We start from the raw sequence: 182,241 nt of genomic DNA, 5'->3' as shown, positions 1-182,241 counted from the left end.
TGCAGAAACAAAAGTTACATTAGTATTTACAGTAGAGCATACATCAAGTGGAAAAACAGCTGACACAGGAGAAATAGAGGTAACAGTACCAGCTAAGACAGCTGTAGATACAGACCAAGAAGCAGTAGATAATGAGGCATCAAAAATAACAAGTGTAACTGCACCAACACAAGATGCAACAACACTAACAATGCCATCAGTATCAAGTGGATATACTATATCAATAAAATCATCAACTAACGAAAATGTTATAAAGAAAGATGGTACAATAGTGCCACCAGATGCAGAAACAAAAGTTACATTAGTATTTACAGTAGAGCATACATCAAGTGGAAAAACAGCTGACACAGGAGAAATAGAAGTAACAGTACCAGCTAAGACAACAGTAAGAACTGTGTCCTCTTTATTAGGTAGAATAGCAGTAAATTTTTTTAATTTCAATAAATAAAACTAGTATATAAAATGGGCTGTAAGTAGATTTGTATAAAAACAAATTTACCTACAGCTATTTTGGTATACTAAATTAGCAAATTTTGAATAATATTCATATGAAAAATTAAAAAACTATGCCTTTAAAACTTCACATAATTTTCACATGAATTCTCTATTAAATTCACACACAAGAGTTATTATATAAACATAGAAGATAGTAAAAACTAGCTTAAAAACATAATATAATACCCTATATAGATAGTGGCAACTCTCCCTCACATCCTCAATTGTTGCCACTATTTTAATTTTTTGTATAAAACAAAAAACCCCACCATAAAGTGGAGTTTTTCATAAATCTCATCTAACCTAAGCCTTAAAACAAACAGAATTTTTACCTTCAAGCTCTCTATTTATCTTAGCAACCTTAATCTTAATCTTGTCCTTCAAAGGGATACACCCTATATTGCTTTCACTTCTCACATTAACACTTCCAACAAACTTACCAGAATCATTATAATACTTTGCAACACCAACAATATCTCCCTTATTGATAGGATAACTCATGCTCTTAAACACTATCTTAGGATTGATATTCTCATTATCTGAAACAACACCATATAAATCTTTATCTACTTTAACCTTTATCTTAAAATCATCAATACCATCGATACAAGGAGTTTCTATAGTATCTCCCTTATGAGCTATCTTCTTAGAATGGAAATTATCTTTACCATACTTCAATAAACTAGCAGAAGAAGAAATTCTACTCTTCTTATTACCATCACCAAGCACAACACCTATTAATCTATGATTTCTTTCATTTTTAGCATCTTTAGGAACCATCATAGAAAATGCAAAACAATATCCAGCATTATCTGTATAACCTGTCTTTATTCCATCTACACCAGGAACTGAAACAAGTAGAGGATTTGTATTGTAGTGTGTAAAATCCTTTTTAGTATCATTATAAACTTGCATAGTAGTTATTCTAGTAACCTGACTTTCATAATGGTCATACATATACTTTCCAAGAGTAACTATATCATGAGCTGTTGATATGTTTTCTATAGGAGGCTCTTTACGTTCTGGGTCAGTATATCTAGGAAGACCATTTGGATTAAAATAATACGTATCATGCATTCCTATTTCTTCAGCTTTCTTATTCATCATATCTACAAAACTCTTTTCATCTTTACCAATGTATTTTGCTATGGCCATAGCTGCATCATTTCCAGAAACAAGCATAAGACCCTGCATAAGCTCTCCTAGAGGTATTTCATCTCCATCTTTAAGCTTACAAGTAGAACCTCCAACAGAAGCTGTAGACTTGTCTATTTTTACTATATCAGTTTCTTTAACTTGATTCTTATCTACTGCCTCTATTGCAAGTAAAAATGTCATCATCTTACTTAAGCTAGCTAGAGGCATTTTTTCGTCGCTATTTTTTTCAAATAATATTCTTCTAGTATCTTGGTCTATAAGCAATGCCGCCCTTGACGAATTTGGGACTGGTGGATTATCTGCAAATGAGAATCCAGGTGTTATAAATGTAAAAATTAATGCAAGTATTGCTAAGTATTTTATTTTTCTTTTCAAAATTTCATCCTCCATTTCATATACTAATTATGTGCGCAAGATAGGAACTATCAGTTTTATTTATTTAGATATTCATTAATCATATCTATTATATAAGCAATTTCCTCATCTGGTATCGAAATATTAAAGTAAGCTTCAGTTGTTTTAAAAGCTTCTCGTATTAATTCATATAATTTATAATTTTTACCAATTAAATCAGTAATGTTATTATATGGAAAAGTTGTATTTTTAAAACATCTTTCTATCATAAAAGAGCAGTGTAATATATATCCAAGTTTAAATTTACTCTTAAGGTCTTTGTCTATTAACTCTATTATTGAAAATAATGATGAATTAACATAGTTGAATAATTTAACTGAGTCCAATAATTCTAAGTTCTGAGACATAAAGTTTATTATTAAGCTGTTATATGATAGATTTGTTTCCTTTATATTAGTAATAATGTTGGCATTGAATGTACCTTCTATTATCTTGTTTAACATATCAAGCCCATATCCATTTAGAAGTTCTTCTATGTGTATAAATGGAGTGTTAGCAACATTAAAGTCTACACTACCAACAACTGCTAAAATTTTAGTATTACTAAATTTATTCCTATACATTTTAAAACTCTCTATATTATGAGGAACTAAGTTAATATTGTATTTATTAATATTTTTAAGTGAAGAATTTATAAAGTCTGCAACTTTCATAGCTGAACCATAACCTGTTATACAAGTAGTTATTATAACATAATCTCTTGATTTTTCAGGGTAATCTATTTCTGATGAGTCAATTGCAGCTCGTCCAATATATGGATTTAAAGAGCTTAAAGAGTTAGCTAACTCATCTAAGGTCATTTCCGGTAGAGTACTTTTTCTTACTGCTTCCAAAACTATTGGAGTAGACACCATTTCAATAGAGCGTGTTTTAATCTTTGTCTTTTCTGAAATAAGTTCTCCAAAAGCTATGAGAGAGCCCATATCTGTTAAAAGGAGTACTCCCTTACCTTTATCACATTCTTTTACCAATTCTATAGCTTTGTCAAGTATAGTACTTACTTTCACATCCAAAGGCATATCAATTGCATTACAATGGTTTGTACCAAGTAGTGAATTGGCTACATCACACATACTGCTAGCTGTTGAATTTCCATGAGCAAGTATTATAACTCCAATACTTTCAGTGTGATTATTAGGCTCAAGGTATGTACTATTTAGAAACATAGATATAAATTTTACTTCATCTTTGGGTAAAGATATCTGTAGGTCATTTTCAATTATACTTAAAACTATTTTAGCTATATTTAAATCTTTCTCTAAGAAAATTTTATCATTATATAGATTGTACTTAGGATTATATGTATCCTGGTTTATATTTTCTATTAGAGCACTTATATGCATTGAAAGAGCAACATAAGTCTGTTTTGTATATTTATTTCTAGATATTTTTTCAGCTTCTTTTAAAGAGTGTTCAACAGCATAGTAAATCTTTGGGTTGATTACTTTAAAAATCTCATTACTTGTATAATCAGAATGAGTCACTGATGATACTGAAAGTAATTTTGTAGAGTATTTCTCCATATAATTTATAAACATACTCCTTATATCATTTTCTAGATAAGGAATCTCTGTAGAGTATCTAAATCCATTGTTTGATGTATCTATATTGTATTTAGATAGTTCTTTTGTATACTCAACTTCTAAGTTATTACCATTGAATTCATAAAAAAGCATATAATCAAGTTCTGATAATTTGTTTAAATTACTGCGATTTTCATTCAACTTTAAAAGACCAGTGTAAATATAGTCAGGAACAAGAGACAAGTCTATTTCTATGTTATCTTTTAATTCAGTCTTATAATTTAAAAATGCTCTTGCACTCATAAGTTGTATATCAGACTTAAGTTGACCTATATTACCAAAACAGTCATAAAGTAGTAATGATTTAATTACATCTTTATGAACTCTTATAGTTGCATTAGTATATTTAGATTCTATAATGAAGAAATACTTAATGAGAGATAATCTTTCTTTTAAGGACCTATCCTGTAAAGCAGGTAGGTTAATTGTAACAGGAATTCTTCTTAGAAAAGTTCCAAGTAAGGAAGACTGTATATCTTCTGTTGTAGCACACACAATAAAGACTGTAGCTCTGTGTACGACATCAGATTCTCCTAATCGTCTGTATATACCTTTATCCATCAAAAGAAAAAGCATCTCTTGACCTTCTGGGGGTAATCTGTGTATTTCGTCTAAAAACAATATACCACCATTAGCCTGTGCAACTATCCCAAATTTATCCTTGTTAGCACCAGTAAAAGAACCTTTAACATAACCAAATAAATTACTAAGAAGTAAGTTAGCATTTTCTGCATATTCAGCACAATTAAATACTACAAATTTACTTTCAGAAGAAAAGACTTTGCTTTCTATAGCATATTTGTACATTGTTTCAGCAAATGTACTTTTTCCAACACCAGTAGGCCCTATAAGTAATGTATTAAGACCTTTTGGAGGGTAAAGTATGGCAGATTTAGCTTTTTCTATAGCTAATTTAAGGCTAGAATCATATCCAAGTAATGTTGAGAAGATATCCTCTGAATCATTTTTAGTTGATTTAAATAGTTCATTACAATTGCTTATAGAATATTCTGAGCTATTTAAAGTACGACCAATCAAATTTTCAATAATACCAGCATGTAAAAATAAAATAGGTTTACCAGATATTTTTACAACTTTCTTTTCATTGTATAGATTATTTAATTCTTTACTAGTATTACTTCTATCAAGAGATGAATTGTTAGCAACTTCAAGAGTAGTAAATCCTGTTTTCTCTGATTGTAGGTCTTTTAAAGTTATATTATTACATAACTTATGTAGTGATAATAAAACTTTATCTTTTCTTAACATATAGTACTCCCTTTCTTTATATTTAAGTTATATAAAATATATTATAATATATATTTTATATTAAAATAAGGTTTATAGTGGATATTTTGTATTTTACTTTTTAATATGTTGTTTTGTGTAGTAGTTGGTGTTAAAATAATAGTTGCATTATATGAGATATGGATTTTTATGGATTTACATAAGGCATTATGTTGTTATATTAGATAAGTATAAACCTTGTAATGTATGTAGCACTTTTATTTAATGTTCATATAAATATAAAAACTAATTATTTAAATAAACATAAAAATTAATTATTATCTTATGAGCAATTTGCAAGTGTACAGATTGAAAATTATAGTTATTGTAAATCATAAATTGTAGTAGGTTTTAAAGTATTCAATGAAGAATTAATAAAATGAATACTAAGTGGAGAGATAATTTTTTATTAAAACAAAAATAATGAAAAGAAAAATAAGCTTATAAAATTTAAAGAGGTTATATATCAATGGTTGAAAGTGTCTATGAAATATTAATTCAACCATTTTATGGTGTAAATAACTTTATAATTTATTTTTGACAAGCATAAAAAACAAATTTTTTCATAAAATCTAAATATTGGATATTAATTATTTAAACTAGTTTAAATAATTAATATATTGTAATAAAATATGAATAATATTATAAAAGAATGGGAGATATGTTTTGTGGATATAGATAGAATTTTAAATTTTTCCTCAAATGCAGGTAAAGCTATGTTGCAGAGTGGAGGAGAAACTTATAGAGTTGAAGAAACGATAAGTAGAATATGCCAATCTTTTGGTATAGAGCATGTTGATGTATTTGCAACTCCAACAGCTGTAATGGCATCTGTTTTTGTAGATGGAAAACTACATTCAGCAATTAAAAGAATAAGTTCAAGAAGGGTAGACCTAAACTTAGTTCATGAAGTTAACTCATTATCAAGAGCAATCAGTATAAATAATTTAGATATTGAGTTATGTGAGAGGATTTTAGATGAGATAAGTGAAGACAATTATTATTCAGATATAGTAACAATAATTTTTGCAGGTATTGCAGCAGCAACTTTTTCTATATTATTTGGAGGAGATTTAAAAGAATTTATAGCTGCATTTATGGTGGGAATAATGACTAAATTTGTTATTATGTACTTAAATAAGTCTTCACTAAACGATTTTTTTGTAAATGCAATAGGAGCAGTTGTCATAGCTTTTTGTTCCATTGTGATTCTAAAGCTTGGATTTATAAAGACTATGGACCATTTAATAGCAGGAGCAATAATGCTTTTGGTTCCAGGGCTTGCTTTAACTAATGCGTTAAGAGACTTGTTAGATGGTCAATTGATATCTGGTCTTGCAAAGTTGGCAGAAGTATTTTTTGTAGGTGTATCCATAGCAGTAGGAATGTTTTTGGTACTAGGATTATACTTCAAGTTAGGGGGTATATAAATGAAATTGTTTATAGAAGTAGTAGCAGCTTTTTTTACAGCCTTAAGTTTTGGAATCCTATTTAATATGAAGGGAAAAAACTTGATAATATCAGGTGTCGGTGGAAGTATAGCATGGTTTTCATATAAGTTTTGTTTGAATATGGGTGTATCAGTAAATTTGTGCTTTTTTATAGCTACAGTATGTTTTGCAATATATTGTGAATTATGTGCTAGGATTTATATGACTCCATCGACAACTTTAAGTGTTTGTTGTCTTATAATCCTAGTACCAGGTTATGGAATATATAACACTATGTATTCTGTTTTAACTAATGACTATATTAAGGCAGTAGAGTATGGGGTAAGTACATTATCTTGTGCAAGTTCGATTGCATTGGGGTTAGTATTTATAACCACAGTATTTAGGAAAGTTAATCTATATGGAATAGTTTCAAAGATAAAAAATAATGAAAAATATAAGAAGAGCATAAATAAAATTAAACCACAGAAATAGAAAAAATTGACTTTTATGCCAAAGGATGATAATATAATAACATAAAATAGAATAAGAATATCTTTTATTAAATTAGATATTCTTATTGTCATAATATTAGTCACGGTTTTTTATTTCAACAAACCGACAACTTGAATCACAGATGTAAGTTTTAGAACTTGTTTTGTATTAACAAATTTGTATTAATGTAGAAACCTTAATTCTAAATTAAAAGGGGGAAGATTCACAATGGAGAAGCTGTCAGAGAAGAGGAGAGTCAAGGCAGTAAGTATGGAAACCTTCGTATTTATTGTACTTTTGGCGGTAGGATTTGGCTATGTAGGCAGTATCATGGGTGCAGGAATGATGTTCAAAGTAATAATGAGTACAGCACATGCACTTTTACTAGAAACAGTATTTTTGATAATGGCAATGGCAGTCCTTGCAGGTGCACTTAGTGCATTACTTTCAGAATTTGGAGTAATATCTTTAGTAAATAAGATATTTAAGGGCCTTATGAGACCTATATGGGGCTTACCTGGTGCTAGTATAGCAGGAGTAGTGGCAACTTATTTATCTGATAACCCAGCTATTATACCATTCGCTAAAGACAAAACATTTACACAATACTTTAAAAAATACCAAATACCTGCTTTATGTAACTTAGGAACAGCTTTTGGTATGGGACTTATTGTAACAACTTTCATGATAGCTCAAGGTAAAGAATATGTATTACCAGCTATAATTGGTAACGTTGGAGCAATAATAGGTAGTATTATTAGTGTTAGAATTATGTTGACTTTTACTAAAAAGTATTATAATTATGACCCTAAAATTGATAATGACAAACAAGCAAATGGAAAAGGTGAAAAGATTGAAGAGTTTAGAGAAATAAGAGATGGTAATGTATTCCAAAGAGGATTGGATGCTATACTTGAAGGTGGTAAGCTAGGTGTTGAAATGGGTATGGCTATAATACCAGGAGTTTTAGTAGTTTGTACATTAGTTATGTTATTAACTTTTGGACCATCTACAGACCCTGCTACAGGTCAAGCTGTTTACACAGGAGCTGCATATGAAGGTATAAAATTATTACCTGCTATTGGTGACAAAATCAGTTTTATAATAGAACCATTATTTGGATTTACTTCACCAGAAGCAATAGCATTCCCTGTAACTGCATTAGGTGCTGTTGGGGCAGCAATATCTCTAGTGCCAGAATTTATAAAATCAGGTGCTGTAACTCCTAATGATATAGCAGTATTTACAGCAATGGGTATGTGTTGGAGTGGATATTTAAGTACACACATTGGTATGATGGATGCTTTAGATGCAAGACCATTAGCTGGTAAAGCGATTCTTTCGCATACAATAGGTGGTTTATGTGCAGGTGTATGTGCCCACTTTATATTTATGCTTGTTGGATAGGAATGTTTTAAAAATCAAATATTAAGATATTATAATTTATTAGATTGAATCAAATTAACAATTTAAATATGTAAAAATTAAATTAGTGATTTAAATATATAAAGGTGCTGTTTTGAAATAGAGATTTATTTTCATTTTAAGACAGCACCTTTTAGTAATTTAAATGTATTGATTGAATTTATTATGATAAAATTGTATTATATACATTAGAGTCAATTTAAACAGTAACAGTAAGGAGGAATTGCAGTAAATGAAAAAAGAACGACTACATCATGAAGACTTAAAAGAGTATGATTATGATGAAGATGACTATCTCAGTAAGAAAATAATTATTAAGGACTTTATAAAAACTATATTGGTTATGATAATTGCTACTGGAATATCAGTAGCTTTTAAAAAAGTAGGTTTTAATGAATCTAATATTATTTTAGTGTATATATTAGGTGTATTATTTGCTACAAGTATAACACATGGGTATTTTTTTGGAATACTTTCTTCAGTAATAGGAGTGCTATCATTTAATTTTTTCTTTACACACCCATTATATACTTTTATAGCTTATAGAAAAGATTATCCAATGACCTTTTGTATTATGCTTTTGGCAGCAATTATAACAAGCACTTTAACTTCTAGAATAAAAAAAGAAGTAAGACTTTCTCATAAAAGAGAGAAAATGATAAGGTTGCTTTATGAAAATAATAAAACACTTCTTAAAGCAAAAAATAAAAATCAAATAATTGAATTTTGTGGGTCTAATTTGGTAAACATGTTAAATAGAACTGTTATAGTAACTATTGCAGATGGTGATAATAATCTAGGTAAGCCAAGTATTTATATTTGTAATAATGATGGAAGTGAGAATATATTCCACTCAGTATTAGAAAAGGAAGCTATAAAAGAGGCTTTTAGAACAGGCGAACCAGTTGGGATTGGAACAAAATATTGTAAAAATAGTAGTGCTTACTATTTTCCTATAAAAGGTCAAGAATCCAATGTTCTTGGTGTTATAGGTATTGCATGTTTTAAAATTGATATTATTACGGAAAATGAAAAGATATTGTTGGAAGCAGTTTCAACACAGGTTGCATTAGCAATTGATAGAGAAAACCTATTTGAAAAGAATAAAAAAGCTAATCTTGAAACAGAACGAGAGAGATTAAGAGGAAACCTACTTAGATCAATTTCTCATGATTTGAGAACTCCACTTACAAGTATACTAGGTTCTTCTTCAACTATACTTGAAAATGATGACATAATAGATAAAGAAACTAGAGTAGAGCTACTAAAAAATATATATGAAGATACAAGTTGGTTAACACACTCTGTTGAGAATATACTTAGCATGACCAGAATAGATGAAGGAAAATTGGATATTGAAAAACGTCCAGAGGTTGTAGATGAAATAATTGCGGAATCTATATTAAGAGTTAAAAAATTTGCCAATAGTAGAGAGATACAAACCAATATACCAGATGAAATAATAATAGTTCATGTAGATGTATTATTGATAGAGCAAGTTTTAGTAAACTTAATTGACAATGCTATAAGACATACACCTAAAAATTCTAAGATAGAATTAACTGTAAGCAAAGAAGCTGAAAATGTATTATTTGAAGTGGCAGACAACGGAAAAGGAATACCAAGTGAAGATATTAAGAATATATTCAATAGATTTTATACAAAGAATAAAGCAAGAAATCTTGAAAGAAGAGGGATTGGTCTTGGTTTAGAAATATGTAAGTCTATAGTACAAGCTCATGGTGGAGAAATTATTGCTTTCAATAATCCTTCTGGAGGAGCTACATTTAGATTCAGTATACCTTTAGATAAAGGGGAGGTGAAAGACGAATGGAAGTAAAGCCGTTGGTTTTAATTGTAGAAGACGATAGACCAATTTGTAAATTTATAAAAGTGTCTCTGGAAACTCAAAACTATAGATGTGTAGAAACTGACAATGGAGGCACAGCTATATCACTTATACATTCTCTTGACCCAGATTTAATAATTTTAGATTTAGGTTTACCAGATATTGATGGAATTGAGGTAATAGGTAGAGTTAGGGCTTGTGCTAAAAATAATAAAATAATTGTTGTTTCAGCAAGGGAGCATGAAAGAGATAAAGTTGAGGCTTTAGATGGCGGAGCAGATGATTATTTAACTAAACCTTTTAGTGTAACAGAACTTTTGGCTAGAGTGCGTGTGGCCCTTAGAAATAAAGTTCAACAAGGTAAGATAAATAGTGACGTTCCTACCACCTTTGAGGTTAAAAATCTAAAGATAGATTATGAAAAGCATCTTGTATCTATTAATGGTGAGGAGATACACTTAACTCCAATTGAATATAAACTTGTTGAATTAATGTCTAAGTATTCAGGGAGAGTTTTAACACATAAATTTATAATAGATAAGGTATGGGGTAATTACTATGAAAGTGAAAACCAATCCCTTAGAGTTTTTATGGCAAGTATAAGACGAAAAATTGAAAAAAATCCTGCTCAACCAGAGTATATTTTAACTGAAGTTGGAGTAGGATATCGCATGACAGATGAATAAGTATCAAATTAAAAGTATTAGTTAATCTAAACTAGTAATATTTTAACTAAATATAAATAGCCATGTATTTTATAATAAGTAGGAGGAAAGACAGCCTATTAATATTATATTTGCATGGCGATTTTTAATACAAAAACTATATTTTAATAAAGACTATATTTTTATTTAAATAAAATATATTTCAAATTGAGCTTTAGTTAATGTGATATTTCTTTTTTATAAATACTTTTTATATATAAAATATTTTATTTATTAATAAATATTTTTTAATATAAAAAAGTTACTATTTTTATCTTTTTATAATGGTCTTTATGATATTATTAATATAACTATAATAACAACACTGTAATTCATTGTAGAATGTACTTTTTTAGCAATGAGAACTTATGTCTTTTTAAATGGGTAAAGCAGTTTGATTTTTCATAATATAAATATTTATTTAATAGTTATGTAAATATTTATACTATATATTGAATGAAGATATGAGTATAAAATATAATTTTTATAATGTAAAACTTGCTTAGAACTAAGTTAAGGTATGAATAACAAGAATTATATGAAGATTAAAAAAATAGTATGTACAGCAAAAGATATTTATGATAATTTAAGTTTTAGAGAGCCTCAATGAGTAATATGATAATGAGCTCTATTTGTCAAAAAAGATGATGCTATTGTATTCTTTTTTTTTATAAAAAAGTACAATAGCATCATCAAAGGTACATCAAAACTTGACATAGTTTCAAGAATTTAAAAAATTGAATAAAAGGAGTTATACATAAATGAGTGTGAGAAACTTAGTAGATGAATTAGATGAAATTATATATGTTTCCTCCTTGGATACATATGAACTTTTATATATTAATAAAAATGGGAAAAGGCTATTAGGGCTTGATGATATTTCTCATAGAAAATGTTATGAAGCATTACAAGGAAGAGATTCTCCTTGTGAATTTTGTACTAACTCTTTTTTGAAAGATGATGAATATTACATATGGGAAAATACAAACACTGAAATAGACAGACATTTTATATTAAAAGATAAATTAATTGAGTGGGAAGGCAGAGCTGCACGACTGGAAATAGCTCTTGATATTACTGATAAGGAAAATATAAGTAAGTCGATAGAAGAAAAATTAGAAATAAAAGAATTACTAGTTGGGTGTATTAAACATCTTATAACAGAAACTAATTTTTCAGATGCTATAAATCTTGTATTAGGCAGTATTGGGAAATTTCATAAGGCTGATAGAGCATATATTTTTGAAGTGTCAGCAGATGGTAAAAAGATAAATAATACATATGAATGGTGTAATCAAGGGGTTGAGGGACAAAAACAATTCCTTGAAGATATTGATATTGAATCACTAAAAAATTGGTTTTTATTATTTCATGAAAAAGGTTTTATAATAGTAGATAATATAGAAAGTTTAAAAGAAACACAACCAATTGAGTATGAAATTTTAAAACCTCAAAATATTGAAAGTTTAATAGCATCTTCATTAAAGCAAGATGATAAAATTATTGGATTTATTGGAGTTGACAATCCACAGAGAGCTGTTAAGGACACATCTCTTTTGACTTCTCTATCTTATTTTTTATTGACTGAAATGAAAAAGAGAGAAGTAGAAAATAAATTGAATCATATGAGCTACTATGACTTTTTGACTGGGGTTTACAATAGAAATAAATATATTAAATACATAGATAATTTTTACAGCAATAAAGCTAAATCTATGGGGGTTGTGTTTATAGATATAAATGGATTAAAAGATATCAATGATAACTTTGGACATGCTAGTGGCGATTCTGCTATTGTATCAACCTGTGTAATTATAAAAAAATACTTTCATTCCTATAATATTTATCGTATTGGTGGAGATGAGTTTGTTGTATTATGTGAGGAAATTTCAAAACAACTATTTGAAGAAAAGGTTACTTGGTTAAGTGAGGAGTTTAAAGATACTAGGGTATATAGTGTAGCAATAGGAAGCACTTGGAGTGAAGATAATATAAATATACATATGTTGACTAAAATTGCTGATGAGAGAATGTACCAAGATAAGCAAAGATATTATGAAAAAAATAAATTAAGGACCAATAAATTAGAGGAGATAAGCAATTTAAATGCTTCAGAAAAAAGAATTTTATCTACATATGAAGATTTAGAGTCTAAAGAATCTTTTGATAGTATAACAAGTGATGGATATTCCAAAACTTATGAAAAATTAGTTTATAATACATATGATATTATCTTAGATATTTGCTTAGAGAAAAACTTAATTACTCCAATCTATCAATCAGAAAACAATATTTTTAAAATTTCTGTAAAAGAGAATATACAAAAAACATTTTTATACATTAGAAACTATATAGTTCATCCTGATGATAGAGCTATATTTTACTCTAATCTTTATTCAAAGTTTCTTGATGATTCAAAAAATAACAAGCAAGAGGACTTAAAGTTGAGTTTTGAATGTAGATGTTTAGGAGAGGATAAAAGGTACTATTGGGCATCTATGTGTATCCTAAATGTCATCAGTAAAAATAAATTTGGTGAAAATCAGACACATATTTTGCTTTCTATTAAAAATATAGACCATATTATGCAAATACGTAAAAGGCAAAGAGATATATTGACAGGTCTATATAATTACGAAGGCTTCTGTGAACAAGCAAACTTATTACTCAAAAAACATCCTAATAAACATTATGTTGCTATAATGATGGATATAGATAAGTTCAAGGTAATTAATGATATTTATGGTATTCAAGAGGGAGATAGGGCATTAATATATATTGCAGAACTGATTAAAAAAAATATTACTTCTAAGGGAATCTGTTGTCGTATGTATGCAGATGTGTTTTGCATTTTTTATGAGTGTTATCATGATAAAGAGGTAGATAAATTAATTTATAAGATTACAAAAAGTTTAAGTATAAAGCAATTTGAATATATGTTAGTACCATGCTTTGGAATTTATAGGATTTTGGATAATAATATATCAGTTACAAATGCCTGTGAAATGGCAGGATATGCACATAAAAATGTAAAGAAGCAAAGTATAAGTCATCATATGTTTTATGATGAAGCTATGAGGAATGATGCAATTGAAGAAAAACAGATGGAAAGAGAAATGGAGTATGCATTGGAAAATGGACAGTTTCATGTATACTTACAACCTAAGTATAATCTTGAAATAAATGAAATTGTAGGAGCAGAGGCCTTGGTTAGATGGATACATCCAGAAAAAGGTATAATACCTCCAAATAAATTTATATCACTATTTGAGAAGAATGGGTTTATTATTAAACTAGACATGTATATATGGGAGCAAGTATGTACTTTGATAAGAAAATGGATAGACTTAGGTCAGAAGCCAATACCTATTTCTGTAAATGTATCAAGATTACATTTGTATAATCCTCAATTTAGATATATCGTTTTAGGTCTAATAAATAAATATAATATACCAAAATCATTTTTGGAATTAGAACTTACAGAAAGCTTATTTATTAAAAATATAAAGCTATTTGCCAAGATAATAGCAGAGCTTAGAACAGATGGTATTATATTAAATATGGATGACTTTGGCTCGGCATATTCTTCATTAAATATGCTAAAAAATATAAATATTGATACATTAAAGATAGATTGTGGATTTTTCAATGAAAAAGAAATTACAGAAAGAGAAAAAATTGTTTTAAAGCATACTATAGCCATGGCTAAGGACCTAGAAATGGATGTAGTTGCAGAAGGTGTAGAAACAAAAGAGCAAGCAGAATTTTTAGCTAGTTTGAATTGTGTTGTAATTCAGGGATATTACTATTGTAAGCCTATTCCAAGTCTAGATTTTGAAAGTTTACTTTATAATCATCAAGATAGTAAACTAATAACTACTTAAAATAATATACTTTATTTAAATGTAATATATTCTGTGATAGGTTGTCTAAATTAAATGTAAGATAGTCTGTATATATTCAGTCAATTAATAATTCAAGGTTGAAATATATACAGGCTTTATAGTATTTAAAATTTAATTTTTAAAGATTTTTATTCTAAACGCTTGTATAGAACTTCTTTACCGTAAATATAGAATGTGAGATAATAAATTAAATAAAAAATAAAAAGCAATGACATTATAATTTTTTAGTAAGTACAATATGGATGGATTAGGAGCGAAGTTTATGATAGTGGGTATTATAGGTCCTTCAGACTCTGGCTTTAAGATAAAGGAAGACTTAAAACAGATAGATAGCAATTTAGAAACTAAAATATATGTAAGAGAAAAAGTAGTAGATACGGTAGAAGTTATTTCAAAATGTGAAGATGAATGTGATGCTATTATATTTACAGGATGTGGAGTCTATGAGTTTATAAAATCTAAACATGAAATAAGTAAACCACATTCATTTGTTCCAAGAAGTGGGACAAGTATAATGAAAGCATTTTGGGCAATAAAGAGCGAAAATATAAAGCTAGATAAATTTAGTATAGATGTAGTTGATAGATATGTTGTAGAAGATGCACTTAAAGAGTTTGATATTGAAGCTACAAGTATATTTTGTAGGCCATTTTCTTTAGAAGTAGGAGAATCTGAACTTGCAAAGTGGCATATACAATTGTTTGAAGAAAATAAGACCGAGATAATGATAACTGGTTTTGGAGCAGTGTACAATGAGTTAAAGGAAAGAGGTTATCCTGTATTTCGGCTACAAGCAACCATACAATTAATCAAAGAAAGTTATGAGAAAGTGAAGAGTGAATATGCTCTAAGTAAGGCTAGATTTTCTCAAATTGCAGTAGAAATATTGAGTCTAATAGATTATAAAGAGAAGATAGAAAACTATTATTCTGATATGATAAAAAAATCAGATATGGATAAGCTTGTAGTAAACTATGCAAGAAGTATTCAAGGTTCTTTATTTTCGTTTGGAAGAAATGATTATGTGGTATTTGTTCATAAAGGTGTAGCTGATAATGAGTACAATTATGATAAATTATTTAAGTTAAAAAGAGATATAAAAGACATGGGATTTTCTCTTAGTATAGGTATTGGGACTGGAGTAACTGCATATCAAGCTGAAAATAATGCACATAAAGCATTGAGACATTCAATAGATTCAAAAGAAATTGGTATATATTTAGTAGATGAAGATGAAAATATAAGAGGTCCTTTAGCCTCAGAAAATGAATTAAATTACTCCTTAGTATTGTCTGATGAAAAAGTAATAGAAATATCTAAAAAAACTGGAATGAGTTGCGAATCAGTAGCAAAAATTATAGCTATAAGTGAAAATAGAAAAAGCAAGATTTACGATTCAAAAGAATTGGCAGAATATCTAAATGTAAGTGAAAGAAGTGCAAGGCGTATACTGAATAAAATAGTAAGTGCAAATCTAGGGAGAATATGTGCTAAAGAAACTAGTATTGGTGGAGGTAGACCAAAGAATATTACTGAGATATTGTTTTAAAATATTATATAAGATTGTATGAAGTGTCATATAAAATACTAAAACCTATGTAAATCAACTTTTTAAAATAGTACTTATAGAGTTGAAAATACATAGGTTTTTAATTATGAGAGTTAAAGAGTAGTATTGTATAAAAGTATTTATATTAGTGATAGTACTCTAATTTATCATTAATTTTTTACAATTCATCATTTAACTTAATCATATGATAAACTATTTTAGCAGTATCATATAATTCATCTATATTTACATATTCATTAACTGTGTGTACGTCATACATCCCTAAACTTAATATAGCACAATTATATCCAAGATTAGCTAGTATATTTGCATCACTACCACCACCAATTATCATTGGATTTGGAACAACACCAACTTGTCTTATTGCTTCCTCACTTAATTTAAAAACATGACTGTCTCTACTAAGTTCAAAACTTGGATAAGACATATTATGTTCAAAAGTGTAAGTAGTATTAAATTTAGATGCAGCATCTGAACAACATTTTTCCATATGATTAAGTTCATATTCTAAAGTTTCAGGGATATGAGACCTGATTTCAGCAGTCAATGTAACCTTATCAGTTACTATATTTGTAGCTCCACCACCTTCTATTTTACCTATATTTGAAGTTGTCAGAGAATCTATTCTACCTATATGCATATTACTTATAGCATGAGAGGCAACCAATATAGCATTTATACCTTTTTCAGGTTCTATACCAGCATGTGCTTTTTTACCATCAAAAGATATTTTTATAGATTCTTGTGCAGGAGCCTTATATGCTATAGAACCAATAGCTCCACCAGAATCTAAAATCACCATATCCTTGCAAGGTAAGTTATCAGGGTTAAAGTTTTTAACACCATGCATACCAGCTTCTTCACAAATTGTAAAACATAGATATATATCTCTATGTGGTATTTTTTCTGTAATAACATGTTCTAGAGCTTCTAGGATAGCAGCTATACCAGCTTTGTCATCTGCACCAAGTGTAGTAGTTCCATCACTTCTAACTACATTACCATCTAGTATTGGATTTACACCTAAACAAGGTTGAACTTGGTCCATATGAGCACATAAACAAAGAGGTCTACTTCCTTCTTCTCCTTTTATATATGCGATAACATTTCCCGTATTACCACCATATTTTTCACCAGCATCATCTATAATAGCGTCTATATTTCTTTCTTTTAGATAGTTTACTATCCACTTGGACATTTCTAATTCTTGATTAGATGGGCTGTCAATCCTAACCATATCCATAAAGTTATCTATAAGTCTATTTTTACTTAACATAAATCATTTCTCCTTTTAGAAAAATTTAAATAAATTACATACTATAAGAAGGGAATATTCCAGGTCCTAATGGAATATTAAACACCATAAATAGTATCAATAGTATAGTCCATACTATCAAGAATGATATAGAGTATGGTAGCATATTAGCTATTACAGTACCCATACCAGCATCCTTATCATACTTTCTTGTAAATGCTAGTATAATAGGGAAGTATGGGAATAAGGGGCTAAGTGGATTTGTTATACAGTCACCTATACGATAAGCCATTTGTGTAAGTGCTGGATTGTATCCGACCATCATAAACATTGGTACGAATATTGGTGCAAGTATAGCCCACTTTGCAGATGCACTTCCTATAAATAAATTTATAAAGCATGATAATATAATAAATCCTATCAATAATAAAGGACCATTTATTCCTGCTGATTTCAAAAACTCTCCACCTTTTACAGCGAGTATCAAACCTAAATTACTATTTGTAAATAATTGCAAAAACTGTGAAGCAGCAAATGCTAGTATTATATATCCGCCCATATCACTCATTGCACCAGCCATTATAGAGACAACATCTTTATCCTTTTTTATCTTACCTATAGTTTTTCCATATACAACACCAGGTATAAAAAAAGCTAAAGCTATTATAGGTACCATACCTTTCATAAGAGGAGCATTATTTGATAATAAATCTCCTGTTTCTGGGTCTGCTAAGAATGGTTTTTGACCAATTACACTAAGTGCTATCATAATTGCTGCATATATTAATATACTTATACCAGCTTTTTTAAGCCCTTTTTTTTCTACATCACTAAGGCTACCATCAACATCTAACTCTGCATTTCCTTCGTATTTACCAAATCTAGGAGCTACAATTTTTTCTGTTACCCAAGTTGCTAACAATATTAATACAAAAGTTGATGCTATCATAAAAAATAAGTTCATTGTTGCATTAGCTTCAAATCCAGAATCAATCATCTGAGCTGCTGGTACTGTAAAGCTTGCAGCAAGTATATCGTTAACACTTATCATGATGTTTGCTGCAAATCCTAGACAGACTGCGGCATATCCAGAAAATAAACCTATAAGTGGATGTCTTCCAACACCAAGATATACAAGTGCAGCCAATGGTGGGAATAGTATTGTACCTGCATCTGATGCAATATTTGCAAGCATACCTATAGTCATTACAACAAGAGTTACTTTTGTTTCAGGAATTTTGCTTACTGATGCCTTTATTGTTGCTGTCATAAGTCCAGTTTTATCACAAACACCAGCGCCTATCATAGTAACTAAAACTAGTCCTAAAGGTGCAAAGCCTTGAAAATTACTAACAATATTTCCTAATAAAATCTGAAGTTGTTCTACAGTTAATAAATTTACAGCAGTTATAGTTTCGCCAGTACCAGGATGAACTACTGATATACCCATAGAACCGATTATGCTAGATAGTATAAGTAAAAGTACACATAATCCTAGAAATATTGTAACTGGGTCTGGTAGCTTATTACCAACAATTTCTATTCTGTTTAATGTTCTGTCAAAAAAGTTTTTCTTTTTAACTACGTTATCATTCATAATATCCTCCCTATGTTTTTAAAATATAATATTGAAAATAAGTATTGTGGTCAAATTTATAATGTAAACTATGACTGTCAATTTAAGACGTGTCCACAATGTGTCCTAAAAAAAGTATAAAATAAACTTTTTCCTATGTCAATGTAATTTTCTGAATTTTCTGGATGAGTGATGTTAATTAAATATGCTTTAAGTAGATTAATGACGAATTATATCTAAGTTATTTGTATTATATATATACTTTAAAATTAATTTTAAAACAAAACTTTATAAAAATCTAGTGGAATATTAAGTTAGTAAAAGAATAAATTAATAAAATACAAAACTTTATAACAACTAAATAACAACTCAAGTGGAGTATTTAGGTTAGAATTAAAAAATAATATGTAAGAGGATAAATTGTCATAAGGTTATATGAAAAATATAAAAAGATTAAAGAATCGTAGAGAAATAGTAAAATACACAAGTTTATATTATGATGAATATAACCTATGTAGGAGCTCTTTTTAATGACTTTTGTATATGAGAATGATATAATATATTCTAACAATAAGTAAAGAAATATTAAAATAAAATTAAAAATATTAAGTTATTTATATGTTTTTGTAAACTAGATAGTAATATTATTATATTTTTATAAAAAATATATTGGAAATATAATCAATTTATATAATTGGAAATTATTGGGTTAATTTTAATAGAAAAATGAAAAAATATGAATAATAGCTCTATATGATAGTTAAATCACTCTTTAAATTAATAAATAATGTGAGAGTTCATTTATAAGTGTATCAACAGTAGTTGAATTATAGAAGTATTAAAATAATTCATGAATAAGAGTGTGGAATGTACAAGGGAGGTAGGATGTTAGAAACAATATTAAAGAATTTTAAAGCAAAGAAGATGAATTTGTATAAATCTGAAATTAGATTGAGAAATTATAGATGTTTCTGCGGTTTGTCATTATTAGGACTCACTATTTCAGCTATGGTGTTTGTATTTGGATTGATTTTATCAGAAGTTGTTACTTTTAATATAGAGTTTTTTATTATACTTGGATACTTTTTTATTCTTTATATTATTTCTAAATTTTACTTAAAAAAACACTTTCAGCATATAACGCTTATCTTTTATTTGGCATTAACTCCAGTTATGATAATGGGTATTTTGATGGGAACTTTTCTAGATAAAACAGAACCATCAATCACAATTATGGTCTTTATATGTGTACTTCCTTTATTCATATTGGATAAACCATGGAGAATTACTCTCTACATAACAGGAACTGCTATAATCTATGGTATTTGTTGCTTTATAGCAAAGGATATAAATATGTTTATGGCGGATTTAGTTGATTTAGTTACTTTTTATTTTTTATCTGTGGGTGTTAACTTTTTTATTCTGAATGACCGTATCGAAAGTGTAGAAAACTACATTAAATATAGAACTAAATCAGAAATTGATTTATTGACAGGTATATATAATCGAGGTGCTGGCGTTGAAATGATTGAACATCTTATGGACGAAAAAAAGTATGGAGCTTTTATTCTTATCGATATAGATGATTTTAAATATATCAATGATTCCTATGGTCATATTGTAGGTGACCGTTATTTACAAGCTGTAGCTGATAATATAAAGAATATTTTCTATGATAGTGTAGTTTTAAGATTAGGTGGTGATGAATTTGCCATCTATGCTAAGGATTTAAAGAATGAGGAGAATTGTAAAATACGCTTTGAGAAATTATTTGATGCATTAGATAATATGGAAGATTTATCACAGAATGATTATGTATTTCATATTAGTTTAGGATGTTCAATTTGTGATAAAAACATTGCTAATTTTGAAGATTTATATAGTAAGGCAGATGAAGCTCTTTATGCAGCAAAGGAAGCAGGAAAAGGGTGTTATCGAATAAACTGATTTAATATTTTATCATGATTTTTATGTATATGTAATATATAATTTTTAAAAAGAAAAACGGTAGTTTCAGCTGGAATTTTGAAACTGCCTTTTTTCTTTTCTGATTTTTTTGTAACTGGAAGCCAGACTTCATGTTCTGCATTTTGTAGGTATGAATTTAAGTAAACTTCTATATCTGAAATATTTTCTACATATTTATAACTAGAGTCAGGAAGCCACTCTGTTCAAATTCAACGTTCTAAATATTGTATGCTTTCTACAAAAATGGTAACCTTGTAAATATTACAATAAGTAGCATCAGTAAATATCTATGATGTTTACCAATGCTATTTTTTGCAAATTTATAGTATAAAGTGCTAACTGTAATATCAAGTTTTTATTTTTCAAGGTATGCTTTTAAAGCAAGACCAATAAATTTTGATGCTCCAACTCCATATTTATTATCGTTAACCTCAATAAATACAGGGTTTGATATATAATTTTCAGACATAATAGGCCAATAATTATCTCCCATATCTATTCCATTATTAATTTTATTAGTAAAAGAAATCAGTTCTTTAACTAATTCTTGGACATCTAAAGATGCAACATCTTTACTTAGATTTTCTGTAAGTTTTCTTGTAATATCATCACCTTTTTTAATAAGGTTAAGTACTTCTGATTGAGAAATAGTAGTACTGTTAGATAAAAAATTTTGAAAGTTATTTTCCATAGCCTTTGTGTATTTTTCAAGACTTCCAAACTGCTTAATTGCCATATTTGCTATTTCATTTTCATATGATTTGATTTCTGAAGTTATTTTATCAAAATCTTCAATGCTTTCAGTTTGTGTGACAATCTCATCAGTGTGAGATTCTTTGAAATCAGTTAAAATATGAAAATACTCACTCATATTAAAATCTTTAAAATCCACACATTTATCTACTTTTATAAGTTTATTAAGTAATTCTAATAGAGTATTTAATCTATCTCGCTTTATTTGGATTAGTTCTTTTTGATTTTTAAATGCAGTTAGACAATCAAATTGAGGATTTTCCATGATTACTTCAATTTCTTTTAATGTGAAATCAAGTTCTTTAAAAAATGTAACTTTTTGTAGAACTTCTAATGCGTTATCATCGTATAATCGTAATCCATCAGTAGTTATTTTTGTAGGTTTAAATAAACCAACTTCGTCATAAAACTGTAGAGTACGTATACTGACACCAGTTAATGAAGAAACTTGTTTTAATGTCATCATTTCAACTCACCTTCTTTCGTACCCTAATAATTGAGATTTAGCTAATATTTTTTTATAAGAAATATACAGTATTTGTAAATGCTATCTCTAACTACTAATGTATGCTATTACTATACATGAGGATGAATATATTTGTTATATTTTTTCTAAATAAATATTGAGGACTTTACGAAGGAAAAGAAAAGATGGTATAGCTTTTAAAGCATATACCATCTTTGTATTATAAAAAGAATACTTAATAGACCTATAAAGTTTTGTCGTGTTTTTCTAAGAATGTTAAGTATTCTTCTTTAGTCATAACTGGTGTAAAGGCATCTAATATACCTTTAGTCTCTTTAGCATTATCAAAAAGAAGGTCTATAACTGTAAGTGCCATAGCCTTAGCAGGTACTATGTAAGCTAAGTCTTCATCAATTATTTCAAAATCTCTTGTATGAAGAGCACCTTTTACACCACCAATCATAGGGTGAAGGGTAGGCATTATATGAGATACATCTCCAAAATCAAATGAACCAGTGAAATCTCCACCATCAATAATTTTTCCTTTTAAACCTAAATCTTCAAGGTTATTTTTAAATAAGTTATCAAGGTTTTTGTATCTTAATATTGGTAGATACCCAGGAATTTCAGTTATTTCAACATCAGCTCCAACCGCCATTCCACCAGCCATCAATGCTTTATTTATTCTTTTATTAGCATCTATCATGCCGTTTATAGTTCTAGCTCTTACATATGATTCCATATGAACATCAGCAGGAACAACATTTACTATATCTCCACCTTTTGTGATGATAGGATGAAATCTAACTCTTTCAGATTCTTTAAAAGTCTCTCTAAGTGCATTTACATTATTTATAGCAAGCATTGCTGCATTTAAAGCATTTATTCCATCATGTGGAGCAGAACCAGCATGAGATTCTTTTCCTATAAATTTAACTTTTTTGCCGACAAAGCCATTACTTTCAGGACCAACTAGAGCCTTATCTTCTCCTAAATCTGAAGAGTGAAACATCATAGATATGTCTATATCATCAAAGTAACCTCTTTTTATTAGTTCTTGTTTTCCACCAAAGTAAGTTATTTTTCCTTCTTTTTTCAATTGTTCCCTGTATTCCAATTCAATAAATTCTTCAGCAGGAGTAGCCATAAATGATATTTTACCATCTAAATGTTCTAAAACCCCACTTTTTACTAAACCAATAGCTGCACCTAACATTCCAGCTATTTGTATGTTATGTCCACAAGTATGAGATGCACCTATTTCATTAGAATCTTTGTGTTCTTTGCATGATATACCATCTAATTCTCCAAGTATAGATATATGAGGACCTTCTTTACTAGAATTTGCATCTGCCTTACATCCTGTAACAGCTATATTTTTTTCGACAGATAAGTTTAGTTCTTGTTCAAAAAAGTTTGAAACAGCTTCTGTAGTTTTATACTCTTTATATCCATATTCTGGGTTTTTGTAGATTCCATGACCTATTTCTAATATTTTTTCTTTATTTTCATCGATAGTCTTTATTACTAGAGATTTTAATTGTTCTTTATTCATAATAAGTTCCTCCTATATTTTACCTTGAATACTTAAAACTATATGAGCTATACTTGCACATGCAAAGAATATAGTTGTAAAGACAACAAGTGATATTATAACTATTTTCCATGACATTTCCTTTAAAGCTTCTATTTTGTTTCCAACAGAAATTCCTGCAAAAGCTAATAGAGGAGTTGTTATAGCCATAAAATTAATATTATTAGTGTTAGTTAAGAATACTTCAGATGTTGGGCTATATGGCATACTAAGTAAAAGACCTATTATAGTTGCAAATCCAAAAGCAGGAAATATTGATTTAGGAAATAAATCCTTTATAATCATAGCAGCCATAGCAGCTAATATTAACATTACCATTCCAGGAAAAGCTGTTACTATAGATGTACCAACACTAATTCTTTGTCCTATAAGAATTATAACTCCAATAATAGACATAACCAATAATTGATATGAACTTTTCTTTAAATCTAAATTAGCAAACATTTATTAGCACTCTCCTTTTGTAGTTTTTGTTTCGTCAGTTTTTTTACTTCTTGAAAATTTAGGTTCTAAAATTTTGTACATAAAATTAGTAAATGGTAAAGATACAAAGACCAAGAATATAATTCCTGTTATACTAGACATCATATTACTTGTTGCTGCATAGGCAAGTATTGTATCTGCCATTTCTGGAGGTACCATGGTAGAAAGTGAGCCAGCGGCAGCAGTCATCATACTTCCACTACCAACACCACAAGCCATTCCTAAAGCATATGGATGAAGGCCACTATAAATTGAGACTGAGCCTAATACGCTAAAATATATAGTACCAAGAACTGTACCCATTAAATATGTACCAAGCACGCCACTACCTTCTGGAGAATTTATCCCATATTTTTCAGATATAACTCCTAAAGAGGGTTCACGGCTTATACTTGCAGTAGCTCCAATAGCTTCTCTTTTCATACCAAATATTAATGCAAGAGGTAATGCAACTATTGGTGCAAGTATGTGACCAAATTCTTGAGCAAGAAATGCAGGTCCAGCTTGAATTATCTTATCGATGTTTGGGCCAACTGTAGTCCCATATTTTATACCAAGCATTACTAGCGCAATTCCAACAACTTCACCAGCAATATTGATTTCTTTTTCTCCAATAACTTTTTTAAGTGCTTTAATTTTTTTTCCTAATAAGTCAGGTGTTATTATAAGTCCGATTATAACTGCATAAAGCATTGGAAATAGTATTATAGAAGCTGAGCCAATAGCTAATGTTCTTTGTCCTATAAATTCACATACTACTACTAAGATTAAGCAAGTTAAAAAGACTTGAATAAAGTGTTTTTTATTAATTTCCATGATTGCCTCCCTAAAAAAATAAATATTGTACTTATTTGAATTTGAAATAGAAAATACGTTTTCTTGAATATAATACGTTTTCCTAAATTACATAAAATTATATAGTAAAATGGTTTTTCAAATAAGTTTAAGAACTGTCAATAACATGTCCTTAATTAAGGATAAATCAAAAATTTAACATTGTCAACGAAAAAATATGTAAAATATTACATAACTTCAAAATATTAACATATAAATTTATTTATTAAAAATTTACTTAAATATTGTATGAATAAAATATAAAAAGCTTTAAAATAAATAATATAACTATAGAAAATAAAGATAAATATAATAATTTTAGTGGGTGATAATAGATGAAAATAAATAGATTAACAGAAATAATAGTAATACTATTAAATAAAAAATTAGTTACTGCTAAAGCATTGGCTGAGAGGTTTGAAGTTTCTACAAGAACTATATATAGAGATATAGAAACTCTGTCTATGTCAGGAGTACCAGTATATATGACTAAAGGCAAAGGAGGAGGAATATCTTTAATAGAAGAATATTCTATAGACAAAACTATATTGTCAAAGGAAGATAAGGAGAGTTTAATAATAGCACTTCAAACATTACAAGCAACAAAGTATCCAGAAATAAATTCAGTAGTAGATAAAATTGGCTCAATATTTGGAGAAAGTAATTTTGCAAACTGGATTGAAATAGATTTTACTGAATGGGGAAGTAATTTTAATGAGGATGATAAATTTACAAAAATAAAAAATGCTATTTTAAGACGCAATACTATAAATTTTGATTATGTAAATAGTTTTTCAAGTCAGACAAATAGGACTGTTGAACCGATGAAGCTAATGTATAAAAGTAAGACTTGGTACTTGTATGGGTTTTGCAAATTAAAGGACGATTTTAGAATATTTAGAATCAGTAGAATGAAAAACTTAGTAGTAAAAGAAGACATATTTTCAAGAAAGATAATTGAAGAGGCATACTTAGATGACTCTAAAATAATTAAAGAAGATACAGTAACTCTGAGGCTAAGATTTAAGGAAAAGATGCTCTATAGAGTTTTTGATGATTTTAACAATGATTTAATAACTAAAAATGAAGATAATACATATGATGTAATTGCAGAATTCCCAATTGGAGAGTGGATTTATGGATATATCTTATCTTTTGGAGATAGTGTTGAAGTACTTGAACCTAAATTCATTAGAGATAATGTTATAAATAGATTGAAAGAGATGCTTAAGATGTATTCCTTATAAGTTACTATTACTAAATTTAATTATATTAAAATATATGACATATAGATGTCGTATTTTATAAATTATAATTAAATTAAAGAAACAGATAATCAAAAGCAATCAATAAAGCTAAAGTGAGGTATAAAGTATGGATTATGAAATAGTACATATAAGTGAAAAAATAGTTGTGGGTGTATCAAAAGAAACTACAAATAACAACGGACAAGCAGTAAAAGACATAGGTGAATTATGGAAAAGCTTTATGGGGAAGGGTATCTATAATGCTATAAAAGGTAAAAAAAATGATAAAACAATAGGTTTATATACAGACTATCAAGGTGATTTTACAAATCCATATAACTTTGTAGCATGTTGTGAAGTAAATAGTGAAGATGATAAGGACAACAACTTAAGTGAATTTAATGAAAAAGATATTTGTGGAGAGTTTGTTATAAGCAAAGTTATACCAGGTGGTAAATATGCAAAATTCACTATAACAGGAGATATACAAAAGTCAGTAGGAGAATTCTGGTTTGAGTTTTGGAAAATGGATTTTGATAGAACTTATATAAGTGATTTTGAAGAATATCAAAATAATACATATGATATGAATAAGCAAGAAGTTCATATTTACATTGGAATAAGATAAATTCATTGATAAATTTTAATATATAAAACTTATTATAGGAATAAACAAGTTGATAATCATGAGGGAGTGTACTATACACTCCCAATTTTTATTTTATCTTTAAAAGTGATAATATTGTGATTTATTTAAGTATACAATTTTTGAATAGTTCACAAAATTATCTATAATCGTTTATAATCAATATTTTGTTCATAATTTAAATCTTCCTTTAGCAATATGTAAGAATTTATTAATTAATAATAGGATATAAATTTAATTATAGTTCAGCCGATAATAGATGTATATTATATAAATATTTTCAATTTATTATATATCTATATAATTGGTTTTTGACAACTTTTTACGTTTTTGTGTTTTTTACGTTTTTATGTGATTATGTTTTTAATAACTCGTCAAAATGCAAAACATATATTACAATAGATATATAAGTTTTTTAATTTATAAACTGTATTAATAAAGTTGAATATAGTATAGCATGAATATGTACTTTTATTTATAGATGAAATGTATTTATTATGTAGGGAAAATAGTCAGTAAGTATAAACAATGACTGAAAAATAATAGCATTTATTGTTACAAGTATGGAGGAGTTAGTTTTATGGAAAATAAAATTTTAATAGTAGATGATGCTATTTTTATGAGAATGATGATTAAAGAAGCTCTGAGTAAAAGTGGCTACGAGAATTTAGTAGAAGCAAGTGATGGAGAAGAAGCTTATAATATGTTTAAAGATGAAATGCCTGATTTGACATTACTTGATATTACAATGCCTAAAAAAGATGGTCTAGAGGTATTAAAGGAAATAAAAATGTTGGATTCAAATGCTAAAGTGGTGATGTGTTCTGCAATAGGGCAAGAAAATATGATTGTGGAAGCTATAAAGCTTGGAGCACTAGATTTTATAGTAAAACCATTTAAAACAGAAACATTGGTTAAAGTTGTAAATAATGCCTTAAAATAAAGGCTGTAAATACACCTTTATATAGTAAAAATACATAAATGTAACAATAGAGGGAGGGGTTTATATTATAAATTATTCACAACTTGATAATATTCATATAGATGCTCTTAGAGAAATTGGTAATATAGGCTCTGGGAATGCAATTACTGCACTTGCATCCATGATAAATAGTAAGATAGAAGTATTAATACCCATGGTCAAGATACTTGAATATAATGAAGCTACAAATTTACTTGGAGGTCCAGAAAACAAGGTTGTATGTATTCTACTTGATATGAAAGGCGATATTAATGGGATGTTTATGTTTTTGTTGGATGAATCAATCACTAAACTTATGCTTAATTCTCTTTTTAATAAAGATGAAGCTTTCTTAGACGAAATTACAGGTATTGAAATTTCTGCAATCAAAGAAATAGGAAATATTATGGCAAGTTCTTATGTAAATGCTATTGCATCTATGCTAAACATGAACATAAGTATTTCGGTTCCAGATATGTGTATTGATATGGTCGGAGCTGTGTTGAATGTTCCTATGATAAGATTTTCTGATGTTGGGGACAAAATTTTATTTATAGAAAATAAATTTAAAAATAGCGATAATTATTTTATTAGCCACATATTGATGATTCCAGAAATGGACTCGCTTAAAGACATATTAGTAAGATTGGGATTATCAGTATGAGTAGAGAGATAGTAGTAAATATTGCAGACATGAAAATAGTGTATAAACCAAATGTTTTGGTTACTTATGCACTTGGTTCTTGTGTAGGAGTATGTTTAATAGATAAAACAGCAGGAATTGGTGGAATGTTACATGTTATGTTGCCATATAGTAAAGATGCTATTCACATTGAAAATAAATATAAATTTGCTGACACAGGAATAAAGGAACTTATTAAGTCTATGGAGCATATAGGTGCAAATAGGACATATATAAAAGCAAAAATAGCTGGAGGAGCCCAGATGTTTTTAGGAAATAGTAATTCATCAATTGCAAGCATAGGGTATAGGAATGTTGAAGCAGTAAAAAAAACTCTTTTAAGCTTAAAAATTCCAATAATAGCAGAAGATACAGGAATGAATTATGGAAGAACAATACGCTTTTATACTGAGACAGGCGATTTAATTGTAGACTCAATAAATAAAGGAAAGAAGAAAATATAGATTATTTTTATTTAGAAGATATTTAAGGGGGAGGTATTAAATGAGATTTCCAGATGACCCATATTTAGGTTATGAGTTAGTAGATGAGGGGATTAAGTACCTAAAATTTAAAATGGACGAACAGAACTTTGGTATTGAACTTGAAAAAGTCATAGAAATTGTTGGGAATCAGGAAATCATATTTATTCCAGAACTTCCAACCTATTCAAAAGGAATAATAAATTTGAGGGGAAAAATTATCCCGATAATAGATATGCATTTGAGACTGAGGAAAAATAATTTAAATACTACTGATTATGTATATATAGTAATAGCCGGATTGGAAAATTTAGTAGTGGGATTTATGGTTGATAAAGTTGAGGAGATAATAGATTTAGAAGAAAATCAGATATCACCTCCACCAAGGGTTACTCTTGAATATTCAGATTATTTTGTAAGTGGTATTGGAGAGATAGACAATCAAATAATTACCTTGTTAGATTTGAAGAAGCTTTTGACTGATGAAGAAGAACTTTTGATAGATGAATTGCTTTTTAAATACAATTAAACTATCATGTAACACAGATATATAATTTAGTGGCATTGTAATTATATTATAATGAGAACATTTAGAACTATAGTGGTATAATTATTAAGTGTAAGAATTTTAAATTATTAAAATTTGAATATATTATGTTTAAGAGAGGTTTGGATATGGAAAATAAGCAACAAGGAACAATTTTAGTTGTTGATGATAGTGTTCTAATGTGCGATTTAATAGATAAAACACTTACAAAAGATAATTTTAAAGTCATAAAAGCATTTAATGCAATAGAAGCAAAAGAGTGTATTAAAGAGTGTACACCAGACATTATTCTGCTTGATATAATTTTGCCAGACAATTCTGGATTTGAATTGTGTAGAGAACTCAAATCTAATATTCGTACAGAAGATATACCTATAATTTTTATAACTTCAAAAAATACAGATACAGATGTAGTAAAGGGTTTTGGAGTAGGAGCAATAGACTATATGGTAAAACCTTTTAGTATGACAGAATTAAAAGCTCGTGTTATGGCTCATATTGAAGTCAAAAAATCTCAAGATAAATTAAGAAAAATAAATAATGAACTGGAATCTTCTCTTGAAAAATTAAATAGATTAGTTGTAAGGGATTATCTAACAGGTCTTTACAATAGACGTCATATAATTAATCAGCTTATGGAACAAAGAAAAATTAATAGATATAGTCATGAAACAGTATCTCTTATTCTTGGAGATATTGACGATTTTAAAGTTATTAATGATACTTATGGTCATGAAGCAGGAGATTTTGTGCTAACAGTAATCTCAAGTATAATTAAAAAGAATTGTAGACAAATTGATACTGTATCAAGATGGGGTGGAGAAGAATTTTTGATAATGCTCACTAATACTTCAATAGAAGGGGCAAAAATACTTTCAGAGAGAATTCGCAAAGAAATAAAGGAATTTGAATTTAACTATAAAGGAAATGAAATAAAGTGTACTATTACATTAGGAGTAGTAGAGGTAAACTCAAACATATCATTAGAAGAAAATATATCCCTAGCAGATAAGGCAATGTACGAGGGAAAAAATCTAGGAAAAGATTGCAGTGTAGTAAGTACAATGAATGGACTAAAGAAGATATAGATTGATATCTTGATAAACTTACTTTATAAAGGAGTATAGATATGAAAAGAGAAGTAAAGCTTTCCAAATTGGCAATAGTATTGCTAATTATTATAGTACTAGCTGTTATGGCAGGCATTTTTTCTTCAATTTCATCTTATAAAGCATTTGAAAAAGTGGAAAAAAGTATCAATGACATGAACAATTTGAGAAATGAAAGTCAGTATATAAAAGACACAACAAGAGAAGTTTGTGACATGTTAAGAAGGTACGTTTTTACAGGTGAAAAAAAGGATAAAGATGTCTATGAAAAAGAGCTATATGGAAAAACAAGAGAATCTGCTTTAAATAAACTTGAAAAAATTGGTCTTACAAAGACTGAGTCAAATAAAATTTTGGAAGCTAAGGAGATATCTGATTCTTTGGTACCAAAAGAACAAAGTGCTATAAATGCAGTTGAAAGTAATGACAAGAGCTTAGCTCAAAGTATAATTTTTAGTAGCGAATATGTAGAATCTCAGGAAAAAATGGATTCTTTAATAGATGAATTTCAAGAGGATGTAGTTACTCGTTCAAATTCTGAAATTGTAGAAGTTAAAAAAGAATTACAAAGTTTGATACTAAGAACGATATTTATACTCTCACTATTAATCATATTAACAATAATAGAATATGCAGTAATAAAACTAAAGATAGTAATTCCTATTAATAAAGTAGAAAAACATTTTTCAAGAATTGCATCGGGTGATTTAAGAACAAGTATAGATGTTGAAGAAAGTAAATCTGAAATAGGAATGTTAGTAAGTTCTGTCAAAAAGATGCAAGATATGTTATTAAATTATATAGACCTTATAGACAGTACATTAACTAGCATTGCAAAAGGGGATTTAAGAATAGACATAGAACAAGAATTTATAGGAGATTTTAAATCAATCAAAACATCATTAGAAAGTATAATAAATTCTTTTAATGATGATTTCTATGAAATAAATCTGTCAGCTGAGCAAGTTGCAAGTGCATCAGAACAAGTAGCAGCAGGAGCACAAGCTCTTTCGCAGGGTGCTACTGAACAAGCTAGTTCAGTAGAAGAATTAGCCTCTACAATTAATGAGATATCTGATGGAATTAAGCAATGTGCAGATAGTGCTAGTCTTGCATGTGAAGTATCTGACCAATCAGCATTACAAGTTGGTTTTGGAAGTAGATGTATGGATGATATGATGACATCAATGGAGGCAATAAGTGAAAAATCAAATGAAATATCAAAGATAATCAAAACCATAGATGAGATAGCTTTTCAAACTAATATTCTTGCATTAAACGCAGCCGTTGAAGCAGCAAGAGCAGGCCAATATGGTAGAGGATTTGCAGTTGTTGCAGATGAAGTTAGGTCTTTGGCTGGAAAAAGTGCTAAAGCAGCTCAAAACACAGCAATTCTTATAGAAGAAGCTATTAAAACAGTGGAAAATGGTGTCAAAATTGCAAAAGAAACTGCAAAAGCATTAGACTTAGTTGTAAATGGTGTAGAAAAAACTACTGATTATATTAATGGAATTTCTTCATCTGTGCATAGTCAAGAGATAGCAATTACACAGATTTTATCTGGAATAGAGCAAATTTCAATAGTAGTTCAAATGAACTCTGCAACAGCAGAGGAAAGTGCTGCAGCTTCAGAAGAAATGTCTGCTCAAGCACAAATTTTAAAAGAATTAGTAGAAAAATTTCATCTAAAAGAAAGTGAGATAAGAAAATCATCGTGGATTTAGATTATAGAATATTATATATAAGAAAAAATAGAAATTTATTTGTCGACTGTAGGTGATAAATATGAATTACATTGAACCAAGTATGAGACCAATGTTAGATATGTTTATATTTGAGACAAGTCTATTACTTGAGCAATTAGATGAAATTATGATTCAGACAGAAAAAGAAAGAATATTTAGCGACAGTAATATTAATGAAACTTTTAGAATTATGCATACAATAAAAGGCTCAGCTTCTATGATGGGTCTAGATAATATGTCTGCTTTAGCACACAGTGTAGAAGACCTATTTTATATTATACGTGAAAGAAAAATAGAGATTATAGATAATGATTTATTGTTTGATTTAGTTTTTCAAGCATTAGATTTTATAAAATATGATATTGGTAAATTACAATCAGGAGATTGTACAACTTCTGATTGCTCTAGCTTTATAAAAGATATTGAAGATTATGTAAGTACTCTAGAACTATCAAGTTCTACAAAATTACAAGATAAGTTGAACTTAGAAGACACATACGAAAAAGAAATAAATAATTTAAATTTTTCATATAAGGAAGGTTCAGACATAGTCAAAATAGTTTTTGAACAAGATTGTATGATGGAAAATGTAAGAGCTTTTATGCTTACATTTGAATTGCAAGATTACTGTGAATTTCTAGCATTTTATCCTGAAGACATAGAAAAGAATACAGGTACAGCAGAATATATTAAAAAATATGGATTTTATATACAATTTATTGCTAAAGATGATAAAAACATAATTTATAAAACAATAAAAGATAATCTATATGTAAAAGAGTATTCAAATGTTGATAAAGATGATATATATACAAGTGAAAAACAGGATGATATGTTGGTGAAAAACCCAAAAACTAATTTGGAGACAAATTCTAAAGATGAAAATAATTTTGTAAAAGAAAAAAGTGCATTACAAGAAAGTGTCTTAAATGAGAAAATTGACTTAGAGCAAGATGTTTTAATTGAAGGAAATGAGCATCTTCCTATAAGTAAACAAAATATTATGACTGTAAATTTAGAAAAACTAGATTTACTTCAAAATATAGTTGGAGAAATTGTAATTATGGAATCAATGGTTGTAAATAGTGTAGATTCTAAAGGTGTTGATATAGATAATTTCAATAAAGCAACCAGACAATTACATAAGCTTACAGATGAATTGCAGGATATAGTAATGTCAATGCGTATGGTTAAAATTGCAGGTGTATTTCAAAAAATGCATAGAATTGTACGAGACATGAATAAAAAATTAGATAAAAATGTTGAACTAGTAACTATAGGAAATGAAACAGAAGTAGATAAAAATGTAATGGATAATTTAGCAGAACCATTTATGCATCTTATAAGAAATGCTATGGACCATGCAATAGAGCCTGCTGATGAACGCATATCTAAGGGTAAAAAAGAAATAGGAACTATAATTTTATCTGCTGAAAATTTAGGCGGAGAAGCTGTCATAAGTATTTCAGATGATGGCAGAGGTCTCATGAAAGATAAGATTTTGGAAAAAGCTAAAGAACAAGGTCTTCTTAAACATCAAATTAATGAATATACTGATGATGAAATTAACTCTTTAATTATGACTCCAGGATTTTCTACAAAGGAATCTATAACTGAATTTTCTGGTAGAGGAGTAGGGATGGATATTGTTCGTAAAAGTATTGAAAAAGTTGGTGGTTCAATTGGTGTAAAAAGTACAAAAGATGAAGGAACAACATTTACTATAAAAATACCACTGACACTTTCTATAGTAGAAGGTATGGAGTTCAAAGTTGGAAACTCGATGTTTACTTTGCCAATATCATCAATAAGAAGTACATTTAAACTTGCAGATTTAAGCCAAGTAATTAAAGATGGTAGTGGAACAGAATTAATTACAATATATGGAGCATGTATTCCTATTATAAGATTGCATAAAATATATGATATTCATACAGATATAACTGAATTAGTAAATGGAAATATGATAATCATAGAAAATGAGTATAAAGCAGTATGTATTTTTGTGGATGAAATAATAGGAACTCAACAGGTTGTAGTAAAGCCATTTCCAGTTTATTTTAACAGATTTAATATGAAAAACAATGGTTTTTCAGGATGCACAATACTTGGTGATGGAAGTATAAGTCTGATTATAGATGCAGATAACATTATGGAAATATATTAGGGGATTTAAAGTATGTCTACAAATGATATTATAAAACAAGTATTAACATTTTATGTTAATGATGTTATTTATGGAATAGAATTAGAAAATGTAATTGAGACTATAAGGTTTCAACCAATAACATATGTACCACGTCTTCCAAATTATATAAATGGAGTTATTAATTTGAGAGGAAGAATTATACCAGTTATTGATATGCATATTAGATACAATCTTCCTGAAGTTGATTATAATGAGAGAACATGCATAATAATTATAAAAATTGATGAGTATCAAGTTGGAATTATTGTAGATAAAGTTGTTGATGTCGTTCTTATAGATGACTTAAACTTACTAGAGACAACTATTTCTAACAACATAAATATAAATAAAGTTATAAAAGAGATTGTAAAAGTTGGAGATAAGTCTATACTAATTTTAGATATTCGAAAGTTTCTAATTGACAGCATGTAATTAGCTTTGATAAATTGGCAGGAGGAAGTTTTTTGTATGATAAAACTCACTGATGAAGAATTTAAAATTCTTGTAAACTATATAAAAAAAGAGTACGGAATTGATTTAAGCAAAAAAAGAGTATTAATTGAAGGACGACTATATAATACAATGCGAGAAAGAAAGTTTAGTTCTTTTAGTCAATATATGAACCTATTATTTAGAGATAAGACAGGAAATGAAGCTATAAATTTAATAAATAGGTTGAGCACAAATCATACATTTTTTATGAGAGAACATCAGCATTTTGAGTATATGTATAATAATATACTTCCTTTTTGGGAAGAAAATAATAAACTCAGAAACTTAAATATATGGAGTGCAGGTTGCTCTAGTGGAGAAGAAGCATATTCAATAGCTATGACTTTAGATGATTATTTTGGGAGTAGGAAAGACCTGTGGAATATTAAAATTATAGCCACAGATATTTCAATGAATTCACTTGAAAAAGCTAAAAGAGCTGTATACACAGAAGCAAATGTTGATAATGTTCCAAAATTATGGAAGAAAAAATATTTCATAGATAATAAAGATGGTACATTTAAAGTTTGTGATAAGATTAGAAAAAGTGTATTTTTTAAACCATTCAATTTAATTGAAGATTTCTCACATCAACTTTTTGATTTGATTTTTTGTAGAAATGTTATGATTTATTTCGATTTAAAAACAAAAGAAGAGCTTATAAATAAATTTTATGATGTAACTAAAAAAGATGGATTTTTATTTGTAGGTCATGCAGAGATAGTAAATAGAAGAAATACAAAATACGACTATGTAAAACCTGCTGTTTATAAAAAATAGAAGAATATTTTAGATATATGATTTTGTGGGGGCGGTAATGTGGAAAATATTAATAACAGGGTCATTGCTATAGGCGCATCTATAGGTGGAACAGAAGCAATACTTGAGATTATAAAAGACTTACCAAAATCTACACCAGGGGTTATTGTAGCTCAACATATGCCAGCTATATTTACTGAGATGTATGCACAACGACTTGATAAGCAGTGTATTATGAATGTAAGAGAAGCTAAAAATAATGATAGAGTAGAGCAAGGAAATGTACTTATTGCACCTGGTGGATATCAAATGAAATTACATTTAGATAAAGATGGGTATTATGTAACTTGTGAAGAAGGTGAAAGAATAAGTGGACATTGTCCATCTGTAGATGTTTTGTTTGATTCAGTAGCACAAGTAGCAGGTAAAAACTCAGTAGGAATAATACTTACAGGAATGGGTTCAGATGGAGCAACTGGACTTTTGAAAATGAGAGAGAAAGGTTCATTTACAATTGGGCAAGATAAAAATTCTTGCATTGTATATGGAATGCCAATGGTAGCATTTGATAGAGGTTCTGTTGTAATCCAATTACCACTTGATAAAATTTCAAGTTGTCTGATAAGTCATCTTAATATTTGAAAAGAAAAAGATTAATTTTTATAAATAAAAATTAATCTTTTATTAAATTATATGGATAAAAAACCCTAGAAACTCCAAATATAATAAGAGAGATTTATATTTAGGAGGAAAATAATAAGATGAAATTTTTTAAAGTAAATACGAAAGCTAGAGTTTTAAGATATGTGTTTGTTTTATCCTTGACTATAATAGCTATTTTAGCAATTAAACATGACTATAGATATAATAATTTGGGGAAAGATGCTTTACTTAATCTAAATAAAGACAAAGAAGCTGTAAGCGTTATGAGTAATCAATCATTGCCAAAAGATACTACAAATAGTAAACAAACTTTATCAGTAAGTACAATAGGAAGTAAGACAATAGTGAAAAATGATGAATATATAGAAAGTACTATAAATATGCCTATAATAACAAATTCAAATAAGATTGTTGAAAGGTCTACAAATGATAGAATAAAAAATGATATATTTGAATTTTATAACAAATCGTATAAAGAGGCAAAACAATACCTTAAAGATAATCCTGATGAAGAAAATAAATTTGTTGCAAATGTAGACTTTGAACTTAAAAAGAATACTGATTCTGCTCTTAGTATAAAGGTAAGATATTATACTTACAGTGGTGGAGCACATGGTTATTATCAAGATATAGCTTATAATGTAGATATGAGAACAGGGAAGTTTTTAGAATTAATGGACTTATTTAAAGATAATACTAAATATAAAGAAGTTATAGATGAGGAAATTAAACAACAAATAACTGATTTAGAAAAGAAAGATAAAGAAAATGTAGGAATATATAATTTTAAAGGGATAAAAGAAAATCAAAATTTTTATTTGCAAGATGATAACTTAGTTATATATTTTGATTTATACGATATAACTCCATATGCAGCAGGAATACCAGAATTTTCAATAAACAAAAAACTAATAAGCTATATGTTAAAATCGGAGTATGTAGATTTGTTTAATTTGAAATAGGATTATTTAATTTGAAATATATTTATTTAATTTGAAATATATTTATTTAATATGAAATATATTTATTTAATATGAAATAGAATTTGTATTAAAATGTTATGTTATAATATCTAGCATAGAAACTTATTAAAATTGGGGGTATATAAAATGCTACTTTTAAAAAAAGACGACATAAAAAAAGTATTTACTATGAGAGATGCAATTGAGGCTGATAAAGAGGCTTTTAGAATTTATTGTGAAGGAAAAAGTGTAACTCCTTTGAGAACTAATATACCAGTTCCAAGTCAGGATGCTAGTATGTTATTTATGCCAGGATATGTAGAGGACTTAGGGTGTGCAGGAATAAAAATTGTATCTGTATTCCCTAAAAATGCTCAAAAAGGCAAACCAGTAATTCCAGCAACAGTATTATTATTAGATGGGGAGACTGGAGAAGTATGTGCTGCTTTAGATGGTACTTATATAACTCAAGTTCGTACTGGTGCAGCATCTGGTGCAGCTATAGATGTTTTAGCTAAAAAGGATTCTAAGATAGGGGCTTTAATAGGCTTGGGAGGACAAGGTGAGTCACAACTTGAAGCTATGTTAGAAGCTAGAAATTTAGATGAAGTAAGAGTTTTCAGTAGAAATAAAGAAAGTAGAGAAAAATTTGCAAAAGAGATGAACTTAAAGCTAAGTAAATATAATACTAAAATAGTTGCAGCTGAGTCATCTGATGAAGCCATAGATAATGCTGATGTAATAGTTTTAGCAACAACATCAAAAAAACCAGTATTTGATGGAAATTTGGTTAAAAAGGGAGCATTAGTGAGTGCTGTAGGTTCATACTTACCAGATATGCAAGAGATGTGTCCAACTTGTTTAACTAGAGCATCTAAGATATTTTTTGAATCAACAGATGCAGTTTTATCAGAATCAGGAGATATATTAATTCCTCTAGAAGAAGGTAAAATAAGCAAAGCTGATTTTAGTGGTGATTTGGGAAATGTTATAAATGGAACTATTTCCGGAAGAGAAAATGATGACGAAATAATTGTGTTTAAAAGTGTCGGAATAGGTGTACAAGATGTCGTAACAGCGAAAAGAATATATGATAAAGCAAAAGATAGAGGGATTGGAATAGATTGGGAATGGTAAAATTTTCAAAATAAACTTATAATTAGACAAAATTATGCTATAATATTAATAAATAAATTTTTTTATTCAATTAACTGAGGGAGGATATTTGTATGAAAATGGTAAAAAAATTAATCTTATCTTCTATTATGGCTTTAGTTTTAGTTCTAACTATAGGCTGTTCTAATGCAGAAGAAAAAGTAAAGTCGAATTTTGAAGCTAATTTAGCAGCACTAGAAATGTATAAATACGATGAAAAAGGCATTTCTGATGCTTTAACAGAAGCTGAATATAAACAAATTCAAACTTATAATAACACAGATAAAGTTTCAATGCTTGCTCAATTAACACCTCTTTATGGAAAAGAGAATGCTGAAAAGATATATGACACAATTGTTAAATTAATACAAGGTGTTGAAAAGACAGTAACAGTAGATTCTTCTAGTAAGGATAAGATAACTTTAAAAGTTGTAAGTAAAGCATTGGATACTAGTAAAGTAATGTCTGAGGCAAACGATTTAGTAAAATCATATGTAACTGATAAAAATAATTACAATAAAGCAGAAAAAGAAGTTCAAGATGATATGGCAAAAATGATTATAGACCTTTATAACAAAAAGCCAACGAAAGATGTTACAACTTCAATTACATATACAAAAAAAGATGGTAAATGGCAACCACCTAGCAATATACAAAAATTATGTGAAGGAATATATACAATTTAATTTATTTTAAAGACACTAAAACTATCTTTTAAACATATAATAAACTGTTTGAAAGATAGTTTATTTTATTATTTATTGAATACTATTTTTCAAATTTATTTGATATACTTGGCAGTTTTGACTATATAAAACTTTCAATACAATTATGCTATATCTTGATAAAACATGGTGAATAATTGTGTGTTATATAGTCGAAAATATGATATATTAATATTATATTATATGATAAAAGTTTATTTATATGCTTTTAGGGAGATTTTTTATATAAAATGAAAGGGGTGTTTTTTATGTTATCAAGGCAAGAATTAAAAAGAGTATCAAAAGCTCAGTTATCTGGAAACTGGGGAACATGTGCAATTAATATGGCAATATATATTGCGTTGATAGTAGCTATATCATTTATAGGATTGCCTTTTGAACCCTTAACTACTATCATAGTAGCGATAATAGGTTTTTTAGTTGCAGCAGGATTTACATGTATGTTTTTAAAGATTACTAAAGATAAAAAAGTCAAGATGGGAGATATCTTCGTAAATGGAAGAATTTATTTAAGAAGTTTTGGACTTTATATATTAGAATCAATTGCTGTTTATATTTATTCTTTTATAATCACAATTATCGGAGCATTTTTGTCATTTGGAGTTTTACTCACTAGTGGAGCAATTGAATACCTATCAAGTAATAATGTTGGAGTAGGAACTGTAATTTCTACTGCCATAACTCTAGTTATTATAGTAATTGTGTTGATGTTGCCAGTTTATATATTGTTATTATACATTTCTCAAGCTGCTTTTTTAATATGTGAAGATAAAGATAATCTTGGTGTATTTAAAGCAATGGGTGCTAGTTTAGATATGATGAAGGGTAATGTACTTAAACTATTTATATTAAATCTTAGCTTTATAGGATGGTATATATTGACTATATTCACTTTAGGAATAGGTTTGTTATGGTTAATTCCATATATAGGAGTTACTAATTGTAATTTCTATAGAGAATTATTAAAAGATAATCCAGATGTAGAAGATATATTATTAGATAAGGAAAAATCTTATTCTATGTATTAAGATGGTTTTATAGTTAAATAAAATAAAGCTTTATTTAGATATTAAAGTATAAAAATGACAAGACTGTCTTTTACAAGAACTATTTCTTTAAAGGACAGTTTTTGTTATTAAAAAAATAAATGGTTGACATCACATAGACTACTGTGATAGTTTTAAATTATAATATTGACTATTGTGATAACCATATTTGAGGAGCGATTTTATATGGAAATAAAATTATTTGATTCAGAACTTAAGGTTATGGAAGTTCTATGGGAGATAGGAGAAAGTAAGGCAGGGGAATTAGTAAAAGTTTTAAAGGAAGAAACAGGATGGAATAGAAACACTACGTATACAGTTATAAAAAAATTAGTATCAAAAGGTGCAATAGAAAGAATTGAACCAAACTTTGTTTGTAGACCTTTAATAAGCAAAGAAGAAGTTCAGAAGCATGAAACAGAAAGCTTAATTAATAAAATGTTTGGAGGGTCTTCAGAGAAATTTCTTTCAGCTTTTATTAATAAAGAAAATCTCTCAAGTGATGAGATTACAAAACTTAAACAAATTGTTGAGAAATTAAAGTGAGGTAAGATTAATGTTCACTAAATTGTTAGAAATGAGTGTTACTTCTGGGGTTTTAATTTTAATTGTTATTTTTATAAGAGCATGTTTGTTTAAAAAATTGCCTAAAAAAGTATTTGTATTATTATGGTTAGTTGTTTTGTTTAAACTTTTAGTACCAGTAAGTTTAAATTCTACTTTTAGTATTTATAGCATTATTGAGTCAAATTTTGATGCTCAATTGGGAAATGCATCCGCTGTGGATTATTCAATTAAGAAGAATAATAATTCTATCAGTAAGAATAATTTTGGAGATTCTAAGGCTTTATTCAATCTTGAGAATTTTACAGCATTGGAAATATCAAGTATTTTAACGTTTGGAATTTCTATTACTTTTATTATGTTTTTATGCTTTAAGTATACCAGGACGATTAATCTTTTTAAAACTTCGATACATATAAAAAATCATGAATTTATTAAAAAGTGGGCATATGATAATAGAGGTCTTAGAAAATTCTTTGTTTGTATTTCTGAATTTACTAAAACACCTCTTACAACTGGTATTTTAAAACCGAATATTATTTTGCCAAAACAAATGGACTATAGCAATAACCAAACTCTAAACTTTGTCTTAACTCATGAATTGGTTCATATCAATAGGTTTGACAATATATTGAAGTTGTTTATGATTGTAGCTCTTGCTGTCCATTGGTTCAATCCTTTAGTTTGGGTAATGCTTTTTTTATTGAATAAAGATATAGAATTTAGTTGTGATGAAAAGGTAATGAGTATAGTTGGTGAAGAATATAGAGCTGATTATGCAACTACGCTTATAAGTTTAGCAGAGGAACATAATACATTTCCAATGACACTTTATAACGGATTTGGAAAGACAAAGATAGAAGAAAGAATAGTTAATGTTATGAAGTTTAAAAAATCAACCTATATTACTTTTTTAGTTTCAGCTGTGTTAATTTGTGGGACTAGTGTTGTTTTTGCAACTGGAAATAAAGAAATTGATGAAGTTGAATCTTTTAATCTAATGGAAATTGAGCAAAGTAATAAAAACGACTTTTCAATAGGAGGTCAGCCATTAAAAATAGAATCTAAGATAAATAATACAAATATTTCTGTGGGATTATCAGCTAAAAGTGATGAAAGCATTGATTTAAGTACATCAGAAACATATAAAATGCAGAAAATTACTTCAAAGGTTGATGTAGAAGAAGTGTATTCTAATATGTCAAAGTATTCAGTTGTACCAACTGATAATATTTCTAAGAAGATATCTGTAACAAAAAGTATGAAGATTTTAACAAATAATAAATTGCAGTATAAAGATTCTGAAAGCAACTAGATATATGACAAATAAGGATGGGTTGAGAATTAGGAATACTATCTTAAAATAATTAAATTTATTTTGAGATAGTATTTTTTATTAAAAAATTTTATAGAAATACTTGACACAATTATGACTATTGTGATAGTCTAAAGATGTAGTAAATAACTATTGCAATAGTCATAATGAACTACACTACCCAAATAAATCTCTAAGAAAGGAATATAAATTATGAAAATAAAAAAATCCCTTATAAGTGCAATGATGGTATCTGCTATGGTACTAGGAGGAACAGGAGCAGTATTTGCAAGTGGAAATGACGATGTATCTAATATTGAGTTATCTAAGTTTAAATCTCTAGTAGAATCAGGTGTAACTGATGCTGCTGACTTAGAAAAACATGGAGTTGAGTATTATACTTATGAAGAGTACGCTAAGCAGATTGAAGAGTTAAAAGCATATGCTAAAGACTCTTCAGCAGTTAAAGATGTAAGTTCAAAAGACCTTGAAGATACAATTAAGATTATGGAAAAAGATTTAGAAAAGATAAAAACTGAAGGCTTAAAGATAATGAAACCTATCGTAATAGATAATGAAGATGGAACTCAATTGGCAGTTTCTTTATCTAGAGCTGAATAATTAATATTAAATTTTTTAGATATAGGTGGAAAAAGTATTTAAAAAACTAAATAAGCGTAATTAAACATAGTAAACAAGAACAAAACAAGTAACAAATAAACGATAACAAAAGGCTTAAAGTCTATATGAAGATAGAGAAGTAAAAAATAAACAAATTAAATAGTATAAAAATAAATCTAGTCAAAGTAAAAGTATTAAACCCAGTTTGTAATGTTAACATTTTTTATATGTATTAAGAAATGTTAACATTACTTTTTTTATTCAAAATATGGATTTTTACTAAAAAACGTTGTAGAAATACTTGACATAAATATGACTATTATGATAGTCTGAAAGTGTAGTTAATAACTATTGCAATAGTCATTGTGAACTACACTACCCAAATAAATCTCTAAGAAAGGAATATGAGTTATGAAAATAAAAAAATCCCTTATAAGTACAATGATGGCATCTGCTATAGTATTAGGAGGAACAGGAGCAGTATTTGCAGATGGAAGTAGTGATGTATCTAATATTACATTAGATAAATTTGATTCTCTAATAAAATCAGGAATAACTGAGCCTGCTGACTTAGAAAAATATGGAGTTGAGTATTACACTTATGAAGAATATGCTAAGCGTATTGAAGAATTAAAAGAGTATGCTAAAGACACTACACAAGTTAAAGACTTAAGTTCACAAGACCTTGAAAATACAATTAAGAGTATGGAAAAAGATTTAGAAAAGATAAAAAATGAAGGTTTAAAGATTATGAAACCTATTAGAATAGACAATGGAAATGGATTGATAGGTTTCTATGGTCGTTAAATAATTAAATGATACAAAAGTAAATCTAGCCAAAGTAAGAGTACTAATTCAGTTTGTAATGTTAACATTTTTTAATGTATGTTAAGAAATGTTAACATTACTTTTTTTTTATTTAAAATAATATTAAAAATATTATGAAAATTCTAACGAAAATTAATTCTTAATTATTAGAGTCATTAAAATTTAAAGAAAAATGGCAATTTGGTATTTTAAAAGTGAGTTTTAAAAAAATTAAGGCTATTGGCATGGCAATTGCTTAGTAAATAAAATAAGAACAATATTATAAATTTATGGATTCATATTATTATTTGCTATCAATATTTAAATTGTATTGATAATAAATATATAGTTGATAGCTTCTAAAATGTATCGCTAACAAATACACTAAGTTATCAAAGAGGTATTATTTCTAAGGAGGGGGAAAGCATGAAACAATTGCTTACAGGAAATGAGGCAGTAGCACGTGGTGCTTACGAAGCAGGCATATCTTATGCAGCTGCTTATCCAGGAACACCAAGTACTGAAATATTGGAAAATATAGCACTATATAAAGATGACATAATTGCAGAGTGGGCACCAAATGAGAAAGTAGCAGTAGAGTCAGCAATAGGAGCCTCTATTGCAGGAGGTAGAGCCCTTGCAGCTATGAAGCATGTTGGAGTAAATGTTGCTGCAGACCCAATATTTACATATGCATATATGGGAGTAAATGGTGCGATGATTATTGTATCTGGAGATGACCCTGGCATGCACTCATCACAAAATGAACAAGATAATAGACATTATGCTAAATTTGCAAAGATAGCTATGATAGAACCAAGCAACAGCCAAGAATGTAAGGATATGCTAAAGGCTGCGGTTGAGATAAGTGAAAAATACGATACAACAGTTTTATTTAGAATGGTGACTAGAATATGTCATAGTAAAGGACTTGTTGAGTTAGGAGAAAAAGAAGAAACAATTGTAAAAAAATATGAAAGAAATCTTTCTAAGTTTGATGCTATTCCAGCAACTTCAAGAGGATTAAGAATTAAACTTGAAGATAGATTAAAAAAGCTTGAAGAGTTTTCTAATGAAACTGACTTAAACTTTATAGAATGGAATGATAAGAAAATAGGCGTGATAACTTCAGGAGCTTCTTATGAGTATGCTAAAGATGTGTTTGGAGATACTGTATCATATTTAAAATTAGGATTTACATATCCTCTTCCAACAAAGAAGATAAGAGGTTTTGCAGAACAAGTAGAAACTGTTTATGTAATCGAAGAATTAGAACCTTATATAGAAGAACATCTTAAAGAAAATAACATACCATGTATTGGAAAAGAAAAGATACCTAATATAGGTGAGTTAAATCCAGATATTATAGCTCAATCAATTTTGGGAGAAAAAAGAAAACTAATAGAGTATAGCCAAGAAAAAATAGTTGGCAGACCTCCAACTTTATGTGCAGGATGTCCACACAGAGGATTTTTCTATGAGCTAGGAAAGGTTAAAAATGTACTTATAAGTGGAGATATAGGATGTTATGGTCTAGGAGGAGCAGAGCCTTTAAATGCTAAAGATACTTGTATATGTATGGGAGGAGGGCCAGGTGTAGCTCATGGAGCACAAAAGATATTTACTAAAAATAATATTAACATGAGGACTATATCTACAATAGGAGATTCAACATTCTTTCATACAGGAATAAATGGTCTCATAGATATAATCTACAACAAAAGTAATACTGTAACATGTATTCTTGATAATAGAATTACTGGAATGACTGGTCATCAAGAAAATCCTGGAACTGGATTTTCATTGCAAGGTGATGTTACTGAAATGATGGACATTGAGACTATAGTAAAAGCTTTGGGTTGTAAAAATGTAAAGGTAGTTAATCCTAATATGTTGAATGAAGTTAAAGAAGCATTAAATTGGGCTTTATCAATTGATGAACCTTCAGTAATAATCACTAGATGGCCATGTGCATTAAAAAAATTTACAGAAGATGATAAAAAAAGATTCGACCTTACACCATCAATTTGTAGCGTAGATGATGAGAAATGTATTGGATGTAAGAAATGCCTTACAACAGGATGCCCTGCTTTGAGATTTGATAAATCTAAAAAGAAATCAAGTATAAATCAGGCTCAATGTGTAGGATGTACAGTATGTGCACAAGTATGTCCAGTAAATGCTATAAAAAAGGTTGGTGAAAAGTAATGAAAAAGGTTAAAAATGTATTGTTATCAGGAGTAGGAGGTCAGGGTACTGTTTTAGCAAGTAAAATACTTTCTGCTGGTCTTATAGATGCTGGATATGATGTTAAGATGTCAGAGGTTCATGGTATGGCTCAAAGGGGTGGAAGTGTAACAACACAAGTTAGATATGGAGAAAAAGTACACTCTCCTATACTTGGAAAAGGAGATGTTGACGTATTAGTTTCATTTGAGACTATGGAGGCTTTAAGATATCTTGATTTTCTTAAGCCTGAGGGTAAATTAGTAGTAAATGATTATGAAATGCCTTCTGCACCAATTTTAACAGGTAGAGTGGATTATCCTGAAAATATAATAGACGATATTAAAGAAAAAGTGGATGTAACAGTGATAAAGGCAGTTGATATTGCCAGAGGTTTTGGAAATGAGAAGGTTATGAATGTAGTACTTTTGGGAGCATTGATTAAGGCTTTACAGTTAGAAAATGATATAGATTGGGAAAAGATAGTATCACAACAGGTTAAACCTAAGTTTATAGAAATTAATATAAAAGCTTTAAGAGAAGGAATGAATATTTAGAAAATAAAAATTACAGATAAAAAACTATATAAAGAATCAGAAAAAATAATTATATATAATATACAAAGGGTTAGGAAAGATTAATTATAGATATAATACAAAAAGGGTTAGGAAAGATTAATTAAAAATATAATATATAAAGGGTTAAAAAATAATTGCAAAAAAAAACTATATGTAATAGTTATTTAATGCAATAGCTATTTACTGAGATAGTTATTTAAAAATGAAATTTTATCAATTTAAACATGGAAAATGAATACCTAAGTAAGTAATATTTAATAAATATATTTATATAGAGATAACAATAAAATAAATACTTGAAAGGAAGGAGAACTATTTAGATTATTAAATAGTATTTATAATATGAAAAAAGGCGATTTTATATGGAGTGGAGTTCTTATTTGTCTTATTGCTATTTTAGTGATACCAAGTAGTAGAGCGGTATTTATGGAAGCAACAGGTGCACATCCATATATTGGAGGTTTTTTCAAGTTTGCTGTGTTAGCAACAATGGGAGACTTACTTGGTGCTAGAATTTTGCATAAAGACTGGAAAATACCAGTAGGAATCTTTTACAGAGCCGTAGTTTGGGGAATTATAGGTGTAGTTACAACATATGCTATGTCAATTTACTCAGCAGGTGTAGGGCAGGCACAAGTAGATGGTATGCTTCCATTTGAAGGAATAGCTTTTGCAAATGCTCTATTTAAGAGTGCAACTATGAATATATTAATGTCACCAACTGTATTTTTATTCCATAAGGTTATGGATTGTTTTATAGATAAAAAATACGAAGTTGGAAAGGGTGTTAAGGTAGTTCTTAAAGATGTAGTAAATGTTGTAGACTGGAATGCATATCTTGGTTTTAGTGTTTTGAAAACTATACCATTTTTCTGGATACCATGTCATACAATTGTATTCTTGTTCCCTGCTGAATATAGAGTAATTGCCTCTGCTTTTGCATCTATAGCTCTAGGATTAATTTTAGCATTAGCCAATAAATCTAAAGCTACAAATTAATATTATTAATAAAGTTAGAGTTATTAAGTTAGAATTATTGATTGCTGTTTTTAAGAAGCTTAAAATCCCCCATTTAAGAGTTTTAAGGTTCTAAAATAATAAGTTATAACTACAAAAAATGGCTGCTAAGACTATTATGATTATAGGTTAAAAAACTTATAACAGATAGTAGTTTATAACAGCCATTTTTTATGTTAAGCTAATAAGTTAGTTAAAATCTAAATTAGAGGATTTAAAGAAGCTATTCTAGTTGTAGCTACGTAAACCCTGGATATTTCATACCATGTCTTAAAGTCAACTACTCCAGTTTGAGGTAAACCAAAAATTCCTTGGAATATTTTTACAGAATTTTCTGTATCTGTACCATAGATTCCATCTTCCCTCACTTTTGGTATAGCTGGATAAGAATTAGATATAGCATTTAACTGGTTTTGTATAGTTCTAACGTATTGTCCAGAAGAACCAACTTGTAGTGTAGTTCCAGGAAATGATACTGGTACACCACTAACTACTGGAGCTTTTTCAAACACTATTTCGTCTCCATAGAAATATCTTAGTATTCTTTCATAATCGTATCCTTGGTCACCTAGGTCCTTACTACCCCATTGAGTCATTTGATTAGGACATTGAGATTTTTGACCATCACAATATTGAGCTAGTAGTGGCTGTCTTGATGTAGGAGGTCTTTTTATAAATGTATTAAATATAGCATCTACAACTACGTTAATTGGTTCAAATAAGTTTCTATTGTTTATAAATTTATGGTCATATGCTGTTGATGAGGTGATTGTAAAGTTATATCCTTTGTTTCTGTACCATTCAGTAAAGACTCTATTTAAAGTAAATGATATTATAGCTATTACATTTGCGTAGATTGTCTGCTCAGGCCAAGTTGAATATATTTCAGATGAGGCTATGTTTTTAATGTACTCTTTAAATGGAATCCAATAATTTGCCGCTGATGTATTTTCTGGTAAACCATCATGAACTACTATAAATTCAGGCACTACAGGGTTATCTAATACAACAAAACCAGTAGGTGGTGGTAATGGTTTTAGGTTACTTTCTGGAATTTTAGGAGGATAAGTACCGTATAAAGTATGTTCTCCTATATCAAAAATCAATTCACTTTGTCTTGAGAAGGAACGCTTACTTCTTGTTCTAGGAAACATAGGAACTCCTTGTCTCGCCTCAATTGTAGCTAGTAACTGTGTCCCTTCTATGACAACTGTCTCATATCCATCCGCTATAGCTTCTACTATATACTGGCTGTAAGGTCTAACATCAGATGGTTGTAGAGAGTAATCTACATCTGGTGCTGGTAATACTAATCCAGTCACTTGGCCAGATTCATTACTTATTAGGTTCTGGTATAAAGTTGATGAGCTTTGGCTACCATTAGACATTGAATATATGTTTACTGTTGCATTTTGAATGGGTCTATTGTTAGTAGCATCAATTATACTTACTGTTAAGAAACCATCTTGCATCAAATCACCCTTTCTTTAAATGAATTTAGTTCCCTTATATTTCAAGATATGAATATGGCTTGAGATTTGTTAAATAATATAGATATAAATTTAAATTTTTTTAAGTATTTTTAACCTATCAAATGATAAAGAGTTTAGTATATAAATTTGAGTGTAGAAAAATTTAAAATAAAAGCTGAAAGAAAATAAATTAAAAGTAAGTGTATATTTAAAACACAAATAAACTAAAAATAAGTAGTAATTATAAAACATGAATGAATTAAAAACTTTGAAAGGAAAATTACCTATGAAGCTGGATTTATTTTTATTAGCAGTAGTACCTATATTAATAGGTATGTTTTGGATAAGATCTAAAGATAAATATTGTAGAGAGCCACTAATCCATTTAATTAAATTTTTTATGATAGGTGCTTTTTTAAGTGTTATAATTATTCTTTTAGAAAATCTATTAATGAAGTTTAATGTATTTGAAGGATATTCAGAATTATTATATGTATCATTTATAGTTGCAGGTCTTGTGGAAGAAGGTGTAAAAGCTTTAATACTAATTCCTTCATTGATTAAAGAAAAGCATTTTACTGAAAAATTAGATGGTATTATTTATTCTGTATTTTTATCTTTAGGATTTGCAACAATTGAAAATATAGTTTATATTTTCTCTGAAAGTAGAAATTTAGCACTACAGGTTGGTATTAATAGAGCAGTTATCTCCATTCCAGCTCATGTAATGTTTGCTATTACTATGGGATATTATATTTCTAAGTATAAGTTTGAGGGGAATGAAATTAAAAAACGTGAATACTTATTTATGGCTGTATTAATTCCGATTTTATTACATGGAGTTTTTGATTTTATATTGATGATAGAATATAGATGGGCTATTATATTATTTATAGTTTATGTCATAATTTTGTGGAAGATAAATCTTGATAAACTTGAAAAATATATGAATAACTCTAAAAAAGTGTTTTTTGGAAACTTAAAGAAAAAGAAAATAAAATAAATGACGAACAAGTAACGCAGATAAAAAGGGGGATTATAAATTTGGCAAATTTACCAAAAGAATTTTTAGAAGATATTAGAGAAATACTAGAAGATGAATATGATGATTTTATAAAAAGTTATAATGAAGAAAAGACTACTGGTCTTAGAATAAATACACTAAAAATTGATAAAGAAAAACTATTGAATTTAAATTTATTTGATTTATATCAGATACCGTGGGCAGATGAAGGTTTTTATTATGATGATAAAATTAATAGGCCTGGTAGAAATCCATTACATGAGGCTGGAGCATATTATTTACAAGAGCCTTCTGCAATGAGTGTAATACCAAAAGCAGATATTAAAGAAGGAGATAAAGTACTTGATATGTGTGCTGCACCTGGTGGCAAATCTACATATATATTATCTAGATTAAACAACACAGGTTTATTGGTTTCTAATGAGATTAATACAAGTAGAATTAAAGCTCTAGGAGAAAACTTAGAACGATTTGGGGCGAGAAATTGTATAATAACAAATACTGATTCTAATAGCTTAAGAAAGACATTTAATGGGTATTTTGATAAGGTGATTATAGATGCTCCTTGTTCTGGGCAAGGGATGTTTAGAAAAGATGAAGTGGCCATCTTAGATTGGAGTCAGGCAAAAGTAATTGAATGCCAATCTATTCAAAAAGAGATTATAAGAGATGGATATAAAATGTTAAAGAAAGATGGTATTTTAATTTACTCAACATGTACTTTTTCAAAAGAGGAGAATGAACATGTTATAAATGAGTTTATCAGTGAATATCCACATGCAGAACTTGTTGAGATGGAAAGGCTATGGCCTCATAAAATAAAGGGAGAAGGTCATTTTGTAGCTAAGATAAAAAAATTAGAAGAAGAAGAAAGTAATGTAAAAGAATTAAAAATAAAAAATTTAGATAAAGAAATAAAGGATTATAGGGAGTTTGAAAAGAAATTTTTAAAGACTGATTTTTATAGTAATAAAAAAAATAAATTTTATTTAAGAGGAGAAAATTTGTACCTACTTCCTGAAATATATCCAGATACAAAAAAACTAAAAGTATTGAGATACGGTTTGCATTTAGGGGTTTTAAAGAAGAATAGATTTGAGCCTTCTCATGCATTATCTCATTACTTAAAAGTTGAAGATGTAAAAAACGTTGAAAACTTTAGTGTGCAAAGCGAATCGATTCTTAAATATTTAAAAGGGGATGTTATAAATTCTAATGAAAGTAGAGGATGGGTTTTGGTATCAGTTGAAGATATACCTTTAGGTTGGGGAAAAGAATCTGCTGGTACAATTAAGAATCATTACCCTAAAGGTCTTAGAAAAGTATTTTAAACTATTAGAAAAAAGAAGTATAATATTTATATTGTAAGTTTATGGTAGATTAGTTTTGCTGTAGATTGACTTAATATTGAACACAGAGGAGACGATTTTAGTGGGTGAAGCAGTTAAAAAAGAAGTTGTAGAGTGGATAAAAGTGATTGTCATAGCTCTTGTTTTGGCATTTGCAATAACGCGTTTTATAGTGCCAACAATAGTTAAAGGAGAATCAATGTATCCTACGCTTGTAGAACGTGATTATTTGATAGTCAATAGAATTGCGTACAAAGTAGGAGAGCCAAAATACAAAGATATAATAGTATTCAAAACCGACTTAACAGAAGAAAATGGAAAGAAAAAAGATTTAGTAAAAAGAGTTATCGGGGTTCCTGGTGACCATGTAAAGATAAAAGACTCCAAGGTATATGTAAATGATAAATTGTTAGATGAAGTTTCCTATATACATAATAATCGTACTGATGGAGATATTGATATAGTAGTTCCAGAAGGAAAATTATTTGCAATGGGAGACAATAGAGAAAGAAGTTTAGATAGTAGATACGATGAGGTTGGATTGGTCGACGAGCACACCGTTCTAGGAAAAGTTCTAGTCAGATTGTATCCATTTTCTAAGATAGGAACTATTGACTAAACATTATAAATATAAAATTTGGAGCAATCGCTGATTAACTGAAATCACCAGACCATACACAATAGTTGTCTATATAAAAAAGACAACACCTTATTTAGTAGACTTATCTAAAAGATAGTGCTTAAAAGTAGCATTATCAATAAAGATAATATAACTATAAAGGAGAATTTGTGAATGAATGAAACTATTAAAGAAGAGATTGTAGAGTGGATAAAAATAATTATTACTGCACTTTTTTTGGCATTTATTATAACTCGCTTTATAAAACCAACATTAGTAAATGGAGAATCAATGTACCCAACACTTAAACCACACGATTACTTAGTGGCAAATAGAATAACATATAAATTATCAGAACCAAAATGTGGAGATATAATGATATTTAAGACTGACTTGTTGCAAGATAATGGGAGAAAAAAAGAGTTAGTAAAAAGGGTTATAGGTGTACCAGGAGACCATTTAAAAATTAAAGATTCTAAGGTTTATATAAATGGTAAGTTATTAAATGAAGTTTCATATATACATGATAATTATACTGAAGGCGAGATTGATATGGTGATTCCTCAAGGTAAAGTATTTGCTATGGGAGATAATAGAGAAGTAAGTTTAGATAGTAGGTATAAAGAAGTAGGATTAGTGGATGAACAAAATATTAAAGGAAAAGTTATTTTAAGAGTGTTTCCTTTTACACAAATAGGTATTTTTGAGTAGGTGATTTGTATGGCAGTTGGTGTGGCATCTTTGTTATTTAATATTGAGGGTGCTTTAAAACTTTGTGAAAGTACAAAGGAAATAACTCATTTGGAAATTGGTATTGATAATATATATGAATGTAGTGAGTTATGTAAATATAAGCAGAGAATTTCTAAACTAGGGTTGTCTATAGGGATACATTTACCTATGGAATTAAACACTTGTGAAAATATAGAATATATACGAGCTTCATGGATAAGTTTTATTGAGAAGATAGAATTAGAGCTAAAAGGATTTGATATAAGGTACTTTAATCTTCATTTGGGTTATGTTATGACAAATAGACTTAAAAATAATAGGGACAAGTATTTAGATAATAGTGTAGATTTTTTTAATAAAATAAATACAGATTCACATATTTGTATAGAGAATACTTATTCAAAAGGTGGAGATTTTTCAAATATTGGAAATATATCCTATGATTTTGAATATATATTTAAGAGGATTAAAAATTCTAAGATTTGTTTTTGTTACGATACTGGACACTGTTTAATTGATGAGGATGATTATTTAAATAACTTGAAAGATAAGATAAAATTGATACATTTAAGTGATAATGATGGTATCAATGATATACATGTTGGTATAGGAAGAGGTATTTTATCTGAAGAGAGTGTTAAAGAGGTTTTAAAATTAGATGCAGAATATTTAGTATTAGAAATAAATTACGAAGACATTGAAGATACTATAAGTAAATTGAATCATATTGTAGGAGAGGGTTAAATACCTCTCTTTATCTTGTTGATATGCCTCGTTGATTAAAATGTATATTCATCAAAAGGAAGGAGATGTTGAAGTGAAGAAAATAAATTTAAAAATAGACGGAAGAAGTAAGGAGTATTCATTAGACGAAAATTCTTTGGGAATTAGACTAGGAGATATAGCAAAAGAGTTTTGTGATGAACATAAAGGATATATAACACTTGCGGTTGTAGATAATAAATTGAAAGAGTTAAATTATAGAGTGAAAAAGGATTGTGAGATAGAGTTTTTGGATACGACAAATGAAGATGGAGAAAGAGTTTACTTTAGAGTCATGTCATTTGTGTTTGTGATGGCTTGTAGAGAGATATTTTGGGACAGCAGAGTTACAATAGAACATTCACTATCTGGTGGACTATATTGTGAAGTTCATATAGAGAGAAAACTTAAAGAAGTTGATGTTGAAAATATAAAAAATAAAATGAAAGAGATAATAAATAATGACTACACTATAGAAAAAATAGAAGTTACGAGGGATGAAGCTATTTCTATATTTGAAAATAATGAGATGTATGAAAAAGCAGAACTTTTGAAATACAAGGAATATGATAGTGCTAAAGTATATAAATGTAGAAACTATATAGACCATTTTTATGGATATATGTTGCCATCAACTGGTTATATAAAATCGTTTGATATCATACTTTACAATGGAGGTATTATAATTTTAGGGCCTAGTGAAGAAGATAAGACTCTACCTATGAAATTTATACCTCAACCTAAGCTATCAAACGTATATTATGAAGCAGAAGAATGGTCAAGACTAATGGGAATTGATAAGGTAGTATCACTTAACAGAATAATAGAAAATAATGAATATGGAGATATAATAAGAACATTTGAAGCATTACATGAAAAGAAACTATCTCAAATAGCAGATATGATAAAAGATAACAATAAGAGAGTAGTTTTAATAGCAGCGCCATCATCATCTGGAAAAACAAGCTTTGCTCATAGACTATCAATACATCTTAGAGTAAATAACTTAAATCCGATTTCAATATCTTTAGATGATTATTTTATAGATAGAAAACATACTCCTTTAGATGAATATGGAAACTATGATTTTGAGTCAATTTATGCTATAGATTTAGAGAGATTCAACTTAGATTTAAATAAACTTTTAGCAGGTGAAGAAATTGAGGATATAAGGTTTAACTTTAAAGCTGGGGAAAGAGAATATACTGGTAAAAAGATAAAGATAGACTCAAATCAACCAATTATATTAGAAGGTATACATGGGCTAAACCCTATTTTAACAGCATCTATACCAGATGAAGATAAATTTAAGATATACATAAGTGCCCTTACTCAAATAAATTTAGATGACCATAATAGAATTCCTACTGCCGATTTGAGAATGATAAGAAGAATTGTTAGAGATTATAATTTTAGAGGATATAGCGCTGATAATACTATTTTGCAATGGGCATCAGTTAGAAGAGGAGAAAAGAAAAATATATTCCCTTATCAAGATGAAGCAGATGCTATATTTAATTCCGCTTGTGTGTATGAATTAGCGGTTTTAAAGCGATTTGCTAAGCCTCTATTGGAGGAAATAGATGAAGATAATCCTGCTTATATTGAAGCTACTAGATTATTAAAGTTTTTACAGTATTTTGTTGAACTAGATGATATTTCTGATATACCAGGAACTTCAATCCTTAGGGAATTTATTGGAGGAAGTAAAATAGTTGATTAGCATGTATTATTGATTATTTTATTGTACTCATATTGAACTAAATATTTTTTTAGAGATACTGAATAATCTATGGTTTATATTTTAAGTAATATTGCTGGAGTATTAAAGTGAAAATTCTATTTAGTTATCAAAAATTCTTTGTTTTGTGAGAATTAGTATAGATAATAAATACTATTTAACTTTAATACTCCTTTTATAATATTATGATATTTTTTATAATATGTTTGAAAAATAAAGTTAAGTCTGCAAAAAATAGTTTTAAAGTATAATTTCTTTTAACACTGTTTTATTATAGTATAAACTTGTGCTAAAATAGAGTATATAACATAAGATGATGAGGTGCATATGAATACGTTAGATGAGACATTATTAAAAGAAATTATAAGTTCTAATAAAAAATATACAAATTATGGACAAGTTGCTAGTTACATACCAGAATTAAAAAATGCTCGTAGAAATGATTTAGGAATTTGTATTATAGATAGTGAAAATAACATTTATAGTGCTGGAAATTGTAGCACAAAATTTACAATACAAAGCATTTCAAAACCAATTGTGCTTGCCATGGCACTTATGGACAATGACTGGGAAGACGTTTTTTCAAATGTTGGAATGGAGCCAAGTGGAGACCCATTTAATTCTATAATGAAACTTGAGATTAATGATACTAAAAAGCCTTGTAATCCAATGATAAATGCAGGAGCAATAGTTACCACTTCTCTTATAAATGGGAGCTGTTTGGAAGAAAAAGAAGAAAGAATGCTTAGCTTTTTTAGAAAGTTGGCAAGAAATGATAACATAGGAATAAATTATGATGTCTATAAGTCTGAAAAAATGACTGGAGATAGAAATAGAGCTATGGCTTATCTGTTAAAAAGTGATGGATTTATCAGAGGTAATTTAGAAGATGTTTTAGACCTTTATTTTAAACAATGCTCAATTGAGGTAGATTCTATAGATTTAGCGAGAATTGGTATAAATCTTGCTAATTATGGAGTAGACATAGAAAATGGAGAGCATTTAATGAGTGAAATGGTATCTAGAATTGTCAAGACATTTATGATGACTTGTGGAATGTATGATGCTTCTGGGGAATTTGCTATTAAAGTTGGAATTCCTGCAAAATCTGGAGTTGGGGGTGGTATAATGGCTTCTGTGCCAGGACGTATGGGTATTGGTGTTTATGGACCTGCACTTGACAAAAAAGGTAACAGCGTCGCAGGAGTTAAAGTTTTAGAGGAGTTGTCAAATAAACTCAGATTAAATATTTTTTAAAATTTTAAGAAAGGATTTTTTTGACAACAACATATAATTTAATATATAATTAAATTGTAAAGAAATATGAATTAAATAAATTTTTTAGGAGGGGTCAATGAAAGAGGTATTGGTATTACGAGATTTGGAGTGCATAAAGGCTATTGCACATCCACGTAGAATAGATATTCTAAAAGCATTTGACAAATCGCCATTGTCAGCAAAACAATTATCTCAATTATTGGAAGAACCTCATGCAAAAATAAACTACCACATAAAAATGTTATACAAAGTTGGTATTTTAGAATTAGTTGAGGAAAAAATAAAGTCGGGGATTGTGGAAAAATATTATTATCCAAGTGCAAAAAATGTGGTTATAGGGAATAGGATACTTAATTTTTCTTTAGACAATGGGGAAGAAAAAGAAGAATTGTACATATCAAGATTTGAAAATATGAGTGAAGTTTTTTATAAAGCAGCAGAGGAAGATGTTTTAGAAAATGAAAATATAGTTGATTATCATGATATTTCTCTTACTCATGATGAATTAGTTGAACTTAATGATACTATGAAATCAAAGATAGATGAAATTTTAAATAAAAGACAAGACAGCGTTGAAGGTTCTAAGTATGATATAGCTATGGTTGTAGTTCCTACAGTTGAAGAAGAATGTCCTAATTAGAATCATTAATTATGTATTAGTTATAAAACATAAGATTAGAGATTGAACATCAGAATTTACTTAATAATCAAAAAATACTTTTGAGCATGAGTAAAATAATGATTTTTAATCTCTATTTTTTTGTTATTTGAATGACTAAATATACTCTTTGAAATTTATCAAAATGGGTATAATTAAACTATAAATATTAAAATTTAGAATTAATATATACGAAATTAATTATAGTTATACTAAAATTAAGACTTAAGTATCAAAAATTTATAAATTAAAATTATGTACAACCAAAAGGAGATTAATATGATTAAATTAGGAACACATATTTCAATAGCAAAAGGATTTGCAAAGGCAGCCGAAACAGCTGTATATATTGATGCAAATACATTTCAATTTTTTAGTAGAAACCCAAGAGGAGGAAATGCTAAAGAATTTGATGAGAAAGATATAGCTAAATTTCAAGAAATTAGAAAAGCAAACAATTTTGCACCATTACTTGCACATGCTCCATATACTATGAATCTAGGTGGAGTGAAGGATGATGTTTATGAATTCGCAACAAGAGTAATAGATGAAGATATAAGAAGAATGGATTCACTAGGTATAGAATACATGTGTTTTCACCCTGGAAGTCATGTAGGTGGTGGAGTAGACTTTGGTATAGATAGGATAGTAAAAGGGCTAAACAATGCTATTAAAGGAGATGAAAATATAACTATACTCCTTGAAACAATGTCAGGAAAAGGGACTGAAATAGGATTTAGTTTTGAGCAGTTAAAGAGCATAATAGACAATGTCGAACATAAAGAAAGAATAGGTGTGTGTCTTGATACATGTCATATTTTTTCAGCTGGTTATGATATAGTTAATGACTTGGATGGAGTTTTAGGGGAATTTGACAAGATTATAGGTATAGATAGATTAAAAACTATACATTTAAATGATAGTATGATGCCATTTGGGGATAAAAAAGATAGACATGCTCCTATAGGTGAAGGTAAGATAGGGCTAAAAGCTTTAACTGATTTTATGGAACATCCAAGCATTAAAGATTTGCCATTCTTCTTAGAAACACCTTTTGATGAAGAAGGTCATAAGAGAGAGATTAAGATGATTAAAGAAATTTTATCTAGTAAATAGTATTTTGATATGATGTAAATAATATTTTGATGCTATTTAAGTAGCATTTTGATTATATTTGGATTAAATTTAGATTATATGCTAGTGAAATATAGATTGGTATATTATGAAGCATATTAAATAAAATTTTGATGTAATATAAAAGAGTATATTATAAACTATATAAATAAACTTGATAAAATGTGTATATATTTTAAATAGTATATAAATAGATTGCAAAAATTCTCATAATTTGTTGTATAATTAAAAGTAACATGTTAATAATGTTTAAAATTAATTAAAAGTTAGGTGGGGAAAGCTATGAGAAATTTAGGCAAGACTAGTATGAAGATAAAAAGAGTCGGTTTTGGGGGAATTCCAATACAAAGAATTACACAAGAGGATACTAATTTAGTTATAAATGAGCTAGAAAAACAAGGAATAAACTTTATTGATAGCGCAAGGGGATACACAATAAGTGAAGAAGCTATTGGAATTGCTATAGAAGGAAAAAGAGATAAATTTTTCCTAGCTACTAAAAGTATGTCTAGGGATTATGATTCAATGAAGAAAGATGTGGAAATAAGTTTAAATAACTTTAAAACTGATTTTATAGATTTATATCAATTTCACAATGTTAAAGAAGAAGAGTATGACAATATTTTTAAAGATAAAATGGCTTATAGTGCCCTTTTAGAAGCAAAAGAACAAGGGAAGATAAAACATATTGGTATAACTAGCCATAACTTAAACACTATAGAAAGAGCTTTAGAAAGTGGCAAATTTGATACTATACAATTTCCTTACAATATAGTTGAAGGACAAGCAGATGAGGTATTTAAAAAAGCTCATGAAAAAGGAATTGGTATAATAGTAATGAAACCTTTAGCTGGTGGAGCTTTAGATAATGCTACATTGGCTATTAAGTATATATTGTCTAAGGATTATATAGATGTGGTTATACCAGGAATGGATAGTGTTGAACAAGTTAGACAAAATGTCGCTGTGCTTGAAAATCTTGTATTAGATGAGGATGATGAGAAAAAAATTGAAGAAATAAGAAATTCTCTAGGTAAAAAATTCTGTAGAAGATGTGAATATTGTATGCCTTGTGCTGTTGGAATAAATATACCTTTAAGCTTCTTATGCGAAGGATATTACACTAGATATGGATTAGAGGAGTGGGCTAAGGAAAAATATGAGGTTATGGATGTTAAACCTACTGAGTGTATTGACTGTGGTCTTTGTGAAAGTCGATGTCCATATGAACTTCCTATAAGAGAAATGTTGAAGACTGTTGTTGAAAAGCTAGGATAGATTTTACTTATTGAAATCGGTGTAATAAATTTACGCCGATTTCTTTTTTTATGTAAGTATAATTATTATGATAAGATTGTGTTTATGAAAGTATTAAGTGTTATGTCTGTGCAATTATTAAGTGTTATGTTTATGCAAGTATTAATTATTATATAAATATTGTTTTTGCATCAATATAGATTTATATAGCATATACAGATTTTTATTTTTCAAAAATATTATAAGATATATCGTATTTAGATATTGGATAAAGTTCAATTTCAACTCTAGGATTGTCCTTATCTATAAAATCAAATAAAAGTACTGGCTTAAGCTGCTTATCATTTTTTATTATTCCACTTTTTTCAATACCATCACAAATGCTCTTTGGATAGTTATGTAAATCTCCCATTCTCTTGTTAGGGAAGAATAATTTTAACACTGTTATTAAATTTTCTTCAACAGTTTCTCCTTGATACTGTTGATTTATAAAACCTGCAATCATGTTCTCATATGCTAAATACTTAGAATATTTTCCCTTTGAAGGCATCCATGCTTGACCATTTATATTATGAAGTTTAAAATTAGATTTACTAATGGGTCTACCTGGTATTGTTATTTTAATCAATTTATTCACCATCCTTATACAGTATTTATTATAATCTGTGGATGATTTAAAAGCAAACTCTTATTTGTTGTACCTTTCTGAATAACAAAGTCTAATTGGATAAGATATGATTTTAATAGTGTAATATATATTAGATTGTTGTAGATATGAAAGATATATTATAGAAGAAATACAAGGTAGCAATAGAGGGAAGAGATATGAAAGTTAAATTATAATAATGTTGTAGAACAACAAAAATATAGATAGTGAAAAATAAGTAGTGTTATAAGAGTAAAATAGCTAAAGATATAATATGGATGAAAGCTAAGCTATACAAATATTGTAGAATAACAAAATATAGATAGTTAAGAATAAGTAAGTGTTATAAGAGTAAAATAGTTAAAAATTAAAAATAGATAGATGTTAAATTATCTAAGATAACAGCATATAAAAGTCAAATTATATAGTAAATAAATTATATAAACATGTAAATTTTAAAAATTAGACTATTTAGACTATATATATTTAGGCTGTATAAATGTTGTTATGTCTAAACAAAGAAACATATGTAGCATAATTGTGATTTTAGAATTTAAGTTGAAAAGGAATAATTTTATGGATAATAACAGATTAAAAGAATTTTGTAACCTCATAGGATTAAAGTGTGTAGGAATAGCTGGAGTAGACAAGTATGAAAATCTGAGAGAGATACTTGAAAATAGACAGAAAAAAGACTATTTAACAGGTATGGAAGAACCCATAATTGAAAATAGAATTAATCCTAGAAATATAATGGAAGATGCTAATTCTATAATAGTGTGTGCTTTTCCATACCATATAAATAGACAAGAAAATAATAAAAATTCAAATTTATCAAAATATTGTCATGGAAAGGACTATCATATTGTAGTAAAAGATTTTTTACAACAAATTTGTGATTATATTTCCAAAAATGTAGAAGGTTTTAAATATAAGATATTTGCTGATAATGGACCATTAGTTGACAGATATTTAGCTTATTTATCAGGTATTGGATATTTTGGAATAAATAATAATATTATAACTGATGAATATGGTTCTTATATATTTATTGGATATATAGTAAATAATTATAAGTTTGAAGAAGATAAACCACTAGAAAAAAGCTGTTTTAAATGTGGAAAGTGTGTAAAATATTGTCCGGGAAATGCTATATTGGGAAATTATGATATGAATCCTAAAAAATGCTTATCATATATAACTCAAAAAAAGGGAGATTTGTCAGAGGAAGAAAAGTATGTTTTAAAGAAAAGTAAAAAGATATTTGGGTGCGATATTTGTCAAGAAGTATGTCCTCATAATATTGAAATACCAACAACTCACATCTTGGAATTTAAGGAAGATATAATAGACTATTTGGATTATGATGAGATACAAAATATATCAAATAAAGAATTTAAGAGGAGATATGGAGATAGAGCCTTTAGCTGGAGGGGTAAAAATATAATAAAGAGAAATATGGAAATAATTTTAGATAAGTATGATGACTAATAATAAGAGTCTACTTCATATACTTTAATGTGTATTTACTTTAACACTTATGGTGTAAAAGTCATATTATATCATTAAAGTTAAATATGAGGAGGTGGGGGAATATTGAAATATAATAATACATCTGAAATAAGTCCACTAGATAGTATATTGGGTCAAGAAAGAGCAGTAGAAGCTATGGAGTTAGGTTTAAAGATAAATAATCCAGCCTACAACATATACCTAGCTGGGGAATCTGGAACAGGTAAAAGTACTTATGCCTTAAAGGTTTTAAATGAATATGCATCTAAAAAAAGTACACATAAAGATTGGTGCTATATATATAATTTTGAAAACCCTAGAGAACCTATGATAGTTGAATTAGAAAAAGGGTTTGGAAGAGAACTTAAGAAAGATATGGAAAAGTTAGTAGAAAGTCTTTTAGAAGATTTTAAAAATGCATTTGAAAGTGAAGATTTTGAAATAGAGAAAAATAAACTTTTGGATGAATATGAAATAGAAAAAGATATGTTACTAAAGCAGATTAAAAAATATGGAGAAGAAAAAGGATTTAAACTAAAACAAAGTAAAATGGGAATAGTTTTCATACCTTTGAAGGAAGATGAAGAAGAAAGTGATATATCAGATGAAGAGTTTTATAAGGCTAAAAGAGAACTCGAAAACATGGCAATACAAGTTGTATATAAAATTAGAAACTTGGAAGAAAAAGCTGAAAAGGCTGTGTTAGAGCTTGAAGAAGAGATAGCTAAGCTTGTAGTAGAACCTCATATTAAAACGTTGTGCGAAAGATATGAATGTTATGAAAAAATTCAACTTTACTTAGAAAATATAAAAAAAGATATCATAGAATACATGTATTTATTTTACTTAGATGAAGAAGAATTGAAAGATAAGTATGATAAAGAACACTTTATAAAGTATAAAATTAATTTATTTGTAGATAATGGAGGTTCGAAAAAGAAGGAATCAGCACCTGTCATAGTGGAGATAAATCCAAGCCCATCAAACCTATTTGGAAAGGCAGAATACGATTATGCAAACGGAAATATAAAGACTGATTTTACAAAATTATTATCAGGAGCATTTCATAGAGCTAATGGCGGATATTTGGTGCTTTATGCAGACCAGTTATTAAAGTATACTATGTCTTGGGAAATTCTTAAAAAGACATTGCAAACAAAAAAAGTAATTTTGGAAACACAGACAGCAATTAAACCAGAAAATATGCCATTAGATGTCAAAGTGATATTGATAGGAAGTCATTATATATATGATATTTTATATAGATATGAAGAAGATTTTGGAAAATATTTTAAAATATTTGTAGATTTTGATAGCGAAATGGATAAGAATAAAAATAATGAAGATGGAATAGCTAGATTTATAGCATATCAATGCAATAAAAATGGCTTAAAACATTTTACAAAAGATGCAGTTGACGAAGTTGTTAAGTTTAGCACTAAATTGTCTGGTGATTTAGAGAAGCTATCAACTAAGTTTAATAAAATAATGGAAGTTATAATAGAAGGAAGTGCATATGCAGAATTTAGAAGTTCCAATTATACAGAGCGAGATGATATTAAAAAAGCAATAAGTGAAAAGAAAAAGCGTATTAATAGAGTAGAGACACATATGGATGAATCAATTGAAAATGGTTTTACTCTAATAGAAACAGAAGGAAAAAAAGTTGGAGTAATAAATGGGCTATCAGTTTTAAGTACAGGAGAATATTCTTTTGGTAGGGCTTCAAGGATTACAGCAACTACTAGTCCAGGAAGCAATGGTATAGTAAATATAGAAAGAGAAGTAAATATGAGTGGCTCAATACATAATAAAGGAGTGCTTATATTAGGGGGATATCTTTCTGAAAACTTTGCACAGGATTTATTGATGTCATTAAATGCATATATTTGTTTTGAGCAAAATTATGGAGGTATAGATGGAGATAGTGCATCTTCTGCGGAGTTATATGTATTGTTATCATCTCTTAGTGGTGTAGCAATTAAGCAAAATATTGCAGTTACAGGCTCTATAAATCAAAAGGGAGATATACAAGTAGTTGGTGGAATAAGTGAAAAAGTAGAAGGATTTTATTCTATATGTAAAACTAAAGGCTTAAACAATGAACAGGGTGTAATAATTCCTAAAAAAAATCAGAGAAATCTTGTTTTATCAGATGAAGTTAATGATGCTATAAAAGATGGAAAATTTAAAATATATACAGTTGAAAGAGTAGAAGAAGCTATAGAGATATTGACAGATGTCAAATTTGAAGAAATAAAAAAATTGGTCAAAGAAAAACTACTATCTTTTAGTAAGATACAAATTGAGGCAAAAGAATAAGTTTATAATAGAATTTAATGGGTATTTATATGTATAATAAAAAGCAGGAACTTTAATAAGTTTTTGCTTTTTTTGTGAAATATCTGTAGAGTAAGTTTTGTTTTGTATGTTGATGTTTATTTTTTGTTGATATGATTAAACTATATATAAATAATGTTTTATAAATTGGTATTTTAAGGGGGATAATTATGAAAAGTGTAAATAAGAAAGATATAAGTAAGAATGATGCAACTAAGAATGATGTAAATAAAATTGAAACTCAAAAAGAAGTAGATGAAATAATTGGTGAAAAAGATATAGAAAATTTTGTAGATATTAAGGATAATAAAAAAAGTGTCAAAGTTAGCAAAAAAGATGCTCAAAAAAGTGAAAAAGATAGTAAATTAAAAGATAATAAATCTAGTAAAAATATACAAAAAGTGAGTAATAAGAAAGCTAAAAGTAAATCTGTGGATAAGAAAGAATCTAAAAACGAAAAAGATGTAAATAAAATTTTAGATGAATTAGAAAAATTGTATCCAGATGCTACATGTGAACTAAATTATGGGACAGCCTTTGAACTTTTAATAGCAACTATATTATCCGCTCAATGTACTGACGTAAGAGTAAATAAAGTTACAGCGGAATTGTTTAAGAAGTACAATACAGCAAGAGATTTTGCAGATTTAAGTATTGAAGAAATTAGTAAAGAGATAAAAAGTTGTGGTCTTTATAAAAGTAAGGCTCAAAAAATAAAAGCTACATCTGAACAGTTGTGTGAATTATATAATGGTGAGGTACCAGATACTTTAGAAAAGCTTGTAAAACTTCCTGGTGTTGGGAGAAAGACAGCAGGCGTTGTTCTTAGTAATGCCTTTAATCATCCAGCAATAGCAGTAGATACACATGTATTTAGAGTCAGTAATAGAATTGGAATAGTAGATGAGCCAAACCCTCAAAAAACAGAATTTGCACTTATGGAAGCCATACCAAAAGAAAGATGGTCACACTCACATCATGTATTAATTTTTCATGGAAGAAGAATGTGTAAAGCTAGAAATCCAGAGTGTGAAAACTGTCCAATAAAAGATGATTGTAATTATTATCAAGAACTTAAAGAAATGAAATAACTTTTCTAAAGTAAGTTGTACAAGAGTGATTTTCTGATATAATAATACTTATGAAAATGTTAGATAGAAAACTATTATATATAATAATATAAAAATTATTATTAACATTATTATATATGATAGTATAATATTATTGTTATTCTGTTTATAAAATAAAGTTTAGTAAACAAGAACGATATTTAGGAGGATAAAAATGTCATTAAATATAGTATTAGTAGAACCAGAAATACCTCAAAATACAGGAAATATAATAAGAACTTGTGCAGCAACAGGTTCAACTTTGCATTTAGTAAAACCATTAGGTTTTTCATTGGATGATAAGCACTTAAAAAGATGTGGTCTTGACTATTGGGATATAGCTGATATACAATATTACGATAGCTTTGAAGAATTACAAGAAAAATATCCAAACAGTAGATACTTTTTTTCTACAACAAAGGCTAAACAATCGCATTCAGATGTAAAATATGAAGAAAATTGTTTTATAGTATTTGGGAAAGAAACAAAGGGATTACCAGAGTCTTTGTTGAAAGCAAATATGGATACTTGTATTAGAGTACCTATGTTAGATGTTGAAAAAGCTAGGTCATTAAATTTATCAAATTCAGTAGCTATAGTAGTATATGAGGCTTTAAGACAAATAGGATACCCTAATATGAGGTAGTTTAAATAATCCTAAATTAGAAAGGAGCATACTTAATGAAAAATCTAAAGATAATCTGTGACAGTTTATCGGACGTGCCAAAAGATTTGTTAGATAAATATGATATAGATATTGTTTCATTAACAGTTATATTAGAAGAAAAAGAATACAAGGATAGGATTGATATATCTGGAGATGAATTTTATAAAAAACTTAGAGAAGAAAATGCATATCCAAAAACTTCTCAAGCTACTTATGCCCAATTTAAGGAAGTTTTTGAAAAATACACGAGTGAAGGTAGAGCAATACTTTATATAGCTGGTTCGGCTACAGCTACAGGAACATATCAAAGTGCTGTAATGGCGAAGAATGATGTAGAAGGTGAAATATATACATATGATTCTAACTTACTTTGTATGGGAACTGGTCTGCTTGTAATAAAAGCAGGAGAGCTTGCAAGTGAAGGAAAATCTATTAATGAAATATTACCTGTTTTAGATGAATTAAAAGAAAAAGCTTTTGTTATATTTTCAGTGGATACATTGGAGTACTTACAAAAGGGAGGAAGAATATCATCTACTAAGGCGGCAATAGGAAGTATATTAAATATAAAACCTATTCTTGAAATAAAAGGAGGGTTAGTCTCACAATTATCTCAAGTAAGAGGTAAGAAGAATGTAATTTCTAAGATGATGGACTTGATAAAATCGAATTGTGGGGATGATTTATCAGACCAAGTTATATATATAGGATATAGTGATGACATTAAGGAAAAAGAACAATTGTCTAAAGTTATAGAGGATGAATTGAGACCTAAGGAAATTAAATTTTTCCAAATTGGTGTGTGTATAGGTGCACATGCTGGTCCTGGTGTAACTGGAATTATATGTCTAAAAAATAAATAACAATTTTTTATATTGGGATTATTTATTTTTTTATTAATTTATGATAAGATATGTTAAACATTGATACACTAGATATGATTTGTTTTAGATAGAATTAAGTGTTGATATATTAAGTTGAGTTTTTAGGGAAGTGTGTAAATAGATAGAAATCTATTACACACTTTTTTATGGTAAGTTTATTGAAAAAATTAAATAAATACTTGCAAATGAGGTATAACAAATCAGTAATATAGTATGTAAAAGTAAATAGGATATAAAAATGTCACAAAAATATAAGGAGTGGATTTTGATGCGTTTAAAAAAATTGTTGGTATTAATGTTAACTGTAGCAATGACTGCTGGAATGTTAGTTGGATGTAGCAGTAATTCAAGTAATAATTCTAGTTCTAATCAAGATAATAAAAATAAGCTAAGTAACAAAGAAAATTCAAAAAAATCTGTATCTATGATATTAGATATTGAAGGGTCAAATAATGGAGTCATGAATAATTCAGCTTTGTTAGCGTTAGATACTGCACAAAAAAATCTTAACATAGATACAAATAAAGTGGAATCAGAGGATTCATCAACTTTTTCTAATAGCATAGATATTTTATGTAATGATAATACTGACTTGATTATAGCTGTTGGTTCTAGATTTGCAAAGCCTCTAGAAAAGATAGCCAAGAAATACCCAAAGCAACAGTTTGCCATTGTAGATTATGAGTATGACAAACAACCATCTAATATAACTTCAATTTCTTTTGAGGATAATAAGACTGGATATTTGGCTGGATTAGTTGCTGGAAAGATGACAGAAACAGATAAGGTTGGTTTTATAGGTGGAGTAGAGGGTTCTAGTAGAAATAAATTTGAATCTGGCTTTAAAGAAGGTGTTAAATTTTCTAATAGCAATATAAAAGATATTTCAGTTGAGTATGTAGATATTTTTAAAGATAGTAAATCTGCTGAATCTGTTGCTAAAAAAATGATGGATAGTGGAGTAGATATTATTTTTTCTAATACTGAAGATGATTCAAAGAGTGTAATAAATATGGTTAGAGCAAAGAATAAAAAAGTGATAGCAATTAATAAAGATCAGCATGAGTTGGCTCCAGAAAATGTTATAAGTTCTATTGTAAAGGACTTTGAAAAACCTACTTATGACTTAATACAAAGCTTTGTAAAAGGAGATTATAAGGGTGGTAAAGTTATAGAAAATACAATGAAGTCTGGAAGTACTGGACTTGCTCAAAATAGTTCTCAAAATATTCCTCCTGATGTGTTAGAATATGTAAATAAGAACAATAAATAATTTATAGAGACTTCATGTTCTATGTCAGGGAGTGAGTTTTGTGAAAATAAAAAGGATATTGATGTTTTGTTTTGTCATGCTCTTTACAGTTTTTATACTATTTATCTGTAATTTTGATTTTGGATTTAATAGAGTAAATAATAATTCTAATATAAATAATAATAAGTCTAAACAAAGTGAATCTAAGAATGTGTCAACTTTGTCTGATAAAGATAAGTCAAATAGTGAAAGTAGCAATGATGAGGATGAATTGGAAGATGATTCTTATGTAAGAAAAACTGTTGGAGTATTGTTAGATACTGAAAATTTAGGTAATGAATCGTATAATAATAATGTACTGTCAGCTTTAAAAAGAGCTGATGAGGATTTTGATATTAGAGAGAAGATTGAAAGACCAAAGACTTTTAATGACTTTGCAAATAGCATAGAAAAATTATATAAATATGAACCAGACTTGATAATAGCAGTTGGAGCTAGATTTGCAGAAACGATTAAACAAGCTGCTACAAAATATCCAAAACAGCAATTTGCAATAGTTGATTATAATTATAAGGTTCAACCAGCTAATGTAATTTCTGTATCATTTCAAGATAATTCCACTGGATATTTGGCAGGTCTTATTGCAGGAAAAATGACTGACACTGGTAAAGTAGGATTTATAGGAGGGGTTGAAGGCTCTAGTAGAGACAAATATGAATCTGGATTTAGAAAAGGTCTTAAAACTTCAAATAAAAATGCTGATTTATTGGTAAAGTATGCAAATGTATTTGAAAATCCTGAGTCAGCTAGAACTATTGCAAAAGAAATGAGAGATTCTGATAGAGATGTTGTATTTTCAGCCACAGAGGATGATGGGAAAAGAGCTATTCAGGTAGCTAGAGAAAATGGTGGTAAAGTTATAGCTATTAATAAAGACCAATATGATATGGCTCCAGATAATGTAATAAGTTCGATTGTAAAGGATGTAGAACAGCCTGTTTATGAATTGATACAGAATGTTGTAAAGGATGGTTTTAAGGGAAGTAAAGTCATGGAGTTTAAGATAAAAGATGGAGAAATTGGACTTACTCCAAATAGCAATAGAAACATACCACCAGATGTTTTGGAATATGTAAAAAAAGAGTACAATAAGGTGAAAAGTACATACTAATTATTGCTGAAGATATGTATAGTATTTGTGTGGAATGTTATAATTATCTATAGAGGAGTTGATACATATGGAAGACAAAATTTTGCAATTTCTAGACAAAATGCAAAACAGTATTAACGACAGATTTGATAAATTAGAAAACAGATTAGATAAGATGGATACAAGACTAGATAAAATGGATGCTAGATTTGATGAGGTAGACATAAGACTAGAGAAGATGGGTACTAGATTTGATGAGGTAGACATAAGACTAGATAAAATGGATACTAGATTTGATGAAGTAGACATAAGACTAGAGAAGATGGGTACTAGATTTGATGAAGTTGACATAAGACTAGATAAAGTAGATGCTAGATTTAATGGAATAGACTCTAGATTAGATAAGATAGAAAATAATCTAGTAGAAATTAAAAAAGATTTAAAAGACACAAAGGTAGAATTAGAATATACAGAAAAACATGTTGTAGCTGTTAAAGGAGACACACAAGAGATAAAAAGAGACTTAAATAAAATTGAAATAGTAACAGCAAGCAATTGGAACGATATAGCTAAATTAAAATCAATTAGATGATAGAGTAGAGTTTTTATAAAAATTTATCAAAAAAAACATTAATTAATTTAGATTAATTACATAAAAGTCCAATAATAAGTGTGTAAGTAGAAAAAATCTACTGCACACTTTATTTATATTCAAATAAAAAATTTATCAAAAAAAATAAAAAGGAGTAAAAAATGGAATTTACAAGAGAGCCATTTATACTAGATGACGATTTGTGTCTAGCTTTGGTGGACAAAAGAATTAGTTATCTAATGGAAAATGAATTAAAATTAAGAAATATAGAAATAATAAAAACAATAGAATGTAAAGAATTATATGAAAGTATAAAATATCACCCAGATATATGTATTTGTAATTTAGGAAAAGGAGATATAATTGTTGCGCCGAATGTATATAATCAATACAAAGAGTTATTAAGTAAACATAAATTTAATATAATTAAGGGAGAAGCTAATTTATCAAATAAATATCCTTATGATATACCTTACAATATTGCTATAGTTGGTGATTATGCCATACACAATTTTAAGTACACTGACAGAGCGATATTAGATTATATTGAAAATAATAAACTTAAAAAGATAAATATAGAGCAGGGCTATTCTAAATGCTCAATCTGTATAGTAGATAGAACATCTATAATAACATCAGATAAAGGTATTTGGAAAAGCATGAAGAATACAGAAATAGAGTGTTTATTAATAGAAAAAGGTCATATAAATTTATTTGAGATGAATTATGGATTTATAGGTGGATGTACAGGGTTAATTTCTAAGGATAAACTAGCTTTTTGTGGAGATGTTAAAAAACATCCTGACTATGAACGTATAAAAAGTTTTATAGAAAGTAAAAACAAGGAGATAGTTACACTTAGTAGTGAAAATTTACTCGATATAGGTTCTATAGTTCCTCTCATGACGAGAAAGGAGCGATAACTTTGGTTGAGAAGGATAATATTTCTTCTATGAAATTTTTGAGGAATAATAATGTAAACGATAGATTAATATATACAAATGACATTGTAGAAGTCGTAATTGATTCTGCAAAGCAAGAAGTATTAAATAAGAAGATACTTAATGGTACTAAAACTGAACAAAGAGCTCTAAATATTGATGAAATATCTACAGAAATAACTAGTATGATAATAAGTATAATGAAAGAGAAACTTTTAAAAGAATACATTCTAAAATGCTATGGGCGTACATATCCTGAAGATAAAAATAATATATACATATATTCACTAAACATATTTGCTAAAAAAGAGATTTTTATGAGAGAAACAGTATTTACAAGGGTTAGGAACTATATAGAGGAAAATGATTTTATAAATGTCGAAGGTTTTATTAGATTTAGAATGAGAGAATTTATGAAATATATTTCTGCTATAGGTGATATTGCAGTTGAAGAGTATTTAATAAAAAGAGACCAAGATGAGTTTATAAGAGTTTTAAAATATTTTATAGATACTCAAGAAGAAAAGATAGATTTACTTAAAGTTCATATAATGGAAGATAATACATTTATTTTATACGATAAAAATGGAAATAAAATAGACAGTATAGATGATGAAGAAATTATAAATATGGTCATAAGAGAAAATTTAAATTATGAGGACTTTTTAATAAGTACCTTATTAACTTTATGCCCTAAGAAGATAGAAATATTAGATTTATTAAATAACAATTGCTCAAAGGAAATCATAGATACAGTAGAAGCAATTTTTGAAAATAAAGTTAGTATAATTATGGAAAATTAGAATTGAAAGATATAATTTAAGATTTGAAAAGATAGTTAAAAATAAAAATATACTCAAATTACAGATAAATCAGAGTTAAAAGATAGTAAAATACAACTAAAATAATAAAAATAAAAATTAGAAATCAAAAAATTCTTTTGAAATCGACACGAAAGACTTATAATTGTATATAAAGCTATAATATAACTAGAGTTATTAAAGATAAAATATAGCTAACAAATATACAATTGATAAGGAGAAGTTTTATAATGGATAATTTAATTAGGATACTAATATTAGCTGTTATTGGTGGATTTATAGGTTATGTCACAAATGTAGTTGCTATAAGACTGATATTTAGACCAATAGTACCTATTAAGATACCTATTTTAAATATAGAGATAGTAGGTCTTATACCAAAGAGAAGAGCAGAAATAGCAGCAAATGTAGGTGAAATAATTCAAAACGAATTTCTTTCAATGGACGAAATACTTGCAAATATCATTACTGACGAAGATAAGGAAGAAGTTGTAAGATACATAAAAGCAAGGGTGAAAATTATCATACATGAGAAAGTTTCATTTATACCAAGCAGTATAAAGAACATGATTCAGGACTATTTAGGAGATATAATTGAATCTGAAGTGAAACAGAGCATAGATGAATTGAGCAAAAATATAATAAATAAAGCAAATGAGCGTATAGATATACAAAAAATGGTCGAAGATAAGATTAATGAACTAGATTTATATGAACTAGAAGAAATAATCATAAGAATAGCTAAAAATGAATTAAAACATATAGAAATCTTAGGTCTTGTATTAGGTTTCTTAATAGGTATAGTTCAAGGATTAGTGACTATATTTATCTAGTTATATCTATCATGCATGTAGATATGCTTTAAAAATTTAAAATTAGTGAAAATATTATAATATTACTATAAATCAAAAGATTAAATTAATATAAAATATAAGAATATTAGTTTAAAATTGATTGAGATGAAAAATAATGGGTAATTAATATATTACATTAATGTTGATTGATGTATGACTATCTGTTATAATGAAAATATATCAAAAATTATAGTGTTGAAGAGGAAGAGTAGAGTGGAAACCATTCACAGAGAATCTGGGTCTATGGCTGAAAACCCATGTAATAGGTCTATTTGAAAACTACCTTGGAGCTGAGCTTATTAGCAATATTTGTTTTACACGATTTGTGAAAGTGCTCGGGTGACTACCTTATAGTCATCAAGAGGGTTGTATATATTTGTATACACCAACTTGGGTGGAACCGCGAATTAATATCGTCCCAAATATATTTGGGGCGATTTTTTATTACAAAAAAATTAAAAATTATCTCAATAAGGAGGAAAAAACAATGATTAAAGTTGCTTTAAAAGATGGTTCAATAAAAGAATTTGAAAATGCTCTTTCTGTTATGGATGTGGCTAAATCCATTAGTGAAGGATTAGCTAGAAATGTGGTAGCAGCATCTGTGAACGGAGAGGTTGTAGGTCTGGACCACATGATAGATAGTGATTGTGATTTAAACTTATTTAAATTTGAAGATAAAGAAGGAAAAGACGTTTTTAGACATACATCAGCACATATGTTAGCTCAAGCTATAAAGAGACTTTACCCAGAAGCAAAACTTGCTATAGGGCCAAGTATAGAGAATGGATTCTATTATGATATAGATTTAGAACATAGATTAGTTCCAGAAGACTTGGAAAAAATAGAAGCTGAAATGAAAAAAATAGCTAAAGAAGATTTAAAAATAGAAAGATTTGAACTTCCTAGAAATGAAGCTTTAGAACTTATGAAAGAACAAGGAGAAGATTATAAGGTAGAGCTTATATCTGATTTACCTGAAAGTGAAATAATATCTTTCTATAAACAAGGTGATTTTACTGATTTATGTAGAGGACCACATTTACCATCTACTAAAAAGGTTAAAGCTGTTAAATTACAAAGTGTAGCAGGTGCATACTGGCGTGGTGACGAAAAAAATAAAATGCTTCAAAGAATCTATGGAACTTCTTTTGAAAAAAATAAAGATTTAGAAGAGTACCTACACTTATTAGAAGAAGCTAAAAAAAGAGACCATAGAAAATTAGGTAAAGAATTAGGTTTATTTATGATACCTGATGAAGGTCCTGGATTCCCTATGTTCTTACCAAAAGGAATGGAACTTAAAAATGAATTATTAAAATTCTGGAGAGAAATACACAGAAAAGCTGGATATATTGAAATAGAATCTCCAATTATATTAAACAGAAAATTATGGGAGACTTCAGGTCACTGGTATCATTACAAAGAGAATATGTATACAGTTAAAATAGATGACGAGGATTATGCTATAAAACCTATGAACTGTCCTGGTGGATTAATTTACTACAATTCTCAATTACACTCATATAGAGATTTCCCAATGAGAGTTGCAGAACTTGGTAGAGTTCATAGACATGAGTTATCTGGAGCATTACAAGGATTAATGAGAGTTAGAGCATTTACTCAAGATGATTCACATATATTCATGTTACCAGAACAAATCAAAGATGAAATAAAAGGTGTAGCTAATCTAATAGATGGTATTTACAAGACTTTTGGATTTGAATACAATCTAGAATTATCTACAAGACCAGAAAATTCTATGGGAAGCGAAGAAGAGTGGGAAGCAGCTGAAAATGGATTAAGAGAAGCTTTAGAAGAGTTAGGTCTACCATATACTATAAATGAAGGTGATGGGGCATTCTATGGTCCTAAGATAGACTTCCATTTAAGAGACTGTTTAGGAAGAACTTGGCAATGTGGTACTATCCAATTAGATATGCAACTTCCAAGACAATTTGATAATACTTATATTGGACAAGATGGTGAGAAACATAGACCAGTTATGATTCATAGAGTTGCTTTTGGTAGTATAGAGAGATTTATAGGTATATTAATTGAACATTATGCTGGCAAATTCCCAGTTTGGTTATCTCCAACTCAAGTTAAGATACTTCCTATATCTGATAAGTTTATGGATTATGCTAATGAAGTTAAAAAAGTATTATTTGATAAAGGTATAAGAGTTGAATTAGATGATAGAGCTGAAAAAATTGGATTTAAAATAAGAGAAGCTCAACTTGAAAAAGTTCCTTATATGTTAGTAGTAGGTGAAAAAGAAGTAGCTGAAAATAATGTTTCTGTAAGATCAAGAGATAAAGGTGAAATAGGCAGTATTAAATTAGATGAGTTTATAGCTAGTATTTCAAAAGAAATTGAGTCAAGAGAAAGTGTTATTCAAAACTAATATATAAAATAAAGTTAATTGATATATAAAATGTTAACTTGTGTATAGATAGATATTTTCTGTATAGATAAGTATCTTGTGAATAAATAATTATAATTAGAGGCACATTTAGTCATATTTTTTATGATAATGTGCCTCTAATTTTTGCTTATAAGATATAAAGATTTATCTTTGTGTAATTTATATAACTTTTTAATGTATATTATCTTTATGTAGTTTATACAAAGCTTTAATATCGCTATTTTTTGTTAGTTATTTTTTATAATATTTAAATCGGCACTTGTAGTATCCACATACATCTTTGCAGTCCCATTTTTATAAACATATGAATCGCCATCCTGAAGTAATTTAAAACTACTATTTAAATTACCAGAGACCTTACTAAAATCTAAGGTAAATCCTGAATTCTCAGGAATATACAAATCAATATCACCAGAAGTCGTATCACATTTGAAAGAAGACAACATTGCACTTGAATTAATTTTTATATCTCCACTAGTTGTCTCAGATTTGATATTGGAAAATTTACCCTCTATATTAACTTTACCAGAAGTTGATTCGCATATAAGATTCTTATTGTCCATATTTTCTAAATCTATATCTCCACTTGTTGTATTTATCTTCAAATCATCAGTTTTACCAGAAAGTTGAATTTTACCAGATACTGAATTACAGGTAACACTTTTACTATCAAGTTTTTTTATGTTGATATTGCTACTAGTTGTCTCTAAAGTCATTTTGTCAATCTTACCATACATTTCTATATTACCTGAAACTGATTCAATATACGCCATGTTACTTTTAAGATAAGTACTATATATATCTGCTGAAGTAGTAGATACATTTATATTGTTATATAATTTTTCAGGTAAATATAGTTCAAGTACTGTTGATTTTGGAAGTCCAATTCCAATGAAGAATTTTTTTGTAGAATTATCAATGATAGAAAGGGTATTACCATCAACCTTTATTTTTGCAATCTTTTTCCTTGAAAAATTAGAAGGAGCTTTTTGAATTAATTTGATTTTATTAGAATCACTCTTTAAAACTCTAACTTCACCTGAAATCCAGTCAACATCAATATTATTTATTTTATTTGAAAAACTCTCACTTTTAACAGTTATATACTTATCATAATTTTTATTAGAGGATAAAAAACTTTCATTTTTAACTGAACCTTTAATCAAATCTTTGACATCATATTTAGATGAAGTAATAGTATTTGTAAGGAAAATAATAAATATTATAGAAAATACTATAGCCACAATACTCCAAACAATAATTTTTATTTTTAAAAATTTTTTATTCATATTTATCATCCTCCTCCGCGTCTTTTAATTGTAGTACACCTTCGACTATATGAATTCCCGCAGCACCTATTATGAATATTATCCATGAAAAGCTCCAAGCATCAAAACATATATTAACAATTAAAAAAATGCCAACTATTATCATCCAATATGCACTCATAAATGATTTATAAGCAAGATTTGTACTTTTAGTTTTTACTCTCCATTCTTTGAATTCTTCTACAATAGTATCATCAGATGGACTATAGTTTTGCTTTGTCATTCCATTGTAGACTAATAGACCTGTTCCAACTGCTATTAATATAAACATTGGAAGACTAGCCAGAGTTGGTTGGATACCCAAGTTTACAATTAAAACAGCAGTTAAAAATGGACTTATTATAAAAAGAGCAATTGCTATTGATACTCTCAAAGCTCTTTTTTTTCTTTCTTCAATTAATTCAGAAGACATAAAATATGGTTCTTTAACACTTTCAATTAATTCAGATAAATCTCCAATCCCAGATATTACTGAATTATATGATTCTTGCTTTGACTTACCATTTTGTATTTGGTCGCTGTATTTTTCTTTTAGATTTTCGAATAGTTCATCTTTAAGTTCTTTGACCTTTCTTGTTTCTTTAACTTCTGTAAAGCTTTGTTCAATATAATCATGTATTTTATCTAACATATTTTCACCTCCTAAATTAATGTGTCTATTAACAATTTTGTATTATCCCATTCTTCACGGCTTTTTTTATATTTTTCTCTACCTTCGCTTGTTATAGAATAATATTTTCTTCTAGCACCAGTAGCCTCATCACCCCAATAAGATGTTATTGCACCAGATTGTTCAAGTCTACGAAAGGCTGTGTATAAGGTTGCTTCTTTTAACTCATACAAGCCTTGTGTTTTTTCTAATATAGATTTATTAATCTCATAACCATAGCTATCTTTTTCAAGTAAATGCTTTAAGATAATTGTTTCTGTATGACCTCTTATCATATCAGATGCGATTTTCATAAATATCACCTCCGTTTAAGTATATAATACTTTTATATACCTCGCCTGTCAATGTATTTCGTGTGATAAAATTTATTTTATTATAATTCTTACAGTTTTATATCGTTTTAGGAGAGAATTACATACTAAATCATATGAAAAACGTACTTTTATAGTTATTTATAGAGAAATGATGTTGTTATTAAATTGGAAGAAGGAAGAATGCTTAAATATATTAGCATATGTAATAATATTATTAAAAAATAAAATAAAATTCAATTTATTTAGGATAATTCTATCAAGGTATTTACTACAGGTGTAGAGTCGTATATAATTAAGTTATATGGAAAATTTTAAAAATTAAATTATTAATACACTAGGAGAAAATATTATGATAAAGTCAAATTTGTTTTGGAATATTTTCATTGCTATGTCTTTTATCATAGAATGGTTTGTTTGTAAAAAAATACTAGATTACACAAGTATACAAAAAATTTCCAATAAAAGAATAAATCTTTACATGATAGGTATTATTATTTTTGCTAATATATTTTATTTCTTTGACGTAATTCCAAATATAAGAGTAATTATATCTGTGATGATTATGATTGCATTTTACAAAATTTCATATAGAGTAAGGCTTACAAAAGCTATACTAATATCTTTAATGTATTGGATGTTGTTAATGGGTATAGATGCTTTGAGCATGTCTTTAACAATTTGGATTAATTCAATAGATGATATGAGCCAAATGTTAACAGAAAATATATATAGAATTGAGTCAATTGTATCTGGAAAGACAATTTTGCTTTTAATTTTATTTTTATATAAGACATTAAAAATAAAATTGAATATAGAAATAAATAAAAAGACATTAACATATGTAATTATACCTATAATTGCCAATATAGCGTCTTTCTTTGCTATTTTTGAATACATATTTAATCCTAAAACTAGTGGTAGTTTAATACATAATTATCAATTACTTATAATCTCTATCATGTTACTTCTATCGAGTATTATCTTGATTTTAGTTGCTAAAAAATTACAAGAGTATAATGCATTAATAGCAGAAAATAATATGATTAAAAACGTTTTACATAATAAAAATGAATATTATGAGGATATAGAAAAGAAACATTTAAAAACTAGATTATTAAGTCATGATATGAAAAATCATATCTTATGTATAAAAACTATGGTTAAAAAAGGTATTGATGTTACTTCATATTTAGATGACTTACAGATGGAGATTCAAAGTAATGATATTTTATTTAATACTGGTAATTTTATCTTAGATGCTATATTGAGTGAGAAGAAAGAAGTTTGTGATAAAAATAATATAGAACTTAAAATAGGAATAAATTTTGGTCACTGTGAAGCTATTGAATTAATAGATGTATGTCATATATTTTCAAATATCTTAGATAATGCAATTGAAGCATGTAAAAAAATTGAGGAGGGGAGTAAAGTAATTTGTGTTAAAGGTGATGTTTTACAAAATTTTTATCTTATAAGAGTGGAAAACACTAAAGTAAATGAAATTATCACAAAGAACGGACAAATTGTAACAGATAAAAAAGATGCACTTCATGGTCTAGGAATAAAAAGTATAAAAAACTCTGTAAATAAATATGGAGGAAACGTTGTAATTGAATATGATGATAAAAAATTTGTAGTTAAGATTGCTATACCACTTAGGAATGTAAAAAAAGCAATTAATATATAATTTGATGTGTCATGAGTAAATAATATAATTTTATAAAGATAATAGACTTAATTATTACCTATAAGAATCTATTTAAATTAGTGTGTTATATAGTGAATTATACATATAGTGAGCTATGCATATAGTGTGTTGTAAAAATAGTGTGTTGTACATATAGTGAGTCGTACATAGAATGAGTTTTAAAATATAAAGTCTGAGATTTAGAGGTAATGTGGCTGGAAGTAGATAACAGGGGTGGAATCAGTAGACAAAATAACATAAAAAAGAAGTTGCATCGAAAGGAGAAAAACTCTTTAGAGATGTAACTTCTATTGCAACTAAAGTTATGTTATATTGATAAAATCAACAAAACATTTGTATCAACGTAACTGCTTATTAGTGAAACTATTAAATTGATAAATACATAATCAGATACTCTATATAAATAAAGTTGTTCTAGTATTTAATTTGGTTTTATTATACTTACTTTATATGTATGATAGCCTATATTTCCATTTCTGGAATTAGGCTTCTCATAGCCTCTATAGTTGTTTGTATAAGTTTGTCAAGTTCCCAATCAAGCATTTCTGCACCACTTCTTATAACATCTCTAGAACAGCCAGCAGCAAAAGATTTATCTTTAAATTTCTTTTTAACAGACTTTAATTCTAAATCAGATACACTTTTTGAAGGACGCATTATTGCAGCAGCACCAATTAATCCAGTAAGTTCATCTACAGCAAATAAAACTTTTTCCATAAATTGCTCTGGTTTAACGTCTGAGCCAGTCAATCCATATCCATGACTTACAGTAGAATCAATTATTGATTTATCTAAATCAAGTTCAGTCATTAATTCTCTTTGCTTAACACAATGTTCTTCAGGATACATCTCAAAGTCTAAGTCATGTAAAAGTCCAACGATTTCCCAAAATTCTACTCTTTCAGGGTCGTATTCTTTTGCATAATATCTCATAACACCAGATACAATTTGAGCGTGTCTTATATGAAATTCTTCCTTATTGTATTTTTTTAAGATTTCCCATGCTTGCTCTAAATTTGGCATGTAACTCATTACTATCACTCCTCTAGCTGAATATTTTGAATTTTTATAAAGCTTATTTTTCATTGATTATATCAATCAATTTCCAATACGTCAACACACTAATGCATAATTTTGCATTTAAATTCAGAAATTAGTGAAAATTAAAATTTTATCAGTATATATGACACATTCATATATTATGCTACAGTCGTATAGTTTTGTATATTTTGTAAAATTAAGACTAAAATCAAACATCATAATGTATCTATGAATATAAATATTCTGCTTATATTATTTGTAAAAAATACAATTAGAATATAATAAAATCTCTATTTGCTGTACTTAGCACTTTTGTCTTTTAATATTATTTTTGAAATAATTGCTATAAAGAATATAACTATACCAACTCCTATGATAATAATGTAAACTCTATCTGATAATAAATCAAAAAGTTTACCATATATGACCTGACCAAGAGGCATTGCAGCAGCTGTTCCTGCAAAAAGTATCGCCATTACTTTTCCTAACAGTTCATTTGGAGTTTCTAATTGAGTTATTGTTATGGCAAATATTGAAATAATTGTTGTCATGAAAAATATTAACATAGAGGATATTACAAGAATTAAAAATGGTGCTACCAACCCTGTTTGTAGTATAGATGGATATACCGAAAATGCCATTGGAATAAACATTAGTGCACATACACAAAGGTATATATATAAATTACTAATTTTTATATGTTTAGAGAACATGCCAATACTTATAGCAGCTACTAGTGAACTAAATGATATTGCTCCCTGTGCAGTACCATATAAGGTATCATTAGCACCCATTGTTATTTTTATTATATATGGTATACCTACAATTATCATTGAAGTTAAAAAGAGGTTTAATGCCATTGCTATAAATAATATTTTTAATAGAGTAGGATTTTCTTTACATATATGGACAATACCATCTTTTATATCATTAAAGATAGACTTTATGATATTATCAGACTGTTCTTGTTTAACAAAAGGCATCTGAATAAACATTTCCATAATAGCTGATAAAAAGAAGCTTATACAACTGATAATTACAATAGCATTAACTCCAAGAATTCCATATAAAACACCACCTAGTACAGGTCCAGCGATATTTGTAAGAGATGCAACTCCAGCTACGACACCATTTGCATTCATTAAATTTTTACTATCAACTAGGATAGGTGTACTCGACTGAACAGTGGGTTGATACATCGTACTTATTATTGAAAGTATAGTCATGATAATTCCTACAATCAGTATTGAACCTTTATTGTTAAATAAAAATAATGCTAAGACTAGAACAGTTAAACTACTTGAAAAATCAAAAATAACCATTAAATTTCTTTTATTAAATTTATCTGCAATAGCTCCACCAATAGGGGAACATATTATAATTGGAATTGAAGATACTGCAAGTATTGTAGCAAATATTCCTGCTTTTCCTGTCATATCAAGTATGTACAAGGATAAAGCGAATTTAAGTATTGAGGCACCAAACAGCGAAATTATTTGACCTAATACCATTAAGTTGAAGTTTTTGTTGAAAGTATTTAGTGATTTTGTCATATATACACCTACCTATCTAAGATTATTAAAACATTTATAATAATTGTTATAACAGCAATTACTATTAGAAGTTTTCTTTTTATTTTAATTCCTAACACTATTAAAAATATAGCAAACATTATAGATAGAGTAGAGTAGAAAGGCATAAGTTCACTACTAGGGTCTACAAGTTTTGTATGTATGTTTAATTTTTCATTTATTTTATATATAATATCGTTTAGTTTTTGTATTAGTTCAATCATATGGACTCTCCCAAAAGAATTTTAAAGGAATTTTAGCAGAAAAACAAAATTTATTATTTTTGCTGTGTAATTCACTTAATTTGTTTATTTAATTTAATTTATTTTATTTTATAGTTACCTATTCTACTAGTTACATATTCTACATAATCATTTATTTTACTTATATAATCTAGTAAAATTAGCACATCATATTATTCAAATATATCATCTACAAGATTCTCTATCATGAAATCGAATACTTCAAAGTAGTTATATCCAATATCTTCTTTTAACAGTAGACTTGATAATAGAGCATTACAAACACCAAAGGCTTTTTCTTTATCTATTTTTAGTTTAAAATCATACTTTTCAATTAAATCATAGAAGCTTTGTATATTGTTATGTTCAAGCTTTGAAACCATGTCTTTAGGTAATTTGTTTAAAAAAGCAATAGAATCATGATCTCTGGGAGCATATAAAAATGGATTTTTATCATATAAGCGATATAACATCTTTAAAGATGCTACAAATCCTTCTTTTGTAGGCATACTATTCAAGATTTCGTATAGTGATGATATAAGTCTATTTTGAATTCCATTTAATACTTCAAAAAATAACTTTTCTTTTGAATCAAAAAATGTGTAGAAAGAGCCTTTTGCAATTCCTGCCTTTGAACAAAGCTCATCAATATTAGTTTTTTTATATCCATATTTAGACCAGTGGTTTTCACATTCTAAAATTAATCTTTCTCTTATATTGTTTTTTTCAACTTCTGTAAAGCTTTTAGCCATATTTATCAATCCTTTCCATAAGTATGTATATGTATAACTTAAAATATTTTTTTAGTCATACATATATAGTATTGTCCATTTATGAATTTGTCAAGCATGATTTTGTTAACAAACAACGGTTTTTTGCTACAATCTGCAAGTAGTATTATAGTAGAGGCAGTTATATGAAAAGAGCCAATAGCCATAAGGAATGACCTTATAGGTTATTGGTTCTATGTATGTGCATTTGATAACTGGCATATTTAATTGTTTTACAGGGACATACTTTAGCACATAATCCGCAAGAAATACAATCATCCCAAACTGTAAAATATTTATCATTGCCTGGACAGTTCTTTATATAACGGTCCATTATTTTATGGAAAAGTGTGTTTACTAAAAAATTGGATTTTGGATAGCTTTTTATTTCTTTTCGTGATGTTTCTTTTTTAAAACAGAATAGTATTCTGTTTAAATTATATGACATAGGTAGATTAGGGTCAATAATTAACAAAATAATGTTCTCTTAATTGTGTAATATGTTCTATTATGGTTGACATTATGATATGTGTAATTATATCTGCAAGAAACTCAAGCATGAAATGATGAGGAATTATTTAAAATAAAAATACATTAAAATAAGTACTTAAACTACAGAGACATATTAAAAAATAGATATTTAAATTAAAAAGCTACTTCTAATTAAAACGGTATTTAAAATACAAAAAATAAGGATTACAAATTTTTTTTTAAAGGTAAACGTTTATGAGAAAAAGAAATGTTTACATAACAAATAAATGGCTATAATTTAAATACATAATGTTATATCAGAGAGAGGAATAAAAATATGTTTAATGAACTTAAAACCGAAGAAAATGTATATAAAAATTTAATAAATGGGAAATGGGTAGAATCCAATTCAAAAAAACCAATAGAAATTTACTCACCAATAGATAACTCACTTGTTGGAAAAGTACAATCTATGACAAAGCATGAAGTAGATGAAGCTATTAAAAATACAAAAGAAAGTATAAAGGTATGGGCTGATATGCCTGTATACAAGAGGGCTAATATATTTCATAAAGCAGCTGACTTATTGCTAGAAAATATGGATGAAATAGCTAATATATTGGTACTTGAAATAGCTAAAGATATAAAATCTGCAAGAGCAGAAGTTGAAAGAACAGCAGATTTTTTGAGATACACAGCAGATGTAGGAAAGAATATGGAAGGTGAGGCTATTAGTGGTGACAATTTCCCTGGTGGAACACGTAATAAGATGTCTTATGTTTCAAGAGTTCCGTTGGGTACTGTTTTAGCTATATCTCCATTTAATTATCCTGTAAATTTATCAATGTCAAAAATTGCACCAGCACTTATTGGTGGAAATGCAGTTGTCCTAAAACCTGCTACACAAGGAGCTATTAGTGCACTTCATTTAGTAGAAATTATGAGAAAGGCTGGTATACCAGATGGTGTACTCAACACAATTACAGGTAGAGGTAGTGAAATAGGAGATTATGTTGTAACTCATAAGGGAATCAACTTTATAAATTTCACTGGTAGTACTGAAGTTGGTCAACATATATCTAAAATATCTAAAATGGTTCCGTTATTATTGGAACTTGGTGGAAAAGATGCTGCTATTGTATTAGAAGATGCCGACTTGGATTTTGCAGCTAAAAACATAGTAGCTGGAGCTTACTCATATTCAGGTCAAAGATGTACGGCAGTAAAGAGAATTTTGGTTCAAGATAGTGTGGCTGATAAGCTAGTTGAAAAAATAAAACCGTTAGTAGAGAAGTTAACAGTTGGGAATCCAATGGATGAAGTAGTTATTACACCTCTTATAGATAACAAATCAACTGATTTTGTTCAAGGATTAGTGGATGATGCATTGCATAAAGGGGCTAAATTAATAACAGGTAATGTTAGAAAAAATAATTTATTTTATCCAACATTATTGGATAATGTAAGTGTTGATATGAAAATTGCTTGGGAGGAACCTTTTGGACCAGTACTTCCAATTATAAGAATTAAAGATATAAATGAAGCAATTGAGATTGCTAATCAATCAGAGTATGGGCTTCAATCATCAGTATTTACAAGTGATATTGATAAGGCTTTTTATATAGCTGATAAGCTTGAGGTTGGTACTGTTCAAATAAATAATAAGACTGAGAGGGGACCAGACCACTTCCCATTTTTAGGGGTAAAGGCATCTGGAATGGGAACTCAAGGCGTTAAGTATTCAATTGAGGCTATGACTAGACCTAAGGCAGTAGTAGTAAATGTTAAGGGTCTGTAGATTATACTAGTAATATTGGATAGAGTGGAGAAATTAATTTTTTCCACTTTATATTTTGATTTTTAAAGCTTTATATAGCTCTAGAAAATAATGAAGTTTTAATCAGGATATAGATTTTGTATAAATTATATAGATATAAAAAAGGTTCACTCTAATTAGGGTGAACCTTTTTTATTTATTCATCAGAAGTAGATTTTTTATTTATATGGGCTAAATAATAACTCTCATCAAAAATAATTAATATTCACACTATTAGTTTCTAACATACTTTACAAACATCACATTTCATATCAAGTCTATTACATATATTAGCCCATGTGTTTTTATTGTTTTGTATCTTAGCTGATTTGTGAAGCTTCCACGTTTTTGATAAGTTACTTTGTCAGTTTTTCTTAGGTTATTGCTCTATAGATATATGTAAATTTAGTTAGATAGTGTCGTCAATATGGATAGTTGTTTGGTATTCCGCCTAGGATAAAATCGTTGTTTCCCTATACTAGGCTGGATTTTATTTACCTTTAGTATATAATAAGATATTTTGTCTATGTAGTACATATGAATGGTATAATAATACTTATGGGAATATAACAAATTGGAATAGTATAAAGCTAAAAGGGGAGAAAATAAACAATGTCAAACTTTTATTTTTTAGAGAGATGGTCTAATCTAAAAAAGCTAGGAATGCAGGCAGAAAATTACATAATTGTAGATCCAAATGCTTCGATGTTAAAAACTAGAATATTAGGGGAACAATTAATAGATTTAGTATTAGCAACATTAAAAGTAGAAATAGATAGATTTGCAACTCAAGATGATAAAATAAAAAAGTTAAGGACTCTAAATTTAAATCAATCTATACCAGACTGGTTTAATATAGTTAGACTTCATGGTAATAAAGCAATGCATGAAGCTATAGATGATAAAGATAAAGCAAAAGAAGCTCTAATGGCAATGATAAAGATAAGTGCTTGGTTTTACATAAATGTAACTAAAGATAAGTCTATACTTCCACTTAAATTTAAAATGCCAAAAGTAAGTTCTCAAAAAGTGTATAAAATAGATGATTATAAAAAAGAAGTAGAGAAAATTGAGGAAAATAATAAAAAAGAATTAGTACAAGTAAAAGAAGAGCTAAAACAAACTTCTATAATAGATAGTTATACAGAACTTAAAAAAGTAGAGGATATATTAGATTTAAATGAAGCACAAACTAGAAAAAAATTAATAGATGTGTTATTAGAACAAGCAGGGTGGGCTGTATGTGGTAGTAAAGTAGTTAAAGAATATAAAATAGAAAACTACAAAGGAAAGACTGGAAAAGTAGGGTATGCTGATTATGTATTACTTGATAAAAAAGACAATCCTATAGCAGTAGTAGAAGCTAAAAAAACAATGGTAGATCCATATGTAGGCCAGGAACAAGCGAAATCTTATGCTGATGGCATAGAAGCACAAACTGGTATAAGACCTATAATATATTTCACTAATGGATATGAAACTCATATGTGGGATGATAAATATAGTGCTCCAAGACTTGTATGGGGATTTTATAGCTTAGAAGATTTAGAATATGAAATGTTTAAGCATAAAAATAAAAGACCTCTTAGTAGTGTAGAAATAGATACAAGTATAAGTGGTAGAAGTTATCAAATAGAAGGTATCAAAAGTGTATACGAAAAGTTTGAAAAAGGACATAGAAAGTCTTTAGTAGTAATGGCAACAGGATGTGGAAAGACAAGAACTGCCATATCTCTAGTAAAAGGGATGATAGAAGCTAACCATGTAAAAAGAGTATTATTTTTAGCTGATAGGGATGAACTTGTAAAGCAAGCAAGTAGAGATAAAAGTAGTTTTAAGACTTTTATGCCAAATACCCCGCAAATGAGAATAACATCAAAAACATCTCAGGATAGAGAATCAGTACTGTATTTTTCAACTTATCAAACAATGATAAATTACTATCACGAGTTTAGCGTAGGGTTCTTTGATCTTATAATATGTGATGAAGCTCATAGAAGTATATATAAGGTATATAAAGATATAGTAAACTACTTTGATTCATATATAGTAGGACTTACAGCTACACCAGTAGGATTTATAAATAGAAATACATTCTCATTATTTGATTGTGGTGACAAAGATCCTACATTTTCATACTCATATGAAGAAGCAGTAAATCATATACCACAGTACCTACTTAAGTATAGAGCAAAAGATGCCTCAACAGAGTTTTTAAGAAAAGGTATAAAATGGAATAATTTAAGTGAAGAACAAAAAAGAGATTTAGAAGAAGATGGATTAGATGAAGAACAAATTGACTTTGATAAAAATGATTTAGAGGAGTTTGTAAGTAATAAAGATACGAATAGAAAAATACTACAAAACCTTATGGAGAGTGGAATCAAAGTAAAAGATGAAATAGGTAAAAGTATAATATTTGCTAAAAACAAAAATCATGCTACATTACTTTTAAAATTGTTTGATGAAATGTATCCTCAATATAATGGTAATTTAGCAGCTATAATACATTCAGATATAAAAAATAAAGACGATATACTAAAAAGATTTAAAGAAGAAGATAGACCTAAAATAGCAATATCAGTAGATATGTTAGATACAGGAGTTGACGTTCCAGAAGTAGTAAATCTGGTATTTGCAAAACCTATATATTCAAAAGTAAAGTTTTTACAAATGATAGGTAGAGGTACAAGACTTTGCCCTAATCTGTTTGGAAATGGAGAAGATAAAGAAGAATTTTATATATTTGATCATTGGAAAAATTTTGAGTTCTTTGAGGAAAAACCAGAGGGCATAATTCCAATAGAAGCTAAATCATCACTTCAAATTAGATTTGAAAGTAGATTGAAGCTTTTAGAAATATTAAAATCTAAAGAATTAGAAGAAGAAGTAAACAATATTGTAAAACTCATAAGAGAAGATATAGATAGTTTACCAGAAAAATCAGTAGAAATAAGAAAAAATAAAAAAATTATAGATTCATTAAAACTGGATAAAGTATGGGATAGCATAGATAAAAACTTATTAAATAAATTAATGAAAAATATATCACCACTAATGGGGTGGGTAGATGTAAGTGATCATAGGGATGCAATACTATTTGATAACTCGATGTATAAAATACAAATATTAAAGCTTAATGATGATCCAAACATAATTACTCATGTATCTAAGGTAATAGGAGATTTATCTAAGCTTAACACAACTATGAATCAATTTAATAGAGTTCGTAATTATGTAAAAGAACTACTTAAAATAGAAAAGTGGGGAAGCTTAAATTATAAAGAGTTAGAAGAAATAAGAATACTTTTAAGAGATTTAATGAAGTATAAGTCTAAAAATACAAAACCATTCGTAGAAATAGATATAAAAGATAGTGATATCTTAATAAAAGATATAGGCACAAGCGATAATTATGGGCAAGTTAATGTAGATGCTTACATAGAAAGAGTAAAAAATACCCTTGAAAAAGAAATGAGCATGAACCTTGTTATACAAAAGATAAGAAAAGGAAAAGAAATAACTAAAAAAGAGTTAGATAATATTTATGATATATTTAATTCTGGAAGAGTAGAGTTTAGCTTAGATGAATTATCAGAAAAAACTCATGTAAGTAAAGAAGATGTTATAGGTATAATAAGAAAATTTGTTGGAGTAGATGAAGAAGAATTAAATACCAAATTTGATGAATTCATAAATATAAATCACTCTAAAATGAATGTAAAGCAAATTAATATGATTAAAATGATAAAAGATGATATACTAAACAATCGAGGAATATCATTTGCCACACTTTATGAAGGAAAATATACAACACTAAGTAAGGATGGTATAGATGGTATATTTAATGAAAAACTTTGTGATAAGGTATTTGATTTAATAGAACCATATAGAGCTGAAGAAGAAGATAACATATATGCATAAATAGAAAGAGGAGAACAATATGCTTAATTCAGAAATAAAAAGTAAAATAGATAGGTTATGGGATAGCTTTTGGTCAGGGGGAATATCAAATCCCCTAACTGTCATAGAGCAAATATCATATTTATTATTTATAAAGAAATTAGATGACACAGAAATTGCAAAAGAAAAGAAAGCTAAGAGAATGAGAAGACCATATACTACTGTATTTGAAAAATACGTACAAAGTATGGATGAAGATCAAATAAATAGAGTTAACTTAAATTCTGATAATTTAAGATGGTCGGAGTTTGTTCACTATGATAGTGAAGCAAGTTTTAAAAATATGCAAGATAAGGTGTTTCCATTTTTAAAAACATATTCAGATGAAGATAGCATCTTTGCAGATCAAATGAAAGATTCAGTGTTTTTAATACAAAAGCCAAGTTTATTATATGAAGCAGTTCAATTAATAAGCTCTATAAACTTAGATGATAATGATACAAACGGTGATTTATACGAATATCTATTGTCAAAACTTGCAACAGCAGGTGTAAATGGTCAGTTTAGAACCCCAAGACATATAATAAATATGATGGTAGAATTAATGGACCCAACAATAGAAGATGTAATAACAGACCCATCTTGTGGTACTGCAGGATTTTTAGTAAGTGCTAGTGAGTATATATTGAGAAAGCATACAGATAAAAATAGTGTATTTACTGACGAAGAAGGGATACTTCATGATAAGATAGGGGACAAAATAGATAGTAATGGGTGGGAGCATTATAAAAATAAGATGTTTAATGCAACGGAGTTTGACCCATCTATGTTTAGAATAGCAGCTATGAACTTAATGCTTCATGGCATAGAAAATCCACAGATAACTCAGGTTGATGCTTTATCTAGCCAATATGACGAAGAAGATAAATATTCTTTAGTACTAGCTAACCCTCCTTTTAAGGGAAGTATAGATGAAGGAGATATAAATAAGAGCTTAAGAAGTGTTGTAAAAACTAAAAAGACTGAATTATTATTCTTAGTACTTATAGATAGGATCCTTGATATGGGTGGGAGAGGTGCTGTTATAGTTCCAGATGGTGTGCTATTTGGTTCATCTAAGTCTCATAAGGATGTTAGAAAAAAGATAGTTGATGAGTGTGAGTTAAAGGCTGTTATTTCTATGCCTAGTGGTGTGTTTAAGCCTTATGCTGGGGTTTCTACTGGTATACTTGTATTTACTAAGGGTGGAGAGACTGATAAGGTATGGTTCTATGATATGCAAGCTGATGGATATAGCTTAGATGATAAGAGAAATGAAGTTGAAGCTAATGATATTCCCGATATTATAGAAAGTTTTAGAATGTGTATGGATGATAAGACACTTGAGCCAAGTAAAGAAGATAAGTGGTTCTTTGTTGATAAGAGTGAGATTGTTGATAATGGTTATGATTTGAGTATCAATAAGTATAAAGCGATTGAGTATGAGGAAGTTGTGTATGAAGTTCCAGAGGTGATTATGGAGAAGATTGAAGCTCTTGAGATGGGTATTCTTGAGGATATTAAGGCTTTAAAGAAGATGGTGAATGGACATGAGTAAGAGGTTACCGCAAGGATGGAAAAAAGTTAAGTTAGGAACTTTAGTTAATATAAAAACTGGAAGACTTGATGCTAATGAAAGTTCACTAGATGGAGAATATCCATTTTTCACTTGTTCAGTGAAACCATTAAAAATATCATCATATAGCTATGATTGTGAATGTGTATTGGTTGCAGGGAATGGAGATTTAAATGTAAAATACTATGATGGAAAATTTGATGCATATCAAAGAACATATATAATCGAAAGTATAGATAAAAATAAATTAGAGGTTAAATATTTATACTATTTTATGAGTAAGTACATTGATGTGCTGAGAGCTAAATCAGTAGGTGGAGTTATAAAATATATTAAGCTTGGAGATTTAACTGACGCAAAAATACCAGTACCACCTTTGGAAGAGCAAGAAAGAATAGTCTCTATTTTAGAAAGAGCAGAGGGCGCTATTTGTAAGAGAGAAGAAAGTAATAGATTACTTGATGAATTAGTTAAATCAAGATTTATTGATATGTTTGGTGATCCAGTAACTAATCTGAATAATTGGGATATAGAAACTATTGGAAGTGTTGTAAAAAGTATAACTGCAGGATGGAGTGCCAACGGGGAAGCTAGAGTGAAAATGAAAGATGAAAAAGCTGTTTTAAAAGTTAGTGCTGTAACGCAAGGATATTTTAAATCAGATGAATATAAGGTAATAGATAAGGATGTAGAGATTAAAAAGTATGTTTTTCCAGAGCAAGGGGATTTATTATTTAGTAGAGCAAACACAAGAGAGATGGTTGGAGCTACATGCATTATTCACAAGGATTATCCTGACTTATTACTTCCAGATAAATTATGGAAGGTATTATTTGTTGATAGAGTAAATGTATTTTATATGAAATATATATTAAGTGAATCATCAATAAGAGCGAAATTTTCGGCTAATTCAACAGGTACAAGTGGATCTATGTATAATGTTTCGATGGATAAGTTCAAGAATATAGAGATTCCAGTTCCACCAAAAGAACTTCAAGAGCGATTTGCTGATTTTGTCAAACAAGTAGACAAATTGAAATTTAAAATGGAAAATAGTTTAGAAGAGTTAGAAAACAACTTTAATTCACTTATGCAAAAAGCATTTAATGCAGAATTATAATATTAAAAATAGGGAAGTGATTTTTATAAATATAATAGATACAATAAATAATATATTTACGACTAGAGAACAAGCAATGATAATGTGGTGTATTATTATTGCTATATCTGTATAAAAGATAAGAAAATAAGAAGTAGTATAAAAGATTTAAAAAAATTAATGAAAAAGATTCTTATAACAATTCTAGGAATAGTTATAATTATATGCACAATAGCATTTGGTTTTTTGTTATATAAACTAGCATATTTAAAATAACTTATAATAAAAGATTATATATATTGGGTTTTATTTGGACTTATACAAGTAATAATTAAGATTGTAAAAAATAGCAAAACAGATAATTGTAGATATAATTAAGTTTGGTATAATACATTTATTTATAATACATTCATGCATTATGAGTTTAGTATCTGAGTAATTAATAATACCATTAGCATTTATATATCAGGCACATGATGTAAAAGATATAGAATTTCGGAAAATTATATCTATAGATATAGTATGTATATTAGGTGTAATAGCATGTGCTTTTTATTTTATATGAACAAGTGGGATTATATATAGGACTTAGAAGTAAATTAATAGTATATATACTACTTACAAAAATGTTTGTGTTATGTAACATATTTATCTAAATATTAATATAATAAATATATTAATGTTAATAGGGTGCTAATATATGGATAAAACAAAAAATGAGATACAATTAATAACTAAAATTGTAAATAAAGTGTATCACAAGGAAATGATAGATTTTTATAAACATTATAACTTATCAACTAGAAATGGTGACCCAGAAATGAGATAGGATTAAATTAGATGATTCTATCTCTTTATTTTATATAGTTCGATTCCTAAAAGAATTATTTTAACATTGTTGAAATAGAAACAAAAGTTTAATATAATATTGTTAATGCACTAACGGGTGGGAGGATATATACCATGAATAAAGAAGAACAGGTCATGATGGGTTTTAGAGATTTACTAAATAAGACTGTTTGGCTTAATAAATTTAAGATGGAAGAGAGTCTCAAGGGTTATAAGTCTTCTGAAGTACATTGCATTGAATACATTGGAAGAAATGTAGACTGCAATGTGACAAAACTGGCAGAATACTTTTATATGACTAGAGGTGCCATAAGTAAAGTAACTAAAAAGCTAATAAAAAAAGGTGTTATTGAAAGTTACCAGAAGCCTGATAATAAAAAAGAAATCTATTTTAGACTTACTGAGCAAGGTAAAACAGTTTATAATATCCATGAGGAACTTCATAAAGAGTTTCAAGAACGTGATAAAGTTGTATTTGAGCAGGTAACTGATGAACAATTTGACAGTATGATTAGCTTTGTCGAAAATTATAACCGACATTTGGATGAAGAAATAAAAAAACAGGGGATAATATTAAAGTAGAATAAATCAGAATAATGAAAATGAAATCATATACAGCCTAACTCTATTGAGAATAGGCTGTATTTTTATTGTTATCTATTTTGTTGACAAGGAAACAAAAAAATGATACTATAAATATGTTTCCAAGGAATCAAAAAACGAATATAGGAATATACCTCCAAATGAGGCGAAATGATAAAAGATGAACATGCTACTAGGGAAATAAAATAATGAAAAAAGTAAAGAGGTAAAAAAGTAAAAAAGAAATAAATAAATATGTTTCTAAAGGAAACAAAATTATAATTTTTGAGAGGAGAATTTAAGTGTTTATATTTAAATCAAACAATGAACAGAATACAGAACAAATTGTAGATAAAAAGGCTTTGATATTTGGTCTTATATCTGCGTTTCTTTGCGGAATCGGATTCACTATCATAGCACCTGTCGTTCCATTCTTAGTGCAACCTTATACAAATAGTCCAGAAGAACAAGCTATAGTTGTTACAATGCTAACTTCTGTTTATGCAATCTGTGTGTTTTTTGCAGCTCCTGGGCTTGGAGCTTTGAGTGACCGATATGGACGTCGTCCATTACTCTTATTATGCCTTTTGGGTTCTGCAATAGGGTACTTAGTTTTTGGAATAGGAGGAGCTCTATGGGTATTATTTGTTGGACGTATAATAGAAGGTGTAACAGGTGGGAGCATAAGCACTATCTTCGCATATTTTGCAGATATTACTCCTAGAGAACATAGAAGCAAATACTTTGGATGGGTGAGTGCATTTTCAGGTGTAGGCTGTGTTATTGGTCCAACTGTAGGTGGATTACTTGCTAAGTTTGGTTATTCTGTGCCCATGTATTTTGGAGCAATAATAACTTTACTTAATGTTATTTATGGATTCCTGTATATGCCTGAGAGCCTTGATAAGAAGAATAGATTAAAGTCGATTACACTTGCAAGGCTAAATCCATTTATACAGCTTGCAAATGTACTTTCTGTAAAAAAATTAAAAAGGCTACTTTTATCAGCATTCTTACTTTGGATACCAAATGGGTCTTTACAGTCAGTTTTTTCACAATTTACAATAGACACTTTCAATTGGAAACCCGCACTAATTGGACTTGTATTTTCAATTATGGGTATACAAGACATCATTTCACAAGGTTTTATAATGCCAAAGCTTTTGAAAAAACTTAGTGATGTACAGATAGCAATTCTTGGAATGGTTTCAGAGATTATAGGTTACAGTTTTATTGCAGCATCAGCCTTGTTTTCGTTCTATCCTATTTTTATTGTTGGAATGTTTATATTTGGTTTTGGCGATTCTATCTTTGGACCTTCATTCAATGGGATGCTGTCCAAGTCTGTCGATTCTAGTGAGCAAGGGAGGATTCAAGGTGGTAGTCAATCCATTCAATCTTTAGCAAGAATAATTGGACCTATCATTGGAGGTCAAATCTATGTATTTCTTGGTCATGCGACACCTGCTTTTATGGGCATGATACTTATAGGAATGGCAACATTAGTTTTGTATAAGGGGACACATGTAAATGTGTAAACTTTGTAAAATATAATAAGTAAAAATTCACTTTATGGAGCAGTTGATTTTAATAGATTGACTGTTTTTTTGTATTATATTATTTTTAATTAGATAAATTTGACTTTAAAAGTTTTTTATGATGACTATGTGTCCAGTTATGCACTTTTATCGACTAGTTACACAGTTTGTGTTGAATGTTTAGAAAATTCGTACTATTATATAAATAAATTTAAGCATATAAGGAGGTTTGTTATATGAATATTTATTGTGGAGGATGGTCAAAATTTAGACCAGTAAAAAAATAAGAAGTAGAAAAATAAGAAGTAGAAATATTCAATTAAGCTGTAGAAATGTTAAAAGATGTTGATTATGAAACACTTATCGTTGCTACTTAAGTTGTAGCAGGTACAAATTTAAAATTTATTTGTAATGCTACTGCAATTACAAAGGCACCTAAGGATTATTTAGCAGAAATTATGATTTTCAAAGCTCTTCTTTGTGAAGAAAAAAGTAGAACATGTAATTAGATATATAAAATAAAAAATATAATTAGATATATAAAATAAAATAACTGTGTTAGTAAAGGCTTTATTTTACAAGCACAGTTATTTTAATATTAAAAAATTTTATAAAAAAGGGAGAAAATACATGGGAGAAAAAAATAAGCTTTTAGAAGAAATCAAAATCCTACTAGATGAAGGAAAAGTAGCAATAGATAAAGCTATAAATAAGAATCTAATTTTGATTCTTGGAGGCACAGGTTGTGGGAAAAGTACAGCAATTAATTATCTTGCAGGATGTGAAATGAAGGAAGTAGAAGATGAAGATACTGGTATCTCCTATATTGAATGTGTAGACCCTGTTGCAGAAATTGGTTCAGGAGCTGTTTCACAAACTTTGTATCCAAATATTGTAGATATGAGAAGAGAAGTAGAAGGAATGGATGCAAAATTATGTGATACTGCAGGATTTAGTGATAACAGAGGAGTAGCACATGACATTAGTGCAGCAGTTTCGTTAGGAGAGGTGTTTAGAAATTCTGCATCTATATGTGGAGTAGTTGTACTAATACCAGAAGCAGATATATTAGAGGCTAGACTTACAAAAGTACTTGATTTATTTCAACAATTAAATATGTGTCTTCATAAAGAGAATTTTAGAGGAAGTATTACTTTCTTTATTTCTAAAAGCTTTTTAGGAAGAACAGAAAAACAAATATATAATGTGATTAGAAAAAAATACGAACAATTGTGTGAAAGTCCAGAAAATAATATAAAAGATAAAGCTTGGTTATTTGAAGAATTGCTAAAAGGAGAAGGAAAAAATATTCATCTTTGTAAACCACTTGAAGCAGAGCAAAGAGAAGGATTATTAAAAGAAGTAATAAAATTAGAAGAAGTAAAAGATAAAACATCAGCATTCCAATATCCAATCAGTGCAGATGCAAGATTAGTTTTAGATACATTAATAAAAGATATTCAAAGTAGTATAGTATCTAGACTAGAAGTTTATGTCAAAGAATATACAGAAGACTTTATTAAGAAGGTTGAAAGAGTAACAATGATTCAAGAAATGTCAAAATATGAAAGAGTAGTAGACATATTTAAAAACTGGTTAGAAAGTTCAGTTAATGCAGAGAGTATTACTTTAGATAAATTTATCAATTTATTGTCAGGAGAAAGTGGATTATTCTTGGAAGACACATGTATAAAATTACAAAATGAGATAAGAAGAAACTTAGATATAATTAAAGATTTAAATAAATATACAGACCATGGAAATGCTGAAATTTCACTATCTTCTGTATATATGGAATCTATTATAGAAAAAACAAGTAAAAGTATAATGGAACAAAAATTTATTATTATAAGAAAGAAAATAGAAGAGATTTTAGTTTCTTATGAGGTACAAAAACAGGTATGGACATTATCAAATAGAGATAAATTGATGGAAGTTGCAAATAAAACAGACTACATATATAGTAAACGTGATTTTGAGCCTATTTTAAAGAATCTTACAGATAGAAATAGTGAAGAATTAGAAGCAAATATAACAAGATTAAATGCATATGGAGAAAAAGGAAATGAAATAATTAGAAATCTTGTAAGTAAATATATTTTAAATCCATTTATAATAAAATCATTTATACTTAAAGAAAAGACGGTAATAGAAGTTAAAGCATTAATTAAAAACTTGGTAATTAGCAGTGTTTTAGAAGCTTTTAGAAATAGAAACGTGGGAGATGATGTCTCTACAATTATGTTTTCAGCTAAAGACACTATCTATATGGATACTAATCTTGGAATGGATTTTGCATCAGAAAAAAATATCATTATTTCTTGTGAGAATCTTGATGTAAGTAGTAATTCTAAGATTAATGTAAGTGGAAAGAGTGGAAATCTTATAGATAATTCTATATATGGAATCAATGGTGAAGATGGTAGAGATGCAGGAAATATTTATTTGTACATTAAAGAAGAAATTAGAAACTATCGCCTTACACTAATAGCAAATGGAGGAAATGGTTCAAGAGGAACAGATGGTAAAGATGGTGTGGCTGGAAGCACAGGTAGAAATGGAAGTGATGCAGGATATACAAGTTATTTCTATGGACAAATGTTTAAAGGTTATTTTGCAGAAGGAACAAGTGGTGCAAAAGGAGGAAAAGGAGAAAAAGGAGGAAATGCTGGAAGAGGTGGAAATGGAGGAAGTAAAGGAAATATTTACTTCTTGGCAGATTCAGATAAAAAGAGAGAGAAGTTAATCAGTTGTTGTGATATAACAGTAAGAGATGGAGAAAGAGGTCCAGATGGAAGACCAGGATTTGGTGGAAGTGGAGGAAAAGGTGGTCATCATGGTTATAATACACTTTCATTCTCTCCAAGTGCTATAGATTCTACTGTATACTATACAGGATATTTTAAAAGTTGGGATTATAAACTAACTAGTATTACTAGTTATCGTATAACTCTTGAAGGTGGAAGTTGGGAAAAAGGAAAAGAAGGTCCATCAAGAGAGTATGCTGATTATGGAGATAGAGGAGAATCTGGAGGATATAATAATCCAAATTATAAAAAATCAACAGCAGTTTTAAAAGTTGAAGAAAGCTTTGTTAAAGAGAAATATCAAAACTATTGTGCTGAAGTATAGAAAGGGATGGATATATGTCAAATGAATTGTATAATGGAATCATAAATCTTTTGGAAAATGGAAGGAATGAACTGGAAAGATACAATTTAAAAGAAAAATCGATTTTGTTATTCCTGGGTGCTTCAGGGGTTGGAAAAAGCACTTGTATCAACTATTTAAAAGGTTGTGATATGGAAGAAAAAACAGATGCGGAAACTGGACAAGTGTACATCACAGCTAAAGATTCAGCAGTTGATATTGGTAATGGTGTATATTCTAAGACTTTATGCCCAGAAGTTGTAGATATTGAAAATAAAGCATTTTCTTTATGCGATTGTCCTGGATTTTTTGATAATCGTGGAGCAGAGTATATGATTGCAGGAGCAATGCTTGTAAGAGAAACTATATCTGCATCTTTAAAAGTAAAAGGTATAGTAGTCATTTTAGACTACCAGTCTTTACTGGACTCTAGACATACACTGTTAATTGATACAGCTAAAAACTTAAAAGATATGTTTAATGAATATACACAGTATAAGGAAAATTTTTTCTTTCTTATCAATAAAATACCTAAGTCACTTAGTGGTAGCGTGACAAAAGAGAAAGTTAGAAATATACTGAAAAAAGTAAAAGAAGACCTAGATAGCCAAGAAAAATATTATGAAGGTTATAAGGAACTGGTATATCTGTTAAATGTGGTACTAGCAGATAATGTTTCTATAGAATTGTGTAATCCACTAGACACAAAGCCAGAAAATCTATTGAGAGAATTAGAAAAACTTCCAACTACTTTCAAGAAAACTGATATGGGATTAATGCTTACTGCTTCTTGTAAAATGGAGATACAAAAAGCTGTTGACACAACATATAAAGAACTAGAAAAACTTCTAGCTCCTTATATAGAAAGTGTAAAAAAGGCATTAGAAGATTCTATTTCCATTTTATCTTCTATAGAAAATCTAAAAGAAAAAAAATCTCAGTTGGAACAAATGTATCAGAGTTTATGTAAAACAAATAGTATTGAAGAACTTATGGAGTTTGTACAAGGGCTTTTCTATGGTGATGGAGTGCAAAAAGTAAATATATTAGAAAAAATACACCTTGTTCTAGAGCTAAATAGTTACTGCAAAGAAACTAATATTGTCGGTCTAAGTGAATTATTAAAGTCATTATTAAATACAACACTGGAAGATACATTAAAATGTATTAAATACTGGATAGCAGAGAAGGAATTGGAACAAGAAGAAGCTGAGAAGCTTCTAGATGCAGAATACAGAAGAGAAAAAATCCAAAATTGTACATATATAAAATCATATGAAAAAGATAAAGTGCTTTCTATATATATTCCTGTACCTAAAGTGAATTTATCAGATTTAACTAAAATAATATCTGGCTATAAACTTAATGAATTATCATCTATATATATGTATGGAGAGTGTGAGCTAAAAATAGATTGTGATATGAAGAAGGATGTTTTCTCAGGTAAAAATATAGTTCTATTAGTTGAAAGATTATGTATACCAAAAGGTTCTTATTCAATTAATGTTTCTGGAAATGACGCAAAAAAATTGGATGGAGAAAGTTCTATTTATAACGGAATGAATGGAAGAGTCGGAAATAATGCAGGAACCTCAGGCGATATTTTAATATCTTTTAAACATATACAAAAAGAAGGCGAACTTAAGCTTTATGCTGACGGTGGACAAGGTGGAAATGGTCAAGATGGAAAAGTAGGAGAAACAGGAGCATCTGGAGTAGCTGGAGCAAATGCAAAACTAGGCTCTAAACCAGAGAAAAAAGAGTTTGCTGAGGAAAAAGGTGCAAAATACTATATAATAGAAGCAGAAAAAGGAAAACAAGGAAATACTGGAGGAACAGGTGGAGATGGTGGAAATGCTGGTCTTGGAAGTAAGGCTGGACAGATTTATCTCCTTGGAGAAGCAACAGTTCTAAAAAGTTCTATAAGCCAAATAGACGGAAGACATGGCTTAGCTGGAAAAGGCGGTTCTGGAGGAAAAGGTGGAGCTGGGGGTCTTGGAGGAATCCGCGGAATTTTTGAAGAAGCAAGAATGTATACAGGAATTTCTGGTAAAACGGGTTATAGTGACATAAACTATTACTATTTTGATAGATATGTGATAGGGAGTGGTTCAGATAGTGAGGAAACAGCAGATGATGGAAAGGCATTAGATGATCTTTATACAAAACACAAGGACTGGACAATTAAAAAGCTTGCAGACTCAGGTCTAGATGGAGCACAGGGAAAAGAAGGAAATCCTGGAAAGTCATTAGTAGAAAACGAATTGTTAAAGCAAGAGTATTCTCTATCAATGGATACATTTTTCTATCAATTCTTTGAAAGATTTGGTTTTTCTGGAAGTAAAGGATATAGAAATCTTAAACTTTTATGTGCAGTAGGAATTTTAGAAGCTGATATTTTAGAAATTTCGCATATTTATGAGATTTTTAATGCAGTTGAGAAAGTGGAAATGCAGTTAAATAGAGAAATTCTTCAGAAGTATTATAAATTTGATAAGAAAAATAAAGAAGTAATTTCTTTAGATGATATGCATATTAAGAAAGCGTTTTACCAAGAAGCAAAAGAGATTTATGACTACCTTATAAATAAATTGATGCAGTCTAATAGAATAGAAGCTTTTGTAAAAGAAAATCAGAGTTTTAGTGAATGGAGTATGATTTTATTTGCATTAGAACAGAAGGCAGCATTTTACATGCAGATGATAGAGGAAGATGAAATTGGAGGAAATCGTGTTACAGATATTCGAACTCTGACAGATTATCTAGAGAAGACTTTAAAAGAATTGGAACAAGGAAAGAAAGATGAATTAAAAGAATCATATTTCAATACCTATAAGGAAAGTGTTCTAACTCAAATTAACTCAGGAAATCAACAGATAGAAGTTTTGAAAAAAGAGCTTGAAAATAAAATGCTTTCTGTTGGAGCAAAAATGAATCTTTTGATTCAAGAAATTCTAAAGATAAAAGAAGATGAAAAAGAAGATATAAAGAAACTAGAAGAAAAGAAGGAAAAACTTCAAGAACAGATGAAAATACAACTAATTCTTTCTGGAATACAGAGTGCATTGAGTTTACTATCATCATTAAGTGGTATTGGTCAAGCGTGCTTAGGAGCTTTTGATAGTGCAAAATCTTTAAAAGAAAATCTTTCAGCTAAGGAAGAAGAGTATCAATGGACTAACAGAATGGTTAATTTTTCAGATTTCAAAATAGATTCTGAAGGTATGAGTTTTGTCCTTGGAACTCAGTTAAATGAAGATAGAAAGAATGCTTTAGGAGCAATGACAAATAAATTAGTCGGTGTTGATGATGGAAAGAGAGATAATTTTAATAAAATTAAAGAGATTATGACTAAGTCCTTAGATAATAATGACTACCAAGGGAAAGAAAATGACATTGCAGTAGCAAAAAATGGCTTGGATGAAGGCGAGTATGAAAAGATATACAAAAGCATTCAGAAAAAAGAAATGGGTATGTTGGAAGCAAATTATAGTAATAAACAACAAAAAGATAAATTGGTTGCACTAGAGAAGTGTAAAGCATCTATTGAAAGACAGCAAAAAACAGCAACTATTAAAAATGTATTAAGCATTGGTAGTGCAAGTTGTTCTTTTATTAATACAGCAATTAGTAGTGTTAATAATTGTCTAAATGTAAAAGCTAGCTTTGAAGATAAAATAAAAGTAGTTAAAGATGCGATTAAGTCAAAAGAGGATAATATTAAAAAACTAGATAATTTAAATATTCAGATGGAAGAGTTCAAAAATAAAACATTGAAAGAATCTATTATACCATTTGTAGACGGATTTGATACTACAGTTAAAAATCAGGATATTTTTGAAAATGAAATAAGCAGACTAAAAATGAAAGATGTCCTAACTGAATTAATTAAGAAGTTTGAAATCTTGAAAATGGAAAATTCAGAGGATATTTCTGGGATTTTCAAAAAAGTACAGGATATGATGGATGCTCAGATTATTATTACTGATAAGATTGACAAGAAAAAAGATAATCTTGCAATGGGAGAACTGATTTATCAAATGTCAGACAGTGGTAACCAGATGAATGAGTATCAGAAAAAGCTTATTCATCAAATTGAATTGAATCAGATTAGATATTTGTGCCAATTGGAGGCAGCAGCTTTTCAATTATGGACATTTCCATTTGGAAGCAATATAGTAAATATCTTAAATAGATGTCATGTAGGGATAACAGAAAATGAAGATGAGGTGCTAAAGCAGGCAAAGGAACAGAATAGACAAATTAAAGAGTTTTTAGTTCAAGATACTTATCAATGGCAAAAGACAGATAATCATATTTTGAAAATACCATTAGCAGGAAGTTTAGCAGGAAAATCACGTGTGGGATTTGAAAATACATTTTCTTTATATGATTGTAATGAAGAAGAAGTGAAAAAGCTTTTGACAGGAGAAGAAATTAGCTTTGAAATTCCACTAAATCAAAACTATGATGCAATGAAATATGTGACTATTTATGCAAATATACCTAATCTTAGACGAAATATTTTAGATGATAGTTTAAAAATAAATGTACATATGCATTTATATGATAAAGGATATTTTTCTCTATATGATGATAACAAAGATATGCACTATCAATATGTATTTCCACAAAATTATATCGATATTACACATGGCTTGGATGTTAAATATAAAAAAGATGATGATTCAGATTCAGTAAACTCTATATGGTCTTCAATAGAAGATAAAGGAATAGAAAAGTTTAAAAATGCGGGATTAAACTCTGGTAGAAGCCCATATTCTATGGCTAAGCTTTCTTTGAAAGCACATTTTAATAAGAAGCTTTCTTATGACCTATTGACAAGTGAGCAGAATAAAAAGCTAGAGTCATATTTTGAGAAGAGTAGCAAAGATGCATGGAATCAGAGTATAGAGAGCTTTAAAAAACTTGGATACATTGATAAAAGAGGCATTTTGTTAAAAAACTGGTCTGAAATTAAAAAGGATATGGATAACAATGGAGAAATTATGAAGTATTTCTCTATATTACAGGCTGATTTGTGGGAAAAAATTATATATGAGCAGATGAGTATACTGAAAGAGAATATACCAAATCTGACAATTGAGTTTATTGGTTGTGGTATCTATGTAGAGTCTGAATTTAACTATCTAAAACAAAATGAACTAAAATGCTATGAACAGAGATTAATTGAAATATAGCGGTTTTAAGTGAGGTTTAAGGAAGGGTGTTTTTAGTAGTTAAGTAGAAATATTATGGAAATTTAGTCAAAAAAGCACTTTTAAATATTACTGTTTAATTGTTTAAAAGTGCTTTTTTTAATATGAATTATAAATTTTTTATGTATAAATGTGTTATACAAGGGGGGTTAATTGTAGTTATAAGTATTAGGTTTATCTAATAAATTTGTCATACTGTTTAAACTTATTCCAACAGTAGAAGCATTATGCAAAAACGCGGATGTACTTGGTCTAATAAATCCACCTACACCAAGAAAAATCAAACCTAAGTTGAAAGCAATAATAAACTTAGAACTTAAACCAATTCTTTTCATAAGTTTATTGCTAATCTGTTTTAAAGTAATTAAATTATTTAAATTATCTGCTGATATAGTAATATCTGAAATTTCTCTTGCTATTTCAGCACCTTCACTCATTGCAATTCCAACATCTGACTCAGATATAGCAGGGGAATCATTGATTCCGTCTCCAATCATAATAACTTTACGACCTTTTAGTTTTTCATCTTTAATAAAATTGGCTTTGTCTTCTGGTAGAACTTCTGAATAATACTCATCCACTCCAATTTTACTAGCTATAGACCTAGCTGTTTTTTCACTATCACCAGTCATCATTACAATTTTTTTGAGTCCATATTCTCTTAAGTTTGAAATTACATCTTTAGCTTCTTTTCGTAAAGGGTCATTAATACAAATAACAGCTGATAATTTTCCTGATATTGCCATAAATAGGTGAGAATATTCGTCTGAAAGATTATTATATTTATACTCCTCGCCATCTGGTATAATACATTTTTCATCTTCAAATACGAAGTGTTTACTACCTATTATAACCTTTTTATTATCGACTTTTGTTGAAATACCATGTGCAATAATATATTCTACTTCTGTATGCATTTCCTTATGACTGAGACCTTGTTTTTCAGCTTCATGAACTACTGCATTAGCTATAGAATGTGGGAAATGTTCCTCTAGACAAGCAGCTAGTCTTAACATATCTTTTTTATTATAATCTTGGAAGGTAATTATATCTGCAACTGTTGGTTGAGCTTTTGTCAATGTGCCTGTTTTATCAAATACAATAGTATCTGCATAGGCAACATTTTCAAGGAATTTCCCACCTTTTACAGCAATATTATAATTGTTACATTCTCTCATAGCTGATAATACAGAAATAGGAATAGATAGCTTTAACGCACAAGAAAAATCTACCATCAAAATAGAAAGTGCTTTTATAGGATTTCTAGTAACTGCATAAGTAAATAGCGTTCCTAAAAAACTATATGGAACCAAGGTATCTGCTAGATGTTCAAATTTTCCTTCTACAGAAGACTTAAGTTTCTCAGATTCTTCAATCATAGTTACAATTTTTTGAAATCTTGTAGTACCAGCCTTTTCTTTGACACACATTACAATATTACCTTGTTCTATTACAGTTCCAGCATAGATGTAAGAGCCTTCTTTTTTATTAACTGCAAGAGATTCACCTGTAAGAGAGGCCTGATTAATCATTGCTTCACCAGATTCAATAATTCCATCTAATGGAATCATATTTCCCATATTTACACTAACTAAATCGTTTTCTTTTATTTCTGAAATTGGGACTAAAATTTCATTATCATCCTTTTTTAACCATACTTTTTCAATATTTAATGACATGCTTTGAGCTAAATCATCTATAGATTTTTTTCTAGTCCATTCTTCTAGTAATTCGCCTATACCAAGAAGAAACATCACTGACCCAGCTGTATTTATGTCTTTCCTAAAAATGGAGATACCTATTGCAGTTGCATCCAAAACAGAAATTTCTATCTTTTTATTTAGTAAAGAAGATATACCTTTTTTGAAATATTTTATAGAGTGAAGTCCTATAAAAAAAAATCTTAAATATTTTGGGAAAAATATCTTAGATACACTCTTTATAAATAGCTTATTTACTAATTTATCTCTGTAGTAATTATTTAACTCTCTACCAGTGTGTTCAGGGACTAGTTTTTCTATTTCGCTATTGTTGAAACTGAACTTAGTGATTTCTTTTATTATATAGTCTCTTTCACCTGTGTAATAAATAACAGCGTCACCAGTTCTATCATAAACCTTTGCTTTGGTAACACCATTTATAGAAGTCAAATAATATAGTAGAGTATCTGCCTGTTTGTTATTCAATTTACCAAGTTGTAAATCAAAACGTATACGACCTCTGATTTCATGCTTTATATAAAGATTCAATTTACTTCCTCCTGATACTATTAATCATAATACTTGATATTATTAACCATAATAATCGTTAAATTTATTCTGCTGTGCAAGTACTATTTTTTTCTACAGTAGTATTTTCCTTGATGTCTTCACATTTAATGCTATCAGAATCAGTATTTTTTTCTACAGTTTGTACATTTTCATCTTTAATAGTTTCTTGTACAACTTTAGTATCTTCCTGTACATTTTTTGTTTTAGATGAAGATAATTCTTCTAGTTCATTGATTTCTTTTGCCTCAGCTAAAATATCTTCCATATTTTCTTGGATTTTAGTAGTTGTTTCAAGAACAGAATCCTTAACTTTCAACGCTCCAGCAGTTGCTTTAGTACAAGACTTTTTTACACAATCACTTGAAAGTATTTTGACACCTACAGTACCTAAAAGTACTCCTCCTAAAAATATCCCTGTTTTTTTCATTTTTAAAATATTCATTTTATCATATCCTTTCATTAAGTTAAATTTTATTTATATATCTTATGTATAAAGTAATAAATGTTAAAAATAGAGCGCGATTTTACAAAAGTAGTATTATATAGTTCTATTATGTTTCGAGAGTCCTATACGCTTTTGTATAATCCTATATATTTTTGTATAGTTTTATGTGTTTTTTATATAGTCTATATAATTCTTTTACATTTTAATAATTCTCTTATATTTTAAAGAATTATCATGTATTTTAGAAAATTCTTGATATTTATTTCGAAAATTAAAAAGTTAATAATAATTGTTATTAATAGAATTATAAAATCATATGACATTTATTACCATTTATGCAATTAAGTATAGCACGCATGAATGTAACTTTCAACAGAAAATGATAATTTATATCAATTAATTGGCTTATTTTATGAAAAATATTATTTTATCACTACTCAAGGCTCAATTATTGAGAGTTTTATTTGTAACACATTCCTATAAGTATTACATTGCTTAGAGAAACAAACTTATTCTTGTTTATAGTTGATTTTATTATATTAAATCTAATTTTTAAACAATATTTGATGATAGTAGGTAGATATGATGCTGAAAAGAAAATGGAGTTATTAGAATAAAAACACAGGTAAAATATGGGAAAGTATATGTTATAATATTTATAGCAAGAAGATGTAACCTATAATTTAAGAGTGGAGTTCATACTAGGATAAAACCTACTTCCTAATGAAAGGAGGTGGGAAGTATGAATAACTTTTTACTTAATGTAATAGCTGGCGTTGTTGCTAGTTTAATATTTTACTTAATTTGTAAAGTATTTACGAAAGTAAAAAGCCACTCAACTCGTGGCAAGAGTAAAAGTGGCTGGGAATTTGATTTTAAAATCAAGTTCCATAAGTTCAAATAGCTTCATTTAATTATGAACTTCACTCTACGACGAAATAGATTGTAGTTCTTCTTGCTTTTATTATACCACAAATTGGTACAGATATTCAAAAACAATATTTTTACTCTTATAGAAATTTGTTAAGTATAGTTATCCTTTTATGAGTGCATTTTCGATTGCTTTTTTTATAACTTTACTTGAATTTGTTGCACCTGATACAGCATCTACATCTACTTTTTGCTTGTTAAGTACTTTATCAATAACTTTTTCTGTTTTTTTCCTCATTCATTTTTATGTTCCAAAAGATTAATGTTTGAAATTTTACCACTCTTTACAGTGACTTCTACTTTAGCAGATATGATATTTATATTACATTCTCCAACATAGGTTCCAAGGTATGCAAGTCCTATCAGCAAAACTATAACGATAATACAATAAATGATTTTTTTCTTGCTTACTTTCATTTCTAATATCTCTCAATTCTTTTAGTTAGAGTATTTGGTAATTGTTTTGAATATCTTTTGTTTTAATTTAATTTCAGATATATTCAAATATATAAAGTAATAATGTCTATTATAAGAAATTGTATAGTTGTATATTTGTAGATTTATCTTATCTATTTGGAAATAGAGCGATAAAGCATATCAAATCCGTGTTTAAGAAATTCCTGTTTAGAAAGTTTTACTTCTTGTTTGATATAAGCTTCTTTATTTGGTGCTGTCTGTATAATGCCAGATAACATTCCCAACAGTGAAAATTATAGTAGGCATAATTTCAATATCTTCTCTAAGCTCACCTGATAAGATACCAGCCTTTAGTAACTGTTTTATTTTCTCATTGATTTCTTCACCAACACGGAAGGTTTCTTTTTCCCCAGGTGGGTAGTCTGTATTTTCAAAGTCAATGTTGATTTCATCGAGGACTATTTTAAAACTTATTGCATAGAAAAACACCAGAGATATGACAATGTAGTGTTTATCATTTTCTGGTGCTATTTATATTAAATTATTTTAAAATTCTAACACTGTCGTTTTCAATTAATATTGCTTGATTATCATTAATAGTTTTTAATTCTAAAGTTTTAGAATACGCATTTACTATTTTTTCTACAGCTTTTCCAAATTCTCAATTTTGGAAATGTGGTACTACATAAAAATCAATTGAATTTAAGCTAGAATAGTCTTTTAAGTAGGGCGCTTTTTCTATATAGTCTATTTCAGATGAATATTTATTTTTTTATGATATTACAAATATCTGGAATATAAAGTGTTATATATAGTAGAGCAAATAAAGTTGTTAATAGGGGGTTAAGACCTAAAACTAAGCTGATTCCTATATCAATAAGCAATCCTATTGTAAATTTGATACCTTTATTAAGTTTCAATCAAATCACCATCCTTTTATTTTTTATTACCCAATTTAACTAAAAATAGTTGATTTTTATAAAAATTATTGATGTATAAAATTACTATCTTATAAGTTAATAGTATATTTAAACACTATACATGTCTATATTATTTTAAATATTATATATGTTTATATTATTTTTCTTATAAAACAATATAAATAGTAAAGACATTTTTAAAATTTACCTAAGAAATATATAAAAGAAATATATAATCTAAAAAATTATAAACTTGGAAAATAAAAATTTGATTTTAAAACATATGTAAAATACAAAATATTGAGCTAAATACTGAAGAAATAATGATAATTATGCTGTTGGAAAATTATGTAAAATAATGGTAAAATATAGTTTATAATAGAAAAATTGATTTATATTATAATTATATTTGTTTTTTTGGATTTATGCACTTAGAGGATTCATAATTTATGCTGATTACTACTAAAAGTGCATATATAATATTATGTTATAAGCTTTCATGAACTTCTATTTGAAAGGGGAGATTACAAATGGATAAAAGATATTTGGAATCCAGTGTATTTGAAGCTTTTCAAGACAGACTTTCTTATGTTTTCAGTGAATTTGATTATATCTATGTATCTTTCAGTGGAGGAAAAGATAGTGGTCTATTATTGAATTTAGTTTTGGATTATAAAAGAAAATATAATATAAAATCCAAAATAGGAGTATTTCATCAAGATTTTGAGGCTCAATATAGTATGACAACAGAATATGTTGAAAAAATGTTTGAAGACAATCTTGAAGATATTGAACCATATTGGGTATGTCTGCCAATGGCTACGAGAACAGCTGTAGGTAATCATGAAATGTTTTGGTATCCATGGGATGATGAGAAAGAAGAATTATGGGTAAGAAAAATGCCAGACAAAGAATACGTAATAAATCAAGAAAATAATCTTTTTACCTACTATAAGTATAAGATGAAGCAGGAAAGTTTGGCAAAGCAATTTGGTAGGTGGATGAGAAACAAGCATAAGGGTGCAAAAGTTGCTTGTTTACTTGGAACAAGAGCTTCAGAATCCTTACAACGTTATTGTGCTATTGTGAATAAACAGCATGGATATAAAGGCAAGTGTTGGATAACAAAGGAGTTTAAAAATGTATGGACAGCATCTCCTTTATATGACTGGGGACTAGAAGATGTTTGGGTAGCCAATTATAAATTCGACTATGAGTACAATAAAATCTATGATTTGTTCTATAAAGCTGGATTGCCTCCAAGAAAAATGAGAGTAGCATCTCCTTTCAATGATTCAGCAAAAGAGAGTTTAAACTTATATAAGATATTGGACCCAGAAGTATGGGTGAAATTGGTTGCTAGAGTACAAGGGGCTAATTTTACTTCTATTTATGGAAAAACAAAAGCTATGGGGTATCGTAGTGTAAAGTTGCCAGAAGGACATACATGGAAAAGTTTCACTTATTTTCTGCTTGATACACTACCTGAAGATATAAGAAATAATTATATTAAAAAATTTTCAACATCTATCGACTTTTGGCATAAAAAGGGTGGTGGTTTGCCAGAAATCGCTATATGTGAGTTGATAAGAAAAGGGTATAATATAGAAATAAATGGAATTTCTAATCATACAAAAGACAAAAAAAGTAGAGTCGTATTCTTAGGAGATATACCTGATGACACAGATGATATTAAATTTACTAAAGATATACCAAGTTGGAAAAGAATGTGTTATTGTATTTTAAAAAATGACCATATGTGTAAGTTTATGGGATTTGGTCCTACAAAAGAGCAAAGAATGAAAACAGAATACATTAAGAAAAAGTATGAAAAATTTTCTAAGATAGGAGTTAAGATGCTATGAAGTATAAAAGTCCTGTATATGAAATCATCGCTGTCCCAATTGAAAAGATAGAATCTAACGACTATAATCCAAATGCAGTAGCTCCACCAGAAATGCAGTTGCTGTATAAAAGTATAAAAGAAGATGGATATACAATGCCGATTGTCTGTTATTATAATCCAGAAAATGACAAATATGTTATTGTAGATGGTTTTCATAGATATCGAATAATGCTTGAAAATAAGGATATATATGATAGAGAAGGTGGAGTACTTCCTGTTTCAGTAATTGATAAATCACTTGATGAGAGAATGGCAAGTACTATTCGTCACAATCGTGCAAGAGGTTCACATAATGTGGATTTAATGAGCAATATTATAAAGGAACTTTGTGATATTGGAAAATCTGATAAATGGATATCAAAGCACTTAGGGATGGATATTGAGGAGATTCTTAGATTAAAGCAAATAACTGGATTATCCTATTTATTTAAAGATAAAGAGTTTGGACGTGCATGGATTCCTTTTGATTCTGATACTAAACAAGATAATTAAAAAGATATGTTTTTAGTCTAAACACTATAGAAATACTATTAACCTTTTTGGAGCAGTGTTTTAAAGAAATATGAAGCAGTATATTAAAGAAAATATACTTGAGTTTAAAGCTTTTGAATAAATACAAGTATTGAGAATAGAGTAGTGTAAGATATAAATTACATAATATTAACAAAGAAAAAAGAGTAGGAGGATATCCTGCTTTTTTTCTTTGTTAGTACTGATTAACTTTTTTCATTTATGAATAAATAGTATATTTTAATAAAAAAATTATAAGTGTTATAAAATTGTTATTTTTTCATGTTAATCTTCTTATAGAAAATGAATTTAGATTATTACAAGAAAGGATGAATAGACATGAAAGACTTAATTCTTGAAACAAAAAATTTATCAAAAAGATATGGAGAGCAGATGGCAGCCAACCATATTTCACTTCAAATTGAACGTAATAGTATATATGGACTTCTTGGACCAAATGGTGCAGGTAAGTCAACAACACTTAAAATGATTGTTGGACTTCTTCATCCAACAGGAGGACATATTTTTTTTAATGGAAAGCCTTGGCAACGAGAATCTCTTACAAAAATCGGTTCTTTAATCGAATCACCTGCTTTATATGGAAACCTTACAGCAGAGGAAAATCTACTAGTTCACACAAGACTTCTAGGCATTCCACATGAAAAAATTCATGAAGTATTAGACACAGTTGATTTAAAAAATACTGGAAAAAAGAAAGCCTCACAATTTTCTATGGGAATGAAACAACGACTTGGAATCGCTATTGCACTTTTGAATAATCCAGAACTATTGATTTTAGATGAACCAACCAACGGGCTTGACCCATTTGGAATTCAAGAACTACGTGAGTTGATTGCATCTTTTCCTGAAAAGGGAATTACAGTAATTCTCTCAAGTCATATATTATCAGAGGTTGCTCAGGTAGTTGATAAAATAGGAATTATTAGTGGAGGAAGGCTATTATTTCAAGGTATACCAGACCCAAATGAAAATCTAGAGGAATTCTTCTCTGATGTAATCTTAAAAGGAGGAAAGTAAAATGAATGGACTTAAATCTGAACTTTTAAAATACAAAAGAACATTTATGGGGAAATTGATTGTTTTTATTCCAATATTCTTTGCATTATATGCAGGGATAACACAATCAACAATCATGAAAAACCCATTATCTCAAAGTAGCTCTTGGTCATGGGACAGCCTTCTAGCCTTGGTTTTTAATTCGTGGCCATTTGTATTTTTACCTCTTGGTATGGGATTGTTTGCTACTTTGGTAGCTAGTCAGGAAAGAAAAGCTGGGAATTATCGCACTTTGCGTGCATATAATGTTTCACCTATGATTCTTTGGACTGATAAGGTTATGGCTATGGCAGTTTACACTCTGCTTTCAACACTAGTTTTGATAGTTTCAACAATTATGACTGGTTTGTTTTTATCAGAAGGAGCAATCCCATTTGGTAAGATTATTGCTGGAGGTTTTGTTTGTTGGCTTGTTTCTCTTTCACTTATCCCTATTCAGCTGTGGGCAGCTACATGGAAAGGAACATTTTTAAGTATGGGAATTGCACTTGTAGGTATGATGATAGGTGTTCTTACAGCAATAAAATCTTTATGGTTTGCAGTACCGTGGAGTTGGGCTATGAGACTGATGTGTCCTATTGCTGGTGTGCATCCAAATGGAGCTATTTTGGAGACTGGAAATCCACTTTTAGATTCATCTGTGATTCCTGTTGGGATTATCGTATCCGTGGTTATATTTGTTGTAATTACAGTAATTACAGGTATTTGGTTTAATAGGAGGGAAGTAAAATGATAGGAGTATTATCATCAGAGTGGCTAAAAACAAAACGTACAGCAATTCGTTGGCTTACATTCTTTATGCCTGTAGTCATTGCACTTTGTGTTGTTGCTTATCTGGCAATTAGGTCTGAAGTTACATATAAATTTGTTTTTGAAGGTTATTTTATAGTATGGACAGCAATTATCATTCCAGTAGGAATAAGTCTTCTATCAAGCTTTATTATACATGAGGAGGAACTTGCTGGAGAGTTCAATGGTTTTTTAAATACAGGAGTCTCCCGAATTAAGTTATACTTAGGAAAATTTTTTATATTGATTTTTTGTATGGCAGTCAGCACTTTTATTTCATCACTTATAATATGTGTCGGAATAAATATTATAATACCTGATGGAGGTAGCATTTCTCTATTTATGATGGCATCCTTACTTGCAGTAATAGGGACACTTCCAATTCTATCTATTCACTTGTGGGTCAGTTTTTTATGGGGGATGGGAGCATCCATCGGAATAAGCATGGGTGGTATTTTAATGGCTGCTTTGATTGGAGGAACAAGTCTTGGGGGTAAAATCTGGGTGTTTGTTCCTTGGGCTTGGCCAGTAAAGATGTCAATGTTTCCATCTATTTATTTTCAGACTACCTTATCAACTGCAATTTCTTCAGGAGCAGAGTCACAGCTAATAAATGCACTTAATTTAACAGGAATTGGACTTATCATTTTTCTAGTTGGTGGAATTATATGGTTTAACAGATGGGAAGGTAGAGCATGCAATGAGTAATGACTATGGACATTTTTATAAACTTGACCAATGAGAAAAATTATCAGATAATATATGAGCAGGTCACAATACAGGCTTGTTAATAATGCATAAGTATTGGAGGATAATTAAAATTGAGCAAAATATTGATTGTTGATGATGAAAGAGAATTGGTGGCCTTATTAGAAAAAAAACTGAAGTCAAAAGGGCATGAAGTACTTATCGCATATAATGGAAATGATGGAATTGAATTAGCAAAGAAACAGCCAGACCTTATTATACTTGATATTATGATGCCTGGGGCTGATGGCTTTGAAGTTTGTAGTACCATACGAGATGATGTAGTGTGCCCTATTATTTTTCTAAGTGCAAAGCAATCAGAAACAGATAAAATAAAGGGATTAACTCTTGGCGGAGATGACTATATAGTGAAACCTTTTGGGTTACGAGAATTGATGGCACGTATTGAAGCTAATCTACGCCGTGAAAAGAGGTCACAATATATCAATATGGAAAATAAACGTCCAAAAATGTATTTTGGAAAACTATGTTTAGATATACAAGAGCGTGCAGTCAAAATTGATGGCAAGGATGTTCACTTGACAAAGAGAGAATATGATATTGTAGAATTACTTGCATTGCATGCAGGACAGGTTTTTTCTAGAGAACAAATCTATGAAAAAGTCTGGGGATATGATTCAGAAGGTGAAGATTCAACAGTTGTTGAGCGTGTTAAGAAGATTCGTGCTAAATTTTCTGTGGTAACACCTAAAATTGAATATATTTCTACTGTTTGGGGGATTGGGTATAAATGGAACAAATTTTAGAGAAGGAGATTTTCATATAATGAAAAGCATAAAGAATCGGTCACTTTCAGCACAGTTTCGCAGAACACTTTTTTTAATTATAATCACCAGCATATTGGCGTCACTGATTACTTATGCTGGAGTAATTATGTTGTTTATTCGAGCTTTAAATAATAATGACATATATGGCGAAAATTATTATGAACAGCAGATACCAGAAATAGAAAAATACATTCATAAAAAAAATACAACTATTCTATCTCCTTCAAATGCAGAAGATTTGAACAATATGATTCATGGTGACGGATTATTCTATCAGGTTGTAGATAATGACAGTAACTTTTTATATGGTACATATAAGAAACAAATTTTTGAAACAAAGGAACAATTATTTAATAAACTAAATACTAAAATTATAGATTCGGGAAATTTTGTCAAGATTGTTCCTGTTATTGATGATAGTGGAAAAATCAAAGGGGCTGTCCTTCTTGCTTATCAGTTGAAACTTACTTATGCAAATGGAAATGAAAATGAGTTGTGGAGAGACGATAGGGTTATTATTCTTGTTTTGTTATCTCCTTTTATATATATTATAGGATTTACAATACTATTTTCTCGAATTCTTGCTAAAAATATCAATCGACCACTAAAACTCTTGATGGATAGTTCACAGAAGATTAAAGAAAAGAACCTTGATTTTGAAATAGATTATTACGCGGATAATGAACTAGGAAATCTATGTAGTGCTTTTTCAGAAATGAAAGAAGAATTAAAAAAATCCTTATCTGCACAGTGGAAAATAGAACAGGAACGAGTAGAAATGGTAGAGGCATTGGCACATGACCTGAAATCACCATTATCTATTGTAAAGGTATATTCAGAAGCTCTGATTGATGATACTGAGATTAGTGAAGAACAACGTCAATATCTTGCAGTTATAGAAGCAAATGTAGATAAAAGTGTCTCACTAGTTCAGCAAATGCAATATACTTCTGAACTTGAAAAATCTTGTATTCAGTTACAGTTAGTTCCTATAAATCTGACTGAGTTTTTGGAGCAAAAAGTATACTACTATGAATTAGAGGCTAGGAAAAAAGAAATATCTATCACTTTAAACATTCAAAGTGATATAGAAGAATCTATTTTGATTGATATAGAGAAATTGGAAAGAATCTTTGATAATATCGTATCCAATAGTCTTCAATATACTCCAGAAGGCGGAAAAATCAAAATATCAGCAAAGGCAGAAAAAGAATATATCTCATATGAGATTTGTGATTCTGGTACTGGATTTAGTGCTAAAGATATGCATAAAGTTTTTGAAAAATTTTATAGAGGTGATGAGGCTAGACAAACTAAGGATGGGCATTCTGGTTTGGGGTTGTACATTGTCAAGCAATTAGTTGAGATGCTTGGTGGTTCAATCAGAATAGAAAATGCGGAATGTGGTGGTGCATGTGTTATATTTCAGCATAAAATATTTAATCTCTAATCATTCATATTTAATTTTTTATTGTGTAGATATTGTAAATATATTAATAAGTGATTATGTTAAGTATATAAAAGAGGTATCAGCAATATGTTGATACCTCTTATTGTATTTGAGTATTGAAAAAATATCTTATAAGTTCTTAAATGAATATAGAAAGTTTCTACAATAAATAAAGAAACTTTCTACAAATAAAATCTGTTACCTTGACGTAATAAATATAGTATTATATAACTGTACCAATTAAAAGTAAATATATAACTTTAAGTTAGTTAAGGAGAATAATATGAAAAAATATTTACCTGTTTGTCCAGTAGAAATCACATTCTAAATGAGTTTATATGCGATTGTAATAATTTTTGATGTGTCTTAATAATGTGGCAAAAGGGATTTGGAGAGAAGAAGTTCCTTATTCTATGGATATGATAAATTATTATATCACTAATCTTGTTTAACTATTTTATGTCTGATAAAAAATAATAGTATGAGGTTAATTTATGAAAAGTACTAATGAAGAGTTGATAAAGCGAGGTTTTATTACAGAAGAATATATCAATAAATTTCAATCTTATTCAGATGAAGAGTTATTGGAACTAGCAAGTTCATCAAAAGCAGTTGAAAGGTCAGTTTATATAAATTTGATGTCAAAAAGATATGGAGTCGAAAATAAAGAATTTGTAGAGTTTTTGTTAGGAAAGCTTTGCGTTGAAAAATCTCTATATACGAAGATTGAGATTTGTAATGCCCTTGAAAATGGGAATACTTATACTGCAAAACAGATGATTAAATATCTTGGAACAATAGGAAATAATCAACATAAATATTTGCCAGACAGGGTTTCTAAAAAGAAGAGTTATCCATTGGCAAGGGATATAATTGCAAGAAGTTTAGCAAGGATGAATGTAGAGATTTTACCTGTATTGTTTGACGTTTTAGAGAGTGATGATAGGATTAAGATTTCTGAGGTAATTGATGCTATAGGATTTATGATATTTTATAATCAAGGTGTAGCTAGTGAATATTACTTTAAAAAGATTGTAAGTGTAATGGAAAAGTATTCGGAAGATGATTTAATTATTTGGAAATGCGTAATGTGCCTTTCTTCTTTTAAGACTCAAGAAAGTATAGATATTCTTGAGCAAGTTTTATATAGTGATAAAAATGATTTAATAAAAAATGAAGCTGAGTGTTCTCTAAGTAAGATTAAAAAAGAGATAAAGTTGTAGAAAGAAATAAAATCAAAATTAATAAAGTTGTAGAAGGAAATAAAATCAAAAGCAATAAAATTGTATAAAGAACAATCAAATTTGCTAATCTAAAAGGGGGAAACTGGTTTATGAGAAAACAGCTGTCAGATATGACATTAGAAGAGTTATGGAAGCTATTTCCTATATTTTTAACTAATCATAGGGAATGTTGGAAAGATTGGTTTAAAGAAGAAGAATCTAGACTAACTGAACTACTTCCTATGCAAAAAATTGTGAGAATAAGTCATATTGGAAGTACTGCTGTGAATACAATTTATGCAAAACCGATTGTTGATATACTGATGGAGATAAAGCCTGAGTGTAATATGCAAGAGATTAAAGAGATAATTGAGTCAGATGACTATATTTGCATGTCTGAAAGTGGTGATAGGATTTCATTTAATAAAGGATATACAGTAGATGGGTTTGCAGAACGAGTTTTTCATTTACATATAAGATATGCAGGAGACAATGATGAATTATTTTTTAGAGATTATTTGATTGATAATCCAAGCGTTGCGAAGGAATATGAGAATCTTAAGTTGAAATTATGGAAGGAATATGAGCATAATCGTGATGCTTATACAGATAATAAATCAGATTTTATTAAAAAGGTAACTGAAAAATCTAGGAAATTGTATTCTAATAGATACAGTTAGGATGTTATTTACTATATTTAAGTTTAATATATTTAAATTTAAGTTTAATATATCAATGCTTACTAAAAATGAAATATTAAAATCACTTTGAGACAGTTGAAAAAGCTCACAATTTATATGTGTTTATATTATTATTAAAATATAAATTAAGGAAAGTCATTTCTGGCTTTCCTTTTTGGAGTTTTTTAAATATATTAAGATTCTCAGCTTAATACTAACACAACCTAATATAAAGAAATAAAGAAAAATCTGTATCAGTATAAGAAATATTCAACTCTCCACTATACTTATCAACAATTTCCTTGATATTTTCAACACCATATCCATGAGATTTACTATTATCTTTATCTGAAATAAATAAACCATGTTTTTTAATGATAGGATTTACCTTGTTATTTGTTAATAAATAGCTAAAATACTCATTTTCACAACGTGCTTTTAGCACCACTTTTCTATTTGATAAGTCGGAAATCTTTAAGGATGCTTCTATAGCATTATCCAAAGAGTTTGAAAAAATAGTACATAAATCCATTGGCTCTATACCAAAGTGATTGTCTATATCTATATTAAAATGAACATCAACACTATTTTCTTCCAATTCTGTATGACGAAGATTTAAAATTGAATTAAGGGCAGGGTTTTTACAAAATTGCTTACCACTTAAAGTCCCAAAACTAAGTTTTAATTGTGTAAAATAATCTTTAGCTCCATCAATATCTTCAACTTCTAAATAAGACTCAATCATTTGGAAGTGGTTATTTATATCATGTCGTATTTTGCGTATCTGAACCTGTTGATTCTCTAGTAAGTCGTAATATTCTTCTTTTATATGATTCGATTGATTTTCTAACTTCATCTTTACATTTTCAATTAATGGATTTAAAAGAAGTATCACACCAATATTAGCTATGATTGCAGATAAAATAATTAGATAAGTACCATAAGGTAAGTTACCTAAAATAATATTATAATCGCTACCCATAGGAATTAAATTAGTGGGTGGCAAAATAATGGCAATTAATATTGATAAAAATGAGGATATACATACTATATCAATAAAAATCCATATGCGATTTGTAAGGTACTGTTTTATATTAACTAATCTATTTTTTAAGAAAAAATGTATCAAAAACCATAAAAATACTTTAATTATGGCAGAAACTATCTTAAAGATTGAAAGTACTACAGTATACTCACTTGAGCTTACAAGTTCTCTATATAGAGGATTGTTTATAAAAAGAAAATTAACACCAACTATAATAGGATAGAGTATCATTATAACTGATATTATAGGAATCAACCTACTTTTACTACAGACTATAAGGAGTATAAAATATCCAAGTAGTGTAAAAAGTATATTTACAGGGTCAGAAAGCCATATTATCATTTGACCAATAATAGAATAACCCAAAATCAATATTATTTTAAAAATCCAATGTTTCCTAAAATCTATAAAATAAGATGTTAGCTTATAAAGAAAAAAGGCCATAAAAATGCTAAGTAAAACTGTAATATAAATTGTAGCTTTTGATATTATTGAATAAGTATCCATTTGAAAACCTTTCTAAAAATTAAGATTCTAGCATATGTCTTGTAAATTTTCCTACAACTTCTTGATATTTTTGACGACTTATAGGAATTTTTTCATTTTGTACTTTAGCATATGTTTGATTTATACTGTTTACATAGTTTAGATTGACAATATATCTTTGATGTGTACGTATAAAATTAGATGGAAGAATATCTTCCATATCATTTAGTTTTCCATAATACTCTAAAGATTTGTCAGAGGTTACTACAGTCAGCTTTCTTAATTCACTTTTAAAGTAGAGAATGTCTTTTGTATTGATTTTACAAAGGTTAGTTCCAATCTGAATCGTAATAAAGTGTTCTTTCCATTGTTCTAATTTTTTTAGTGCTTCTTTTAAGACTTCACATATTTTTTCACTTTTATAAGGTTTTAAGATATAGTTTAAAGCTCCTACATCATATCCATGAAATACATAGTCAGAAAAACCTGTGACAAAGATAATTATAGTATCTTTTGAGTATTTTCGAATGACTTTTGCTATATCAACTCCATTAATTTCTCCAAGTTCAATATCTAAAAAAATGATGTCCATATAATAATTTTCATGTTCTAGATTATATATTAGACTTTCTCCATTTGAGTATTCTTTTATCTGGCAGGGATAGCCCCATAAATCCATTTCTCTTGTGATGATTTTATTTAGCATACTTCTTTGTTGTTTTTCGTCATCACAAATACAAATTGAAATCAATGATTATTCTCCTTTCAAGTTTTATATTTATATAATTAAGTATATAATAAATTGAGCTCTACCTAGATACATAAAAGAGAAAATATGTCTAGGTAGCAAAGTAGAGTCTTAATTAAATAAGTTTTGACTAAAATCGTACAGATAAGAATTATATAGACTTACTCAGAGAAGTTTTATCTAAAATAATTCAAGCAAACTTATTTTGAAATTCCAACAATTTCTTTAAATTTTTTGTAAGTCAACAGATATATAAGGTACATATAAACCCCACAAACCACTAGTAAACCTAGATTTATCAGAAGAGCATTGACTTCACTATGAACAATTCTACCATCATTGTTTACCATAATCATAAAGTTAAAAAGATATATTACAAAACTTCCAGTAATAAGAGGGTATGAAAAGATTTTCTTTAATTGGTTGCGAATACAGAATTTTATATAGTCGTTGTTAGCACCTAATCGACTCAAATCTATAAAAATCTGTTTGTGATTTACTGCTATTGTAACACCTCTTGTATATGCAATGATTCCCACAGCCGTAAAGCAGATTATACCTACATAGATAAATAACATCAAGAATACTGCTGTATTTTTTATCATATCTTGACTCTGCAAAGTTTTAAAATTAGGATAGTACTTCCATTGGAGATATAATTGATTATTATCTGGAGTTAATTTTAAAGAACCTTCTCCACTTGGATATTCTTCATCCAAAAAATACTTTTGACCAGTTGATTCATTGCGTTTTTTCACATATTCATCATACATAGTGTATGTTCCCATTTCCTTAGGTGTTCTTTTTATAATCTCTGACTTTAAATCATTAGCAAAAGCATAGGTATCTGTAGTTTTATCTACATTAAATAGGATAGAATTATTGTAGTTATTTATAGATAAACCTTTAGTAAATGCATTATAATCGTCTTCACTAAGGACATAAGCAGTCATACGAGCATTTTGAAAGAAAGAACCATTAAATATTAGGTTTCCAGAATATTTAAAAGGAGTTTCTTTTTCTGTGGCTGGGCTTGATATAAATTTTGGAAAATCATAATCTCTATTATTATTTTCTTTACTTACAACAGCAAGATATTCACCATTTTTTATAGTGATAGGTTTATCAATTAATTTAGAGAAATCCTTAGAATTAAAGAACATGGCTAAAGAATGTTTTTTCATATATACATCATCAATAGTTCTATCTTTATTAAATATTGATTCTGTACCATCTACAATTAATTCAATAGAAGGAAGTTCCATATAGTTTTGGATTTTTACTTTATGCTTATCTGCCAACTGTTCAATTTCTTTTTTAGATATTTGATTCACTCTTTGGTTATAAGTGAATGTGTAATCTATAGGATTCTTTTTAGTATTTTCATTAATTCCTGCAATCACATTAGGTATATAGAATACAGCAAATAAGGCTCCTGCAATTAAAAATGCAATAACACACATATTTTTTACAGTTTGCTTGCCCATAAATCTCATCATACTAGTAGATATAATATTTTTGTAGTATTTTTCTGGATGTTTTCCTCTTTTTGCATGTACTACTACATATGTCATAATCATGTAAATTCCAATAGCAGAGAATACATACGTAATGTTCCATATAGATGGCATCATGTAATTAAGTTCACTTATGACTATTGAAGGTACTACATAACCTAGAAGAAGTCCTAATACCATAAAAAATGTTCCCAATATACCATACCAACTTTTTACCTCATGCACTGGTTCAGAGATTCTTTGGTCATTTAGTATATCAATTATATTTGTACGATTGATGAATTTTACTGAAAGTAAGAAAATACATAGAGTTACAAATATACAAAATATGAAACCATATATAAATCCTTGAGTTCCAAAGTGGTATGTCATTTCTCTTGTATCAATAATTACCAATTGGAATATCTTCCATATACCAAAAGATACAGGCATACTCAATAGAAGACCTAAAAAACAACAGACTATTGAAATAAGAAGTATTTCTGAAAATAGAATTTTTTTCAATTTTTTCTTATCTGTCCCTAGAGCCATAAAAATACCAATTTCTCTACTTTTAAATTTTAAAAATAGGGAAGAGGCATAAGTAGTAAAAACAGCACATCCTAATATAGCAACTGCAAATATCATTATGGCTTGTTTTCTACTATCTCCTCCAGTTGGAAGGATTGTTTGCACTGTAGGACTAAAATAAATTAAAGCATATGAAGTTACTAAGACTACAGAAAGTATTATACAAAAGAATAATGTTGTATAGTTTTTCCAATTGTAGGCTCGAAGTTTTCCATATAATTTATTAATTGTCATCTTGACCGCCTCCCATTTCTTTTAAAAGTTCCAATAATTCATCTAGGAATTCACGTCTTGAATTTGATTTTACGACTTCTTTGTAGACCATTCCATCTTTAAGGACAATGACACGGTCACAAAAACTTGCAGCAAAGCTATCATGTGTAACCATGAATATAGTGGCATCTAGCTCTTGTTTGGCTTTTAGGAATGAGTCAATTACTGTACGACAAGATTTGCTATCAAGATTACCAGTTGGCTCATCTGCTAATATCAAATCTGGATTATTCATAAGAGCTCTTGCTACTGCTGTACGCTGTTTTTCACCACCAGATATTTCAGCAGGGTATTTTTTGCGTATATGCTCAATACCAAATAATTTGCATAGGCTAGTAGCACGGTTTTCCATTTGTATAACTTTACTACCTTTGATAATTTGTGGAACACAGATATTTTCAAAGACACTAAGACCATCAAACAGCATAAAATCTTGGAATACAAAGCCCAACTGCTGATTTCTAACTTCGGAAAGTTCTTTTTCTTGTAGGTTTCTTATATTATTGTTTCCAAGAGTTATTTCACCTTCATCAATTGGTATAAAGCATGAAATGCAGTTTAAGAGAGTTGTCTTTCCACTTCCAGATGCACCCATGATTGCAACGAATTCTCCTTTATTGATTTCAAAAGAAATATTTTTTAATACAGGGTACGTTTTATTACCTGCCTTGTATGATTTACATAAATTGTTTACTTTAAGCATATATATCATCCTCGCTTTCATTTATCTTGTAAGTCAATGATAGCATTTGAAAGGTGTATGGGAATATAAGTCTCGTTGTAAGAATTGGGTGTTTTTTTGTAATGTTTGAGTTAGAAAAATTTTTGAAAAGGTATTGTTACGATTATTTAGATAAAAGATATGTTGATGTATAAATGGTAGTCTTTTTTGTAAAATAATTATATATTTTTATTTTATAATATAAAAACACTATTTTTTTACTAAAAAAGCTACCACAATCAATAACGAAAATACAATTGAAAGTATTGAAAAAGTAAAGTGAGAATTTGAGTCATTATTGCGATTATTAAGTTTTATCCAAAGTCCACATATAATTGTACATATCAATAAAACTGCTGATATTATCCCTATAAATGTAAAAAACATTAAAATTCCCCCTTTATTTAATGTAAGTATTTGAGTCCATGAGAATATCTTTAAGTTCTGTCAGAGTATGGCTGAGTTATGTATCAAAACTAAAAGACATATAATTAAACTGAAATAGTACTAAATAGATATATAATTAAACTGAAATAGTATTAAATAGACATAATACTAAATAGATATAAATACTAAACTGAAATAGTACTATTTTATGGTGTCTATTAAAAATAACTCTAATTGAGAGTCAATTAAAGCACTTCTTTTCTCTGCATCCATAATATCAATACCACTGTATCTTAAAAAGGCGTTAGAACGAAGAAGAACTAACTGTATAAATGAAGTTATTTGATATGCAATAACCTTGTAATCTTCTTCAGTTTTATTGTTGTCGTGATTTTTATAATGAGCTCTAATCAAAGGCAATATTTCAAATGGATAAATAATGTCTTCTTGAACTAATATGTAAGGTACAGAAATCTCTATAAATTGACTATATAAAATTATAACATCACAAAATGTCATTAACATTTCTTTTAACTCTTGCTTAGGTGTTAGATTTTGCTTATCATGTGTAGTTTTATATTCATCCATATGGCATTTTAAAATTCTCTTAATAGCAGTATTAATTAGTGCTTCTTTAGATTTAAAATAATAATTAATCATAGCCAAATTGACATTTGCTTTAGCTATGATTTCTCTAGCTGTGATACTTGAAATATCTCTATTTGAAGTTAATAGCTGAACTGTTGTGTTAATTAGTTGCTCTTTTTTTGAATCTATTTTCATATTTTTCCCCTTAAGAATTCCTCATAAAAAAATTAAACGTGTTTAATACACGTTTAGATACTATCACGAAAGCTTTTATATGTCAATGGAGGGATAGTTTTTAAGGAGGATAGTAGGGGGAAGTTTTTTTATAATTGTCTTGTTAAATACATGATAAATAAGGTTATATGATACTAAGTTTAAGATGTGTTCTATCAATCATGTATTAATATATATAATTATTAAAGATTGTATACTAATAAATAGAATTATGTTAAAATTTATATTATAATGAAATAAAAAATAAATAAAAAAAGTCATGAGTTCTTAAGTTTGGCGACTTACTCTTAGCTTTTTATACAGTCATTCTTGGTAAGAGAGTACTCTAGTTAGGGAGCTTTTTATATTGTTATCATCTTTTAATATTATCATAACAATCATAAAACATTAATAATTTCGATATTTAAAAAGTATACAAAATTATTAATGAGGCAATAAGCTTAAACCATATTAAGTATTGATTGTTATTAATAAATCTGTAAAATCTCCTTATCTTTAGTGCAAACATGCTAAAAATAGAGGAGAATTTTTTGTTGTAAATGACAAAGTTTTGTTACCATTTATATGATGTTAGACTCAGTGTAACATCAAGATAATAAAAATGTATGAAAACTATCATAGATACTTATTAAAAACATTCTATAAGTAATGAAAAAAGAAGCGTGAAAAGAAAAAATGAAAATGGATTAATGAAGAGGGTAATAGAATAAAAAAGGAGATAGAGAATATAAAAAGTTAAAGGAATAAGGATTAAGCAAAAATAGGATAGCCAACTCTTTAAGTTTAGGAATAGTAAGGAGGTACTGTAGTTTATAAATGTGTAGCCTTAACTGTTTTTTTATCTAAGGGATAAGGGGGGATTTTTATGTATAGAATAGTTATTTGTGAGGATGATATTACACAAATGGTTTTCTTAAGAGAGTGTATACTAAAATCCTTAGAGGGAGTTTCTAGTCAAATTGAACTATTAGAGTTTAATTCAGGAGAAGAGTTATTGGAGTCTGCTTTAGAAGGAGTTGATATATATTTTTTAGATATTCAAATGCTTCAACTAACAGGGATGGATGTAGCTAAAATAATTAGAGAAACAAATGATACTTCTGAAATAATATTTATAACTTCAATAGTCGACTATATACAAGAAGGTTATAAGGTAAGGGCTTATAGATATTTATTAAAGCCTATAGATTTTGAGGATTTAAATGAAAATATTTTAAATTGTATATCAGATATTATTAAAAAAAGAGAAAACTTTATGCTGATAGAAAATAAAGGTATAATCAACAAAATTTTAATTAATAGTATTATGTATATAGAGGTCAGGAAAAAGGTTTTGACTATACATACTACAGATGGTATTTATAATACTAATAATAGTATGGATAAAATAGAGTTAGAATTAGAAAAATATAATTTTTTTAGATGTCATAAAAGCTATTTAATAAACATGGAATATATTCAACTTATATGCAAAAATACTGTAGTTATTAATAATGAAAATATTCCAGTCAGTAAATATAGAATATCTGATTTAAAGACAAAATTAACACATGTATTGGGAGATGTATTATGTTAGGGATAGATGTATGGGGGATTATTCTAACTTTATTTTCTACAATGATAGAATGGATTGTATTAAAATTTATATTAGATGAACTTAGTGAGCTAAGAAAGAGCAAGTCAGTTTTAAATAGTAGTCTACTAATTGCAATTATAATAATTACTACCTTGACTATAATTGAATTTGATATAAAGGTTAAGTTATTTATATGTATATTTATTACATATCTATTGTATAGAAGTAATTATGTGGTGGACCAATGGAAAAGTGTGTTTATAAGTTTATTATATTGGATGTTATTAATCGGATTTGATAGTACTGGATTAAGTATAGTAGGCACACTTAACTCTATACAAGAGATGAGTGATTTATTAAATAATAATTTATTAAAACTAGAATTAATAATTATATCTAAATCACTACTAATAGGATTAATACCATTACTTAAAGCTATTAGATTAAAAATAAAAATAAACAAGAAGGATTGTATCTATTTATTTTTCCCCTTAATAGCAAATATTGTTAGCATAATAGTTGTATTTGGATTTATTTTTAAAGATAAGAGTATTAATCCTACCGAAAGTTTGACAATACTTGTTATATCAATTGTATTTTTACTTTCAAATATTTCGTTAGTAAGTATTATAGGTAGAATAATAAAAGACAATAACCTAAAGATGGAACATGAAATTACAAAAGAAAAGATAAATATGCAATATAAATACTATTTAAATTTACAGGAATATCAGTCGAAAATAAGAAAACTATACCATGACATGAACAATCATATTATTTGTATTAAGAATATTTATGGTAAAAATGAGATTGCAGAGAAGTATATTAAAGATATAAATAAGCAAATAAATGAATGTAATACTATATTTAATACACAAAGTATGATTTTAGATGTTATTTTAAGTGAGAAAAAATCTATTTGTGATATAAATGGCATAGATTTTTTAGTAGATATTAATTTTTTAGAATGCAATTTTATAGAAATGGCGGATGTGTGTAGCATATTTTCAAATATGATAGATAATGCAATAGAAGCTTGTAATAAGATTTACGATACAAATATACAAAAAAAGATTAAATTAAGAGGAACTATTATAAATAGATTATTTGTAATTAAATGTGAAAATACAAAAATAAATGAGATTATATTAAAGAATAATAAAATTATTACAGATAAAAAAGACTCATTTTTACATGGAATAGGAATAAGTAGTATAAAAAGTTCAGTAGAAAAATATAATGGAAATGTAGAAATATATTCAGATAAAAATAAGTTTACAACTACTATTTATATACCATTATCTAGAAAATAATTCCAGTTGGAGCTTTAAAATGCCTAGTTGGATAAATAGCATTGAAAAATGATATAGAGGATGTTATCTTTTAAGCATATAAGATTTGGAGGCAATAAAAATAATCGAATCTTGCGCTAATAAGATAACATCTTTTTTAATTCTAAATAAGAGCATAGAACAAAAATAATATGATTTATATTTATAAAGATTTAAAACATTGATAACTTTTATAGTTGATATAATAGTCATATTGTTAACAGGATATATGCTAAATAAATTTAAGTAGAAAAGGGGGGAGTAAAAAATGAAAAAATCTTAAAATATAAGCTTAGTAAAGCTTATATTGAGTAATATAAAAATAGTAATGTAGTAATTGATATATAGTGGAATTGATATTGGCAATAAATATTTATTAAAAAAACTCGAAAGAAAACGTTTTATTAGCTTAAGGAGGACTTAATTATGATAGATTCTGAAGAAATGAGTTTTAATATAGAAGATTTAATTATTTATAGAAAAAATCAACGAGTAATAATTTATAATAAAAAATTTAGAAAATATATTAGACTATCGGAGGAAATATATAAGTATTTTCTTTTAAGCCAAGAAAATAAAATGAATGCCTATGATTTTGTAAATTGTTTTGATGATGAAAGTGATAGAAAATATATTATCAATCTTATAGATATTATGAATAAAAATGAAATTTTTAAAAGTAATAATTTAAACATTGGAGGATTAAGCAATGAGATAGCAATTTATTTTTGTTTAACAAATAGATGTAATTTATTTTGTAAACATTGTTGTGTTGAATCGTCCTCTAATAAGAAAGATTTACTTAGCACATATGATTTAAAAAATATAGTAGATATAATATCAATTTTAAATGCTTCTCATATAGTTGTAACTGGAGGAGAGCCATTAGTAAGAGAAGATTTCTTTGAGATAATTAAATATATAAAACAAAGATTACCTAATACTAAATTAATATTATCTACAAATGGAACTTTAGTAGATGAACATAACATTGATTTTATTATAGATAATTTTGAAAAAATAGACATTAGTATTGATGGAGTAGATGAAAATACTTGTAGTGAAACACGAGGAAAAGGTGTATTTAATAAAGTAATAAACTCTGTGAATCTATTAAAAGAGAATGGATTCAATAATATAAAGTTATCTATGGTATTTGGTCAAAAAAATGCTCACTTAAATCAACAATTTAAAGATTTAAATAAAAAACTTGGTACAGAATTCGTTGAAAGATGTTTTATTCCAACAGGAAGAGGTTTAGAAAATAAAGAAAATTATCTGTTTGAAGATACAGTTCTTCCAATTACGATTCCCTATATTTTAGATAATGAATTAAAAAAATTTAAAGATAAAAAAAATAAAAAAATGGGATGTTGCGCATGTAATGCAGGAAATTCTCAAATATTTATAAATTATGATGGAAATGTATATCCTTGTCCTTCACTGATAAAGAATGAATATAAAATGGGAAATATATTTGACAATGAATTTGTACAAGTCATAAAAGGAAATAAAACAAGGAGCTTAAAGTCTTTGATTAAATTAGAAAGCATTTATCCATATAACTTTGAAAAATGTAAAAATTGTGATGTAAATATTTTTTGTTGGCATTGCCCAGCGATATTAGATTCAGTTAAGGATAATGAACTAGAATTGGATAGATGGTGTAGGATGATGAAACATAATTTAAATATAGCTATATGGGGAGATGAAGAAGTTAAGTGAAATTTACCATATTTGTAACTGAAGACTGCAATTTGAGATGTACATATTGCTATGAAGGAAATGATAAAAAAAAAGAAAATATGAGTTATGAAACTGCTGATAAAACAATAAATTTTATTTGTAATAAGGAATTAGAAAGTGATAGTGATTATACAACAATTGTTTTACATGGAGGAGAACCGTTTATAAATTTTGATTTGATTAAGTATATACATAAAGAGTTAGTAGATAGATTGAATGACAAAGAAATATTATTTGATATAACTACAAATGGAACTATTATAAATGATGAAGTAATAGAGTTTATAGCAAAGAATGTAAAAAATATATCAATAAGTATTGATGGAACAAAGAATATACATGATACAAATAGAATATATGCTAATGGAGTAGGTACTTATGAAAAAGTAATAGAAAATGGAAAAAGACTTATAGAGAAAGGTATATATGTTAGGGCAAGAATGACATATAACTCAAATACTGTTAAGTATCTTTATGAGAGTGTATATGATATAGCAAAGCAAGGATTTAAAAATATAGCTCCAATTTCAGATTTTATGGATAAAAATTGGGATGATTCTCATATTAAAATATTAAATGAACAAATTAGTAAAATTATGGATATTAAAAAAAATTATCCTGATATAGATATCTCCATTTTAGATAAACAATTTATAAACAAGAAAAAAGGAGACTGTTTTGGAGGTATAAATAGTTATGCAATAGATGTTAGAGGAGATGTATATCCATGTACAGTATGTGTTGGAGAACAGGATATTTTACTAGGAAATATATATGATGGATTGGATGATAAAAAAATTAAGAGCCTTATAAAAATTTATACATCTAAGAATGAAGAGTGTGATGGATGTACTAGATTTGATTATTGTATGTCAACTAGATGTAAACTTATAAATAAAAAGGTAACAGGTAGATTCTATACTCCAGTTCCAATTTACTGTGGATTAGAAAGAGTTTATGTAGAAACAACAAAAAAGCTATGTAGTTTATAACCTAGTTTAACTAGTTATAATAAATATAATATAAAAGTAAAGGGGGATATGTATTATGATACATATAAGAAAAATCGAAGAAAAAATAGAACTTCAAGATGTTGAGGTGCAAGCAGATCCATGCAAATGGTATTATGACACACATGGAATAATTTCGCAAATAGACTGTATGGAGGATTGTGCAGGAAAAACTCCAAAAGGAACAGTAGCATATTAAAAAATACTAATCAATCTATTAAATATTGAAAGTACTAGATGTAGTTTTCATGAATGAAATATGCTTTTTTAGACTCTAGTATTTTTAATAATTAAATTTAACTAGCGCAACAAGTTAGTTAGTATTTAATGAATAGGACTCTATAATCTATCATTTTAGATTATAGAGTTTTTCTTGTAAATGTGAATAAGGAGAATTCTAATTATGATTAATATTAAACTTGCAGTGTCATATTTAAAAAGACAAAAAGGAAAAACTTTATCATTAATACTTAGTATAGGGATTGCTGTTATGCTAGTTTTTTCATTAAGTGTTATTAAAGAGTCTCAAGGACAATCAGATATAAATCATGCATACAAAAACTCAGGCAATTATCATGCTTTTTATGAAGATGTAAGTAGTGATATAGTAAAAAAACTTAATGGTGAAGAAGATATAAAGGAATTCAATGATGTACTTAAATTTGGAGAAATTGTAAGTAAAAACAATGGGGCATCTATAAATTTGTGTTCTTACAATAAAAATTTTTTAGATTCTACTAGATATCAATTGGTTAAAGGTAGGGAACCTAGAAATTCTAATGAATTAGTAATAGAGCAAAAAGTTTTAGATAAAATGAAACTAGATGTTAAATTAAATCAAACTATTGATTTTCAAATTGTTAATGAGTATGTAAATAAAAATAATGAAAATGCTATTTACAGTAAAGATAAGAAATTTAAAATAGTTGGGATTTTAAGTAAACCAGATGAATACTATGAAAGTTTAAATGAATATAAGGTAAGAGCTTTTACATATTCAAACGATGGCAAAGATATTGTTCCATCTGAATTAATAAATCATATGGGGACATTAAAACTTAATACAAAAGATTTAGATACTCAAAAAGTAGTGAATCTAGGGGTAAAATATAAGTTAACAAATAATGAATTTTATCCAAATACAGAAGTAAGTATGGCTATGTCTATGAAAAATATTTCAAAAACAACAACTTACTCAATAAAACAAAGATTATTACCTTTATTATGTGCAATATTAGTAATATATAACATGTTTAACATAATAATATTAGATATGACCAAGCAAATTGGTTTACTTAGAGCTGTTGGAGCTAATAAGAAAAATATTAGACGTATATTTTTTATTCAGAGTATTGTAGTTTTATCCGTGGGTATAGTAATAGGTTTACTTGGAGGTATAGTTTTTTCTTATTTAGGTCTTATGATTGTATATGATAAAAGTGCAGAATTAACTATAAATACAAATTCTATAATTGAATCTATCATTATGTCGATTATAGCAGTTATATTAGCCTCTATAGTACCTATATATAAAGCTGGAAATTTATCTATAATTGATGCTATAAAAAAGACAGATAAATTAAATTATGTTCCTAAGTTTTTGTTGTTAAAATCAAATAAAAAAGTTGTTGGAATTATAAATGAGATAGCTTTTAAAAATATATTTAGGAATAAGGTTACATCAATAATAATTATTATTACAATAGCGCTATGTGGAATTTTATTTATAGGGAGCTTAACTTCTACAAAGTTCATATATGGAAAAGAGTCAGAAGCAGCTAATATAACAAGTAAATCATATGGTAATTTTGATATTTATTTGGGCTATTCACCAATAAATGCAAATTATACCTTTTCTAAGTACGATAACTCTTTATTAGATGAAATAAAAGCTATTGATGATGTAACAGATATTGAACCTAATATTTATTTAGATGGATATCTAAGAAATGCTGAACTAGAAAAAAGTTATTTGGATGAATTAGACAGAACTGGAATAAATAATAAAAATGAATCTACAGTTTTAATTAGGGGTTACAATAAAGAGTTGTTAAATAATATAGATAAGTATATAGACAAAGGTGAAAATGTATATAGTTATACAAAGAGTGATTATAAAAATATTTTGTTAGTAAATAATTTTTATTCTAGAATTGAAATGTCAAATAACGCTCAAATTATAAAGTCACCCAAAGTAGGAGATTTAGTAGATATAAAAATGCCTGTATATAAAGATGGAGATTATAAATATATAAATACAAAAGTAAGAATAGCTGGAATAATGAAAAATAGCTATATATCAGAGCAAGATGGAGAATCTCAATCAGGTGGAATTCAAGTTATATTTAATGAAAAGGATTTAAAAGAATTGACAGGGATAAATGATTATAATAAAGCTTTCGTCAAGATAAAAAAAGGAACAGATGAAAAAGTAATAAAAAAAATAAACAATATAATAGAAAAAAATGGGTTTTCAGATATAGAGGGAAGATATGTACGTAATCACTTTGGTGATCACTATAATGATTCTTCATATAAATTAGCAATGATTTGTGTATTTGGAGTTTTATTAATATCATCTATAAATATTATTTTTATAGTTAGATCAAATATAATTGTAAGATTGAGTGAGATATGTACATTCAGGGCAGTAGGAATGCCTAAAAAACATGTAAAAAGAATGTTAATAAAAGAAAATATTATATATGGAATATTAAGTATGATTGTGGCTGGAATTATATCTAGTTTCAATTATTATAAAATGGTTTCTGAAACTAATAAACTTAATCAACAGATATATGGTATAAGTAATTCTGTTAAATTTGAAATTCCAACATTTGAAATTTTAATATTTGGCTCAATATCTGTTTTCGTTTGTGTTATTGCAGTTTACTTTTCTAATAGAATGATAAATAAACTTAGTATAGTAAGTGGTATAAAAGAAAGTGAATAAAATTGCTAATTTAAATATATTGGAAAGGAGTGAAATAAATGAATAGCTCAAATAAATATTTTTTAAATTGTATATGCGAAAAAATAATAAATAATAATCAAGTTATTCTTAGTAATAAGGTAAATGGAAGGTGGATTAAAATTCCAATAGAATGTTATGAAGTTATAAAGTATTCAGTAGATAATGAATTACAACTTGATAATTTATATGATGTATTCCAAGAAAACGAAGATAAAAAATATTATGAACGAGTTATAAATGAATTGGAATCTATAGGGCTTATAAGTGATTCTATTATAAGTGAATTTAGACTAGAGAGAATAAACAAAATTTCATTTTCTCCAACTAATAGATGTAATCTAAGTTGTGATTATTGCTGTGTAGACTCTAAAATAGACAATAATGATTATTTAGAGACATCTCAAGTAAAAAAAGTAATAGATAATGTAGCTCGATTAAATCCAAGAATATTAACAATTACAGGTGGAGAACCATTAATAAGAGATGATTTCTTAGAAATATTGGATTATGTAAAAGAAAAATTTAAAGGGAAGATAATTTTATCTACAAATGCAACTTTAATTAAAGAGAGCCAGATTGATAATATAATTAATGATTTATATGCAATAGAAATTAGTCTGGACGGCTATGATGAATTAAGTTGTAGTAAAGTAAGGGGTAAAGGTGTATTCAGTAAAGTATTAAATGTGATTAAACTTATAAAATCAAAAGGGTTCGAGAACATAGGTTTATCTATGGTTGTAGGAAAGAATAATGAAAAAAACATAGATAAATTTAATAAATTGAATGAAGATTTGGGCACAACATCTATAATAAGAAATTTTATGAACATTGGTAGAGGAAATGAGAACTATAGCAAATATCTTAATAACAAACTTGATATTGACTATATTTGTAAAGATGATTATGTAGATAAAAATAGTTTATGTTCAAATATGTGTAAAGCAGGTGTTAATCAGATAAGTATAGATTACAAGGGGGATGTATATCCATGTCCAAACTTAGAATATAAGGATTTAAAGATGTTCAATATATTGGAATTTAATGAAAACATATTAGAGAATATTCTTAATAGAAAAATGGATATGTTTAGTAGATTTGATAAATTAAAACCAGTAAATATTGAAGAGTGTAAAGATTGTAAAATAAATTTGTTTTGTACAACTTGTCCATCAAAAATATATACTTTGAAAAATGACCAAAAAATGTTTGCTTCAAATTGTAAAAAAATGAAAAATATTTTAGAGCCTATAGTATGGTAAGAATTGGTTTTATATCTAAAGTAATGTATTTTGGAGGTGATTATTAATTGAGTAAAGTAAAAGTAGCAGTTTTAGACACAGGATTAGATATAAATGATGATGATATGAATGGAAATTATGTTTATGATTCAAATTTTCAATTGGAAGATTTGGGGGGGAGGGAAATAAATGATATAAATGGGCATGGAACTTTTGTATCAAAAACTATATTAAATATAAGTAAGAATGTCCAAATTTATCCTATTAATATCTTTAATGATTCTGGAAAAACAAGTTCTTTAAATCTTCTTAATACATTGAGCAAGTTGACTATGTCAGATATGCAGATAATAAATATTTCAGCTGCATCTATTAATAGTAAATATGAAAAAGAATTAGAAAAAGTTTGTAATATTTTGAATAGCCAAGGTAGATTTATTATTTGTTCAAAACATAATAGATATGCAGAGAAAGAAAGTATTCCTACTATATTTGAAAGTGTTATTGGTGTAGTAGGTAATGAAAATATATATAAAAATAATCAGTACATATATAAACAGAGAAATAAGATTCAGATGTATGCAAACTCAAAAGATAATTTTATTAAATTTAAAGATAAAGTAACTCATTTTGGTAAAAATAGTAAAGCTTGTGCAGTGGCAACTGGTATTGTTGCAAATATATTAAAAAAGAATCCTGATATTAAATTTAATGAATTAGAAGAAATACTCATTCAAAGAAGCCAAAATAAAGAGGATTTAAAAATAGAAAATTTGTACATTCCAAGTTATAGATCTAATTTGATAAGATTAGATATAGCAAAGCAAATAATGCATGTGATAAATAGAGATTTCTCAAAAACGAAGATAAATTTTGATTTTGTAAATGAATATTCTTTATTTAACAACTTTACATGTATTGGAAATTATAATGCATATGATCTTTTAACTACTTTAAATAAAGAGTTTAATATTGACATTGACTACAAAGGAGTATATTTATATCAATTAGAGGATTTAACCAGGGCAGTAGATCTTATTTACGAAAATTTGATTTAAAAAAATATAGATTTTTGAATATAGGAATGGAGATATGTTATGAAAATACTTAGAGTAAAAGATTTAAAAAAAATATATGGAAAAGGTGAGAGTGAAGTTAGGGCTCTTGATGGTGTAGATTTGGAAATAGAGCCTCACAAATTTACTGCTATTGTAGGGGCAAGTGGTTCTGGTAAAAGTACACTACTTCACTGTGTTGCAGGGTTAGATAAGCCAACTTTAGGCAATGTGTACTTAGATGATGTAGATTTATATACGTTAAATGATAATAAACTATCTGAAATAAGAAGACAAGAATTCGGCTTCATATTTCAAAGTTACAATTTAATACCAGTTATAAATGTATATGATAATATAGTACTTCCAGTATCACTTGATGGTAAGAAAGAAGACAAAGAGTATGTTATGGGATTAATTAACAAATTAGGGATTGAAAAACAAATAAAGAAATATCCTAATGAGCTATCAGGAGGTCAACAACAAAGAGTTGCAATAGCGAGAGCATTATCCAATAGACCATCAGTTATATTTGCAGATGAGCCTACTGGTAACTTAGATAGTAAGACAACAAATGAAGTTATGAATATGCTTGAATGGTGTGTTAAAGAGTACAGACAAACACTAGTTATGATAACTCATAATGATAATATTGCAAAGACAGCTGACAGAGTTATAACTATAAAAGATGGTAAAATAGATGAAAAGAATTAGTAATAACAATTTATTTAGAATACTAAATATAATAATACATAAAAATAAGATTAAGCTAATAGCATCATTTATAATGGTTTTTATAATTGCTGGTGTGGATATTATAATACCTCAAATAACTAGATATATAATAGATGATGGGATAGGAAATAAGAATATTTCGCTACTTATAAATTTAGTATTTATATATATTTTTATAAGGGTATTATCAGCTACATTTGATGTTATACTATCATATTTATATACTTCAATAAAAAATAAAGTTACTATAAATCTAAAAGTAAAATTACTCAACCATATATCAAAACTTTCTGGGAGATATTACTCAAGTAAGAAAACAGGTAATATATTATCTATTATGGAAAGTGATATATTTATGATAGAAAATTTTGGAGCAGAGATTATATTTGATATTGTAGTCAATGTGTTTAAAGCTTTAATATCATTAGTTTTCTTGGTTAATTTGCAGTTTGATTTATTTTTAGTAGTTTTATTTTTACAGTTGATATTAACATTTTCTCAAAATAAAATGACAAAACTTATATCTAGGAAAATTTATGAGATAAGGAGTGATTCAGGAAGTTTATCAAATTTGATTCAAGAGTATGTATCTAACATTATGGATATTGTGATATTAAATTCAAAGATGAACTTCTTTAATAAATATTTAAAAAGAGAAAGAGCTTTAATAAAAAAAGATTTAAATTTAAACTTGATTATTAGTAGTAATATAGCTATATCCCAAGTACTAACAGGATTGATAACAATATTAATATATGGACTTGGTGGATATAAAATAATAAATAATAAGATGACAATGGGAGAATTAATAGCATTTCAACAATACACAGGAATGTTAATTGGACCATGTATAGCTATTGTAAGGGCGAATACTAGAATAGCACAATCGAAAGTATCTATTGATAGAGTATTTTCAGTAATAGATGAAGAGATAGATATTAAAGTCGATAATAATGGATATAAAATAGATAATAACGAAATTAAAAAGATAAACTTTAAAAATGTATCATTTAGATACAATGATGATTCAAATACTGTCTTAAATAATATAAATTTAGAGTTTGAAGAAGGAGACGTAACTGGAATTGTTGGTGGAAGTGGATGTGGTAAATCAACAATAACAAATCTAATATATCGACTTTGGGATATAAATGAAGGTGATATATTAATAGGTGATGTTAATATAAAGGATATTAATTTAAAATCATTAAGAAATAGTATTGATATAGTAACTCAAAATCAATTTATATTTGATGATACAATAAAAAATAATATAGTACTAAATAATAAAATAAAAGATGAAGAATTAAATAAGATATTAAAAGTTACTTGTTTATATGAGTTTATAGAGAATCTAGATAAGGGATTGGATGAAGTAGTAGGAGAAAAGGGGGTCAAAATATCAGGAGGACAAAAACAACGTATATCAATTGCTAGAGCATTAGTAAGTAATAAAAAGGTACTTATTTTGGATGAAGCAACTTCAGCATTAGATAATATTTCACAAAAAGAGATATTGAACAACTTGAAAGAGTATATAGAGGATAAGATAGTTATTATAATAGCTCATAGACTTTCAACAATTAAGAGTGCTGATAATATATATGTATTAGATAAAGGCAAGGTAATAGAATCTGGAAATGATAAGGAACTTTTAAGTGAAGATGGTTTGTATAATAGGTTAGTTGAAACTGCAGACTTCGTATAAATATAATGATATTCAGAGAAAAATTATACATTAAAGTTAATCTATAGAGTGAAGTTCATAATAAGTTATATTAAGGATAAACATAATCTTGTATACATATATGCTTACTAAAGTATTTGATGAAATATAAATTATGTAACTGGTTTAACTAGAAAAGAGTTTGTATATTAATTTTAGACAAATGTAAACAAATAATTAATATATTTTAGTAAATGTCTGAAAGTTACATAAATAGTTGTTATAAATAAACAAAAACAGAGTAATTAAAACAAAGAAGCTATACATCTGCTCGGTATTGGGATGTGTATAGCTTTTTTACATTTAGGAAGGTATCTTGTGAGCTTAGAGAGACATTTTATAATCACTATTTTTATCTAGCCAGTAAGCGAATGACTTATTACCCAGCAGCTATATTTTCATATAGACCATAGACATACTACATGCCACCATATCAACTGCTTCTGCCTAATGATATATAAATCCAGATTTATTTTTCCCCTTAAGAATTCCTCATAAAAAAATTAAACGTGTTTAATACACGTTTAGGTACTATCACGAAAGCTTTTATATGTCAATGGAGTGCTAGTTTTTAAGGAGGGTAGTAGGGGGCAGTTTTTTTATAATTGTCTTGTTAAATACATGATTTACAGGAGTTCATTCAACTTGATATTTTTCTGTAGATAATAAAAATAATATAGAAATATCACTTCATGTTTACGATATTGCACAAAATGCAGATAATGATTCTATATACACATCAAAAAGTAATTTGAAAAAACTATTAAATCTATCACAAAACTCTTACAATGGTATTTATACAAACAATATAACAGAGATACCAGAGATAGGAAAAGCCCATATACAAAATATATCAGAACGAATATCTAAACTTGAAGAGAATAATGTTTCAAATCGTACTAGCGATGTAATATGCCAAATATTAGGCTGTATTATTGGGTGTTTGCTTTTATCATTTTACCTATACCAAGTATTGAAATCTGTAAGTTCATTCATAAAAGTTTATCTTTATCAACAAATGACTATATTCCTTTTCAATGTAATATATTTGTAATTTTGTTTATTTTTATTTTGCTAAATATTATATATACCATAATTAAGTTCTTATTTAACTCGAGAATTAGTCGTATTCAAAAAAAAGATATTACTTTGAGATACCTAAATTAAAAAGGTCTAGAGAGAGATTTTGACTTCAAAGTTTGAGCTATAACAGCTATACATAAGTGGGTGTAAGCTATAATATAATGTTTAAAGGTCTTATTAAGACGTATAATAAGACCTTTGAACATTAATATGTAAATATTTATATTGAAATCTATTTAACTTTTATTACTGGTATCTGAATTTCTGTAAGATAGTTTTCAGGATTTTCCTCATTATGAACCCCTTTATGACCAATTTGCCTATTGATACCAGACATTTTATAATCACTATTTTTATCCAGCCAGTAAGCAAATGACTCATACCCACCAGCTATATTTTCATATGGGCCATATACCATACTACATGCCATCATATCAACTGCCTCTGTCTCACGATATATAAATCCAGATTTGTTTTTTCCTAATTTCTTTACAACCGTTCCAACCTCTATATCTACACCACAATCTTTCAGTTCTTCATCATGATAAAGTGCTATATTGTTGCTTGCTTGGTGGGATATTTCTATATGTTCTTCTTTAATAAATTCATATAATTTTTCCCACAGTATACCTTCATGGTGATAGTCTGGAATTATTTCTCTAAGCGAGATAATCTTATAACTGGGAATTTCCTTAAAGATAACATTGTAATGAATCTCATCTTTATTGTCATCTATAGCCTTAATCAATTTATTAATATTATTTATTCTTTGTTGTTCTTTTTTAACTTCATCTTGTATTTCAATTTTTTTTCGATTCAATTCTTTAATCACAAGTTCGTCGTTCCAATTATGAATAATATTTGATATCTCTGAAACAGTAAATTTTGAATCTCTTAGTAAAATAATTCTTTGTAAAGTTGAAATTTGGTCAGCAGAGTATAGGCGATAACCTGTGTATTTATCTATCTTTGCTGGTTTTAGAATACCAAGTTCATCATAATAACGTAACATTCGAATAGAGACTTGTGTTAGTTTTGAAAATTCTCCAATTTTAAACATGAAAATATGACCCCCTTCTCACTTATAATCAGTATATATTTTGTTTTTGTATACTTCAAGTGTTTAGGAAAATGCATTTAATTATCAGTTTAATCTATAATCAGCAGTCTAACTCAAATTCAAATTCGTCTGATTTTATCTTCTCAATTTCAGAATTAATTTTCTGTTTAAATTTAGTAGAAGAAATTATGTAAATAATTAATATGAGGCAAAATATTATTTTTACATATTGAGCCATTACGTAGGCTTCAATAGGGTAGTAAGAATATAGTTGAATGGTAAAGAAGTCACACATCATATGTACAAATCCACCTGCTAAAATACTTCTATGTGTATTAATATATACAAATGTAATAACAAAGTTTAGAAGTATAGTAGATGGTATAAATAAAAGTGCATCAAATAAAGAATATTGCAGTAGATTATATGGGATTTGACCAGGTGTAAGATACCATCCCAAATACCAAACTCCACAAATAGTACCTAAAATAATTGAAGCACCTGTAAATCCAAATCTGACTAATAATTTATCAAGAGAATACCCTATCCATCCAAATCCTTGGCTAAGTATACTTAGTATAAAGCTTATAAATAGCATAAGTGGTATTTTATAAGGTGTATAAATAGCTATGTGCATCCAATCCACATCATTAATTTCTAGATGAAAATATTTTCCTATTAGTAAAGAACAAATTACAATTAAAGCAAAAAAGAGTACTGTTAATAATGGCCATTTTACTCCTATTTCTTTGAAGCTAAAGCTCCTGTAAAGAAAATCTTTTCTTGCGCTATTTGGATATATTGTGAAAATAAAAAGTAGCCCTATGACAGAAGGGGCTGTATATGCGAAGTAAAAAAGAAGTTTTCCAAGCATGGTATTTGTAACTCCTAATAATACAGGTGTAAAGCTAAATAGCCAAGTCCATAATAGAGTGCTTGTAAAGAAAAAAATTAAATTTTTATCTGAATTAAAATGGGGATTATATAATTGCATCTTATGTTCACTATCCTTTCATTTTGTTAATAGTGGTTTAATTTATATTTATTTTATTTTGACTATAAAGTTGATTAATAAGTAGATAATTAGTGATATTAATAAAATATTTTCGATTTTTATAATTTTTATTAAATATTTAGCTTATCTCTAATATTTTTTATGTAACGGCGATTTATAATAACTTTTTCATTATTTGATAAAGTAGCTTGCATGCGATTATGTGATATTACTTTTATACTTTCTAGGTAATCCATATTTAAAATCATAGATTTAGATATTCGTAAAAAAGATGTATTGTGTAATCGGTTTGATAATTCATATATTTTTAGGTCAACTTCAAATACATCATCTTTATAGTAAGCAAATGTCTTATTGCCAACTGTCTCAAAGTATAAAATATCGCAAATATTAAGCTTATAAATTTCTCCTGCTTTTTTACCATTTATATCTAGTAATGGTGTATTTAGTAGTGAAATTATTTTTTCAATATTATTGTCAATGGCAGAGCATTTTATAATTATTTCAATATCATCAAAATTAGTGGATTGTTCGACATGTATTTTCATTAATTATCACCTCATTTTATTACTGTCATTAGAATAGCATTATATTTTATTGAGTCCAACTAGATGAGTGCTAAATTTCAAATTAAGTACAGTTAAATTCAAATTTAAAATAGTAAAATTCAAATTTAAAGTGGTAAAATTCGAAAAAATACTACGACTATTTGGAAATGTTATCCAAATATCGTAGTACTTTTCATAGAATATCTCTAATTATTATACAAATAGACCTATCTTATGACTTACATATGTTGTCAAATTACTTCTCAAATGTCAAAATATTTTTAGATAGTACATCAATGCTGTTAGATAGTGTGTTCAATTTGCCCTCAATTCTAACCAATAAATACATGGATAGAGCTATAGGAAAACCAACATTAGTTATTAACAATTGTAAACTATCATCCATAAAATTACCTCCCATCCTAAACTAGGTCATAAGGAGTAGTATTAGTTTCTACAATCTTAGCTTCAACAGCAGAAGCAAGGTCAAATCCTCCAACTGAAAAAACATTTTTAGATACTATCAAATCCATAGCAGATTTTATATTTTCTTCAGTTAAGTCCTCCTTTGGATTTTCTATAGAAAAAGAAACTTGTTTATCCTTTGTATTCTTGAAACTCATGACTAATTTTTTCTTAATCTCCATACAGTTACCTCCACGATAATAATTTATTTTTTTAATTGCTTTAAGTATTTTAATTATTGTTAGGGTAGAAAATACTCTGGTATTGTTATACTTAAAGCAAAGCAGTATTTAAAATAACTAACATGTTTAATTTACGAACATATTTAAATTACTTAAGATATTAAACTGCTTAAAGTATCAATATATTAAGTGTATAATTTGTTAAATTTATATAATATCAAGTGTATTATATATTGAACATGATATATAAATAGTTGATGAATTTTAATGTAGACTATAATCATTAGTATAGACTATATTTGAAAGTTACTATTTAGATAGTGATGTGCTATCTAGTTTTAAAATATCTACAATAGGATTTTCTTGAAGATTTGCGATTGCTTCTGCAACTGCATAAACATCATCATTTGATGCCTCTGCCTTTACATTTGCGAAAGATTTACTTTTAATAACTGCCTTACCCTTATCATCAAAACCAGCATCCAATTTCAGTTTTATACTAGATAAATTTTTTGTTGAAACAACTGCCATAAAACTACCTCCTAAAAATTTAATTTCAAAGATTTGTCGACTTTCTTTGTTAAATCTATAGTATCATATAAGATAATATAGGAGTTAAACCGTAATTTCTTAAGATTTTTTGTTAAAATCTTATAGAAAACTTTATAAGTATATATATTTTAATGATTGATTGAATGTTTGTATGCTCTATGTGCAATAGTTTTTTATTGATTTTGCTTAGAATATTTTCTAGAGGGGATAAAATGTTTAATATGTTTGTTTAGAATGAACTATCTAGATGTATCCAGTATCTGTGTCCAGTAGCTAGATTGTAAGTATATACCTTTAATTATTTTAGCTAGTTCATCGTGATATAATATACTCCATATGTTGAACAGGAACACGATATTGAACAACAATATGCTATACTAAATTTTGAGAGGAGGTTATATTGTGAGTGAAATTCTGTTGGAACAGTTTGACTCTGATTTGGGAGAGATTTTGATGTCAGAATATGTAATAGAAAAACCTGATTGTCATTTTCCTGAGACTATCGTATGTGAATTTTCAAAATCTATGATACAAACAATTGTTGAAAAGTATAATGGTAAAAAAATAGGTCGTTTAATTAATGTTGCTGGAGATATACCAATTTATGAAGTATTTTTCAAGAATGTAAGAATTGGAATTTGTCAGGTTATGGTAGGTGCAACAGCATGTGTAACCAACTTTGAAGAATTAGTTGAGTTAGGAGCAAAGAAGATATTTATCTGTGGAGAATGTGGTGTGTTAGACAATTCTATTGATGATGCGTATCTAATCATTCCAACATCAGCTATCCATGATGAGGGCACAAGTTATCATTATCAACCAGTCTCTGGTGAAATTATACTTAACCCACATGGAGTTAAAGTTATTGAATCTGTATTTAAAAGAAAAGGATTATCATACATAAAAGGTAAAATATGGACTACTGATGCTCCATATCGTGAAACACCTAATAAAATACTTACACGGAAGACACAGGGGTGTATTGCAGTTGATATGGAATGTGCTGCTGTAGCTGTCGCAGCACAATTTAGAAATGTTATATTTTCACAGTTTGTTTATGCTTGTGATAATCTAAATTCAGATGTATGGGAACAACGAGGATTAACTATACATCCTATTTCACAAAAAGTACATACTTTTGAGCTTGCAATGGAGTGTGCTATTAAGTTGTAAATTTAAAGTGTTTTAACTTGTATTTTTTAATTTTAAATTACCAAAGCAGTAAATCGATTAAGGTTTACTGCTTTTTTTATTGTTGAATTTAAAAGTGATATATAGCTATATGCTCCTTCTGGAAAAATATTATTATATTAAAAATGCTTTAAAAGTGTTCGTTTTAGTCTAAGGTTTATGTTAAAAAAATTATTAAATTTAATCTGTAAATAAAAAAGTTAAAAGTCCAATATTAACATTTTACTCTTAAACCATTAAAATCTTTATTAAAGCTACTAAAGTTATTAAAAATATTTTAAAGGAGAGTGTAGTTTATGAAAGTAAAATTAGAAGATATACCAGTTCAGTTTCATGCAATGGTGGAAATAGTGGGTATTGATAAGTTTGTAGAGATTGCTAAATTGTATGGAGGTACAAACACTTATATACCTACATGTAAGGGGATTTTTAGATATGCAAGAAATAGGGAGATAGTGAGACAATTTAATGGGGTTAATTATGGGGAGCTCGCCATTAAACACAACATGTGTGTAAGCAATATTAAGCGAATAATAAATGAAAACAGTATATAAGTTGTTATACAAAGTATTTTGTAAAGATTAAGTGTGAAGTAGGTAAAAGACATTTTATAAAGTTTTTTTAGACAAAATTACTAAATTTATTGCCTATTAATTTAAATAGATTGTATATTCTATAAAATATTCTGTTAAATAATGGAGATATATTGAGAATTCAAAAAAAATAGTCGAAAATATTTGTTGGATAAAAAATAAACAAAATGATACAATTGCTTGTATAAAGGGGAAAAAACAATAAATAAGCTATATAAATAAAAAAATATAAATAAATATGACATAATATATTTGCATATTTAAGAATATAAATAGGGATTTTAAGGGATTAATAAGTATATTTAAAATATATTAAAATAAATATATATTTAAATTTAAACTTTATGTTATCTATATAAAGTAATAATTATTGAGAAATGATTACTTATTAGTAGAAAAGGGGTTAGTAGATATGAATAATGGATTTTATAAATTGAATTCAGTAGTATTAGGCTTTGATATAACAAATGATATTAATAAAATAAGATTTAATCATTATATAATGAGAAAAGAAAATATACAGAGATTGCAAGGTACTTTACCAAGAGGTCAATTTTATATGACAGTAAGAAGAACTGCTACAGATTTACAACTTTCTATTTCTACTATAAGTAGGCTTGTAAGAGAGTTTTCAGATTTAGGAGTAATAAGGCTTGTGTCTAAGGGAACAAGGGGGAAGATGCATTCTATATATAGCTATATCAGTTCAGAAATTAGTGAAGATTTATTTGATAGTACTAGTGAAAATTTACTTGATAGTGATGAAACTATAGATTTTAACTATAACAGTGTTGAGAACTATGAATTCAGTAATTTAGAGTATAATTATGGAAATATTGAAAATAAAGGTTGTATTGATGAAGATTGTATTTATGGTGGTGGAATGTCAAAGTACAATAGTGCTTATGATAATACAGAATGTAGTAACTGTGCTGACTGTAATATATTAAGTAGTAAGAATAATTCTGCTAATAAAAAAAGCAATGACTTAGCTTCTAGTGGAATAAAAAATTCTAGTAAAAATACTAGTTCTAATAATGAAAATATCAACAATGAAAATATCAACTCTGAAAAATCTGTTATTAATTTTACTAATGTAACTAATAAAATTAAAGATTATACCAAAAAAACACTTATTGGAGAAGAACTTAAAATCGAAAACTCTAATTTAAAATCGAGGTCTTCAAATGTTAGATTTAATGAAACATGTAATGACATAGATAAAATAACTAAAAATGACATAGAAGATAATCAAAGTAAAAATGCTATAAAATTAAGTAATAGTAAAGTATTTAGTAGCATGAATAGAGATGGTAAAAAGAGTGGTTTTGATAATATTCATGATACACAAAAAGAAGATAAGTTTGTAACAAATAAAAAAGAATCCTTAAATAAATTTAATAAAAAAAATATACAGCAAAGCATTATAAATATGCTAAATAAAAAAACAGGAAAAAACTTTAAAATCAATTCTCCAACGAGCATAAAACTTATCAACGAAAGACTAAAGGAAGGTTATGTCTTAGAAGATTTCTACAAAGTTATTGAGGTAAAAGTAGCTAAGTGGAAAGATACCATAATGGAAATGTATATAAGACCAGAGACCTTATTTAGCCATAAATTTGAATCCTATGTTAATGAAAACATATCTGTAAAAAATCAAAGTGATGTTTACCAGTGTAAAAAGAGCGACAATAATAGCAGTAATAATTATATGTATTCTGACTATACCACGTATGACGACAGCAATCGTGAAAGAAAAAAACATGAAAATGCAAGGTATTGGAATCCAATCTGTGAATTTTAATTAGTCTGATAATGCGTTTATAGGTGGAATGAATTTATATATTTTATAGATGATAATGTGTTTCTAGCTAACATGTATTTACACATTTTACAACTGACCATGCATTTATACCTTTTTATAGCTGATAATGCATTTCTAACTAGTAATATATTTATATCTTTTATAATTAAAAGTATATTTCTAACTGACAATATCGTTGAAATCTAATATAAAAATAAAAGACTTAATAATATTAAAATATAAAACTTAAGAGGAAAGCGAGATTAATTTATATGGTTAAATCAAAAGCTGTTGAAATAGAGCAGGCTATTTTAGGCACAATTATTTTAGACAATAAATTAAACTACAAACTAGATGACTTAAATGAAAATATGTTTATGAACTCTACATGCATTGAAATATTTAAAATCATGAAAGAACTTAGAAAAGAAAATATAATAATTGATGTAGCAACTGTAAAATCAAAGATAGATGAGAAATCTTTAGCAATTAAAATGAGTAGTTTAACTAGTGTAATTACATGGGGTCAAACTTTTGGTATTGATGGTTATATAAAAATTTTAAAAGAAAACTTAGCAAGAAGAAGCATAAATCAAAATTGTCAAAGACTCTTGGAAGGCATAAACTTTGGAGAAAATATTGATACTTGCATCTATAAATTTGAAAATAATATAAGAAAAATCTTGGACAAAGATACTTATGAAAATGATGATGTACATAGCATAGCAGAAAAAGTCCTTGATTTTTTAGAAAGTAAAAAGGATGTTGGATTTAAGTTTGGGATAAGTTTGCTTGATTCGACTATAGGAGGTCTTTTTAAAGGAGAGCTAACGACAATAGCAGCTAAATCAGGGGTTGGAAAGACTGCTTTAGCTCTTCAAATAATGTTAAATTCGGCCAAGCAAGGGAAAAAGACTCTATTTATAAGTAGAGAAATGACAAGTGAGCAAGTGTTTATGAGAAATATATGCAAGATAACAGGAGTAAGTACAAGAAATATGAAATCTAAAGAGATAAGTGAAAGTGATTGGAAACTAATTGTAAATGCAATAGGAGATTTACGTGAGAATAACTTAATTTATATAAATGACAAGATAGACACAATCAGTGCAATTAGAAAGAGGATAAGGCAAATAAAGCCAGACTTATTAATTGTTGATTATGTGCAACTTCTTACATCTCAAAAAAGTATGGAAAAAAGAGAAAGAGAAGTAGCCACTTTTTCTAGAGAATTAAAAAGTATGACTTTGGATTTTGATATACCAATAATTCAGTTAAGTCAATTAAATGATGAAATGAAAGATTTTAGACCTTATGGAGATAGACCTATGAGGGATAGTAAAGCCATCTACCACGATAGCAACAATGTGGTTTATATACATCAATTAAAAGGGAGTGATTATGAAGAAGCAGTAAAAGATATAAGAGAAAGTGAGGAATTAGTTAGAGAAGCAGAGTACAGGGGAATTAAGATTGTTGATTTAATAGTTGCGAAGTGTAGGGATGGACAGACTAGGCATAAGCATTTTTGTTACTATGGGGATAGGTTGCATTTTCAAGAACTAAATTATTAGAGTAATGAGATAGCCATAACAAGCTTATTGAAAGTCGAAAAATAATATAAAATATGAGGTGAAAAGATGTTAGAATTAGAGGAAATCATAGAATTGCTTGAAGAACACAATATAGAAGTGAGTATTCCAAAGGAGTTACATAAGTATAATTTATTGGAGTATCTGAAATTGTGTCAACAAAGTGGGGGAACATATTTTTATATTAAGACAGTGGAGGGTGCTTTAAAAGAGGCTAGAAATGAGCTTATGATTAAATTGTTTAATGGAAAAAATTATATGGAATTAGCTAGAATGTTTGATATGAGTGTTATTAATGTCAGGTACATTGTTAGAAAAAAATAGATATATTGTGGATAAGGTAAGTGTGATGTGTATAAAGTTACGACTATAATTAAGTTTAAACTGTGAATAATAGAGTAAGAATGTGTATAAAGTTATGATTATTTGAACAACTCAATGTCGTTTATTTACTTAAAATCCTTCTACAATTAGAGTATAATTTCTAATCTCGATATCTTATGTGATTAAGTCACAGATAAAAAGTAAATATATTGTTATAATTCTTATAGATTAATAATACAGGGAGGTTATTATGTCTAATAAAAAAAAGAAGTATGCAAATATTTTAGAAAATGAGTGTGTAGCCTGTGGTAGCTGTATAAAAGTCTGTCCAAGGAGAGCTATCTCAGTACCATATGGTATTAGTGCAAAAATTGATAGAGACTTATGTGTTGGATGTGGTATTTGTAAGAAGGTATGTCCAGCATCTGTGATTGAGATTATAACAATATTAAAAGAGGAAGAAGGTAAGTGTCATGAATAATAAAAAACACTGGTATGACTATTTATGGATTTTTTCTTCTATATATTTGATATTGGGATTTGTAAATATTATTTTCGCTTGGATTGGGTTAATTTGTTTCTTTGTTCCATTGCTTATTTCTATTATTAAAGGAAATAAAGCGTACTGCAATAAGTATTGTGGAAGAGGACAGCTGTTTAATTTGCTTGGAAATAAATTAAAGTTGTCAAGAAATAAAGATATTCCTAAATTTATTAGAAGTAAGTGGTTTAGATATGGTTTTTTGACATTTTTTATGGTGATGTTCGCTAATATGCTTTTTTCAACTTATCTAGTGTTTGAGGGTAGTAGAAATTTTAAAGAGGTAGTGACTTTGCTTTGGACTATAAAGATGCCTTGGCAATGGGCATATCATGGGACTTTAGTTTCACCTTGGGTGGTACAGTTTGCGTTTGGTTTTTATAGTGTTATGCTTACATCGACTGTTCTTGGATTGATTACGATGATACTATTTAAGCCTCGTTCATGGTGTGTTTATTGTCCTATGGGTACTATGACTCAGATGATATGTAAGGCAAAGAGTAAGTCTATATAGATAGAGTTTATGTGAATATGTAAGGAGTATAGATAGAGTTTGTATAAAATAAACTTGTCTATGCTTCTTTTTTATGTGTAAGGGCATTAATTAAATAGATAAATTAAAAAGAGTAGATACAAGGAATTTAGATAGCAATAATAATTAAATAATAAGATAGAATATAAAGCAATGAAAGAGGCAGAAAGGGAAAGAAAAAGAGGGTGAAGGAGATAGGAAAATAACTATATAATAGGTAAAATATGTAGGAATTATATGTTATAATAGTTTTAGCAAGAAGATGTAATCTACAATTTATAGAGTGGAGTTCATACAAAAGCTTATCCTCCCAACGTATAGAAGGGAGGTGAGTATGTGTGGATAATTTTTTACAAGGTGTACTAGCAAGTTTAGTTGCCAGTTTAATAGTTTACTTAACTGATAAATTGTTTAAAAAAGTAAAAAGCCACTCTGGCAGGAGTGACTTTAGTTTTGAACTAAAGATTAAGTTCAAAAAGAAACACTAATTTACGAACTCCACTCTACTGCAAATAGATTGTAGTTCTTCTTGCTTTTATTATATCACAAATTAGAAAAAATATGTAAAGTACTTGTTTTAATCGCAGGTACTTTTTTATGTAAAAATAAATTTGCATACAGCCTTTTTGGTATACAGAATTAGTAAGTTTGAAATAACATTCATATAAAAACTTTAGTTGACTTTAAAATCAATATATTGAAGGCATTTTAAAGTCAATTATTAACTTTTCATGATTTCTAAAGTATTTTATATCATCCATATCATGAGTAATTATTATAGCACTCTTATTTTCCATCTTTCTTATTACAAAATCCATAACCTTATACTTAGTTTCTGTATCCAGCCCTTTAAATGGCTCATCCATTATAAGCAAGTCAAAATCATATAATAAAGCTCTTAATATTGCAACCCTCCTTTTCATACCACCACTTAATTCCCTTACTCTTTTATTCATACAACCATTTAAGCCCAATACCTCTAAGGCACTTTCAATTTCTGAATTACCCAGATTTTCACATACCAACTTTATATTCAATGACACACTTAGATTTTCACACAAACTATCATCTTGGAATACTGCACTAATCTTTTTATTACTAATACCTACAATTTTTCCGCTATCTGCTTTCTCCAAACCCATTAATATTCTTATCAATGTTGTCTTACCAATACCAGAGGTTCCTGTTATAAATGAGATAGCATTATCTTTAAATACATTATTAAAATTATCTAAAACAACCTTATCATTATATTTTTTACTTAGATTCTCAATTACTATATCCATTTAGTTTATCTCCAATCTTTTTAATAAATAGTCTATTAATGATAAAAATCCCTTTTGAAAGCAAATACTTATTATAATGATAACTATAGTCCATGCAAATAAATCTGGTGTATTTAAGTATACTTTAGCTTTGTATAAGTTTTCACCTATAGAATTAGCAGGCATTCCTATTATCTCTGCTGCTATTCCAGATTTCCAACATAGACCTAAAGAAACACTACATGCTGCTCTTAGATATGGTGCTACCTCAGACAAATATATGTACCTTATTTTTTTTATCTTACTGACTTTAAATACTTTTGCCATATCATTTAACTCTCTAGATATACTATTTATTCCATCTAGGATATTTCTATATACCACTGGCAATACCATCAAGAAGGATATAAAAATAGACAGGTTCTTTGAAGATATCCATATTAGAGATAATATTATGAACGAAGCTACTGGTATAGATTGTATTGTAAGTATTAAGGGTTCAATAAGTATCCTAAAATTTTTTTTATTAGATGCTATTATGGCAGATATTATTCCAATGATAAAGGCTAATATAAATCCTGTTGTTATTTTCAGAAAAGAAAAGAGTATAGATTGCCAAAACTCAAACTTCATAGATAATTCGAATAACCTTTTCAAAGATGAAAAAGGAGATACTAAAAGTATCTCCTGACCAATTATCATACTACTTATTTGCCAAACGATAAGCCAAAAGATTATTGCTAGTATATGAGTTTTACTAATTTTCTTGTGTATAGTAGAAATCTTCACCTGGCATCTTTCCTCCTATTGACTTTGGATTAGCATCATAAAGTACTTGTAAGTATCCACTTAATTTATCTTTCATTGTATTGCCTTCTATAAATGTTATATTACACTTTGGAATTGCTTTTTTTGCTATCTGTGCTGGAACTATTTCATTTTCCTCAATAAGTTTTGAAGCTTCTTCTATATTATTGTTTGTAAAATCAACTGATTTCTTATATTCTTCTAAGAAACTTTTAACCTTTTCTGGATATTTATCAACAAACTCTTTTCGTGCAACAACAACTCCTGTTACTAAAGCACTTTCAGTATTTTTATCTTTATTTAAAGTATCCCATTCTTTTGTCAAATCCAAAGCTACTCTTAAGTTATCACTCTTAGTCAATGCTGTTGTTACAAAAGGTTGGGGAAGTAGTGCTATTCCATTTTTATCGTTTAATAATGCCGCCAAACATTCTGTATGTTCTGATTTGTATTCTATGTTGACATCTTTAGTTGGGTCAATTCCATTTTCTTTCAATATGTAATTCAAAGCATATTCAGGAGTAGAGCCTTTACCACTAGAATAAATAGTTTTGCCTTTTAAATCATTTACATTGTTTATAGAATTTCCATTCTCAATTATGTATAAAACTCCTAAAGTATTAATGGCTAGTGTTTCTATTTCACCATTGCTATTATTATATAAAACAGATGATAGATTTGCGGGAATAGCAGCAATATCTAGTTCTTTATTAACAAGCTTAGGTGTAATTTCGTCAACAGAATTTGCTATTGAAAATTCATAATCTTTTTCTTTCTTATCCTTTTCATCGCCAATCATCTTAACCATTCCCATTCCTGTAGGACCTTTTAGTGCTGTCACCTTTGCAACTACTTTAGTTTCTTCTTTTGTTTGTTTTTCTGGTGGGTTTGATGCACAACCTACCAATGAAATTATTATTAATGATGCCAGTAATAATATTGATAATTTCTTTTTCATAAAACCTTCCTCCTAGTATTTAATTTTATATAGAATCTGTTATTTAAGTTTATATTTCATATAGAATTTGTGTTAACTTTTCTTTATTCAATATTTTTATACACTTTTTACCAAACTCTAAACAATTTTCATTTTGTAATGATTGTAATTCCCTATATAAAGATGCTCGACTTACACTAATCCTTTTACTTAACTCCTCCTTAGAACATTCTAATAGGATAGTGTCATTTTTGCTAGTTTTTTCTAGTAAATATTCAATAACTTTCTTTTTACTAGACTGTATATTTAAAAACTCTATCTTTCTCAGTAAAAATTGTATTTTTCTATTACAATATCTTGAATACTCTAAAGCTACAGAAATGTCCAACTTCATCATATCTATAAAGCATTTTTTTGGATAAAAAACTACATAAACATCACTTTTGCATTTTAGTACAGTATCTAAGGATTCTTCATCAAATATATTAGAAATTCCAAAAACATCTCCTTCCTTTAGAATAGACATGTTAACTTCAGTTCCATCACTCGATATACAATAGATGGATACTTGTCCTGCTTTAACTACACCTACATAATATTCTTTATCAAAAAAATCACTTATAAATTGACCTTTTTTATAACTCTTTGCTTTTATCTTATCTTCTACAATGTATCTTTCAGAAAATAACTTACTATTTATTAGTACTTCCTTCTCATTCAAAGTCATCACCTTTTCTGATAAATATTCACTTTGATTGCAATAATATCACAGTATTTACCAAAATTCAATAATATTGATAATTATTTTCAATCAAGTTTATTTATTAATTGTCTCATCTGATACAATTTTTAGTAGTTTTTAATGCTATCATATCTCTTAACAAAATATGAAAGGAGACTTTACATAAGCCATGAAAACTATATTAATTTCTGGGTCATCCTCTGTAGGGAAGACCGCTTTAATAAAACATTTAATTCCATATCTTAAGTCTAATGGGCTTAACCCTTCAATATGTAAGATAGATTGTCTAGCTACTGATGATGATTTAATATATAAAAAATTGAATATACCTTATATTGTTGGACTTAGTAAAGACATATGTCCAGACCATTTTCTTATATCAAACATAAACGAACTTATACTTTGGGCTAAAAATAAAAGTAGCGATATTTTACTAATAGAAACTGCTGGGCTTTGCAATAGGTGTTCACCTGCAACAAATAAAACACTACACATATGTGTATGTGATTGTACATCTAGCTTTAAGACTCCTCAAAAACTAGGTCCTATGTTAAGTGAAAGTGATGCCATAGTTCTAAGTAAAATAGACATGGTATCACAAGCAGAAAGAGAGATAATATCATTCAATATAAAAAAAATAAATCCTAATTCTAATATATTCTTTATAGATGGATTAGTTGGTTTTGGTGTAGAGCTAATTTCAAACTATATAAACAATGCTAATATTCTAAACAATGACGAACATTTATTGAGACATACAATGCCAAGTGGGGTGTGTTCTTATTGTATTGGAGAATGTAGAATTGGTGATGAATTCCAACAAGGCATAGTTTCTAAAATGAATTTTAGAGGTGAATTTTAATGAAAAGTATAACCATATATCCTGGAAAAAACAAACTTGGTAATACAGAGAACTTTGAATCTCTAACTTTTTATAGAGGTCATATTTATTCCATTGTAGGTAATACTGGTTCTGGTAAAAGCAGGTTAATCAAAGATATAGATCAGTTTGTCAATAAAGATTCTTTGACTAATCGAAAAGTAGTCATTGATAATATGGAAGTTGCTATTGAGGAAAGAAATAAATTTTCTACAAATCTCATTTCTCATCTTAGCCAAAATATGAGGTTTGTTCTTGATTCTACAGTCGAGGAATTTTTAGTTATACATAAAGAATGTAAAAACAATACTTCTGTCTCAATAAAAGAAGTACTAGATGTAGCAAATTCCATAACAGCAGAACCTATTTCCCTATCTCAAGACCTTACATCATTGAGTGGGGGACAGACACGTGCCTTAATGATTGCAGATGTTGCTCTCATTTCAAATAATCCTATTGTTTTGATAGATGAAATAGAGAATGCTGGAATAAATAAAAATGTTGCTTTAGACATCTTATTGAAAAGTGATAAACTGATTTTTATAGTTACTCATGACCCTCATACAGCACTTATAGCAGAGAAGCGTATAATAATGAAAAATGGTTCAATCTTCAAAGTAATCAATAAGACTAACGAAGAAAAAGAAATCTTAGGCAAACTTAAAGATATATATGAATTTCAACTAGAATGTCAATATAAATTAAGAAAAGGAGAGACTCTTCATGAAAAATGTTAGGTTGTATTGGAGCAATATTTGTATACTTCATAAATATGAGAAAAACTATTTAGATAATTTAATTATGTCTTTAAAAGAGAAGGATATTAATTTAGAGGTAACTTATTTTGGTATAGGTTATCCTTACAAACTTAATGAATATTTAAAAAAACCAGACGCTTTAATTCCAGATATTATAGTTTCTACAGATTTAGAAGTGTATGAAGACAAGAATATCTATTCAAGGTTTTCAAGTAACTTATATCCATTATCGAATTATTTCAATATTAAGAGTGAGATTAAATCATCATCTATATATTTTGATGAAAGATTACTTCCATTTTTAGTTATACCATTAGTATTTTCTTATAACCAGAATTACAAGGGTTTGATAGATTCTATAAAAAACGTAATTGACACTGATACAAAAACTGTCATTGGTGGTATAAATAACTCTGGTGCGAAATCTGTTGTTAAAGCCATTTGGAGTAGGTATGGAAAAGAGTATGTAGAGAGATTTTTGTCCAATTCAACTATACTAGATATGCCAATACAATCATTTAATGATGTAAAAAATGGTTCGGATAGATTAGCTATAACTCCTAGTATATATGCAAAGCGTGCTAATAATAAAGATTTATTTATGTCATATCCTGATGACGGGGCTATAGCATTGCCATCTTATATTACTGCAAGTAAATCATTAGACGAAAAGACTATGTTAGAGGTATTAAAATCTCTTGTATCTAAGGAGTTTTGTAATTCTTTTGTGAAGTCTGCATCATTACTATCTTGCATCTATGATACTATAGAGGATAGTCTTATTAAAGATAATCAGCATAAGTTTTTATATCCTTCTAAAAAATGGTTAGATACAGTTACGACTGAAGAATTTTTTGAGGTTTATAATATGTATATATAATATATTTATTTTTACTTATTGTTTGTATGTTATTGTTTGTGACTAATAGTATTTTATATTTATGGATATATATAATTAGGCTAAGTAATCTTATTGAATCATCTTAGAGGAGAATTGTTTCAATGTCTAATGGTACTGTCGATTAATTATAATATTCATAGTCGATATAATTATAATGTGAGTTTTGTTTTTTAACAGAGCAATTATCATATAGATTAGGGGTTCTTAGGAACTCCTTTTCTGTTTTTATATAAAAAAAGAAGAAGATTCAAATTTTTATTTTGAGACATCACCTTTTATCATGGTAAAATGAGAGTATAAGATATTGATACAATACATATATATCGTTATGTGAATAATTTATCAGATATACTAAGTTCCAAGTCATTAAAAATTTACATCAATATAATGAAACTTGTATTTAAAAGTGCTTTTGATTTAAAAATAATAAGAATCCAACTAAAGGAGTAGATTTAGTTAAATCAAAACAAATTTAAAATAAAAATTATGATGAAGAGTAAATAATAAAACTATTAGAAGTATGCAAAGATACTGAATTAGAACTTCACATAAACTTAAATATTAGTCTGGGTATGAGAACATCCAAAATATTACGTCCGTCATGGGAGAATGTAGATTTTGAAAGAAAAACAATTTCAATTGAGAAAATTACTGCAAAAGTAAATAGTAAAGTAATTCTGAGGTGAATATTTTTAAAATCCTGTGAGTAGAAAATTGAGTGTCACTCTGAAGACATTATTTTGTGTGAAAAAATAATATAAAAAATAGACTAACAAAAGGAGGTTTTATGATATGAAAAATGAGATAGTAGTCATTGCTCCCTCTAAGTTATTTTCAGATACTGTATATGAAGTACTTGAAGAATTACATATAAAAATTCCATCATACATTGCTACAGGTAAAGAAACTATAGAACTAGCAGATAACATAATTAACTTAGGCACTAAAGTAATAATTACTCGTGGACAAAATGTTGATTTATTGCGTAAACATGTCTCAATTCCTATAGTGGATGTTGGATACAAATACGAAGATATATTTTATTCATATAAAAAAGCACTTAAGTATTCTTCAAAAATAGGATTTATAGGTTTAGAATCATCATATAAAACTGCTAAACGATTTAAAGAAATCTCCAATTTTGATTTAGAAATACCTAAGTTAAATTCTCTTTCTGAATTTGAAGATACAATAAAAGAATTAATTGATAATGGCACTGAGATTTTCATAGGTGGTAAAACAACAAAAGAAATCACCTCTAAATACAATAAACTCTGTATAGAGACTGAAGTTGAAAAGTCTTCTATTCATGCGTCTATCAATGAAGCAATTCATCTATATAACATAGGAATTGAAAAGAGAATAAATAACTCTATTACAGAAGAAATTCTAGAATGTACACATAGTGGTATAATTGCCATTGATAAAAATCACTCACCACTTTTTATAAATAATCAAGCAAAAAGGTTACTATTTAACCAAGTTGATAAATTTATAAAAGATTATTTAACTTCTGGTGATATTTCAGATTCACTAAAAAATGGGCACTCTCTATGTAACAATATAATTAATTTTAAAGGTTCTTCCCTTACATTTGATTGTTTCCCAATTATAATTGATAGTTTGCATTTTGGATGTGTTGCAACCATACAAGATATCGAAAATATTCAATCAACAGAAAAAGAAATAAGAGAGAGTTTAATTTCAAAATCTCATTGTGCAAAGAACAATTTTAACGATATATTGGGTTCAAGTGATGCATTAATGCACTCGGTAAACATGGCTAAGAAATTTGCTAAATCTAATTCTACAATCATAATTACGGGTGAATCTGGTACTGGAAAAGAAATATTTGCTCAAAGTATTCATAACTATAGCAATAGATTTAATGGACCTTTTGTGGCTATAAACTGTGCAGCTATACCTGAAAATATACTTGAAAGTGAATTATTCGGATATGTAAAGGGAGCTTTTACAGGTGCTAGAAATGAAGGGAAAGCAGGTGTCTTTGAATTGGCACATAATGGGACTATATTTTTAGATGAAATTGGAGAAATTTCTAAAGATGTTCAAGTCAAACTACTTCGAGTATTACAGGAGAGGGAAGTCACTAGAATAGGGGATACTAAAGTTGTACCTATTAATGTAAGAGTTATAACAGCTACTAATAAAGACTTAGTGGAGCAGATTGATAATAATAATTTTAGAGAAGATTTATTTTACAGACTTTGTGTGTTGAAGTTAGATTTACCTCCTCTTAGAGAGCGAAAAGAAGATATCGAACAACTTACATATGCTATTATATCTCATTATAACAAACCAGTGTCAATATCTGATTCTGCACTTAAAATTTTAAGTAGATATGACTTTCCTGGTAATATAAGACAATTAAAAAATATAGTAGAAAGACTAGTAGTTATGTGTGATGATAATTTTATAGATGAGTACTTAGTTTCTGAAATTTTAACTTCTGAGCCACATTTTCGAAAGGATATAAGTTTAACTACTACAATAGATTATTCTCCTATTTTGGAAGAGAATAAAATCGTAGATTATGAAAAAAAATTAATTCTTGAGACGTTAGAGAAAAATAATGGAGTAAAATCTGTTACTGCAAGTCAGTTGGGTATCAGTACTACTACTCTTTGGCGTAAACTTAAAAAGTATCAACTTTCAGATTAAATATTTATTGAATAAAATAAAAGAGGCTGTTACATAACAATTTAGAATCGTTATGTAACAGCACCTGTTATTTTAAAATTTTTATATATAAATATTTTATATACATAGAGTAGAAGTCATTTATTACTAAACTCTGTAAACATCATCTATAATTTGTACACCTTTTTTTTCTAATGTCTCATTTACCCATTCTCTATTTGCAGTTCCTTCAGAAGCCTTTACCACTTTAGCATGGTCTTGTTTAGCATTTGCTTCTGCTTTATCAATAAGGTCTACTGCATCATTTTTAGGGATTACGATTACACCATCTTTGTCTCCTAATATTATATCTCCTGGATTAACAGCAATTCCTCCTATAGATATAGGTACATTCACTTCACCAGGACCTTCTTTATATGGGCCACCTGGAGTAGTTCCTGTAGCATATATTGGACAACTAGACTTTGATATAACATCAATATCTCTTATTGGACCATCTATTACAATTCCTGATACTTTTTTGAAATCTGCAAGATATTTGTACATGATTTCTCCCATGATGGCTTGTGTTCTATCTCCATTATTAGATAGTATTATTACATCGCCTTCTTGAGCTATATTAAGAGCTTGATGAAGCATTAAATTATCTCCTGGTCTTGATTTTACTGTTAACGCAACTCCACACATTTTGTTTTTTGGTGAAGACATTAACTTTATTTCTGAACTTAATGCACTTGACCTATACATACAATCTCCTACATTAGCTGCTGGTAATACACTAAATCTTTTTACAAGTTCTTTATCTGGTAAATCTCTTTTTAAATATACTCTATTTCCTATTGTCATTTTAAGTTCCTCCTAATAAGTGTTTATTGTTTACTAATCATTGTATATCGTTGCATTGTCCCAATCTATTGATTTTACTGGCCAAGTAGGGTTTTTACCTTCAAATACCTCATTAACTCCAATTGCAGAGTGTAAAGAGGCTCTATTAGTAGCTTCTTTAGTTGCTGCTCCTATATGAGGAGATACCACAACATTATCTAAATACAATATAGGGTTTTTAGAATCTACTGGCTCTTGTTGTAATACATCTAAGCCAGCACCTGCTATAATATTATCTCTACATGCTTCATATAAAGCTTGTTCATCTACAACACTTCCTCTTGCTGCATTTATAAAAAATGCTGTTTCTTTCATCATACTAAACTGTTCTTTTCCTATAAAATGTTTAGTGACAGAAGTTGTTGGACAGTGAACAGAAACAAAATCACTTTCTTTATATATTTTGCTTATATCTCTAGTTACTTCTACACCTTGTGGGAAGTCTTTAGATGGTTTATATGGGTCATATGCAACCACTTTCATATTGAATCCATCCATACACATCTTAGCAACTCTTGAACCTATGTTTCCACATCCAATAATTCCTACAGTTTTTCCATCAAGCTCACATTTAGGAGTTCTCAGCTTAGCTTTATAATAGTCATCTATAAAACTTTTTCTTACTTTTGTATAATTTCTAGAGCAGTATAACATATACATTAGTGTTACTTCTGCAACAGAAGTACTATTTGCTACTGGACAATACAATACTTGAACACCAAATTCTTTTGCTGCATCTAAATCTACAGTATCAAATCCTGCTCCATGACGTACTATTACTTTTAAGTTATCAGCAGCTTCAAATACCTCTCTTGTTATTTTAGATAACCTAACTATAATTGCATCAATACCTTTTATATCATTTATTATATCTTTAGTCTCCATGCCTGAACCAGTTATCAGTTCATGTCCTCTACTTTCTAAGTAATCTCTTCCCTCTTGCATTATTTCTTGTGGTAATAATATTTTCCAACCCATTTTTTTCCTCCTAATTAATTTTCATATATGTAATCTGGGGCACAATATACTATAAATCCATTTTTAATTGTCATTTCTGTTTTTAATAATTTATCTGCCTCGAATTTACTACCTTTCCAATCTGTATAAGTTTGTTTAACATCCATAATGTCAAATATTGCTACATCTGCATTTGCACCTTCTGATAGACATCCTATCTGATTTTCCATTTTCATAAGTTTAGCTGGATTTTGTGTTGTCATTTTTACAACATCATATAGACTTATTCCCATACATATGTATCTAGACATAAGATTTGGTAGAGAGAATATAGGTCTTCTAAACATGCTTTCCAATACCAAATCTGTACTACAAATATCAGCTATAAATCCTTGTTCTTTTGCTTTTTGCATGACTTCAAAATCACCATGTTTTCTACCTTCTCCTGTATCAAATATGATTCCTCTTTCTCTTGCTTTCTTTACACATTCGTATAAATTGCCATTTGAGTCGAGGATAGTGTTTTGAACACCTTGATATACATGTTCAAATATATCTCCTGGTCTTAAGATATTTAACACATCCTCTGTAGGAACTGGTAAATTTGTACAATGCACCTCAACAGGGCATCCTATTTTTTCAGCTATTTTAATAGTCTCCTTTAATGGCTCTATTCCTAGACCTTCTACTAAATTTTCACTTAATCTTATTTTTAGACCTAATATATTATCTTTATTTTCATTGTATATTCGTTCTATTTTTTCATGATTGAAATACTTTGGGTCAATACATTCATGATAGCTAGTAGTTACTAATCCCGCTGAACAAACTTGTAAGAAACTTTTTATATTTACTTTACTTCTAGCCACAATTGAAGATTTAAAGAGTTGGTAGTTTGCTACTCCTGCTGAACAATCAATTGCACTAGTAACGCCTGTTGGAAGATATGTGCTATCTGGATATATACCAATTTCAGTTCCATCTGCAAACATATGAGCATGTGCATCAATCAGCCCTGGAAAAACAAATTTACCTCTTGCATCTATTGTGTGTTTTGCCTTATCACCATGTTTATATTCAGTTACTTTTCCATTGTATATAGCAATTGTTTTATTGCCATTTACATTATTTTTAGGGTCTATTACGTGTCCATTTACAATAAGTAAATCTAGCATAATTATTCATCTCCAATATATAAATTTAATGTGTACTTACCATAATCCAATTATTTTCCAGTAAGGTAAGCCTATTACTAAGAATATTGCTAATGCAACCATTACCATGATAGTGCCTACTTTCCAGAAATCTTTTTGAGATACATATCCTGATGCAAAGGCTATAAGACCAGCTCCATTTCCATAATGAGTCAATAAAGCTCCATAACTTGCAAAGAATGCTAGTAATAATGTAACTACCATCGGATTTGCCTTAGTAGATAAAACTATTGCAAATAGTACAGGATAAAAAGATGCTACAAATGCACTGTTTGATACAAAGAAGTATCTAACTGCCAAACTCACTAACAATAGTACTATTGTAACTAATAATCCATTTACATCTGATAGATTTAATACTGTACCTAATTTATCAGCTAACCAAGTGTAAAAACCTGCATCAGCTAATGAGCCAGCAATACCATAAAATGCACCATACCATATAAATATATTCCATGCTCCTTTAGCACCAATAACATCATCCCAATCTAAAATGCCTGCTATAAGGACTAATGCTAAGAATACAAATCCTACTACCTGCATATTTAAGTTTATAAAAGGTATTTTTTCGCCAAACATCCATCCAAGAATTGCAAGAATAAAGAATACAACTAGTATCTTTTCATGTTTTGTAATAGTACCTAATGATTCCAAATCTTTTCTTATCTGTGGTTTAATATCTGTTAAATGAGTTAAACCTGGTTTGTATATCTTATATACTATAAGTGGTGCTACTAGTAAGAATAAACCTGCTGGTACGATTGATGCCATAAACCAAGTTCCCCAAGTTAAGTTAACACCTAACATACTTGCTGCCAAAGAAACTGTTATCGCATTGGTTGCCATACCTGTCAAAAATAATGCTGCTGTTCCTTGAGATACTACATATGTTAATACTGTTAAATATGCACCTAATTTTTTAGGTTCATCATCAGGTTTAGAACCTGCACCTTCTGCTATATTTCTAAATATAGGGTATATAATAGTTGTTCTAGATGAATTTGAACCTGTAGCAGGGCTAAGTATTAAATCACTTATCATCATTAGGTATCCAAGTCCTAAGGTAGAATCTCCTGCTCTTAGCAAAAGGTTGTATGCCATACGTTTTCCTAATCCTGTCTTTACAAAAGCTGTACAGACAATAGTTACAACAACTAAAAACCAAGTCATCTTATCTGAATATCCATGAAGTAGTATTGACTCATCCATAAACATAAGTGCTACACCTACAATGATTAAAGTAATGATTGGTTCTTTAAATGGTTTAATAATAAGACCTGCTAGTAAACCTAGATATAAAGCAACAATATCCCAAGTTTCTTTTTTTAATCCTTGTGGTGCAGGTAAATTCCATATAATTATTGGTATAGCTGCAACAAGTAAGAATTTCATCAACTGTTTTTTATTCATTTTCTTCTCCTTATTTAATTTTAGATTTATACTAAATTATAAAAGCACGAAATATGCCAACTTTTTAGATTAATAATATTTTATTTGTTTTTTTATGTGATTTATTGTAATTTAACTGTTAATCAAATTACTTTGATACAATTTTATTAAAATATTTTTTTCTAGTTTGATAAAATAACATTATATTTCTTTATATTATATTTCAAATAGAAATATAATATTTCAATTTGAAATGCAATATTTCCGATTGAAATATAGTGTTTGAATTGTTAACATAACAATAAAAGATATATATTCTTATATTCTTGATGAAATGGATAGAGAAGTTTCAGGTAAAGTCGCAGGTAAGTTATACTAATCATAAGAGTAAACTTTAAAAAAAATTTAAACTTATTTCATATTACTACTTATTTCATATTACTAATAGAAGTAAAACTAAGCTATTTTATTAGCAAATAAAAGTTCAAATTAAATTTATGAGTATTTATAAAAGTGGAAGGCAATTATATGGAGAATAAGATTAAATTAATGAAGAATCGATAGAATAAAAAAGGGTACTTACATTATGAATAAAAGTGGAAATTTTAAAGAAGAAGTTGAAGAAAGAGATAAAAAGGAGATGATTCAAATTCTTATTTTGAAACATCTCCTTATAATGTTAAAGAACGAAGTCTATCTTTATCCAATACTTTTACACCACCACGAGATAGAGACACAAGACCTTCTCTAGCAAAATATTTCAACATTCTAGACACAACTTCTCTAGCACTTCCCATATACTTAGCAATTTGCTCATGAGTCATATTTATAGTAGTATTATTGTTTTTAGTTATTTCATCAACTAAAAAAGATGCCAAACGCTTATCAAAACTCATAAAAAGGATTTGTTGCATTGCCCACATAACATCAGAAAAACGTTCAGTGGCCAGCTTATATGAGAACAATTCTGCGTGAATATTTTCTGTAGACAATTTTGAGAAAACAGAAGAACTAATTTGTATAATATCGCAATCTGTCTCAGCATCCACATATACATCAAAAGTTATTGTGTTTAGAATGCATGATGCTGATAAGATACATACATCACCATTATCAAGACGGAAAAGTGTCACCTCACGCCCTTCATCTGAAAGTATGTATGTACGTATTGTTCCAGACTTTATAATCAAAATACCAATACAATCACTATCACCACAATGAATTGAGTTTCCTTTTTTAAAGTGGGATATATTGGCTGAAGAGATTAATAAGCTTTTTTGTGAGTCAGTGAGTTTATCCCAAAAAGATAAACTTTGTGTAAGTATATCAATATCGTTTTGTGAAAGCATATAGTGATTCCTTTCCTAAAATAATTATAATCCAATAATACAAGTGAATAGATAAAATAACAAGTAGTTTGTGAAAAAGGATTATTCAATTGTATATTAATAGTATGATTTGTGTAGAAAATATATGTTAATATATATTATTGCCTATTTGTAAGTAGATTAAGTCATATTAAGCATGTAAATTAATGAATTATAATATACATATCTTGTAAGCTGAAAGAGCTGTTTGATAAAGAATTTATCATACAATTCTTTGAGCCTACAAAATGCATGAAATAATTTTATATCTTTTCTGATGGTAGATTTGTATAACTAATATATATATTAGATTTGTATAACTAGGAAATATCTTGAAGTATATTTACTTAGAAGAAATAGAATTTATTTTTAAAGTATGAAGCTCTTTATGTAGTTTTATTGCCATAAAACCTGCGATTATTGCAGCAGCAAAATCAGCCATTGGTTGTGCATATAAAATACCATTTAATCCCCAAAATATAGGAAAAATCAAGATTATAGGAATAAAACATATACCTTGTCTACACATACCCAGTAACCCACCTTCCTTTGCTTTTCCTAGTGCAAGGAATAATGTAGAATATACTGTATAAAAACCAAATAACATAAATGAAAATCCATTTGCTCTAAGAGCCTTACTACCATTTTCAATTAATAACACATCACCACTTGTAAATTGTGAAATTATAGCTGTGGGAAAAAACACCATTACAAGACCAAGTACTACACAAAATAGAGTAGTCCATGCTATAGATGTTTTTATTGCTTGGTGTAATCTATCATAGTTCTTTGAGCCAAAATTATAACCAGCAATTGGTTGGAAGCCTTTTATAAACCCAAATACGATAAGACTTCCCAAAGACATTATTCGTGTTACTGCACCCATTCCAGCTATCACAGAGTCACCATATTTTGTAGCTTCCATATTAGTTAATGTAATAGCGAGACTAGTCAATAACTGGAATATTAAAGTAGGTACACCAATCTTTAAAATTTCTGACATGATTTCATTTGAAAAACAACATTCTTTAATTCTAAAACTAAACATACTTTTCTTGCTAAAAATGTACCTGATATAAACAAGTGTTGAAATCATCTGAGAAAGAGCAGTTGCAATGGAAGCACCTTTTACACCCATGCCAAAGGTATAAATGAATATTGGGTCTAAAACTATATTAAGCAATGCACCTAATAGCATAGCGCACATGGTTGTTTTAGCAGCTCCTTCACTTGTGACAATATTAGTCATAGTGACATTAAATACATTAAAAATAGATGATACGACATAGATACTAGCATAAGACATTGCATAAGGCATAATACTTTTTGTAGCTCCTAATAATTTTAAAACAGGATTGAGAAGAATCATAATGACAATAATAAATAATATACCAACTATTATACTGCTGTAAATAGCTGTACTAGCAACTTTGCCTGCTTTTTCCTTATCTCCATGACCTAGGAGTCTGGCAATGTAGGAAGCAGCTCCATTTCCAAATAATAATCCTAATCCCACAATAATCTGACCTAGTGGAAATGCAACGGATATAGCACCCATTTGACTTGTTCCAAGACCACCTACAAAGTATGCATCTACCAAATTGTACAATGCAGTTATCATCATACCTATCATAGTAGGTAATCCCATAGATAACAAGGCTTTTGGTATTGGGGCAGACCCTAATAATTCAATTTTTTTGTTGCTTTCTTTCATGCTAAACACTCCCTTTCTATTGACATTAGCTCTAAAATATATTACTATAAATTATAGTAATAAAGAAAATGCTACTATAAATTATAGTGTTTGTCAATAGAGAGAAAACGAGAGGAGAATTTTTATGGCAACAATAGATTTAATTGTACTGGGTATAGTAAAGCAACAGCCTCAGAGTGCTTATGATATTCAAAAAGTGGTGGAATATAGAAATATATCACGTTGGGTTAAAATCAGTACACCATCAATTTATAAGAAGGTAATTCAACTAGAAGAAAAAGGTTATATCCAAAGCACAATTGTAAGAGAGGGGAGAATGCCAGAAAAAGCAATTTACTCTTTAACAGAATTGGGTGAAAAACATTTTTTAGACTTAATGTTTGATACAGCTTCAAAGCCAGTAAATATTTTTCTGGATTTCAATGCTGTAATAGTAAATTTATACAGTCTTACACCAGAAAAGCAAAAGTTGTGTCTTAATAGTATTGAAGAAAATATACAAGTATTGAAGTCGTATATAGAGGAAAATATAAACACAAAATCGAATGTACCAGAAACAGGTAAGGCTATTTTAGACCAGCAATTGGTATTAGCTCAAACATTAGAAACATGGGTGAATTCTCTAAAGGCTATTCTAGATGTTGACAGTGAAAGAGGTTAACCTCACTCATCTAAGAGAGATTGCAAAGTAATATAAAGGTCATCATGAATTAGCAATCTCATTGTGGTAAAATGGATATTATGAAGCTAGGATTTTGACTAAAATGATTGATGACCTACTACAAGCAATTAAGAAACAAATTAGAAAATGGTCATCTGAATTTTATTCATTGGATATTTACGACTTATCCTGCCAAAGCTTATTTGAAAATACTCCTTATGTACAGCCACTTATAACAAGATGGACAAAGTGTAATAGTATTTTCTTGAAAAGAGTAGGATTTGTATTGATTACAAGATATCCCAATGGATAACAAAAAATTATATGATGGAATTAGGGATAAGATAATGATTAAAAGCATACCAGCAAAACAAATTTTACAGAAAGTTAAATTTGACAACTCAAGATGGTTTGGGATTGATTATAATATGAATCTCTATCGTGGTTGTCCTCATGGTTGTATTTATTGTGACAGTCGTAGCACAGTATACAACATAGAAAATTTTGACCAAGTGAGATATAAGGAAAATGTGATAGAAACTCTAAAAAAGGAGCTACGTTCAAAGAGAAAAAAAGGAGTTGTTGGTATTGGAGCTATGTCTGACACATACAATCCTTTTGAAAAAGACCTTTGCATTACTCAACAAGCCTTGAATTTAATTTCAGAAAATCATTTTGGAGTATCTATTGATACAAAAAGTAGTTTGGTAGTTAGAGATATACCAATTTTGAAGGAAATAACAAGAAACAATTCTACTATTGTCAAAGTTACTATAACCACTGCAAATGATGAGTTAGCAAAGAAAATCGAGCCTAATGTGAGTCTAAGTTCTGAACGATTTGAAGCAGTAAAACAGCTCAATGATGCTGGAATATTTTGTGGTATATTATTGACACCTTTGATACCATTTTTGACTGACAATGAGAATGAAATAAGAGCAATTGTTGAAAAAGCACATAAGGCTAATGCAAAGTTTATCTATTGTATGTATGGAATGACAATGCGTAATGGTCAGAGAGAATTTTTTTATAAGCATTTAAAGAATATATCACCAAAACTAGTATTTCAGTATCAAAAAACGTATGGCTTAAATTATGTATGTCCTAGCTTGAATGGAAAGAGATGTGAACAAGTGCTAAAAAAAGAATGTGCTCGTTATGGTATTTTGACAGAGATGAAAGATATTATAGAAGCGTATAAGAAATCAGATATGCAATTAAAGTTTTTTTAAGCTATAAGTTGCAATTACTATTTATTCTTCTAAAAATTTATTCGATTATAAATTAAATAGCAAAAAGTAAAAAGTAAAAACTAAAAAACAATAAATACAATGAAATTAGATAGTAATAATTATTCAATGTTTCAATTGTATTATCATTTAGTTAAGTGTATCAAATATGTAAAGGATAGTGAAGTGTATTAAATACATAAAGGAAATATATGTTAAAAGGAAGGGGGGATATATATGATAGAAATAAAAACTATAGATGAAAATAAAAAAGGTCATATTGACCTTTTGTTGCGAGCTGACCCATATGAGGTAATGATTGATAAGTATCTTGATAAAGGCATTATGTATGCTTTATATGATAATGATGAACTTACTTGTATAGCAGTTGTAATTGAAATTTCTAAAGAAACCTGTGAATTAAAAAATATTGCTACATATGAGCATTTTCAAAATAGGGGTTATGCATCAAAGATGATAAATCATATTTTAGATGTTTATAGTGAACAGTATTCATCAATGGTTGTGGGTACAGCTGAAAGTGGAATCCCATTTTATGAGAAATTTGGATTTGTTTATTCACATAAGATTAAAAACTTTTTTATAGATAATTATCCAGAGCCAATTTTTGAAGGGGAATCTCAATGTGTGGATATGCTGTATTTAGAATATAAATTCTAGATGCTAATGAGAAGATAAAGTGTTATATATAAAATAAAGAATTATGATAAAGTAGATAAAGTGTTGCAGAAAGCACGTCTGAAAAGATGTGCTTTTCTATTACTATAAAACAGTATATTAGAGAATAGTTTGCAAAAAACCTATTGTTAATCAAATGGTTATACACTTAATAAAATCATATTTTGATAAATATTACTTTCAAAATATAAAGGAAAGGATTTAGATTTCCATTGATGCTATAATACAAAAAGAGAGGCAAAATTATTACAAAATCATGTTTTAGCAACAAATTACATGAGTGCAACTTAAAGTTGACAATGTGCATTTCTTAAAATATAGAATTTAACAGTATAGTTTGATAATATTTGAATATCAAATCACAGGAGGTAATAATATATGAATTTTGGTGAAAAATTATTTAAGTTAAGAAAAGAAAAAGGATTATCACAGGAAGCACTTGCAGAACAAGTTGGAACAACAAGACAGGCGGTTAGTAAGTGGGAAAACAATCAGGGATTTCCAGAAACAGAAAAACTTTTACTACTATCAAATATTTTTGAAGTATCAACTGATTTTTTATTAAAAGATGAGAAATCAATAAAAGGAGCAAATGAAAAGGGATATTATGTAAGCAAGGAAGTGGCAAGGGGTTATCTCATCAATGAGAAAAGAGAATGCAAATATTTGGGGTTAGGTTTTTTGTTTTGGGCATTAGCAGGTATTCCTTATGTAATGTTTCCAACTCATACAAGTTGGCGTATTTTGGGAATTGCAGTTTGTGTTGCTTTAGGTATTGGTGCTGTTATACTTGGAATGTTTGCAGAACAAGAAGATTATAAAATCTTGAGAAAAGAGCCACTGTTATTTGATTATGAGTTTTTGAAAGAATTATCAAAGGAATATATTTCAATCAAGAAAAAATATAAGTTAGTTGCTATCCCAAGTACATTTTTGTTTGTGGTTGGTATTCTTATTATCGCAGTAACAGTTAGAGGGTACATTGAATGGGCAGAATATCATTTACTTGTATTTTTGGGATTGGCAGTTGGTATTTTTGGTTTCGTACAATCCATTGGGATTATGGATGCATATGAGCTGTTGGTAAAAAACGAACAGTATTGTGACCGATTTATCTTTAAAGTAAAGAGAAAATTAAAGAATAAAATTGATAGGTTCTAAAAGTAAATTTTTAAAGGTAGGAGCTAGTTAGGGCAAGGTATTAATTGTGAAATTTACAGAGACAGGATAAAAGGTCACGATAAAACAGCAAAATGTATGATAAGTATGAGTAATTATTATGATACTTTATTTTAGTATTATTTTATAAAAGTTAGAAGAAAGAAAAAATATTAAAAGGTCAAATTGACCAAATAAAAATAATATATATAGCATAATTTAAGAAAAATGTGAATGATGGAACTTAAACATAATACACATAGTATAATTTAAGAATCGTATGCATAATATAACTTAATCATAATACACATAGTATAAATTGAATGTTAATATAACTATAGAGAACTTAATATAGTTATATTAACATTAGTAGTGAATGAATATCATTCATTGACATAAAGAATTACCCATGATATACTGTGAACAATACAAGAAAGGAGGAGTTTAGATATGACAAATATAAAAGAAAAATCAAGAAAAACATTTAATAATCAAGCAGATACCTATGACCAAGATATAAAGGGACAACATGCAAGAAATCTTTATCCAGTTTTACTTAAAACACTTTCAGATATTTCATATGATACTATTTTAGATTTAGGGTGTGGGACAGGAGCAGTATTGCAAGCTATTTTAAATGAAGATTGTAGGAAAAAGGCTTATGGAATTGATATTTCTGAGAATATGCTAAATATAGCAAAAAATAAACTAAAAGGGAATGCTACCTTAGTTTTAGGAGATTCAGAGTATTTGCCATTTGAAAATGAATTTTTTGATGTTGTATATTGTAATGATTCTTTTCATCATTATCCTAAACCAGATAAGGTATTGTCAGAGGTATGTAGGGTATTAAAGCCAGAAGGAACCCTAATAATTTGTGACTGCTGGCAACCATTTTTATTTAGACATATAATGAATATTTTTATGAAGTACAATAAAGATGGAGATGTAAAAATGTACTCAGAAAAAGAAATATGTAAATTGTTAGCTGTAGATTTTAGAAACATTGTGTGGAAGAGCGTGAATCATACTTCATATATTGTGACCAGCATAAAATAAGAAAGTATAAAAGAAAAACACATAGAGAAAAACATATAAAGAAAATTACATAAAATAAAACATAAAACATAAAAAAATACATAAAAAATAAAACATATGATACTTTATAATTTTGTAAATTTTTAACTCAAACCTGTTTAAATCTCAGGTATTTTTTAAAATTAATTAATGAATGAAATTCATTCATAAAAAGAAGGACACATGAGTACAAAAATGGATTTTATCACAGAGGACACAAAGAAATGTCTAATAAGATGTCTTTGCCATTAATAGTAGCTATGTTTTTAAACATGGCATACAATCTAGTAGATAGTATATGGATTGGTAATTTATTAGGAGAGACTGCTATGGCAGTACTTACAACTTCCACGCCAATTATTTTAACTCTGACATCTATAGCTATTGGGGCTACAAATGGTATATCTATTTTACTTTCGCAAGCAATTGGGGGCAAAAGAGCATAAAAAAGCAGAAAGTTTGATTTCTACTTCGTTTTTGGTATCAATAATATTTTCATTGATTATTACTGGAGTTATTGAGCTATTGTTACCATCCATCTTAAAAATATTGGTCAAGTTATAATAGAAGATGGTTATGCTAAACCTGTTTAATTTATAAAACTATAAAGGTTAGATTAATATTTATATAAAAATTGAGATGATTTTAATATAAAAGATATATTTAAATAGAATATAAAATTATTTTTAACTAATACTTCCAAAAATGTTCAATTGAATATATAATGTAATTATAAAAGCAAGCTATTTTTATAGTAGTGGTTAATTCTCTAATAAGGAGGGTGTAAAATGGCTAGTATGATTATGGAAGTTGTAGGAGTATTGTTTATAGTAATTGGATTAATTTTGACATTTGTTGAGATAAAAGGAAACTTCCCTTCTTTTTATGGTTTTGGTCAGAATGCTATAGGTAAAAATGCTATAGGAATTATAGCAGCAGGAATAGCATTAGTTTTCTTTAGAAATGGTATAGACAGCATAGATTCTATAGCTACTTATGGTATATTTTTAGCGATAGAGCTTGTTGTAATCTCTGCATATTTCTTAATAAGAAGAAAATTTTGTAGAGAAGATAAAAATTTAAGAGTTAACTAATAAAGTTGTCTACTATAAAATTAGAAAATTCAAAAAATAAATAAAATATTGCTTTTAAGTATTTAAAGTTCAAGAAACTATATTCTATATAAAAACAGAATGTGGTTTCTTTTTTTAGTGCAATAGCTTTAATAAAATTCTAATTGTAGAACAGGGTATAAAAGAAGGGGTCTTTCGTTATAAAAATGTGGCTTTAGATACTAAGTTCTTGGTGTTTGGTATCACTTAGGTTATAACTAAGTAATGTATTTTATTAAAAAGCATACAATAATAATATTTTATATCAAAAAAGTAGAATTTAGTCAGCGTTATTAATTTATATTAAAAAATATAAATTAAGTACTATGAAATTTCAATATTAGATGTAGCATAAAAATAATATTTAATATACAATAAAATATAAAAACACATATCCTAGAAAGAAGGTATAACATGGGAGAATTGAGAAAAATTCCTGGGGTAGGAAAGGAAACTGAAAAAGACCTAATAATGTTGGGATATACAACAATTGAATCCCTTAAAGATGCCAATCCAGAAGAGTTGTACCAAAAAGAATGCTTAATGAGTGGGCAACATATAGATAGATGTCAACTATATGTATACCGCTGTGCAATATATTTTGCATCAACAGAAAACCCAGACCCAGAAAAACTAAAGTGGTGGTATTGGAAAGACTAAAGAATAATTATAAAAGACTAAAGAGTGATTATAAAAGAGTTAAATATCAGTTTTGAATAATAATTAAAACTATTATTTAGCTCCTTTATAATACCTCACTCATCATATGTATCTTAACATAATATGTATTTCAATCAATGAATTAAATTAATTAAGAGAATCATTTAAAGATTTTTCTTCAGCTAGCCATTTTCTGCATTGTTCAATCTTTATTGTAGGGTCAAAACCTTGCTCTTTCCCCATATTTGAAAGCATATCACAAGGAAAAGTATCACATTCTCCACAATGATTAAGTTCTTTGCTTTCACAGCAAGTCTTAACCTTACATTCACCACCCCAAAATGGACCTTTCATTTGAGTACATCCTTTACAATTTACTTTCTCTTTTCTTGCACAACTGTTACAGAGTACACCACATCTTGATTCAAACATATAAACTCTCCTTTTCTAACACTTAAATATATTATAAAATTCTTTTAATTCTTCCTTTTCATCTGAAGATAATTGACTTTTTCTGATGCCTTGAATTGCACCTTCTAGTGAATATAGACGGTTAATACATGCAGAAGCATCAATAGATTTTATTTTTAACCATGCCTGCTTGCTACCTATTTCCTTTAACTGTTCATAGGTTGTGATTCCAACTTGGTTTAATTGACCCTCAACTACAGGACCTATATTTGGTAATTTAGAAAGTTCACCCATTATATCACTCCTTATATCTTAAATATTAAATAGAATTACCAATCATAGTTTATAACTACTGTTCAAAAAATTCCTTTGCATATTCTACAGTACCAGACACTTCTTTCAATCCATTGTCTAGTAGCTCTATAGCCATAAAATTTTCATCTGGCACTTCAAATGGAGCTTTTATATTAAACTTACTTGCTACTTGATAGCCAAACTTAGGATAATATTTGTCATGACCTAAAACTACACAACCTTTATATCCTTTTGACTTTGCAATTTTATGTCCTTCTTCAATTAACTTTGAACCTATTTTTTTGCCTTGGACACTTGGAGAAACTGCTACTGGTGCTAGTGCAAGTAGTACATCATTTTTAATCTTTATTTCTGTAAATAGAATATGCCCAACTATATCTCCATCATCTTCAGCAACAAGTGAAAGTTCCGGAACAAAGCTAGTACTATTTCTTAATCGATTAACAAGGTTTTGTTCATCATGGTCAGAAGATTCTTCATTTGTAAATGCAGCTTTAATAACTTCATATACTTTATCTTTGTCACTGGTTTTTTCTTGTCTAATTATCATTTTAATTTATACTCCTGTGGATTAAATTTTTTTATCTGTTATATTAAAGCTAATTCTATTAAGGTTAATTCTAGAAAATGAAAATAGCAGTGTACTATAGCCTTATCAATAGTTTTATCACTTTTCATAATAAAATGCATTACACCAAGAATAGTTATATCCTCTAATTTTTAACCATTCAGGAAAGGAAATTTTTTTGCTACTTTCATCATATTGAAACCATAAGTCATATAATTCTTGATAGTATGTTTTTTCTTTTAAATATTCATCATAATAATCTAGGTTTCCTTTATATTTTGTAAGTAGTCTATCTAATTCCTCTAAATCTTCTTTAATATTTTTTTTAGGGTTTAGAATTACACTTTCTTGTATATGATGAGAAGCAAACCATAACTCATCTATATATTTATTTAATAATAGTTCGACAGATTTAATATCTGTGTCATCTAATTTTAAAGCATCTTTTAGCATATCCTCAGAAGAGTAGTATCTATATTTATCATAATTCTCTTTATTTAAAGAAATAAATAGATTTAATTGATATCCCCACCTAAGAAAAGGCATTTCTTTATTTAAAACAGCTTTTTCAACTATTGGAAAAATTAATTTGACCACTAAAGGTTGTTGAAATTCTTTTATGTTGTTTTTATCAAAACGTTCCTTACAAATATATGTAACAAAATGCTTTTGTTTATTTTCAGGTAATTTTAATATGTAGTCGATTAAAAAGTCTAGTTTTTTGTTTGCTAATTTCTTTAATCCTCTATTTCTTGTATTTGCATATTCATTCCAAAGTTCTGTTATTTTGCTATCTTCATAATCTATAGTGTTCATTTATTGCCTCCAAATTATATCAAAAATCTTTAAATAGAAGTATCAAGATTTAGTACATGTATAGATAGTTATACATTAATATTGATGTGTAAATATTCAGTTATATAAATATTATCGATAATTAAATACCAATATTGATATGTAAATATTAAGCTATTTAAACAGATATCAATTGAACAAAATTAAATTTACTTATATATCTTTTATATCTTTTTTATATAGATTAGATTTTTCATCATAACAAAATTGATTTGCTTCTAAAACTTTTATAGATGCTACATTCGTTCTTGTTTCCTCGATTATTGGGTCAGCTACAATACGAACGACGTTTTTATTTTCTTCAATCACTTTGTCAGAAATCAATTTTACCAACTGCTTTCCAATGCTTTTTCCCAACAGATTCTTTTCACCAATTAGATAGTCAATACCATACGTTCCATTGGGTTGTGGAATTTCTGAATCCTCAAGGGGACTTTGATTATAATTATAATATTGGCAAAAACCAATAGCTTTGTGTTCAGATTCAACAATGAAATGATGTATAAAGTTATATTCATTATTTCTACCTTTTATTTCATTTAACCAATCAGAAGCATCCCCAAACCATTTTACAATATATTCTTGATATAACCATGATTTAACCATCTCAATATCTTTTTCTTCTAATTTTCGTAATGAATACATTACTCATTCACCTCACCAATTCTAATTTCTAATTGTATACTTTGCTAACATAATGCGGAAACTGTATAATGCTTTCCTTGACTTTAATATTTAAAAATTTATGTAATACTATATAAAGTAGAAGTTTATAGATTAAAGAACATCCAATATAATAACTCGTTGATTACAACTTTATCGGTTGTGATTTTTATATAATCTTACTACCATGTATCTGGAATAGAATTCCAAATTATGATTATAGTAGTAAGTAGAATTAATAAAGTAACTAAGGATGTAACTAATATTGGTTTATTTTTTTAATAATACCTACAAGTATACCTACTATGAGTATTAGTATTAATAAAAAGATTATTCCACTAAATGTAAGCATAGTTATATTTCCTCCTCATAAAATATAGGCAAGCTTTTTTATATTTTACCATACTACATCATGAAAGTCTTTTTTATTGATTAGATGGTCAAGAGGTGATTTGAATTATTTATCATACATACTTGATTTATTATAATACAAGAGGATGACACCATCTTGTCATATATAATTTTATTGTAAGGTTAAGATATAACATCATTTTTTCTAAAGTTTCTCTTAGCGATTTCAGAAAATATTATAGTAGTGGCAAATGCAACACATATTGTAACTATAGTATCATTAACGTTTAAAGCAGATTGTTTTATAATACCCATAGCACTTCCTAACATAGAGTATGGGAAAAATATACCAATAGAAGGTTGTGCTATTAGTAAGCCCATTCCAAATAGAGAAAGGCAAAGACTGATACCAATAGGAGTAGCAAAACTTCTAATCTTTATAGATAGGTATAGTTGTATAGAAGCTATTGAAATTGAAATAATCCAACCCTTAACAATCCAGCCAGTGAGTTCATTAGGTACACTTTGGGAAAATCCAATCATATTTCCAGCAACTATGTAAAAAATAACGAAAGCAATTTGAGTGATAGCCGTAAGTATTGAAATAACTATAAGTTTAGATAAAAAAATGTTTTTTAAATTGATTGGAAGTGTCATTACATTATTCCAATTATGATTCATATGTTCAAGTCTGCAAACATAGGCACAAAAGATTGCTATTAATATAGGAAAGAAAAACTCACCATAAAATAGACTAACTTGAGTCCACAAGCTATACCATTCTTTCTTAAGGATATCTTGATTTAGATAAAAGTTTCCAGTACCAATTAGCACACTTAGAAGTGGTAAAGCCAATAATATATACCATATAAAAGAATTTTTTAACTTTAGGATTTCTCCCAAAACTGATTTTCTTAACATTTAAATCCCTCCTATATTTCCTTTTTTAATAAATGATTTTTTCCAATATAATAAATTAACATTCCAACAAAGAAGATTAAAACAGTCATTGAAAAATTCATATTTACTTTGTAAACTGATGAACCAAGGGCAGTGTCATAAGCATAATTTAGAGGCGTTAATTCTATGTAATAAGACCATATAAATAATCTACGAATACCTTGAAAAAATAGGCCTGATGTTAAACCTATAAAGCTACCTAACATACCAAGTGTAACAGCAAGCATTTGATTTTGGAATACAGTTGCAACCCATTGGTGCAGTGCTATTATAGCTATACTAACTAGTATCGTACCTAAGGTATATTTGATAATTAAGGACATAGAAAATGGTTCGATAAAGTCCTTAAAAGATGCAAAACCTAAAATAGCCAATATTTGTATAAGTATAGATAATGATATCAAAATAGTAGAGCATAAAAATTTAGAAAAATAAATACTATTTAAGGGTGTAGCAGAAGACTTTAAAAGTTTCCATGTATCTCCTTTATGCTCTATATCGCTTATTCGGGAAGTAATTATTGATATTAAGATAGGAAAAAATAATCCATTTAAACTTGTAAAACTCATAATCATGTATGAATATTCAAATCCACTTAGCATGTCTGGATTCTTTGTAAGAGCTCTACTTGAATTCATGATACACCATATTATTTCAACAGCTACAAATAAAAATGTCATCAAAATAATTTTCTTTCTTTTAATTTTATAAAATTCTAAACTAAGATATTTCATTATAAAGTCACCGCCTTGCCAGTAAGTTCAAGGAATATATCCTCTAAGCTCTTTTTATGTTCTTCTATTCTAAATACATCCATATTTGAATGTACAAGTATGTTATTTATTTTAGCTACATCTGTATCTTTTAAATTTTCAATAGTTAAATATCCATCTTGTATAAGTGACATATATCCTTGTGTATTTAAAAGTTTTTGAGCAGATATTGGATTTTGTGTTTTAATAGCAATATGACTTTGACCTTTATCATGAAGTTCTTTTATACTATCTTGAAAAACAAGTTCACCATGATTTATTATTCCTATTGATGTGGCGATTTGGTCAATTTCACTTAGAAGATGACTAGAAATAAGAACTGTCATGCCATATTTTTCTGGAAGAGATTTTATTAGTTCTCTAATTTCTTCAATTCCAGCTGGGTCAAGTCCATTTGTAGGTTCATCAAGTATCAATAGTTTTGGAAACTTCATTATTGCCATGGCAATGCCAAGGCGTTGTTTCATACCTAGTGAATATTGACTGACCTTCTTATTTTTCTGATTTTCTAGTCTTACTATTTTTAAGGCTTCATGTATATTTTTTTTAGGTAAATCTAATAGTCTTTGCATAATAGTCATATTTTCAAGCCCTGTCAAGTGTCCATAATATGATGGAGATTCTATCAATGAGCCAATATCATTTAAAATTGATATTCTGTTTTTATCATTTAACTCTTTACCTAAAATACTAATATTTCCTTGTGTAGGTTTTGCAAGTCCAAGTAGCATTTTAAGAGTAGTAGATTTACCAGCACCATTAGGGCCTAAAAAGCCATATACAGCTCCTTTTGGTACTCTAAGGTCTAAGTCTTTTACTCTAAATATTTTATTGTATTCTTTTGAAAGTCTGTTTGTTTTAACTATCATTTCCATATGTTTTATCCTCTTTTCTATAATTTAGTATGAATTTTTATGACTTACATATAGTAGTGTTTGTAGCTTATATTAATACAATAAAGTACTTACATTTCAGATAGCTGAAGTTTACCTTACGATAACCTTAAATAGTCTATTGGGGTAAAGTTATAAAAATGGGTATATGATATACTTATGGAGGGTGATAATTATGGAAACAATAAAGGATAAAAAAATACTTGTGGTTGATGACCATAAAGAATTATTAAAAATGATAGATGAAATCTTAAGAAAAGATGGATTTAATAGAATTTTTCTAGCCTCTAGTTATGAAGAAGCTGTGAAAGTATTTAAAAATATAAAACCAGACTGTGCAATTTTAGATGTAGTATTGCCAGATGGAGATGGATTTTCTATTATGAGAAAAATTAGAGAGACGTCTAAGATACCAGTTATTTTTCTTTCTGCAAGAGGAGAGGATGAAGATAGATTGATTGGTTTGGGTTTAGGAGCTGATGATTATATAGTAAAGCCATTTTTACCTAAAGAACTTACTTTAAGGTTAATAGGTATACTAAATCGTGTATATATTCCTATGAAGGAAGAGGAGTTGCCAGTATTTAAACTAGGAGATTTTGTTGTCGTAAATTTAAATACTGCATGTGTAAAAAAAGATGGACAAGAAATATCTTTAACTGCTAAAGAACATTCCCTGCTTTCAAAGTTGTATGAAAATAAAGGGCGAATTGTTACTAGTGATGCACTATGTCAAGCTATATGGGGAGATGACATGTATGGGTATGAAAATACTCTTATGGTACATGTTAGGAGAGTTAGAGAAAAGATAGAGGAAGCACCATCTTCTCCTAAGCATCTTCTTACAGTAAGAGGGCTTGGATATAAATTAATTGTTAATTGATTTATGCCATAGGAAGATTTCAAGAGGAGTGATTTAACTTTGGATAGTGTAAAATATATATTGAGGCGATTTATAGGTTCAAGCATCTTGATTTCATTATTTCTAATTATCTTAAACATAACAGGATTTTTGATATTTTCATACGTAACCTTTATATATCCATACTTGGGAGAATCGGATATAAGCACTAGCAGAGAGACTAAAGCAAATTTAATGATGCTTGAAGAAAAGTTAACCTCAAAAGATGGTAAATTTGTTTTGGATGAATCTAGCAAAGATGTGTTACATAAAAATCAAGCTTGGGCAATGTTAATTGATGATAATGGGGACAGAATATGGGAGTATGATTTACCCAAAGAAATACCAAAGCATTATACTTTAACGGATGTAGCTAAATTTTCGAGATTCTTTTTAAAAGACTATCCTGTGTATGTATGGGAGCATCCTGAGGGGCTTCTAGTTACAGGATATCCAAAAGACAAGTATACTAGGTTTAACCTTACTTATACCATTAGAGAAATAGAGCAATTTCCAAGGTTAATATTAGTTATGCTTTTGCTTAATGCAATAATTACTTTTTTAATAGCTTTGTTCATAGGATTAAAAATGGTAAAATCTATAAAGCCAATTATTACAGGGATGAAGCTTATTTCAAAGGGCGAGCCAGTATTTCTTCAAGAAAAGGGAATACTTAGTGATATTTCAAAATCTATTAACTCTGTATCTAGAGAATTACAGGAAAAAAATGCAAAGCTTAGAAAAAGAGAAGAAGCTAGGTCTAATTGGATTGCAGGAATATCTCATGATATAAGAACACCACTTTCAATGATAATAGGATATGCTGGAGAGCTTGAGGAAAGTAAAAATCTTTCTCAAAGAGAACATGAGCAAGTATCTATTATATGTAATCAAGGTATTAAGATTAGGGAATTAGTAAGCGACCTTAACTTAGTCTCTAAATTGGAATACAATATGCAACCATTGGATTGTGGTAAAATTAGAGTTTCTGTTTTCTTGAGAGAGGTTGTTTCTGATTTTATAAATAATAATTTGGATAATAACTTTTATATTGAGATTAATATATTGGATGAAGATATTATTATAGATGCAGATAAAAAGTTATTAAAAAGAGCTATTAGCAATTTGATACAAAATAGTATAACTCACAATCAACATGGGTGTAATATAAATGTAGTTTCAAGGTCTGATTTAGATTTTTGTTATATAACTATTGAAGATGATGGAAAAGGTATGAGCAAAGATAAAATTAGTTATTTATTGAATAATCAATATAATTTGAGTGATGCATATGCTAAAGGTCAGAATCATGGTCTGGGTCTTTTAATAGTAGCAGGTATTATAAACGCACATAAAGGTAAATTAAATATCACAAGTGATAATTGTCATGGTCTAAAAATAACTTTAAAATTACCACTAGCAAAGTAAAATTTTATGATAAAATAATAAATAAGCGTGAACAATGAAAATATTTTGAAAATAATTTTATTATTTATTGACAAAAATGTTCTATCGTAGTAGAATAAATATAAATTCTTTTCTTGTCAAGTTTTATTAAATAAAATAGTAACTTTTGCTTTATGCGCTTAGAGCTAAGTTACTCATGGTATCAAAATTTTCATAGGAATAATATATTTTGGAATTATTGTAAGACTGTTAAACTCTTTAAATAGTTCCCTTTTTTTTAATATTTTTCAATAATACTTAAAATATTATTGACAAAAATATTCTACTAAAATAGAATTATAATATAGTAGTTTTTAATTTTGAGAAGAAGATAACCAGATTTTAAGAGCAGATTTAATTAGAAGAACTTTTATGTAATTATTAGAGGAATATTTTATTAGAACCTTGTATTTAGAGCGAAAGAGCATCTTAAATAGACATTTTTTGACCATATAAACTCTACTAAAGTAGAGTTTTGGTGTCTGATTTTTAGTGATATAAAGTATAGATGTCTAGATATGTTGAATTAAATTAGAGCTATAAAGAGCTGTTGAGGAAAAGGTTTGGATTAAAAAAATCATAAATGAGAGATTCTTTTTTTAAAAGCTAGAGAAGCAATAAGTCAAAATTAAAAGAAGTAAGATTACTAAAATATAAATGCTTAAAACTAGAAAGAAAAATTTAAAAGAAGGGAGAGCTACTGAGACAAGTATCCAGAAGTATATAGCTGAGTACAAGATATTTCATAAAACTTAAGCAATATAAAGTAATTCTGACACTATTTACACATGTTTATTATGTACAAATAGCTAACTTTAGAATTTAAGATTGAGAAAATCTTATAAAATTACAGTAATTTAAATGAATATAACATCAATTAAATTGATGAAAGTTTTACTGTGAATATTGCTTGTCTGTATTCTGAGTAGCAAAGGTTTATTATGCCAATAAAAAAGTTGCCACAATCAGAATTGAAGATAATGAAATTTATATGGAAAGTAGATTCCAAAATAACATCAAAAGATATTATTTTAGCTATGGAGCAAAAATATCAATGGAAGCAAACGACAACTTTAACTATTTTATCTAGATTAGTAGTTAAAGGATTTTTAAGTTCTAAAAAGGTAAATAAACATACACAGTATGAGATTTTAATTAATAAAAAGGACTACTTGAATGTTGAAACGAGAGAATTTTTTAGTAATATTCATGATTCCTCTATAAAAAGCTTATTATTATCACTTCATGCAGATGATAATATAAGTGAAAAAGATATACTTTTTATTGAAGAGTGGTTAAGAAGTATTAAATAAAAATAAGAAAATAAGATTAAAGAAAAATAGTAGCTATTTGTAAAATAAAACATGATACCTAAAAATATGAAAACTTATTTTTAGAAATTTTGTGAGCTTGTATAATATAAGTAAAACATTAGATTGGTGATTTATGTAATTTAATAGATTATATGTAAATTAAATATTATAAAAATACAATCTTAAAGCAAAATTAAAGCAAAATTTTGTATAATATAAACATAAATCATATACAGTATATTTATGATATGTAGTATATCTGTATTTGAAAATTATAAATTATAAGTGGATTGTAATATGAACCAAAATAAAATTAAATATGAGTGTAAATTAATGATGGACAATTCTATTAATTCAATATAAAAAGCTACCTTTAGTTATCAATTAAATAACTATATTTTAGGGTAGCTTTTTGCATATGGATTGTAGTTGTGTAGAATACATAATTTCATAATTTTTATAAATATGACATATAGCTTTCAAGTTTAAATTGGTACAATAAAATAATAATAAAAATTAGGGGGGATATTTATGAAATATCAATGTTCATTATTGGCAGTAAATGATGTAGAAGTGTCAAAAAAGTTTTATGGAGAATTGTTTGACCAAAAAGTTGTGTTAGATTTAGGGAAAAATGTAACTTTTAGTGGAGGATTTGCAATACAAGAGGATTTCGCATGGTTAACAGGACTAAATCCAGATACAGTTGTGAAAAAATCACACAATATGGAACTTTATTTTGAAGCTGATGATTTTGATAAATTTATTGAAAAACTTAAATCATATAAAGATGTAGAGTATGTTCACCAACCACTAAAATATGAATGGAAACAGAGAGTAGTGCGTATTTATGACCCTGATAAGCATATTATTGAGGTAGGAGAAGCTATGGAAGTTATAGCTGGAAGATACTTAGATGAAGGGTATTCTGTAGAAGAAGTTTCTAAGATTATTCAACATCCAATTGAATTTGTAGAGGAATGTAAAAGGAGTGAATAATTTTGTTACTAGTATTTTTAGATTAAAAAAAAACCAAAAGTGGTGATTAAAATTGTATGAAAGAATGTTGAATAAAAGTGTTATGCCATCAGAAAAAGAGATTTCTAAGTATGTTGGCAAAAAACATTTTAATCTTATTTTGCATCTTGAGAATTTATTAGATAAAAAATATGATTTGCGTAAAGAATTAAGATTTCCTTTTGGAAATAATTATGGCTGGGGATATAAGTA

162 protein-coding genes, 1 pseudogene and 1 other annotated feature (1 of these 164 cut by a window edge) are annotated in these 182,241 nt (G+C 28.0%); of the genes and pseudogenes, 111 read left to right on the top strand and 52 right to left on the bottom strand.

Going from position 1 to position 182,241, the window contains the following annotated elements:
* Nucleotides 1-448 (top strand): annotated as a pseudogene (locus IR151_RS06250) (cell wall-binding repeat-containing protein); the annotation flags it as partial.
* A gap of 350 nt (nt 449-798) precedes the next feature.
* On the opposite strand, the gene IR151_RS06245 reads toward IR151_RS06250, so the two are convergent.
* Entirely contained in the window at nt 799-2,043 is a 1,245-nt protein-coding gene (locus IR151_RS06245; protein ID WP_227433656.1) for a D-alanyl-D-alanine carboxypeptidase family protein, read from the bottom strand.
* Between the two features lie 41 nt (nt 2,044-2,084).
* Entirely contained in the window at nt 2,085-4,919 is a 2,835-nt protein-coding gene (locus IR151_RS06240; RefSeq protein ID WP_227433655.1) for a sigma-54-dependent transcriptional regulator, read from the bottom strand.
* Nucleotides 4,920-5,605: 686 nt separating this feature from the next.
* Here IR151_RS06240 and IR151_RS06235 point away from each other — a divergent pair.
* The 7 genes from IR151_RS06235 (at nt 5,606) to IR151_RS06205 (ending at nt 16,294) form a co-directional block, all read left to right on the top strand.
* Nucleotides 5,606-6,367: a threonine/serine exporter family protein gene (locus IR151_RS06235; protein WP_227433654.1), complete on the top strand. Its 762-nt coding sequence runs from the start codon at nt 5,606-5,608 to the stop codon at nt 6,365-6,367.
* The gene (locus tag IR151_RS06230) at nt 6,368-6,862 is read left to right on the top strand and encodes a threonine/serine exporter family protein (RefSeq protein WP_227433653.1); all 495 of its coding nucleotides are present in this window, start codon (nt 6,368-6,370) and stop codon (nt 6,860-6,862) included.
* Between the two features lie 228 nt (nt 6,863-7,090).
* Nucleotides 7,091-8,269 (top strand): hypothetical protein, encoded by a 1,179-nt coding sequence (locus IR151_RS06225; RefSeq protein ID WP_227433652.1) that lies wholly within the window; start codon nt 7,091-7,093, stop codon nt 8,267-8,269.
* 250 nt (nt 8,270-8,519) lie between these two features.
* A complete protein-coding gene (locus IR151_RS06220; protein WP_227433651.1) occupies nt 8,520-10,127 on the top strand; it encodes an ATP-binding protein in 1,608 nt (535 codons plus the stop codon).
* Entirely contained in the window at nt 10,118-10,822 is a 705-nt protein-coding gene (locus tag IR151_RS06215) for a response regulator (RefSeq protein WP_227433650.1), read from the top strand. Before IR151_RS06220 ends, IR151_RS06215 begins: the two co-directional genes overlap by 10 nt.
* Nucleotides 10,823-11,601: 779 nt before the next feature.
* Complete coding sequence (locus tag IR151_RS06210; protein WP_227433649.1) at nt 11,602-14,724, top strand: bifunctional diguanylate cyclase/phosphodiesterase; 3,123 nt, start codon at nt 11,602-11,604, stop codon at nt 14,722-14,724.
* Between the two features lie 283 nt (nt 14,725-15,007).
* Nucleotides 15,008-16,294 (top strand): transcriptional regulator, encoded by a 1,287-nt coding sequence (locus tag IR151_RS06205; protein ID WP_227433648.1) that lies wholly within the window; start codon nt 15,008-15,010, stop codon nt 16,292-16,294.
* A 178-nt stretch (nt 16,295-16,472) separates the two neighbouring features.
* Here the strand turns inward: IR151_RS06205 and IR151_RS06200 are convergent, their stop codons facing one another.
* Both IR151_RS06200 and IR151_RS06195 read right to left on the bottom strand, forming a co-directional pair.
* Nucleotides 16,473-17,591: a M20/M25/M40 family metallo-hydrolase gene (locus IR151_RS06200; protein WP_227433647.1), complete on the bottom strand. Its 1,119-nt coding sequence runs from the start codon at nt 17,589-17,591 to the stop codon at nt 16,473-16,475.
* Between the two features lie 34 nt (nt 17,592-17,625).
* The gene (locus IR151_RS06195) at nt 17,626-19,167 is read right to left on the bottom strand and encodes an AbgT family transporter (protein ID WP_227433646.1); all 1,542 of its coding nucleotides are present in this window, start codon (nt 19,165-19,167) and stop codon (nt 17,626-17,628) included.
* A gap of 864 nt (nt 19,168-20,031) precedes the next feature.
* Here IR151_RS06195 and IR151_RS06190 point away from each other — a divergent pair.
* Nucleotides 20,032-21,093: a GGDEF domain-containing protein gene (locus IR151_RS06190; protein ID WP_227433645.1), complete on the top strand. Its 1,062-nt coding sequence runs from the start codon at nt 20,032-20,034 to the stop codon at nt 21,091-21,093.
* 376 nt (nt 21,094-21,469) lie between these two features.
* Here IR151_RS06190 and IR151_RS06185 read toward each other — a convergent pair whose 3' ends face one another.
* The 4 genes from IR151_RS06185 to IR151_RS06170 all read right to left on the bottom strand — a co-directional run bounded on the left by IR151_RS06185 (nt 21,470) and on the right by IR151_RS06170 (nt 25,226).
* Entirely contained in the window at nt 21,470-22,333 is an 864-nt protein-coding gene (locus IR151_RS06185) for a MerR family transcriptional regulator (RefSeq protein ID WP_227433644.1), read from the bottom strand.
* 244 nt (nt 22,334-22,577) lie between these two features.
* Nucleotides 22,578-23,888, bottom strand: a complete 1,311-nt coding sequence (locus tag IR151_RS06180) for a M20 family metallopeptidase (protein ID WP_227433643.1) — start codon at nt 23,886-23,888, stop codon at nt 22,578-22,580.
* A 12-nt stretch (nt 23,889-23,900) separates the two neighbouring features.
* Nucleotides 23,901-24,371: a hypothetical protein gene (locus tag IR151_RS06175; RefSeq protein WP_227433642.1), complete on the bottom strand. Its 471-nt coding sequence runs from the start codon at nt 24,369-24,371 to the stop codon at nt 23,901-23,903.
* Between the two features lie 3 nt (nt 24,372-24,374).
* Complete coding sequence (locus IR151_RS06170) at nt 24,375-25,226, bottom strand: DUF3100 domain-containing protein (protein WP_227433641.1); 852 nt, start codon at nt 25,224-25,226, stop codon at nt 24,375-24,377.
* Nucleotides 25,227-25,579: 353 nt separating this feature from the next.
* On the opposite strand from IR151_RS06170, the gene IR151_RS06165 reads away from it, so the two are divergent.
* The 23 genes from IR151_RS06165 (at nt 25,580) to IR151_RS06055 (ending at nt 47,763) form a co-directional block, all read left to right on the top strand.
* On the top strand, nt 25,580-26,491 hold the full coding sequence (locus tag IR151_RS06165) for a helix-turn-helix transcriptional regulator (RefSeq protein ID WP_227433640.1): 912 nt from the start codon (nt 25,580-25,582) through the stop codon (nt 26,489-26,491).
* Between the two features lie 127 nt (nt 26,492-26,618).
* Nucleotides 26,619-27,119, top strand: coding sequence for a GyrI-like domain-containing protein (locus IR151_RS06160; protein WP_227433639.1), 501 nt, complete (start codon nt 26,619-26,621; stop codon nt 27,117-27,119).
* 598 nt (nt 27,120-27,717) lie between these two features.
* On the top strand, nt 27,718-28,080 hold the full coding sequence (locus tag IR151_RS06155; RefSeq protein WP_227433638.1) for a response regulator: 363 nt from the start codon (nt 27,718-27,720) through the stop codon (nt 28,078-28,080).
* 34 nt (nt 28,081-28,114) lie between these two features.
* On the top strand, nt 28,115-28,762 hold the full coding sequence (locus IR151_RS20410) for a chemotaxis protein CheC (RefSeq protein WP_413927352.1): 648 nt from the start codon (nt 28,115-28,117) through the stop codon (nt 28,760-28,762).
* Nucleotides 28,759-29,244, top strand: a complete 486-nt coding sequence (locus IR151_RS06145) for a chemotaxis protein CheD (RefSeq protein WP_227433637.1) — start codon at nt 28,759-28,761, stop codon at nt 29,242-29,244. The genes IR151_RS20410 and IR151_RS06145 overlap by 4 nt, the downstream gene beginning before the upstream one ends.
* Nucleotides 29,245-29,284: 40 nt before the next feature.
* Nucleotides 29,285-29,791, top strand: a complete 507-nt coding sequence (locus tag IR151_RS06140) for a chemotaxis protein CheW (protein ID WP_227433636.1) — start codon at nt 29,285-29,287, stop codon at nt 29,789-29,791.
* 146 nt (nt 29,792-29,937) lie between these two features.
* Entirely contained in the window at nt 29,938-30,897 is a 960-nt protein-coding gene (locus IR151_RS06135; protein ID WP_227433635.1) for a diguanylate cyclase, read from the top strand.
* A gap of 41 nt (nt 30,898-30,938) precedes the next feature.
* Nucleotides 30,939-32,642, top strand: a complete 1,704-nt coding sequence (locus IR151_RS06130; RefSeq protein ID WP_227433634.1) for a methyl-accepting chemotaxis protein — start codon at nt 30,939-30,941, stop codon at nt 32,640-32,642.
* A gap of 61 nt (nt 32,643-32,703) precedes the next feature.
* Nucleotides 32,704-34,830 carry a chemotaxis protein CheA gene (locus IR151_RS06125; protein WP_227433633.1) on the top strand — a complete coding sequence of 709 codons (2,127 nt, stop codon included), beginning with the start codon at nt 32,704-32,706 and terminating at the stop codon, nt 34,828-34,830.
* Nucleotides 34,831-34,842: 12 nt separating this feature from the next.
* Nucleotides 34,843-35,283: a chemotaxis protein CheW gene (locus IR151_RS06120; RefSeq protein ID WP_227433632.1), complete on the top strand. Its 441-nt coding sequence runs from the start codon at nt 34,843-34,845 to the stop codon at nt 35,281-35,283.
* Between the two features lie 36 nt (nt 35,284-35,319).
* Nucleotides 35,320-36,123, top strand: a complete 804-nt coding sequence (locus tag IR151_RS06115) for a CheR family methyltransferase (protein ID WP_227433631.1) — start codon at nt 35,320-35,322, stop codon at nt 36,121-36,123.
* A 39-nt stretch (nt 36,124-36,162) separates the two neighbouring features.
* Entirely contained in the window at nt 36,163-36,744 is a 582-nt protein-coding gene (locus tag IR151_RS06110) for a CheB methylesterase domain-containing protein (protein WP_227433630.1), read from the top strand.
* A gap of 119 nt (nt 36,745-36,863) precedes the next feature.
* Nucleotides 36,864-37,727 carry a DUF3298 and DUF4163 domain-containing protein gene (locus tag IR151_RS06105; RefSeq protein ID WP_227433629.1) on the top strand — a complete coding sequence of 288 codons (864 nt, stop codon included), beginning with the start codon at nt 36,864-36,866 and terminating at the stop codon, nt 37,725-37,727.
* Nucleotides 37,728-37,874: 147 nt separating this feature from the next.
* Nucleotides 37,875-38,864 (top strand): ornithine cyclodeaminase family protein, encoded by a 990-nt coding sequence (locus IR151_RS06100; RefSeq protein ID WP_227433628.1) that lies wholly within the window; start codon nt 37,875-37,877, stop codon nt 38,862-38,864.
* Between the two features lie 92 nt (nt 38,865-38,956).
* Nucleotides 38,957-39,568, top strand: coding sequence for a hypothetical protein (locus IR151_RS06095; RefSeq protein ID WP_227433627.1), 612 nt, complete (start codon nt 38,957-38,959; stop codon nt 39,566-39,568).
* A gap of 287 nt (nt 39,569-39,855) precedes the next feature.
* Nucleotides 39,856-40,635 carry a DUF975 family protein gene (locus IR151_RS06090; protein ID WP_227433626.1) on the top strand — a complete coding sequence of 260 codons (780 nt, stop codon included), beginning with the start codon at nt 39,856-39,858 and terminating at the stop codon, nt 40,633-40,635.
* 204 nt (nt 40,636-40,839) lie between these two features.
* Nucleotides 40,840-41,199, top strand: a complete 360-nt coding sequence (locus tag IR151_RS06085; protein ID WP_227433625.1) for a BlaI/MecI/CopY family transcriptional regulator — start codon at nt 40,840-40,842, stop codon at nt 41,197-41,199.
* Nucleotides 41,200-41,209: 10 nt separating this feature from the next.
* Complete coding sequence (locus IR151_RS06080; RefSeq protein ID WP_227433624.1) at nt 41,210-42,532, top strand: M56 family metallopeptidase; 1,323 nt, start codon at nt 41,210-41,212, stop codon at nt 42,530-42,532.
* A 213-nt stretch (nt 42,533-42,745) separates the two neighbouring features.
* Nucleotides 42,746-43,153, top strand: a complete 408-nt coding sequence (locus tag IR151_RS06075; protein WP_227433623.1) for a hypothetical protein — start codon at nt 42,746-42,748, stop codon at nt 43,151-43,153.
* A gap of 411 nt (nt 43,154-43,564) precedes the next feature.
* Nucleotides 43,565-43,960, top strand: coding sequence for a hypothetical protein (locus tag IR151_RS06070; RefSeq protein WP_227433622.1), 396 nt, complete (start codon nt 43,565-43,567; stop codon nt 43,958-43,960).
* Nucleotides 43,961-44,386: 426 nt separating this feature from the next.
* On the top strand, nt 44,387-46,168 hold the full coding sequence (iorA, locus tag IR151_RS06065; protein WP_227433621.1) for an indolepyruvate ferredoxin oxidoreductase subunit alpha: 1,782 nt from the start codon (nt 44,387-44,389) through the stop codon (nt 46,166-46,168).
* Entirely contained in the window at nt 46,168-46,743 is a 576-nt protein-coding gene (locus IR151_RS06060) for an indolepyruvate oxidoreductase subunit beta (RefSeq protein WP_227433620.1), read from the top strand. The genes iorA and IR151_RS06060 overlap by 1 nt, the downstream gene beginning before the upstream one ends.
* Before the next feature lie 363 nt (nt 46,744-47,106).
* Nucleotides 47,107-47,763, top strand: coding sequence for a hypothetical protein (locus IR151_RS06055; protein ID WP_227433619.1), 657 nt, complete (start codon nt 47,107-47,109; stop codon nt 47,761-47,763).
* A 218-nt stretch (nt 47,764-47,981) separates the two neighbouring features.
* Here IR151_RS06055 and sleC read toward each other — a convergent pair whose 3' ends face one another.
* A complete protein-coding gene (sleC, locus tag IR151_RS06050; RefSeq protein WP_227433618.1) occupies nt 47,982-49,253 on the bottom strand; it encodes a spore cortex-lytic germination protein SleC in 1,272 nt (423 codons plus the stop codon).
* 250 nt (nt 49,254-49,503) lie between these two features.
* Here sleC and IR151_RS06045 point away from each other — a divergent pair, with 250 nt between their 5' ends.
* The 10 genes from IR151_RS06045 to IR151_RS06000 all read left to right on the top strand — a co-directional run bounded on the left by IR151_RS06045 (nt 49,504) and on the right by IR151_RS06000 (nt 59,828).
* Nucleotides 49,504-50,256, top strand: a complete 753-nt coding sequence (locus tag IR151_RS06045; RefSeq protein ID WP_227433617.1) for a PrsW family intramembrane metalloprotease — start codon at nt 49,504-49,506, stop codon at nt 50,254-50,256.
* 41 nt (nt 50,257-50,297) lie between these two features.
* Nucleotides 50,298-51,608: an RsmB/NOP family class I SAM-dependent RNA methyltransferase gene (locus IR151_RS06040; protein WP_227433616.1), complete on the top strand. Its 1,311-nt coding sequence runs from the start codon at nt 50,298-50,300 to the stop codon at nt 51,606-51,608.
* A 100-nt stretch (nt 51,609-51,708) separates the two neighbouring features.
* Nucleotides 51,709-52,245 (top strand): signal peptidase I, encoded by a 537-nt coding sequence (gene lepB, locus IR151_RS06035; RefSeq protein ID WP_227433615.1) that lies wholly within the window; start codon nt 51,709-51,711, stop codon nt 52,243-52,245.
* 174 nt (nt 52,246-52,419) lie between these two features.
* Entirely contained in the window at nt 52,420-52,956 is a 537-nt protein-coding gene (lepB, locus tag IR151_RS06030) for a signal peptidase I (protein WP_227433614.1), read from the top strand.
* 9 nt (nt 52,957-52,965) lie between these two features.
* A complete protein-coding gene (locus IR151_RS06025) occupies nt 52,966-53,721 on the top strand; it encodes a sugar phosphate isomerase/epimerase family protein (RefSeq protein WP_227433613.1) in 756 nt (251 codons plus the stop codon).
* A 73-nt stretch (nt 53,722-53,794) separates the two neighbouring features.
* Complete coding sequence (locus IR151_RS06020; protein ID WP_227433612.1) at nt 53,795-55,462, top strand: nucleoside kinase; 1,668 nt, start codon at nt 53,795-53,797, stop codon at nt 55,460-55,462.
* 345 nt (nt 55,463-55,807) lie between these two features.
* Complete coding sequence (gene glsA / locus IR151_RS06015; protein WP_227433611.1) at nt 55,808-56,737, top strand: glutaminase A; 930 nt, start codon at nt 55,808-55,810, stop codon at nt 56,735-56,737.
* Between the two features lie 97 nt (nt 56,738-56,834).
* Nucleotides 56,835-57,398: an ArsR/SmtB family transcription factor gene (locus tag IR151_RS06010; protein WP_227433610.1), complete on the top strand. Its 564-nt coding sequence runs from the start codon at nt 56,835-56,837 to the stop codon at nt 57,396-57,398.
* Between the two features lie 297 nt (nt 57,399-57,695).
* Nucleotides 57,696-58,532: a deoxyribonuclease IV gene (locus IR151_RS06005; RefSeq protein ID WP_227433609.1), complete on the top strand. Its 837-nt coding sequence runs from the start codon at nt 57,696-57,698 to the stop codon at nt 58,530-58,532.
* 300 nt (nt 58,533-58,832) lie between these two features.
* A complete protein-coding gene (locus IR151_RS06000; RefSeq protein ID WP_227433608.1) occupies nt 58,833-59,828 on the top strand; it encodes an aldo/keto reductase in 996 nt (331 codons plus the stop codon).
* A gap of 202 nt (nt 59,829-60,030) precedes the next feature.
* Here the strand turns inward: IR151_RS06000 and IR151_RS05995 are convergent, their stop codons facing one another.
* On the bottom strand, nt 60,031-60,435 hold the full coding sequence (locus tag IR151_RS05995) for a RusA family crossover junction endodeoxyribonuclease (protein WP_227433607.1): 405 nt from the start codon (nt 60,433-60,435) through the stop codon (nt 60,031-60,033).
* Between the two features lie 594 nt (nt 60,436-61,029).
* Between IR151_RS05995 and queG the strand changes: the two genes are divergently transcribed.
* From queG to thrS, 12 genes are all read left to right on the top strand, one after another.
* On the top strand, nt 61,030-61,944 hold the full coding sequence (gene queG, locus IR151_RS05990; protein WP_227433606.1) for a tRNA epoxyqueuosine(34) reductase QueG: 915 nt from the start codon (nt 61,030-61,032) through the stop codon (nt 61,942-61,944).
* Between the two features lie 105 nt (nt 61,945-62,049).
* Nucleotides 62,050-64,287, top strand: coding sequence for an ATP-binding protein (locus IR151_RS05985; protein WP_227433605.1), 2,238 nt, complete (start codon nt 62,050-62,052; stop codon nt 64,285-64,287).
* Nucleotides 64,288-64,475: 188 nt separating this feature from the next.
* Nucleotides 64,476-65,396: an endonuclease III gene (nth, locus tag IR151_RS05980; RefSeq protein ID WP_255612943.1), complete on the top strand. Its 921-nt coding sequence runs from the start codon at nt 64,476-64,478 to the stop codon at nt 65,394-65,396.
* 193 nt (nt 65,397-65,589) lie between these two features.
* Entirely contained in the window at nt 65,590-66,060 is a 471-nt protein-coding gene (gene trmL / locus IR151_RS05975; protein WP_227433604.1) for a tRNA (uridine(34)/cytosine(34)/5-carboxymethylaminomethyluridine(34)-2'-O)-methyltransferase TrmL, read from the top strand.
* 35 nt (nt 66,061-66,095) lie between these two features.
* Nucleotides 66,096-66,944: a DegV family protein gene (locus IR151_RS05970; protein WP_227433603.1), complete on the top strand. Its 849-nt coding sequence runs from the start codon at nt 66,096-66,098 to the stop codon at nt 66,942-66,944.
* 289 nt (nt 66,945-67,233) lie between these two features.
* Entirely contained in the window at nt 67,234-68,238 is a 1,005-nt protein-coding gene (locus IR151_RS05965) for a BMP family ABC transporter substrate-binding protein (protein WP_227433602.1), read from the top strand.
* A gap of 40 nt (nt 68,239-68,278) precedes the next feature.
* Complete coding sequence (locus IR151_RS05960) at nt 68,279-69,388, top strand: BMP family ABC transporter substrate-binding protein (RefSeq protein WP_227433601.1); 1,110 nt, start codon at nt 68,279-68,281, stop codon at nt 69,386-69,388.
* Nucleotides 69,389-69,455: 67 nt separating this feature from the next.
* Nucleotides 69,456-69,959 carry a hypothetical protein gene (locus IR151_RS05955; RefSeq protein WP_227433600.1) on the top strand — a complete coding sequence of 168 codons (504 nt, stop codon included), beginning with the start codon at nt 69,456-69,458 and terminating at the stop codon, nt 69,957-69,959.
* 161 nt (nt 69,960-70,120) lie between these two features.
* Entirely contained in the window at nt 70,121-70,882 is a 762-nt protein-coding gene (locus tag IR151_RS05950; RefSeq protein ID WP_227433599.1) for a DUF6873 family GME fold protein, read from the top strand.
* A gap of 2 nt (nt 70,883-70,884) precedes the next feature.
* Entirely contained in the window at nt 70,885-71,703 is an 819-nt protein-coding gene (locus IR151_RS05945) for a putative sporulation protein YtxC (protein ID WP_227433598.1), read from the top strand.
* Between the two features lie 248 nt (nt 71,704-71,951).
* Nucleotides 71,952-72,554, top strand: a complete 603-nt coding sequence (locus tag IR151_RS05940) for a DUF445 domain-containing protein (protein WP_227433597.1) — start codon at nt 71,952-71,954, stop codon at nt 72,552-72,554.
* A 207-nt stretch (nt 72,555-72,761) separates the two neighbouring features.
* Nucleotides 72,762-72,999, top strand: a binding site (T-box leader).
* Nucleotides 73,000-73,062: 63 nt separating this feature from the next.
* On the top strand, nt 73,063-74,982 hold the full coding sequence (gene thrS / locus IR151_RS05935; RefSeq protein ID WP_227433596.1) for a threonine--tRNA ligase: 1,920 nt from the start codon (nt 73,063-73,065) through the stop codon (nt 74,980-74,982).
* A 248-nt stretch (nt 74,983-75,230) separates the two neighbouring features.
* Here thrS and IR151_RS05930 read toward each other — a convergent pair whose 3' ends face one another.
* From IR151_RS05930 to IR151_RS05920, 3 genes are read right to left on the bottom strand one after another with little or no spacing between them, the layout of a single operon-like run.
* A complete protein-coding gene (locus IR151_RS05930; RefSeq protein WP_227433595.1) occupies nt 75,231-76,292 on the bottom strand; it encodes a DUF4097 family beta strand repeat-containing protein in 1,062 nt (353 codons plus the stop codon).
* Nucleotides 76,285-76,962, bottom strand: coding sequence for a TMEM198/TM7SF3 family protein (locus IR151_RS05925; protein ID WP_227433594.1), 678 nt, complete (start codon nt 76,960-76,962; stop codon nt 76,285-76,287). The genes IR151_RS05930 and IR151_RS05925 overlap by 8 nt, the downstream gene beginning before the upstream one ends.
* A gap of 11 nt (nt 76,963-76,973) precedes the next feature.
* Nucleotides 76,974-77,294 carry a PadR family transcriptional regulator gene (locus tag IR151_RS05920; RefSeq protein WP_227433593.1) on the bottom strand — a complete coding sequence of 107 codons (321 nt, stop codon included), beginning with the start codon at nt 77,292-77,294 and terminating at the stop codon, nt 76,974-76,976.
* Nucleotides 77,295-77,664: 370 nt separating this feature from the next.
* On the opposite strand from IR151_RS05920, the gene IR151_RS05915 reads away from it, so the two are divergent.
* Nucleotides 77,665-79,002 carry an ATP-binding protein gene (locus tag IR151_RS05915; RefSeq protein ID WP_227433592.1) on the top strand — a complete coding sequence of 446 codons (1,338 nt, stop codon included), beginning with the start codon at nt 77,665-77,667 and terminating at the stop codon, nt 79,000-79,002.
* Nucleotides 79,003-79,485: 483 nt separating this feature from the next.
* Here IR151_RS05915 and IR151_RS05910 read toward each other — a convergent pair whose 3' ends face one another.
* The 5 genes from IR151_RS05910 to IR151_RS20405 form a co-directional block, all read right to left on the bottom strand.
* A complete protein-coding gene (locus IR151_RS05910; protein ID WP_227433591.1) occupies nt 79,486-80,055 on the bottom strand; it encodes a hydrolase in 570 nt (189 codons plus the stop codon).
* 299 nt (nt 80,056-80,354) lie between these two features.
* Nucleotides 80,355-81,617, bottom strand: coding sequence for an MFS transporter (locus IR151_RS05905; RefSeq protein ID WP_227433590.1), 1,263 nt, complete (start codon nt 81,615-81,617; stop codon nt 80,355-80,357).
* An 8-nt stretch (nt 81,618-81,625) separates the two neighbouring features.
* Nucleotides 81,626-81,859, bottom strand: a complete 234-nt coding sequence (locus IR151_RS05900; RefSeq protein WP_227433589.1) for a hypothetical protein — start codon at nt 81,857-81,859, stop codon at nt 81,626-81,628.
* A 191-nt stretch (nt 81,860-82,050) separates the two neighbouring features.
* On the bottom strand, nt 82,051-82,629 hold the full coding sequence (locus tag IR151_RS05895) for a TetR/AcrR family transcriptional regulator (protein WP_227433588.1): 579 nt from the start codon (nt 82,627-82,629) through the stop codon (nt 82,051-82,053).
* 196 nt (nt 82,630-82,825) lie between these two features.
* On the bottom strand, nt 82,826-82,981 hold the full coding sequence (locus tag IR151_RS20405) for a 4Fe-4S binding protein (RefSeq protein WP_227433666.1): 156 nt from the start codon (nt 82,979-82,981) through the stop codon (nt 82,826-82,828).
* Between the two features lie 474 nt (nt 82,982-83,455).
* On the opposite strand from IR151_RS20405, the gene IR151_RS05885 reads away from it, so the two are divergent.
* The 9 genes from IR151_RS05885 to IR151_RS05850 all read left to right on the top strand — a co-directional run bounded on the left by IR151_RS05885 (nt 83,456) and on the right by IR151_RS05850 (nt 102,871).
* Nucleotides 83,456-84,916, top strand: a complete 1,461-nt coding sequence (locus tag IR151_RS05885) for an NADP-dependent glyceraldehyde-3-phosphate dehydrogenase (protein ID WP_227433587.1) — start codon at nt 83,456-83,458, stop codon at nt 84,914-84,916.
* A gap of 630 nt (nt 84,917-85,546) precedes the next feature.
* A complete protein-coding gene (locus IR151_RS05880) occupies nt 85,547-88,858 on the top strand; it encodes a DEAD/DEAH box helicase family protein (RefSeq protein ID WP_227433586.1) in 3,312 nt (1,103 codons plus the stop codon).
* A 19-nt stretch (nt 88,859-88,877) separates the two neighbouring features.
* Nucleotides 88,878-90,434 (top strand): class I SAM-dependent DNA methyltransferase, encoded by a 1,557-nt coding sequence (locus IR151_RS05875; protein ID WP_227433585.1) that lies wholly within the window; start codon nt 88,878-88,880, stop codon nt 90,432-90,434.
* Nucleotides 90,427-91,572 carry a restriction endonuclease subunit S gene (locus IR151_RS05870; RefSeq protein WP_227433584.1) on the top strand — a complete coding sequence of 382 codons (1,146 nt, stop codon included), beginning with the start codon at nt 90,427-90,429 and terminating at the stop codon, nt 91,570-91,572. The genes IR151_RS05875 and IR151_RS05870 overlap by 8 nt, the downstream gene beginning before the upstream one ends.
* Before the next feature lie 679 nt (nt 91,573-92,251).
* The gene (locus IR151_RS20125) at nt 92,252-92,380 is read left to right on the top strand and encodes a hypothetical protein (RefSeq protein ID WP_255621506.1); all 129 of its coding nucleotides are present in this window, start codon (nt 92,252-92,254) and stop codon (nt 92,378-92,380) included.
* Nucleotides 92,381-92,514: 134 nt separating this feature from the next.
* Entirely contained in the window at nt 92,515-92,982 is a 468-nt protein-coding gene (locus IR151_RS05865) for a MarR family transcriptional regulator (RefSeq protein WP_227433583.1), read from the top strand.
* Nucleotides 92,983-93,284: 302 nt separating this feature from the next.
* A complete protein-coding gene (locus tag IR151_RS05860; protein WP_227433582.1) occupies nt 93,285-94,520 on the top strand; it encodes an MFS transporter in 1,236 nt (411 codons plus the stop codon).
* A gap of 630 nt (nt 94,521-95,150) precedes the next feature.
* The gene (locus tag IR151_RS05855; RefSeq protein ID WP_227433581.1) at nt 95,151-97,652 is read left to right on the top strand and encodes an ATP-binding protein; all 2,502 of its coding nucleotides are present in this window, start codon (nt 95,151-95,153) and stop codon (nt 97,650-97,652) included.
* Nucleotides 97,653-97,666: 14 nt separating this feature from the next.
* A complete protein-coding gene (locus IR151_RS05850; RefSeq protein WP_227433580.1) occupies nt 97,667-102,871 on the top strand; it encodes a GTPase in 5,205 nt (1,734 codons plus the stop codon).
* A 167-nt stretch (nt 102,872-103,038) separates the two neighbouring features.
* Here the strand turns inward: IR151_RS05850 and IR151_RS05845 are convergent, their stop codons facing one another.
* Both IR151_RS05845 and IR151_RS05840 read right to left on the bottom strand, forming a co-directional pair.
* On the bottom strand, nt 103,039-105,138 hold the full coding sequence (locus tag IR151_RS05845) for a heavy metal translocating P-type ATPase (RefSeq protein ID WP_227433579.1): 2,100 nt from the start codon (nt 105,136-105,138) through the stop codon (nt 103,039-103,041).
* A gap of 64 nt (nt 105,139-105,202) precedes the next feature.
* On the bottom strand, nt 105,203-105,601 hold the full coding sequence (locus IR151_RS05840) for a DUF6110 family protein (RefSeq protein ID WP_227433578.1): 399 nt from the start codon (nt 105,599-105,601) through the stop codon (nt 105,203-105,205).
* Nucleotides 105,602-106,346: 745 nt separating this feature from the next.
* Here IR151_RS05840 and IR151_RS05835 point away from each other — a divergent pair.
* Nucleotides 106,347-106,508 (top strand): type I toxin-antitoxin system toxin, encoded by a 162-nt coding sequence (locus IR151_RS05835; protein ID WP_227433577.1) that lies wholly within the window; start codon nt 106,347-106,349, stop codon nt 106,506-106,508.
* Nucleotides 106,509-106,637: 129 nt separating this feature from the next.
* Here the strand turns inward: IR151_RS05835 and IR151_RS20400 are convergent, their stop codons facing one another.
* Entirely contained in the window at nt 106,638-106,772 is a 135-nt protein-coding gene (locus tag IR151_RS20400; RefSeq protein ID WP_413927350.1) for an FMN-binding protein, read from the bottom strand.
* The gene (locus IR151_RS20395; protein ID WP_413927349.1) at nt 106,769-106,951 is read right to left on the bottom strand and encodes a hypothetical protein; all 183 of its coding nucleotides are present in this window, start codon (nt 106,949-106,951) and stop codon (nt 106,769-106,771) included. The genes IR151_RS20400 and IR151_RS20395 overlap by 4 nt, the downstream gene beginning before the upstream one ends.
* Nucleotides 106,952-108,401: 1,450 nt before the next feature.
* Here IR151_RS20395 and IR151_RS05825 point away from each other — a divergent pair.
* From IR151_RS05825 to IR151_RS05780, 10 genes are all read left to right on the top strand, one after another.
* Complete coding sequence (locus IR151_RS05825; RefSeq protein WP_227433576.1) at nt 108,402-109,736, top strand: phosphoadenosine phosphosulfate reductase; 1,335 nt, start codon at nt 108,402-108,404, stop codon at nt 109,734-109,736.
* Nucleotides 109,733-110,269, top strand: a complete 537-nt coding sequence (locus IR151_RS05820; protein ID WP_227433575.1) for an IbrB-like domain-containing protein — start codon at nt 109,733-109,735, stop codon at nt 110,267-110,269. Before IR151_RS05825 ends, IR151_RS05820 begins: the two co-directional genes overlap by 4 nt.
* Nucleotides 110,270-110,626: 357 nt before the next feature.
* Nucleotides 110,627-111,325 (top strand): lantibiotic protection ABC transporter ATP-binding protein, encoded by a 699-nt coding sequence (locus IR151_RS05815; RefSeq protein WP_227433574.1) that lies wholly within the window; start codon nt 110,627-110,629, stop codon nt 111,323-111,325.
* 1 nt (nt 111,326) lies between these two features.
* The gene (locus IR151_RS05810; RefSeq protein ID WP_227433573.1) at nt 111,327-112,097 is read left to right on the top strand and encodes a lantibiotic immunity ABC transporter MutE/EpiE family permease subunit; all 771 of its coding nucleotides are present in this window, start codon (nt 111,327-111,329) and stop codon (nt 112,095-112,097) included.
* Nucleotides 112,094-112,861 (top strand): lantibiotic immunity ABC transporter MutG family permease subunit, encoded by a 768-nt coding sequence (locus tag IR151_RS05805; RefSeq protein WP_227433572.1) that lies wholly within the window; start codon nt 112,094-112,096, stop codon nt 112,859-112,861. The genes IR151_RS05810 and IR151_RS05805 overlap by 4 nt, the downstream gene beginning before the upstream one ends.
* A 113-nt stretch (nt 112,862-112,974) precedes the next feature.
* Complete coding sequence (locus IR151_RS05800) at nt 112,975-113,667, top strand: response regulator transcription factor (RefSeq protein ID WP_227433571.1); 693 nt, start codon at nt 112,975-112,977, stop codon at nt 113,665-113,667.
* A 19-nt stretch (nt 113,668-113,686) separates the two neighbouring features.
* Entirely contained in the window at nt 113,687-115,138 is a 1,452-nt protein-coding gene (locus tag IR151_RS05795) for a sensor histidine kinase (RefSeq protein WP_255621504.1), read from the top strand.
* A 359-nt stretch (nt 115,139-115,497) separates the two neighbouring features.
* Nucleotides 115,498-115,590: an aminoglycoside 6-adenylyltransferase gene (locus IR151_RS20390; RefSeq protein ID WP_227433570.1), complete on the top strand. Its 93-nt coding sequence runs from the start codon at nt 115,498-115,500 to the stop codon at nt 115,588-115,590.
* Nucleotides 115,591-115,632: 42 nt separating this feature from the next.
* Nucleotides 115,633-116,361 carry a HEAT repeat domain-containing protein gene (locus IR151_RS05785; protein WP_227433569.1) on the top strand — a complete coding sequence of 243 codons (729 nt, stop codon included), beginning with the start codon at nt 115,633-115,635 and terminating at the stop codon, nt 116,359-116,361.
* Nucleotides 116,362-116,471: 110 nt separating this feature from the next.
* The gene (locus IR151_RS05780) at nt 116,472-117,041 is read left to right on the top strand and encodes a GrpB family protein (protein WP_227433568.1); all 570 of its coding nucleotides are present in this window, start codon (nt 116,472-116,474) and stop codon (nt 117,039-117,041) included.
* 214 nt (nt 117,042-117,255) lie between these two features.
* Here the strand turns inward: IR151_RS05780 and IR151_RS05775 are convergent, their stop codons facing one another.
* The 6 genes from IR151_RS05775 to IR151_RS05750 all read right to left on the bottom strand — a co-directional run bounded on the left by IR151_RS05775 (nt 117,256) and on the right by IR151_RS05750 (nt 123,571).
* Entirely contained in the window at nt 117,256-118,593 is a 1,338-nt protein-coding gene (locus IR151_RS05775) for a sensor histidine kinase (protein WP_227433567.1), read from the bottom strand.
* 19 nt (nt 118,594-118,612) lie between these two features.
* Nucleotides 118,613-119,323 carry a LytR/AlgR family response regulator transcription factor gene (locus tag IR151_RS05770; protein ID WP_227433566.1) on the bottom strand — a complete coding sequence of 237 codons (711 nt, stop codon included), beginning with the start codon at nt 119,321-119,323 and terminating at the stop codon, nt 118,613-118,615.
* A gap of 197 nt (nt 119,324-119,520) precedes the next feature.
* A complete protein-coding gene (locus IR151_RS05765; protein WP_227433565.1) occupies nt 119,521-121,641 on the bottom strand; it encodes an FtsX-like permease family protein in 2,121 nt (706 codons plus the stop codon).
* Nucleotides 121,631-122,383, bottom strand: a complete 753-nt coding sequence (locus IR151_RS05760) for an ABC transporter ATP-binding protein (RefSeq protein ID WP_227433564.1) — start codon at nt 122,381-122,383, stop codon at nt 121,631-121,633. The genes IR151_RS05765 and IR151_RS05760 overlap by 11 nt, the downstream gene beginning before the upstream one ends.
* Before the next feature lie 228 nt (nt 122,384-122,611).
* Entirely contained in the window at nt 122,612-122,788 is a 177-nt protein-coding gene (locus tag IR151_RS05755; RefSeq protein ID WP_227433563.1) for a hypothetical protein, read from the bottom strand.
* Between the two features lie 201 nt (nt 122,789-122,989).
* A complete protein-coding gene (locus IR151_RS05750; protein ID WP_227433562.1) occupies nt 122,990-123,571 on the bottom strand; it encodes a TetR/AcrR family transcriptional regulator in 582 nt (193 codons plus the stop codon).
* Between the two features lie 904 nt (nt 123,572-124,475).
* On the opposite strand from IR151_RS05750, the gene IR151_RS05745 reads away from it, so the two are divergent.
* From IR151_RS05745 to IR151_RS05700, 10 genes are all read left to right on the top strand, one after another.
* Nucleotides 124,476-125,186, top strand: coding sequence for a LytR/AlgR family response regulator transcription factor (locus tag IR151_RS05745; RefSeq protein WP_227433561.1), 711 nt, complete (start codon nt 124,476-124,478; stop codon nt 125,184-125,186).
* On the top strand, nt 125,180-126,499 hold the full coding sequence (locus tag IR151_RS05740) for an ATP-binding protein (RefSeq protein WP_227433560.1): 1,320 nt from the start codon (nt 125,180-125,182) through the stop codon (nt 126,497-126,499). The genes IR151_RS05745 and IR151_RS05740 overlap by 7 nt, the downstream gene beginning before the upstream one ends.
* A gap of 444 nt (nt 126,500-126,943) precedes the next feature.
* Nucleotides 126,944-128,242 (top strand): radical SAM/SPASM domain-containing protein, encoded by a 1,299-nt coding sequence (locus tag IR151_RS05735; RefSeq protein WP_227433559.1) that lies wholly within the window; start codon nt 126,944-126,946, stop codon nt 128,240-128,242.
* Complete coding sequence (locus tag IR151_RS20385) at nt 128,239-129,255, top strand: radical SAM/SPASM domain-containing protein (protein ID WP_227433558.1); 1,017 nt, start codon at nt 128,239-128,241, stop codon at nt 129,253-129,255. Before IR151_RS05735 ends, IR151_RS20385 begins: the two co-directional genes overlap by 4 nt.
* Before the next feature lie 55 nt (nt 129,256-129,310).
* Nucleotides 129,311-129,472, top strand: a complete 162-nt coding sequence (locus IR151_RS05725; RefSeq protein ID WP_227433557.1) for a hypothetical protein — start codon at nt 129,311-129,313, stop codon at nt 129,470-129,472.
* 204 nt (nt 129,473-129,676) lie between these two features.
* Nucleotides 129,677-132,226 (top strand): ABC transporter permease, encoded by a 2,550-nt coding sequence (locus IR151_RS05720; protein WP_227433556.1) that lies wholly within the window; start codon nt 129,677-129,679, stop codon nt 132,224-132,226.
* A 38-nt stretch (nt 132,227-132,264) separates the two neighbouring features.
* Nucleotides 132,265-133,509, top strand: a complete 1,245-nt coding sequence (locus IR151_RS05715; protein ID WP_227433555.1) for a radical SAM/SPASM domain-containing protein — start codon at nt 132,265-132,267, stop codon at nt 133,507-133,509.
* A 47-nt stretch (nt 133,510-133,556) separates the two neighbouring features.
* Nucleotides 133,557-134,546, top strand: a complete 990-nt coding sequence (locus IR151_RS05710; RefSeq protein ID WP_227433554.1) for a S8 family serine peptidase — start codon at nt 133,557-133,559, stop codon at nt 134,544-134,546.
* A gap of 39 nt (nt 134,547-134,585) precedes the next feature.
* Nucleotides 134,586-135,257 (top strand): ABC transporter ATP-binding protein, encoded by a 672-nt coding sequence (locus tag IR151_RS05705; protein WP_227433553.1) that lies wholly within the window; start codon nt 134,586-134,588, stop codon nt 135,255-135,257.
* Nucleotides 135,244-136,986: an ABC transporter ATP-binding protein gene (locus IR151_RS05700; protein WP_227433552.1), complete on the top strand. Its 1,743-nt coding sequence runs from the start codon at nt 135,244-135,246 to the stop codon at nt 136,984-136,986. The genes IR151_RS05705 and IR151_RS05700 overlap by 14 nt, the downstream gene beginning before the upstream one ends.
* A gap of 1,333 nt (nt 136,987-138,319) precedes the next feature.
* Here the strand turns inward: IR151_RS05700 and IR151_RS05695 are convergent.
* The 6 genes from IR151_RS05695 to IR151_RS05670 form a co-directional block, all read right to left on the bottom strand.
* Nucleotides 138,320-139,147 carry a MerR family transcriptional regulator gene (locus tag IR151_RS05695; protein WP_227433551.1) on the bottom strand — a complete coding sequence of 276 codons (828 nt, stop codon included), beginning with the start codon at nt 139,145-139,147 and terminating at the stop codon, nt 138,320-138,322.
* A 100-nt stretch (nt 139,148-139,247) separates the two neighbouring features.
* Nucleotides 139,248-140,021, bottom strand: coding sequence for a CPBP family intramembrane metalloprotease (locus tag IR151_RS05690; protein ID WP_227433550.1), 774 nt, complete (start codon nt 140,019-140,021; stop codon nt 139,248-139,250).
* Nucleotides 140,022-140,272: 251 nt separating this feature from the next.
* On the bottom strand, nt 140,273-140,710 hold the full coding sequence (locus IR151_RS05685; protein ID WP_227433549.1) for a LytTR family DNA-binding domain-containing protein: 438 nt from the start codon (nt 140,708-140,710) through the stop codon (nt 140,273-140,275).
* Between the two features lie 256 nt (nt 140,711-140,966).
* The gene (locus tag IR151_RS05680; RefSeq protein WP_227433548.1) at nt 140,967-141,116 is read right to left on the bottom strand and encodes a YvrJ family protein; all 150 of its coding nucleotides are present in this window, start codon (nt 141,114-141,116) and stop codon (nt 140,967-140,969) included.
* A 16-nt stretch (nt 141,117-141,132) separates the two neighbouring features.
* Nucleotides 141,133-141,357 (bottom strand): DUF2922 domain-containing protein, encoded by a 225-nt coding sequence (locus tag IR151_RS05675; RefSeq protein ID WP_227433547.1) that lies wholly within the window; start codon nt 141,355-141,357, stop codon nt 141,133-141,135.
* Nucleotides 141,358-141,666: 309 nt separating this feature from the next.
* Nucleotides 141,667-141,888, bottom strand: coding sequence for a DUF1659 domain-containing protein (locus tag IR151_RS05670; protein ID WP_227433546.1), 222 nt, complete (start codon nt 141,886-141,888; stop codon nt 141,667-141,669).
* A 423-nt stretch (nt 141,889-142,311) separates the two neighbouring features.
* On the opposite strand from IR151_RS05670, the gene IR151_RS05665 reads away from it, so the two are divergent.
* The 8 genes from IR151_RS05665 to IR151_RS05630 all read left to right on the top strand — a co-directional run bounded on the left by IR151_RS05665 (nt 142,312) and on the right by IR151_RS05630 (nt 148,977).
* Nucleotides 142,312-143,082 (top strand): nucleoside phosphorylase, encoded by a 771-nt coding sequence (locus IR151_RS05665; RefSeq protein WP_227433545.1) that lies wholly within the window; start codon nt 142,312-142,314, stop codon nt 143,080-143,082.
* A gap of 314 nt (nt 143,083-143,396) precedes the next feature.
* A complete protein-coding gene (locus IR151_RS05660; protein WP_227433544.1) occupies nt 143,397-143,654 on the top strand; it encodes a Mor transcription activator family protein in 258 nt (85 codons plus the stop codon).
* A gap of 451 nt (nt 143,655-144,105) precedes the next feature.
* On the top strand, nt 144,106-145,500 hold the full coding sequence (locus IR151_RS05655) for a conserved phage C-terminal domain-containing protein (RefSeq protein ID WP_227433543.1): 1,395 nt from the start codon (nt 144,106-144,108) through the stop codon (nt 145,498-145,500).
* A 272-nt stretch (nt 145,501-145,772) separates the two neighbouring features.
* Nucleotides 145,773-147,074 (top strand): DnaB-like helicase C-terminal domain-containing protein, encoded by a 1,302-nt coding sequence (locus IR151_RS05650; RefSeq protein WP_227433542.1) that lies wholly within the window; start codon nt 145,773-145,775, stop codon nt 147,072-147,074.
* Between the two features lie 66 nt (nt 147,075-147,140).
* On the top strand, nt 147,141-147,416 hold the full coding sequence (locus IR151_RS05645; RefSeq protein WP_227433541.1) for a Mor transcription activator family protein: 276 nt from the start codon (nt 147,141-147,143) through the stop codon (nt 147,414-147,416).
* A gap of 250 nt (nt 147,417-147,666) precedes the next feature.
* Nucleotides 147,667-147,897: a 4Fe-4S dicluster-binding protein gene (locus IR151_RS05640; protein WP_227433540.1), complete on the top strand. Its 231-nt coding sequence runs from the start codon at nt 147,667-147,669 to the stop codon at nt 147,895-147,897.
* Complete coding sequence (locus IR151_RS05635) at nt 147,890-148,471, top strand: 4Fe-4S binding protein (protein ID WP_227433539.1); 582 nt, start codon at nt 147,890-147,892, stop codon at nt 148,469-148,471. The genes IR151_RS05640 and IR151_RS05635 overlap by 8 nt, the downstream gene beginning before the upstream one ends.
* A gap of 356 nt (nt 148,472-148,827) precedes the next feature.
* Complete coding sequence (locus tag IR151_RS05630; protein WP_227433538.1) at nt 148,828-148,977, top strand: type I toxin-antitoxin system toxin; 150 nt, start codon at nt 148,828-148,830, stop codon at nt 148,975-148,977.
* A gap of 201 nt (nt 148,978-149,178) precedes the next feature.
* Here the strand turns inward: IR151_RS05630 and IR151_RS05625 are convergent, their stop codons facing one another.
* The 4 genes from IR151_RS05625 to IR151_RS05610 are packed head-to-tail and all read right to left on the bottom strand — an operon-like array spanning nt 149,179 to nt 152,219.
* The gene (locus IR151_RS05625) at nt 149,179-149,775 is read right to left on the bottom strand and encodes an ATP-binding cassette domain-containing protein (RefSeq protein WP_227433537.1); all 597 of its coding nucleotides are present in this window, start codon (nt 149,773-149,775) and stop codon (nt 149,179-149,181) included.
* Complete coding sequence (locus IR151_RS05620) at nt 149,776-150,543, bottom strand: ABC transporter permease subunit (RefSeq protein ID WP_227433536.1); 768 nt, start codon at nt 150,541-150,543, stop codon at nt 149,776-149,778.
* Nucleotides 150,512-151,519, bottom strand: coding sequence for an ABC transporter substrate-binding protein (locus IR151_RS05615; RefSeq protein WP_227433535.1), 1,008 nt, complete (start codon nt 151,517-151,519; stop codon nt 150,512-150,514). Before IR151_RS05615 ends, IR151_RS05620 begins: the two co-directional genes overlap by 32 nt.
* 49 nt (nt 151,520-151,568) lie before the next feature.
* A complete protein-coding gene (locus IR151_RS05610) occupies nt 151,569-152,219 on the bottom strand; it encodes a Crp/Fnr family transcriptional regulator (protein ID WP_227433534.1) in 651 nt (216 codons plus the stop codon).
* 190 nt (nt 152,220-152,409) lie between these two features.
* Here IR151_RS05610 and IR151_RS05605 point away from each other — a divergent pair, with 190 nt between their 5' ends.
* From IR151_RS05605 to IR151_RS05590, 4 genes are all read left to right on the top strand, one after another.
* Nucleotides 152,410-153,102 carry a GTP-binding protein gene (locus IR151_RS05605; RefSeq protein WP_227433533.1) on the top strand — a complete coding sequence of 231 codons (693 nt, stop codon included), beginning with the start codon at nt 152,410-152,412 and terminating at the stop codon, nt 153,100-153,102.
* Nucleotides 153,102-153,857, top strand: a complete 756-nt coding sequence (locus tag IR151_RS05600; protein ID WP_227433532.1) for an ATP-binding cassette domain-containing protein — start codon at nt 153,102-153,104, stop codon at nt 153,855-153,857. The genes IR151_RS05605 and IR151_RS05600 overlap by 1 nt, the downstream gene beginning before the upstream one ends.
* The gene (locus IR151_RS05595) at nt 153,844-154,758 is read left to right on the top strand and encodes a hypothetical protein (protein ID WP_227433531.1); all 915 of its coding nucleotides are present in this window, start codon (nt 153,844-153,846) and stop codon (nt 154,756-154,758) included. Before IR151_RS05600 ends, IR151_RS05595 begins: the two co-directional genes overlap by 14 nt.
* Before the next feature lie 813 nt (nt 154,759-155,571).
* On the top strand, nt 155,572-157,461 hold the full coding sequence (locus tag IR151_RS05590) for a sigma 54-interacting transcriptional regulator (protein WP_227433530.1): 1,890 nt from the start codon (nt 155,572-155,574) through the stop codon (nt 157,459-157,461).
* Nucleotides 157,462-157,587: 126 nt separating this feature from the next.
* Here the strand turns inward: IR151_RS05590 and IR151_RS05585 are convergent, their stop codons facing one another.
* From IR151_RS05585 to IR151_RS05560, 6 genes are all read right to left on the bottom strand, one after another.
* Complete coding sequence (locus IR151_RS05585; RefSeq protein WP_227433529.1) at nt 157,588-158,286, bottom strand: RraA family protein; 699 nt, start codon at nt 158,284-158,286, stop codon at nt 157,588-157,590.
* 33 nt (nt 158,287-158,319) lie between these two features.
* The gene (locus IR151_RS05580; RefSeq protein ID WP_227433528.1) at nt 158,320-159,303 is read right to left on the bottom strand and encodes a hydroxyacid dehydrogenase; all 984 of its coding nucleotides are present in this window, start codon (nt 159,301-159,303) and stop codon (nt 158,320-158,322) included.
* A 14-nt stretch (nt 159,304-159,317) separates the two neighbouring features.
* On the bottom strand, nt 159,318-160,457 hold the full coding sequence (locus tag IR151_RS05575; RefSeq protein ID WP_227433527.1) for an amidohydrolase family protein: 1,140 nt from the start codon (nt 160,455-160,457) through the stop codon (nt 159,318-159,320).
* A 36-nt stretch (nt 160,458-160,493) separates the two neighbouring features.
* Nucleotides 160,494-161,906 (bottom strand): DASS family sodium-coupled anion symporter, encoded by a 1,413-nt coding sequence (locus tag IR151_RS05570; RefSeq protein ID WP_227433526.1) that lies wholly within the window; start codon nt 161,904-161,906, stop codon nt 160,494-160,496.
* A gap of 650 nt (nt 161,907-162,556) precedes the next feature.
* Nucleotides 162,557-163,234: a Crp/Fnr family transcriptional regulator gene (locus tag IR151_RS05565; protein WP_227433525.1), complete on the bottom strand. Its 678-nt coding sequence runs from the start codon at nt 163,232-163,234 to the stop codon at nt 162,557-162,559.
* Between the two features lie 361 nt (nt 163,235-163,595).
* Entirely contained in the window at nt 163,596-164,966 is a 1,371-nt protein-coding gene (locus IR151_RS05560) for an MATE family efflux transporter (protein WP_227433524.1), read from the bottom strand.
* Nucleotides 164,967-165,090: 124 nt separating this feature from the next.
* On the opposite strand from IR151_RS05560, the gene IR151_RS05555 reads away from it, so the two are divergent.
* The 9 genes from IR151_RS05555 to IR151_RS05515 all read left to right on the top strand — a co-directional run bounded on the left by IR151_RS05555 (nt 165,091) and on the right by IR151_RS05515 (nt 171,562).
* Nucleotides 165,091-165,627, top strand: coding sequence for a PadR family transcriptional regulator (locus IR151_RS05555; protein WP_227433523.1), 537 nt, complete (start codon nt 165,091-165,093; stop codon nt 165,625-165,627).
* A gap of 103 nt (nt 165,628-165,730) precedes the next feature.
* Entirely contained in the window at nt 165,731-165,940 is a 210-nt protein-coding gene (locus IR151_RS05550) for a DNA alkylation repair protein (RefSeq protein ID WP_227433522.1), read from the top strand.
* Entirely contained in the window at nt 165,933-166,859 is a 927-nt protein-coding gene (locus tag IR151_RS05545) for an SPL family radical SAM protein (RefSeq protein WP_413927304.1), read from the top strand. Before IR151_RS05550 ends, IR151_RS05545 begins: the two co-directional genes overlap by 8 nt.
* A 234-nt stretch (nt 166,860-167,093) precedes the next feature.
* Nucleotides 167,094-167,537, top strand: a complete 444-nt coding sequence (locus IR151_RS05540; protein WP_227433521.1) for a GNAT family N-acetyltransferase — start codon at nt 167,094-167,096, stop codon at nt 167,535-167,537.
* A 396-nt stretch (nt 167,538-167,933) separates the two neighbouring features.
* Nucleotides 167,934-168,716: a helix-turn-helix domain-containing protein gene (locus tag IR151_RS05535; protein ID WP_227433520.1), complete on the top strand. Its 783-nt coding sequence runs from the start codon at nt 167,934-167,936 to the stop codon at nt 168,714-168,716.
* A gap of 447 nt (nt 168,717-169,163) precedes the next feature.
* Nucleotides 169,164-169,772, top strand: coding sequence for a class I SAM-dependent methyltransferase (locus IR151_RS05530; RefSeq protein WP_227433519.1), 609 nt, complete (start codon nt 169,164-169,166; stop codon nt 169,770-169,772).
* Between the two features lie 242 nt (nt 169,773-170,014).
* On the top strand, nt 170,015-170,236 hold the full coding sequence (locus tag IR151_RS20380; protein WP_413927120.1) for an MATE family efflux transporter: 222 nt from the start codon (nt 170,015-170,017) through the stop codon (nt 170,234-170,236).
* A 342-nt stretch (nt 170,237-170,578) separates the two neighbouring features.
* Entirely contained in the window at nt 170,579-170,884 is a 306-nt protein-coding gene (locus tag IR151_RS05520) for a hypothetical protein (RefSeq protein WP_227433518.1), read from the top strand.
* A gap of 432 nt (nt 170,885-171,316) precedes the next feature.
* On the top strand, nt 171,317-171,562 hold the full coding sequence (locus IR151_RS05515) for a helix-hairpin-helix domain-containing protein (RefSeq protein WP_227433517.1): 246 nt from the start codon (nt 171,317-171,319) through the stop codon (nt 171,560-171,562).
* A gap of 147 nt (nt 171,563-171,709) precedes the next feature.
* On the opposite strand, the gene IR151_RS05510 is transcribed toward IR151_RS05515, so the two are convergent.
* The 8 genes from IR151_RS05510 to IR151_RS05475 form a co-directional block, all read right to left on the bottom strand.
* On the bottom strand, nt 171,710-171,994 hold the full coding sequence (locus IR151_RS05510) for a DUF3795 domain-containing protein (RefSeq protein WP_227433516.1): 285 nt from the start codon (nt 171,992-171,994) through the stop codon (nt 171,710-171,712).
* Nucleotides 171,995-172,009: 15 nt separating this feature from the next.
* Nucleotides 172,010-172,267, bottom strand: a complete 258-nt coding sequence (locus IR151_RS05505) for a TfoX/Sxy family protein (RefSeq protein WP_227433515.1) — start codon at nt 172,265-172,267, stop codon at nt 172,010-172,012.
* A 55-nt stretch (nt 172,268-172,322) separates the two neighbouring features.
* Entirely contained in the window at nt 172,323-172,838 is a 516-nt protein-coding gene (locus IR151_RS05500; protein ID WP_255619085.1) for a GNAT family N-acetyltransferase, read from the bottom strand.
* Between the two features lie 117 nt (nt 172,839-172,955).
* Nucleotides 172,956-173,672 carry a hypothetical protein gene (locus IR151_RS05495; protein WP_227433514.1) on the bottom strand — a complete coding sequence of 239 codons (717 nt, stop codon included), beginning with the start codon at nt 173,670-173,672 and terminating at the stop codon, nt 172,956-172,958.
* 192 nt (nt 173,673-173,864) lie between these two features.
* Nucleotides 173,865-174,356, bottom strand: coding sequence for a GNAT family N-acetyltransferase (locus IR151_RS05490; protein WP_227433513.1), 492 nt, complete (start codon nt 174,354-174,356; stop codon nt 173,865-173,867).
* Between the two features lie 552 nt (nt 174,357-174,908).
* The gene (locus IR151_RS05485) at nt 174,909-175,646 is read right to left on the bottom strand and encodes an ABC transporter permease (RefSeq protein ID WP_227433512.1); all 738 of its coding nucleotides are present in this window, start codon (nt 175,644-175,646) and stop codon (nt 174,909-174,911) included.
* Between the two features lie 11 nt (nt 175,647-175,657).
* Nucleotides 175,658-176,419, bottom strand: a complete 762-nt coding sequence (locus IR151_RS05480) for an ABC transporter permease (RefSeq protein WP_227433511.1) — start codon at nt 176,417-176,419, stop codon at nt 175,658-175,660.
* Nucleotides 176,419-177,333: an ABC transporter ATP-binding protein gene (locus IR151_RS05475; RefSeq protein ID WP_227433510.1), complete on the bottom strand. Its 915-nt coding sequence runs from the start codon at nt 177,331-177,333 to the stop codon at nt 176,419-176,421. The genes IR151_RS05480 and IR151_RS05475 overlap by 1 nt, the downstream gene beginning before the upstream one ends.
* Nucleotides 177,334-177,526: 193 nt before the next feature.
* Here IR151_RS05475 and IR151_RS05470 point away from each other — a divergent pair, with 193 nt between their 5' ends.
* The 5 genes from IR151_RS05470 to IR151_RS05450 form a co-directional block, all read left to right on the top strand.
* Nucleotides 177,527-178,234: a response regulator transcription factor gene (locus IR151_RS05470; protein WP_227433509.1), complete on the top strand. Its 708-nt coding sequence runs from the start codon at nt 177,527-177,529 to the stop codon at nt 178,232-178,234.
* Nucleotides 178,235-178,273: 39 nt separating this feature from the next.
* On the top strand, nt 178,274-179,680 hold the full coding sequence (locus IR151_RS05465) for a sensor histidine kinase (protein WP_227433508.1): 1,407 nt from the start codon (nt 178,274-178,276) through the stop codon (nt 179,678-179,680).
* Nucleotides 179,681-180,639: 959 nt separating this feature from the next.
* Nucleotides 180,640-181,011, top strand: a complete 372-nt coding sequence (locus IR151_RS05460; protein ID WP_227433507.1) for a BlaI/MecI/CopY family transcriptional regulator — start codon at nt 180,640-180,642, stop codon at nt 181,009-181,011.
* Nucleotides 181,012-181,542: 531 nt separating this feature from the next.
* Nucleotides 181,543-182,010 carry a VOC family protein gene (locus IR151_RS05455; RefSeq protein ID WP_227433506.1) on the top strand — a complete coding sequence of 156 codons (468 nt, stop codon included), beginning with the start codon at nt 181,543-181,545 and terminating at the stop codon, nt 182,008-182,010.
* A 52-nt stretch (nt 182,011-182,062) separates the two neighbouring features.
* Nucleotides 182,063-182,241, top strand: the beginning of a protein-coding gene (locus tag IR151_RS05450) for a DUF3788 family protein (protein ID WP_227433505.1). Its footprint extends 265 nt past the window's final position; 179 of the gene's 444 nt are visible here — the first part of the coding sequence; it begins with the start codon at nt 182,063-182,065; its stop codon lies beyond the right edge, outside the window.

Source organism: Clostridioides sp. ES-S-0006-03 (genome assembly GCF_020662275.1).
Taxonomy (GTDB): Bacteria; Bacillota; Clostridia; order Peptostreptococcales; family Peptostreptococcaceae; genus Clostridioides.
The sequence above is the reverse complement of the archived record's forward strand: the minus strand, read 5'-3'. Positions and strand labels throughout refer to the sequence as shown.

What these genes read in the sequence shown, in the direction of transcription:
- IR151_RS06245 (WP_227433656.1), bottom strand. Translation starts at nt 2,043, where the DNA reads ATGGAGGATGAAATTTTGAAAAGAAAAATAAAATACTTAGCAATACTT.
- IR151_RS06240 (WP_227433655.1), bottom strand. Translation starts at nt 4,919, where the DNA reads ATGTTAAGAAAAGATAAAGTTTTATTATCACTACATAAGTTATGTAAT.
- IR151_RS06230 (WP_227433653.1), top strand. Translation starts at nt 6,368, where the DNA reads ATGAAATTGTTTATAGAAGTAGTAGCAGCTTTTTTTACAGCCTTAAGT.
- IR151_RS06225 (WP_227433652.1), top strand. Translation starts at nt 7,091, where the DNA reads ATGGAGAAGCTGTCAGAGAAGAGGAGAGTCAAGGCAGTAAGTATGGAA.
- IR151_RS06220 (WP_227433651.1), top strand. Translation starts at nt 8,520, where the DNA reads ATGAAAAAAGAACGACTACATCATGAAGACTTAAAAGAGTATGATTAT.
- IR151_RS06215 (WP_227433650.1), top strand. Translation starts at nt 10,118, where the DNA reads ATGGAAGTAAAGCCGTTGGTTTTAATTGTAGAAGACGATAGACCAATT.
- IR151_RS06210 (WP_227433649.1), top strand. Translation starts at nt 11,602, where the DNA reads ATGAGTGTGAGAAACTTAGTAGATGAATTAGATGAAATTATATATGTT.
- IR151_RS06205 (WP_227433648.1), top strand. Translation starts at nt 15,008, where the DNA reads ATGATAGTGGGTATTATAGGTCCTTCAGACTCTGGCTTTAAGATAAAG.
- IR151_RS06200 (WP_227433647.1), bottom strand. Translation starts at nt 17,591, where the DNA reads ATGTTAAGTAAAAATAGACTTATAGATAACTTTATGGATATGGTTAGG.
- IR151_RS06195 (WP_227433646.1), bottom strand. Translation starts at nt 19,167, where the DNA reads ATGAATGATAACGTAGTTAAAAAGAAAAACTTTTTTGACAGAACATTA.
- IR151_RS06190 (WP_227433645.1), top strand. Translation starts at nt 20,032, where the DNA reads ATGTTAGAAACAATATTAAAGAATTTTAAAGCAAAGAAGATGAATTTG.
- IR151_RS06185 (WP_227433644.1), bottom strand. Translation starts at nt 22,333, where the DNA reads ATGATGACATTAAAACAAGTTTCTTCATTAACTGGTGTCAGTATACGT.
- IR151_RS06180 (WP_227433643.1), bottom strand. Translation starts at nt 23,888, where the DNA reads ATGAATAAAGAACAATTAAAATCTCTAGTAATAAAGACTATCGATGAA.
- IR151_RS06175 (WP_227433642.1), bottom strand. Translation starts at nt 24,371, where the DNA reads ATGTTTGCTAATTTAGATTTAAAGAAAAGTTCATATCAATTATTGGTT.
- IR151_RS06170 (WP_227433641.1), bottom strand. Translation starts at nt 25,226, where the DNA reads ATGGAAATTAATAAAAAACACTTTATTCAAGTCTTTTTAACTTGCTTA.
- IR151_RS06165 (WP_227433640.1), top strand. Translation starts at nt 25,580, where the DNA reads ATGAAAATAAATAGATTAACAGAAATAATAGTAATACTATTAAATAAA.
- IR151_RS06160 (WP_227433639.1), top strand. Translation starts at nt 26,619, where the DNA reads ATGGATTATGAAATAGTACATATAAGTGAAAAAATAGTTGTGGGTGTA.
- IR151_RS06155 (WP_227433638.1), top strand. Translation starts at nt 27,718, where the DNA reads ATGGAAAATAAAATTTTAATAGTAGATGATGCTATTTTTATGAGAATG.
- IR151_RS06145 (WP_227433637.1), top strand. Translation starts at nt 28,759, where the DNA reads ATGAGTAGAGAGATAGTAGTAAATATTGCAGACATGAAAATAGTGTAT.
- IR151_RS06140 (WP_227433636.1), top strand. Translation starts at nt 29,285, where the DNA reads ATGAGATTTCCAGATGACCCATATTTAGGTTATGAGTTAGTAGATGAG.
- IR151_RS06135 (WP_227433635.1), top strand. Translation starts at nt 29,938, where the DNA reads ATGGAAAATAAGCAACAAGGAACAATTTTAGTTGTTGATGATAGTGTT.
- IR151_RS06130 (WP_227433634.1), top strand. Translation starts at nt 30,939, where the DNA reads ATGAAAAGAGAAGTAAAGCTTTCCAAATTGGCAATAGTATTGCTAATT.
- IR151_RS06125 (WP_227433633.1), top strand. Translation starts at nt 32,704, where the DNA reads ATGAATTACATTGAACCAAGTATGAGACCAATGTTAGATATGTTTATA.
- IR151_RS06120 (WP_227433632.1), top strand. Translation starts at nt 34,843, where the DNA reads ATGTCTACAAATGATATTATAAAACAAGTATTAACATTTTATGTTAAT.
- IR151_RS06115 (WP_227433631.1), top strand. Translation starts at nt 35,320, where the DNA reads ATGATAAAACTCACTGATGAAGAATTTAAAATTCTTGTAAACTATATA.
- IR151_RS06105 (WP_227433629.1), top strand. Translation starts at nt 36,864, where the DNA reads ATGAAATTTTTTAAAGTAAATACGAAAGCTAGAGTTTTAAGATATGTG.
- IR151_RS06100 (WP_227433628.1), top strand. Translation starts at nt 37,875, where the DNA reads ATGCTACTTTTAAAAAAAGACGACATAAAAAAAGTATTTACTATGAGA.
- IR151_RS06095 (WP_227433627.1), top strand. Translation starts at nt 38,957, where the DNA reads ATGAAAATGGTAAAAAAATTAATCTTATCTTCTATTATGGCTTTAGTT.
- IR151_RS06090 (WP_227433626.1), top strand. Translation starts at nt 39,856, where the DNA reads ATGTTATCAAGGCAAGAATTAAAAAGAGTATCAAAAGCTCAGTTATCT.
- IR151_RS06085 (WP_227433625.1), top strand. Translation starts at nt 40,840, where the DNA reads ATGGAAATAAAATTATTTGATTCAGAACTTAAGGTTATGGAAGTTCTA.
- IR151_RS06080 (WP_227433624.1), top strand. Translation starts at nt 41,210, where the DNA reads ATGTTCACTAAATTGTTAGAAATGAGTGTTACTTCTGGGGTTTTAATT.
- IR151_RS06075 (WP_227433623.1), top strand. Translation starts at nt 42,746, where the DNA reads ATGAAAATAAAAAAATCCCTTATAAGTGCAATGATGGTATCTGCTATG.
- IR151_RS06070 (WP_227433622.1), top strand. Translation starts at nt 43,565, where the DNA reads ATGAAAATAAAAAAATCCCTTATAAGTACAATGATGGCATCTGCTATA.
- iorA (WP_227433621.1), top strand. Translation starts at nt 44,387, where the DNA reads ATGAAACAATTGCTTACAGGAAATGAGGCAGTAGCACGTGGTGCTTAC.
- IR151_RS06060 (WP_227433620.1), top strand. Translation starts at nt 46,168, where the DNA reads ATGAAAAAGGTTAAAAATGTATTGTTATCAGGAGTAGGAGGTCAGGGT.
- IR151_RS06055 (WP_227433619.1), top strand. Translation starts at nt 47,107, where the DNA reads ATGAAAAAAGGCGATTTTATATGGAGTGGAGTTCTTATTTGTCTTATT.
- sleC (WP_227433618.1), bottom strand. Translation starts at nt 49,253, where the DNA reads ATGCAAGATGGTTTCTTAACAGTAAGTATAATTGATGCTACTAACAAT.
- IR151_RS06045 (WP_227433617.1), top strand. Translation starts at nt 49,504, where the DNA reads ATGAATGAATTAAAAACTTTGAAAGGAAAATTACCTATGAAGCTGGAT.
- lepB (WP_227433614.1), top strand. Translation starts at nt 52,420, where the DNA reads ATGAATGAAACTATTAAAGAAGAGATTGTAGAGTGGATAAAAATAATT.
- IR151_RS06025 (WP_227433613.1), top strand. Translation starts at nt 52,966, where the DNA reads ATGGCAGTTGGTGTGGCATCTTTGTTATTTAATATTGAGGGTGCTTTA.
- glsA (WP_227433611.1), top strand. Translation starts at nt 55,808, where the DNA reads ATGAATACGTTAGATGAGACATTATTAAAAGAAATTATAAGTTCTAAT.
- IR151_RS06010 (WP_227433610.1), top strand. Translation starts at nt 56,835, where the DNA reads ATGAAAGAGGTATTGGTATTACGAGATTTGGAGTGCATAAAGGCTATT.
- IR151_RS06005 (WP_227433609.1), top strand. Translation starts at nt 57,696, where the DNA reads ATGATTAAATTAGGAACACATATTTCAATAGCAAAAGGATTTGCAAAG.
- IR151_RS06000 (WP_227433608.1), top strand. Translation starts at nt 58,833, where the DNA reads ATGAGAAATTTAGGCAAGACTAGTATGAAGATAAAAAGAGTCGGTTTT.
- queG (WP_227433606.1), top strand. Translation starts at nt 61,030, where the DNA reads ATGGATAATAACAGATTAAAAGAATTTTGTAACCTCATAGGATTAAAG.
- nth (WP_255612943.1), top strand. Translation starts at nt 64,476, where the DNA reads ATGAAAAGTGTAAATAAGAAAGATATAAGTAAGAATGATGCAACTAAG.
- trmL (WP_227433604.1), top strand. Translation starts at nt 65,590, where the DNA reads ATGTCATTAAATATAGTATTAGTAGAACCAGAAATACCTCAAAATACA.
- IR151_RS05970 (WP_227433603.1), top strand. Translation starts at nt 66,096, where the DNA reads ATGAAAAATCTAAAGATAATCTGTGACAGTTTATCGGACGTGCCAAAA.
- IR151_RS05965 (WP_227433602.1), top strand. Translation starts at nt 67,234, where the DNA reads ATGCGTTTAAAAAAATTGTTGGTATTAATGTTAACTGTAGCAATGACT.
- IR151_RS05955 (WP_227433600.1), top strand. Translation starts at nt 69,456, where the DNA reads ATGGAAGACAAAATTTTGCAATTTCTAGACAAAATGCAAAACAGTATT.
- IR151_RS05950 (WP_227433599.1), top strand. Translation starts at nt 70,121, where the DNA reads ATGGAATTTACAAGAGAGCCATTTATACTAGATGACGATTTGTGTCTA.
- IR151_RS05940 (WP_227433597.1), top strand. Translation starts at nt 71,952, where the DNA reads ATGGATAATTTAATTAGGATACTAATATTAGCTGTTATTGGTGGATTT.
- thrS (WP_227433596.1), top strand. Translation starts at nt 73,063, where the DNA reads ATGATTAAAGTTGCTTTAAAAGATGGTTCAATAAAAGAATTTGAAAAT.
- IR151_RS05930 (WP_227433595.1), bottom strand. Translation starts at nt 76,292, where the DNA reads ATGAATAAAAAATTTTTAAAAATAAAAATTATTGTTTGGAGTATTGTG.
- IR151_RS05925 (WP_227433594.1), bottom strand. Translation starts at nt 76,962, where the DNA reads ATGTTAGATAAAATACATGATTATATTGAACAAAGCTTTACAGAAGTT.
- IR151_RS05920 (WP_227433593.1), bottom strand. Translation starts at nt 77,294, where the DNA reads ATGAAAATCGCATCTGATATGATAAGAGGTCATACAGAAACAATTATC.
- IR151_RS05915 (WP_227433592.1), top strand. Translation starts at nt 77,665, where the DNA reads ATGATAAAGTCAAATTTGTTTTGGAATATTTTCATTGCTATGTCTTTT.
- IR151_RS05910 (WP_227433591.1), bottom strand. Translation starts at nt 80,055, where the DNA reads ATGAGTTACATGCCAAATTTAGAGCAAGCATGGGAAATCTTAAAAAAA.
- IR151_RS05905 (WP_227433590.1), bottom strand. Translation starts at nt 81,617, where the DNA reads ATGACAAAATCACTAAATACTTTCAACAAAAACTTCAACTTAATGGTA.
- IR151_RS05900 (WP_227433589.1), bottom strand. Translation starts at nt 81,859, where the DNA reads ATGATTGAACTAATACAAAAACTAAACGATATTATATATAAAATAAAT.
- IR151_RS05895 (WP_227433588.1), bottom strand. Translation starts at nt 82,629, where the DNA reads ATGGCTAAAAGCTTTACAGAAGTTGAAAAAAACAATATAAGAGAAAGA.
- IR151_RS20405 (WP_227433666.1), bottom strand. Translation starts at nt 82,981, where the DNA reads ATGGACCGTTATATAAAGAACTGTCCAGGCAATGATAAATATTTTACA.
- IR151_RS05885 (WP_227433587.1), top strand. Translation starts at nt 83,456, where the DNA reads ATGTTTAATGAACTTAAAACCGAAGAAAATGTATATAAAAATTTAATA.
- IR151_RS05880 (WP_227433586.1), top strand. Translation starts at nt 85,547, where the DNA reads ATGTCAAACTTTTATTTTTTAGAGAGATGGTCTAATCTAAAAAAGCTA.
- IR151_RS05875 (WP_227433585.1), top strand. Translation starts at nt 88,878, where the DNA reads ATGCTTAATTCAGAAATAAAAAGTAAAATAGATAGGTTATGGGATAGC.
- IR151_RS05870 (WP_227433584.1), top strand. Translation starts at nt 90,427, where the DNA reads ATGAGTAAGAGGTTACCGCAAGGATGGAAAAAAGTTAAGTTAGGAACT.
- IR151_RS20125 (WP_255621506.1), top strand. Translation starts at nt 92,252, where the DNA reads ATGGATAAAACAAAAAATGAGATACAATTAATAACTAAAATTGTAAAT.
- IR151_RS05865 (WP_227433583.1), top strand. Translation starts at nt 92,515, where the DNA reads ATGAATAAAGAAGAACAGGTCATGATGGGTTTTAGAGATTTACTAAAT.
- IR151_RS05855 (WP_227433581.1), top strand. Translation starts at nt 95,151, where the DNA reads ATGGGAGAAAAAAATAAGCTTTTAGAAGAAATCAAAATCCTACTAGAT.
- IR151_RS05850 (WP_227433580.1), top strand. Translation starts at nt 97,667, where the DNA reads ATGTCAAATGAATTGTATAATGGAATCATAAATCTTTTGGAAAATGGA.
- IR151_RS05840 (WP_227433578.1), bottom strand. Translation starts at nt 105,601, where the DNA reads ATGAATATTTTAAAAATGAAAAAAACAGGGATATTTTTAGGAGGAGTA.
- IR151_RS05835 (WP_227433577.1), top strand. Translation starts at nt 106,347, where the DNA reads ATGAATAACTTTTTACTTAATGTAATAGCTGGCGTTGTTGCTAGTTTA.
- IR151_RS20400 (WP_413927350.1), bottom strand. Translation starts at nt 106,772, where the DNA reads ATGAGGAAAAAAACAGAAAAAGTTATTGATAAAGTACTTAACAAGCAA.
- IR151_RS20395 (WP_413927349.1), bottom strand. Translation starts at nt 106,951, where the DNA reads ATGAAAGTAAGCAAGAAAAAAATCATTTATTGTATTATCGTTATAGTT.
- IR151_RS05825 (WP_227433576.1), top strand. Translation starts at nt 108,402, where the DNA reads ATGGATAAAAGATATTTGGAATCCAGTGTATTTGAAGCTTTTCAAGAC.
- IR151_RS05820 (WP_227433575.1), top strand. Translation starts at nt 109,733, where the DNA reads ATGAAGTATAAAAGTCCTGTATATGAAATCATCGCTGTCCCAATTGAA.
- IR151_RS05815 (WP_227433574.1), top strand. Translation starts at nt 110,627, where the DNA reads ATGAAAGACTTAATTCTTGAAACAAAAAATTTATCAAAAAGATATGGA.
- IR151_RS05810 (WP_227433573.1), top strand. Translation starts at nt 111,327, where the DNA reads ATGAATGGACTTAAATCTGAACTTTTAAAATACAAAAGAACATTTATG.
- IR151_RS05805 (WP_227433572.1), top strand. Translation starts at nt 112,094, where the DNA reads ATGATAGGAGTATTATCATCAGAGTGGCTAAAAACAAAACGTACAGCA.
- IR151_RS05795 (WP_255621504.1), top strand. Translation starts at nt 113,687, where the DNA reads ATGAAAAGCATAAAGAATCGGTCACTTTCAGCACAGTTTCGCAGAACA.
- IR151_RS20390 (WP_227433570.1), top strand. Translation starts at nt 115,498, where the DNA reads ATGTGTCTTAATAATGTGGCAAAAGGGATTTGGAGAGAAGAAGTTCCT.
- IR151_RS05785 (WP_227433569.1), top strand. Translation starts at nt 115,633, where the DNA reads ATGAAAAGTACTAATGAAGAGTTGATAAAGCGAGGTTTTATTACAGAA.
- IR151_RS05780 (WP_227433568.1), top strand. Translation starts at nt 116,472, where the DNA reads ATGAGAAAACAGCTGTCAGATATGACATTAGAAGAGTTATGGAAGCTA.
- IR151_RS05775 (WP_227433567.1), bottom strand. Translation starts at nt 118,593, where the DNA reads ATGGATACTTATTCAATAATATCAAAAGCTACAATTTATATTACAGTT.
- IR151_RS05765 (WP_227433565.1), bottom strand. Translation starts at nt 121,641, where the DNA reads ATGACAATTAATAAATTATATGGAAAACTTCGAGCCTACAATTGGAAA.
- IR151_RS05760 (WP_227433564.1), bottom strand. Translation starts at nt 122,383, where the DNA reads ATGCTTAAAGTAAACAATTTATGTAAATCATACAAGGCAGGTAATAAA.
- IR151_RS05755 (WP_227433563.1), bottom strand. Translation starts at nt 122,788, where the DNA reads ATGTTTTTTACATTTATAGGGATAATATCAGCAGTTTTATTGATATGT.
- IR151_RS05750 (WP_227433562.1), bottom strand. Translation starts at nt 123,571, where the DNA reads ATGAAAATAGATTCAAAAAAAGAGCAACTAATTAACACAACAGTTCAG.
- IR151_RS05745 (WP_227433561.1), top strand. Translation starts at nt 124,476, where the DNA reads ATGTATAGAATAGTTATTTGTGAGGATGATATTACACAAATGGTTTTC.
- IR151_RS05740 (WP_227433560.1), top strand. Translation starts at nt 125,180, where the DNA reads ATGTTAGGGATAGATGTATGGGGGATTATTCTAACTTTATTTTCTACA.
- IR151_RS05735 (WP_227433559.1), top strand. Translation starts at nt 126,944, where the DNA reads ATGATAGATTCTGAAGAAATGAGTTTTAATATAGAAGATTTAATTATT.
- IR151_RS05725 (WP_227433557.1), top strand. Translation starts at nt 129,311, where the DNA reads ATGATACATATAAGAAAAATCGAAGAAAAAATAGAACTTCAAGATGTT.
- IR151_RS05720 (WP_227433556.1), top strand. Translation starts at nt 129,677, where the DNA reads ATGATTAATATTAAACTTGCAGTGTCATATTTAAAAAGACAAAAAGGA.
- IR151_RS05715 (WP_227433555.1), top strand. Translation starts at nt 132,265, where the DNA reads ATGAATAGCTCAAATAAATATTTTTTAAATTGTATATGCGAAAAAATA.
- IR151_RS05705 (WP_227433553.1), top strand. Translation starts at nt 134,586, where the DNA reads ATGAAAATACTTAGAGTAAAAGATTTAAAAAAAATATATGGAAAAGGT.
- IR151_RS05700 (WP_227433552.1), top strand. Translation starts at nt 135,244, where the DNA reads ATGAAAAGAATTAGTAATAACAATTTATTTAGAATACTAAATATAATA.
- IR151_RS05695 (WP_227433551.1), bottom strand. Translation starts at nt 139,147, where the DNA reads ATGTTTAAAATTGGAGAATTTTCAAAACTAACACAAGTCTCTATTCGA.
- IR151_RS05690 (WP_227433550.1), bottom strand. Translation starts at nt 140,021, where the DNA reads ATGCTTGGAAAACTTCTTTTTTACTTCGCATATACAGCCCCTTCTGTC.
- IR151_RS05685 (WP_227433549.1), bottom strand. Translation starts at nt 140,710, where the DNA reads ATGAAAATACATGTCGAACAATCCACTAATTTTGATGATATTGAAATA.
- IR151_RS05680 (WP_227433548.1), bottom strand. Translation starts at nt 141,116, where the DNA reads ATGGATGATAGTTTACAATTGTTAATAACTAATGTTGGTTTTCCTATA.
- IR151_RS05675 (WP_227433547.1), bottom strand. Translation starts at nt 141,357, where the DNA reads ATGGAGATTAAGAAAAAATTAGTCATGAGTTTCAAGAATACAAAGGAT.
- IR151_RS05670 (WP_227433546.1), bottom strand. Translation starts at nt 141,888, where the DNA reads ATGGCAGTTGTTTCAACAAAAAATTTATCTAGTATAAAACTGAAATTG.
- IR151_RS05660 (WP_227433544.1), top strand. Translation starts at nt 143,397, where the DNA reads ATGAAAGTAAAATTAGAAGATATACCAGTTCAGTTTCATGCAATGGTG.
- IR151_RS05655 (WP_227433543.1), top strand. Translation starts at nt 144,106, where the DNA reads ATGAATAATGGATTTTATAAATTGAATTCAGTAGTATTAGGCTTTGAT.
- IR151_RS05650 (WP_227433542.1), top strand. Translation starts at nt 145,773, where the DNA reads ATGGTTAAATCAAAAGCTGTTGAAATAGAGCAGGCTATTTTAGGCACA.
- IR151_RS05645 (WP_227433541.1), top strand. Translation starts at nt 147,141, where the DNA reads ATGTTAGAATTAGAGGAAATCATAGAATTGCTTGAAGAACACAATATA.
- IR151_RS05640 (WP_227433540.1), top strand. Translation starts at nt 147,667, where the DNA reads ATGTCTAATAAAAAAAAGAAGTATGCAAATATTTTAGAAAATGAGTGT.
- IR151_RS05635 (WP_227433539.1), top strand. Translation starts at nt 147,890, where the DNA reads ATGAATAATAAAAAACACTGGTATGACTATTTATGGATTTTTTCTTCT.
- IR151_RS05625 (WP_227433537.1), bottom strand. Translation starts at nt 149,775, where the DNA reads ATGGATATAGTAATTGAGAATCTAAGTAAAAAATATAATGATAAGGTT.
- IR151_RS05615 (WP_227433535.1), bottom strand. Translation starts at nt 151,519, where the DNA reads ATGAAAAAGAAATTATCAATATTATTACTGGCATCATTAATAATAATT.
- IR151_RS05605 (WP_227433533.1), top strand. Translation starts at nt 152,410, where the DNA reads ATGAAAACTATATTAATTTCTGGGTCATCCTCTGTAGGGAAGACCGCT.
- IR151_RS05600 (WP_227433532.1), top strand. Translation starts at nt 153,102, where the DNA reads ATGAAAAGTATAACCATATATCCTGGAAAAAACAAACTTGGTAATACA.
- IR151_RS05595 (WP_227433531.1), top strand. Translation starts at nt 153,844, where the DNA reads ATGAAAAATGTTAGGTTGTATTGGAGCAATATTTGTATACTTCATAAA.
- IR151_RS05590 (WP_227433530.1), top strand. Translation starts at nt 155,572, where the DNA reads ATGAAAAATGAGATAGTAGTCATTGCTCCCTCTAAGTTATTTTCAGAT.
- IR151_RS05585 (WP_227433529.1), bottom strand. Translation starts at nt 158,286, where the DNA reads ATGACAATAGGAAATAGAGTATATTTAAAAAGAGATTTACCAGATAAA.
- IR151_RS05580 (WP_227433528.1), bottom strand. Translation starts at nt 159,303, where the DNA reads ATGGGTTGGAAAATATTATTACCACAAGAAATAATGCAAGAGGGAAGA.
- IR151_RS05575 (WP_227433527.1), bottom strand. Translation starts at nt 160,457, where the DNA reads ATGCTAGATTTACTTATTGTAAATGGACACGTAATAGACCCTAAAAAT.
- IR151_RS05570 (WP_227433526.1), bottom strand. Translation starts at nt 161,906, where the DNA reads ATGAATAAAAAACAGTTGATGAAATTCTTACTTGTTGCAGCTATACCA.
- IR151_RS05565 (WP_227433525.1), bottom strand. Translation starts at nt 163,234, where the DNA reads ATGCTTTCACAAAACGATATTGATATACTTACACAAAGTTTATCTTTT.
- IR151_RS05560 (WP_227433524.1), bottom strand. Translation starts at nt 164,966, where the DNA reads ATGAAAGAAAGCAACAAAAAAATTGAATTATTAGGGTCTGCCCCAATA.
- IR151_RS05555 (WP_227433523.1), top strand. Translation starts at nt 165,091, where the DNA reads ATGGCAACAATAGATTTAATTGTACTGGGTATAGTAAAGCAACAGCCT.
- IR151_RS05550 (WP_227433522.1), top strand. Translation starts at nt 165,731, where the DNA reads ATGATTGATGACCTACTACAAGCAATTAAGAAACAAATTAGAAAATGG.
- IR151_RS05545 (WP_413927304.1), top strand. Translation starts at nt 165,933, where the DNA reads ATGGATAACAAAAAATTATATGATGGAATTAGGGATAAGATAATGATT.
- IR151_RS05540 (WP_227433521.1), top strand. Translation starts at nt 167,094, where the DNA reads ATGATAGAAATAAAAACTATAGATGAAAATAAAAAAGGTCATATTGAC.
- IR151_RS05535 (WP_227433520.1), top strand. Translation starts at nt 167,934, where the DNA reads ATGAATTTTGGTGAAAAATTATTTAAGTTAAGAAAAGAAAAAGGATTA.
- IR151_RS05530 (WP_227433519.1), top strand. Translation starts at nt 169,164, where the DNA reads ATGACAAATATAAAAGAAAAATCAAGAAAAACATTTAATAATCAAGCA.
- IR151_RS20380 (WP_413927120.1), top strand. Translation starts at nt 170,015, where the DNA reads ATGTCTAATAAGATGTCTTTGCCATTAATAGTAGCTATGTTTTTAAAC.
- IR151_RS05520 (WP_227433518.1), top strand. Translation starts at nt 170,579, where the DNA reads ATGGCTAGTATGATTATGGAAGTTGTAGGAGTATTGTTTATAGTAATT.
- IR151_RS05515 (WP_227433517.1), top strand. Translation starts at nt 171,317, where the DNA reads ATGGGAGAATTGAGAAAAATTCCTGGGGTAGGAAAGGAAACTGAAAAA.
- IR151_RS05510 (WP_227433516.1), bottom strand. Translation starts at nt 171,994, where the DNA reads ATGTTTGAATCAAGATGTGGTGTACTCTGTAACAGTTGTGCAAGAAAA.
- IR151_RS05505 (WP_227433515.1), bottom strand. Translation starts at nt 172,267, where the DNA reads ATGGGTGAACTTTCTAAATTACCAAATATAGGTCCTGTAGTTGAGGGT.
- IR151_RS05500 (WP_255619085.1), bottom strand. Translation starts at nt 172,838, where the DNA reads ATGATAATTAGACAAGAAAAAACCAGTGACAAAGATAAAGTATATGAA.
- IR151_RS05495 (WP_227433514.1), bottom strand. Translation starts at nt 173,672, where the DNA reads ATGAACACTATAGATTATGAAGATAGCAAAATAACAGAACTTTGGAAT.
- IR151_RS05490 (WP_227433513.1), bottom strand. Translation starts at nt 174,356, where the DNA reads ATGTATTCATTACGAAAATTAGAAGAAAAAGATATTGAGATGGTTAAA.
- IR151_RS05485 (WP_227433512.1), bottom strand. Translation starts at nt 175,646, where the DNA reads ATGTTAAGAAAATCAGTTTTGGGAGAAATCCTAAAGTTAAAAAATTCT.
- IR151_RS05480 (WP_227433511.1), bottom strand. Translation starts at nt 176,419, where the DNA reads ATGAAATATCTTAGTTTAGAATTTTATAAAATTAAAAGAAAGAAAATT.
- IR151_RS05475 (WP_227433510.1), bottom strand. Translation starts at nt 177,333, where the DNA reads ATGGAAATGATAGTTAAAACAAACAGACTTTCAAAAGAATACAATAAA.
- IR151_RS05470 (WP_227433509.1), top strand. Translation starts at nt 177,527, where the DNA reads ATGGAAACAATAAAGGATAAAAAAATACTTGTGGTTGATGACCATAAA.
- IR151_RS05460 (WP_227433507.1), top strand. Translation starts at nt 180,640, where the DNA reads ATGCCAATAAAAAAGTTGCCACAATCAGAATTGAAGATAATGAAATTT.
- IR151_RS05455 (WP_227433506.1), top strand. Translation starts at nt 181,543, where the DNA reads ATGAAATATCAATGTTCATTATTGGCAGTAAATGATGTAGAAGTGTCA.